Genomic DNA, 223882 nt, shown 5'->3' with positions numbered 1-223882 from the left:
CCGGCGCGACGATGCCCGCGGCGATGGAGCGGGTCAGCGTGTTCGACAGCGAGTCGTCGCCGAAGACCTTCTCCCAGGCCTCCTCCTTGACCCGGATGTCCGGGCGGGCGGCCAGTGCCGCGGCGGCGGACCGTTCACCGGCGGCGGTCGGGTCGCGCAGCACCTCGGCGTCGATCTCCTCGGTGCCCGCGGCCCCGGCGCGGGCCAGCGCGGTCAGGAGGCGCCAGCGCAGATCCGTGTCGACGGTGAGCCCGTCGAGCCCGACGGACGCGGGCTCGGCACCGTCGTACAGCGCCTGCAGCACCTCGACCTCGGAACGCCCCAGCGCGGAGGCGGCCAGCGCGTTGACGAAGGCGAGCTGGAAGTCCGAGCCGGCCTCGGCCTCGCGGGCGAGTCGCAGCAGGCCCGAGGCCAGCCGCGCGCGGCCCTCGGCGGCGGCCCACGCGGGGTCGGCGTACGACTCGACGGCCGTCTGCGCCTGCAGCACGACGCGCTGCACCACGCCCACCTCGGTCTCGGCGCCGATGCCGCCGAGCACCAGCTCGACGAAGTCGCGGGCCTTCATCTCGGCCTGGCGCGTCATCTCCCACGCGGCGGACCAGCCGAGGGTGCGCGGCAGCGAATCGGCGATGTCGGCGATCCGGTTCGTCACCGTTGCCAGCGACACCGGGTCGAGCCGCACCGAGCAGTAGGTGAGGTCGTCGTCGTTGATGAGCACCAGGTCGCCGCGGTGCACGCCCACCAGCTCGGGCACGTCCGTGCGCTCGCCGGCGACGTCGAGCTCGACCCGCTGGGAGCGCACCAGCTTGCCGTTCTCGTCGGAGTACACGCCGACGGCCAGGCGGTGCGTGCGCAGCTCGCCCGCGCCGGGCTGGGCGCCCTCCTGGACGATGGTGAACCGGGTGAAGGCGCCGGTCTCGTCGACCTCGAAATCCGGCCGCAGGATGTTGATGCCGGTGGTCTTGAGCCACTGGGCGCCCCAGTCCGACAGGTCGCGTCCGGAGGACGCCTCCAGTGCCCGGAGCAGGTCGTCGAACGTGGCGTTGCCGAACTTGTGCTCCACGAAGTAGGTGCGCAGGCCGGCGAGGAAGGGCTCCAGTCCGACGTACGCGACGAGCTGCTTGAGCACGGACGCGCCCTTGGCGTAGGTGATGCCGTCGAAGTTGACCTCCACCGCCTGCAGGTCCGGGATGTCCGCCGCGACGGGGTGCGTCGACGGGAGCTGGTCCTGCCGGTACGCCCACGACTTCTCGACGTTCGCGAACGTGGTCCACGCCGAGGTGTACTCGGTGGCCTCCGCCTGGCTGAGCACGGACGCGAAGGTCGCGAACGACTCGTTCAGCCAGAGGTCGTCCCACCAGCGCATCGTCACCAGGTCGCCGAACCACATGTGCGCCATCTCGTGCAGCACCGTCTCGCAGCGCCGCTCGTACAGGTAGCGCGTGACCTTCGACCGGAACACGTAGTCCTCGAGGAAGGTGACCGCGCCCGCGTTCTCCATCGCGCCCGCGTTGAACTCCGGCACGAACAACTGGTCGTACTTACCGAAGGCGTAGGGAATGCCGAAGTTCTTGTGGTAGAAGCCGAATCCCTGCTTGGTCTCGGTGAACAGCCGGTCGGCGTCCATGTGTTCGGCGAGGCTCGCGCGGCAGAACAGGCGCAGGTCGATGGTGCCGTGCTCGTCGGTGTAGGCGTCGGTCCACACGGCGTACGGGCCGGCGATGAGCGCGACGAGGTAGGTCGACATCGGCTCCGTCGTCACGAAGGTCCAGCGGTGCGCGCCGGTCGGCAGCGGTTCGCGGCCCGCCTCGGCGCCGCCCGTCACCACGGTCCAGGCCGACGGTGCCGTGACCGTCACGTCGAAGACGGCCTTGAGGTCGGGCTGGTCGAAGCACGCGAACATCCGCTTGGCGTCGGCGGTCTCGAACTGCGAGTACAGGTACACGGCCCCGTCGGTGGGGTCGACGAACCGGTGCAGGCCCTCGCCGGTGTTGGAGTAGAAGAACCGCCCGGAGACCACCAGCTCGTTCTCGGCCGCGAGGCCGTGCAGGGCGAGCCCGCCCTCCTCCGTGTAGCCGGAGGTGTCGACGGGCCGCCCGTTGAGCGTGGCCGTGATGCCGCTGGCGATGAGGTCGATGAAGGTCTCCGCGCCCGGCGTCGCCGTGAAGGTGATCGTCGTGGTCGACCCGAAGGTCTTCTCGCCGGGCGCATCCGCCCCGTCGGTGAGATCGAGGTCGATCGCGTAGCCGGAGACGGAGACGGTCGCGGCGCGCTCGGCGGCCTGGACCCGGGTGAGATTGGGCGCGGACAAAGGGGACGCTCCTTCGTGACTCGGCGGACAACGGAACCGGGAGGCCGGCTCGACCCGTCCCACAATGCCACCCGGGGCACTCGCGTGCCCGCGCGGGAAGCAGATCGGCGTGCACGGTGTTGCACGGGGGAGCAGGATCGAGACCGTGACCGTCCCACGAGCAGGAGCCGAAGTGACCGAAACCGCCCCGTCCACCGCCAAGGATCACGTCGAATTCTGGTTCGACCCGCTGTGCCCGTGGTGTTGGATCACCTCGCGCTGGATCCTCGAGGTCGAGAAGGTGCGCGACATCGACGTGCAGTTCCACGTCATGAGCCTCGCCGTGCTCAACGAGGGCCGCGAGGACCTGCCGGAGATCTACCAGGAGCTGATGAAGACGGCGTGGGGCCCGGTGCGCGTGCTCATCGCCGCCGCCCAGCGCCACGGCGACGAGGTGCTGCCGAAGCTGTACACGGCGATGGGCACCCGGATCCACAACGAGCAGAACAAGGACCTCGCCGTCGTGATCGCCGAGTCGCTCGCCGACACCGGCCTCGAATCCGACCTCGCGGCCGCCGCCAACAGCACCGACTTCGACGCGGCGCTGCGAGCCAGCCACCACGCCGGTATGGACAAGGTGGGCGACGACGTGGGCACCCCGACCATCCACGTCAACGGCACCGCCTTCTTCGGCCCCGTACTCTCCCGGATTCCCCGCGGGGACGACGCCGGCCGCGTGTGGGACGGCGCAGTCCTCCTCGCGAGCTACCCGCATTTCTTCGAGCTCAAGCGCAGCCGTCATGAGGAGCCCGCCTTCGACTGAGCACGTGCCCCGTCCTCGAACTCAGCGCAGCCGCCATGAGGAGCCCGCCTTCGACTGAGCACGCGCCGGACAGCGAACGACGAACCCCGCCGCACCGGTACCGGTGCGGCGGGGTTCGTCGTCGAGGCTAGGAGCCGGAGGAACCGCTGGGCGGGTTCCCGGCCTGCCCGGTCTCTCCGTCCTTGCCCTGCGTGTCCTGCGCCCCGGCGTCGCCCTGCGAGCGTTGCCACTGCGCGAAGTAGCCGCCCTCCGGGTACGGCAGGTGCTGCGTCGGCTGGTCCGGCTGCCCCTGCGCGGGACCGTACGGGCCCGCCGGGACGTGATGCCCGTGCCCGGGGCCGACGGGGGCCGGCGCCGCCTGCCCGGGGGCGGGCGCCAGCACCTCCTGACGGGTGTAGGTGGGCACCGGGCCGGCGGGCACGACGGCACCGCCGCCGACCCCGCGCGTCGGGCCGCTGGGGGCGAACCACAGCGATCCGGCCTTGGTGCGGTTGCGCAGCGCGGCAGCGCGCCAGGTGAGGACGGGGTGCGAGGACAGGAGATTCACCAGCCAGGTGAAGAAGCCCTTGTCGGTGGATGCGCGGTCGGCCAGCTGGTCGAAGTCGACCTCCTTGCCGAGGTACTTGCCCGCACCGAGGACGCCCATGCCGCCGGGGATGCCGGCGGGCTGGTTGAAGTAGCCGTAGTTGTCGGCGGTGTACTCCTGCGAGCGGGACAGCGCCGCGCCGATCACGGGGAGGTACCCCATCGCGAAGGAGCCGACCTGCCGCCAGTAGGACACGTGGCCGGCGGCGATGTGACCGACCTCGTGGCCGATGATGTAGGCCAGCGCGTCGGGGTCGCGGGCCTCGCCACCGATCTCGAACAGGTCGCTGTAGACCACCACGAAACGGCGGAAGCCGTGGCCCGAGGCGAAGGCGTTGATCTGGCCGTTGCCGAGCACCACGAAGGCGTCGGGGACCTCGCGCAGGCCGTACCGGGCCGCCGCCTCGCGCACCATCCGGTAGCCCTCGGGGAACTGGGTGGGCGTCATCTGCACGCCCGTGACCCGGGGCGATGCCCAGTTGATGCCTCGGCCCAGCCACAGGACGATCGGGACCACCAGCGCCAGCAGCAGGTACTCGTTGATCACGCCGACGGCCGCGAGCAGCAGCGCACCGCCGTAGATCAAGAGGGTCACCAGGATCACGATCACCAGCAGCGGGATCTCCCAGGGGTGGCGCCGCGGCGCGCCGGCGTAGGCCGGCGGTTGCGCGACCGGGGCCGCGGGGCCGGCCGGACCACCGGGGAAGTGCCCGCCCGGGAAGTGGGGGCCGGGGAAGTGCCCGGAGCCGAACTGCGGCCCGTCGGCGTGCGCCACGGGCGCGTTCAGGCCCGCGGTGACCGACGGGTCGTGCGCACCGAGCTCCGGCAGCGCGTGGTGGCCGCCCGCCGCGTGCCGGTCGGTCGGGAAATCGGCCGCGGGGATGGCGGAGGTCGCCGCATCGGACTGCGCCGGTGCCGCGGCCCCGGCGGTCTCCTCGGGCTGCACGACGGGGAAGAAGCCCGTGCTCGGCATCGTCGTTTCGTCCGGCTCGGCGCTGAAGGCCCCGCTGCGGGCGGACGCTGTGGGGGAGGAGTCGCCCTGTGGCTCCCGGCCCGGTGTCTGCTCGGTGCTGTCATCCATGCCATCGAATGTAGGCTGTGCCGCCTTCAGATGCTCGCGCGGCGCGTGCAAGACTTGTCCTCATGCGCGTTTACCTCGGCGGCGACCACGCCGGTTTCGAACTGAAGTCCCAGATCATCGAGCACCTGACGGCTGCCGGCCACGAGGTCGTGGACTGCGGCGCCCACACCTACGACGCCCTCGACGACTACCCGGCGTTCTGCATCGATGCCGCAACCCGCGTCGTCGCGGACCCCGGCAGCCTCGGCATCGTGCTCGGCGGCAGCGGCAACGGCGAGCAGATCGCCGCCAACAAGGTGCCCGGCGCCCGGTGCGCCCTCGCGTGGAGCGTCGAGACCGCCAAGCTGGCCCGTGAGCACAACAACGCCCAGTTGATCGGCATCGGCGGCCGCATGCACAGCAAGGAGGAGGCGCTCGCGATCGTCGACGCCTTCCTCGCGCAGCCGTGGTCGGAGGAGCCGCGCCACCAGCGCCGCATCGACATCCTGTCGGAGTACGAGCGCACGGGCGTCGCGCCCGCCGTTCCGGGCGCCCCCGAGGCCTGACCCGGCCCGGACCGCACCGTCCATGCCCGAGGGGCACACACTCCACCGGCTCGCCCTCGCCCACGACGCATTGTTCGGGGGTGAGGGCGTCCGCGTCTCCAGCCCACAGGGGCGGTTCGCGCCCGAGGCGAAGCGGCTCGACGGTCGCGTCTTCGAGCGCGCCGACTCCTGGGGCAAGCACCTCTGGCACCGCTACGAGGGCGGGTTGATCGTGCACGTCCACCTGGGGCTGTACGGCGCGTTCACCGACTTCGGGCTGGTCGACGGTGCGCCGCCCACCCCTGTCGGGCAGGTGCGCATGCGGATCGTCGGGCCGCGCGGCGGGACCGATCTGCGCGGCCCCACCGCGTGCCGGCTCGTCACCGAGGAGGAGGTCGACGGGGTGCTCGCACGCCTCGGGCCCGATCCGTTGCGCCCCGGCTCCGATCCCGCGGACGCGTGGCGCCGCATCGAGCGGTCGCGCCGGCCCATCGGGGCGCTGCTCATGGACCAGAAGGTGATGGCGGGGGTCGGCAACGTCTACCGCGCGGAGGTGCTCTTCCGTGCCGGTATCGACCCGCACCGCGAGGGCCGGGCCGTCTCCCGCGACGAGTTCCTGCGGGTGTGGGAGGACCTGGTGGCCCTCATGCCGATCGGCGTCGAGCGCGGGCGCATGCACGTCGTGCGGCCCGAGCACGACCACGGCGCGCCCTCGTACGCCGAGGACCGGCCCCGGACGTACGTCTACCGGCGCACCGGTGAACCCTGCCGGGTGTGCGGCACGCCGGTGCGCACCGAGGTCATGGAGGCGCGGAACCTGTACTGGTGCCCCACCTGTCAGAGCTGATGCGGCTGTTAGCTCCGACACATCACCGGTTTCTTAACATGGATTTCAGCTCGTTCTCATCCACGGGCGCAAGGGTTGTCGCATGAACGCGCTGACCGTCCACAGCAGGGCGGCCCGGCGACCGGCGGACGCCGGCCGGGCCAGGATCACCGTGCTCGCCGTCGGGGGCACGGGCGAATCCTGGATCGACGATCCCCGCACCGACGTCACCGGGATGCTCAGCCACGTCGTCGCCGAACTCGACGATCGTTTCGCCGCCCGCTGGGTCGGCTACCCCGCCTCCTACGGCCCGGTCCCCGTGCGCGACGGCATCTCCTTCGCGGAGTCCGTCGCGATCGGCGTGGAGCGCCTGCTCGCCGCGATCGCCGACAGCGACGGGCCCGTCGTGCTCATCGGGTACTCGCAGGGGTGCACCGTGGTCCGTCGGGTGCTGGGCGCCATGGCCGACGGTCCCGTCCTCGCGCCGCAGGTGATGGCGGCCGGGCTGATCTCGGACCCCGAGCGGCCGCAGGGCAGCGACCCGTCGTTGTGCGGATCGGGTGTCGCGGGCGACGGGCCGTCAGTGCCCGACGGCCTTCCCCTGCTGTGGATCTCGCACCCGCAGGACGTGATCTGCAACGCCAGCGTCGACTCCTTCGTCCGCGACATCGCGGACGCCACCGCGTACCTCACCCTGCGCGACCTCGCGACGTGGGCGCCGCGCGCCGCCGGCGAGTACCTCGGCAACCGGTTCCAGAACGCCACCCGCACCGCCTTCGGATCCCGGCAGTGGCGGCGTGATGTGAACCGGTTGCGGACGGCGGGCCGCGAGATCCTCGGCTACCTCCCGAAGGTGCGGTACCGGGGCCGCGACTTCAACCTGCGCGGCAACCGGCACACCGCGTACGCGACCGAGCCGCTCGCCCGGTTGCGACACGAGGACTACGAGCTCACGGGGTGCCAGATGCTGGCGCAATGGCTGCAGGTCCAGGCCACCTTCGCCCTCGCAGTGCGGCCGGATCGCGACGGCCCGGCCCCGCAGAGCAGTGCACCCGCGGCGGCTGGTCTAGAGTCGGAGAAGTATTTGCAGGCCGGCTGACCCGGAGGTAGAGCGAAGTGGCACGTGACACCGAGAGCATCGAGCGCGATATCGAGCGCGCCCGGGAGCAGCTGGCGGCGACGCTGGACCAGCTGGGGGAGCGCGCGGACCCGCGCAAGCTCGCCGAGCAGGCGCAGCAGTCGGTGGTCGCCACCGTGACCAAGCCGCCGGTGCTGGCCGCCGCGGCCGGGGTCGCCGTGCTCGCCGCGCTCGTGATCGGCGCGCGCTTCAAGCGGGCCCGCCGCGAGAAGCAGCTCATCCGCGCGATCGCCGAGGGCAAGATCTCGCTCTGACCCGCATGTATCGCACGAAACGGGGCGGCGCCGCTATCGGCGCCGCCCTCGTCGTCTCCGGGATGGCCGCGGCCTGCGGCGGCCCGGCGGCGACTCCGGTCGCCCTGCCCGCGACGTTCCCGGCGCAGCAGGTCCCGGTGGTCGGCGAGATCCGCAAGGCGGAGACCATCGAGGTCGGGCACCCGATGTGGCGGGTCACCGTCGAGGGGCGGGACACCGTCGCCGCCGCCCGTGCCCTGCTCGCGGCGGGCCTGACACCGGTCGCGCCGGGCGTCCCCCTCGACGCGGGCCGGATCGGAGCCGTCTACCGGGGACACGGCTTCACTGTCGGGATCTCGTCGGACGACGGGGACGTGACCTACGTCGTGAGCCCCACGCCCGGCGTCTGACCTCAGGGATTCTCCTGATTCCGGGATCGCGGATCGGCGGTACGCTGGGTGCATGGAGTTTCCGAAAGCATTGCTCGCCCCCGCCCGCGTCGGGCTGGCCGCGGCGGGCCTGGGGCTCGCCGCCGCCGAGACCTCGGTCGCGGTCGCCCGGGACGCCGTGGCGATGGCCGCGGACAGGATCGATCCCGGGTCCGCCGGCAGCACCCGCCACGAGAACCTGATCACCGCGGCCCAGCGCGTGCCCTACATCGTGCACCGCGTGTCCGACCTGCTCAGCGAGGACGGCGCGATCCACCGCGTGGCCGGCCCCGGCGGTGCGGCCGACCGGGTGGCGGACCTGTTCGACGAGGGCGGCCCCGTCGACCGTGTCATCCGGCCCGACGGTCCGCTCGACCGCGCCACGCGCGAGGGCGGCATCGTCGACGCGTTCACCGCGGAGGACGGCGTGGTCCAGAAGCTCGCGGAAGTGACCGACGCGATGAACCGGCTCACCCCGACCATCGCCGCGATGGGCCAGCGCCTCGGCGACATCGAGAACGTGGTGGGCGCGGCGAACACGGTCGCCGAGCCGGTGACCGACCTGTTGTCCAGCCTGCCGAAGTTCGCGCTGCGCACCGCGAACGAGGTCGCGAAAGCGGCGCAGCCCCGGCAGCCGCGTCCCGCGCGGGTGACGTCGTCCCCGACCGCGGTCGTGCCGCCGGCCCCCGTGCCGCCCGCCGTGGTCGTCGCCCCGGTGGTCGACGTCGAGGCCGTCGACGTGCGCCCGGCGTCGAGGACTCCGCAACCGTCGACCGCGGAGGATCGGGTCGTCGCGCCGGAGCGGCCCGCCGCGCGCGAGCCCGACGGCGAGGCGTCCGGGCGGGACTGACCGCTACGCGCCGTCCGGATCGAACGGCGTCTCCTGGTACACGCAGTAGTTGAGCCAGTTGCTGTACAGGAGGTTCCCGTGCCCGCGCCAACGGTTGGGCGGGACCGCCGCCGGGTCGTCGCCCGGGAAGTAGTGGGCGGGCGGCGCGACAGGGAGACCCTGGTCGCTGTCGCGGGCGTACTCACGGGCGAGGGTGTCCGCGTCGTACTCCGGGTGCCCCGTCACGTAGACCTGGCGCCCGTCGCCCGTGGCGGCCAGGTACACGCCCGCCTCGTCGCTGACGGCCAGGACGTCGACCTCGCCGGTGGCCTCCACGTCGGCCGCGTGGACGTCGGTGTGCCGCGAGTGCGGCGCCAGGAACTCGTCGTCGAAGCCGGTGACCACTGGTGAGCGCGCCTGTGTGAGCCGGTGCGGGAAGACTCCGGAGAGCTTCTGCGGCAGTTCGTGTTTCCCGACGCCGTAGTGGTGGTACAGCGCGGCCTGCGCGCCCCAGCACACGTGCAGGGTGGACTGCACGTTGGTCCGCGTCCAATCCAGGATCCGAGTCATCTCCGGCCAGTAGTCGACGTCCTCGAAGTCGAGCCGCTCCACCGGCGCACCGGTGATGATCAGGCCGTCGAAGTGCTGCTCGGCGACCTCGTCGAAGGTGGAGTAGAACGAGTCGAGGTGCTCCGATGCGGTGGTCCGCGAGACGTGGCTCGCCATGCGCAGCAGGGTGAGCTCGATCTGCAGCGGACTGTTGCTGAGCAGGCGCAGCAGCTGGGTCTCGGTGGTGACCTTCATCGGCATCAGATTGAGGATGGCGATCCGCATGGGGCGGATGTCCTGATGCCCGGCGCGGTCGTCGGACATGACGAAGACCTGCTCCGCGGCCAGGACGGCCCGGGCCGGGAGGTCGTGGGGCATGGTGACGGGCACGCGCCCAGCCTAGTTCAACCCCCGCCGCGACCGATTGCGGCCGTGAGGCCCCGCTAGGTGTACGACTTCGCGCAGATGGTGTAGACGGGGTCGTCGAAGAAGTAGCTGCGGTCCCATTCGCCCGAGCACCGGCCGGAGTCCTTGAGGCCGCCGACCACGGAGACGACGGTGATCGTTCCGGGCGCGCCGCATTGCGCGGCGGCCTTGATCCACGTTCCGGGCACGGGGGCGGTGTAGCAGTAGTTCACGTTGAGATTCGGCGTGAGGCAGTACCAGCGGCCGCGCGCGATCGAGGTCTGCTCGGCCCGGCACTTCTCGCCAGGGGGCATCACCTGGGTGACCTGGTACGGCGAGCCGCCGTCGTCGCAGTTGCCGACCTTCGGCGCCTCGGGCACGTCGTACAGGCAGTCGTTGATGCGGAAGACGGCGCCCGCGCCGGTCGTCGCCGATGCCGTGTCCTTGCCCGGGTCGGCACCGTTGGAGTCGCTGAGGAGTGCCGCCACCACGATGGCGGCGATGAGCGCGACCACGGAGGCGACGGCGACGAGTGCCACGATGACGTTGCGTCCGGTGTTGGGCTTCTGCGGCGGCGGGGGAGCGCTGCCCGGGACGGGGCCCGGTGCGGCCGGTCCCCGGGGCGGAGTGGGCAGGGGGATCGCCTGCGAGTAGGCCTGACCCGGTTGATGCGGGTTCTGCTCGCCGTAGGGACCCGGTCCGGTCATGCTCCCGCCTTCTTCCCGGCCGCCTTCATCTCCTTCTTGTACGCGCGGACCTTCTGGAGAGACTCGCCATCGACGACGTCCGCGACCGACCGGTACCCGGCCTTGCCGTAGTCGCCGACCGCCGTGGCCCAGCCGCGGGGCTTCACGCCGAGCTGCTTGCCGACGAGGGCGGCGAAGATCTTCGCCTTCTGCGCGCCGAAGCCGGGGAGGGCTTCGATCCGCTTGACCAGGTCGGCGCCGGAGGAGGCCTCGGTCCAGATCCGCTCGGCGTGGCCGTCGTACTCGTCGACCACGATCTGTGCGAGCGTCTGCAGGCGTGCGGCCATGGCACGGCCGTACCGGTGGATGGCGGGCGGCGTGGTGCACAGTTCCTCGAAGCGGACCGGATCGGCGACCGCGATGTCGCGCGGATCGATACTGCCGAACCGGTCGAGGACCTTCCACGGGCCCGCGAACGCGCGTTCCATCGGGAATTGCTGATCGAGAAGCATGCCCGCGAGCAGCGCGAACGGATGCTCGGAGAGCACTGCGTCCGACTCGGGTTCCCCCGTGATGTGCAACGTGACCGCCATGAGCGCCACTTTACTTCAGCCGTGCCTTCGCATACGGGGACCGACGCGGCGGTTAGGGTTGCAGAGAACGGCCAAGGCGAGGCGAAACGAGGAGAAGCGGATGTCGAACATCGACTACGAGGTGCGCGACGAGGTCGCCCACGTGCGGATCAATCGTCCTGAGAAGCACAACGGCCTCACTCTGGACATGATCGACGACCTCGCCAGGGCCGCCGACCGCGCGAAGAACGACCGCTCCCTGCGGGCCGTGATCCTGTCCGGCGAGGGCAGCTCGTTCAGCTCGGGACTCGACTTCGCCTCCGCGGGCAAGGAACAGCGCCGGCTGCTGATGAACTTCGTGCCGAAGCGCATCTCGGCGGCGAACAACTTCCAGGCCGCGGGGTGGGCGTGGCGAAGCGTGCCCGCGCCGGTGATCGCCGTGGTGCACGGCCACTGCTACGGCGGCGGCCTGCAGATCGCGCTGGGCGCGGACTTCCGCTACGCCTCGAGCGAGGCGGACTTCTCCATCCTCGAGGCCAAGTGGGGCCTGATTCCCGACATGTCGATCTCGGCGTCCATCGCCCAGCTCACCACCATCGACGTCGCGAAGCGGCTCACGATGACCGGCGAGATGTTCACCGCGAAGCAGGCGCTGGACTGGGGCCTCGTCACCGGCGTCTCCGCCGACCCGATGAAGGACGCGCTGGACCTGGTGGAGAAGCTCAAGGAGCGCTCGCCCGACGCGGTGGCCGCCTCGAAGGCGCTGTTCGAGAACACCTGGTACAGCGGTTCGCGCCTGTCCTTCCCCGTCGAGCAGGCCCTCCAGCTCGGCCTGATCCGCGGCAAGAACCACGTGATCGCCCGCACGGCGGCCATGAACAAGGAGAAGCCGGCGTTCATCGAGCGCCAGTAACCCGTCCCCGCGGCGGTTGAACACTGTTTCTGTTCGTTCCGACCTGCAGTTCCTCCGTCCGAAACAGTGTTCAACTGCGGGGCTGGACGATCCCGTGATCGAACGCGAAAACTATCGCCTCCGCGCGGTTGCGCACGCCGAGCTTGGTGAAGATCGAGCCGATGTGGCTCTTCACGGTGACGATCGAGATCACCAGCTCGGCGGCGATGTCGTCGTTCGACAGCCCACGGCCCACGAGCGCGAGCACGTCCACCTCCCGGGACGTCAGGCGCGCGTGTTCGTCCGACGGTGCCGTCACCACCGGTGCGGCCGTGCGGTACGTCTCGAGCACGCGGCCGGTGACCGCCGGGTCGAGCACCGCCTCCCCGCCGGCGACGAGACGGACGGCGCGGATGAGCTCCTCGGCGGGTGAGTCCTTGAGGACGAAGCCGGACGCGCCCGCCCGGAGCGCCTCGGACAGCAGGTCGTCGTCGCGGAACGTGGTGAGCACGAGCACCGGCGGTGCGTCGGGCGATGCGGTGAGGCGCCGGGTCGCCTCCATTCCGCTGACCCGTTTCATCCGCAGGTCCATCAGCACCACGTCGGGCGTGGACTCGGCGACGGCCGCGGTCACCCCGTCGCCGTCGGCGCACTCGCCCACGACCTCGAACCCGTCGCGGCGCCGCAGGATCCGGCGCAGCCCGAGCCGCACCAGGTCCTGATCGTCGACGAGCAGCAGGCGGATCGGTCGCTCACTCACGGGCGGTCTCCTTCGATCGAACCGGTCGGGCCGGAGGCGGATCCGGCGGGGAGGGTCGCCGCCACGAGCCAGGTCCCGTCGACGGGGCCGGCATCGAGCTCACCGCCGGCGCTCACGACGCGGGCCCGCATGCCCTCCAGGCCCGAGCCACCGGGGGCGCGCCGCGCACCGTCGGGCACGGGGCACGACACGCGCACGTCGAGCGCCCCGCCCGCACCGGGGCCGACGACGACGGACACCCGCGCGCCCGGCGCGTGTTTGACGGCGTTGGCGAGGGACTCCTGCACCACGCGGAAGGCGGCGAGACCCGCGCTCGCGCTGAGGTCCACCGCCGGTGCCCGGTGCTCCAGTTCCACGGCGAGCCCGGCACGCTCGAAGGACGCGACCAGCTCGGGGATGTCCGCGATCCCCGGTTGGGCCGATCCGGCGCCGTCGGTGCGCAGCAGCTCGATCGTGGTGCGGATGTCCTTCATCGCGGCGCGGCCCTGCGTCTCGGCATCGCGCAGGGCGTCGACCGCCTCGTCGCGGTCGTCGTCGGACTCGAGTGCCCGGCGGGCCGCCGTCACGTTGAGCAGCACCACCGCGAGGGAGTGCGCCACGACGTCGTGCACCTCACCCGCGATGGTCGCGCGGTCGAGGGCGATCCGGGAGGCGTGGGCGTCGCGCTCGGCGCGGAGCAGGAGCAGCTGGTTCTGCAGCAACTGGCCGACCGCTGCGCCGAAGCAGACGGTGAGCGCGATCAGCCAGCCCTGGTGGACGGCGCCGAGCAGCCCGGCGATGGTGACGACGGCGAGATACGCGATCAGGTGCACCGCCGTCACGCGCAGCGGGGTGACCGCGGCGACCTGGGTGATGCCGAGGATCACGATGAGCGGCACCACGTCGAACGGCGTGGGCGCGCACCAGAACAGCGATGCGGCGACCAGGACGGCGATCGAATGCGCGGTGAGGGAGAGGCGGCCGGTGCGGACCAGGCCGGCGGCGGTGTGGACGAGCGACAGCACGACGGCCCCGGTGAGGAGCGCCCACTGGGCGCCCGGCGGGCCGGCGAGGTACCTCGGGACCGCGGCCTCGACCACCAGTGCCAGCATCGCCGCCTCGGTGATCATCATGTAGTAGGGCGGGTACTCGTAGCCGAGCAGATCGAAGTCCCGCCGGTACCGCGCCTCCAACCACCGCAGCCAGCGCATGGTGTGCATCGTAGTCGCGCGACGACGCCCCGTCGCCCACCCTGGGGCGGATCCGCGCACCCGCCCCGGGGCGGAACCGGATTTCCTTCCTGGGCACGCTGACCTGCGGTGATCGACTTCGTAGCGTCGAAGTCGCCCCGGAACACCGACCGGGCACCGGAGAAGGAGAAGGCCATGATCACCGTTCTCGTCATCGCAGCGTTCGTCGTCGCGATCCTGTGGCTCACCCACGACCGCGACGGCCTCGACTTCGGCGCGCGCGACATCCACCGCGCGATGGCCGCCCGGGATCGCCGGACGGGTCCCACGGGTGTCGTCGTGCCCTGATGCCCGCGACGACCCGCCCGCGCGCCGCGGTCGGCGTGCACAATCGACGTAGGAGGACGCCATGACCACGATCACCCGAGCCTTCCGCACCGGGATCGGCACCGGACTGGGCGGCACCGTCGCACGCACCCTGTCCATCCCCGACCCCGCCTGGCACCTGCGTGATCCCGCGCGGCCCGGCGTGCACGGACGGAACGCGGACGAGGCCGGACCCGTCGGCGCCGAGGGCGCCGTGGCTCTGCGCGCGGCACCGTCGCTCCCGCTGGGGCCGCTCCGGGCCTCCCTGAGCTACACGCTGCGCGAGGGCGACGTGACGTTCCGGGCGGCGGAGCGGTACGGCGACGTCTTCCGGTCGGAGTTCGCCGGCGGCCCGGGGCAGGTGGTCCTGGTGTCGAACCCGGCGCACATCGCCTCACTGATGTCGCGGCCAGAGGAAGCCCCCTCGGCCACCCGGTTCTCGCCGCTGCGGCCGATCGTCGGCCCGGATTCCGTGCTCACCGCCGTCGGCCCGCGGCACAAGCAGCAGCGCGGCCTGCTGCTCCCGCAGTTCCACGGCCGCGCCGTCACCGAGTACCAGCGGCGGATCGACCTGGCGACGGCGCACCGCATCGACGACTGGGAGACGGGGGAGCCGGTACCGCTGGCCGACATCGGCCAGCAGATCACCCTCGACGTCATCATGTCCGCGGTCTTCGGCATCGAGGACGAGTCCGGTGCCACCGCCGCCGAGAGCGCGGTCCGCGCGTCGATGATCCGGCTGTTGCAGCTCTCGACGCACCCGCTCGCGACAGCGGTCCAGCTGGTGAACGCCCGCAGCCGCGAACCGCGCGGGGTGCTCAAGATGATCCTGCGCCCGCTCGACCGGGCCATCTACGCCGTCATCGCCGAGCGCCGCCGCGAGGGCGCCGACGGTGCCGACGGCGCCGGCCGGTCCGACATCCTCACCGTGCTGATGGCGGCCCGCGGCGATGACGGTGAGCCGTTGGCCGACAGTGAGATCCGTGACGAACTCCTGACCCTCGTCCTCGCCGGGCACGAGACCACCTCGAACTCGGTCGCCTGGACCTTCGAGCGGCTCACCCGCAACCCCGACGTGTACCGCCGATCCGTGGAGGCCGCCCGCGCCGGCGACGAGGGATACATCGAGGCGCTCATCAACGAGTCGATGCGCAGCCGGCCGGTGGTCCCGGTCGTCGCGCGGGAGCTGCTGTCGGACTGGCGGTTCGGGCCGTACGTCGTGGAGCGCGGCGTGATCGCCCTGATCTCGGTCCTGTTGCTGCACCACCGCGAGGACCTGTATCCGCGGCCCTTCGCCTTCGATCCCGAGCGCTTCCTCGGCGTCAAGCCGTCCCCGCAGAAGCTGATGCCCTTCGGCGGCGGGACGCGGCGCTGCCTCGGCGCGGGGCTGGCGATGGCGGAGCTGCGATCCGTGGTCACGCAGATTCTGCTGCGCGTCGACCTCGCGATGACCGACGCACCCGCCGAGCAGCCGCGGCACCGCAACGTCACCATGATCCCCGCGCACGGCGGCCTGGTGACGGCGCTGCGCCGCGACTGACCTCAGGCGCGCGTGCCGCGCACGTCGCCGAGCCGGACCGGTGCGATGTCCGCGAAGACGTCGCCCGGCCCGGGGTTGCTCGACGGTGCGCTCCCGCCCAGGTGGTGGACGACGCCCCACACCGCGTTCAGCGCGGTCTGCAGCGCGCCCTCGGCCCACCCGGCGGTCCACGAGATGTCGTCGCCGGCCAGGAAGAAGCCGCGGTGCCGCGGGTCGAGCGAGTCCTGCATGAAGTGCGTGTACAGCCGCTCCTGGTAGCGGTAGTGGCCGGGGAGGTTCGCCTTGAACGCGCCCATGAAGTACCGCTCCGTCTCCCAGGAGACGGTCTTGGGCGTCGCGATGATGTGGCTGCGGATGTCGACCCCGGGATAGATCTCGCCCAGCGACTTGAGCATGAGGTCCAGCCGCGCGTTCACGTCGAGTGGCAGCACCTTGAGCGAGTCGTCGGACCAGGTGTACGAGAGGCAGATGACGCCGGGCCGGTCGGGGCCGTGGTCGAGCAGGTAGGTGCCGCGGCTCATCCGGTCGGTGAGCGTCATGGACATCGTGTCGTGCCCCGTCGCGGGGTCGACGTCGCGCCAGAACGGGCGGTCGACGAGCGCGAAGACCTTGGAACTGCCCATGTAGTGGGTGCGTTCGACCGCCGTCCAGTGGTCGATCGGCAGCAGGTCGTCGTCGCAGTCGATGGTGTTGAGCAGCATCCACGCCTGGCCGGTGAAGATCGCCACCGGATAGGTCCGGGTCTCTCCGGCAGCGTCGGTGATCGTGTACGCGGGCGCACCGCCGGGGCCCGCGGTGCGCCGGATCGCCGTGACCGCCGGGCGGTGATCGCCGTCGTTGAGGTCCCGGACGGACCGCGCGCCGTCGAACGGGCTCTCCCAGAGGTGTCTCGGCAGGCGGTCCGCGCCGCCGACGATGCCGCGGTGATCGTCGTCCGCGGCCGTGCAGGTGACGCGGAGGATCTCCAGCATCGAATTGGGGTAGTCGGTGTCCCAGCCGCCGGTGCCGAACCCGACCTGCCCGAACAGTTCCCGGTGCGCGAAGGAGCGGAAGTGCTTGGACGCGGTGAGGAAACCGTAGAAGGTCTGGTCGTCGAGCTCCTCCACCAGGCGGGACCACACGGCGCGGATCCGCGGGACGTCGCGGGCGCGGATGGCGTCCTGCAGTTCGGCGGCGTCGGCGTAGTCGGCGAGCGTCGCGTCCCAGGCGCGGGCGACCTCCGCGAACTCGGGCGGGAGGTCGGCGGCGGTGCGCGCGTAGTGGCTGCGTCCCTTGAGATCGATCACCGTGCTCGGCGTCGCCTCGGCGAGCGGGTTGGGGAACGGCTCCGTGCGCAGGCCCGCGAGGTCGAGGTAGTGCTGCAGGGTGGTCGACGACGGCGGGAAGCGCATGGCGCCCATCTCCGCGACGAGGTCGTCGGCGTAGCCGTCGAAGCGTTCGCTCCGCATCCGGCCGCCGATCCGGTCGGCCTCGTAGACGACGGGTGTGAGGCCGATCCGCGCCAGCTCGTACGCGGCGGTCAGGCCGGCGAGGCCGGCGCCGATCACCGCGACCTCGGTGCCGCGCACGTCGTCGGGCACCGAGCCGAGGCCGTCGGGGTGGGTGACCCAGTCGTCGTAGGCGAACGGGAAGTCCGGGCCGAACATGGTCAGGGGCGCGTCCGAGCCGGACGGTCCGTGGGCGGGCATGGCGGGTTGGGTCATGTGGGCTCCTGGGGTCGAGGGGCTCAGTACAGATCGGCGCGCCGGTCGCGCAGGTAGGTGTTGGCGATACGCGCCTCGCGCAGCGCCGCGGGGCCGGCGCTGAAGGTCAGGAGGGCCTCGTCGCGCCCGGCGCGGGCGAGGACCTCGCCGTCGGGGCCGGCCGCGGTGCTCAGGCCGCAGTACTCGAGCGAGGTCTCCCGCCCGCAGTGGTTGGTGTAGGCGATGTACAGCTGGCTCTCGAAGGCTCGGACCGGCACCACCTGTTCCGCGATCCGGCCGAACGGCTCCATCAGGCCCGTCGGGATCAGGAGCAGGTCGGTGCCCGCGTCGGCGTGGGCGCGGACGGCCTCGGGGAACTCGACGTCGTAGCAGATGAGCAGGCCGCAGGTGAGTCCGCCGAACGGGAACGTCACGGGCAGTTCGTCGCCCGGTGCGAAGGCATCGCGGTCGAGGTCGCCGAACAGGTGCGTCTTGCGGTAGTGCGCGCGTTCGGTGCCGTCGGGAGCGACAACGGTGACGGCGTTGAACACCCGGTCGTCGTCGCGCTCCGCGTAGCCGCCGACGACCGTCACGTCGTGCCGGGCCGCGATGGCGGCGAGCGCATCGTGGTACTCGCCGCCGCGGGGCCGCGCCAATCGCGCCACCTCCGCCCCGATGTCGTACCCCGTCACCGACATCTCGGGCGTGACGAGCAGGCGTGCTCCGCGCTCGGCGGCGCGGGCGGCGGCTCCGTCGATCGCCGCCAGGTTCCGCGCGACATCCGGCTGGGGCCCGAGGCCCTCCGGACCCTGGTACATCGCGACGGTGAGCGTCATCGCGAGGCCTTCGCGACGCCGTCCCGCAGCCGCGAGTTCCGGTACCCGTAGGCGAAGTACACGGCCAGGCCGACCACGGTCCACAGGCCGAACGCGATCCACGTGGGCGCCTTCATCTGGAACATGAGGAGCACGCAGAACAGGACGCCGAGGACGGGGACGAGCGGGAACAGCGGAGTCCTGAAGGTGCGGGGCAGGTCGGGCCGGGTGTAGCGGAGCACGATCACGCCGATGTTGACCAGCGCGAACGCGAACAGCGACCCGATGGACGTCGCGTTCGCGAGCTCGCCGAGCGGCACCAGGCCCGCGAGCAGCGCGACCAGGGTGCCGACGATGAGGATGTTGCGCACCGGCACGAAGGTGCGCGGGTTGACCTTCGCGAAGACCGGCGGGACGAGGCCGTCGCTGCCCATCGTGTACAGGATGCGGGTCTGGCCGTACAGCACCGCCAGCACGACGCTGGCGATCGCGATCACCGCGCCGATGGACAGGACCACGGACGGCCAGGTGCTCTGTGTGACGTCGGTGAGGATCTTCGCGAGGGAGGCCTCGGTGCCGCCGAACTCCTGCCAGGGCATCGCGCCGACCGCGGCGAGCGCGACGAGGCAGTACAGCAGGGTGATGATGCCGAGGGAGAGGATGATCGCCCGCGGCAGGTCGCGCGTGGGGTTCTTCGCCTCGTTGCCGGCGGTGGAGGCGGCGTCGAAACCGATGTAGGAGAAGAAGACCATCGCCGCCGCGGCGGTGACCCCACCGACGCCGAAGGGCATGAACGGCTGCAGGTTCCCGGCGTCGAAGGCGGTGAACGCGATGGCGCAGAAGAACACCAGCACGCACACCTTGAGAACCACCATCGCCGTGTTGAGCCGGGCGCTCTCGGTGGCGCCGCCCACCAGCACGAGGCAGGCGAGCGCGACGATCACCATGGCCGGAACGTTCACGACGCCGCCGTCGCCGGGCGGGGCGGCGAGGGCCGTCGGCAGCTGGACCCCGAAGACGGTGTGGAGGAGCTCGTTGATGTACTGGCCCCAGCCGACCGCGACGGCGGCGACGGAGACGCCGTATTCGAGGAGCAGGCACCAGCCGCAGACCCACGCGAACAGCTCGCCGATCGTCGCGTAGGCGTACGAGTAGGAACTGCCCGAGACGGGGATGGTGCCCGCCATCTCGGCGTAGGAGAGCGCGGAGAACAGCGCCGTCACCGCGGCGAGGATGAAGGCGACGATCACCGCGGGGCCGGCGTCCGGCGTCGCCTCACCGAGGATCACGAAGATGCCGGTGCCCAGCGACGCGCCGATCGACAGCGCCGTCAGGTGACCGAGGCCCATCGACCGCTTGAGCTGCGGGCCCTCGTGTTCGGCGGCGCTGTCGCGCAGGATGCGGTCGACGGGCTTGCGGGCGAGCAGGCCCGCCGTGAACGGGGTCACCGGGCGTTCACCGCGAGCACGGAGAGCAACTCGTACGCCACGTGGGCCGCCGCGATGCCGGTGAGTTCGGCGTGGTCGTAGGGCGGTGCGACCTCGACCACGTCGGCGCCCACGACGTCGGTGCCGACGAGCGCACGGAGCGTGTTGAGCAGCTCGCGGCTCGTCATCCCGCCCGCCTCGGGAGTGCCGGTGCCGGGCGCGTGCGCGGGGTCGAGCACGTCGATGTCGACGGAGACGTAGACGGGGCCGCCGGCACCGTCGGGCCCAGCGAGGCGCCGGCGCATGCGCTCGATCACGCAGTCCAGTCCGTCGTTCTCGTAGTCGTCGGAGCGCACCACCTGGAAGCCGAGCACGCCGTCGGCGGTGAGGTCCTGCTCGCCGTAGAGCGGGCCGCGGATGCCGATGTGCATGGAGCGCTCGAGGTCGATCAGACCCTCCTCGCTGGCGCGCCGGAACGGGGTGCCGTGCGTGTACGGGGCGCCGAAGTAGGTGTCCCAGGTGTCGAGGTGCGCGTCGAAGTGCAGCACCGCGACCGGTCCGCGGTCGGCGGCGACGGCCCGCAGGATCGGCAGGGCGAGGGTGTGGTCGCCGCCCAGGGTGAGCACCTTCGATCCGGCGGACCGCAGCCGCGCGATCTCGGCCTGCACGGTGCCGAGGGCCTCCTCGATGTTGAACGGATTCACCGGCAGGTCGCCGGCGTCGGCCACCTGGTGCACGGCGAACGGCGACACGTCCAGCGCGGGGTTGTAGGGGCGCAGCAGCTTCGACGACGCCCGGATGTGGCCCGGTCCGAACCGCGCGCCGGGGCGGTAGCTCACTCCCGAGTCGAAGGGGATCCCGAGCAGGGCGACGGCGGCACCGTCGACCTCGTCGAGGCGGGGCAGGCGGGCGAAGGTCTCGGGTCCGCAGTAGCGGGGGACGAGGCTCGCGTCCACCGGTCCGCGGGGCTGAGAGGGACTCTGGGTTTCGTCGGACACGGATGGATCCTCTCGCAGGGGCTGCTTCTGTGGGCCGGATCACATAGTGTGGGACGTCGACCGACTTGTCAACTCGAGTTTCCTGAAAGGAAACATCTGTTGGATGCAGCTGCTCCGGGGAGGGATGACGTCCTCCCCGTGCCGGATCAGGTGGGCGCGGCGCTGAAGGCCGCCCGCCGCGCCCGTCGCCTCACGCTCGCGGAGGTCGCTGAGCGTACCGGCGTCACCAAGGGCTACCTGTCGAAGGTCGAACGGGGCCTCGCAGCACCGTCGATGGCGGTCCTGGTGCGGTGGTGCGACGTGTTGGACGTGCCCGTCGGGTCCCTGTTCGACGGTGGCGCGGCCGGCTCGCTCGTGCGCGCCGATGCCTACCCGCCGGTGCGGTTCGGCGGCGACGGCCTCGCGGAGTTCCTGCTCACGCCGTCGGGGGAACGGCGCGTGCAGGTGCTGCTGAGCGAGATCGCGCCGGGCGGCGGCAGCGGCGACGAGGCCTACTCCCTCCCGGCCGAGGTGTCGTTCGTCCTGGTGCAGGGCGGCACGCTGCGGTTGGCGTTCCCGCCGGAGCCCGGCGTGGAGTTGGGGGTCGGCGACGCGATGACCTTCGATCCGGGGCGCCCGCACGTCTTCGCCGCGGGACCCGACGGTGCGCGTGTGCTCTGGGTGATGGCTCCGGCGCTGCCCGCGGGGGAGCGGCGCTAGGGGGCCTGCGGGGATCCGTCGCGCGCCCCCGACGCCGCCACCGCGGCGTGCGTCCCGGCGCGCCGGCCGGAGAAGATGCAGTCAGCCAGGGAGAGTCCGCTGACGTAGGAGTTCGAACAGATCCCGACGGCCGTGCGCCCGGCCGCGAACAGCCCGCCGACGGGCTCGCCCGCCGCGGTGCGGACCGCGCCGGTCTTCTCGTCGACCACGAGCCCGCCCAGGGTGAGCATCGGCATCGGGTACGTCATCCGGTCGCTGAACGAGATGTCGAGCAGAGTGAACGGCGCGCGGAGCGCGGGCCGGCGGAGGTCGTCGGGCTTGCCGAGTGGATCGGGCCGGCCCTCCGCGATGGCGTCGTTGTGCGCGTCGACGGTGCGCCGCAGCCCGGCGGGGTCGATCCCGGCGCGGCGCGCGGCCTCCTCGACGGTGGGGGCGGAGACGCTGCCGATGCGCAGCAGCCGCTCGAGCTGGAGGCGCTGGAACCACACGGTCTGCCCGCGCATCTGTTCGCGGGCCCGGGCCGCGAGCTCGGCGTCCACGAGCAGCCATGCGCGGTGTCCGGGCGCCTGCGCGATGGAGGCGCCCAATGCGGCGCCGTACCGCGATTCGTCGACCATGCGCCGACCGTCTGCGTCGACGGCGAGCGCGCCCAGGTACGCGCTCGGCGGTGCGATGAACCGCCAGTTCGAGAGCGAGTCCATGCGGTCCGTCGCGCCGCCGACGGAGCGTCCGAGGGTGATGCCGCTCCCGTCGTCGCCGGCGGTGCCCAGCGGTAGGCCCTCCGACCAGGGGTACCCCGGCGCGTGCTCGCGGACCATCGCGCCGTTCGCGATGAAGCCGCCGGTGCTGAGGACGACGCCGGACCGGGCGCGGATGCGGACCGGCCGTCCGTGGCGCCGCTCGACCCGCGCCAGTAGCCGCTGCATCGTCGCGCGCAGCCCCTGGTGGTAGACGCCGGGCTTCGCCGAGATCCGGGTGAGGACGGCGAACCGTCGGCGGACCGCGGACGGCGCGTCCTCGATCGTGACCGCCTCGACGCCCACGACCCGACCGCTCTCGACGACGAGGCCGGTCACCCTGGTCCCGGTCCGCACGCGGACGCCGTGGGCGGCGGCCGATGCGGCGAGCGGGCCGTAGAGCTTCTTGCCGGAGACGCCGGGCCCGTGGGCGCGGTGGCCGCGCGGGCGGGGTGTCGCCGCGTCGCGGAAACCGCCGGAGTTCTCGCTGCCCGAGAAGTACAGGTAGTAGTCGTCGGTGGGATAGGACGTCTTGAACGGGCACAGCGACGGATCGAAGGGCACGCCGTGTCCCATCAGCCAGTCGATCATCGCCGGGGACTGCTCGCAGAAGCGTCGCAGGGTCTCCTCGGACACCGCTTCGCCCACCTCGAGACGGAGGTACGAGAACATGTTCTCCGCATCGTCATCGATGCCCGCCGCTCGCTGGATCCTGGTGCCGCCGCCTGCGTAGACGATGCCGCCGGAGAGGTTCGTCGCGCCGCCGCCGAGGTAGCGGTCGATGGCGAGCACGTCGGCGCCGGATTCACGGGCCGCCAGCGCTGCCGCGGCGCCCGCGCCTCCGTACCCCACGACCACCACGTCTGCTGTCGCATCCCAGTCCAGCGCCATGCGCGGACTATAACGCGTTCTAGCGTTGTGGGGTTCGGTTCCGCTGAGGTCAGTGACCCGTGAACCGCGGCGGGCGCTTGTCGAGCATCGCGGCGACCGCCTCGTGATGGTCGGCGGTGGAGTGCGCGATCGTCTGCATCGCCGCGGACAGTTCGAGCAGGGCGTCCAGGCTCTGGTGCTGGCCCTCGCGCAGCAGCCGCTTGGTCATGCGCAGCGCCTGCGGCGGGTTCGCGGCGACCCGGGCGGCCAGCGCACGCGCCGCGGTCAGGAGCTCGTCCGGCTCGACCACGCTGGACACCATGCCCCAGTCCAGCGCGGTGGCCGCGTCGACCGGCTCGCCGGTGAGCGCCATCTCCGTGGCGCGCGCCATGCCGACGATGCGCGGCAGCAGCCAGGCACCCCCGTCGCCGGGAATGAGCCCGACCTTGACGAAGCTCTCGGCGAAGACGGCCCGGGTCGATGCCACCCGCAGGTCGCACATCATCGCGAGATCGCAGCCCGCGCCGATCGCCGGGCCGTTGACGGCCGCCACCGTCGGGACCTCGCAGTGGTACAGCGCGCGGGGAATGCGCTGGATGCCGTGCCGGTAGCCCTGCCGCTGCTGCGCCGCGGTGCCGCCGAACATCCCCTCCTTGTCGCGCATGTGCTTGACGTTGCCGCCCGAGCTGAACGCCGAGCCGGCGCCCGTGAGGATCGCCACCCGCACCTCGTCGTCGCGGTTCACGGCGTCGACCGCGTTCTCGATCGCCTCGATCATCGCCTCGTCGGAGACGGGATTCCGGGCGGCCGGGTCGTTCAGGGTCCAGGTGACGACGGGGCCGTCGCGCTCGATCAGGAGAGGTTCGGTCATGGGGAGACCCTATGTCCTCGGGGCGTCGGCCGGACTCGTGATGGCGGCGTGCCGAACTCCGCGGTGAACGCGGCCGTGAAGGCGGCGGGAGTCGCGTAGCCCAGTCGCTCGGCGGTCTCCGTGACCGTCGCCGTGCGCAGCATCGGCAGCGCCGCGAGCAGGCGGGCCCGGCGGCGCCAGGAGGCCGGGCTCGAGCCGGTCGCGGCGCGGAACCGGGCGGTGAAGGCGCGCTCGCTCCGGCCGCAGCGGGCGGCCCACACGCGGTTGTCGACCGCCACGTCGGGCGCGGCGAGGTACTCCCGGCACAGCGCGAGCAGCTCCGGGTCGGCGGGGAACGGGACGTGCAGCGGGAGTGGTGCGAGCGCGGCGATCTCGTGCAGCAGGAGCGCCGCGACGGCCCCGTCGCGCCCGGCGGCGTCGTACTCGGGCCGCATGTCGACCGCCGCGAGGAGGAGCTCGCGCAGCAGGGGCGTCACGTCGACCACCGTGCAGCGGGCCGGCCACCAGGGCGCCGCCGCCGGCTCGATGTAGAGGCTGCGGGTGCTCACGCCGGAGTAGCGGACACCGTGGGTCACACCCGGCGGGATGAGCACGGCGCGATCGGTCGGTACGGTCCACGCCCCGTCGTCGGTGTCGACCTCCATGACGCCGGTCGCGGCGTAGAGGAACTGTGCGCGCCGGTGACGGTGCGGGGCTTGTTCGAAGCCATCGGGATAGTCGGTGCCGACGGCGAGCACATCGCGCGGCAGGTCCTCCAGCGCCGCGACCGGAACGTTCCGCATGGACCCACCCTACCGACACTCGATGGTTTCTCGCCGACCATCGATTGCCGGTGCCTCTGCGATCCGGTGGACTCGGACCAGTGAGTGCACTGATCCTGGTTCTGGTCGGCGTCGCGTCGGGCGTCACGACTGCTCTGTTCGGTTTCGGCGGCGGCTTCGTCGCGGTACCCGTGCTCGTGTGGGCCGACGCCGCCCTCGGCGCCGACGCGCCGCGCGTCGCGGTCGCCACGTCCTCCGTGCTGATGGTGGTCGCCGCAGCGGTCGCGACGGCCTCGACGCCGTGGTCCGTGCTCGCCGGCCTGCGGGGGAGCGGGCGCCTGCTCGGCCTCCTGGCGCTCGGTGGTGCGCTCGGCGCGGTCGCGGCGCGGCACGTCCCCGGCGACGTCATCGCGGTCGGCTTCGTCACGTACCTGGTGGCGACCATCGTGTCGGTCACCGCCCGGCCCGGATTCCTGCACGCGGGCACCGACGGTGCGCCGCCCTTCCGGCCCGGCACGGGCCTCCCGATCGGGGCGGTCGCGGCCCTCCTCGGTGTCGGTGGCAGCGTGGTGACGGTTCCGCTGATGCGCAGGGCCGGTCACCGCATGGCGGTGGCGACGGCCCTCGCGAATCCGCTGACCCTCGCGGTGGCCCTACCCGCGACCGTCGTCTTCCTACTGCTCTCGGGCGGCCGTCCCGGCGGTGCCGGCGCCGGCTTCGTGGGCGCGGTGGACATCCGCGCGGCGGCGGGGCTGCTCGCGGGATCGCTGCCGGTGATCGTCGTGCTGCGGCGCCGCGGCCCCCACGTGTCCGATCGCGCGCACGCCCGCTGGTACGTCGGGCTCCTCGTGGTGGTGACGGTCGCGATGACAGCGGCCCTGCTCCGGTGACGGTTCAGGCGGGCCAGTCGATCCCGAAGCGCCGTGCCAGGACCCGTTCGCCGGCCCCGGTCACGCGGACGGCGCGGTACACCGGCAACCGCTCGGCCCAGCCCGCGGCGAAGAAGCGGTCGCACAGCGCCCGGCCGGCGCCGCCGGCGAGGTGGTGTCGGGTCTCCGTCCAGTCGATGCAGTACCGCACGGCGGGGCGGGTGCCGCTGTCGGGCAGTGCGACACCCAGATCCGTGAGGAAGGCGCGCCCGTCGTCGGTGAGCCGGTAGTCGAGGTCGCGCCCCGCGGAGGCGGGTCGATCGGCACCGTCGGCGTGGAAGAGACCGTCGCCGCCGCTGAGGCGCCCGTGATCGAGGAGCGAGCCCATGAGGGCGACGCCGAGCCGCCCGGCGAAGTGGTCGTAGCAGGTGCGGGCGGTGCGCAGCCGCTCGGCGCGGGTTGTGGCTTTGAGTGAGGAGACCGGCTGCGGCGGGGCGAGCGCGGCGAGACGTTCGACGAGGTCGGCGACCTCCGGGCCGGCGATCCGATACCAGCGGTGCCGGCCCTCCGCGCGCACGGCCAGCAGCCCACCGTCGACCAGCTTGCGCAGATGACCACTCGCTGTCGGGCGGGAGACTCCCGCCTCGTCGGCGAGGACGCCGGCGGCGAGCTCGCGGCCGCCCACCAGCGAGAGGAGGATCCGGCTGCGAGTGCGGTCGGCGAAGAGTTCGCCGACGCCGGCGAGGTCCGCATCACCCGACATCGCAGGTCGCCTCCTCCCGATCCGGCACGGTGGCACCGATGCTGGTTGCCACCCCGACCACGAGTATGGCCGCGACCACGGTGAAGGTCAGCGATACCGCCGCCGACGATCGGCCCGCGGCGTTGTACAGCGCGCCGAAAGCGGCGATCCCGAGCGCACCGCCCGCCTGGCGGGCGCAGTTGAGGACGGCTACGGCGAGGCCGGCGTGCTGTGGTGGTGCGGCGGCGAGCGCTACCGATGTCATGGCGGGCATCGCGAGGGAGGCGAGGCCGATCAGCCCCATCCCGGTCACGATCGCGGCGGGGTGCGCCGCACCGGCCGCCACGACCAGCGCGCCCGCCCCGGCGGAGGCGAATCCGGCGACCATCGGCGCGCGAGGACCCGTCCGGGCGGTGACGAAGCCGCTAGTGGTGGAGCCGAGCGCGACGACGATCGTCATCGGCAGGATCGCCGCACCCGTCTGCAGAGCGGTGAGGCCGTGCACGTCCTGCAGTGCCAAGCCGACCACGAGGAGGGCGCCGTAGAGCGCGAAGTTGAACACCAGCCCGGTGAGGGCGGCACCGCGGAAGGGTCCGCGCGCGAGCACGCCGCGCGGGATCAGCGGGCTGCGGGCTGATCGCTGGGTCAGCGTGAACACCCGGGCCGTGCCGGTCGCGGCGGCGGCGAGGGCGAGCGCGAGTGCTGCGCGGCCCTGGCCCAGCTCGATCAGGGCGGCCGTGCCGAAGGCGAGGGTGGCGGCACCGAGCGTCGCGCCCCGCACATCGAGCGGGCGGACGTGACGGGGCGAGTCGGGTACGGACCGCGCGACGGTGATTCCGGCGACGATCGCGATGGGCGCGCCGACCCAGAACACGGCACGCCAGCCGGAGCTGGTCGCGAGCAGGCCGCCGACCGGCGGGCCCGCGGCGAAGCCCGCGCTCGCGATCCCGCCCCAGATCCCGAGCGCGCGTGCACGCTCCGCCGGGCCGGGGTAGAGCTCGCCGATCATCGCCAGCGAGCTGGGCAGGATCATCGCCGCCGCGATCCCCTGGACGATGCGCGCCCCGATCAGGACGGCCCAACCCGGCGCGAGTCCGCACGCCGCCGTCGCCAGCGCGAACAGGACGAAGCCGAGGACGCAGACCCGGCGGCGGCCGTACCGGTCCGCCGCGGGGCCGGCGACGAGCATCAGCGCGGCGAACGGAATCGCGTATCCGTCGACCGCCCACTGCGCGAGCCCGAGACCTCCGCCCAGGTCACGGGACATGGATGCGAGGACGATGTTGACGACCGTCGCGTCGAACTGGATCAGGCCGAACGCGACGGACAGTGCGAGGAGGGCGACGGTGCGCCGCCGGGCGGGATGCATACCGCCAGCCTGGTCCGGAAACGGTTCGGTCTCCGCCGAACCGTTGCGTGGCCTTCCGGCGGAGACGGCGAAAGCCCCGGCCTGAGCCGGGGCTTTCGGTCTGAGCGGGCGACGGGAATCGAACCCGCGTAGCTAGTTTGGAAGACTAGGGCTCTACCATTGAGCTACGCCCGCGTGCGCCGCTTGCGGCGCGCGAGACATGTTACGGCATGCGACCCGCGGGACGGAACTCTCCCCGGTCGGACCGGCCGCCGCGAACGCTCAGCGGGAGTTCGATGTGGTCGGCAACGGCAACCCAGTGCTCGTAGCCGCGCGCCGGCGGCCCGGTGACCCGCTCCGTGTTCGCGGGCGACTCGTTCTCACGGTACGGACGGCCGCAGCGGAGCGAAGTTGATAAGGGTGCATTTGCAATGCAGGATGAGTGCTGTGAATTCCGACGGAACCGGCAATCAGCCCAACAGCGGCCCCGGCGGTCAATGGGGCGGTCCCGCCTCCGGTGACCCGCAGCAGGGGAACCCTCAGTACGGGCACCAGCCCGGGCAGCCGCAGTACCCCTTCGGCGACCCGTGGGCGCATCCGCAGGGACAGGCGTATCCGGGATACGACCAGCAGGGATATGCGCAGCCGGGATACGCCCAGCAGGGATTCGGCCAGCAGGGATTCGGCCAGCAGGGGTTTGCACAGCCGGGGTACGGCCGGCCCGCGCCCGGCTGGGGTGCACCCGCCCCCGACGTGAAGGTGGGCGTGATCCCGCTCCGCCCGCTCGACCTGGGCGCGATCTACGGCGGTGCGATCGCGGCGATCCGCCGGAGCCCCGGCGTCATGGTCGGTCTCACCGCGGTGTTCGTGGTGATCACCCAGCTGATCACGTTCCTCGCGCAGATTCCCCTGACTCGGATCTCGGTCGATCCCGACGCCGAGTCGGACGACGTCCTCGCGGACCTCGGTATGGCCGCAGGCGCGAGCGCCGGAGTCGGTCTGATCTCCGGGATCGTGACCCTCTTCCTGACGGGCGTCCTCACCGTCGCCGTCGCGCGTTCGGTGATGGGGGACCGGACCGGCCCGGGCCAGGCCTTGCGGGCACTCGGACCCCGGATCCTGCCGCTGATCGGCCTCAGCATCCTGCAGTTCCTCGCCGTCCTCCTGCCCGCCGCCCTCGTCGCGGGCGTCGTCGTCGTGCTCGGCGCGACGGCCGGCGAGGCCGGGCCCATCGTGGCGGTCCTCGTGGCGCTGCTGTTCCTCCTCGCCCTCGCGGCCGGCTACCTCGCCCTCATCCCCACCTTCACGCTGGCCTACCCCGCGGTGGTGCTCGAAGGCGTCGGCCCGATCGCCGCGCTCAAGCGGGGCTACGAGTTGCAGAAGCCCGGCTTCTGGCGGGTCCTCGGCATCCTGTTGTTGACCTACCTGATCACCGGGATCGTGACGATCATCGTCTCGATCCCGTTCATGATCGTCGGTGCGATCATCGACGGGGGCGACGGGCAGGACACCCTCGCCGCACTGACGGTTCCCGCCCTGGCCGTGACGACTGTCGGCGCCGCGATCGGACAGCTCGTGACCGCGCCCTTCCTCGCCGGCGTGCAGACGCTGTTGTACGTCGACCAGCGGATGCGCAACGAGCAGTTCGACCAGGTGCTGCGCGACGAGGCCATCCGGAGGTGGCAGACCGGTTCGGCGGCCGTTCCGACGGACGCGCTCTGGCTGCAGAAGCCGCAGCCGGCACCGTCGACCTGGTACTGACGCTCAGGCGCGCTCGCGGGCCACGATCCACCGGCTGACCGGGGTCCGCAACACGACGTCGACGAACAGCAGCGACATCGCCAACACGACTACCGAGAGCGTCGCGGTGCGCAGCAGCGCCGATGCCGGGAACCACGTGCCGAGCAGTTCGAAGAACCCGAGCTTGCTCAGGATGTCCAGCATGAGCGGGTGCACGGCGAACACGCCGAACGCGCGGATCGTCGCATAGGAGACGACGCGCTCGCCGACGGGGCGGCCCGACGCCCGCAGGTCGTCCCACATCATCGCGGCCAGCCAGATCAGGATCGTGGCCGCGACGTACCAGGGCAGGTACAGCGGGTTCCATGCGGCCGTCGCGCTGTCGGGGACGATGCCGGGTTCGGTGTCGCGCAGGTAGACGCCGAGGCTGAAGGCCCCGGCCGCGAGGCACACCGCGATCAGCCGCAGCGCGTGCGAGCGGAGCCACGGGCCCACCTTCTCGTAGTGCTGCGCGGCGAGCATGCCCATCGCCACGAACAGGACGTACATCGGGAGCAGCTTCCACATGTGGTTGAACAGCGTCTCCCACGGCTGGCCGGGCGGTCGCGGCACGTACTGGTAGAAGGCGAAGAAGCCCAGTTGGATCGCGCCCGCGCTGACCAGCACCACCCACGGGTGGCGCTCGAGCTTGTGCGCGAGCTTCTGCAGCGCGGGGAAGAACAGGTAGATCTGCATCGAGATCAGGAGGAAGTACAGCTGGTACTTGGCGTCACCCGTGAACGTGGTACGCACCAGATCGCCCAGCCAGCGGCCGAACGAGGGGAACGGATCGCCCGCGATCAGGAGGTGGTCGGTGATCGAGTAGACGAGCGTCCACACCAGGTAGGGACCCACGATGAGCCCGAAGCGCTTGCGCCAGAACTCGCGAGCCGTCATCGTGCGCCCGCGCATGCTCAGTACCAGGACGAAGAGCGTCACCGCGACGAAGCCGTAGCGGGTCAGATGCAGCGCCGCGGAGATGAGGCCGGTCTGCCGGATGATGTCCGGGGTGTAGTTGATCGTGGTGACGCAGTGCGCGATGACCACACCGAGGAACAGGAGGACGCGGGTGAGGTCGGCGGTCTGCTCGCGCTTCGGCTTCGCCGGCACCTGAGGGGGTGCGGCGACCTGCGGCGGCTTCGTCGTTTCGATGGTGGGCACCACCCTGGTGTCGTGCAAGGGCTGAGCGTCTTCACCCCGGGCTGTCGTCGTGTTTGTTCGGTATCCTACGTGACACTTCTGCAAGAATCGGACAAGGGGCGCGTTCGCCCGTGTCCGCCTCCGAGGCGGTTCGCGTCACCGCGCGGTGACGAGGGGAATCGCCTGTTCGTCGACGGTCCACGCCCCGTGATGGCCGAGCATGCGGGATTCCATCGGCTCCTGGCTCGGTGTCACCAGGACCGAGCCGCCGCGTGCGACCGCGAGCACGTGTCCGATGCGGTGTGCGACCACGGGGTTCGGCGGTGTGGGGCCGAACCAGTGCTCGTCGAGTGCCTGTTCGCGGGTCACGACGTGGGCGTGTGCCCCGAGCGTCTCCGACCAGCGGGTCATCACATCGTCGACGTGGTGCCCCCGCGCGAGGTACACGTGCCGCACCCGGGCCTCGCCCGCGATGATGCGGACGCCGCGATGCAGGGCCGGGAGGGCGTCGAGATTGACCAGGGACTCGGCCTGGATCATCCCGTGGTCCCCGGTGACGAACATCGTGCAGGTCGCGGGCAGGTCCGTCAGGAGGTCGGCGAACATCGCGTCGACGGCGCGGAGCACCCCGAGCCACTCGGCGGACCCGGGTCCGTGCATGTGCCCGGCGGCGTCGAGCAGGCCGGTGTAGGCGTAGGCGAACCGCCGGGCTCCGGAGTCGTGCTCGGCCACCTCGAGGATCCCCGCGCGGACCTCGTCGAGGTGCGCGGCCGGGTGCAGGGTCCCCGTGGCGCGGAACGAGGCCCTGGTCAGGCCAGAGGCCTCCTGGTAGGCGGGCACGACGTAGTGGATCTCGGCCCCGGCGTCGGCGAGGTCCTCCAGACGGCTGCGGCGGCGCTGCAACTCGCGCGGCGGGTGCGATTCGCGGGCGTCGGGTCCGCTGGCGCCGTCGATGGTCCAGCGCAGCGAGTTGAACAGGCGGCGGCCGTGCTCGTCGGGGACGCCGAAGCTGTACCCGACGATGCCGTGCGCCGCGCACGGCGCGCCCAGTGCCAGGCTGGAGAGGCTGCTCGCGGTGGTCGCGGGGAAGCCGGCGTTGAGGGTGGTGCGGACGTGCGCCGCGAGCGTGGGCGCCGCGTCCGCGTGTCGGCGCAGGAGCTCCGCGCCGAGACCGTCGATGAGCAGCAGGACCGTGTCGCGCTCGACGGTCAGGCCGAGCGGATTCTCGCCGGGGATGCCGAAAGCGCTACAGACCGAGGGCAATACGTCGGAGAGCATGCCGGTCATCGGTCGATCGTAACGCTCGCAAAGCCCGGCCACCGCGGGAACCCGCGCCGTGTGACGTGCTCGGCGGGTCCGCGCCTAGGTGATCGTCGATGGGATGAGGCTGGCGACGCCGTCCTCGACGAGGAGCGCCTGGTCGTCGTTGACCCGGGTCAGGGGGAATCGGTCGCCGTAGGTGCGGACCACGTCGTCGATCATGGACCGCGGGTACGGCGGAAGGGCACCGTCGGCGTGGGGGATGACGACGGTGTCGACGAGGCCGAGTCCCGTGTAGTCCGTGACGCCGGGCGCGTCGGCGGGATCGTCGAGGGGAGCGACGGGCTCGATGTTCGGCCCCGCGACGACCGAACCCGCGCTGAGTCCGACGTAGGGGAGGCCGGCGCGCACCCGGGTCGCGAGAACCTCGCCGGTGCCGTTGGCCTGGAGCGCGCCGAGGAGGACGAAGGTGTGCCCGCCGCACAGGTACACCGCGTCGACGGTGTTGAGGTCCGAGTCGAAATCGGCGGCGTCGCGGTACTTCCCGGCGGTCATCCGGGTCAGCCGGAAGCCGAGGTCGGTGAGCTGGGTCCATTCGAACGACCCGAAGGGCTGGTCGGCGTAGGGGATGCCGGCATCGTCGATGAATCCGATCCGCAGGGCGCTCGGTTCGCGCCCGGTGTGCCGGCGGAGGAAATCGGGGAGCGCGCCCGCGTTGAGCGACAGCAGCAGCAGATTCACGATCGCGACGGTACGCCGGCGCTCGCCGTGGCACGCCGGACGCGGCATGAGTGTGAGGCGATCGCGCGCCGCCCGGTCCCGCCGATCGTGCAACTGGAGGGGAGAGAGTTTACTCTTGTGGCAGTAGTGACGAGGATGTGGAGGTCCGGATGCGCGCACGATTCGCACCGGCGATGGTGGCGGGCTGCTGCGCGCTCCTCGCGGGGTGTTCCGCGACGGTGTCCGGCAACGGGGCCGGCGTCACGGTGATCCGCGGGGGTGTCGGCCCGGGCATCGCGACGCCCGCGCCGGCGACGCCCGCGCCGGTCACCACCACGACGACCACGGCACCGGCGACGAGCAGCGCGCCCGCATCCGGCGCCGCGGCCACCGCGATCGCCCTCCCGGAGAACGGGAACGGCTTCACGTTCATCCAGACCCGCAGCGGCCGCACGCGCTGCCAGATCAGCGCGACCAGTGCTGGGTGCCAACTCGTCTTCGATCAGCCGCGGCCCCGCACGGAGTCCGGTGACGAGGCAAACGGCGTCAACGTCACCAGTGACGGATCCCTGTCGTACGTGCTCGGCAACCTCGGCGCGATCGACCCCGAGACGCTGGACTACAAGACCTATACGGCGCGCGGATGGTTCATCGTCGCGAACGAGTACGGCACCGCCTTCACGCATCGGACCACGGGGCACGGCATGGTCGTCAGCTCGCGGGGCGCCGAGGCCTTCTAGCTCGGCGTCGTGATGACCACGACGGCCTCGGCCCCGTCCGTGGTGGCGAACCGGTGCGGGCCGTCGCTGGTCCACGAGTGCGAATCATCCTGGTGCACGGTGATTTCGGCGCCCACCGGGCCGACGGTGAGCGCACCGTCGACCACGGTGAGGTGTTCCCGGACAGCCGGCCCGTGACCGGGCGAGACGTGATCGGAGCCGGCGGGGAATTCCAGCCGGAACACCTCGACGGTCACGTGCGGTAGATGCCGGACCGAGAGCAGGACGCTGCGCATCCCCCCGCCGGCGATGCCATGAGCTCCCGGCGCCTCGCCGAGGAGGGCGGTCAGCGGTACGTCGAGCGGTTCGCACAGCGCGTACAGCGTCTCGACCGTGGGATTGCGGCCGCCGGCCTCGATCTCCGAGAGTGATCCCTTTCCCACGCCGGCGCGCCGTGCGAGCTCGGACAGGCTGAGGCCGCGCTCGGCGCGCAGTTCTCGGAGGCGTCGGCCGACGTCGGGGGAGGGCATGGGGCCATGCTACGTTCTGTTCATGGAACGTTCTGCAAACGGAACGATGGTGCCGGTCGGCGCCGGGATCGTGACCGCCCTGGTCGGGTACACCTCCGCGTTCGCGGTCGTGCTCGCGGGGCTGCGCGCCGTGGGCGCGACGCCGGGCCAGGCCGCGTCCGGCCTGCTGGCCGTCACGGTGACCATGGGCGCGGCGTCCGCCCTGCTGTCCTGGCGGTACCGCATGCCGATCATCAGCGCCTGGTCGACGCCCGGTGCTGCGCTGCTCGCGACCACGGGCGCCGTCGCGGGGGGCTGGCCGGCGGCGGTCGGCGCCTTCGTCGTATGCGGCGTGCTGTTCGTGCTCACGGGGCTCTGGCCGGCGCTGGCGCGATGGGTGCAGCGGATTCCCACACCGATCGCGCAGGCCATGCTGGCGGGTGTGCTGCTGCCGCTGTGCATCGCGCCGGTCGCCTCGCTCGCCAAGCATCCGTGGGCGGTGGCCCCCGTGCTGGTGGTGTGGCTGGCGCTGCTGGCGCTCCGTCCGCGATGGGCCGTTCCCCTGGCCTTCATGGCCGCGCTCGTGGTGATCGCGGTCGCCCTCGTTCGGGACGACGCGGTGCCCGCGGTGGCGGAGCTCGTACCGCACGTCGAATGGACCACCCCGTCGATCACGCTGCAGGCGCTCACCGGCGTGGTCCTGCCGCTGTACATCGTGACCATGGCCTCGCAGAACATCCCCGGGGCGGCGGTCCTCGCGAGCTACGGCTACTCGGTGCCGTGGCGGCCCTCGCTCGCCGTGACGGGGGTGGGCAGCGTGCTCGGCGCGCCCTTCGGCGGGCACGCGATCAACCTCGCGGCGATCAGTGCCGCCCTCGCGGCGGGCCCCGACGCGGGGCCGGACACCGCGCGCCGATGGATCGCCGGCGTCTCGTCGGGGGCGGCGAACCTGGTACTCGGCGTGTTGAGCACGGGACTCACCGCGGTGGTGTTGGCCGCTCCCGAGGGCGTGATCCAGGCGGTGGCCGGCGTGGCGCTCGTGGGCGCCTTCGCCGCCGCGTGCGCCGGCGCCATGGCGGACGAGTCCGCTCGCGTCCCGGCCGCCGTCACGTTCATCGTCGCCGCCTCGGGCACGACGGTGGCCGGCGTCGGCTCCGCGTTCTGGGCGCTCGTCGTCGGGATCGTCGTCTCGGTGGTGCTCGGCGCGCGGCGCACGCAGTAGGCGCTCGCTAGACCTGCGAGTCCGCCCGCGGTGTGGGCGACGAGGTCGTGGCAGTGGTCGTCGAGGTGCTGGTCGTCGTCGTGGTGGTCGTCGTTGTCGTCGTGGTGCTGGTCGGCGTCGTGGTACTCGTCGTCGTGGTCGACGTCGGCGTGGTGGTCGTGGTCGAGCTCGGCGTGGTGGTGCTGCTCCTCGGAACGGTGGTCGTCGTGCGTCGTGCGGCATCCGCGGGCCGCTCGTGACGCGCGGCACCGACGCGGTCGTCAACGGGGCGATCGACCATGGTCCGCGGCACCGGGAACGCTCCGGGGTTGTCGGACGGGACGACAGTGCTGCTCGCGGCGCCGTCGTCGCCCGACGTGGTCAGGCTGAACGCTCCGCCGAGGGCGAGAGCCGCCGCCGCCACGGCGCCGACCACCGCGACGGAGCGCTTCCGGCGCCGGTCGACGGTCCCCGGAACTTCGGTGCGGGGCCGTGTGGTGGCGGGCCGCGAGGTGGCGGGCCGCGTGGGGCGGGTCGTCTCCGGTCCCGGGTGGGTGCGCGGCGGGGCCGGGCGGCGCACCGTCGGGGCGTACGACGCCGTTCGTACCGTCCGGGTGCCGCGCGTCGGGGACTGTGCGGCCCGCGCGGCCGCGTCCGCGAGTTCTCCGCCGTCGGCGAAGCGCCGGCGCGGCTCCTTCGCGAGGGCTCGGGTGATGAGGTCGTCGACGGGGCCGGGCACCCACGCCGGCAGCGCGGGCGGCTCGTCACGGATGTGCTGAACGCACAGGGCGACAGCTGTTTCCGCCGTGAACGGCGGGTGGCCCGTCAGGCATTCGTAGCCGACGACACCGAGGGAGTAGACGTCGGAGGCGGCGGTGGCGTCTTCGCCGGAGGCCTGTTCGGGGGAGATGTACTGGGCGGTGCCCATGACCATGCCGGTCTTGGTGACGGGTGCGGCGTCGACGGCCTTGGCGATGCCGAAGTCGGTGATCTTCACCTGCCCGGTGGGGGTGATGAGGATGTTGCCGGGTTTGACGTCGCGGTGCACCAGGCCCGCGGTGTGGGCGACCTGGAGGGCGCGGCCGGTCTGTTCGAGGAGGTCGAGGGCCTGGGCCTGGCTGAGGTGGCCGAGGCGGCTCAGGACGGCGTTGAGGGGTTCGCCGTTGACGAGTTCCATGACGAGGTACGCCAGTGGTGCGCCGCCGGTCTGGTCGGCGGTCTCGCCGTAGTCGTAGACGCCGGCGATGCCGGGGTGGTTGAGGGCGGCGGTGGTGCGGGCCTCGTTGCGGAAGCGGGCGAGGAACTCCTGGTCCTCGGAGAATTCGGCTTTGAGCACCTTGACCGCCACGCGGCGGTCGAGCCGCGTGTCCATCGCCTCCCACACCTGGCCCATGCCACCGGTGGCGATGAGCCGGAGGAGCTCGTAGCGGTCGGCGAGTACGGTTCCGCAGCGCAAAGCTGGTCCCTCCTGAGCTCGGGATCGTCGCTGCTGCACCGGTCCGGGGCCGCGATGGCACGCGGGCAGCACCGGACGGCGTCGCGCACGACTGATCGGGGTGTGGTTGTCGTCCGGTGTATCGCGCACGACCGTCGCATCGTTACGTTGCGCTCGTCGGCGACGCCGGCTCGTCGTTCTCTGTCGCCGATCCAACGCCGCTGTCGCGTCCGGCGCGAGCGACGACAACTCGATGTAGTGCGCTCGCGTGGTCTTCGCATCCGTGTGCCCCCGAGCTGCGCGGCCGCGTCGCCGCGGTGTCCCGGAAGTTGTGCGGCGCGTCACCCACCCGTAGTCGTCGCCGCGGATCGTTCTCCCACCTCAATTTACTAGTGCGAAGTCTTGGTTTGTGTTACCTTTCGATTCGAAGTAGCAAATATTGGTCGCGCGGCGAGGAGGCTGTCGGGTTCTCGTTTTCCGAGAATCCCACGATCGCAAACAATTGGAAGCTGATGGTGGCGGATGTCGATGCGGGATTGTTGACAGACCAGTATTCGGCGACGGTCATCGGGAGACATTTCAGGGAGAATGCATACGTATCGACATGCCCGAAAATACCTACCAACTACCGAGACTACTATACGACAGGGTGCAACAAATGATGATCAGACGAGTCGTGGGAGCGGTTGTCGCTTTGATTGCGATAAATTCCGTTGCGGGATGTGACAGTAGCGCAACACCGGTTCAGACGCCGTCACCATCCGGTGGAACCCACGAGCCGTGGAGCGCTATCAACGCCTGGCGTGAGAGCTCTCCACTGACCAGGGATAAGATCAAGTCTCGCGCCAATATTGACCTGCAATCCACTGAGACTCCCAATAGGTATGAAACAGTCGGCAGCTTCGCTATCGGTGGGGGGATGACAGCCCAGCGGGTGTCCCTGGTGGAGATCCCCGGACAGTCGTTCGCACACTTCGAGGTCACGACGCAGAAGTGCGAGGATCTGAATTCAGCGCGTTCCTACTACCCGAAGATCGAATTGTTCAGTTCGTCGCCCGCGGGCGCACCCAACGCGGCGAAGTACTACACGACGGGCGATGACTCGGGATGGAAAACGCTACTTTCCTTCTCGGGCGATGGCGGCTGCCTTGTGGGCTTTCGTCTCGGTGAGACCGTAATCTAGTCACGCCGTGGACTAGCCGCTCCGCTTGAACGAGGAAGGGGGCATGCCTCGGCCATGCACGCCCCCCCGCAACGGACGTGAGTGTCCAACCGGGCGCCCCGTCAGCGTCGCGACCAGCGCGCCGTCCACGGTCCACCGTCGGCGCCTCCGCGCGACGTGAGTGGGCGCTCCTGAACGAGTTCGATTCACGGCGGCGGCCCACCGAACCATCTCCTACCGGCTTCCGCAGAATCAGGTTGTATCGACCCAGACTGATCGCTGTGGTCACGTCGTGAAAATGAGAATGGGCTACCTGACGGGAAAGACCGGTTTTGGTTGGATCAAGATCCAGTAGCGCCATGGCATAAACAACATTCAGGCATTTGAAGACCAGATGATACATAATTGTCCCGTCAGGTATGAGGGTCCTACGGGAGAGATCTACGTCTACGAAGAGACCGTTTCTCATAACATTTGCCAAGGCTATTGGTACACGTTCGGGTTTAGGGCTTGCGAAGAAAGACGGCCAAACCGCTACGATTCGCACGGTGGTGAATGTAGCGAAGCGGCCGGGATTGAATGATCAAAAGGGCGTGATATCGATGTACTGCCTCGGTCCGGATTTGGAATGTCCCCCTTGGGTGAACAATGTCAACCCGCGCGCAGCGAAGTAGCTTCCAGAAAGGTGTGGCGGCGAAGATCATCGCTTTGATGATAGAGGACTCGCCCGAAACACGATTGTCTCCAGTCGCGTACTGGTGCACCGACTCGGTGGCAGCCTTACTGTTTCGCAAGCGGGGATCGTCCGGGTATGTGGGCTGGGCCGGCGATATCTTTAATGAAACTCTCGCCATCCTTGGTTCTTGGAACTCGGAAGAAGAGGCCGGGGTCACCCTGTATCACAACAATGTCTTGCCGGACGTGCTCGACGTCGATCCCGCCGACGGGGAGGTGGACTGTGGAAGACGTGTCCCTTCAACTTCCGATTGACATCGACGCCATTCCAAGTTCCGCGATATTCGTAAGTATGGAGAAAACGGATGACTCGAGTAAAGATTGACCGCCGGTCTGCGCTAATTCTCGGCGCAGTCGCTATTGTCTTGGTCGTTCTAGGCGCTCTCACCTGGAACATACCAATCAACCGAACAGAAACCGTCATCCATAGTACGACGACGAAGTCGGTGGAAGTTCCGAATGGTGTGAGCAAACTATCGCTCGATAGTGCAATCGATGTTCATAACCCATCGGCTGTCGCGGCGTACGCAGATGTCACTGTGGTGGCTAAAGTGACGGACAGACTTGATGTTGCCATGAAGTACGGTATGCCGTGGACTCGGTGGGCGATTGAATGCGCCAAGGCCCTCAAAGGGCTCCCCGAAGGTTGCGCGAAATTGGTTGATGTTGTACAGCAAGGCGGTGTTGTCGGCGGGAAGCTGACGATGTTTGAAGGCGATAATGTTGTAAATTCGGGCGGATACTATATACTCGCGTGTAGGAAAGAAGAGTCTGGACGACTAGTGGTGATTCCCGTCGGCGGTACGGTTGCGGTCTCCTCGGCGGATTTTGACTCGATCAAGGTTGGACGGGAACCGTCCAATTCAGTTCGCGAGATTGTCCAACTCTACAGGTGACGTGTTGTTCTGCAAAGATCCTCGGGCCGATCGGCCGTCGGCTGCGCGCCTGCAATGAGGACCGGGCTTTGGAGCGGGTGGACACGGAGCCGCGTCGGGTGTCGGCGATGAAGGCGGACCGCGACTTCTACGAGAGTCAGTCGGAGGCGTTGGCGAAGCGCGCGGCGACCGCGGAGTCGGCGAACCGCGAGTCCATGGCCTGGTACAGCGAGTGCGACCAGCGGTTCCATCGTGAGCTGGCGATCAGGGCCGCGGAGGCGGGGTGCGTTCTCCCGGAGTTGGAGCCGCTGTCTCGGTGGCTTGAGCCTGCGGGAATAGCTCGGATCGCTCATCGACCTGTCCGCTAAGGTGGGAAATACAACTCCATAGCGTGACATGCATCGCGCTACATCGCGGGCGGCCCCTCGACTCTCACCAGTCGAGGAGCCGCTTTCGTCGTTGATCTGCGGTTACGCGCGCACCGATCCTCGCCGGGGACCGCTCATCGCCGCACCTCAACAAGGGCGGCTCCGCTTCGTTCGGTCGCCGACCGAACGTCCTTAAAATCAGCGAGCCGGCACGTGCCTACCGCTGGAATCGACACAGAGTCCTCGGGATACATCTCCACTGTCGCGGACAGTCCGGTATTGCCGCGCTGGATGCCGCAGGAGACCATTACTGATCGGCCGTCGTTCTCGCCGACGATTCGTGCGGACAGGTTCAGTCCATCTCGGTTTAACTGACGTTCCATCGGGATGTCGTAGTCGGTAGATCCCTTGCGAAGCTTGGAGATCTCGGCCTTGCGCTCTGCGCTGTCGGGCGAGAGGTTGTACCCCCCTGCGCCTGAGGCTTTGGTGCCAATCACGGCGATCTTTTTGCCGTCCTCGACGCGAACGTCCGAAAGGATGATCGACAGCCTCCACCCGATGAACGTCGAGGCCACGGAGTCGCCGCCGAGATACTGGTAGACGCGAAACCCGAACTGATCCCCGTTGGAGAACTTCGCGGTCATATCCGCCCAGGTACGCCCTGACTTGTTCTCGCCCGAGCTTTTGACCTGAATCTGGGCCTTGCCGCCTGTACTTGTGTGAAGCTCGGCGACATCGACGGAGGATCCGACAGGCACGTCGGACATGCTCATCGGAACCGCACCAACACTGACCGAACTCCCCGTAGTTGGGGAGGCGGGGTCGCCGCTCGGCGTGCACGCTCCGATGAGCAGCAACCCTGCAAGTGAGCATCCTGCAGTCACGAATCTTGCGCGCATGTCAACACTGCCTTTCGAAAGCGGTCGAGATCGGGGCGGAGATGGCAATATCCGAGAATGAGTGATTGATCTGGTCTTTCGGTATCCAGATCTCGCCACCACGGTCGGCCGGGTTGCCAGGTCCCCAAGGGTTCACGACCCACACTCCGTCCGGAGTGGCCTTGGTGACCGCGTACTGGTGCATCCCGAGGGTCTTGACCGTCTCATCTCGCGACAAGACTCCGTTCCGCATGACATCAGTAGTGAACGTCATGTCCTTCATGGTGCCCAGTACGACGGACCTGCCCTCTGCGATCAGGGCGTTGGTCTTCTCGTGATCCTGCGTGACCTGATCTCTAACCTTGTTGCCTATCGAGGCGACAAGATGGTGCTCGCTCTCGCCGCCAGTGATGATCTGCTGTGACATGAAGGCGAAGCCGCCAACGCACATTAGGTACGCGGCCGCGCCGCCTCCTGTCTGGCTGTACGCCGACTCAAGGATCGAGATCGCGCCCTGGTTGCCGGCGACCCGTGCCCCTTCGCTGTAGACCTTGTCGACGTGGAAGGGCTTGCAGTTGGAGCCGAACTTGACGTCGTAGCCTCCTCCGGCGGACGGTGTGATCATTTTTGCGAGGCCTTCGCGGCCCTTTTCGCTGGCTTGGAATCCGAGGAATGATGCCAGCACCCAGCAGTCACCGAGCCCGCCCTGTTCTGCGGTGTCGATCCGAGGGATGCCGCCGTTCATGAGTCCAGACTGCACCGCTTCATCAGGTTTCGCGGCATCGCAGTCGATCAGGCGGCGTGCGATCCTCTTGGGAGGGTTCTGGTCGCTCTGATTCTGCACCCCATCCTGGGGAGGCTGCCCGCTCTGCGGCTCGGTAGGTGCGGGAGCTTGAGTGGCCGGCGGCGCTGGCGTCTGCGCCGGTTCGCAGTTCAGAATGCAGTTGTTTGGTGGGGCAGTCACCGTGGGCATCGGCATTACCGTGCCCTGCAGCGTTGGGGTGCTGCCGGAGCCTTGGGTGGGAGCTGGCGTCTCCGGCGGGGTGTAACCCGGAACGGTCGTATTCGGGGCCTGCGGGGCGGTCGTAGGCACCTGATTGCCTTGGGTGGGTTGTGGGCCTTGGGTCGGCTGTGGCCCGCAGGTCTGCGATCCGTCTGGACATGGCAGCGCCTGTGCTGGGGCGACGCTCACGGCGATTGCCGCGACCAGCGTGGGTAGGAGCGCGGCGAGCGCCACCCGCCGGTCTCGAATCCCTGGCGGTCGGCCGCGGTAGCAGGCGGCAGCGAAACGGAATCTCGGGCGGAAAGACGCATCTTGCATAGCGTGCACCTTGAGGTAGGCAACCTGAATGCGCTGGACGCCATCACAGGTGCCGTTGACTCGTGAGGAAAGCGAACAGGCGCTCGAAGCTCCACTCCCCGTCGCACTGCACGCGTACCGTGCCGCGACATGGGACTGAGCCGGGACATCGTGCGGAACGAGCTGACGACCCGCGTCGCCGGACCGGAGGATCGGATCGCGATCCCTGGGCTGCCGCTCTGGGAAGTCTCGTGGACGGTCCGCGACCACCTCGGGCGGGAGCGGAGCTGGTCCGCCCCGCACATCGCCGAGGGTGGTGCTCGCCGGATGGTGGCGAACCTGCTGGACCATCGTGTCGTCGGGCTTGAAGCCGAGGCGGTGTTCATCGACCGCACGTGACCGCGGGAACCGATCGGCGGGCTGGTGCGGCTAATGGGTATGAGCCCTGTGAACCTCGCGCGCTACGCCCTCACTCGACTTCGCGGCGGGTACGCCCTCGCGATGGCCGGCCTCGGCCGCGGCGCGCCGCCAGCACCTGAGCAGGATGTCCGGATTGCGGAGGCAATTCGCCGCGCGCCCGCGCCGCTTCGGGACGCCTGACCTGGTCCTCGTCGGGGGTGTTTCCGTTGGGTTTCCGTTGGGAATCGAGCCAACTGGCAACTCGAGCGGGAAGCTACGACGCCTCTGAACTGCATGTTTGTCGGGATGACAGGATTTGAACCTGCGACCCTCCGCTCCCAAAGCGGATGCGCTACCAAGCTGCGCCACATCCCGTGATCGCGTATGCGATCAGGTCGAGAGTACCCGGCACGAGGACCCCGACTGCGCCCGCGTCACTGTGGGTCCCCCGGCTCCGGCCCGGCTCGAACGGGCGGCCACCCTCACCGTCGCGGGCAGGTCTCGTCCTTACCGGGTAGCCGAGACTTGGGCGGAGTCGACACCGACGGTACGGGCGCCGCCGTGCACCGGGCAATCGCTTTTCCGCGCGACGGAGCCGTGCGGGCACGCCGGAAGTACTGTTCACGGTATGGCTTCGAGCGACGATGCCGATGGCGGCTACCTGATTCGACGGCCCGGGGCCGGCGACGCGGGTGCGCTCGCCGACGTCCATGTCCGCGTCTGGAAGGCGACCTACCCGGGCGTGGTGGACCGGGCGAAGCTCGATGCGCTCACCGTGGCGGCCCGGACGGAGCGGTGGGAGCGGATCCTGGGCGGCCTGGAGCGTCAGGAGGCGGCCGGCGTGCATACGCGGTGCGCCGTGCACACGGTCTCGGCGCGAATCGTGGGGTTCGCGACCGGCGGCACGCCGCGCGACGACGACGCACCGTCGACCACCCAGCTCTGGTCTCTCAACGTCCTGCCCGATCACCACGGCACCGGAGTGGCGGCAGCGCTGATGGATGCGGTGATCGGGGCCGGTGGCGCGTACCTGTGGCTGGCGACGGGCAACGACCGGGCGCTCGCCTTCTACCGCAAGCACGGCTTCGAGCTCGACGGTGCCGTGCAGGTGGACGAGGAGTGGTCCTGCCACGAATCGCGGATGGTCAGACCTGACCTTTGCTCATGACTTCGAGGGCTTTGGCAAACTGATCTGATGACGAGAACGCGCGGTGCGCTGCTGCTGGCCTCCCTCCTCGCCACAACGGCGCTCACAGTGGTTCTCGGCACCACGGACCCTGCGGCGCCGCTGACGTACCCGAGCCGGTTCCTCATCTGGAACCTCTTCCTCGCCTGGATCCCCATGGTGTTCGCCGTCGGTTTCGCGACGGTACGCCGCCGGTGGGCGCTGGTCCCGCTCGGCCTCGGCTGGCTCGCCTTCCTGCCCAACTCGCCGTACCTGGTGACGGACCTGGTGCATCTCGGCGACGACGAGAACATGTGGCGGCACGTGCTGCAGTACGGCTTCGCGGCGTGGACCGGGACCCTGCTGGGCGTCGTATCGATGCTGCTGGTGCACCGCCGCCTCCAGCGCGAGTTCGGCGCGCGGTGGGGTGGCTGGCCGTGGTGCTGTCCGTCGGACTCTGTGCGATCGGCGTGGTCATCGGCCGGTTCCAGCGCTGGAACTCATGGGACCTGGTGACGCGCCCCGACGCGGTGATCGTCGCGACGCTCGACTGGGTGACGTCGCCGTTCTCCTATGTCCAGTCCACGGGGGTGGCGGTCGCGGTCGCCGCCTTCTTCGGCCTCGCGTACCTCACGATCTGGTCGCTCACGCCGCCCGTGACCGGTGCACCCCGGAAGGCCACGGAACCGAGCTGAGCGGCGTACCGTCGCACTCGTGTACCTGGAGCGATTCGTCGCGGACGGCTACCTCGACGCCGATCGTGCCGCACGACTGAGTTGGGAGTGCGCGCGCTACGTCTCCCGGATCTACCTGATCGTCGGCGGCCGGCGCCTCCTCGCGCAGAACCTCCCGATGTGCTGGGCGGACTTGAACGTCGGCCCGGGGACCCCGATCGCGGTCGAGGTCACCAGCGGGAATCGGCGGCTGCTCGACGACGAGCAGCGTGCGATCGCGGGATTCTCCGATCGCTTCCGTGAGGTACTCATTCCGCCGGGGCCGTCCAGGCCTCGACGCGGCTTCTTCCACCGCGCCCGCGTTCACTGACCGCGTTGGCTGCGGCGCGGCCGCCGGGTCCTGCCCTCGGATCAGCCCTGGAAGAGTTGCAGCGCCGCGTCGACGGCGTTGTACAGGCCGTAGAGCAGCGGAACGGCGACGAGCGTCCACGTCACCACGAGCTGGACCGGGTGGCGCTCATCGGATGCGGTGTCGGTCATCGGGACTCCTTCGGTGCGTGCGCGGCGTCGACCGCATCGACGACGGGGCCCTCCTCGTGCCAGCGGTCGGCGACGGGGCGGATGGCGAGATTGGCGAGGAAGCCGACGACGAGCACGCCGACCATGATGTACAGGGCGAGGTGGTAGTCGGCCGCCTCGAGCGGGATCGCGTTGCCCGCCTCGTCGACCCGGTCCTTCTTCGAGTCCAGTACCCGGTTGACGATGAGCGGGCCGAGGACGCCGGCCGTCGACCAGGCCGTCAGGAGGCGGCCGTGGATGGCCCCCACCTGGTACGTGCCGAAGAGGTCCTTCAGGTAGGCGGGAACGGTCGCGAAACCGCCTCCGTAGAAGGAGATGATGACCGCGCAGAACACGACGAACAGCGCCGTGGAGGACGCGCCGACGGTCGCCAGGCCGAGGTAGAGCAGGATCCCGACGCCGAGGTAGATCATGTAGGTCGGCTTGCGCCCGATGTAGTCCGAGGTGGTCGACCAGCCGAGCCTGCCCGCCATGTTCGCCACGGACAGCAGGCCGACGAAGCCGGCCGCGACGGTCGCGGTGACCGTGGAGACGCCCGTGTCGTCGCGGAAGAAGTCCTGGATCATGTCGGCGGCCTGCTCGAGGATCCCGATGCCCGCGGTCACGTTGCACAGCAGCACGATCCACAACAGCCAGAACTGCGGCGTCTTGATCGCGTTGGCGGCGGAGACGTTGCCGGTGCTGACCATCGCCTTGGAGGTCACTGTGGCGGGGTCGAAGCCCGCGGGCGCGTAACCGGGCGCGGGCACGCGAATGGTGAAGACGCCCATCATCATCACCACGAAGTAGGCGATGCCGAGGGTGATGAACAGCTTGGTCACCGCGCTGCCACCGGCCTCGGTGCCGCCGTAGAACTTCATCAGTTCCTTCGACAGGGGCGAGGCGACCATCGCGCCGCCACCGAATCCCATGATCGCCATGCCGGTCGCGAGTCCGGGGCGATCGGGGAACCACTTCATGAGGGTCGACACCGGCGAGATGTAACCGAGCCCCAGGCCGATGCCGCCGACCACGCCGTAGCCGAGATAGACGAGCCAGAGCTGGCCGGTCGCGATGCCCGCCGCGGCGATGAGGAAGCCCGCGCCCCAGCAACTCGCCGCGGTGAACATGGTGCGCCGCGGACCGACCCTGTCCACCCAGGTGCCGAAGACCGCTGCGGAGAGCCCCAGCATGACGATGGCGATGGAGAAGACGATGCCGATCATCGTCTTGTTGGTGTCGAAGTGTTTGACCAGCGCGTCCTTGTAGACGCTCGTGGCGTACACCTGACCGATGCACAGGTGGATCGCCAGTGCCGCCGGGGGGATCAGCCAGCGGTTGTAGTTCAGCGGTGCGACGGAGTGTTCTCGGTCGAGGAACGATAGGGCGGCCACGGCGCGACGCTAGCAGCCGGGGCCGTCCCGACGGTGCCGGTCGGCGAAGTTCGGTTCGTCACCGTGCGAGGGGATCGTGGCCGGTCAGGAGCGCCGCCAGGACGTGGGCGTGACTGATGTCCTCGGCCTTGGACGCGGTGAGCAGCGTGAGCGGTCCCTCGGCGGCCAACCCAGCCAGGGCCTCGAACGCCGCCGCGGCGTCCGGCTCCGCCAACTCGGCGCGGTACCTCGCGACGAACTCCGGGTACTTCGCCGGATCGTGCTCGTACCACTTCCGCAGCTCCGTCGACGGCGAGACCGCCTTGCACCACTGGGTCAGGTCCGCGCGGTCCTTACTGATCCCGCGCGGCCACAACCGGTCGACGAGGACCCGCGCTCCGTCGCCCGCGTCCTCCGCCTCGTACACCCGCTTGACCCGGACCGTCATCGTCGTCCCTTCCGTCGCATCGTCGCTCGCGATCGTGCGCGCGGCGCGCAGTACATCCTCCAGCATGGCCGGTGTCAGGCGCCCGGTGAAGGTGTTGTGCTGGCTCACGTGGAAGCAGCCGAGGACGGTGAGTGCCCGGCCGTCGGGATGAGTGAGGTCCACCCGGGCGCCGTGGCCGAACGCGGGCCGCGGTCTCGGGACGTTCCAGCCCGCATCGGTGAGCACCGCGAAGAGCGCCTGCCAGCCGAACGCGCCGAGCACCACCGCGACGCGGAGCCGGGGGAGGAGTTCTAGTTCGCGGGCGAGGAAGGGCGCACAGGTCCGGCGCTCGGCGGGCGTCGGCTTGTTCTCCGGCGGCGCGCAGCGCACGGGCGAGCTCATGCGGGTGTCGCGGAGTTCCATGCCGTCGTCGATCGATCGCGCGTGCGGCTGATTCGCCAGGCCGACGGCGTGCAGGGCGGCGAAGAGGACCTCGCCACTGCGGTCGCCGGTGAACATCCGCCCGGTGCGGTTCGCGCCGTGCGCCGCCGGAGCGAGCCCGACGATCAGGATCCGCGCGTCCACCGGCCCGAAGCCGGGGACCGGACGGGCCCAGTAGGTCTCGTCGGCGAACGCCGCGCGCTTGACGCGCGCCACCTCCTCGCGCCACGCCACGAGACGCGGGCACGCACGGCACGAGCAGATCAGGGTGTCCAGTTCCGGAACGGTCCGCGCCGTCCTCGCGGCCGACGGTGCCGCCTCCGGCGCGGTCGTGCGGGCTCGCCTGGACATGGTCCGAGCCTAGGCGCAGCCGTCCACCCGGTCTGCCCGCCCACTTGGATCACTTGTCGCAGGCGATGCCATCTCCGTCGCGATCCAATGCCCGGCGGTAGCCGGGACTCCCGCGGTACATCGGGGCTGCGCCCGCGGCTTTCGCTTCGTCGCAATTGCTGTAATACGCGGATGAAGCATCGGCCGTGGTCGTCCGGGGTGGAGGCACCCGATCGACCGTGGGGACCGGTGTCCGGGTGTTCGTCTCCGTGAGCCCGGGATTCGGTGGGATCCGGGTGCTCGTCGAGGCCACGGCAGTCGTGGTCGGCTCTGTGCTCGTCGGAGGCACAACGGTCGTGGTGGTAGTGACGGTCACTGTCGCCGTCGCTGATTCAGTGACCGTTGCAGTGGCGGTTGGGCCGATCAGACCGCTTGCCGGAGCAGGCTCTTTCGGTGCGCTCGGTAGCATCACGGCCCCTAGGACGAGTGCGATGATCGCGCCCGGCGCAGCCTTCTTCCATGAGGTGAATGGACGGACCAGCATCGCGCCGCAGAGCGCGATGGCGGCTCCCATCAAAACCCCTCCGATGTGTCCGCCCAGCCCAGTCCCACCAATCAGCGACCCGAGGGCAAGTAGCCCGCCGATCGCGATGAGAATCCACCCGACGAGTTGGGCGACGCGCGATCGACCGCCCCCGGATGGCTGCAGGTTCGGCTGACTTCCCGTTGAATCCATGCGTTGTACCTCCCAAACCGGATACGACGATCAGCGGGCCCCCGCATCGCGCCCCGTTGTAGTGACGCTAGACGAATCAGTAGCCGGCAGATAGAGCGGGGAAGCTAACTAGGTCGGCGAAGTATACTGCGGCGCAGTCCTTCTGGATCACTTCGACGATGGGAAGGCGGGACGGGTGAAACGCGAGATTGTGTGCGGCGTGTGACCGACCTGAGGCGCGAATGCTCAGGATATGGGCGAGGCCGGCGGCACCTGTAACGCGCCCCGGCCTCTGTTTCACTGAGCGGTTTACAGTCACGCTCACGAACTTGTTCGAAACTGTAGCAGACCGCGCTCGTGTGTTCCAATCCGTTTCACGCGGGTGAGCGCTTCACAAGCGGGCGTAGGTCTCGATGTCCTCGGAGAACTCCGCCGCCACGGCGGGGGAGACCGTGGCCCGGGTGGCGGCGAGGGCGGCCAGGTAGTCGCCCGTGCTCAATTCCTGGGTGGGCGAGCCGAGCGGCGCGTCGAGCGCCCGCGCGAGGGCATCCTGGGAGGCCCTACGGGCCGCGTACTCGATGTCGGCGGGAGTCATCCCCTCGCTGGCGGCGGTGAGGGCGGCGACATCGACCGTGCCGACCACGTGATCGGGGATGTAGCGGCCCCAGATCGCGGACCGGGCGTCGGCGTCCGGCAGCCCGATCGGCATCACGTAGTCGAAGCGGCCGTGCCGCAGGAACGCGTCGTCGAGTGCGCGCACGAAGTTGGTGGCGCACACCAGCAGTCGTCCCTCCTGGTCTCGGAACTCGGCGACCTGCTTGAGCAGTTCGTTCGTGACGCCCTGCGTGGGTGACGGCGGATCGCCGCGGCGGTGCGAGGCGATCTCCTCGACCTCGTCGATGAACACCACGGCGTGCTCCAGCGAGGCGATCGCCTCGAACGCCGACCGCAGTGCGCCCGCGAGTCCGCCGGGCGAGTCCGCGAGCCGCGAGGGGAAGAGCTCCACGAACGGCCAGTCCAGGCGCGACGCCACCGCCTTCGCGAACGTCGTCTTCCCCGTGCCGGGCGGCCCGAAGAGCATCACCGCGTGCGGCGGCATCACTCCGAACCGCTCGGCCATGTCGGGTCGGGCGAGCGGGGTCACCAGGCGCTGCTCGAGCATCTCCTTCTCGCGCCGCATGCCCGACACGCGGTCCCACAACTGCCGGGGGAGCAGGCGGCCACCGACCTCCTTGAGCAGGTCCAGTTCCCGTCGTTGCACCGGCATCGGCCGCTCCAGGTACCGGACCGGATCCCGTACGACGAAGCCGTTCTCGGACAGGGCGGCGGACGCGTCGTCGTCGCCCGCCGTCAGGACCGACAGCTTCCCGAGTCCGAGGGGCGCCATCCGCCGTTCCAGTGCGTCGAGGACCAGGCCGGCCACCGTCGGGTCGGTGTCGGGCGCGACGTCGAAGAAGACGATCCAGCCCTGCGCGTGCGCAGCACGGCCGACGGCCACCGCGACCACGCGATCGCCCTCCGTGGCGACCATCGCGTGGTCCTGCTGGCACGAGGCGATCACCTCCGCCATCGAGTACACCGGCGGCGTCCCGCGGTTGTAGGCGGCTTCCCAGAGCCGGACGATCGTGTCCAGGTCGTCGTCGTGGAACTCGCGGATGTGGGCCGTCATGCACGCAGTGTGGCACGCATCACAGGAGTGCGCCCGCCGGTTTTGCGCTCGCAGTCGTGGCGGGTCGACGACGAGCGGGGCGGGCTCCTCACTGCCGGGGCGGAGTCTCCGCGGGCTGCGCGACGCGGCGGATCCACACGGTCGCCGCGAGCGAGATGAGGGCGGTCGCACAGAGATAGCCCGCCGCGGTCCACGGCGCACCGTCGGCCCCGTGGATGAGCGCGGTCAGGATGAGGGGAGTGAGGCCCGAGGCGTAGATCCCCGAGAACTGGTAGACGACGGACAGGCCCGTGTACCGGACTTTCGTGGGGAACAGGCTCGCGAAGAAGGTGCCCTGCGCGGCGTAGAAGACACCGTGGATCAGGCCGAACACGACGATGAGGCCCACGGTGAACCAGACGATGGAGGCGGTGCCGAACAGCGCGAACACCGGGAACACGGCGACGCCGTAGAGCAGAACGCCGGTGCCGTACACGCGCGCCGCGCCGTGCCGATCCACGAGCACGCCGGCGAACGGGATCACCACCGCCATCACCAGGGCCGCCGCGGTGACCGCGAGCAGGACCTCGACCTTGTTCATCGCGAGCGTCGCCGTGGCGTAGGTGATGGCGAAGACGCCCCACGTGTTGAAGGCGCTGCCCTCCGCCCACCGCGCGAGGCAGCCCGCGATGGTGTTGCGTCGCAGGATCGGATCGCCGAGGAGCTGACGCAGCGGTGCGCGGGTGGTGTCCAGGGTGGCTCGGGCCGCGACGAAGGCGGGTGTCTCGTCGACGGCCAGGCGTACGACGATGCCGATCACCACCAACACGATGGACACCGCGAAGGCGATGCGCCATCCGAAGCGGAGGAACTGGTCGTCGTCGAACACTGTCTGGAGCAGGGCGAAGACAGCCGTGCCGAGCCCGAGCCCCAATGCGAGCCCGATCTGCGGGACAGCGCCGAAGCGGCCCCTGCGACCCTCGGGCGCGTGCTCGACGGCGAGCAGCACCGCGCCCGCCCACTCGCCGCCGAGTGCGAAACCCTGCACGATCCGCAGGATCAGCAGAAGGACCGGCGCGAGCACGCCGACCTGCCCGGCGGTGGGCAGCGCGCCCATGAGGGCCGTCGCCACACCCATCAGCAGCATCGTGAGCGCCAGCGTCTGCCGCCGCCCTATCCGGTCGCCGATGTGTCCGAAGACCAGACCGCCGATCGGCCGCATCACGAAGCCGACGGCGAAGGTGACGAAGCTCAACATGGTTCCCACGAACGAACTCGTGTCCGGGAAGAAGAGCTTGTTGAACACGAGCGACGCGGCCGTCGAGTAGAGGAAGAAGTCGTACCACTCCACCGTCGTGCCCAGTAGCGACGCCGCGATCACGCGCCGCAGCTGGGAGCGGTCGGGCGCGGACGGGGCGGGGGCGTCGTCGACGGTGGCGGTGCTCACCGACCGGAAGCTATCGGCGGGCTGCGGTACCTGTCACCGGTTGTGCTCGCGGTGACCGCAATCGGGTGGTGTGCACGGCGGTCCAGTGCGCGCGCCGGGGACGGTCAGCCGAACAGCTTCCGCCGGTCCGAGTGGAAGAACGTGACGAACGTGATCGCCCCGCAGAGCAGGCCGGCCGTGAGGATCACCTGGGGGCCGGTGACGAAGGAGCCGATGACGCCGCCGACCGCCGCCCCCAGGACGAACCCCGTGTAGACGAGGGCGTACCCGAGCCAGTCGTAGACGGAGCCGTTGCCGGTCGCGTGCCGCTCGATGCCCTGACCGAGTTTGACCAGCGTGCCCGTCACGTAGGACAGGGGGACCGAGACCTCGCCGTTCTTCGTGAACGAGGTGTTCAGCGCGCCCAGCGAGAAGGTGATGATGAGGATGGGGACGAAGCGCACCTCGGGCTCGGCGAAGCCGTCCAGGGCGAAGTCCGTCGCCGAGGCGATGAGGAGCCCCGCGGTGGTGAGCACCGTCGGGCCGTGCGGGTGGTTCTGCCAGAAGAAGCGGCGGCAGACCGACGCGACGACGACGCCGGTGACGAAGGCGACGATGAGGGCCGTTGCGGCGAGTGCGCCCGCGCCCGGGACCTGCTGCGCGTCGGACGCCTTGAACCACGTGAGGACCGCGCGCTCGGTGTTGCCCGTCATGAAGGTGACGAAGTATCCGGCCGAGTGCAGGAACGCGACCGCGCCGACCATGCCCGCCATGGCGGCGAGGAGCCAGGACAAGCGTGCGTCGGGTCCGATCGCGGCGTCCCGGGAGACGACCGGGCGGGGCTGCTGCTTCGTGGGCTCGTGCTCCGTCGAGGTGGTCATTCCCCATGGTTACCGGCGCCGGGTGCCCTTCGCCGGGTGGCCGCACGGGCTCACATCCGGGGTCCGATCGGTGACACACCACAGTGTGTAGTGAGAGAGGCCGGGGTCACTCGGGAGGCGGGTCCGAGGCCAGGAAGTCGCGCTGGAACACGCCCATGAGCCGCGCGTCACGGTACCGGCCGTTGGAGAAGTACTGCTCGCGGAGGAGTCCCTCCTGCGTGAAGCCCAGCTTCTCGTAGACGTGCGCGGCCTTCTCGTTGGCGACGTCGACGTAGAGGTACACCTTGTGGAGGTTGAGGATTCGGAACGCGTAGTCGAGCGCCTTGCGGGTGGCGGGTCCCGCGTAGCCCTTCCCCTGCGCGGACGGCGCGACGATGATCTGGAACTCGCAGTTCCGGTGGATCACGTTGATCTCGACGAGCTCCACCAGGCCCACCGGCAGCCCGTCGTACTGAATGATGAAGCGTCGCTCACGCTCATCGTGGATGTGTCGTTCGTAGATGTCCTCGAGCTCCGCCAGTGCGTCGAAGGGCTCCTCGAACCAGTACGACATCACCGCCCTGTCGTTGAACAGGCCGTGCACGAACCTCAGGTCCGTGCGCTCCATCGCGCGCAGCGTGAGTTCCACACCGCCAGCGTAGGGCGTCCGCGCGCCCGGAGAGCTGCGATCGCCGACGGTACCGGGGCGGCCGGAGGGGGACTCGGCGCTACACCGCGAGCCCGATGCCGAGGAAGAGCACCGCGAGCACCGGCGCGGAGCCCTGGACCGCGGCGGCGCGGAGCTTGGTCCGGTCCGAGAGGGCGAGCACGAGCGCCGCTGCGAGCATGGAGCCGACGCCCACCAGCACCAGCGTCGCGCCGACGGCGCGCTGCGGGCCCACGAGGGCGAGACCCACGAACACCGCGATCGCGAGGAACAGGTTGTAGAAGCCCTGATTGAAGGCGAGGGGCCGGGTGATCTCCGCCGTCTCCTCCGTCGTGCCGAAGGCGGCGCGCGAGCGCGGCGAGGTCCATGCGATCGATTCCAGGTAGAAGATGAAGCAGTGCACGAGTGCCGCGACGGCGGCGAAGGCGAGTCCGAGGGCGATCATGGACTCATCATCGTCGACGGTCCGCCGCACGGCGCCGACGGTCGGCCGGACGCGTTCGCCGGACCCCGCCCGGGCTGTCAGCGGCCGCGCGCCGTCGCGTACTCTTGTCCGAGTGCCGTGGGCCCGACGTCGGTCCCGTGCTGCCCGCAGGAAACCGCACACATCACGCGGCGCTCCTGCTGATACCAACCCGAGGAGAACGAGTGAAGAGCACCGTCGAGCAGCTGAGCCCGACTCGCGTCCGCCTGAGCGTCGAGGTTCCCTTCGACGAGCTCGCGCCCGATTTCGATCGTGCGTACGAGGCTCTCGCGCAGCAGGTCAACATCCCCGGCTTCCGGAAGGGCAAGGCTCCCGCGAAGCTGATCGAGGCGCGCGTCGGCCGCGACGCCGTCCTCTCGCAGGTGATCAATGACGCGCTGCCCGGCAAGTACAGCCAGGCCGTCCTGGACGCCGACGTCAAGGCGCTCGGCCAGCCCGAGATCGACATCGACAAGCTCGAGTACGGCGAGACCTTCTCGTTCACCGCCGAGGTCGACGTGCGCCCCGAGATCACGCTGCCCGACTACTCGTCCATCGAGGTCGAGGTCCCCTCCCTCGAGGTCACCGACGCCGACGTCGATGAGCAGGTCGAGGGGCTCCGCGCCCGCTTCGGCACCCTCAAGGGCGTCGACCGCGCCGTCGAGACCGGCGACTTCGTCACCATCGACCTGTCGGCCACTGTCGACGGCAAGGACGTCGAGGACGCCAAGACCACCGGCCTCTCGCACGAGGTCGGCTCCGGGAACCTCATCGACGGCCTCGACGAGGCCCTCGTCGGCCTGAAGTCCGGCGAGTCCAAGGAGTTCACCACCACCCTCGTGGCCGGCGAGTTCGCGGGCCAGGAGGCGGAGGTCACCGTCACCGTCGACTCCGTCAAGGAGCGCGAGCTGCCCGAGCTGGACGACGAGTTCGCCCAGCTGGCGAGCGAGTTCGACACCGTCGAGGAGCTGCGCGCCGACCTGCGTGAGCGCGTCGAGCAGAACAAGAAGCTGGGTCAGGCCGCGGACATCCGCGACGCCGTGCTCGACAAGCTTCTCGAGGCCGTCGAGGTGCCGCTGCCCGAGGCCGTCGTCAAGGAGCAGGCCGACGCCAACGTGCACGACGTGCTGCACCAGGTGGGCCACAACGAGGAGCTCCTCGAGACCGCCCTCAAGGCGCAGGGCACCACCCGCGAGGAGTTCGAGACCCAGGCGCGCGAGTCCGCCGAGAAGCAGGTCAAGGTGCAGCTGCTCCTCGACGCGATCGCCGACGCCCAGGACGTGCAGGTCGACCAGCAGGAGCTGCAGGAGCACATCCTGTTCCAGTCGCAGCGCTACGGCATGCAGCCGGCGGAGTTCATCCAGCAGATCCAGCAGGCCGGCCAGCTGCCCGCCCTCTTCCAGGAGGTCCGTCGGGGCAAGGGCCTCGCGGACGTCGTGCTCGAGGTCACGGTCAAGGACGCCGACGGCAACGTCGTCGACACCAAGGCGCTGTTCGACCGCGAGGACGCCGGCGAGGAGCTCGCGGAGGAGGCCGCCGCCGAGGAGGACGTGGTCGCCGAGGCCGAGGAGATCGCGGCCGAGGCCGACGAGAAGTAGCACCCGCGGAGCGCCCCGCAGCCGGACCGGCTGCGGGGCGTTTCTGCCCTCAGCGGAGCCGAGCGTGCCGGGGGACGTACCCGCCCTGCACGTTCGTTAGTGTCGATGACAGCAAAGAAAGGCAGGGAGCAGCGGATGACCTCCAACCCCATCATGCGGTCCGGAATGGCCGGCCTGAACCTGAACGATTCGGTGTACAGCCGCCTCCTGGAGTCGCGGATCATCTTCCTCGGCAGCGAGGTGAACGACGACATCGCCAACCAGCTCTGCGCGCAGATGCTGCTGCTGTCGGCCGAGGACCCGACCAAGGACATCAACCTCTACATCAACTCGCCCGGCGGCAGCATCTCCGCCGGTATGGCGATCTTCGACACCATGGAGTTCGTCGAGTGCGACGTCGCGACCTACGCGATGGGCATGGCCGCCTCGATGGGTGAGTTCCTGCTCGCCGCCGGCACCAAGGGCAAGCGCTACGCCCTGCCCCACGCCCGCATCATGATGCACCAGCCGTCCGCCGGCATCGGTGGTACCGCGGCCGACATCGCCATCCAGGCCGAGCTGTTCCGCAAGACCAAGGTGGAGATGAACCGGCTGAACGCCCAGTTCACCGGCCAGCCGATCGAGAAGATCGAGTCCGACGCCGACCGCGACAAGTGGTTCACGGCCGAGGAGGCCCGGGACTACGGCTTCGTCGACCACGTCGTCAGCCGCGCGAGCTCCGTCAAGTAGCGAGAGGACCACTTGAAATGACTGAGGGTTACCCCACCACGATGTCGGCCCAGGGCCTGCACGTCCCCGCCACCGGCCGCTACGACGTCCCGTCGTTCATCGAGCGCGCGGCGAACGGCAACGAGCGCGTCACCAACCCGTACTCGAAGCTGTTCGACGAGCGGATCATCTTCCTCAAGAACCAGATCGACGAGGTCTCGGCGAACGACGTGATGGCCCAGATCCTGGTGCTCGAGTCGCAGGATCCGGATCGCGACATCACGATCTACATCAACTCGCCCGGCGGCAGTCTGTACGACGCCCTCGGCATCTACGACACCATGCAGTACGTGCACTGCGACGTCGCGACGGTCGTGCTCGGCACCGCCGCCTCGGCCGCGGCGATCCTGCTCGCCGGTGGCACCCCGGGCAAGCGCGCCGCGCTGCCCAACTCGACGGTGCTGATCCACCAGCCGCGCACGGGCGGCTCGATGCGCGGCCAGGTCTCCGACCTCGAGATCCAGGCCGCCGAGATGGAGCGTGCGCGCAACCGTCTCGACGAGATCCTCGCGAGCCACACGGGGCAGACGGTCGAGCAGATCCGCAAGGACACCGACCGGGACAACATCCTCACGGCCGAGCAGGCCAAGGAGTACGGCATCGTCGACACGGTGTTCCCGTACCGCAAGGCCTCCGCGAAGTAATTCGGAGCAGGACATCGGGGGTCGCGACACGCCGCGTGAGCGGGTTCCGCGGCCCCCGGTGCCACCTCTAGCAAGCTATTCATATCGGTCGCCGGGACGGAAGTTCGCGGGTACCGTCGTACTAGAGACGCCACCTGACGTGCATCGCGGCAGGCGGGTCATCGGCAAGGGAAGTAGGCACTGGGCATGGCACGGATCGGGGACGGCGCAGACCTGTTGAAGTGCTCCTTCTGCGGAAAGAGCCAGAAGCAGGTCAAGAAGCTGATCGCGGGTCCCGGCGTGTACATCTGCGATGAGTGCATCGACCTGTGCAACGAGATCATCGAAGAGGAACTGGCCGAGACCAGTGACGTGAAGCTGGACGAGCTGCCCAAGCCCGTCGAGATCCGGGACTTCCTCGACAACTACGTCATCGGGCAGGACTCGGCCAAGCGGAACCTCGCGGTGGCCGTGTACAACCACTACAAGCGCATCCAGGCCGGTGAGCGCAAGGACGCCCGCGGCGAGAGCGTGGAGCTGGCGAAGTCCAACATCCTGATGCTCGGCCCCACCGGCTGCGGCAAGACCTACCTCGCGCAGACCCTGGCGAAGATGCTCAACGTGCCCTTCGCCATCGCCGACGCGACGGCCCTCACCGAGGCCGGGTACGTGGGTGAGGACGTGGAGAACATCCTCCTCAAGCTGATCCAGGCCGCCGACTACGACGTCAAGCGCGCCGAGACCGGCATCATCTACATCGACGAGGTCGACAAGATCGCGCGCAAGAGCGAGAACCCGTCGATCACCCGCGACGTCTCCGGCGAGGGCGTGCAGCAGGCCCTGCTGAAGATCCTCGAGGGAACGCAGGCCAGCGTCCCGCCGCAGGGCGGCCGCAAGCACCCGCATCAGGAGTTCATCCAGATCGACACGACGAACGTCCTGTTCATCGTCGCCGGCGCGTTCGCCGGGCTGGAGAAGGTCGTGGGCGACCGCATCGGCAAGCGCGGCCTCGGCTTCGGCAACGAGGTGCGTTCGAAGGCCGAGGTCGACACCGTCGATCACTTCGCCGACGTGCTGCCCGAGGACCTCATCAAGTTCGGCCTCATCCCCGAGTTCATCGGCCGTCTTCCCGTCATCGCCTCCGTCTCGAACCTCGACAAGGAGTCGCTGGTCTCGATCCTCTCGGAGCCGAAGAACGCCCTCGTGAAGCAGTACCAGCGCCTGTTCGAGATGGACGGCGTGGAGCTCGAGTTCGATGACGACGCCCTCGGCGCCATCGCCGACCAGGCCATCCACCGGGGGACCGGTGCCCGTGGCCTGCGCGCCATCATGGAAGAGGTGCTCAACCCCGTCATGTTCGACATCCCGTCGCGCGACGACGTGGCGAAGGTCGTCGTGACAGGGGAGACGGTGCGTGACAACGTGCTGCCCACCATCGTGCCCCGCAAGCGCTCCCGCGACGAGCGTCGCGAGAAGAGCGCGTAACCGCGCATCGACTGTGCCCCCGGCCGAATCGGCCGGGGGCACAGTCGCTTCCGGGTATCGCGCAGAGCCGTACGGTCAGCGGGCGCGCTGCACCCGCGCCTCGTCCCACACGGGCTCCGGCGCCTCCCGGACGGCGCCGTCGGACCCGAACACCAGGAACCGGTCGAAGGACCGCGCGAACCACCGGTCGTGCGTCACCGCCAGCACCGTCCCCTCGTACGCCTCCAACGCGGCCTGCAGCGCCTCGGCGCTCTCCAGGTCCAGGTTGTCCGTCGGCTCGTCGAGGAGCAGGGCGGTGCTGCCCGCGAACTCCAGGAGCAGCACCTGGAAGCGGGCCTGCTGCCCGCCGGACAGGTTCTCGAAGCGCTGCTCCGCCTGTCCGTGCAGCTCGTACCGGCGCAGCGCCGGCATCGATCGCCCGAGGTCCGCCGCGTGCTCGTCGCGGAGGATCTCCACCAGCGTGCGGCCCTGCAGCTCCGGGTGCGCGTGCGTCTGGGCGAAGTGGCCCGGCACCACCCGGGCGCCGAGCGTCGCCTCACCCGAGTGGGCGACGTCCTCCCCGGCGAGCAAACGCAGGAAATGCGACTTCCCGGAGCCGTTCGAGCCGAGTACCGCGACCCGCTCGCCGTAGAAGACCTCGAGGTCGAAGGGCTGCATCAGCCCCGTGAGCTCCAGGTTCTTCGCCGTGACCGCGCGCACCCCGGTGCGGCCGCCGCGCAGCCGCATGGAGATCTCCTGCCGTCGGGGCGGTTCGGGCGGCGGACCGGCCTCCTCGAACCGGCGCAACCGGGTCTGCGCCGCCTGGTACCGCGAGGCCATGCCGTCGTTGAACTTCGCCTGCTCGCGTAGCGTCAGCACCAGCTTCTTCAGCTGCTGGTGCCGCTCGTCCCAGCGGCGGCGCAGCTCGTCGAACCGCGCGAAGCGCTCGTCGCGAGCCTGGTGGAAGGTGGCGAAGCCGCCGCCGTGCACCCACGTGTCCGAGCCGCCGGGAGCGGGCTCGACGGCGACGATCCGGGTGGCCGCGCGAGCGAGTAGCTCTCGGTCGTGACTGACGAACAGGACCGTCTTCGGCGTCTGTCGCAGCTGCTCCTCGAGCCACTCCTTGCCGGGCACGTCCAGGTAGTTGTCCGGCTCGTCGAGCAGCAGGACCTCGGCGTCGCCGCGCAACAGCGCCTCGAGCGCCAGGCGCTTCTGCTCGCCGCCGGAGAGCGAGGTGAGGCCCCGCCACTGCGCCCGGTCGTACGGAACGCCCAGCGCGGCGATCGTGCACGCGTCCCACAGCGTCTCGGCCGCGTAGCCGCCGGCGTCACCCCACTCGGTGAGCGCCGTCGCGTACCGCATCTGGGTGGCGTCGCCGTCGTCCTCCATGAGCGCCAGCTCCACCGCGTCGAGCTCGCGCGCCGCCGCCTGCAGGCGCGGGGGCGAGACCGACAGCAGCAGGTCCCGCACGGTGCGCTCGTCGCGCACCGATCCGATGAACTGAGGCATCACTCCGACGCCACCGCTGGAGGTCACCGCGCCGCCGTGCGGCTCCACCTCGCCCGAGAGCAGTCGCAGCAGAGTCGTCTTGCCGGCACCGTTGCGGCCGACGAGTGCGGCAACGGCACCGTCGCCGATCCGGAACGAGACGTCGCCGAGCAACGCCCGCCCGTCGGGGAGGTAGTAGTCCACGTGGGTGGCTTCGAGATGTCCCATTCGTCCCATCCTGAAGGTCGGGGCCGGGCGCGCGCCACCGGTTTTCCGGGACACCGCGCACCGTCAAAAGCCCCGCGGAAACCGCTCGAGTGCGCTGACTAGAATCGTGGGGTGACTACTGAGCCGCAGACCGCCGCAGACCGACTTCCCGCCGCCTGGGAGCCCGGTGCGGTAGAGGCGGGCATCTACCGCGGCTGGGTCGAGGCGGGCTACTTCACGGCCGACAACACCTCACCCAAGCCCGCGTTCTCGGTGGTCCTGCCGCCCCCCAATGTGACGGGCAGCCTGCACCTGGGGCACGCGCTCGACCAGACCATCACCGATGCGCTCTGCCGCCGCAAGCGGATGCAGGGATTCGAGGTGCTGTGGCTGCCGGGCACCGACCACGCCGGCATCGCCACCCAGTCGCTGGTCGAGAAGCAGCTCGCCGCCGAGGGCACGAGCCGCCGGGAGATCGGCCGCGAGAAGTTCCTCGAGCGCGCGTGGGCCTTCAAAGAGGCCAGCCACGGCAACATCACCGGCCAGATGCGGCGGATCGGTGTGGGCATCGACTGGTCGCGGGAACGGTTCACCATGGACGAGGGCCTGTCCCGCGCCGTCCAGACCATCTTCAAGCAGCTCTTCGACGCGGGCCTGATCTACCGTGCGGAGCGCCTGGTCAACTGGTCGCCCGTGCTCCAGACCGGCATCTCCGACCTCGAGGTCGACCACAAGGAGGTCGACGGCGAGCTGGTGTCCTTCCGCTACGGCTCGCTCAACGACGACGAACCGCACATCGTGTGCGCCACGACGCGACTGGAGACGATGCTCGGGGACACCGCGATCGCCGTCCACCCCGACGACGAGCGCTACCGAGCCCTCGTCGGAACCACGCTCGAACACCCCTTCCTGGACCGCCGCATCCCCGTCGTGGCCGACGACTACGTCGACCCCGAGTTCGGCTCCGGCGCCGTGAAGATCACGCCCGCCCACGACCCCAACGACTTCGCGCTGGGCCAGCGGCACGGTCTGCCGATGCCCACGATCATGGACGAGACCGCCCACATCACCGGCACCGGAACCCGGTTCGACGGCATGGACCGCTTCGTCGCCCGCAAGGCGATCCGCGACGCCCTCGCCGAGCAGGGCCGCATCGTCAAGGAGGTGCGCCCGTACCGGCACAGTGTCGGCCACAGCGAGCGCTCCGGCGAGCCGATCGAGCCGCGCCTGTCGATGCAGTGGTGGGTCAAGGTCGACCGGCTGTCCAAGGCCGCGGGGGACGCGGTGCGCGGCGGCGACACCACCATCGTCCCCGAGTCGCTCGCCCCGCGCTTCTTCGACTGGGTCGACGAGATGCACGACTGGAACATCTCCCGGCAGCTGTGGTGGGGGCACCGCATCCCCGTCTGGTACGGGCCGGCCGACGCCGAGGGCAACCGCGACGTGGTCTGCTGCGGCCCGGACGACACCCCGCCCGCCGGCTACGAGCAGGACCCCGACGTCCTCGACACCTGGTTCAGCTCCGGCCTGTTCCCGTTCTCGACGATGGGCTGGCCCGAGCAGACGGCGGACCTGGCGAAGTTCTATCCCACGTCCACCCTGGTCACCGGCTACGACATCATCTTCTTCTGGGTCGCCCGGATGATGATGTTCGGCACGTTCATCGGCGAGGAGCCGCAGGCGCCCGGCACGGTGCCCTTCCGCGAGGTGCTGCTGCACGGCCTGGTGCGTGACGAGTTCGGCCGCAAGATGTCGAAGTCGAAGGGCAACGGCATCGACCCGCTCGACTGGGTCGACGAGTACGGGGCCGACGCGCTGCGCTTCACCCTGGCCCGCGGCACCATCCCCGGTGCGGATCTCAACGTGGGCGCCGACGCCGCCGCGAGCAGCCGGAAGTTCGCCACCAAGCTGTTCAACGCCACCAAACTGGCGCTGATGAACGACGCGCGGGTCGGCGACCTGCCGGATCGTGCCGACCTCACGGACGCCGACCGCTGGATCCTCGACCGTCTCGCCGCGGTCCAGGCCGAGGCCGACGCGGCGTTCGACGCCAACGAGCTGGGCAAGGCCTGCGAGGCCCTGTACCACTTCGCGTGGGACGAGCTGTGCGACTGGTACCTCGAGGTCGCCAAGCTGCAGCTGCACGCCGCCAACGACCGGGGAGACGTGGCGCTCGGCGAGAACACCCGCCTCGTCCTCGGGAAGGCCCTCGACGTCGTCCTGCGCATGCTGCATCCGACGATGCCCTTCGTCACCGAGGTGCTGTGGAAGGCCCTCACCGGCGGCACGTCGCTCGTGATCGCCGACTGGCCGTCGCGCGACTGGGCCCCCGCGGAGATCCCGGCCGACGGGGTCGAATCGGCCCGCCGCTTCGCGGATCTCCAGCGCCTGGTCACCGAGATCCGCCGGTTCCGCAGCGATCAGCTGCTCAAGCCGGGGCAGCGCGTCGCCGCCCGACTGACCGGTCTCGACGAGGCGGGCCTGACCTCCCTCGCGCCCGCCGCCGCGAGCCTGTGCCGGCTCACCCCGCCGGAGGCGGGTTTCGCCGCCACCGCCTCGCTGGAGGTCCGCCTCGCGGGAGGCACCGTCACCGTCGAGCTGGACACGTCCGGCACCGTCGACCTCGGGGCCGAGCGGGCGCGCCTGGAGAAGGACCTCAAGGCCGCGCAGAAGGAGCTCGACGGGACCTCGGCCAAGTTGGGCAACGAGGCCTTCCTCGCAAAGGCGCCCGACGCCGTCGTCGACAAGATCCGCACGCGGCAGACCGTCGCGCAGGAGGAGGTCGAGCGCCTCACCGCCCGGATCGCGCAGCTCGGCGGGGGCGCCGCGTGACGGTGCCCGCCTTCGCCGCCGACCCCGACGACCTCGCCGAACTGGCCCAGGTCGAGGCGGAACTGGATCAGCGATGGCCGGAGACGAAGATCGAGCCGTCGCTCACGCGCATCTCCGCGCTGATGCAGCTGCTGGGATCCCCGCAGGACGCGTACCCCTCGATCCAGGTCGCGGGCACCAACGGTAAGTCGTCGACCGCGCGGATGATCGACTCCCTGCTGCTGGCCTTCTCCCGCCGGACGGGCCGGATCACCAGCCCGCACCTGCAGCTGGCCACCGAGCGCATCGCGATCGACGGTGCGCCGCTCACCGCGAAGCAGTACGTCGAGACCTACCGCGAGCTCGAGCCGTACATCGAACTCGTCGATCAGCAGTCCGAGGCGGCCGACGGCCCGCGGATGAGCAAGTTCGAGGTGCTCACCGCGATGGCCTTCGCCGCGTTCGCCGAGGCCCCCGTCGACGTGGCCGTCGTGGAGGTCGGTCTCGGCGGCACCTGGGACGCCACCAACGTGGTGACCGCGGAGGTCGCCGTCATCACGCCGATCGGACTCGACCACGTCGAGATCCTCGGACCCGACCTCGCGTCGATCGCGGGGGAGAAGGCCGGCATCGTCAAGCGCGCACCCGAGCGGCTGATCCCCAAGGACACCGTGATGATCGTGGGCAAGCAGGAACCCGCGGCCATGGACGTGCTGCTGCGCAGGGCGGTGGAGACCGACGCGGCGGTCGCGCGCGAGGGCTCCGAGTTCGCGGTCGTCGAGCGGCGCGTCGCGGTCGGCGGGCAGCAGCTGACCCTCCAGGGGCTGGGCGGCGTCTACGACGACGTCTTCCTCCCGCTGCACGGCGAGCACCAGGCCAACAACGCCGCGGTCGCACTCGCCGCCGTCGAGGCCTTCTTCGGTGCCGGTGCGGACCAGCAGCTCGACATCGACACGGTGCGTGAGGGTTTCGCGAAGTCGGCCTCGCCCGGCCGTCTGGAGCGGGTGCGCAGCGCCCCGACGGTGCTCGTCGACGCCGCCCACAACCCGCACGGTGCGCAGGCGCTGGCCCGGACCATCGAGACCGAGTTCGGGTTCCGCACCCTCATCGGCGTCGTGTCCGTGCTCGCCGACAAGGACGCCATCGGCGTGCTCACGGCGCTCGAGCCGGTGCTCGACACCGTCGTCGTGACCCACAACGGCTCGCCCCGTGCGCTCGAGGTCGAGCGGCTCGCGGCGATCGCCGAGGAGATCTTCGGCGAGGACCGCGTGGTCACCTCGCCCACCATGGTCGACGCGGTGGAGACGGCCGTTGCGCTCGCCGACCAGGAATCGGATGACGAGGACGGGCCCGCCTCCGGCGTCGGCGTGCTCATCACGGGTTCCGTGGTCACCGCCGGTGCTGCGCGCTCGCTGTTCGGAAAGGAACCCCAGTGACCGAACCCCAGCGGTTCACGCCGCCGCCCAAGGACCCGTGGAAGAGCTTCCGCGGCATCCTCTCGGGCACCCTGATCCTCGAGATGATCGTGATCCTGCTGGCGCTGCCCGTCGTGGTCCGGCTCTCGCCGGGCCTCTCCGGGCTCAAGATCGCATACGTGCTGGTGCTCGCGGCACTCATGTTCGGCGGATGCATGGTCGTCAAGAAGCCGTGGGCCGTTCCCGCCTTCCTCGCGCTGCAGGTCGCGGTCATCGCCGGGTTCGTCGTGCACTGGGGGATCGGTGCGGTCGGCGTCGTGTTCGGGATCGTCTGGGCGTACATCGCCTACATCCAGCGCGACGTGAAGCAGCGGATGGCCCAGGGGCGCCTACCGGGGCAGGAACCCGTCACCGAGTGAACGCGCCCCCGGACGGTGCCGTTACGCTGTTGCCCGTGACTGAGCGGACTCTGATTCTGATCAAGCCCGACGGCGTGCGGCGCGGCCTCACCGGGGACATCCTGGCGCGCATCGAGAAGAAGGGGCTGACGATCGCGGCCCTCGAACTCAAGCACGTCTCCACCGAGGTGGCCGAGGGCCACTACGCCGAGCACAAGGACAAGCCGTTCTTCGGCTCGCTCCTCGAGTTCATCACCTCGGGTCCCGTCGTGGCCGCGGTGCTCGAAGGGCCTCGGGCCATCGCCGCGTTCCGGCAGATCGCGGGCGGCACCGATCCGGTCGAGAAGGCCGCGCCCGGCACCATCCGCGGCGACTTCGGTCTCGAGACCCAGGAGAACCTGGTGCACGGCTCCGACTCGCCCGAGTCCGCCGAGCGCGAGATCGCCCTGTGGTTCCCCGGCCTCGCCTGACCTGCCAGAACCTGTTCCACACCCCCTGATCCTCCCGGGCCCGCCCGCGCGTTTCGCGCGGCGCGGGCCCGATACTTTTCCGCACTGCCTGTGGCGTGTGGGATACTGACCTCGGACGCACGTCGGCGCGCGCAAACCGCGCAGCGCCGACCGGCCCGGCTGGTTCGCAGAACGTGGAACCAGCGTGCGCCACGCACGAGACACGTGCAGACCTTGACAAACGTGGGGCGGTAGGAGAACTCCTTCGCCCGCACCACATGACACGCCCCCGCGTGGCCGCGACCAGCAGTGATCGCGCCCGGGGGTCGGTAGGAGATACTGAGTGGCCGACAACACGTCGCCGGAAGAACAGAACAACGAAGCTCGGGAGGAGTTCCCGCAGAAGCTGCGCGTGCACGCACTGGCGCGTCTGCTGGGCCTCACCAGCAAGGAGGTGCTCGCGCACCTCGGCGAGCTGGGCTTCGTCGCGCGCAGCGCGCACTCGAGCATCGATCGCAGTGCCGCCGAGCGTGTCCGTGATCGGGTCGCCGAACTGACGGGGGCCGGGTCGGGGGACGCGGCGCCCGCTGCGCAGTCGCCCGAGCCCGCCGCTGCCGAAGCGATCGAGGCCGCTGCCGAAGCGACCGAGGCCGGACGGCCCGCGCCGGCTGAGCAGCCGGTTCAGGAGAGCACACCGTCGCTGTTCTCGGCCGCCGCGGTGGCCGAGCCCGTCGTGGAGCGGGCGCCCGCGGCGCCGTTCGACGCGAACGCACCCCTCTTCCTGCAGCCCGAGCAGGTGGAACCCGCGCCGCGCAAGGCTCGCGCCGCCAAGAAGGACGCCGAGGGCGCCCCGGAGGCCGCGGCGACCGCTGACGCGCCCACCACCGAGGGCGCGGCCGCGGCCGCGACCGACGCCGCGGCCGCCGACGGCCAGGGCTCCGCCGTGGGCGAGGCGGCGGAATCCGCACCGTCGACCGAGCAGAACGGCGACGACGAGGCCGGCGGCAACCGCCGGCGCCGTCGCGGGCGCCGGGGGCGTGGTCGTGGGCGCGGCGAGAACGCCGACGAGCAGGACGGCCAGGAGCAGAACGACGGCGCCAGGACCGCGGACGCCGAGACGCCCGCGGCGGACGAGGCCGCGCCGGCCGACGGCGCGAAGCCGGACGCGGAGAAGGCCGACGGCGAGAAGACGGATGAGACCCCGTCGGGCGAGGCCGAGGGCGACGACGTCGAGGACGTGACCGATGGCGGCTCGCGCCGTCGCCGGCGCCGCCGCCGCCGGCGCGCCGGGACGGGGGAGGACGGCGCGGAGGCGGCGTCGTCCGACGATCCGCCCAACACGGTCGTGCACGAGCGCGAGCCGCGGCAGCGCACGCGCCGCGACGAGGTGCGCGGCATCAGCGGATCGACCCGACTGGAGGCCAAGCGCCAGCGCCGGCGCGACGGCCGCGACACCGTGCGCCGCCGCCCGCCGATCCTCACGGAGTCGGAGTTCCTCGCCCGTCGTGAGTCCGTCGACCGGGTGATGGTCGTGCGGGAGCGCACCGGCGTCGGCCCGTCCGAGGGCCAGGACGGGCACACCGTCCCGCATCCGCAGGACTACACCCAGGTCGCCGTCCTCGAGGACGGCGTGCTGGTGGAGCACTTCGTCACGTCGTCGAGTTCGGCGTCGATGGTCGGCAACATCTACCTGGGCCGCGTGCAGAACGTGCTGCCGTCGATGGAGGCCGCCTTCGTCGACATCGGCCGCGGCCGCAACGGCGTCCTCTACGCCGGCGAGGTCAATTGGGACGCCGCCGGCCTCGACGGCAACGCCCGCAAGATCGAGCAGGCCCTCAAGCCCGGCGATCAGGTGCTGGTGCAGGTGTCCAAGGACCCGGTGGGGCACAAGGGCGCGCGCCTGACCACGCAGATCTCGCTCGCCGGACGCTTCCTGGTGTACGTGCCCGGTGGCGGTTCCGCGGGCATCTCGCGCAAGCTGCCCGACACCGAGCGCAAGCGCCTCAAGGAGATCCTCAAGGAGATCGTCCCGGCCGATGCGGGCGTCATCATCCGCACCGCCTCCGAGGGCGTGAGCGCCGAGGAGCTCGCGGGCGACGTCGCGCGCCTGCAGGCCCAGTGGGCCGAGATCGAGGAGGCATCCTCCCAGAAGGGCGTCAAGGCGCTCTACGAGGAGCCCGACCTCCTGGTCAAGGTCGTGCGCGACCTGTTCAACGAGGACTTCAGCAAGCTCGTCATCGAGGGCGGTCGCGCCTGGGACACGGTGGAGAAGTACGTCTCCACCGTCGCGCCCGACCTGCTGCCCCGCGTGGAGAAGTTCGAGAAGGCCCATGCCGACGCCGCGGACGTCTTCGCGACCTACCGCATCGACGAGCAGCTCGCCAAGGCGATGGACCGCAAGGTCTGGCTGCCCTCGGGCGGCACGCTGGTCATCGACCGCACCGAGGCCATGACGGTGGTCGACGTCAACACGGGCAAGTTCACCGGCGCCGGCGGCAACCTCGAGGAGACTGTCACCCGGAACAACCTCGAGGCGGCCGAGGAGATCGTGCGGCAGATGCGCCTGCGCGACATCGGCGGCATGATCGTCGTCGACTTCATCGACATGGTCCTCGAATCCAACCGCGATCTCGTGCTGCGCCGCCTCACCGAGGCGCTCGGCCGCGACCGCACCCGGCACCAGGTCTCCGAGGTCACCTCGCTCGGCCTGGTCCAGATGACCCGCAAGCGGATCGGTACCGGGCTCGTCGAGGCCTTCTCGACGCCGTGCCAGGCGTGCGGCGGTCGCGGCATCATCGTGCACGACGCGCCCGTCGAGTCCTCGGGCGGCGGCGAGGACGGCAGCCGCTCGGGCGACAAGACCGAGGGCTCGGGCCGCAAGAAGCGCAAGCGCGCCAAGTCCGACGGTGCCGCCCAGGCCCCGTCGGCACCGCCCGCGCCGGCCAAGGAGGTGCCCGCCCACAAGGGGGAGCACCCGATGTTCAAGGCGATGGCCGCGCACCACGACGACGAGGCACCCGCGGACGGCGCGAGTGCCACCGACGCGTCGAACGAGGACGTGCGGACCGCCGACACGCCGTCCGAGGGCGCGACCGCAGAGCGGGCCGCCGTCGAGCAGGTCGTCGAGTCCGTGGCGACCGAGGTCGTGGCGACCGAGGTCGTGGCGACCGAGGTCGTGGCGACCGCGGCACCCGCCGAGTCGGTCGCCGAGACCCCGGCCGCGGAGCCCGCCGGAGCCGCTCCGGCCCCGGCACCCGTCGAGGCGACGGCACCGTCGGCACCCCGCCGCCGGCGCGTCGCTCGCAAGGCGCCGACCACCACGTCGGCCGCGCCGCAGACGATCGTGGTCGACCTGGCCGCGGGCGCTCCCGACGCCCCGGCGGCGGCGAGCACCACCGAGGGTGCCGGAGCCTCCGTGGCCGAGCCCGCGCGCAAGCGGGCGCGCCGGCGGGCCGCCGCCCGTCCCGCGGGGCCCGCGGCGGGCGGGCCCGGAAGTGACGGTGCCGACAAGGCGGACCAGCCGGTTTGACCCTGTCGCCGGCCTTCCCGTAACCTGGGAAGGTCGCTTTTCCGGCGGCGCGCTCGTGCGTGCGTGTTCCGGAGTACCCGCGTGATACGAGCCGCGCACCTGGCGCGCGCTGAACTACGAGATGTGTAAGAAGAGGTAAGTCCGAAGATGGCCACGTATGCGATCGTCAAGACCGGCGGCAAGCAGTACAAGGTCGCCGTCGGCGACCTGGTGAAGGTCGAGAAGATCGACGGTGAGGTCGGCAGCAGCGTCACGCTGCCCGTCGCTCTGGTCGTCGACGGCGCGAACCTCACCACCGACGCCGCGGCGCTGGAGAAGATCTCCGTGACCGGCGAGGTCGTGGATCAGGTCAAGGGCCCGAAGATCCGGATCCACAAGTTCAAGAACAAGACCGGCTACCACAAGCGTCAGGGCCACCGGCAGAACCTGACGGTCGTCAAGGTGACCGCTATCGCCTGACCGGCGAACCCAGACAACGAACACCTCTTAGTACAGGAGTAGCCAGATGGCACACAAGAAGGGCGCGTCCAGCTCGCGCAACGGTCGTGATTCCAACGCCCAGCGACTGGGCGTGAAGCGGTTCGGTGGCCAGAAGGTCAGCGCCGGCGAGATCCTGGTCCGCCAGCGCGGCACCCACTTCCACCCGGGCGCCGGCGTCGGCCGCGGTGGCGACGACACCCTGTTCGCCCTCGAGGCGGGTGCGGTGGAGTTCGGTACGAAGCGTGGCCGCAAGACGGTCAACATCGTGCCGGTCGCTGTGGAGGCCTAGTCCGCAGCGGCACACGAGTTCTTCGAAGGCGGGCGTGGTCTCCTGATGGTGAGACCCGCCCGCTTTCGGCTTTTCCGCCCCGCGCCCGCCGGCGCCCGGCACACAGGTAGAAAGAGGTTCCTCCATGTCCAGGTTCGTCGACCGGGTGACGGTGCACGTCACGGCCGGTAACGGTGGCCACGGCTGCGCCTCGATCCACCGCGAGAAGTTCAAGCCGCTCGGTGGCCCGGACGGCGGCAACGGCGGGCGCGGCGGCTCCGTGATCCTCGAGGTCGACCCGCAGGTGCACACCCTGCTCGACTTCCACTTCCGCCCGCACCTCAAGGCCACCAACGGCAAACCCGGCGAGGGCGGCAACCGCGAGGGGAAGTCCGGCCAGGACCTCGTGCTCAAGGTGCCGGACGGCACCGTCGTGCTCGACACCGATGGCAGGATGCTGGCCGACCTCGTCGGCGCCGGCACCCGTTTCGACGCGGCGCAGGGCGGTCGCGGCGGTCGCGGCAACGCCGCGCTCGTGTCCAAGGCCCGCAAGGCCCCCGGCTTCGCCCTGCTCGGTGAGGAGGGCCAGGCCCGCGACCTGGTTCTCGAACTCAAGTCCGTCGCCGACGTGGGCCTCGTGGGCTTCCCGTCGGCGGGCAAGTCCTCGCTGGTCTCGGTGCTCTCGGCCGCGAAGCCGAAGATCGCCGACTATCCGTTCACCACTCTCGCGCCGAACCTCGGCGTCGTCTCGGCGGGGGAGACCACGTTCACCGTCGCCGACGTGCCGGGGCTCATCCCCGGCGCGTCGACGGGCCGCGGCCTGGGCCTCGACTTCCTGCGGCACCTCGAGCGCTGCGCGGTGCTCGCGCACGTCGTGGACTGCGCGACCCTGGAACCGGGCCGTGACCCGGTGAGCGACGTCGATGCGCTCGAGGCCGAGCTGGCGGCGTATCAGCCCGCGCTGGCCGCCGACACCGGGCTCGGTGACCTGGCCGAGCGGCCCCGGATCGTGGTGCTGAACAAGGCCGATGTGCCGGACGCGGAGGAGCTCGCCGAGATGGTGCGCCCCGAGTTCGAGGCGCGCGGCTGGCCCGTCTTCGTGATCTCCGCGGTCGCCCACACGGGCCTGCGCGAGCTGACCTTCGCGCTCGCCGACCTCGTACAGAAGTACCGCGCCGAGCGCGGCACGCCCGTCGCGCGGCGCCCCGTCATCCGGCCCATCGCGATCGACGAATCCGGCTTCGAGGTCATCTCCGATCCCGATCAGCCGGGCGGCTTCATCGTGCGCGGCCCGCGGCCGGAGCGCTGGATCAAGCAGACCCCGTTCGACAACGACGAGGCCGTGGGCTACCTCGCCGACCGCCTCAACCGGCTCGGCGTCGAGGACGAGCTGGTCAAGCTGGGCGCGGTGCCCGGCTGCCCGGTCACCATCGGCGACGTCTGCTTCGAGTGGGAGCCCTCGCTCGGCACCATCGACGACGTGCCCGTCACCGGCCGCGGCACCGACATCCGCCTGGAGCGCAACGAGCGCGTGGGCGCGGCCGAGCGCCGCCACCAGCACGACGTGCGCCGTGGCCTGGCGAGCGACGACGAGGACGACGAATGACGGCGGCGCCCGCGACGGGCGACCTCCTCACCGGCGACATGCGCGCCGCCGTCGCGGGTGCCCGCAAGCTGGTCGTCAAGATCGGCAGCTCCGCACTGACCGACCTGGAGCACGGCCTCGCCTCCGACCGGTTGGACGCCCTGACCGACGCCATCGTCGCCCGGCTCGACCGGGGGACCGAGGTCATCGTCGTCTCGTCGGGCGCGATCGGCGCCGGGATGGCGCCCCTGGGCCTCAAGCGCCGGCCGACGGACCTCGCGACGAAGCAGGCGGTCGCCTCGGTGGGGCAACTGCAGCTCGCCAATGCCTGGGGTGCGTCCTTCCGCCGGTACGAGCGCATCGTCTCGCTGGTCCTTCTCACCGCCCACGACATCGGCCTGCGGGTGCACGCTGCGAACGCGCAGCGCACCCTGGACCGGCTGCGCACGCTCGGTGCGGTGCCGATCATCAACGAGAACGACGTGGTCGCCTCCAACGAGGTGCGCTTCGGCGACAACGACCGGCTGGCGGCTCTGGTCGCGCACCTGACCGGGGCCGACGCGTTGGTGCTGCTGTCGGACGTCGACGGGCTGTACGACGGTGACCCGCGCAAGGGCGACGCGTCGCTCATCGGCGCGGTCGACGGTCCCGAGGACCTCGACGGCGTCGTCGCGGGCTCGGGCGGCGCGCTCGGCACCGGCGGCATGGCCTCGAAGCTCTCCGCCGCTCGGCTCGCGGCCGACGCCGGGGTCCCGGTCCTCCTCACCGCCGCCGCGCTCGCCGACCGGGCGCTCGACGGCGCCGACGTGGGCACGGTCTTCCGGCCGCGCGCCGTGCGCCTGTCGGCGCGCCGCTTCTGGGTGCGGCACGCCGCCGACGTGCACGGCGATCTGACGCTGGACGACGGTGCCGTCGCCGCCGTCGTGGACCGCCGCCGGTCGCTGCTTCCCGCGGGCGTCACCGCGGTCCGCGGCACCTTCTCCGGAGGAGACGTGGTGAACCTGCGCGACCTGCACGGCACCGTCCGGGCCCGCGGCGTGGCGGCCTACGACCACACCGAACTCGAGATGATGCTCGGCCGTGACACCACGGACCTCCCGGAGGGGCTGCGCCGCCCCGTCGTCCACGCCGACGACCTGGTGCCGGTGCGCTGACGGACGCCCGGCGTCAGACCTGCGCGCCTTCGAGGTCGCGGCGGAGGGCCGCCTCGGAGGCCTTCACGGCCTGGGCGGCGAAGGGTTCGATGAGCATGCCGAGGGCCTTGCCGGCGAATCCGCCGGGCAGCTCGTAGGTGAACTCCACCGCGAGCTCGGTCGTGGCGTCGTCGACGGCCGTGAAGGTCCAGCGCGACGTGGTCGCGAAGCCCGCGATCGAGGTGAGCGTGATGAGCCGGTCCTCCTCGAACTCGGTGACCCGCACGACCGACCCGATCTCCTTGGGGCCGATCTTCACGGCGGAGTCGTAGGTCGCTCCGAGGCCGTAGTCCGTGTCGCCCTGGGGCGTGAACCGGCTGATCCCGAAGAACCACTGCGGCACGGTCCGGTAGTCCGCGACGTGCGCGAACGCGGCGCTCAGCGGTGCCGATGCGGTCGCGGTGTGGTGGATGGTGGTCATGGAGGCCTCCGGTCTCGGCGATCAGGACGACGAACGAATGGGACCCGGTGTCCCGGGTGACCACCGGCGACCATACCTGTCCGACCAGCGCGTTCATACAGACGGGTAGGAAATGTCCACCATCGTGGTACATTTTTCTTAGAAGTGTGTCAGCCGAGCAGGAGGAGTCCGTCGTGGCACTGCACATCACCCACATGGGCCGCACGCGCGGCCGCCCGTTCCCCGGGCAGGCGGAGTACGAGCAGACGCTGACCGACCTGTCCGAGGCGTCGGTGCACCGCAACTTCGACCCGTACGTCGACATCGACTGGGACTCGCCCGAGCTGGCCGTCGTGCCCGACGACCCGCGGTGGGTCCTCGACTCCCGCTTCGATCCGATCGGTCGCACCGAGTGGTACCAGTCGCAGCCGCTGGCGAAGCAGATCGAGATGGGGATGTGGCGGCAGGCCAACGTCGCGAAGGTCGGCCTGCAGTTCGAATCCGTCCTGATCCGCGGCATCATGCAGTACACCGCCGTGCAGCCGAACAACTCCCCGGAGTTCCGGTACGCCACGCACGAGGCGAAGGAGGAGTGCCAGCACACGCTGATGTTCCAGGAGTTCGTCAACCGGATCGGCATGGACGTGCCCGGCGGCCCCCTGTGGTTCCGTCGGCTCTCGCCGTTCATTCCGCTGGCGGCCACGACCTTCCCGATGATCTTCTACATGGGCGTGCTCGGCGGCGAGGAGCCGATCGACCACGTGCAGAAGCAGTTCCTGCGTTCGGGGATCGAGCAGCACCCCACCATGACGGCGGTCATGCAGATCCACGTGGCGGAGGAGGCCCGGCACATCTCGTTCGCGCACCAACTGCTCGAGCACCGGATTCCCACGCGCGGAGTGTTCCCGCGCTTCCTGCTCTCGTTGGCCCTGCCGATCGTGATGCGCTCGCTCCTCACCGCGATCGCCGTGCCGCCGCGACAGTTCCGCAAGCGCTTCGACATTCCTCGTGAGGTGTGGAAGCAGATGTACTGGCGGTCGCCCGAGTCGCAGGCCATGAAGCGTGAGGTGTTCGGCGACGTCCGGCTGCTCGCCGAGAAGACGAAGCTCATGAACCCGGTCTCGCGGGTGCTGTGGCGCGTCCTCGGCATCGACGGTCGCGTCTCCCGGTTCCGCAGCGAGCCCGCCTACGCCGCCGGCTGACCAGATCCCGTCGATCCGCCTGGAGCGGAGCTGCCGTGAGCGGTTCCGCCCCAGGCGGATTCGTCTGTCCGGAACTCCCGCGCCGCTCCATCATGGGCGCATGAGTGATAACCCGAAGATTCCCCAGTTCACCGAACGGGTGCGCCGCGAGCTCTACGACCGCCGGGTCGTCGTCCTCGACGGTCCGCTCGACGACGACAACGGCTCCCTGCTGGCCACCCAGATCCTGTCCCTCGCGTCCACCGGTTCGTCCGACATCGCGTTGTGGATCCACTCGCCGGGCGGCTCCGTCCCGTCGATGCTCGCGATCCGCGACGTCATGCGGCTCGTGCCGTGCGACGTCTCCACACTGGTCCTCGGCATCGCCTACAGCGCCGGGCAGTTCCTGCTGTCCGCCGGCACGCCGGGCAAGAGGAGAGCCCTGCCGCACGCGCGGGTGCTCATGCACCAGGGCTCGGCCGGCATCGGCGGCACGGCCGTCGACATCGAGTTGCAGGCGGGCGACCTGCGGCACACGCGCGACACCGTGCTCGGCCTGATCGCCGAGGACACGGGACGGCCGCTCGAGCAGATCTTCGAGGACTCGCTCCACGACCGCTGGTACACGGCGGAGCAGGCGCGCGAGTACGGCTTCATCGACGAGATCGTCGATTCCTTCGCGACGATCGTGCCCGGCCGGCGGCGCGCCGGATTCGACCTGACGGGGGCCGCGCGATGAGCACCTACACGATCCCCAACGTCATCGACCGGCGCCCGAACGGCGAGCGGATCACCGACGTCTACTCGCATCTGCTCTCCGAGCGCGTGGTCTACCTCGGCACGGCGATCGACGCGGGCGTCGCGAACGCGATCGTCGCGCAACTGTTGTTCCTCGCCTCGGACGGCGACGGCGAGATCCAGCTGTACATCAACTGCGAGGGCGGCGATCCGAGCGCGGCGCTCGCGATCTACGACACGATGCGCTACATCCGGCCCGCGATCGCGACCACGTGCGTCGGGCAGGCGGTCGCGGTGGGGGCGCTCCTCCTCGCGGGCGGCACCCCCGGCCGGCGGATGGGGCTGCCACATGCGCGGGTGGTGCTGCATCAGCCTTCGGCGCAGGGCCGCGGGACGATCCCGGACCTGATCCTGCAGGCCGACGAGGTGATCCGGGTCCGGGCCCAGATGGAGCGGGTGCTGGCCCGGCACACGGGGCGCACGCTGGAGGAATTGCGCGCCGACACCGATCACGACCGCGTCTTCACCGCCGAGGGGGCCGTCGAGTACGGGCTGATCGACGAAGTGATCGAGGAGGCCTGAGTCTCAGGCCGCCAGCGCCAGGAGGCGGGGCCCCGGCGTCGACGGCATCGGGGCGACGGGGCCCGCCGCGGGCACCGCGGTCGCCGTGCGGTCGAGGCGCAGGACGGGCCGCGCGGCGTCCAGGCGGCGCCCCACCTCGACCACGATCGGGCCGACGCCGGTGCCGAGCGCCCCGGCGATCGCCGCCAGCATCTCGCTCGACGGGTCCTTGAGGCCGCGCTCGATCTCCGAGAGGTACTGGGGTGAGATCCCGGCCCGCTCGGCGGTATCGGCGAGCCGCTCGCCCCGCTCGTGCCGCAATCGACGCAGGTGAGCACCCAGTTCGTGCCGGAACAGTGCCTCGCCGTGGGTCCTCATACCGGCAACGCTACGACGGCTGGGCGACCGGCACCGTCGGATCCGCTCTGAGCAGAGCGGTCACTGCCCGGCGATCGCGGCCTCCAGCTGGGCGCGGGCCTCGTCGCCCGCGGGCCCGGGCAGCATGTCGAGCGCCTTCCCGAGCGGCATCGATCCGGCGAGCTCCAGCAGTTGGTCGATGGGCATCCCTCCCGCCGTCGCGCCCAGCGCCGCTCGGAAGCCCTCGCCCGCGACGGGGTGCGCCGCCCACTCGGCGATCGTGGAGTCCATGCTCAGTGGCTCCACGATCACGTCGCCGTCGAGTGCGACCGCGGCCGCACCGTCGATGTCCGCACTGCTGCCGCCCACTTCGACGAGGTAGTCGCCGGGCGTGACGACCCAGTCGCCGCGGGGCGCATCCCAGTGGGCGAACGCCCGCCTCGGCAGTTCGAGGGTCACCGTGGTCGAGGCCCCCGGCTCCACCCTGACCTTGCGGAAGGCGGCCAGCGACCGTCGCGGACGGAACACGGGGCCCGGCCCGCCGCCGACGTACAGCTGCACCACATGGCTGCCCGCGCGCTCGCCCGTGTTCGTGACGTGGACCGTCGCGGTCGCGGTGTCCGGACCGGTGGCCCGCACGGCGAGGCCGTCGATCGCGAACGAGGTGTACCCGAGTCCGTGGCCGAACGGGTAGCGCGGCGCGATCCCGCGCGAGGCGTACCAGCGGTAGCCGACGAGGAGACCCTCGCCGTAGCGCACCGTGCCCAACTCGCCGGGGAAGTTCCCGAACGCCGGCGTCTCCTCCAGACGGTGCGGGATCGTCTCCGCGAGCCGGCCGGAGGGTTCTGCGAGCCCGAACAGCAGATCGGCGATCGCCGCGCCGCCGCCCTGGCCGAGGAGGAAGGCCTCGAGGATGGCATCCACCTCGTCGTGCCAGGGCTCGAGGTCGATCACCCCGCCCCCGACCAGCACGACGACGGTACGGGGCGCCGCGGCGGCGACCGCGCGGAGCAGTTCCACCTGCGCGGGTGCGATCGCGAGGTCCGGCCGGTCGAAGCCCTCGGACTCCTCGGCGTCGGTGAGTCCGGCGAAGACGACGGCCACCCCGGATCGGGCTGCGGCGGCGACGGCCTCGTCGCGGAGCGCGGTGACGTCGGCGGCGTCGCCGAGCCCGTATCCCGCCGCGAACTCCACCGCGACGCCCAGATCGCCTCCGCGGGCTGCGATCTCGTCGAGCGGTACGTCGACGCGGGTGGCGTTGATGTGGCTCGATCCTCCGCCCTGGTAGCGCGGGGTGCGGGCCAGTTCGCCGATCACGGCCACGGTGCTCGCCGCGGCGTCGAGGGGGAGCGCGGCGTTCTCGTTGCGCAGCAGGACGGCGCACTCGGCCGCGGCCTCCCGTGCGAGCGTGTGGTGCGCCTCGAGGTCCGGCGCCGGCGCGTCGTCCGACGGTGCCCACCGCGTCAGGTCGATCACGCGCTGTGCCGCGCGCGTCACGACGGCCTCGTCGAGCTCGCCGGACCGCACCGCCGCCACGATCCGCGCCGTGCTGTTCGGGCCGTGCGGCATCTCCAGGTCGAGCCCCGCGCGCACCGCGGCGACCGGGTCGTGGACCGCGCCCCAGTCCGAGACGACGAGTCCCTCGTAGCCCCACTCGTCGCGCAGCACGCTCGTGAGCAGCCAGTGGTTCTCGGAGGCGTACACCCCGCCGATGCGGTTGTAGGAGCACATGACCGTCGCCGGGGCCGCTTCCTTCACGATGCGCTCGAAGGCGGGCAGGTAGATCTCGCGGACGGTGCGCGGGTCGGCGTCGACGCTGACCCGCATGCGTTCCGTCTCCTGGTTGTTCAGGGCGAAGTGCTTGACCGAGGCGCCGGCGCCGCCGTCCTGCAGGCCCTGCACCTGAGCGGAACCGAGCGCGCCCGCGAGGAGTGGATCCTCCGAGTAGTACTCGAAGTTGCGGCCGCACAGCGGGTGCCGCTTGATGTTCACCCCCGGGCCGAGCACGACGGCGACGCCCAGCGCCCGCGCCTCCGCGGCGACGGCCCCGCCGATCCGCCGCGCGAGGTCGGGGTTCCAGCTCGACCCCACGGCGACGGCCGGTGGGAAGCACGTCGCGGGCGCGGCGGCGTGGAGGCCCAGATGATCCGAGTCGCCCACCTGCCGCCGGACGCCGTGCGGACCGTCGGTGAGCACGATCGACGCCACTCCGGGTGCTGCCGCAGTGGTCCAGAAGTCCGCGCCGGTCAGGAGGCGGGCACGATCCTCGATCGGCAGGTCGGCGGCGGTGGCCTCGGTGCTCACGGGGTTCCTCTCAGTGGTGGTGGACGATGCGCCGGCGGCGCACCCGGTCAGGGGGCGGCGAGGTGCTGCAGGGCCGTCGCCACGTCCACGTCGACGGTGACGTCGGCGAGGTCGTCGCCCCGGGTGCGCCCGCGGTTGACGATCACGATGGGGGTGCCCCGCTTGTGCGCGTGTCGCACGAAGCGCAGCCCGGACATCACCGTGAGCGAACTGCCGAGCACGAGGAGGGCGTCGGCATCGTCGACCATCGTGAAGGCGCGCGCGACGCGCGGTTTGGGCACGGATTCCCCGAAGTACACGATGTCGGGTTTGAGGATCCCGCCGCACCTGCCGCAGTCGACCATCGTGAAGTCGGTGGTGTCCTCGACCACGACGTCGGCGTCCGGGGCCACCTCGAGCGCGCCGCGGCCCGCGATCCGCGCGACGAATCCGGCGTTGAGCGGCTCGAGCCGGGCGTGCAGGCGATGCCGGCTGATGCGGTTCTCACAGCTCAGGCACCGCACCTGGGCGTAGTTGCCGTGCAGATCGATCACCCCGCGTGACCCCGCCTTCAGGTGCAGTAGATCGACGTTCTGCGTGATCACACCGGCGACGCCGGGCAGGGCCGCGAGCGCGTGGTGCGCGGCGTTGGGCAGCGCCGCGTCCATCTGCCGCCAGCCGAGGTGGTTGCGGGCCCAGTAGCGGCGCCGGAACTCGGCCGAGCCGAGGAACTGCTGGAGCGTCATCGGGGTCCGACGGGGCGCGCCCGGGCTGCGGTAGTCGGGAATGCCGGATGCGGTGGAGACGCCTGCGCCGGTGAGGGCGACGATGCGGCGACCGTGCAGCAGCGCGCGGGCCCGGTCCAGCCGCTCGGCGTAGTCCGGGTCCGGGGCGGTGGCCTCCGCGGGCTCCCAGGCAGGCATCGCAGTGCGCACGGATCCAGGCTACGTCGGCCGGCCGGGTCGGTCCGTCGAGCCGAGCGGATTCTCGGGCATCGCGTCCTTGCGCCGGAGCCAGACGCTCAGGGCGATGAGCGGGACGAAGAGGGCGCACACGCCGAAGATCAGGAACTGCCAGGGGCCGCCGATGTGGTCGACCAGCCAGCCGAAGTTCTGGCCGAAGAAGCCGGTCACGAAGGTCAGCGGGAGGAAGATGGTGGAGAGGACGGTCAGCCGCTCGATCGTCGAGCTCTGCCGCGCCGCGGAGTGCGCCTGCTGGACCGAGACGACGGCGATGTTCGCCTGCAGGATGGTGCCGAGCAGGTCGCGCTGCGCCGAGACCTCCTCGTTGACGAGTTGGAGCCGGTCGTAGACGTCGCGCACGTAGGGGGAGAGGCGTTCCTCGCCGAGGCTCTTGCCGACCGCGTTGACGACCGCGAGCGGCGGGTGGGCGGCACGGTAGAAGTTGGTCACCTCGCGGCGCAACAGGTAGATGCGCTCGGTCGGGGCGACTGCGCCCGAGAACACCGTCGCCTCGATCTGCTCGATGTCGTGTTCCAGTCCGGCGACCACGGGCTCGTACCCGTCGACGACCTGGTCGAGGATCGCCCACAGCACGGCGTCCGTGCCCAGCGCGAGGAGTTCGGGCTTCTGCTCGAGCCGAGCGCGCGCCTCGTGCAGCTCGCTCGCCACGCCCTGCCGCACCGTGATGACGAAGTTCCTCGCGACGAAGACGCTGATCTCGCCGAAATCCACCTCCTCGCGGGCGTCGTCGTACCGCGCGGTCCGCAGGATGACGAGCTTCACCGAGGCCTCGAAGTCCTCGACCTTCGGGCGCAGGTGGTAGTCCTGCGCGTCCTCGACCGCGAGTTCGTGCAGGTCGAAGGCCTCGCGGACGGACTCCATCTCGGTGGGTGTCGGCTCGAACAGGCCGAGCCAGACGAATCCGTTTTCCGTGCACAGGCGGGCGGCGTCCAGTGGCGCGAGGGTCTCCTCGGCCTGCCGGGCGCCGTCCAGGTAGTGGGCGCAATCGACGATCACTCCCGTGATTCAACTCCACGTCGGGCGCGCGTGTGGGGGTATCGCACCGCCCATTCGTCCGCTGGTCACCGCCCGGAAACCGGTGTATTCGTTCTCCGAAGTATATTTCGACGATGACCACCGAGACCTCGCAGGCGCCCTCGATCGCGGCGCGGTTGGACCGGCTGCCCATGACCCGCCTGCACGGCGCGGCGGTCGGCGTGATCGGGCTGGGCCTGTTCTTCGACCAGTACGAGAACTTCCTCGCCGCGACGATCGCGACCGTGCTCAAGCGGGACTTCGCGCTCGGACCGGACGAACTCAAGCTCCTGCTGGCGTCCGCGTTCATCGGCCAGTTCATCGGCGCGCTGTTCATGGGGCGACTCGCGGACCGCTACGGCCGGCGGACGGCCTTCATGATCAATCTGGCGCTGTACTCGGCGATGTCGCTCGCCGGCGCGTTCAGCCCGAAAGCGGCGTTCCTCGTGGTGACGCGCTTCGTCGCCGGGATCGGCATCGGCGGCGAGTTCGCGCTCGCCGACTCCTACCTCTCGGACATCCTGCCGAAGAACGTGCGCGGCAAGTACATCTCGCTCGCCTACGTCGTGTCGTTCCTCGGCGTGCCCGTCGTCGGGTTCGCCGCGCGTTGGCTCACGCCGCAGGTCTTCGATCTCGGCGGGGTCGAGGTGCAGGGCTGGCGGCTGCTGTTCGTCTTCGGCGCGCTCGGCTCGTTGCTGGTCTGGCTCGTGCGCCGGGGGCTGCCGGAGTCGCCGCGCTGGCTCGAGGCGCAGGGGCGCTACGACGAGGCCGATGCCATCGTCCGCGGGCTGGAGGCACAGGCGGTCGCGGAGGGGAAGGTGCTGGCGGAGCCGGACACGACACTCCGCCCGGTGCGGTCCCGGTCGATCACGATCCGCGCGCTGTTCCGCCCGCCGTACCGGCGCCGCACCGTCATGCTGTGGATCGTCTCCGCCCTGGAGGTCTTCGGCTACTACGGGTTCGGCACCATCGCACCGCTCGTCCTTCTGGCCAAGGGGTACTCGATCCAGACCTCGCTGTTGTTCGTGGCGCTGTCCTACGTCGGCTACCCGTTGGGCGCCGCGCTCGCGGTCCCGATCGTCGAGCGCATCGAGCGCCGCTACCTCGTGATCGGCTCGGCGGGCCTGATGGCCGCCTTCGGGCTGTGGTTCGGTTTCGCAGCGGGCCCCGCGCAGATCGTGCTGTCCGGGTTCCTCTACACGCTCGCGTCGAACCTGTTCTCGAACGCCTATCACGTGTATCTCGCCGATTCCTATCCCACGGCGATCCGCGGGACCGCTGCCGGCGCGGCGTACTCGCTGTCGAAGCTGGTGACCGCGTTTCTTCCGTTCGTTCTGCTTCCGATTCTCGACGAGCGTGGCAGCGTGTGGGTGTTCGCGGTAGTGGCGGCGGCGATGCTCGCGCTGATGATCACCGTGGCCGCCCTCGGCCACCGGAGCACGGGGCGTTCCGCCGACGAGGTCTAGAAAGGCGATCATGACGGAATCGAGCGCGACGACACCGGTCTCGTCCCGGGCGGAGACCCGGCGGGCGATCTGGAACACGCTGCGCGGATCGAGCGGCAACCTCGTCGAGTGGTACGACGTCTACGTCTACACGGTGTTCGCGACGTACTTCGAGAGCCAGTTCTTCGACAAGGCGGACAAGAACTCGACCGTCTACGTCTATGCGATCTTCGCGGTCACGTTCGTGATGCGGCCCGTCGGATCGTGGTTCTTCGGTCGCTACGCCGACCGCAGGGGCCGGCGGGCGGCGCTGACGATGAGCGTCTCCCTCATGGCCGCGTGCTCGTTCATCATCGCGATCGTGCCCGGCCGGGAGACGATCGGCGTCGCGGCCGCGGTGATCCTCATCCTGTGCCGGCTCGTGCAGGGCTTCGCGACGGGCGGTGAGTACGGCACCTCCGCCACGTACATGTCCGAGGCGGCGACGCGTGAGCGGCGCGGCTTCTTCTCGTCGTTCCAGTACGTCACGCTCGTCGGCGGCCATGTGCTGGCCCAGTTCATGCTGCTCCTGCTCCTGGGGATCTTCTCCAAGGCGCAGGTGTCCGATTTCGGTTGGCGCATCGCCTTCTTCGTCGGCGGCGTCGCGGCGATCGTCGTCTTCTGGTTGCGCCGGACGATGGACGAGTCGCTCTCCGAGGAGCAGCTCGCGGCGATCCGCGACGGGGAGGACACCAGTTCGGGGACCATGCGCGAGCTGCTCACCGGCTACTGGCGGCAACTGGTGCTGTGCTTCCTCATCACGATGGGCGGGACGCTGGCCTTCTACGTCTACAGCGTGAACGCCCCGGCCATCGTCAAGACCGCGTACACGGACCACGCGCTGACGGCGACGTGGGTGAACCTCATCGGCCTGATCTTCCTCATGCTCATCCAGCCGGTCGGGGGCATGATCAGCGACCGCATCGGCCGCAAGCCGATGCTCGTGTTCTTCGGGGTGGGCGGCGTCTGCTACACGTACTTCCTCATCACGTTCCTGCCGAACATCCACGTCGCGATCGGGTCGCTTGCGATGGTCTGCTTCGGCTACATCATCATCACCGGCTACACGTCGATCAACGCGCTGGTGAAGGCGGAGCTGTTCCCGTCGCACGTCCGGGCGCTCGGGGTGGGCATCGGCTACGCGCTGGCCAACTCGATCTTCGGCGGCACCGCGCCGCTGATCTACGAGGCCGCCAAGAAGTCCGGCCACGTGCCCTGGTTCATCGCCTACGTGACGATCACGATCGCGATCTCGCTGTTCGTGTACATCTTCTTCCTCCGCAACAAGTCCGAGACCTTCCTCGACCGCGAGCGCGGCAGCGCTTTCGTGGCCGACGGTGCGCGGTAGCACTACCGTCCGGATTCCCGCAGGACGCCCGAGCAGATTCCGTGCCCGCGCAGTCGTGCACGATCATTCCGCCGTGGACGCCGTGATCCAGTTGCCGAACTCGACGGCGAGATGCCATTGGTGCTGCCGGAGGAAGCGGGCCGGCACGAGGGCGGGGAACTCGACGGTGAGCAGGGCCTCGAGTGCGCCGCGGCGGTCGCGCAGTTGGTGCCGAACGCCTCCGATGCACGTCCCGTCGTCCAGCAGCGCGAGGCCGGCGATCTGGATCGGGTACGCAGGATCCGAAGCCGTGCTCAGGCCACCGGTCCGGGTGTAGTCGACGAGGAAGCGGGACGCGGTGGGGGCGCCGCCGGTGGTCTCCACGACCTCCTGACGCCCGTCGGGCAGGCCCCGGAGAAGGTAGTGGTCCGGGCACGCGGCGAGCATCGCGGCCCCGCGGTTCGACGCCGTAAGGTCGCTGAACCACGCGGCGAACCGTTCGGCGGTGACCCCGGGCGCCGCTAGGCGGGTCACAGCGGTCGCGGTCCGGCCCCGGCTGCCCGCGACCGCGGCACGCGTCGTGAGCTCCGAGACGGCGAGCTCGCGCCGGAGAAGGGCGTACGTGCCGGCGTGCCCGAGTCGCGTTTTGACCGTCGTGAGCGTCTCTCGTTGCACGGCGATCGGTGCGCGGAGCACGTCGCGGAGCGATGTGCCCGGCAGGAGTTCCGCGATCGCACGCGCACCGAGACCGGTTGCAAGCCTGTGGAACACGACTCCGAGGCGGCGTTCCTCCCAGGCGCGCAATCGATCCGGCTCGATCCGCCGGTCGTCGATGAACGTCGTGATGCCGTCGTGGTCGGTCATGGGTGCCCGCCTTCGTCGAGTCTTGACATGTGAGCGTCGTCACTCCACTGTATTCATTATCGCTAGAAATTCAAGCGTTAAGAGAGCGAGGTCACATGACAGGATTCGTACCGAGCAGGCGGCGATTCCTCACCGGGGCGGCGGGAGCGGGGCTCGCGGCGGCGGTTGCGACGAAGGGCGGGGCGCTCGCCGAACCCGCCCGCCGGCCCGAGCTCCGGACCCGGCTCGCGGGCGTATCCGTGTCGCAGGCGAGCGTCCGGGCGTGGGAACGCCGCCGGATGCCGATCACCGCGGCGCGCCTGCTGCGCGACCATCCCGGGGTCGCGGTGGGGGAGCTGCATGCGCTGGTGGACCGTGGCACCGTCGATCCGTCCGACCTCCCCGCCGCACGCGCCGCCCTCGCCCGCACGCGCGAGAGTCTGGGGGTGGACCGGATTCGCGAGATGCTCGAGCCGGAAACGGCGATGGCGGGCGCCGCGACACTCGCGGCCAAGGCCGCATCGGGCGGGCGGTGGGCGATCGCGGACACCGAGATCGCGGCGCCGCGAGGCACCGCCGAGGGGATGGTCGAGTGGTTCACACGCGAGCGTACGACCGACGACCAGCCGGTGTGGACCGGTGCCTGCCCCGACCACTACGTGATCGTCACGGGTCGCGACGGTCGGCAGGAGGTGATCGAGGTGACCGGCGGCGCGGTGCTGCCCCTACGGTTCTTCGTCGACTACACCGACGTCGCCGCCATCCCGGTCCCGCGCGATCCGTCGTACCCGCTCGAGCTCGCCGGTACGGCGTTCCTGGCGTCGGGGGAGATGATCGGTGGTGTGCGCCATCAATTCCGCGACTTACCGGACGGCGGCTTCCGCGGCCGGCTCCGGGTCGCGTTTCCCGCGGCTGTACCGGGCCTGTGCATCACCGAACACCAATGGCACCTCGCCGTCGAGTTCGGCAATTGGATCGACGGCTACCTCGCCTCTGCCTGACCGACGGCGTCGCGTAGAACTGGGATATGGAGCGGGAAGGGGCGCCGCGTCGGCGCACGGGCGGCAGGTCGGCACGCGTTCGAGAGGCTGTGCTCGCGGCCGCCCTCGCGCAGGTCGCCGAGCACGGTTTCGAGGGGCTGCGCATCGCCGAGGTCGCGACGCGGGCCGGGGTGGCGGAAACCACTGTCTACCGGCGCTGGTCCACGCCCACCGCTCTCGTCGCAGATGCGGTCACCGAACTCGCGGCCCACGGTAACCCCGCCCCGGACACAGGTGACCTGCGTACCGACCTTCTCCAGGTGGCGCAGCAGATCGTGGCGCTCCTCGCACGGCCCGGGATGGCGCGACTCGTGGGGACCACTCTCGCGATGTCGCACGACGACGAGGTCGACGCGGCGCGACGACGGTTCTGGAACACTCGTTTCGAGGGCATCGCCCCAGTGATCGAGCGGGCGGTCGACCGCGGCGAGCTGACCGGCCGGGTGACCGCACGCGACGTGATCGAGACCGTGGCGGCACCGATCTACTTCCGCATCCTGGTGGGCGGCGCAGCGCCGGACGACGCGTTCGTCGGCCGGTGTGTCGATGATGCCCTGGTACTCATCACGGCCAGGGCATCCCGCGAAGCCTGACGATCAGCGCCAGCGCGCGAGGAGCTCGTTCGAGCGTTCGGTGAGCTGCATCTGCCAGATCGGGCCGAAGCTGATCCGGCCCGCACCGGCGGCGGCCAGCGCGGCCAGATCGTCGGTCGCGGGATTCGCGATGGCGTTCACGGGGAGGGGGAGGGCGTCCGCGAGGTGCCGGAGCGTGGCCGCATCGTGGAACGCGACCGGGTAGACCGAATCGGCACCCGCGTCGGCGCACAACTGCATCCGCCCGATGGCGCGCTCGACACGGTCCTCCGCCTCACCCACCTGGTTCTTGAAGATGTCGGTGCGAGCGTTGATCACCACGTGCACTCCGGCGGCATCGGCGGCGGCGCGGAGCGCGGCGACGAGATCGGCGTGCTCCTGCGCGTCGCGGAAGCGACCGCCCTCGGAATGGACGGTGTCCTCGATGTTCAGACCGACTGCGCCGGCGCCGAGGAGCCCCTCGATGATCCGCTCGGCGCTCTGCCCGTAGCCGGACTCGATGTCGACCGATACCGGCACGCCGACCGCGGCCGTGATCTGCGCGACGCGGGTCATCGCCTCGTCGAAGCTCATGCCCTCGCCGTCGGGCTTGCCGATCGAATCGGCCATCGGGTGCGAGCCCACGGTGAGCGCGGCGAACCCGGCGGCGACCGCCGTGCGCGCGGACCAGGCGTCCCACGTGGTGGGGAGGACGACGGGATCTCCCTTGCGGTGCAGGGACTTGAGGGTGACGGCCAGATCTGCGAGCGAGGTCATGGACCCCAGTCTGGTCCATCCGCCCGCCCGCCGCTCGGAATCCGGCGGGCCCGTCGTGCCCACCGATATGTGGGGTCGCGGATAGGGTGATTCGATGTCGGAAACCCAGTCGGGCCCGCTGCGGCCCGTGGAGTTCGCGCACGCGGCGGTCACAGCCGCCCTCATGTCCGCGATCGCCGTGCTGTCCATGGTCGTCCCCGGTGCCGTCGTGTTCGCCTGGGCGGGAGCCGTTCCCATGGGCGTGCTGGCCTTCCACCACCGCGCCCGGGTCGCGGTCGCCACGACGATGGCGTCGGGCACCGTCGCCTTCCTGCTCGCGGGCTTCGGCGGCCTGGTGTCCGCGTGGACCTGCGTGTACATGGGCGTGATCTGCGGTCAGGTGCGCCGACGGGGCCGCGGGCGCGGCACCCTGCTCACGGTCGCGGCGCTGTGGGGCGTCGTGGTCGCGACCGCGGTGTTCGCCTTCCTCGCGGTGTTCGCGGAGATGCGCACGGTGGTGCTCGGGGCATTCGCGGCGAACGTCCGCGGCCTCGGCGCGCTCCTGCTGCCGCTCCCGGGCGGCGCGGGCCCGGGGGCGGCGCTGCAGCGCCTCGCGGACTTCGGCCTGCTGCACTGGCAGGCTTTCGTGTGGGTGTCGGTCTGGCTCATCGTGGTGTTCGGTTGTTCCTTCGCGTGGCGCATCCTCACACCGGTGCTGCGCCGGGTCCGGGCCACCAGTGCCGCGCCGCGCGATCTCTTCCCGCGCGAGTCCGGCGACGGCGCGCCCGGGCCCCTGCCGATGCGGCTGCAGGGCGTCGCCTTTCGCTATCCGGAGGCCGATCGGGACACGCTCTCGGGTGTCTCCCTCGCGGTGAATCCCGGGGACCACGTCGCGGTGACGGGCGCGAACGGCACCGGCAAGTCGACGCTCATGCGCGTGCTGGCCGGGCTTCCGCCGACGGGCGGCACCGTCGAACGGCCCGGCCCCGTGGGGCTCGGCCGGGTCGGCGGCACGGCCCTGGTCCTGCAGCACGCCGACAGTCAGGTGCTCGGGATCCGCGTCGCCGACGACGTGGTGTGGGGCCTGCCGGACGGGGTCGACGTGGACGTCGACGGTCTGCTCGCGGAGGTCGGGCTCGGCGGTATGGGGGAGCGGGACACCTCCGGGCTGTCGGGTGGTGAGGCGCAGCGCCTCGCCGTCGCGGCGGCCCTGGCCCGCCGGCCCGCGCTCGTCATCGCCGACGAGGTCACCACGATGGTGGACCGCGACGGACGCGATGACCTCATGGCCCTGCTCGGCGGGCTCACCCGCCGCCACGATCTCGGTCTGGTGAACATCACCCACTACCCGGAGGAGGCGGCCGGGGCGGACCGCACCGTCGACCTCGGCGTTGCCCAGCGTGCCGAGCCTCCCGAGCTCACGCCGAACGCCGGCGTACGCCCCGAACCCGGTGCGCCGCTGCTGGTGCTGCGCGACGTCCACTACGAGTACGACGCCGGGACGCCCTGGCGGCGCACCGCGCTGCGCGGCGTCGACCTCGCCGTGCGGGAGGGCGAGGCGGTGCTGCTCTGCGGCGGCAACGGCTCCGGTAAGTCGACGCTCGCGTGGGTCATGGCCGGCCTGCTCGAGCCGACCGCCGGCACCTGTGACCTCGACGGTGCGCCCGTCACCGAGCAGGTGGGAGCCGTGGGGCTCGCGCTCCAGGCGGCCCGGCTGCAGCTGGTGCGCGGCACCGCCGGCGATGCACTGGCGGCGCTCGCCGGGTACCGCGGCGACGACGCGACGAAGATCGCCCGCGCCCTGGCCGGCGTGGGATTGCCCGCGGCGACGTCCGGTCTCCTGGTGGACCGGCTCAGCGGCGGCCAGCTCCGGCGCGTGGCGCTGGCCGGACTCCTCGCGCGGGCGCCGAGGCTCCTGATCCTCGACGAGCCGTTGGCCGGCCTCGACCTGCCGTCGCAACGCGAGTTGATCGAGCTGTTGATCGGGATCCGCGACGGCGGCCAGGCGATGGTGATCATCTCGCACGACGTCGACCACCTCGACCGGCTGTGCGACCGCACCGTTCATCTCACGCGGGGCGTGGTCGACGGGGAGGAGATCGGATGAGCCGGTCGACCTCGCTGGTGCTGCGGCCGCTGCCTCGGCGTTCCTACCTGCACGATCTCTGGGCCGGAACGAAACTGCTGGCCGTGGCGGCGATCTCGGTGGTGCTCACGATCGACCCGAGCTGGCCCGTCGTGGGAATGTTCGCCGCACTGCTGGTCCTCGCCGCCGCTTCGGCGAGGATCCCGCTCTCGGTGGTCCCGTCCGTGCCGCGCTGGGTGCTGGTGGTGGTCCTCATCGGCGGGGGCCTGATGGCCGCGAGCGGCGGTGCGCCCCACGTGCAGCTCGGCGCCGCCACCGTGGGCCTGGGCGGCCTGCTCAACCTGCTGCGGATCGTCGTGCTGGGGCTGGTGCTGCTCGGCGCGGGTGCACTCATCGCGTGGACCACCGACCCCGCCGACGTGGCGCCGGCGGTCGCGGGACTGGCTCGCCCGTTGCGCGCGGTGCGGGTGCCGGTGGACGAATGGGCGGTGACTCTGGCGCTGGCGCTGCGCACGTTCCCGCTGATGATCGACGAGTTCCGGACCCTGTCGGCGGCGCGGCGGCTGCAGCCGCCACCCGCGGTGAAGCGCTCGCGGCGTGCGGAGCTGGTCGACCTCTGCGTCGCCGCGATGGTGGTCTCGCTGCGTCGCGCGACGGAGATGGGCGAGGCGATCGCCGCACGCGGTGGCACCGGGCGCCTCGTCGTGCGCGCCGCCGGGCCCGGCCGCATCGACGCGCTCGCCGGCCTGGTCGTCCTCGCCGTGTGCGCCCTCGCACTCGCCCTCTAACGCAATTGAACACCGTTTCCGACATTCCGACCTGGGGGTCTTCTGTCCGAAACGGTGTTCAATTGCGGTATGGGGTGTCAGTCGACGGCGACCAGGGGGTAGACGCCGTTCTCGTCGTGCACCTCGGTGCCGACCACCGGCGGGTTGAAGACGCACAGCATGCGCATGCGGGTCTTCGTGGTCACGGTGTGCCGCTCGTTCCCGTCGAGCAGGTACATGGTGCCGGGGGCGAGCGGGTACTCCACGCCGGTCTCCCGGTCGAGCAGGGTGCCCTCGCCCTCCACGAGCCACACCGCCTCCACGTGGTTGGCGTAGTGGAACTCGTTCACCGTGCCGGGCTCGATGGTGGTCTCGTGGAAGGAGAAGCCCACCTTGTCCCCGCCGAGCACGATGCGCTTGCTGCGCCAGTGGCCGGCGGCGACGTCGCGCTCGGTCCCGGTGATCTCGTCGGTCGTACGGACGATCATGCGGACAGCACCTTTCGGGTAGCGGTGGCGAGGATGTCGAGGCCGAGGTCGAGCTCGGAGTCGGTGATGGTCAGCGGCGGCAGCAGCTTGACCACCTCGTCCGACGGGCCGGAGGTCTCCGCGAGGAGGCCCTGCTCGTAGGCGGCGGCGCAGACCTCGCCCGCCTTGTCGGCGTCGGTGAACACGAGACCCTGCACCATGCCGCGGCCGCGGTGGCTCAGCTGCTCGGGGAACTCCGCGCACAGCTCGTCGAAACGCTTCTCGATGTGGGCGCCCTTGCGGAGGGTCTCCTTCTCAAGGACGTCGTCCGACCAGAACTCGTCGATCGCGTGCTTGGCGGTCACGAACGCGGGGTTGTTCCCGCGGAAGGTGCCGTTGTGCTCGCCCGGGCCCCAGACGTCCAGCTCGGGCTTCATCAGCGTCAGCGCCATCGGCAGGCCGTAGCCGCCGATCGACTTCGAGAGGGTCACGATGTCCGGGGTGATCCCGGCGGCCTCGAACGAGAAGAACGGACCCGTACGGCCGCAACCCATCTGGACGTCATCAACGATGAGCAGCATGTCGTGCCGCTCGCACAGGTCGGCCAGCGCGCGCAGCCACTCGGGCCGGGCGACGTTGACGCCGCCCTCGCCCTGGACGGTCTCGACGATGACGCCGGCGGGCTTGTTCAGGCCGGAACCGGAGTCGGCGAGCACGGCCTCGAACCACTGGAAATCCGGTGCGACGCCGTCGAAGTAGTTGTCGAACGGCATCGGCGTGGCGTGCACCAGCGGAATGCCGGCGCCGCCGCGCTTCATCGAGTTGCCGGTCACGGAGAGGGCGCCCAGCGTCATGCCGTGGAAGGCGTTGGTGAAGTTGATGATCGACTCGCGGCCCTTGACCTTGCGAGCCAGCTTCAGTGCCGCCTCGACGGTGTTGGTTCCCGTGGGGCCGGGGAACTGGACCTTGTAGTCCAGGCCGCGTGGCTTGAGGATCTTGTCCTCGAAGGTCTGCAGGAACTCACCCTTCGCCACGGTCGACATGTCGAGGGAGTGGGTGATGTGGCCCTCCGAGATGTACTCCACGAGGGCCTGCTTCAGCTTGGGGTGGTTGTGCCCGTAGTTGAGGGCACCGGCGCCCGCGAAGAAGTCCAGGTAGCGGCGGCCGTCGCGGTCGATGAGCCATGATCCCTCGGCCCGATCGAAGACGGCAGGCCAACCGCGCGAGTAGCTGCGTACCTGCGACTCGCGTGTGCTGAAGATCGAGGGCTGCTCGAAATCGGCGGTGCTGGTGTTCTCGTCGGTCAGGGTGGACATGGTGATCCTCCTAGTGGGCCGGCAGCGGCCCCGCGGTCATGCGGGGTCGATGATGTACAGCTGCTCGGGCTCGTGGGGGTCGGATTCAGTGGGGGAGATGTGGTGCGAGGCGAACAGGTCGCGCACCGTGAGGGTGGAACGGCGCTTCTTCGCCACGGAGCCGAAGAGCTCCTGAGACGCCGTGTTGGATGCGGTGATCGTGGTCTCCAGGCGTGAAACGCCCTGCACCGCAAGATGGTCCAACAAGTCGATGAGCATACGCGAGGCGATGCCGTGGCCCCGATGGGCGGCGTCCACCGCCACCTGCCACACGAACAGGGTGTCCGGGCGGTCGGGACGGCGGTACCCCGTGACGAAACCGGCTACGGCGCCGTCGTGTTCGGCGACGATCGAAGAGTCGGCGAAGTCACGGCACAACAGTGTGTACGCGTACGTCGAATTGAGATCGAGAACCTCGGTGTCCCGGGCGATCTCCCACAGTCGGATGCCGTCGTCGATCGTCGGGCGTCGGGTACTGACCCCCGTTTTCGCGGGGGCGGTGGGATCGCTCTTGTGAGACGGGCTCATCGCTTTCGACGCTAACAACCGGCATTGCGGAAGTCACCCGCGTCGCGGAATCGGTCACCGGAACCCCCGGGTATCCCCAGCGAGTCGGGTCAATGTGAGATGGGTCACATCACGGCTCCTGCGGGGCCAGCCGCGCGAGCGACCCGGCCTCCAGCGCGGCCCACAGCGCGCCGTCGGGGCCGGTGGCGATGCCGTGCGGCTCGGCGCCGGGCACCGGTAGCTCGTACCTGCGGATTCGTCCCTCCGTGTCGACCGATCCGAGGGCATTGCCGGCCCATTCGGTGAACCAGACACGTCCGTCCGGGCCGGCGCACACGCCGTGCGGACGGGCGGCGGGATCGGGCAGGGCGTGATGGGTGACGGCACCGTCCGGGGTGATCCGCCCGATCCGCCCGGCCCCGATCTCGACGAACCACAGGGCGTCGTCGAGCCCTGCGGCGATGCCGACCGGCGCGCACCCGGGGGAGTCCAGGCCGATCACGGAGACGTCCCCCGTGGTGTCGATGCGGCCGATCGCGTCGGCCTGATTGAGCGGGAACCACAGCGCGCCGTCCGGGCCGGCGGCGATCGCGGAGGGGAAGGCGCCGGGGATCGGCAACCCGAAATCCGTGACCTCGCCGGTCACGGTGACCCTGCCGATCCGGTCAGTGGCGGTCGCGGTGAACCACAGGGCGCCGTCGGAACCCGTCGCGAGGCCGAAGGGGCCGCATCCGGGCGGGAGGTCGACGTGCGTGAGCTCGCCGTCGACGGTGATCCGGCCGAGGCGGTGGGCGCGGTACTCGGTGAACCACAGCGCGCCGTCGGGACCGGTCGTGATGATCGTGGGGCCGGTGTCCGGCCCCACGGGGTACAGCACCGTCGCCCCGGTGGTGACGTCGTATCGGCCGATCTCGCCGCTCCCGACGAGCGTGAACCACAGGGCACCGTCGGGGCCGGTGGTCAGGGCGTACGGGCCGGCGCCGGGAACGTCGTGGACGGTGATCGTCATCGGGTGGTCTCCTGGGTGGTGAGGAAGGCGTCGACCTCGGCGGCCGTCGGGGCCGCCGCGGCCCCGGGAGCGGTGGCGGTGAGCGCGCCGGCCGCGTTGGCGCGGCGTAGGCGTTCGGAGGGGGACAGGTCCCAGTGCGCCGCGAGCGCCCCGGCGAACGCGTCCCCGGCCCCGGTGGTGTCCACGACGTCGACCGCGAATCCCGGGGTGTCGACGGTGCCGTCCGGCCCGGTCGCGCGGGCGCCGTCGCCCCCGAGTGTGGTGACGACGTGCGGTACCCGTCGCAGGACCTCCGCCAGTGCCTTCTCCTCGTCGCGGTTGACGATCACGCCGTCGAGGAGGGCGATGAGCTCGTCGGGGAGCGATCGCACCGGACTCGGATTGAGCAGGACGACGGTGCCCGCCTCCCGGGCGGCGCGGGCGGCGTCGAGGACCGCGGGCAGCGGGATCTCGAGCTGGAGGAGCAGGACGTCCGCCGCGCCGATCGCTGCGCGCGCCGCGTCGTCCACGCGGACCGCCCCGTTCGCGCCGGGGACGACCACGATGTGGTTCTCGCCGGAGCCGTCGACGGTGACGTTCGCGAATCCGGTACTGCCCGGCACCCGGGCGACGCGCGACACGTCCACGCGCGCGCCCGCGAGCGAGTCCAGGACCGTGCGGGCCGCGTCGTCGTCGCCGACCGCCCCGACGAACGCGGTCGCGGCCCCGGACCGCGCGGCAGACCGGGCCTGATTCGCGCCCTTGCCGCCCTGACCGAACGCCACGGACACGCCCGTCACCGTCTCGCCCGGCTGTGGAAACCGGTCACAGACGGTCACCGCGTCCAGGTTCACGCTCCCCACCACGACCACCGACGTCATGCCCGCACCCTACGGCCCGCGCCGGACGTAGGCTCGCCGCATGACCATGATTCGTCCGTTCCTCATGTTCCAGGGCGCCGTCGCCGCGCAGGCGATCGACCTGTACGTCACGACGTTCGACGGTGCCGTGCTGAACTCGGTGCCGCATGCGGACCCGAAGCACGGCATCCAGCTCGCCGAGCTGGTGATCAAGGGGCAGCACGTGCTGATCAGCGACAGCTCCGTCGACCACGCCTTCGACTTCACCCCCTCGACGTCGCTGTTCGTCGACTGCGACGACCGCGAGGAACTGGAGCGGCTCACCGAGGAGCTCGGCGCGGGCGGGAAGACCTACATGCCGCTGGGGGAGTACGGCTTCTCCACCGCCTTCGCCTGGGTGGGGGACCGATTCGGCGTGTCCTGGCAGCTCAACCTGGCCTGACGGTCCGCCGTACCGTCGCGCGGGCCCGCCGGGCGGTCCTCGCGTCACGGTGAGCGCAAGCCTGGGCGGGCGCGACCGGCCCGCCTAGCGTCGGCCCCCATGAGCCGTCAGATCCGTTTCAACGCCTTCGACATGAACTGCGTCGCCCACCAGTCCCCGGGCCTGTGGCGGCACCCGAAGGATCAGTCGCACCGCTACAAGGAGCTGAGCTACTGGACGGACCTGGCGAAGCTGTTGGAGCGCGGCACCTTCGACGGCATCTTCATCGCCGACGTGCTGGGGATCTACGACGCCTACAACGGCAACGGCGATGCCGCGATCAAGCACGCCGCCCAGGTTCCCGTGTCCGACCCGATCCTGCTGGCCTCGGCCATCGCCGGGGCCACCGAGCACCTCGGCATCGGCATCACCGCGGGCACCGGCTTCGAGCACCCCTTTCCGTTCGCGCGCCGGCTGACCACCCTCGACCACCTGACCGACGGGCGGATCGGCTGGAACGTGGTGACGGGCTACCTGCCGTCCGCGGCGAAGAACATGGGGCAGCTCGACCAACTGCAGCACGACGAGCGGTACGACCACGCGGACGAGTACCTCGAGGTCCTGTACAAGCTGTGGGAGGGCTCGTGGGAGGACGACGCGGTGATCCGCGACCGCGAGAGCGGTGTGTTCACCGACCCGTCGAAGGTGCACCCGATCAACCACCACGGCAAGTACTTCGACGTTCCGGGAATCCACGTCGGTGAGCCCTCGCCGCAGCGGTCGCCGGTCATCTACCAGGCCGGAGCGTCGCCGCGCGGACTGAAGTTCGCGACGGAGAACGCCGAGGCGATCTTCGTGGCGGCGCCGACCAAGGCGATCCTCGCGAAGGTGGTGCGCACCATCCGCGAGGGGCTCGTCGCCAACGGCCGGGACCCGTACTCGGCCAAGGTGTACACGCTGCTCACCATCGTCACCGACGAGACCGAGGCGAAGGCGCAGGCGAAGCTCGAGGAGTACCACCGCTACGCCAGCATCGAGGGATCGCTGGTGTTCATGTCCGGGTGGATGGGCGTGGATCTCGGCGCGTACGACCCGAGCGACCCGGTGGGGGACGTGAAGTCGAACGCCATCATCTCCGCCGTGTCCAACTTCCAGCAGGCCGACCCGTCGGGCAAGGAGTGGACCGTCGAGGACATCGGCAAGTGGGGCAGGATCGGCGGCATGGGCCCCGTGCTCGTCGGCTCCGCGGAGCGGGTGGCCGATGAGCTGCAGGAATGGGTCGAGGAGACCGACGTCGACGGCTTCAACCTGGCCTACGCCATCACCCCGGGCACCTTCGAGGACATCGTCGAGTTCGTGGTGCCGGAGCTGCGCCGACGGGGCGTGTACCCGGACACCTACGTGCCCGGCACACTGCGGCACAAGCTGTTCGGGCAGGGTGATCGACTCGCCGCCGATCACCCCGCCCAGCGGTTCCGCTACGCGGGGGCCAGTTCCTTGGTGTAGAGCGCGGCGCCCTTCGCATCGCGCAGGTGCACCGTCAGCGCGCGGGTGCCGCCGTCGATGGTGACGTGCCCGAAGTGCTGGAAGCCCTCGGCGGGGGAGACGTTCGCCTTGTCGGGGGCGTGCACGAACTCGTACTGCGCGCCGAAGGTCCCGTCGAGCGGGCTCTCCGGGAAGGCGCCGGCGTTGAGCGGCCCGGAGACGAACTCCCAGAACGGCGAGAAGTCCTGGAAGCCCGCGCGGTCGGGGTGGTAGGAGATCGCGGCGGTGTAGTGCACGTCCGCCGTCAGATACACGATGTTCTTCACGTCCTTGGTGCGGGAGAGGATGCGGGAGAACGCGATCTCGCGGCCCAGCGGTGCGCCGTTGTCGCCCTGCGCCACGGCCTCCATCGACTTCGGGCCGCCGTCCTTGGGGTTCGTGGCGGCGTCCGGGACGACGATGCTCAGCGGCAGGTTGTTCGCGACCACCTTCCACACCGCCGTCGACGAGGTGAGGCCGTCGATGAGCCACTGGGTCTGCTTGTCGCCGAGGATCCCGGCGTCGCTCTCCGTGGCCCACGCGTTGGGGTTCGGGTCCTTGTAGCTGCGCATGTCGAGGACGAAGACGTCGAGGAGCGGGCCGTAGGAGATCTTGCGGTACAGGCGCCCGTCGGCGGCCTCCGTGGGCTGCACCGGCTGCCATTCGCGCCACGCCCGGTACGCGAAGTCCGCGAGCTTGTTCACGTCGGTCTCGGTGTAGCCCTTGCGGTTCTGGCCGGCGAGGTTCTCGCCGGGGAACCAGTTGTTGATCACCTCGTGGTCGTCCCATTGGATGATCTGCGGGACGTTCGCCGCGAAGCGGCGGTAGTGCTCGTCGGTGAGGTTGTAGGCGTAGTTGCCGCGGAACTGGTCGAGCGTCTGCGCGACCTGGTTCTTGGCCTCGGCCGTGACGTTGCGGTACGTGTTGCCGTCGTTCTGCTTCTGCGTCTCGGGCACCGGGTTGTCGGCGTAGATCGCGTCGCCCGAGTGCAGGAAGAAGTCGGGCCGCGCGTCGGCGATGGCGCCCATGATCGCCATGCCGCCGTCGCGGTTGATGCCCCAGCCCTGACCCACCACGTCGCCCGACCAGGCGAAGCTCACGTTCCCGTTCGCCGACGGTGCCGTCCGGAACGTGCCGGCGACGGGCTCGGACGTCGCGCCGTTCTCACCCTCGAGTGTCACGCGATAGTGCACCGTCCGGCCGGGTTCGAGACCGGTGATGCGGAAGCGACCGGCACCGTCGGACGACGGGTTCAGCTGCGGCCCCTCGAAGCGGCTGGGGTTGCTGAAGGACTCCGAGGAGGCCGTCTCGACGATCATCCGCGCGGGCGCGTCCGAGCGGGCCCACACCAGCGCACCGTCCGTGCGGGGATCGCCGGACGCGATGCCGTGCGTCAGCGACGGGCGGCCGCGGACCACGCCGGCCGACGAGGAGGCGGCGGCACCGTCGGACGAGGTCCCGCAGGCCGAGAGGAGCGAACCGGCGGGAATGAGCAGCGCACCGGCGGTGCCGGCCTTGAGAAGCGAACGACGCGAGAACTGAGAATCACTGAGGGGCATTGCGGAAACGATGCCGCAGTCCGGTTCCCGCTCGGCGAACACCGGGTTACCAGCGGGGATGTGAACCGGTGTCCACATGGTGAACCGCTAAGGGTGGATCGGTACTTCGTTTCTGTTAACGTCGAACGCGCGGTAATCACACGTCCGGTGGGCCCGCTCGTCTAGCCACAGGCAGCCCGGTCCGCACGGTGACCAACGCCAGGGGCTGATCTGCATGCCTGATAACTCAACAACGCCCTCCGTGCCGTCGCCACTGTCCGTGGCCGGCCTGCAGGAGACCGAACAGCAGCGCAAGAGCAAGCTGCACAAAGCCATTGCCGCGTCGGCGATGGGAAACTTCACCGAATGGTTCGACTACGGCGTCTACGCCGCGACCACCGCCTACCTGACGCAGGCGTTCTTCCCGGGGACGCTCGGCACCCTCGGCACCCTGCTCGGTTTCGCGGTGTCCTTCGCGCTGCGCCCCCTCGGCGGCTTCGTATGGGGCCCGCTCGGCGACCGGCTCGGCCGGAAGGTGGTGCTGGCGACCACCATCCTGCTCATGGCCGGATCGACCGCGCTGATCGGCGTCCTGCCCACGCACGCCCAGGTGGGCGTGCTCGCGCCGGTACTGCTCATCGGTTTGCGCGTCGTCCAGGGCTTCTCGACCGGCGGTGAGTACGGCGGCGCCGCGACCTTCATGGCGGAGTACTCGCCGGACAGCAAGCGCGGCCGCTACGGCAGCTTCCTCGAGTTCGGCACCATGTGCGGTTTCGCCGGTGGTACGGCCTTCGTGCTGCTCCTGCAGCAGCTGCTCACGCGCGACGAGATGTACGACTGGGGCTGGCGCATCCCGTTCTTCGTCGCGATCCCACTGGGCTTCGTGGGCTGGTACCTGCGGCACCAGCTGGACGACACTCCCGTCTTCGAGGAGATGGCCGAGGAGCAGGAGCACCAGGGCTCCGCCTGGCAGCGCTTCGTGTCCCTGCTGCGGGACTACAAGCGCCCCATCATGATCATGTTCGGGCTGGTCATCGCCCTCAACATCGCGAACTACACCCTGATCGCGTACATGCCCACCTACCTGCACGGCACGATCGGCATGACCGAGTCCGACTCGTCGATCCTGATGCTGATCGGCCAGGTCGCGATGGCGCTGTGCATCCCGTTCTTCGGTGCCCTCTCGGACCGCACGGGACGCAAGCCGATGTGGTGGTTCTCGCTGATCGGCCTCCTGGTGATGGCGTGGCCCATGTTCTGGCTCATGGGCCAGGGATTCGGCTGGGCGATCCTCGGATTCGTGGTGCTCGGGCTGCTGTACATCCCGCAGCTGTCGACCATCACCGCGACCTTCCCGGCGATGTTCCCCACGCAGGTGCGCTACGCGGGGTTCGCCATTTCGTACAACGTGGCGACCGCCGCCTTCGGCGGTACGGCGCCGCTGGTCAACGACGCGGTGGTGGAGAACACCGGCTGGCTGCAGTTCCCGGCCTTCTACATGATGGGGGCCTGCGTCATCGGCCTCATCGCGCTGCCGTTCCTGCAGGAGACCAAGGGCTGCTCGATCCGCGGCACCGAGGTGCCCGGTCCGGACACCGACGCCACCCGTCTCGCGCAGATCGAGGAGGCGAAGCTCGCCAAGGCGAGCTGAGGCGGTCCGGTGATTACAGTGGTCCGGTGACCAGGATCATCGCCGGGGCGGCACGCGGGCGCAGGCTCGCGGTGCCGCCCCGCGGCACTCGGCCCACCTCGGATCGCGTCCGCGAGGCGCTGTTCAGCGCGCTGCAGTCGCGCCTCGACGTCGACGATCTCGCCGTCCTCGACCTCTACGCGGGGTCGGGGGCGCTCGGCTTCGAGGCGCTTTCCCGCGGGGCCGCGCGAGCGGTCCTCGTGGACGCCGACGCGAAGGCGGTCGCGGTGATCAACCAGAACGCGCGTGCCGTCGGACTGCCGGGCGCGACGGCGCACCGTCGGGCCGTGCGGGCGTTCCTCGACCTCCCGGCCGAGCCGTACGACCTCGTCTTCCTGGACCCGCCCTACGACCTGCCCGCCGACACCGTCGACGGCGATCTCGCCGCGCTCACCTCCGGGTGGCTCGCGCCGGGGGCGCACGTCGTCGTGGAGCGGTCGGCGCGGACGCCCGCGGCCACCTGGCCCGAGGGGTTCGACCTCGATCTGACGCGCGACTACGGGGAGACCCGCGTGGAGATCGCCGTCTGGCAGGATGACCGGGCATGAGCAAGGCGTGCTGCCCCGGGTCGTTCGACCCCATGACCAACGGCCACCTGGACATCTTCCGCCGCGCCGCGCGGATCTTCGACGAGCTGGTGATCACCGTCGTCGTGAATCCCAACAAGCAGGGCATGTTCTCCATCGACGAGCGGATCGCGTTGATCGAGGAGAACGTCGCGGACCTGCCCGGCGTCACCGTCGACCGGTGGACCGGCCTACTGGTGGACTACGCGAAGGAACAGGGCGTCGCGTGCATCCTCAAGGGGCTGCGCAACTCGACGGACTTCGACTACGAGCTGCCGATGGCCGGCATGAACATGCATCTCACCGGTGTCGAGACGGCCTTCCTCACCACCGCCCCCGAGTTCTCCTACGTCTCGAGCTCGCTGGTCAAGGAGGTTGCCAAGCTGGGCGGTGACGTCTCCGCGCTGATCCCGCCCAACGTGCAGACCGCCCTCAGCGCCAAGCTGTCGTGAATTCGGCCGAATTCTGCGGTCCGAGGCAGAATCGGGCTTCGTAGGCCAGGAAACCGCCGAGTTCACGGCGGAGTCGACACGCGGCGGCGCCGTTACGGCGAAACATCGGTCCCACCCGTCACAATGGGTGCATGTACCGCGTATTCGAAGCACTGGACGAGCTGGGCGCCATCCTGGAGGAGGCGCGCAGCGTCCCCATGACCGCCGGGTGCCTGGTGCCCCGCGGTGATGTGCTCGAGCTCCTCGACGACATCCGCGACGCCTTCCCGGCCGACCTCGACGACGCGCAGGACGTGCTGGATCAGAAGGACCGCCTGATCAGCGAGGCCCGCACCCACTACGACACCACGGTGGCCCAGGCCAACTCCGAGGCCGATGCCACCCTCAGCCGCTCCCGCGCCGAGGCCGACCGCCTGCTCGCGGACGCGAAGGCCCAGGCCGACCGCATGGTCGCCGAGGCGCACCAGCACGCCACCGGGCTCGTCGCCGAGGCCCGCGCCGAGGACGAGCGGATCCGCCGCGGTGCCCAGCGCGAGTACGAGGCCGTGACGGGCCGCGCCCGCGCCGAGGCCGAGCGGCTCGTCGCCGACGGCAACGCCGCGTATCAGCGGTCCGTCGCCGAGGGCATCACCGAGCAGGAGCGTCTCGTGGCCGAGACGGAGGTCGTGGCGGCCGCCAAAGCCGAGTCGGACCGGCTCATCGACGCAGCGCACGCCGAGTCGGACCGTCTGCGCGGGGAGTGCGACGTCTACGTCGACACGAAGCTCTCGCAGTTCGAGGAGGTGCTCGGCGCCACGATGCGGTCGGTGAACCGGGGCCGCCAGCAGCTGCGCACCGCCGCCGGCGTGCACGATTACAGCGATCACGGCGCCGCCGACGGCTACCTCGAGGAGTTCGCCGAGTCACGGGTCGACGCGCGCTAGGCGAGTTGACGTACAATCGGGTGTTTGGCTTGACCTGACGAGTTCCCGAGGATTGTTGTGAACGAACCCAATGCCGCCGTGCGCCAGCCGGCCGGTAAGCCGTACGTACTCGACGTCCGAGCCTTCGGGCGCCGGCCCGGCACCTCCGCGCAGGTGCACCGCACGGTGGCCGCGCCCGAGCGCATCGGTGTCGACCTCATCGGCATCGAGTCCGGCGAGGAGGTCGATCTCGACCTGCAGGTGCAGGCCGTCTCCGAGGGCGTCCTCGTGACCGGCACCGTGAGCGCCAACACCGCCGGCCAGTGCGCCCGCTGCCTCGACCCGCTGTCGGGTGCGCTCAACCTGTTCCTGACGGAGCTGTACGCCTATCCGGACAGCGAGACCGCGGCCACCACCGACGACGACGAGATGTACCGCATCGAGGACGACATGATCGACCTCGAGCAGGCCATCATCGACGCGGTCGGCATGGAGCTCGCCCTCGACCCGGTCTGCTCCGACGACTGCCCGGGCCTGTGCCAGGGCTGCGGCGAGAAGCTCGCGGACCTGCCGGCCGACCACGCGCACGAGCAGATCGACCCCCGGTGGGCCGGACTCGCCAAGTTCGCCACCGACGGCGAGGCCGACACCCAGTGAGCAAGCGCCTCCCGGCGCCGCCCGCCACGGACCGCGCCCCTCTGCTGGAAGCCCTGGGCGTCGCCCTCGATGACGAACTGCTCACCCTGGCACTGACGCACCGCTCGTACGCGTACGAGGCGGGCGGGCTGCCCACCAACGAACGGCTCGAGTTCCTCGGCGACAGCGTGCTCGGCATCTCCGTGACCGAGTGGCTGTACACCACGCATCCGGACAAGCCCGAGGGCGAGCTCGCCAAGATCCGCGCCAGCGTGGTCAACATGCACGCCCTCGCCCGCGTCGCCCGCGGGCTGGGGGAGGGCGGCCTCGGTGCGCACCTGTACCTCGGTCGCGGCGAGGAGCTCACCGGCGGCCGCGACAAGGATTCGATCCTCGCCGACGGCACGGAGGCGCTCCTGGGGGCGGTACACATCCAGCACGGCATCGACACCGCCCGCGAGGTGGTCCTGCGGCTGTTCCTGCCTCTGCTCACCGCCTCCTCGTCCATGGGCGCGGGCCTCGACTGGAAGACCTCGTTGCAGGAGCTCACCGCCGAGCGCGACCTCGGCGCGCCGGCCTACCGCATCACGTCGACCGGGCCGGACCACGACAAGGAGTTCACCGCCGTCGCGGTGGTGGACGAGAACGACCTCGGCGAGGGCGTGGGCCGCACCAAGAAGGAGGCCGAGCAGAAGGCCGCCGCGGCCGCCTGGAAGTCGTTGGACGAGGGCACCGCAGGTCCTGCTGCTGACGGTGACGCCGAGCAGGCGCCCGAGTCGGCCTGATGCCCGAGCTGCCCGAGGTCGAGGTCGTCCGGCGCGGCCTCGTCGACCATGTGGTGGGTCGCGGCGTCACCTCCGTCGAGGTGCTGCATCCCCGCGCCGCGCGCCGTCACGCCGCCGGCGAGGCCGACCTCATCGGCCAGATCACCGGAGCCGACGTGGAATCCGCGCAGCGCCGCGGCAAGTTCCTGTGGCTACCGCTCGCCCGTGGCGGTGCCCCGGCCGATGCCGCGATCGTCGTGCACCTGGGGATGAGCGGGCAGATGCTCGTCGACGGCGGCGCAGTCAGTGGTCGGGGCCCAGGTGACGACCGGCACGTGCGCATCCGGGCAGGGCTGTCCGACGGTGCCGTGCTCCGGTTCGTCGACCAGCGCACGTTCGGCGGCTGGGCCGTGGATCCGCTCGAGGAGGTCGCGGGAACTCTCGTGCCCGCGTCCGTCGCGCACATCGCCCGGGACCCGCTGGACCCGCTGTTCGACCGCGACGCCGTGGTCGCGCGGATGAAGCGCAAGGACACCGAGATCAAGCGGGTGTTGCTGGACCAGACCGTGATCTCCGGTGTGGGCAACATCTACGCCGACGAGGCCCTGTGGCGCTCCGGCATACACGGCCGCCGCCGCGCCTCCGCTCTCACCAAGCCCGCGCTCGGACGCCTCATCGACGACGCCACCGACGTGATGCGGCAGGCCCTCGACCAGGGCGGCACCAGCTTCGACTCCCTGTACGTGAACGTCAACGGCCAGTCGGGTTACTTCTCCCGGTCGCTGGACGCCTACGGGCGCGACGGTGAACCCTGCCGCCGCTGCGGCACCATCATGCGCCGCGAGTCGTTCATGAACCGCAGCTCCCACTTCTGCCCGACGTGCCAGAAGGCGCCGCGCCGCTGACCGTTGGAGCCACCCGCCCCGCGCGACTCAGGGGCTGGTGGGCCACGCGCCGTTCGCAGGCTCCGACGCACCGCTAGGTGGGGGAGCCGCGTTCGCTCGCTGTTCTCGTGTGAGCCGCAGCGGCCACACTCCGCGGAAGATCTCCACGAACAGCGCCACGACGATCACCCATGTGAGAACGGTGCGTCCGACCGCCGAAGGAGGAAGTACGACGCCGGCTGCGAGATACGCGAGCCCGACTCCGATCGCGCAGATGGAGGCGGCACGCAGCCACATCCTCGTCATGATGCGTCGGTATTCCGGCAGGTGGGCAGACCAGTAATCGCGGTACTCCCGCCTTCGGAACGATGGTCGCCACAGGGACAAGAGAACGAGGATCATGCCGAACCCGAGTGCGATCGCGGCCGACACGAGTTGATTCTCGACGAACGCGCTGCGCGACATCCACGTCGAGACGCGGCCTCCCGAGTACGTCCGCGGATACGGATCAGGCCCGGCCACGTAGGTCAACCCGAGCGTCGCTACGTAGAACCCCACCGCGCCGATGAACAGCCCCCACTGTTTCTGCATGCGGTCACGCTACGAACCGACCGCGGTGATCGTGTGTCCCCCACACCGACTAGGGGAATGTTCACAATCACCCGGCGAGCGGAACCGAACCGGGGTCTGGTGCGTCGCCCTGCCGGGGGATCAGTTGATGATCTCGCCGCGGTCGGTCGGGGCCTTCGAGATCAGGGTGTCGCGCCACATCTGCAGCGCCTCGGGCGTGAGCCGGGTCCAATCGGTCACCTCGGCGACGACGCGCAGCGGCTCGGTGCTGCGGTACGAGCGGGTGGGGTTGCCGGGGAACTTCTTATCGGTCACGTTGGGGTCGTCCTCGAAAGCGCCGGTGGGCTCCACCTCGTACACGCGCGGGGCGGCACCGTCGGACTTGAGCTCGGAGGCGAGCTCCGCGGCGAGCCCGGCACCGTCGCGCAGGGCGGTGAAGTAGATGTGGTTCATCACCACGTCGGGGCGGTAGTTCGAGACGAAGCCCGCGCTGAGCAGGTCTCCGGGCCGGAGGTCTGCGGTGGTGCCGTGGAAGAAGGGGCCGGTTTCCGTGGAGGCGCTCATGCCGCCAGGTTATCCGCCGGCGGCCGCACCAGCCGCCACACGAGGTGGCCGCTGCTCACGGCGATCACCGCGAGGACGATCCAGATACCCGCGTCGATGACTGCGCTCCCGTCCGGACGCACGATCGTGCTCGTCACCGACACGGCCAGAAGGAGCAGCACCGCGGTGCCCACCGTCAGCAGGTAGCGCTGGAGGAGCGCGTCGAGCCCGGGCCGGTGATCGGGGGAGAGCCAGTAGGAGCGCGCGGTCGGCGGGAGGTTGATCAGGCGGTCCGGGATGGCGGTCGTGCAGGCGGCGAGGACACCGAACAACGCTCCGACGGCCGCCGTCGTGACGGCGAGGAGTCCGACCGCGGAACCCCGCGGGCTCCAGGAGTCAGCCGTCCCACCGGCGCCCCAGTGCGTGGGGAAGGGGTCGGGCCCGGACGCCGCGGCCCAGGCGAGTGAGGCGCCGCAGAGCAGGACCGCGACGAGGAAGATCCACCAGCGAAGTCTCATACGGGGGACGTTACCTCGGCGAATGACTGCCTGTGCGGCCCTGGTGAACGCCGCGCGACGCGGTGGAGGAGCGCTTCGGCGGGTGCGTGAGCAGCCAGATCAGATAGCCGATGGAACCCACCAGCGCGACGAGGAAGAGGATCACGAGCGTCGACTTCGCGGCGGTCTCCGTCGGGTCGATGATCGTCACCACGAACGTCGCGCCCTGGAGGACGAGGAAGAGGCCTCCCGCCCAGAGCAGGAAGCCCGAGACGATGTCGTCGAACGCGGGGCGGTGCGCGGGGGACAGCCAGTAATCGCGTCGTGGCGTGTTGACGATCGAGGCCGGGATTCGCGGTGCCGCCAACGCCAGCGCCGCGAACAGGACGGCGACGCCGGCCGCGATCCCCGCGTGCAGCGGCACGGCCTCGCTGCGCGGGGTCCAGGAATCGGGCTGCCCGGACAGGCCGAAATGGGTGGGGAACGGGTCCGGACCGGAGACGGCGGCCCACGCCGCTGCCGCGGCGTACGCGACGACGGTTCCGAGGAAGGACCACCACCGCGCGCGCATGGGCCCAACGCTACCGCTCACCCGCCGCCCGCACCGGGCCGCCCGGCAGTGGTCGCGGACGGTGCTGCCGTAGATTGGACGCATGGCCGACGACACGAACGCGCAGGCACCGTCCACCGAACTCTGGGTCGAGCGCACCGGCGTGCGCCGCTACACCGGCCGCAGCTCGCGCGGCGCCGAGGTGCTGGTCGGATCGGCGGACGTGGAGGGTGTGTTCACCCCCGGCGAGCTGCTCAAGATCGCCCTCGCCGCGTGCAGCGGCATGTCCACCGACCACGTGCTCGCCCGCCGGCTCGGCGAGGACTACGACGCCACCGTCCGCGTGTCCGGCGACGCCGACCGGCAGAACGAGGTCTACCCGGAGCTCAACGAGATCCTCGAGCTGGACCTGTCCGAGCTGGACGAGGCGGCGCAGGAGCGACTCATCACCGTGGCGCGCCGCGCCGTCGACCAGGTGTGCACCGTGGGCCGCACGCTCAAGGCGGGCACGACGGTCAATCTCGACATCACCTCGGAGTAGCGCGTGCCCGACGATCAGGCCCGGATGACGGCGTGGGTGCACGGCCACGTGCAGGGCGTCGGGTTCCGGTACTGGACGAAGACCCAGGCATTGGAACTGGGCCTGCTCGGCTACGCTGCGAACCAGCCGGACGGCCGTGTGCGCGTCGTCGTCGAGGGGGATCGGTCCGCATGCGACACTCTGCTGCAACGCCTGTGGTCGGGGGACACTCCGGGCAGGGTCGATCTGGTCGTGGAACTGTTCGGGCCCGCGCGAGGCGGGCTCCCGTCGTTCGAGGAGAGGTGAGGCATGCAGCCGCCCGTTCCTGAGAACCGCCCGGTGGGCGACATCCCCGGGCCGGAGTCGAATTACATGCCGCCCGTGCCCGGCCTTCCGCCCCAGGTGAACCTGCCCGACACCGCGGAGCCCCCGCGCCGACCCGGCCGGATCCGCGAGCAGGACGAGAACACGACGGCCCGCCCGGAGACGGTGGCCGAGGCCCGCGCCCGCCAGCGGGCGCAGCGGCAGCGCGCCGAGGACGAGCAGCGCGCGGCGGCGGAGGCCGCCGCCGCGGCCGCGAAGAAGAGCCGCCGCCGTAAGCAGATGATCGGTGCCGGAGTCGGCGTCGGGGTCGTCGGCGCCATCGCACTCCTCTACGTGGCGATCCCGGACAACGACGACACTCAGCCCGTCGCCACGCAGACGGCGTACTGCACCGTCGACGGTGACCAGGTGGTCTCCGACGACTACTGCTCGCGCGGCACCTACAACCCCGTGACGGGCTTCATCTTCCTCAATGGCATGAGCTACCGGTACAACTACGGCGGCTCCTACAACAACGGCCGCGTCACCGGCGGCAGCTACGACCGGCCCCCGAACACCGCCTTCCGCACGTCCTCGGGCGCGGCGGTGGATCCGGCCAAGACCACCTCGTTCGGCGCCAACGGCCAGACCAACGCGGCGAGCAAGCCCGCGCCGCCCGCTGCCGGGTCCAAGTCCGGCGGATCGCGGTCCGGCGGATCGGGGAGCGGGACCAACGCCGGGAGCAACAGCGGCTCCAGCGGCAAGAACATCGATCGCGGCGGGCTGGGTACGTCCAGCAAGGGCGGGGGCTCCAAGGGCGGCTCCGGATCGAGCGGGTCCTAGTGCGGCGCATGCGGGGAACGCCCCGCGCGGGCTGGCAGCGGACCGTCGAATCGCAGGGCCTGGTGTTCGGCACCCCCGCGCGCGACGGTGCCGGCGACAGCCGGAACTACTGGGACGAGTCCGTGTTCTACGAGTTCGACATGGACGAGGTGCTCGCCCTCGAGGCGCAGGTCGAGGTGCTGCACTCCATGTGCCTCAAGGCCGTCGAGAACGTCATCCTCACCGAGCGGTACGCCGACTTCGGCATTCCCGAGTGGGCGTGGGGCGCGATCGAGGAGTCGTGGAAGCGGCAGGACCCGCACGTGTACGGCCGCTTCGACCTGCGCTACGACGGCCGGCGGCCGGCGAAGCTGCTGGAGTACAACGCCGATACGCCCACCTCACTGCTCGAAGCCGCTGTGGTGCAGTGGTACTGGTTCCAGGACACCGCGCCGGACAAGCGCTCCTGGGACGAGGGTGGCTACGACCAGTGGAACTCGCTGCACGAGGCGCTCGTGGAGCGCTGGGGCGAGATCCGGAACGTGATCCCGCCGTCGGAGCTGCACTTCACCTGGTCCGGCGCGGACGCGACGGGCGAGGACCACGTGACCACCGGCTACCTGCAGGAGACGGCCGCCGAAGCCGGCTTCGACACCGTCGGCCTGCCCATCGAGGACATCGGCTGGGATCACGACCTCAAGACCTTCGTCGACCTCGAGGACGCCCCGATCCACTCGGTGTTCAAGCTCTACCCGTGGGAGTGGATCCTCGAGGACGACTTCGGCAAGCGGGTCGTCGAGTCGATCCCCGCCACCACCTGGATCGAGCCGCTGTGGAAGGCGATCCTCTCCAACAAGGCGATCCTCGCGGTGCTCTGGGAGATGTACCCCGATCATCCGAACCTGTTGCCCGCCTTCATCGACAGCCCCGGCTTCCTCACCGAGTACGTCAAGAAGCCCAAGCTCGGGCGCGAGGGCGCGAACCTCACGATCGTCGACGGGGGCCGCGAGACCGCCACCGGCGGCGTCTACGGCGCCGAGGGCTACGTGTACCAGATGTTCGACCCGCTTCCCGAGTTCGACGGCTACCGTCCCGTGATCGGCGCCTGGGTCGTCGGTGACGAATCCGCCGGCATCGGCATCCGCGAGACCTCCGGCCTCATCACCGACGACGGTGCCGCCTTCATCCCGCACCGCATCACCCCGAAAGGCACGACCGCATCATGAACACGACCCTCCTCGCCGCCGCGGACCTGGGCACCCTGGGCAAGGGCATCGGCGCGATCTGCTTGTACGCCCTCGTCGGCCTGGTGCTGATGGTCGCCGGCTTCTACGCCGTGGACCTCTCCACGCCCGGCAAGCTCCGAGAGCTGGTGAAGTCCGGCAAGCCGAACGCCACCTACATCACCGGCGCGGGCATGCTCTCGATGGCGTTCATCATCGTCGTCGCGATCTACGCCAACTACACCGGCGGCGGCAACCTGCTGGACGGTGTCATCTACTCGCTCGTCTACGGCGTGGTCGGCATCGTCGCCCAGATCGTCTCCGTGCGCGTCCTCGACCTGGTCACGGGCGTCGACATGGAGGAGCTCATGTATTCGGAGGTGTTCCTGCCGCAGGCCCGCGTGATCGCCGCGTCGCACGTCGCGCTCGGTCTGATCGTCGCCATGGCGGTGCTCTGACGGCCGCGTCGTGAAGCAGCACCGCGTCACCCTCGCCGACGTCGCCCGGGAGGCGGGCGTCTCGGTGACGACGGTGTCGTTCGTGCTCTCCGGGCGGGAGGGCATGCGGATCACCGAGTCCACCGCCGATCGGGTGCGCGCCGCGAGTGAGCGGCTCGGCTACCGGCCCGACCTGGCGGCCCGCAGCCTGCGCGCGCGATCGACGATGACGCTCGGACTCGTCTCGGACACGATCGGGTCCGAGCCCTACGCCGGGTACATGGTGCGCGGCGCCATCGAGGAGGCCAGGGCGACATCGCGGATGGTCATCCTCGCCGAGACCGAGGACTACACCTCCGACGGCGCGGACCTCGTGGAGGCGATGCTCGACCGCCGGGTGGACGGTCTGATGTACGGCGCCATGTACACCCGCGACGTCGTGCCGCCCGCGGGTCTCGCGACCGTCCCGCACGTCTTCCTCAATTGCCTGCCGGGCGAGCTCACGGGGCCGGCAGTGGTGCCCGCGGAGCGCGCCGCGGGCAGAACCGCCGCCGGGGCGATCCTCGCCGCAGGGCACCGTGACGGGATCCACCACATCGGCGGCCGCCAGCTGTCGGCGCTGCATCCCGAGGGGATCCACGCGGGACACCAACGGCTGCACGGGATCGAGGAGGAGCTCGCGGCGGCCGGGGTCGGGCTCGCGAGCGTCGTCGAGTGCGAGTGGGTGCCCGAAGCGGGCTATCGCGCGGTGAGCGAGCTGTTGCGCTCGACGCGGCCCTCGGCGCTGATCTGCGCGAACGACCGCACCGCGTTCGGCGCCTACCAGGCGCTCGCCGAAGCCGGACTCTCCGTGCCGCAGGATGTTTCGGTCATCGCCTTCGACGATTCGCAGCTCGCCGGTTGGATGCGGCCCGGCCTCACGTCGGTGGCGCTGCCGCACCGGGAGATGGGCGCGCGCGCCGTCGACCTGCTCGTCTCCGGCGATCTGGCGCCTGTCGTCCACGAGGTGCCCATGGAACTCTTCGCGCGGGGATCGATCGCCTCGGCCTGACTCGTCTGTACTCTCCGTCCGCCGGCGGGGCCCGTCATGCGCTATATCGATAAGCTAAAACGATTAAGCTCTTGTGAACAGGGTGTTCATCGATGTAGTCTTCGTCACACCCGGACGGCAGAGACCGGCCGGATCACGGCGAGAGTTTGGATCCCCATGGCATCGTTCCCCCAGGCCTTGAAGAACAGGGCCTACCTGCATTCCTCCGTCACGTTCCTGTTGTTCTTCGCCTCGTGGGGCATCTGGTGGTCGTTCTTCTCGCCGTGGCTGCTCAAGAGCCCGGAGGAGGGCGGTCTCGGGCTGAGTGGCGCCGAACAGGGCACGGTGTACTCCACCAATTCGATCGCCGCGCTGATCGTGATGTTCCTGTACGGCACAGTGCAGGACAAGCTCGGCCTCAAGCGCCATCTGGCGATCCTCGCGTCCGTCGCGATGGCCGGCGTGGGGCCGTTCTTCATCGTCGTCTACGAGCCGCTCCTGCAGTCCCGCTTCGCGGTCGGCGTGGTCGTGGGTGCGATCTATCTGTCCTTCGGCTTCCTCGCGGCGGCGGGCCTGCTCGAGGCCGTCAGCGAACGCGCCAGCCGCCGCTTCGGATTCGAGTACGGCCAGGCCCGCATGTGGGGATCCTTCGGCTACGCGATCGTGGCGTTGGTGGCCGGCTTCCTGTTCGCCGTCGACCCGCACCTGAACTTCTGGGTCGGCTCCGCCTTCGGCGTCGCTTGCCTGCTGGTGCAGATCCTCTGGAAGGACGAGCAGGCCGACGTCGTGCACGTCGAGCCCACGACCCCTTCGCTGCGCGAGATGGCAGCCCTCCTGACAATGGGGCGGCTGTGGAAGGTGATCCTCGTGGTCCTGTTCACCTGGACCTTCTACACCGTCTACGACCAGCAGATGTTCCCGGACTTCTACACGCACCTCTTCGACGATGTGAAGCGCGGCGAGCAGGTCTACGGCGTGCTCAACTCGGTGCAGGTGTTCCTCGAGGCCGCCATGATGGGCGTGGTGCCCGTGCTCATGCGCAAGGTGGGCGTGCGCAACATCCTGCTCCTGGGCTTCACGGTGATGGCCGTCCGCATCCTGGGCACCGCGGTGTTCAGCGACCCGGTCGCGGTCTCCGTCGTCAAGATGCTGCACGCCCTCGAAGTGCCGCTGTGCATCCTCGGCGTCTTCCGCTACTTCACGCTGCACTTCAACGCGAAGCTGTCGGCCACGCTCTACATGGTCGGCTTCCAGATCGCCTCGCAGGTGGGTGTCGTCCTCCTCTCGCCGCCGCTCGGCGCGCTGCGCGATCGGCTCGGCTATCAGCCCACGTTCTTCATCATCGCCGCCACGGTCGCGGTGGCCGGCACCGTCGGCTACCTCATCCTCAAGAAGGACGACGAGGAGGTCGACGGTGACCCGTACCTCCGCGACGGCCAGGAGCCGCTCGACACCGCGAAGGCCGGCGCATGACAGGGAGGCTCGAGGTGACCATGGCAGACGACCTGGCGCGCGCCGAGGCCGCGGTGGCGGACCTCGCGGCGCGCCGCGGCGATCGCTGGTATCCGCGCGTGCACATCGCGGCGGCGGCGGGGTGGATCAACGACCCGAACGGTCTGTGTCACTTCGGCGGCCGCTATCACGTGTTCTTCCAGCACCACCCGTACAGCGCCCAGTGGGGGCCGATGCACTGGGGCCACGTCTCCAGTGCCGACCTGGTGACCTGGCGGCGCGAGCCCATCGCGTTGGCGCCGAGCCTGGAGGAGGACCGCGACGGGGTGTTCTCCGGCTCCGCGGTCGTGGACGGCGACGAGATGGTGGTCTACTACACCGGCCACCGGTGGCGGAACGGCGTGAACGAGGACGAGGGCAACCTCCAGGTCCAATGCGTCGCCCGGTCCTCCGACGGGACCACCTTCACCAAGGACGGCGTCGTCGTGACCGGCCCGCCCGAGCTGCCCCACTTCCGCGATCCGAAGGTGTGGCGCACCGACGGCACCTGGTACATGGTGTTCGGCGTCTGCTCGGCGGACGAGCGCGGCGAAGTGTGGCTGTACACCTCCACCGACGGCGCCGCCTGGGAGTTCGACCGGGTCGTCTACCGCGATCCCGACCCTGACGCCTTCATGCTGGAGTGCCCGGACATGTTCCCGCTCGGCGACAAGTGGGTCATCACGTACTGCCCGATGGGCCGCAAGCCCGACGGATACGGCCTGCGCAACGGCCACAACGCCGGCTACGTGGTGGGGGACTGGTCGCCCGGCGAGGAGTTCGTGCCGCTCACCGACTACCGGCCGGCGGACTGGGGCGCCGAGTACTACGCGCCGCAGAGCTTCGAGGCGCCGGACGGGCGACGGATCGCGTTCGGCTGGATGGGCGGATTCGACCGCCCGATCGCTTCGCAGCGCGACGGCTGGTGCGGGCAACTCACCGTGCCGCGCGAGCTCACCCTCGGCGACGACCTCCGGGTGCGGGCCCTCCCGGTCGTCGAGTTCGCGGGACTGCGGCGCGACACCGCCGACCTGGGGGCGACGACGCTCGGTCGCGACGAGGAGCGGGAGCTCCTCGGGGACCTCGACGCGGCCGACATCGAGCTCACGGTCGCGCTCGACGACGGTGACGCGGAGCGGCTGGGCATCGTCCTCCGGACCGACGGCGGCGACGAAGTCGTCATCGCCTACGACGACCTCGCACGGCGCGTGCTGGTCGATCGCCGCCGCGCGGGAGAGGGCGAGCGGGGCTACCGGGCGGCGCCCGCCGACGGCGACGAGCTCCGGCTGCGTGTGATCGTGGATCGCGGTTCCGTCGAGGTGTTCGTCGGCGACGGCGCGGAGTGCGTCAGCTCCCTGGTGTTCCTGGGGGAGGGAGTGCGCTCGGCGGCCCTGTTCGCGGAATCGGGAACCGCGAGGTTCACGCGGGTCGCGGCACACCGGCTCGGGTCCGTCTGGGAGAACTGACCCGGCGGGTATTCTCGACGATTGTGTATCTCAAGTCGCTGACACTGAAGGGCTTCAAGTCCTTCGCTTCGGCGACGACTCTGCGCCTGGAACCGGGCATCACCTGCGTCGTCGGGCCCAACGGCTCGGGTAAGTCGAACATCCTCGACGCCCTCCGCTGGGTGATGGGGGAGCAGGGCGCCAAGGGCCTGCGCGGCGGCAAGATGGAGGACGTCATCTTCGCCGGCACGTCCGGCCGCGCGCCCTTGGGCCGCGCCGAGGTCACGCTCACCATCGACAACTCCGACGGTGCGCTGCCCATCGACTACTCCGAGGTCTCCATCACGCGGCGCATGTTCCGCGACGGCGCCGGCGAGTACGAGATCAACGGCACCAAGTGCCGCCTCATGGACGTGCAGGAGCTGCTCTCCGACAGCGGCATCGGCCGCGAGATGCACGTCATCGTCGGCCAGGGGCAGCTCGCGGCGATCCTCGAGTCGAAGCCCGAGGAACGTCGGGCCTTCATCGAGGAGGCGGCAGGCGTGCTCAAGCACCGACGCCGCAAGGAGAAGGCGGTCCGCAAGCTCGACTCGATGCAGGCCAACCTCGCCCGGCTCACCGACCTCACGACGGAGCTGCGCCGGCAGCTCAAGCCGCTGGGGCGGCAGGCCGAGGTCGCCCGTCGGGCGCAGACCATCCAGGCCGACCTCCGCGACGCGCGCCTGCGCCTCGCCGCCGATGACCTGGTGCGCCGCCGCGAGGAGCTCGCGAACCAGAGCGGAAACGAGGCCGCGGTGCGGGAGGAGCAGAATCTCGTCGCGGCGCAGTTGGACGAGGCGAACGCGCTGGTCGCGGACCATTCCGAGGCCGTGGCCGCGCTGGATCCGGCGGTGAAGGCCGCGGGCGAGGGCTGGTTCTCGCTGTCCGCGCTCGCCGAGCGCGTCTCGTCGACGGAGCGCATCGCGTCCGAGCGCGCCCGCCTGCTGTCCGAGCCCGTCCAGCACGCCCCGGGCCGTGACCCCGATGAGCTGGAGGCCGAGGCCGAGCGCGTCGCCGAGGAGGAGGCCGAGCTCATGGAGGCCCTCGAGGAGGCCGCGATGATCCTCGAGGAGGCGACGGAGGAGCTCGCGTCGCGTGAGGAGGCGGCCCGGGACGCCGAGAAGGCGCACATGGCCGCGGTCGCGGCCATCGCGGACCGTCGGGAAGGGCTCGCACGCCTGGCCGGTCAGGTCGAGACCCTGCGCACCCGCGCGGAATCCGTCGAGGCGGAGTCCGGGCGGCTCACCGCCGCGATCGCCGAGGCGGTGGAGCGCGCCGAGACCGCCGAAGCCGAGTTCGAGCAGGTCCAGGGGCAGATCGCCGAACTCGACGCCTCCGAGGCCTCGCTCGATGAGCACCACGAACGCAGCGTCGCGGCCTACAACGCCGCGAGTGCGCGGGTGGAGGAGCTGCGCGCCGCGGAGCGGGAGGCCGAGCAGAAGGTCGCCTCGCTCGTCGCGCGCATCGAAGCGCTGACGATGAACCTGGACCGGGGCGACGGTGCCGCGTGGGTAGTGGAGAACGTCGACGGTGTGACGGCCGCGGTGGCGTCCCGGCTGTCCATCCGCGGCGGCTACGAGAAGGCCGTCGCCGCTGCGCTGGGGCCGGTGGCGGAGGCCGTGGCGGCGGGGTCTCGGAATCTGGCCGTTTCGGCCATCGACAAGCTGCGGGAGGCGGATGGCGGGCGGGCGTCCGTCGTCGTCGAGGGCGTCGCGCCAGGGACTTTGCCGTCGGGTCCCCTGCCCGACGGTGCCGTCTGGGCCGTCGACTGCGTGGAGGCACCGTCCTCGTTGGAGGGTGCGGTGACTGCGGCCCTGGCCGGGTTCGTGCTGGTCGGGTCTGTGGACGAGGCCGTGGCCGTGGTCGCCGAGCGTCCCGAGCTGCGAGCCGTCACATCCGACGGTGACGTCATCTCGCACGGGGTGCTCACCGGTGGCTCCGCGGCGCGGCAGTCGACGCTGGAGGTGCAGAAGTCGATCGACGCCGCCGAGGCGACCCTGGCGGAGACCCGGCGGTCGGTGGAGTCGCTGTCCGCGGCGCTGGCCGGAGCGAATGAGGATTTGGCGGCGCGGCGCGAGGTGACGGAGTCGGCGCTGGCGGCGCTGCACGAGTCGGATGCGCAGCTCGGCGCGATCTACGAGCAGTTGGCCCGGCTGGGGCAGGCGGCGCGGAGCGCGCGCGACGAGGCGGAGCGGCTGGTGGCGCAGCGTGCGCGGATCGAGGCGTCGCGGGACGAGACGCGGGCCGCGCTGGTGGAGCACGAGGAGCGCCTGCGGCTCGCGGAGGAGTTGCCCGAGGATTCGGTGTCGGTGGGCACGGATGAGCGGGACGCTGCGGCGGCCGCCCTGGCTGCGGCGCGTTCGGTGGAGATGGAGGCGCGCCTGGCGCGGCGGACCGCCGAGGAGCGTGCGGCCGGCGTGCGGGGCAAGGCCGAGGGGCTTCGACGGGCCGCTGCTGCCGAGCGTGCGGCGCGGGAGCGGGCGGAGGCGGCGGCTGCTGCGCGCCTGTCGGCCGCTGCTGTGGCGGCGTCAGTGGCGGAGGGCGCTGCGCTGGTGTCCTCGCGGCTGGGGCGCGCGGTGACGCGTGCTGCTGCGCATCGTGATGCGCTGGAGGCATCACGGGCGCAGCGCGCCGGCGCGCTGGATGTCGCGCGGCAGGAGAGCGCGGCGCTGACGGCGCGGTTGGCCCAGCTGACGGATGCGGTGCACCGAGACGAGGTGGCGCGGGCGCAGGCGGCGCTACGGATCGAGCAGCTTGAGGAGCAGGTGGTGGCGTCGTTCGCGATGTCGCCGGACGATCTGGTGGCCGAGTACGGGCCGGATGTCTTATTGCCCCCGTCTGCGCTGGAGTTGGAGGAGTACGAGGCGGCGCGGGAGCGTGGCGAGAATGTGGTGAAGCCGCAGGGCCTGCCGTTCGACCGGGCGGTGCAGGAACGGCGTTTGAAGCTCGCGGAGAAGGACCTTGCGACGCTGGGGCGGGTGAACCCGCTGGCGCTGGAGGAGTTCGCGGCGCTGGAGGAGCGCTACAACTTCCTCTCCACGCAGCTCGAGGACGTGAAGTCGGCCCGCGAGGATCTGCTGAGCGTGGTCGAGGAGGTGGACGCCAAGATCCTGCAGGTGTTCACCGAGGCCTGGGTCGACGTCGAGCGCGAGTTCGTTGAGGTGTTCAAGACATTGTTCCCCGGCGGCGAGGGGCGCCTGATCCTGACGGAGCCGGGGGACATGCTGACGACGGGCATCGATGTCGAGGCCCGGCCGCCGGGCAAGAAGGTCAAGCGGCTCTCGCTGCTGTCCGGCGGCGAGAAGTCCTTGACCGCCGTCGCGATGCTGGTCGCGATCTTCCGCGCCCGGCCCTCACCCTTCTACGTGATGGACGAGGTCGAGGCCGCGCTGGACGACACCAACCTGCGGCGGCTGATCTCACTGTTCGAGCAGCTGCGCGACAAGAGCCAGCTTATCGTGATCACGCACCAGAAGCCGACGATGGAAGTCGCCGACGCGCTCTACGGCGTGTCGATGCGGGGGGACGGCATCACCCAGGTCATCTCCCAGCGGATCCGTGGACAGGAGCTCGGCGCTCTGCCCGTATAGATCGGGAAAAAATCCGGGCACTCTGTTGACTGTCAACAAGACCGTATTAGATAGTTGCAATACAACTGGATCGCCTCGGTTCCGCTGGCTGTCGTGTAATGTTGGGCGCCGAGTTATCACAGTTCGCGAATTGGGGGGAATAGTGAAGATAGTGTCGTTCTTCAATCACAAGGGTGGCGTGGGTAAGACCACTCTCATTTTTAATATCGGAATCGCCCTTGCTCGCGCCGGGCGCTCCATACTATTTGTGGACGCTGACCCGCAAGCTAATCTGACGAGTCTGGCATTGCCCGCGGAAAGATACCAGACCGTACTCGACGAAAAGCGCGATATTTATCACGCTCTCCTACCTGTGATCAAGACGACCGGCGACATCGCCGACGTTACCCCGGAACTTATTCGCGACAATGTGTGGATTCTCCCTGGGCATATTCGCCTAAGTGAGTTCGAAGGGATTCTACCCGAGAGCTGGACTAGCAGCCTAGCAGGAAGATACAATGGATTCCAGCAGACGACTGCAATTCAAAGATTGATACTTTCTACTGTCGAGAAGATTGGGTGCGACTTCGTTTTGATTGATGTCGGCCCAAGCGTAGGAGCGCTCAACCGTGTAATCCTTCTAGGGTCAGACGGGTTTGTTGTCCCCTTGGCTCCTGATCTGTTCTCAATTACGGCACTGCCGAGTGTGGGAAAGAGTCTGACTGACTGGGTATCGGAGTGGAGAATTGCACGCGAGCAAGCCGATAGGACGGGTATTTCGTCGGACTTCGTGGGCAGCATGTTGCCGGGATGCCCAATCCCGATAGGCTATATTAGCCAGCAGTTTGCGAGCTACCGAAGCGCACCTACAGCAGCATTTAAGGAGTGGTATCACCGCATTCCCGCAACATATGACGCGGAGATACCCGAAAAACTCTCCTCGTTGGGGATCGCCACCCCAAAACCTCCAGGGCAGTTGGGAACGATTCGGAACCTTTCCAGTCTCGTTCCGCGAGCGCAGGAGTCGAATTCTGCTATTTTTGAATTGTCCGGAGCGGAAGCACGCGGCGCTCAATATATCAGGGCACGTGACACTTTCGAGGACTTCTCGCACCTTGCGTCTGCGATTGAATCCCGCCTGGAGGAGGCGTTAAATGTCGAATGACATCGTGCTTCTCGACACTAACGTAATCGCAGAAGCGGGAAATCTAGATTCTTTGAGCTTTCGCGCCGCGCGAAAGATCGCTCGGTCATCTGGCATTGAGATAGGTATCACGAGCATTACCTTCGAAGAGAGCGTCAACCTGGTGTGCGCGAACGCGCGAGAATGGATTGATCAACTGGCGAGGTCGAGTCGCAGGCTCGGCGCGTTGATCGACCTAACAACATTCATTCCAGGGATATCTGAGATTGAAGCCATTTGGGAACAGCGACTTCGTGAGAACTTCCGTGTTTATGGTGTTGACGGGCGCGATGCCATCGAGGCGCTTCGGCGCGAGGCGCGCCGTGTGGCTCCAGCGAAGGAAAAAGGAGTAGGGGCACGCGACTGCGCAATTTGGCTAACAGCACTCAGGCTCGCGCGCGAAGGTTGCAAAGTTTATCTTGTCACTCACAACTCTCAGGATTTCGGCTCTGAAGGCGAGTTCAAACCAGAATTGCAGGCAGAGATAGTAGCTGATCAGCTGGCGATCGAGTACGCCAGCTCCATAAGGGACCTTCTTGCGAAATTGACGAATCCTTCAGAGGTTGTAATCGCGGCGGAAAGCATTGATGCAGCAAGTATCATGAATGGCGCTTTCATGTCGAGGGTTCGAATCGATGACACGTTCTCGTCGCTCGAGATCTCTACCGCTGAGGTGAGCTTGGAGGACGCTGAAGTGTCGTTCTCCAATTTGACTGTCGACGGGGTCTATAAACTAGATGTTCTTGTTGTCGTCGTTCTCAAGGCGGATTACTTGGTTGACATGGGAGAGGAGGGACTGAGTCCAATATCGGGCAATGTCGAGTGCTTCGCGGAGTATGATCTTCAGTTTGAGGGGTTTCGGCCCGTTGACCCTGCAGATATGAAGATTATTAGCAGTTCAATCTCGGCTACTTCTCTCAAAATCACTGAAGTCTAGCGCGAATCTTTTCGATAGCGTCCGCATCTGCCGGTAGCCAATGAATAGATGCTATTGTTTCTTCGGTAACCCAACGTAATTCAGAGTGCGAGTCCCCGGCAGTTGGTTCGCCATCAACTATTGCGGAGAAGTACAGAAACATTTCGAACTTTGAAGATATCGGCCATGCGCCGGAGGGATGGGGCAACTGGTCGCCAACTTCGATTATCGTTCCCAGTTCTTCAAAGATCTCGCGTGCTAGCGCCCTCCTCGGCGACTCGTTTGGCTCGACCTTTCCGCCGGGAAACTCCCAGAGCCCTGCTAGTGTATCGGGACGCATTCGCTGCGCAGCTAGAACGCGCGTAGGATGCGCCAAGTCGTCGACGATGATTGCGGCGACGACGAGCGTTGGAAGTTTGCGATCGATCTGGCGAAACTCGTCTGGTCGCGTGATCATGCGCTCAGGAATTCATTGTATCGAGATGAGAGGAGATCTCTAGATGGACGGAGCTTATTCGAGCTGGGGAGGTACATTAGCTTCCCGTTATGGAGGCGCTTTAGTCCGTGTTCAAGCATCGGCCCATCGTCCTCATCGAGGATATCTTTTCGGATTTTTACCAGATAATCCGGGGTGATTCCCAGCATGTTTTCATCGAACGCCTGGTGGTGGATTTTGCACAAGCTTAGTCCGTTTACGACCGATGGTTCGCCACCGCCGCTATCTGGAATAATGTGAGCCGCATCTAGTAGCTTCCGATGGTGCAGTTTACATATCGCGCAATGGTCGTTGTATGCGGAGAGCACCTGCGATCGAAAAAATCTTTGGTGGACTCGAGATATTGTTTGGCGGGTTACGTAGGCACGGAGTGCGGTCTCGATCGGTGAGCCCGACTGGAAGATTGGAGCAATGTCCTCGAATGCCAAGACGAATTGCTTATTCTCGGGTTCTTCGCCAACGACGCGCAAAGGAAAGACTGGCTGAAATTCGCGGTCCGATACCTTTATGAACCACGGAACGCCCAGGTCTGTGCCAATAAGTTGCCGTACTGCCTTGTTGCGATAGTCGTCGAATGATTCCCCTTGCCAGCTGTATCGGATGAACCCATCTGGTCCGATTCCGTCAGCGTATCCAAATTTCTCGTTCGACTCATAGGTGGTGAGTGAGATTGCGCGGGTGAATCCAGTGGGTTTTCGTATCCCGCCCTGGTGGTCGATTATCTTGAACGGGGCGCCGTTGAATTTGAAGTCGTATAGTAGGCTAGACTTTGCGATCGGGTGTTCTTGGTCGTTACTTGCGTGTCGCAGAAATTCCATAATCTCGGCGCGGAGCTGGAGATCGAGACTCTCTGAAGACATGCTGCTCCTCTTTCCCGCCAAGCTACGTAACTACCGTCACAGTAGCGGAGAGTTGACGCGCGTGACCGACGGGCTGCCGTGAGGTTGGGGGCACCGTCGGGCCTGGGGACGTAACGTAGGGGCCGAGTGTGAACCACCACGAGGAAGAGGGACGAACAAGCGATGAGCAGCAACGACGCCAAGGCGAACATCGGAGTGGTGGGGATGGCGGTGATGGGCTCGAACCTGGCCCGCAACCTGGCGTCCCGGGAGGGCAACACCGTCGCGATCTACAACCGCTCGCCGGAGAAGACCCGCGAGGTCGCCAAGAACCACCCCGAGGCGAACTTCGTTGCCAGCGACACCATCGACGAGTTCGTCGCCAGCCTCGCGAAGCCGCGCACCGCGATCATCATGGTGCAGGCCGGCGCGGGCACGGACGCGGTGATCGAGCAGCTCAAGGAGCGGTTCGAGCCGGGCGACATCATCGTCGACGGTGGCAACGCCAACTTCCACGACACCATCGCCCGCGAGGCGAAGATCGCCCCGACGGGCATCCACTTCGTCGGCGCCGGCATCTCCGGCGGCGAGGAGGGCGCGCTCAAGGGCCCGTCGATCATGCCCGGCGGCACCGCCGAGTCGTACGAGACCCTGGGCCCGATTCTCGCGTCGATCGCCGCGGTCGCCGAGGGGGAGGCGTGCGTGACCCACGTGGGCACCGACGGCGCCGGCCACTTCGTCAAGATGATCCACAACGGCATCGAGTACGCCGATATGGAGCTCATCGGCGAGGCCTACGACCTGCTGCGCAACGTCGCAGGCTACACGCCCGCCCAGATCTCGGACCTGTTCGCCACCTGGAACCAGGGGCCGCTCAACAGCTACCTCATCGAGATCACGATCGACATCCTCAAGCACGTCGACGCCGAGACGGGCAAGCCCTTCGTCGACATCGTCACCGACCAGGCCGGCAGCAAGGGCACCGGCGTCTGGACCGTGCAGACCGCCCTCGACCTGGGCGTGCCGGTCGGCGGCGTCGCAGAGGCCGTCTTCGGCCGCGCCGTCTCGTCCAAGCGGGCGCAGCGCGACGCGGTCCGGGCGCTCGGCATCGAGCGCCCCACAGCCCCGCGGGTCGACGATTCCTTCGTCGACGACGTCGCGAAGGCCCTCTACGCCTCCAAGATCGTCGCTTACGCCCAGGGCTTCGACGCGATCATCGCCGGCGCGGAGAAGTACGGCTGGAACATCGACAAGGGCGCGGTCGCCAAGATCTGGCGCGGCGGCTGCATCATCCGCGCTCAGTTCCTCAACGTCCTCGCCGACGCCTACGCCGAGAACCCCAACCTCAACACGCTGCTCGAGGCCCCGTACTTCGCGCAGGCCATCCGCGACGGCGAGGAGGCGTGGCGCCGCGTCGTCATCACCGCCACCCAGGCCGCCGTCCCGGTGCCGGGCTTCGCGACGGCGCTGAGCTACTTCGACTCGCTCAACGTCGACCGCCTGCCCGCCGCGCTCGTCCAGGGCCAGCGCGACTTCTTCGGTGCGCACACCTACAAGCGCGTCGACAAGCCGGGCACCTTCCACACCCTGTGGTCCGGCGACCGCAGCGAGGTCCAGACGGACTGAGCATGACGACGAAGGGGTGCGGCCGAATCACGGCCGCACCCCTTCGTCGTCTCGATCGAAGATTCTCGGAACCGATCGGGGAGCTGGTGCGTCCAATTGATGAGGGCGTGCTCGCGCCTGTGGTGACGATCGGAGGAGTCATGGGGTACCCCGACCAGGACCGCATCCGCGACGAAGCGCAGCGGCGCATCGTCGATCGTCCCATCATGGTGCTCAACGGCGACCCGATCGAGGAACTCGCCAAGGCGCATGATCGGCACGCCGAACGACTGAGAGCCGCGATTCGTTCACTTGGCCATGTCGGGCGCACCAACTATCTCGGGGACAGCGTGGAGGGACGGGCGGCGACGCATAACATCGGGGTTGCAGTACACGACCACGAGAACTCGGTGGTCCAGAATTTCACCCGCGAGGTGCGTGAGGCGGAAGTCATCGCCGCTGCGTTGAGGCAGATCGCGAAGGATATCGGGGATACTGAGTTGGAGAACGCTGAGGGGATTGGAAAGGTTCGATGGCGCTGAGAGCGCGGTTCGGCCTGATTGTTGTGACGTTGCTGCTCTCTGCGTGCGCTGTGTCGGTGGAGGGACAACCCGTCCCGGAGAGTCGCGTGGCCATTACGAGCGCGCGCCCACTGCCGTTCGTGCCGAAGTACAAGGAACGTACGAACGAACGCAACAATGGGACGACCTTCGAGCCGTGTACGGCGTACTCGGACGAGGAGATGCGCGCACTGGGGGCGGATCCCGCGACTTTGGAAGATGTCATGATTTCAGACTCTCCAAACTATCGCGGGTGTCAGTGGCAGTCACCGGACCGGACGGGGTACTTCAGTCAGGAACTTGGCAACGAGGTCTCACTTGAGACATATAAAGCGAAGCAGAGTCATCGCCCGTGGCAGCGAGATCGAACTATCAAAGGGCGGAATGTGATTGTGACGACTGAACGAGACAGCGGATGCTTCGCCTCGTTTATGTCGCAGGGCGCGATCATTCACTCGGTGTACTACGCAGATGGCAAGGGTGCACAGCCGTCGCCAGGGCTTGTGACCGAATGCAACAAGGCGATCGAGTGGGCGACGTTGGCGATCTCCAAGGCGCCGTAGCGCGCTGACCACCGGCTACGCCAGCACCTGCTGAATCGCCCGACAGATCACGTCCACCACGTCGCCACCGTCAACGCTCGCTCCGTCCCCAGCGCCGGAGCCGGCGCCGACGGCACCGTCGGACCGCAGGCCGATCACGGACTCCACGAGTCGGAACGGCAGGAAGGTGCGCGGGTCGCTGTCATCGCCCACAACGGCAGTGGCCAGCGAGCGATAGTGCGACGCCAGCTCCGACCGGTCGGCGCGGAACTCGCTGAACTCCTCGGCCGCCAGCTCGGGCAGGTGATACAGCGCGCCCAGGTTGTAGCGCGCCGCCAGCAGCTGCCCGGCGTCGGACCGGGCCAACGTCAGTAGGCGGTCCAGAGGCGAACCGTCGGCGGAAACCACGGAGCGCGCGAGCGCGAGCGGCGCCTGCACCGTCGCCTCCAGCAGCGCGGTCAGGATCTCGCCCTTGGTGGGGAAGTAGTGGTACAGCGAGGCCTGACGCATGCCCACGGCCTCGGCGATCTGCCGCGTCGAGGTGGCCGCGTACCCGCGCTGGGTGAACAGCTCCGCCGCGGCGTCGAGGATCTCGTCCACCGCCGTAGCGCCGGGCCGCCGCGGATCGTTGACCCGCGGGCGCCCCCGCTTACCTGCGGTTTCCGCGCCGCCTCCAGCGCCGCCGTTCGCCTCCGTCACAGCGGCCAGGCTACCTGCCACGAAACATGTTCGTAGCGCCGGTTTTCCTGTTCCTTACAGCGGGGCAACGCGGGTGACCCCGGAGAACGGTTTTCTATCAACTGACAGATAGAGCTCCGACAGGGAAGCCGCCCATGACAACCACCCAACCCCGACACCATGATTCGGATGATCTGGCACAGCTCGGCTACCAGCCGCAGCTGCGCCGCTCGCTCGGGACGTTCGCGTCGTTCGCCGCCGGGTTCTCCTTCGTGTCCATCCTCACCACCATCTTCCAGCTGTTCGGCCTGGGCTACTCGCTCGGCGGTGCGGCCTTCTTCTGGACCTGGCCCATCGTCTACCTCGGCCAGTTCCTGGTGGCCCTGTGCTTCGCCGAGATGGCCGCCCGCTACCCGATCTCCGGCGCGATCTACCAGTGGTCGCGGCGCCTCGGCGGCGAGGTGGTCGGCTGGTTCGGCGGCTGGTTCATGATCCTCGCGCAGATCGTCACCGCCGCGGCGGCCGCGATCGCACTGCAGGTGGTGCTGCCCACCGTGTGGTCGGGCTTCCAGATCATCGGCGACGACCCGTCCCTCACCAGCCCCAGCGGCGCCGCCAATGCCGTCCTGCTCGGCACGGTCCTCCTGATCGTCACCACCACCATCAACTGCATCGGCGTGCACTGGATGAGCCGCATCAACGCCATCGGCGTCACCTGCGAGCTCGTCGGCGTGGTCGCCGTCATCGGCGCCCTCGCGATGCACGCCCAGCGCGGGCCCCAGGTCGTCTTCGACACCTCGCACGTCGCCACAGCGGGCTCCGGCGGCTACATCGGAGCGTTCATCGTCTCCGGCCTCATGGCGGCGTACGTCATGGTGGGCTTCGGCTCGGCGGGCGAGCTCGCCGAGGAGACCGTCAATCCCCGCCGCGTCGCACCGCGCACCATCCGGTTCGCCCTCACCGCCTCGGCGGTCGGCGGCGGCCTCATGCTCATCACCGCCCTCATGGCCGCGCCGACGCTGGGGGAGGAGCTCGCCGCCGGCGGCCTGCCCTACGTGCTCCAGTCCGTCCTCGGCTCGTTCTGGGGCAAGGTTCTCCTGGTCGACGTCGCCGTGGCCGTCTTCATCTGCACCCTCGCGATCCAGACCGCGTGCAGCCGCCTCATCTTCTCCATGGCCCGCGATCACCGGCTCCCGTTCTCGGAGCAGCTCTCCCGGGTCAACCCGCGCACCCAGGCGCCCGTGGCCCCGGCCGTGCTCATCGGCGTCCTCTGCGTCGCGGTCCTGCTGGTGAACGTCGGCAACCCCGCGATCTTCGCGACGCTCGCCAGCGTGTGCATCGTGCTCATCTACCTGGCCTACCTGTCGGTGACGGTGCCGATGCTCTACCAGCGGCTGCGCGGATGGCCCCACGGTGCCACCGTGCGCGACTCCGAGGGCGAGCCCGTCTTCTCCCTGGGCCGCTGGGGCGTTCCGATCAACGCCGCCGCCGTCCTCTACGGCGGAGCGATGGTCATCAACCTCGCCTGGCCGCGCGCCGAGATCTACGACCCCACCGGCCAATCCCCGTTGCTGCAGTGGGCCGGCCCGATCACCATCGCGGTCGTCGTCATCGCGGGCATCGCCTGCTTCCCGCGCCGCCCGCACCCACGCCCCGTCACCACCGTCCTCCCGAACCTCCCCGCCACGAAAGGAATCTGACGTGACCGCCACCGCCGAGACCACCGCCAGCACCCAGGGAGCCCGCGCCCACGCCCGCGCCCAGGCCGACACGCGCGTCGAAGGCATGCCGACGGTGCCCGCCACCGCCTGGCCCGACCCGCCCGCCGGCGTGCCCGCCGAAGCCCTCACTTGGGCGGAGACCGTTCCGGGTGGCCGCTACACGACGAAGGTCCTGGCCCGCGGCACCCGGCTGCGCCTCACGGACACCACCGGCACAGCGTGCGCCAACATCCTCCTCTGGCGAGCGGACGCACCCTGGGAGCGGCTGAACGTGGCCGACACCGTCAAGGTGCCGTGGCAGGCCTACATCGGTCCCGGACACCCCCTGCTCTCCGATCAGGGGCGCGCGCTCGCCACCGTCGTCGCCGACGACTCCGGCCACCACGACGCCCTCTGCGGCACGACCACTCTCGCCGGCAACACCGCCAAGTACGGCGCAGGGGAGGCGCATTCGAGCAGCCCCGCCGGCCGCGAACTGTTCGTGCTCGCCGCCGCCAAGCACGGCCTCGCGCCCACCGACGTGCCCCCGTCCGTCTCCTTCTTCCACGGCGTCACCGTCGATTCCGACGGTGCCCTGATCTCGACCGGCAGCGCGGGGCCGGGAAAGGCGGTCGAGCTGGTGCTGCACCTGCCGTGCACCGTCGCCGTCGCGAACACCGCCCATCCTCTCGACCCGTCGCCGACCTTCGACACCGGTCTCCTCGAGGTGCTGGCGTGGCGCGCCGACGACGACCTCGCCGCGCTCGCCGCCGCCACCGACACCGACCCGGAGTACCGGCGCGCCGTGGCGAACTCCGAAGACGCCCACCGCGCCGCGCACTGACCGCTCACCGCAGAACGTAAGGACCACCCATGATCGCCACCGTCACCCCGCGGGCGCCCTGGTCGGGCGTCGTTCCCGCCGGCCACACCCTCACCATGACCGACCTGCACGGCAACCAGGCTGTCGACACCCTGTTCTACGGCGCCCACGACCACACCATCCGCTACAGCGCCCAGCAGACGATCCTCGGCCAGGGCAACGTCTTCCTGGGCACGGGGACCGTCATCCGCGATCAGGAGTCGCGCCCGATGATGACCATCGTCGACGACGAGGTCGGCCACCACGACACCCTCGGCGGCGCCTGCTCGCAGGAGTCCAACACGCTCCGCTACGGCCACCACACCAAGCACCAGCACGCCTGCGTCGAGAACTTCCTGATCGAGGGCAGCCGGCACGGCCTCGGCAAGGGGGACCTGGTGGGCAACGTCAACTTCTACATGTATGTCCCGGTCGATCCCGACGGCACTCTCGGTATCGTCGACGGCCTCTCCGCTCCGGGCCGGAAAGTGGTGCTGCGCGCCGAGATCGACACCCTGGTGCTGATCTCCAACTGCCCGCAGATCAACAACCCCTGCAACGGCTTCGACCCCACGGCCGTCGAGCTCGAGATCTCGGAGTCGGCCGCATGAGCATCCTCACCGTCGTCCGTCCTGGGCCGATGACCACGGTGCAGGACTGGCCCGGCCGCGCCGGCTACTGGTCGATCGGGGTCCCGCCGTCCGGCCCGATGGACGACCTCTCGTTCCGCCTCGCCAACCTGGCCGTCGGCAACGACGAGGGCGCACCGGGATTCGAGTGCACCCTCGGCGGCCTCGCCGTCACCGTCGACGGGGCCACCACCGTCGCGGTCACCGGTGCGCCCGTCACCGTCACCGTCGACGGGACGCCCGTCCCCACCTGGGCGCCCGTCGAACTCCGTCCCGGTCAGCAACTCGCCATCGGCGCCACCGGATCGCTCGGTATGCGCGTCTACCTCGCCGTCCGCGGCGGCGCGGCGGTGCCCGAGTACCTGGGCAGCGCCGCCACGTTCACGCTGGGGAAGTTCGGTGGACACGACGGCCGGATCCTGGCCGCCGGCGACGAACTGCCGATCGGCCCCGAGCCGATCGCGGCCCCGCGTCGCATCCTCGACGACGAGGTGCCCGCGTTCACCACCCAGTGGCAGCTCGCGGTCACCGTCGGGCCGCACTCCGCGCCCGAGTACTTCACCGAGGCCGACATCGCGACCCTGTACGAGACCGCGTACGAGGTGCATTTCAACTCGGACCGCACCGGGGTCCGGCTCATCGGACCGAAGCCCGAGTGGGCGCGCCCCGACGGCGGCGAGGCCGGGCTGCACCCGTCCAACATCCACGACAACGCCTACTCCGTGGGCGCGCTCGATTTCACCGGCGACACCCCGATCCTGCTCGGACCCGACGGGCCGAGCCTCGGCGGCTTCGTCTGCCCCGTCACGGTGACCACGGCCGACCGCTGGAAGCTGGGCCAACTCCGTCCCGGCGACGGCGTGCGCTTCGTCCCCGTCCGTGCCGCCGCGGCGGCCTCGCCCGGTGCCTTCGGCGCGGCCCGCCGGGCGAACCTGCCCGTCGTGCTGTCCGCCGGCGGCGACGCCGACGACGGAGTCCTCGCCCGGTCGACCACGGCGGACGGCGAGACCACCGTCACCTATCGCCGGTCGGGTGACGACAACATTCTCGTCGAGTACGGCGCCATGACGCTGGACCTGGAGTCGCGGGCCCGAGTCCATGCGCTCGAGCAGCGGCTGCGCGCCGAATCGCCGCGCGGGCTTATCGATCTCACCGCCGGCGTGCGCAGCCTGCAGGTGAAGTTCGACCCCACCGCGCTGCGGCAGCCGGCGGCCCTCGACTGGATCCGGGAGGCGGAATCGGAACTCCCCGCGGCCGACGACATGATCGTGCCCAGCCGGATCGTCTCGCTGCCGCTCTCCTGGGACGACCCCAGCACCCGTGAGGCGATCGAGCGGTACATCCTCGGCGTCCGCGGTGACGCCCCGTGGTGCCCGTGGAACATCGAGTTCATCCGTCGCATGAACGGGCTCGGCTCGGTCGAGGACGTGCAGCGCATCGTCTTCGACGCCTCCTACCTCGTTCTCGGCCTCGGCGACGTCTACCTCGGTGCGCCCGTGGCCGTCCCACTCGACCCGCGCCACCGCCTGGTGACCACCAAGTACAACCCCGCCCGCACCTGGACGCCCGAGAACGCCGTCGGCATCGGGGGAGCCTACTTGTGCATCTACGGTATGGAGGGCCCCGGTGGCTACCAGTTCGTGGGCCGGACCACCCAGGTGTGGAACCACCGCCACCCGCTCACCGCGGGCGGCTTCGAGCCCGAACACCCCTGGCTGCTGCGGCACTTCGACCGGATCAGTTGGTACCCCGTGAGCACCGAGGAACTGGCGGACCTGCGCGCCGACACCGCCGCCGGCCGCGGCTCGGTGGACATCACACCCGGATCCTTCTCCCTCTCCGCCCACCGCGCCTTCCTCGCCCGGGAGGCCGACGACATCGCGCGGGTGCAGTCGGCGATGGAGATCGCCCGCGACGAGGAGCGCGGCCGCTGGGCGGCCGCCGGCGAGTTCACAAGGAGCGCAGCATGACCCGCATCGCCGACATCTACCGGCGCATCGCCGCCGACGACCGTCCCGAGGTCTTCCTCGCCCTGCGCCCCGAACCCGAGGTCGCCGCCGAGTACGCGGCGTCCCTCGCGGCGGGAGGCCCCTTGGCCGGTGTCGTCCTCGCCGTGAAGGACAACGTCGACGTGGCGGGCCTGCCGACCACCGCCGCCTGCCCCGGCTACGCGTACCACCCGGAGGCCGACGCCGCGGCCGTCGCCGCCCTGCGCGCCGCCGGCGCGGTGGTGATCGGCAAGACGAACCTCGATCAGTTCGCGACCGGCCTCGTCGGCACCCGCAGCCCCTACGGTGCCGTGCGGGACTCCCGGCGGCCCGACCGCATCTCCGGCGGATCCAGCTCCGGCTCCGCGGTCGCCGTGGCCCTCGACTACGCCGACATCGCGATCGGTACGGACACCGCGGGATCGGGCCGCGTACCCGCCGGGCTGCAGGGCATCGTCGGCATCAAGCCCACGATCGGCGCCGTCAGCACCGACGGGGTGGTCCCCGCGTGCGCGTCGTACGACTGCGTCACGATCTTCGCCCGCGACGTCGCCACGGCAACCCGCGCCATGGCAGTCATGGGCGCGACCGGCACCCGCGGGTGGGCCGCCGATGCCCCCTTCGCCGCCGCGCCCGATGCGACGCTCGCGATCCCCGCCGACCTCCCCGCCCTGCCCGCCGCCTGGCGGACCACCTTCGACGGTGTCGTGGCCCGCGCCGAGACCGCGGGGCTGCGCGTGAAACCCGTCGACGTCTCCGAGCTCCTCGCCGCCGCCAAGCTGCTCTACGACGGTGCCCTCGTCGCCGAACGATACAGCGCGGTAGGGGAATTCATCGATGCTGCCGGTGACTCCGCGCAGCTCGACCCGACCGTGGCCGGCATCGTGCGTGCCGCCGGGGAGCTCCCGGCGCACCGTCTGGCCTCGGACCAGGCCGAGCTGCGCGCCATCGCGGCGCGGGCCACCGCGCTGTTCGACGGCTTCGCCGGGCTCATGGTGCCCACCGCACCCCGCCACCCGACGCTCGAGGAGGTCGCCGCCGACCCGGTCGGGGTGAACTCGGAGCTGGGGACCTACACCAACTTCTGCAACCTCCTCGACCTGTGCGGCGTGGCGGTGCCCGCGGGCGAGACCACCGACGGGGCGCAGTTCGGCGTCACGATCCTCGCGCCCGCCGGGCACGACGGGGTCGCTCTCGATCTCGCTGCGCGGATCGCCGGAGCGCCGGCCGTGGCGCCGTGGAATCTCGACCTCGCCGGTGCGGTCGAGCTGGCCGTGTTCGGCGCACACCTGCGCGGACAGCCGCTCGAGCACGAGCTGACGTCACTCGGGGCGTGGTGGGCGGGCGAGATACGGACCGCCGAGGAGTACCGGCTCGTCGAATTGGCGACGGTGCCGCCCAAGCCGGGCCTGGTCCACGACCCCGAGCACGGCCGCGCCATCCGCGGCGAGCTGTGGCGGCTCGCACCCGCGGCGCTGGGAACGTTCCTCACGCGCCTGCCCGCGCCCATGACCCTCGGCTCCGTGCGGCTCGCCGACGGGCGGTCCGTCGTCGGGTTCGCCTGCCAGTCGTCGGCATTGGGCGATGCGAGGGAGCTCGATACAGACCACTGGCTCGAGCGATGACCAGGATCGACTGAGACGCAACGGCTTCACTGCGCCGGTGGAGTTCTGCGCGTTTTGCGCATTCTGCTCTTTACCCGGATTTTCCGTTTCGGTCAGACGCTGTTGGTGCGGCGATAATCTGGCGTCCTCATCAGCTCGACGAGGAGGTCAGGGTCGTGACGGACAGCTCGGACGAACCGGGGAATGCCGCAGCCCCACCGGGACAGCGCAACATCGTCGCGCTCGCGGTCTACGCGATCATCGTCGTCGCCGTGGTCTCGACGGCGGTGTTCTACTCCTTCCAGCGCGGTGGCCTCTCCGCTGACATCCGCAACAAGGCCACCCTGATCGCCCCCGCCGGTGCCGGCGGGGGCTGGGACCTCGTCATGCGCGAGGCGCAGGCGATCATGCGCGAGCAGAAGATCGCCACCAACATCCAGGTCGTGAACGTGCCCGGTGCCGCCGGCACCATCGGCCTGTCCCGGCTGCACTCGATGCCGGGCCGGGCCGACGTCGTCATGGTGGGCGGCACCGGCCTCGTCGCCGGCGTCCAGCAGACGAAGTCCGCCGTGACGATGACCGATGTGACTCCCGTCGCGCGGATCTTCGAGGAGTACGACGTGCTGGTCGTCCCCGCGAACTCGCCCTACAAGACCGTCGACGACCTCGTCGGGGCCTGGCGGAGCAACCCGCACTCGATCCCGTTCACCGGCGGCGGCAGCTTCGACCAGCTCGTCATGGCGCAGTTCGCCAAGGCCGCCGGCGTCGACCCGAGGGACACCACCTACATCCCCAAGGCGGGCGGCGGCGAGGTCGCGCAGGCACTCGTCACCGGCACCGCCAAGGCCGCCTTCTCCGGGTACGCCGACCTCATCGACCAGATCCAGTCCGGGCGGCTGCGAGGTCTCGCCATGGCGGCAAAGGAGCCCCTCGACGGCGTGGACTTCCCGACGCTGCGCCAGCTCGGATACGACGTGACACTGGCCAACTGGCGGGCCCTGTTCGGCCCGCCCGGGATCTCCCCGGCGGACGTGAAGAACATCCGCGACGTCTTCGACGAGGTCATGCGCACCGAGGACTGGGCCGAGGCGGAACGCAACAACAAGTGGACCAGGGCCTGGCTGGAAGGGCCCGACCTGACCACCTTCATCGCCGACGAAGACCGTGTCATCGCCGGCCTGTACAAGGAGCTGGGCAAATGACCGCGCAGGCAGAACTGGACGCCGCTGCCCCGGGAACGGGCACCGGGTACGGCGCACTCGTCGTCCCGGCGATCCTCGCCATCGCGAGCACGCTCGTGGTGATCGGGAACCTCACGATGAACGTCCAGTCGGACGACAGTCCCGGCCCGACGTTCTTCCCGTGGCTCCTCGCCATCGTCGGGTACGCGCTGGCCGCCGCGCTCGCGGTGCACTTCGTCCGCAATCCCGATGAGATGGCGCGGTCGGAGAAGAGGTTCCGGACGTACACCGACTGGGCGTCCGCAGGCTGGCTCATCGGTGGCCTCATCGCGTTCGCGGTACTCCTCGACGTGCTCGGCTGGATCCTCGCCGCCGCACTCCTGTTCTGGTGCGTGACGCGGGCCTTCAACAGCAAGCGGCCCCTGTTCGACGTCTCGGTCGGGCTCCTGCTCTCCAGCTTCGTCTTCCTGATCTTCGGCGTCCTGCTGGACGTCCCGCTCCCGTCCGGAATCCTGGGAGGGCTGTAGCCATGGACCAGTTCGGACTCCTGCTCGACGGGTTCGCCGGCGCCCTCTCGCCGTCGAACCTCATGTGGGTCGTCATCGGCTGCCTCATCGGCACCGCCGTGGGCGTGCTGCCCGGCCTCGGCTCCTCGATGGCCGTGGCGCTCCTGTTGCCGATGACCTTCGCGCTCAACCCGACCGCGGCGTTCATCCTCTTCTCCGGCGTGTATTTCGGCGGCCTCTTCGGCGATTCGACGATGGCCATCCTCATGAACACCCCGGGGCAGGCCTCGTCGATCGCCTCCACCTTCGAGGGGCACCAGATGGCGAAGAACGGCAAAGCGCCCCAGGCGCTCGCCATCGCCGCGATCGGTGCGTTCATCGGCGGCATGATCGCCTCGATCCTCGTGGTGTTCCTCGCACCGTTCATGGCGGACCTCTCCACGAAGTTCGGCCCCGCCGAGTACTTCGCCCTCTCGCTGCTCGCCTTCGGTGCGATCTCCTCCGTGGTTTCGGAATCGGTGCTCAAGGGGCTCGCCTCGCTGGTGATGGGCTTGATGTTCGCCACCGTGGGCATCGACCAGATCTCCGGCACGGAGCGTTTCACCTTCGGCTCCGCGAACCTGTTCGACGGGATCTCCCTGGTGATCGTCGCCGTCGGCATGCTCGCCCTCGGCGAGATCATCATCGTCGCCTCCCGGATCCGCCGCGACCCCGCACCGAAGGCGCTCGGCGCCAAGGCCGGCCGCGCCTGGCTCTCCGCAGCGGAGTTCAAGGAGGCGCTGCCCGCCTGGGGCCGCGGCACCGCGATCGGCCTGCCCTTCGGCGTCATCCCCGTCGGCGGTTCCGAGGTCCCCACCTTCCTCGCCTACGACGTGGAGCGCCGCTTGGACCGGCGCCGGAAGTTCCCCATGTTCGGCAAGGGCGCACCCCGCGGCCTGGCCGCGCCGGAGGCCGCCGGCAACTCGACCACCGGCATGGCGATGGGCGCACTGCTCTCACTCGGCCTGCCGGTCTCCGCCACCGCCGCGATCATGCTCGCCGCGTTCCGGCAGTACGGCCTCCAGCCGGGGCCGCTCCTGTTCGACAACTCGCCCGACCTGGTGTGGGCGCTGCTCGCCAGCTTCTTCATCGCCATGGTCGTCCTGCTCATCATCAACCTGCCGTTCGCGCAACTCTGGGCGAAGCTCCTGCTGATCCCGGCGCCGTACCTGTACGGCAGCATCGTCGTCTTCTGCGGCCTCGGCATCTACGCGACCTCGCCCACGATGTTCGACCTGCTGCTCTTCCTGGCGATCGGCCTCCTGGCCTTCGTCTTCAAGCGCTACGACATCCCGATCGCGCCCCTGCTCATCGGCATGGTCCTCGGACCGCTCGCCGAGACCAGCATGCGCGACGCCCTGCTCTCGTCCAACGGCGACTACTCCGTGTTCGTCTCCTCGCCGATCTCCATCACCCTGTACGCCCTGCTGATCGCCGTGCTCCTGCTCAAGACGCGCCAGGTCGTCACCGCCCGCACCGGAAAGGACGTCTGACCATGACGATTCTCGTCGCCCACTCGACCACCCCCGAGAGCGCCGCTGCGCTCGAGGCCGCCTACGCGGAGTCCGAGCGCCGCAACAACGAGGAGATCCTCGTCTTCATCCTGGACGGCGACGAGCCCGACGTCTCGGCCGCCACGGCCCGGGGCCTCACGGTGGGCTTCCGGCACCCCAAGGAACTCGACCGCGACCCCGTCGGCGGACTCGTCGACGTCGGTACCGAGCTGGACGCCTCCGTCCTGGTCATCGGGATCAAACACCGTACCGCGACCGGCAAGCTGCTGTTCGGATCCGCGGCCCAGCGGATCCTGCTCGACGCCACGTGTCCCGTGCTGGCGGTGAAGGCCGCGCAGGGAAGCGCGGGCACGCGTTAACTTCGTGTTTCCAGCCTGTTGCGCCTGACGATCCGGCTTGACTGCCGGCGGGGCGAGCGATTTGCATGAATCCTCATGCACCTCTTGCCCCGCGAGCAGGACAAACTGCTCATCGTCGTCGCCGCGGACCTGGCGCGCCGCCGCCAGGCCCGTGGGCTCAAGCTGAACCACCCCGAGGCCGTCGCGATCATCACCTACGAGCTGGTCGAGGGCGCGCGCGACGGACGCACCGTGGCCGACCTCATGGCCTACGGGGCCACGATTCTCACCCGCGACGATGTGATGGAAGGCGTGCCGGAGATGATTCACGACGTACAGGTGGAGGCCACCTTCCCCGACGGGACCAAGCTCGTCACCGTCCACCACCCGATCCGCTAGGCACACCATGATCCCCGGAGAACTCCGCCTCGCGGCAGCGCCGATCCTGTGCAACGACGGCAGGCCGACCCGCACCGTCCGCGTCGTCAACACCGGCGACCGACCCATCCAGGTCGGCTCGCACTTCCATTTCGCCGAGGTCAACCGCGCCCTCGACTTCGACCGGACCGAGGCCTACGGGCACCGTCTGGACATCCCGTCCGGGACCGCCGTCCGGTTCGAGCCCGGCGACGGGAAGACGGTGCGCCTCGTCGCCCTCGCCGGAACGCGCGAGGTCCACGGGCTCGCGAACCGCGTCAACGGCCCGCTCGACGGTGCCGGCGACGCCGAGGACGGGGGAGAACGGTGAGTTTCGAGCTGAGCCGCCGCGAGTACGCGGACCTCTACGGCCCCACCGTCGGCGACGCCGTGCGCCTCGCCGACACCGAGCTCTTCGCGGTCGTCGAGCAGGACCTCACCGTCCACGGCGAGGAGGTCGTCTTCGGCGGCGGGAAGGTGATCCGCGACGGCATGGGTGAGAACGGTGTGCTCACACGCGATCCCGCCACGCCCGGCGCTCCGTCGACGGGCATCCCCGACACCGTGATCACCAACGCACTGATCATCGATCACACCGGCATCGTCAAGGCCGACGTTGCGCTGCGCGACGGCCACATCCTCCGGATCGGCAAGGCGGGCAACCCGCAGATCAGCGACGGCGTGACCATCACCATCGGCGCCGCCACCGAGATCATCGCGGGGGAGGGGCGCATCCTCACCGCCGGCGGCATCGACACCCACATCCACTTCATCAGCGCCCAGCAGATCGACACCGCGCTCAATTCCGGCGTCACCACCATGATCGGCGGCGGCACCGGCCCCGCGGCCGGCACCAACGCCACCACCGTCACTCCGGGGCCCTGGCACATCGCCCGCATGCTGCAGGCCCTCGACGGGGTCCCCATGAACATCGGGCTCCTCGGCAAGGGGCACGCCGGCGCGACCGAGCCGCTCGCCGAACAGATCCGCGCGGGCGCCATCGGCCTCAAGGTGCACGAGGACTGGGGCTCGACCACCGCCTCCATCGACAACTCCCTGCGGGTCGCCGACGAGTACGACGTGCAGGTCGCGATCCACACCGACACCCTCAACGAGTGCGGCTTCCTCGAGGACACCGTCGCCGCCATCGACGGCCGCGTGATCCACACCTTCCACACCGAGGGCGCCGGCGGCGGCCACGCGCCGGACATCATCGCCATCGCGGGGCACCCGAACGTGCTTCCCGCGTCGACGAACCCGACGCTGCCGTTCACGGAGAACACGATCGTCGAGCACCTCGACATGCTCATGGTGTGCCACCACCTCAACGCCGACATCCCCGAGGACGTGGCCTTCGCGGACTCGCGGATCCGGCCCGAGACCATCGCGGCCGAGGGTGTCCTCCACGACATGGGCATCATCTCCATCACCTCGTCCGACTCCCAGGCCATGGGCCGCGTCGGCGAGGTGATCACCCGCACCTGGCAGCTCGCGGACTCCATGAAGCGCCAGCGCGGCCCCCTCGGCGACGATGCCGAGCGGTTCGCCGGGATCGGCGACAACGCGCGGATCAAGCGGTACATCGCCAAGTACACGATCAATCCGGCCCTCGCACAGGGCATCGCGGAGTACGTCGGCAGCGTCGAGGAAGGAAAGTTCGCCGACCTCGTGCTCTGGAATCCCGCCTTCTTCGGGGTCAAGCCCGATCTGGTGATCAAGGGCGGCCAGATCGCCACCGCCCTCATGGGCGATGCCAACGCCTCCATCCCGACGCCGCAGCCCCGCACCATGCGCCCGCAGTTCGGGTCGATGGGCCAGGCGGTGCACGACGCCGCGATCACGTTTCTCTCCACCGCGGCAGCGGAATCCGGCGTCGCAGAGGAACTCGGTCTGCGCAAGCGCACGCTGCCCGTCCGCGGCATCCGCGCCCTCCGCAAGCAGGACCTGCCGCACAACGGCGCGACGCCCGAGATCACCGTCGACCCGGAGACCTACGCCGTCGCCGTCGACGGAACCCTCGTCCGATCCGAACCCGCGTCGACCCTGCCCATGACCCAGCGCTACTTCCTGTTCTGAGAGGCGAGAAGTGATCATCGAGACAGTCGCCGGCAACCTCGCCGACCTCGACCCCGCCGACCTGGACGAGGTGCACGTGGAGCGGGTTCCGCTCGCCGGAGCCGACCTGGTGAAGCGGATCCAGCGCGTGCGCACCGACCACGACCGGGAGATCGGGCTGCGCCTCGCCGCACCCGCCGGACCCGAGGGCGATCTGCGCGACGGCGACATCCTGCACCGCGACGAGCACACCATCGTCGCCGTGCAGGTACTGCCCACCGACGTCCTGGTGATCGCCCCGCGCACGATCACCGAGATGGGGCGCACCGCACACGGACTCGGCAACAGGCACCTGCAGGCCCAGTTCTTCGACGCCGACTCCGAGTACGGCGCCGAGGTGATGGTGGTGCAGTACGACCACACCGTCGAGGACTATCTCGCCCACCACGGCGTGCCGTACGCGCGCCAGGACCGCGTGCTGCCCACGCCGTTCCGCCACGCGGAGCACACGCATTGAACACCGTTTCGGTCGGCGAAGGCGCAGGTCGCGGCGTACAGGAACGGTGTTCAATCGGTGTGGGGGCATCGCCGGGCTACCTGCTGCCGCTCCTCCAGCTCAGCGACTCCGCCCTGCCGACGGGGGCATTCAGCCACTCGTTCGGGATGGAGTCCTACCTCGCCGACGGCACGATCACCGACGAATGCACCTTCGCCGCGTGGCTGCGCGCGTACGTCGCCCGGCAACTGGCCTACACGGACGGGCTCGCGATCCGAATGGTCTTCGACGCCCTGCACCTCGGCGACCTCGATGCGATCTGGCGGCTCGACCGGCTGATCGCCGCCCTCACCCTGCCCGAACAGGTGCGCACCGCGGCCGCCACCATCGGGAGGCGGACCGCCGAGGTCGGCGCCGTCGTCGCACCCGAGTCCTTCCTCAGCGACTACCTCGCCGAGCTCGACGCGGGCCGCGCCCACGGACACCCCGCCGTCGCTTTCGCGCTGCTCGCGCACGCGGTGGACGCCCCACCCGCCGCGGCGATCGAAGCGCACCTGTTCGCCGCCGTCACCTCACTGACCCAGAACGCCGTGCGCGCCATCCCCATCGGGCAGACCGCGGGGCAGCGGGTACAGCGTTCGATGCACGACGTGGTGGCCGACGCCGTCGCCACCGCGATGATCCTGACCGATGAGGACCTGGGCGCCGCATCGCCCGGGCTCGAGATCGCACAGATGCGGCATCGGCGCCAGCGGGCGCGGATGTTCATGAGCTAGGAGGAATTTCCATGACGACGATCCGGATCGGTGTCGGCGGCCCCGTGGGCGCGGGCAAGACCCAGCTCGTGGAGCGCATCACCCGCCACCTCGCCGATGAGGTGTCGATGGCTGCCATCACCAACGACATCTACACCACCGAGGACGCGAAGATCCTGGCTCGCAACAGCGTGCTCCCCGGTGACCGCATCGTCGGCATCGAGACCGGAGGCTGCCCGCACACCGCCATCCGCGAGGACACGTCGATGAACGAGGCCGCCGTGGCGCGGCTCGTCGCCGCGCATCCCGACCTGCAGATCGTGTTCATCGAGAGCGGCGGCGACAACCTCTCCGCCACCTTCAGCCCCGAGCTCGTGGACTTCTCGATCTACCTCATCGACGTGGCGCAGGGCGAGGAGATCCCGCGCAAGGCCGGGCAGGGAATGATCAAGTCCGACCTGTTCGTCATCAACAAGACCGATCTCGCGCCGTACGTCGGTGCCGACCTGTCGGTGATGGCGGCCGATTCCAAGGTCTTCCGCGGCGATCGACCGTTCTGCATGACCAATCTCAAGACCGACGAGGGCCTGGACGGCGTGCTGGAGTGGATCCGGCGCGATGTGCTCATGCTCGACCTCGCGTGACGGAACCCGCCGTGGCCCCACCCACCGGTGAACTCTCGCTGACCCTCGCACCGCGAGGGCCACGGACGGTCGCCGTGGCGCAACGGCACGCGGGAACCCTGCAGACCCTGCGGCCGATGTACCTCGACGATTCCGGGCAGGTCACGTACCACGTGGTGAACCCCGGTGGCGGCTGCCTGCGCGGCGACACCTACCTGATCGACCTCGACCTCGAGGCGGACGCGCGCGCCCTGATCACCACCCAGTCGGCGACGAAGGTCTACCGCACGCCGGGAGGCGGCGCGGCGCAGCACATGCGGATCCGGCTCGGAGCCGGATCCGCCCTCGAGTACGTGCCCGACGCGCTGATCCTGTACCGCGAGGCCACGTATCGGCAGACGTGCGCCGTCGAACTCGACGCCTCGGCCTCGCTCGTCCTCGCGGAGATCGTCACCCCCGGGTGGTCGCCCGACGGTGCGCGGTTCCGGTACGACGAGCTGCGCATGCGCACCGAGATCCACCGCGACGGAACGCTGCTCGCCGTGGACAACCTGCTCATCGAGCCGGGCCGAGCGGACCCGTCCGGCATCGGCCTCCTCGACGGACGCACTCACGTCGGGTCGCTCACCGCTGTCGATCCGCGCATCGACGATGCGATGCTCGACGAGGTGTACGCACTGACCGAGGCCGCCGGCAGCGTCCGCAGCGGGCTCACCGCGCTGGCCGGACCGGGCTTCGTCCTCCGCTGCCTCGGCGACGACACCGCCGACGTGGCCGGCCTGTTCGACACCGTCATCGCGCTGCTCCGGTCCCGGTGGACCGGGCAGGCGCCCCTGAACCTGCGAAAGTACTGAAGGTGGAGGACACCGGCATGACCACAACGCGCACCACCGACCGACTGCGAGCGGCATGGACCGCTCTGGGCCCGGGCGACCGCCGGTCGCTGTTCGGGATGACGGCGACGGTGATCGCTCTGCACGTCGTCGGTTTCGGCGCGCTCGTCCTCCTCATCGCGCCCGGCCACTACAGGATCGGCGACGGCGGTGAATTCACCATCGGCATCGGTCTCCTGGCCTACACCTTCGGCCTGCGCCACGCCTTCGACGCCGACCACATCGCCGCCATCGACAACACCACCCGCAAACTGCTGGCCGACCGTGAGGGCCGGATCGCGGCAGGGGAGCGCGACCCACGGCGGCCGCTCTCGGTCGGCTACTGGTTCTCGCTCGGGCACTCGACCGTGGTGTTCGGCCTCGCAGCGCTCCTCGCGTTGGGCGTGCGCGCGCTCGTCGGGCCCGTCGAGGACGAGAACTCGACGATGCAGACCGTGCTCGGCTTCATCGGCACGTCCGTGTCCGGGGTGTTCCTGTGGATCCTCGGCATCATCAACCTGGTGGTGCTCGTCGGGATCGTCAAGGTGTTCCGGGACATGCGCACCGGGCGGTACGACGAGGCGGAACTCGAGGACCGCCTGAACAATCGCGGACTCATGAGTCGCCTGCTGCGCGGGGTGTCCGGGTCCGTCCGCAAGCCGTGGCACATCTACCCGATCGGGGTGCTCTTCGGACTCGGCTTCGATACCGCCACCGAGGTGGGCCTCCTCGTCCTCGCGGGCGGCATGGCCGCGTTCACCCTGCCCTTCTACTGCATCCTGGTGCTGCCGGTGCTCTTCGCGGCGGGGATGTCGCTGCTGGACACCATCGACGGCGTCTTCATGAACGCCGCCTACGGCTGGGCGTTCGCCAAGCCGGTGCGCAAGGTGTACTACAACATCACGATCACCTCGCTCTCGGTCGCCGTGGCGCTGGCCATCGGCACCGTCGAACTGTTGGGTGTGCTGGCCGAGCGGGCGCACGTGGAGTCCGGGCCGCTCGCCTGGGTCGCGTCCATCAACCTCGACTACGCGGGATTCGTGATCGTCGGGCTCTTCGTGGCGGTGTGGGCGGTGGCGCTGCTGATCTGGCGCTACGGGCGGATCGAGGATCGGTGGTCCGCGCGCTGAGCTAGCGTGAGCCGCATGAGCGCTATCGAGGTGCGGCCGGCCGATGTCTTCGAAGACGTGGCGGCCGTGCTCGGACCCAAGAAGCAGACCTCCAGCAACTGCTTCTGCCTCTCGTACCGCATCGGGTCGAAGGAGAATCAGACGTTGCGCGGGCCGGCGCGGTTCGAGCGGGTCCGGGGGCTGTGCGCGGAGGACCCGCCGCCCGGCGTCCTCGCGTACGACGGTGCCGAGCCCGTCGGCTGGGCCGCCATCCACCCCCGGGCGGACACCAGCTTCGCGACGAACCGCCGCATCCCGCACGTGGACGGCCACGAGGATCCGTGGTCGCTGTGGTGCGTGCGCGTGCGCCCAGGGCACCGCAAGCAGGGGATCAGTCACCAGCTCGTCGCCGGCGCAGTGGAGTTCGCCCGCGCCAACGGCGCCTCCGTCGTGGAGGCCTACCCCGTCGACAACCGAGGCTCCCAGGTCGACTTGACGATGGCCTACGTCGGCACCCGTGCCCTGTTCGAGCGCGCAGGGTTCGAATACATCATGGACACCACGTCAGTGCTGAACGGCTTCACCCGGGTGCTGATGCGGTACGTGGTGTAGCGAGCGACGCGCAATGCAACGAAAGCGCATCGTGAAGATTGCATGACTGATATTCGGCTACGGATGCGAGCGCCGGCAGCATCGGTCATGATCGCGGCATGGGGACACTCGAGGACGCCGTGGCCGGTCTGTATCTGAAGAAGGGGACGGCCTGGAGGACGGCAGGGGACACCGCTACGAAATTCCTCGAAGACGTCGTGGCGGCAGCGGATCCGGATGCGCGGTACGGATATTCGATCGTTGGACCGCGTTTCAAGGATCAGGAACGTGCGGTCCGCAAGCTCTCGGGTCGCGTTGAGATCGCTGAGGAGACCGTCCTCGACTACGGCAGCCTCGAGGATGGTATCAGCGACTGGGTCGGCCTTAAGGTCACCTGCAACACGAGTAAGGATGCCAGATCCGTCATCGAGAAACTGGTGGAGTTCTGTGCCCGTGAAGGGACCCTGTCATTCGCGCAAAAGGACGGCGTCGATGACGTCGTGGACTACATATCATCGCCGAAGGACTCCGGATACAGGGCGTTCCATGCAGTCCTCAGCATTCCTTCCGTCTGTCAAGGGCAGATTTGCGAAGTGCGAGTCGAGGTCCAGATAAAGACGCGCTTGCAGGACGCATGGAGCGAACTGACGCACGAGAATTTCTACAAGTCGGTGTCGACTGTTGAGCCGACGGAGTTCCACTTTGACCTGGCGCGCACAATGGCGGACTTGTTGGCCTCAGTCGACGATCTTGCGGTGAAAGTCGCAGAGGACATCGTTGCCCAACGTATCGCCGAAGATCGGGTAGGTGAATTGCGCCCGACACCAGACACCGGCAATGACATCGATACGGACCCCGGGGAGCTGGTTGTTATCGCTCGAGTCGAGGAGCGTTTCGCGATCGCTCGCGGTGAGGATGGAGTGCGCGGCATAGTGCCCGCAGCCGACCTACGGGACTTGTTAGCGCGGGCCGGGGAAGTCGGCGTCGACGATTTCATCAACGTCGCTGATCACGTCACCGTCGGGGACGAGCTGTTCGCGTGTCGTGAGGAACGAGAAGGCGGGACGTGTTTTATCCCGACCTTCTTCGCCATCGACGTCGACGGGGACGAGAAGAACTGATTGCGATTCCGACCTTGCTGGAACGGAGTCACTTCCAGCCGAGGGCCGGAGCGACGTCCTTGACGAGGGACTCCAGCAGGCGGGTGTTGTAGTCCACGCCGAGCTGATTCGGCACCGTCACCAGCACGGTGTCGGCCTCGGCAATGCCCTCGTCGTCACGGAGCTGCTCGACGAGCTCATCCGGCTCGCCCGCGTAGGTGCGGCCGAAGACGGCGCGGAAGTCGTCGATCACACCGAACTGGTCGTCGCTGGAACGTTCGTGGCCGAAGTAGGCGCGACTCTCGTCGTCGATGATGGGCGTGATGCTGCGGCTCACGGAAACCCGCGGCTCGTGGTCGTGACCGGCCTCGGCCCAGGCGTCGCGGAACCTCCGGATCTGCTTCGCCTGCTGCACGTGGAAGGGCTCGCCCGACTCGTCGGTCTTCAGCGTCGAGCTCATCAGATTCATCCCGAGCTTCGCCGCCCACTCCGCGGTGGCGTCCGATGCGGCGCCCCACCAGATCCGGTCCCGCAGGGTGGGGGAGTGGGGCTCCACACGCAGGAGGCCCGGCGGGTTGGGGAACATCGGGCGCGGATTCGGCTGCGCGAAGCCGCCGCCCTCGAGCACCTTGAGCATCACCTCGGTGTGCTCGCGGCCCATGTCGGCATCCGTCTTGCCCTCGGAGGGCTGGTAGCCGAAGTACTTGTAGCCCTCGATCACCTGCTCGGGCGACCCCCGGCTCACGCCGAGCTGCAGCCGCTCGCCGGCGATGAGATCGGCGGCACCCGCGTCCTCCGCAAAGTACAGCGGATTCTCGTACCGCATGTCGATCACGCCGGTGCCGATCTCGATCCGTGACGTGCGCGCGCCGATCGCCGCGAGCAGCGGGAACGGCGAGCCGAGCTGCCGCGCGAAATGGTGCACGCGGAAGTAGGCGCCGTCGGCGCCCACCTCCTCGGCCGCCACCGCGAGATCGATCGACTGGTGCAGGACGTCGGCCGCGGTGCGGGTCCGCGAGCCGGGCGAATCGGTCCAGTGACCGAAGGACAGGAAGCCGATCTTCTTCATGGCCGCTACAACTACGGACTGCGGTCCGAATATTCCGTGGATCGTCGGGCTGCCGAGCGTTCCCGGGGGAGTATCAGGTGCGCGGCGCGCTGCTCCCGGAGCAGGTGCGCATCGACCAGCTCGGGAACGTCGTCGACGGTGACCCGTCCGTACCAGGCGTCGTCCGGCTGCACCGTGACGACGGGCGCGTGATTGCACGGGAACTGGCACCCGGTGACCGTGACCAGCGCATCGTCGTCGCCCAGGCCCGCGCGTCGTAGCTCGTCCCCGAACGCCGAGGTCAGTCCCGACGCGCCGAGGGCCGAGCACCGGGGACCGCGACACACGAGCACCTGGTGCCGGTGCCTCGGCACGTCCTCCCACGCCGGCGAGTGCAGCGGAGCGGCGTCCGCGGTCATCGGGGCCCCGCCCGCGGCGATCGCGGCCGCGAGCAGATCGCGGTCCGGTTCGGCGAGCAGTCGCGGCGCGAGGCGCAGCGTCGGCGGACCGTCGTAGCCACGGAGCCAATGCGCGGCGACCCGGCGCAACCACGACCGCTTCGGGCCGGGCTGCGCCCAGCCCGCGCCGATCAGCAGCACGTCGGAGGCGCCGCGATCGGCGACCGCGGTGAGCACGTCGACCAGCGCGGGGTCGTGCACCTGGAGGAAGGCCGCCTCGGCGGCGGCGTTGCGGGCGAGGGCGGTCAGGTCGTCGGGGTCGACACCGGCGGACATCCCGACGAGGATCGCGGTCACGGCAGGGCCCGGACGGCGTCGGCGAGGCGTCGGGCACCGTCGAGGAGGCGGACGCCGGACGTGGTCTCCGAGAACGGGATCACGACGAATCGGTTCTCGCGGACGGCACGGAGCTGACTCAGGGCAGGATCCTTGCGCGCCTGGTCGATCCGATCCTGCGCCGGATGTCCGGCGGTATCGGCAACGACGATGACGTCGGGGTCCGTGCCGACCACGTTCTCCAGGGAGACCTCGGCCCAGTTGCCCGGCAGGTGCGCGAAGACGTTCACGCCGCCGACCGCCTCGATGAGCAGCTGCGGCGTACCCTTGCCGGCGCCCACGTTGAGGCCGGTGCTGCTGCCGTAATCCCACCAGAGGATCCGCTGGCCCCGCGCCGCGCCCTGGAGCGCGGCCCCGCCCAGCTCGGCCTTCTGCGCCGCGACGAGTCGCGCTGCGGCGTCCTCGGTCCCGAAGGCCCGACCCGCCGCGGTCAGCTCGTCCCAGATCAGATCCCACGACGCGCGCTCCGGCTTCTTCGCGCACCCGGCCGGGGCCAGGAGCGTCGCGATGCCCTGGCTCTGCAGGCGGGCGCGGTCGCCGGCGTTCTTCTCGCTGAACGCCGAGGTGTACGAGCCGTAGACGATGTCGGGCCGCACCGACAGCATCTTCTCCTGTGACGGGTACTTCGCCGCCAGCACGGGGATCCGCTCGTAGTCGGCGCGCCAGCGCGGGGCGACCTCGTCATCGAGGTAGGCGGTGCCCACCATCCGATCGGCGACGCCGAGGGCGAGCGCCACCTCGGTCGCCCCCTGGTTCAACGTGACGATCCGGCGCGGCTCCGCCCGCACCTCCGAGGTGACATCGCATGTGGTGACGCTGACGGGGAATCGCTCGGAGGGTCGCGCCGGCGGCGTCGCCGGGGTGTTGCCGCAGCCGGTGAGGAGGGCCGCCGTGGCGACGGAGAGGACGAGGGGAGGAGCGAGGGCGATGGGCCGCATGGGTCGGACTCGATTCGTCGGCCGCCCCGTGCGCGGGGGCGGCGGTGGACACCTGCGAGCCGGCCGGTATCGGACTCGAGGCCGCGGAAGTCGCCGCCTCACACCGTTGCGCGCCAGTCCCGGATTCCCACCGGGTTCCCTGTGTCCGACTCGAGCGTGACGCTATCAGGCGGTCGCGATCCGGCGCCGCACCCCGGCGAGCGCCGCGACGGAGGCGGCGGCGGCCCACCCGGCGAGGATCGCCAGCGAGATCCAGGGCGACCAGCTCGCGGTATTCGCGGGTACGCCGATGGTTGCGAGCTGGGCGTTCGTGGCGGGGAGCCACGCCGCCAGCGCCCGCCCGAACGGCAGCGCGGGCACGGCGATCGCCTCCACGAGGAACCACCAGCCCAGCACCGCGCCGACCGCCGCGGTGGTCGACGACGCCAGGTGCCCGACGGCGAGGCCCAGCACCGCGAGCAGCGCCCCCGCGACGGGCCCGGCGGTGACGAGTCGGAGGATCTCGGCGGCGGGCGAGGACAGGCCGGTGACCGCGCCGACGATGATCGCCGCCGCGGCGCCCGCCAGGCCCGCGCAGGCGCCGCTCGCCCCGGCGACGAGGGCCTTCGCGCCGTATCCGAGAACCGGACTCGGGATGAGGATGCGGGTGATCGCCAGCGTCCCGTGGTCGCGGTCGAGGCCGATGAGCAGGGCCCCGGCCACGGCGATGAGCGCACCGCCGACCAGCCCGAAGCCGTACGCGGCAGTGGTCACCGTGGCGCCGCGGAAGACCGCCGCGAAGACGCCGACCACCACGGCCGCCGCGAGGGCGACCGCCGTCGCGCCGCCGAGCGTGGTGCGGAAACCGCGGGAGGTCAACGCCTTCCGGGTCTCCGCCGTCACGGACCGTCGCGCGACGGACCGCGACCGGGCCGCTTCCGGCGCGGAGGCCGTGGCGGCGGCCGTGGCGGCGGGCTCGTCGTCGCCCGTGAGGCGGAAGTACAGCGCCTCGAGGCCGGACCGGCCCGGCGGCGCGGGCTCGACGAGGTCGGCCAGAGGTGCGTCCGCGACGACGCGCCCCTCGTGCAGCGCGACGATACGGTCCGCCGTCTGCTCCAGCTCGCTGAGCAGGTGCGAGGACAGCAGCACCGTGCGACCGTCGTCGGCGAGCGCCCGGAGCGTGCGGCGGATCCACGCGATGGCCTCGGGATCGAGGCCGTTGACCGGCTCGTCGAGGACGATGACCGGCGGATCCCCGAGGACGGCGCCGGCGATCGCGAGCCGCTGCCGCATGCCGAGGGAGAAGCCGCCGACCGGGCGGTCGGCGACCCGCTGCAGGCCGACGAGGTCGAGCGCCGCGTCGACACGCGCGTCCGGCAGGCCGATCGCGGCCGCCATCCAGCGCAGGTGCTCGCGGGCCGTCCGCGACGGAGCCGCCCACTGCGCGTCGAGCAGCACCCCGATCGCCGCGCCCGGGTTGGGGAGTTCGCCGTACCGCAGGCCGTCGATCGTGACCGTGCCGGAGGACGGGCGCTCCAGGCCGGCGATGAGGCGCAGGGTGGTCGACTTCCCCGCACCGTTCGGGCCGATCAGCCCCGTGACCTCGCCCGACGGTGCCGTGAACGTCACGTCCTCCACGGCCACCGTCGTGCCGTAGCGGACGGTGACTCCGGCGAGTTCGATCACCGCGGCTTCGCGGCGACGGTCGTGCCGGCGGGCTTCGCCGGGACGGGCTTGGCCGCGGGCTTCGCGGGCGGCTTCGTGGTGGCCGGGCCGCCGCCCTTGCCGCTCGCCGCGAGCTCGCCGAGTGCGGCCAGCCCGCCGGTGGCGATGGGTGACCACCTCCCGGTCTGCAGGCCGATGAGCACCTGGTCCTCCCACGCGACGAGGCACGCGGCCGCGGGCGTGGCGGCGAGCTCCTGCAGCGCCGGGGCGAGATCGTCGCCCGCCTTCGTCAGCGCCTCGATCACCCTGGGCCGGTACTGCGCGTAGAGCGGCTTGATCGCGTCGTAGACCGCCTGCTCGGCCGCGTTGAGTGCGCCGACGGGCCCCGCGAGCGCGGGCTGCGACTGCTCGATCACCGGTTTGATCGCGGCGAGGAAGGGGCCGAACAGGCTGAGGATCGGGTCGTAGGCCTGGCCTGCGGCGAAGGCCTCGTCGGTGAACGCGCCGGCTGCGGGCGCCAGCAGGATCAGGGAGGCCAGGCCGCCCTTCTCCCGCGGCTTGGGCCATCCGAGGGGGCACTGGATATCGGCCGGGTTCACCCCGGGCGCGCCGGTGGACGCCGCCCCGCCGGGCTTCGCCGTGGACGACGTCGCCCCGGTGGGCTTCGCCGTGGGCGAGGGCGCCGATGCGGGCGTCGCGGAGGAGGAAGCGCTCGGCGACGGTACCGGTTTCGGCGTCGGGGCGGCGGCCGCGGCCCCGGCGACGGGGACGGTCACCGCGAGCGCGGCGGCGACGGCGGTGCGGGCGAACGCGGGCGGAATCCGGGTCATGGTGCCTTCTTCGGTGCGGAGGAACGGGGAGCGGTGGGCGTACCGGAGGCCGTGGGCGGCGGCCCGGCCTCGAAGACGCCCTCGAGGTGCCAGACGCCCGTGAAGTCGTTGAACGGGCCGCCCTGGATGTGGCTGGTCCAGTCGAGGGTGAAGCGCCGCGTCGCGGGATCGAAGGTGCCGGTCGCGGTCGGGCCGGTGGATCTCGCGGCCGGGGGCTGCGCGAGCCAGCGCTGTGAGACGACGTCCCAGGCCTTCCCGACCTGCTCCTGGCCGGCCGGAGCGGCGTCGGTGCGGGCGACCGGTTTCGGCGCGCCCTGGTTGAACTCCTGGTTGTTCCACGATGCCGCCCACGCGGAGACGTCCGCGGTGAGCGTCGATCCGGTGCGCGTCACCGACGGTGCGGGCAACGCGGCGCGGGTCTGCGGGTCGACGGCGTTCGTGGAGATGCCGAAGAGCACGTCGAAGAACTTCGTCGGCGTGATGACCGACCCCGATAGCGAATCCCCGTTCCGGAAGCCGGGTTTCGCCTCGGACTGGTAGGCGCCGGTGCGGAGGCCACCCGCGGTACCGGGCTTCAGGGCGGTCACGCGGCCCTCGTCGAGCGGCGAGTTGGCATTGTTCACGAACGGCCCGTCCGCCGTTCCGCCGACGATCGCCATCTTGAAGTAGGTGCCCGTCGGCTTGCCATCGGCGAAACCGCCGGGGGTGAACCGGAACAGTCCGACCAGTTGCTCGGTGGTCTCCGGCGCCGACGGTGCCGGCGTGCTGCAGGCGGCGGACGTCGCCGCGACCAGGGTGACCAGCGCGAGGGCGAGTGGCCGCGGCGCGGCGGGTCGGGTGGTCGTGCGGGGCGTCATGACGGGGCCTTTCGTCGGGTTCCGAGCAGTGCGCCGGCGACGGCGGCGCCGAGGACGAGCTCCGCCCACGGCAGGGCCGCGACGGTGCCGCCGGGCACGGGCAGCGCGGCGTTCGCCGACGCCAGTCGCCGGTACTCGGGGAGGTTGTCGTTGATCGCTCCGGTGAGCGACGCCAGATCGGACGACACCGTCTGCCACGAGGCGGTGAACGCACGGATCTCGGGCGTGCGGCGGACCGCCGCGCCGCGGTCGATCTCGCCGACTGCGCCGACCAGGGCGAGGAAGTCGTGCTGCAGGCGCACCACCTGTTGCTCGGTCATGATCGGTGCGAACCGGTCGACCACCCGGCCCGCGGATCCGGCACCGTCGACCAGGCCGGACGCGAGCGGGTGCACCACGAGTGCGACCGCGCACAGGAGCGCTGCGGCCGTCGCCCACCGGCGCGCCGGTGCGGATCGGGCGCGGAGCAGCACCGCCCCCGCGACGGCCAGCCCGACCCCGACCAGCAGGAGCAACTGGGGGAGGGTGCCCAGGCCGTGGATCCGGGCGAGTGCATCGACGTCGGGCTTCGCGGCCCGTGCCGACGCGAGCAGGTCCCGCGCGTTCGCCTCGACGTCCGCCGACCGTCCGGCGTACTGGACGGTGCGCGGCGCCGCCGCGAGCCGTCCGGCCGCGGCCTCCGCGCGGGTGGCGGCGCCGAACCGGGCGATCGCGTCGACGTCCCCGTCGAGGCGGTCCAGGGATTCCGCGGTCAGGTGCGGTGCGAAGGCGTCGAGCATCTTCGTGGCACCGGCCGTCGTGGTGGGGAGGCCGCCGGCGACCGAGCCGAGGGCCAGCACGATGCCCGCGACGAGGAGGAACCAGGCGGGCCACCGTCGGGCGGCCGGAGCCGGGGCGGTCCGCGGGGGCGCGACGGCGCGGAGCCGGGGAACGCCCCCGAGCAGTGCCGCCGCGGGTGCCGCTACTTGCTGTACGTACCGGTGAGATGCCACAGGCCGGTGAAGTTGTTGAACGGCCCGCCCACGATCTGGCTGGTCCACGTGATCGAGTAGCTCGAGCCGTTGATCGTGCCGGTCACGCGGCTGGTCTTGCCGGGGAGGCCGCCGCCGGGCTTGGGGGCGCCCTGGTTGAAGACCTGGCCGTTCCAGGCGACGCCGAACGCGGACAGGTCGCCGGACAGCGACGAGCCGTTGCGGGTGATGGTCGGGACCGCGGTGGCGGAGCCGGTCTGCGGGTCGGTCGCCTTCGTCGAGGTCACGAAGTCGGAGCCGAAGAAGGTGCGGGCCGACGTGACCTGCCCCTGGTACGAGCCGGAGGTCAGCGAACCCGACAGCGGAGTGATCGTCTTGTCCGAGTTGGGGGAGTTGCCGTTGGCGAGGAACGGCCCCGAGGAGCTGCCGCTCGGCAGAATCATCCGGAAGTACGAGCCGGAGTCGATCGAGAACGTGCCCGTGAGGGTCTCGGCGTTCGCGGCCGGAGTGGCGACGACGGTGGCCGCCGCCGCGGCGGTCGCGGCCACGGTGGCGATGACGGCGCGGCGGGACAGGGTGTGGCGCATGGTCGATCTCGCTTTCTTCGGAAGGTGAAGGAGCCCGATGGAAGCTGAACGCTAGTTGTGGTCGTACGGCCCGCGAAGGGTTGCGATCACCACGATCCGGGAACCGTGGTCGCCCGCATCGGGGATCGACGCCCGGAGGTCTTGCCCCGATGGACCGTGCGGCGTAGATTTCAACACATGATGAATAACGGTTGCGTCGTGGTCGGCGGAGGCCCCGCCGGGATGGTCCTCGGACTCCTGCTCGCCCGCGGTGGCGTGCGAGTCACGGTGCTGGAGAAGCACTCCGACTTTCTGCGTGACTTCCGCGGGGATACGGTGCACGCCTCGACCCTGACGCTGCTCGACGAGCTCGGGCTCGGTGAGCGCTTCGCGGCGATGCCGCACCGCGACGTCGAGCGGATGACGCTCCGGCTCGACGCGGGGGAGGCCGCCGTCGCGGACTTCCGCAGGCTGCCGGGCGCCCACCGGCACATCGCCTTCGCCCCGCAGTGGGACCTCCTCGACCTCCTGGCCGCCGCGGCCGCCGAGGAGCCGACCTTCACCCTCGTGCGCGACGCGGAGGTGATCGACGTGGTGCGCGACGGCGGCAGGGTCACCGGAGTCCGCTACCGCGACCGCGCGACCGGCGGCGAGCACGAACTGCGCGCGGCGCTGACCGTGGCCTGCGACGGGCGCTCGTCCGCGGTCCGTGCCGCCGTCGGGCTCGTGCCTCGCCGCTTCGGCGTCCCCATGGACGTGCTGTGGTTCCGCCTTCCGCGCGAACGCACCGATCCCGACGGCGTTTTCGGGCGCCTGAGCGCGGGCCGCTTCGCGATCACCATCGATCGCGGCGACTACTGGCAGTGCGCCTCCGTCATCCCCAAGGGCACCGACGCGGAGCTCCGCGCGGCCGGCATCGACGGCTTCCGGCGGGACGTCGCGGCGCTCTTGCCGTGGACCGCCGGCCGCCTCGACGCGCTCACCTCGCTGGACGGCGTCAAACTGCTCGACGTGGAGCTCAATCGGCTGCGCCGCTGGTACGCCGACGGCCTGCTGCTCATCGGCGACGCCGCGCACGCCATGTCTCCCGTCGGCGGCGTCGGGATCAACCTCGCCGTCGCCGACGCGGTGGCCGCCGCCCGCATCGTCGGCCCCGCGTTGCGGTCCGACGGTGTCGTCCCGCTGCGCTTGCTGCGCGGGGTGCAGCGGCGTCGGTGGCTGCCGACCGCGCTGATCCAGGGCGTGCAGCGCGGAATCCATCGCGCGATCCTCGCGCCCGCCCTCGCCGCGTCCCCGACGACGGCCGCGGGGCGCCTTCCGCTGCCACTGCGCCTCCTCCGGCGATTCCCCGCGCTGCAGGGCGTCACCGCCCGGATGGTCGCGATCGGGCCGCTGCCCGAGCACGCGCCGCAGTGGGCGCGCCGCCCCGCAGCGCGCAGCGGCACCGGACGCTGAGTGGCCGTTGACTACAGTCGAGGCGTGAGCACTTCCACCATCGCGATCCTGATCGCCGTCGTCGCCGTCCTCGTCGTGCTGGCGGCGCTGGTGACCGGCTACTACCTCAACAAGCGGCGCCGCGTCTCCCTGAAGGACGACGAGACGACGGAGCCCAAGAGCCTCGACAAGTCGGGCGGGTACAAGGCCGGTGGTGGTTTCACCTTCAGTGAGGGCACGCGCGAGGCCGAGCCCGTCCCGCTGGTTCCGAAGGCGCCGCCCGCCCCGAAACCCGCGCCCGAGCCGGAGCCGAAGGTCTCGCTCAAGGACCTGCAGGAGACGCGTGAGCAGGAGGCGGCCGAGGCGGCGCAGGCGCAGGCCGACGCGCGCCTCGCCGAGGCCGAGGACCTCGACCCCGGTATCGCGAACGTCGCCCCCGAGGCGCCCACCGAGATCGAGCAGATCGAGGCCGCCGCCCCCGAGGCCGCGGAGGCCGCGGAGGATGTCGAGGCGGCGGAGCCCGCGGCACCGGTGGCGCCCGCAGCCCCGGACGCGCCGGCCGAGGCGGAGGCTCCCGTGGCGGAGCCCTCCGTGGCGGAGCGCCCCGCAGCGGAGGAGGCGCCGTCGGCCCCGGCCCCGCAGTTGGACGAGATCGCCCCGACGGCGGGCCGCCTCGACCGGCTCAAGGGCCGGCTCGCGCGCTCCCAGTCGACGGTCGGCGCATCGCTGCTCGGCCTGCTCGGCGCGGGCGACCTCGACGAGGAGTCGTGGGAGGAGATCGAGGACACCCTGCTCCTCGCCGACCTCGGCACGCCGACGACGATGGCCGTCGTCGAGAAGCTGCGCGACCGGATCGCCACCCAGGGCGTCTCCAGCGCCGCCGAAGCGCGTGCGCTGCTGCGCCAGGTGCTGATCGAGGAACTGCACCCCGAGTACGACCGCAGCATCAAGGCCCTGCCGCACGCCGGCGCGCCGTCGGTGCTGCTGGTGGTCGGCGTCAACGGCACCGGCAAGACCACCACCACCGGCAAGCTGGCCCGCGTGCTCGTCGCCGACGGCCGGCGCGTGCTGCTCGGCGCCGCCGACACCTTCCGCGCGGCCGCCGCCGACCAGCTGCAGACCTGGGGCGAGCGCGTGGGTGCCGAGGTCGTGCGCGGCAAGGAGGGCGCCGACCCCGCCGCCGTCGCCTTCGACGCCGTCGCCAAGGGCACGGAGGAGGGCGTCGACGTGGTGCTGATCGACACCGCCGGCCGCCTGCACACCAAGACCGGCCTCATGGACGAGCTCGACAAGGTCAAGCGCGTCGTCGAGAAGAAGGCCAAGGTCGACGAGGTGCTGCTCGTCCTCGACGCGACCATCGGGCAGAACGGCCTGGCGCAGGCGAAGGTGTTCGCCGAGGTCGTCGAGATCACGGGCGTCGTGCTCACCAAACTCGACGGCACCGCCAAGGGCGGCATCGTGTACGCCGTGCAACACGAGCTCGGCGTGCCGGTCAAGCTCGTCGGCCTCGGCGAGGGCGCCGACGACCTGGCCCCGTTCGAGCCGGCCGCCTTCGTCGACGCCCTCCTGGGGTAGTACCCGCCTCACGATGTCGAGTTCTCGACGGGGGCAGGTGCTCCAGCGCACCTCCGCGGCCACAGGACGCGACATCGTGAGCCCATCGCGACGCGCCCGGTAACACCGCCGTAACCGGACGCCCGGAAGGTGGCCGGACCGGTTACACACGGGCAACACGAGCGCCTCCACAGGGAAACCGCAGCCGCAGAAGCTGTTCTCACTCGCGCCGCAACGGCGGCGCGCCCGAGGAGGTTTCCCGTGCTCTTGGCTTCTGTGCCCGACGAACTGTTCGGCAAGGTCGACTCCGGCACCACCGCGTGGATGCTGATGTCCGCGGCCCTGGTGCTGCTCATGACGCCCGCTCTCGCGTTCTTCTACGGCGGTCTCTCGCGCCAGAAGAGCGTGCTCAACATGATGATGATGTCGATCGGGTCGCTCGGCCTGGTCTCCGTGATCTACGTGCTCTGGGGCTACTCGACGTCGTTCTCCGGGGAGGGCAACTACCTCGGGATGTTCGACAACCCGTTCACGTACTTCGGCCTCGACCAGCTGATGGAGACGAAGACCTCGGGCGAGGACACTCTGGTGGTGCTCAACGCCGCGGGGAGCGGCCTCCCGGCGATCGTCTTCGCCGGCTTCCAGCTGACCTTCGCCGTGATCACCGTCGCGCTGATCTCGGGCGCGCTCGCCGAGCGCGTGAAGTTCGGCACGTGGCTGGTGTTCACCGGCATCTGGACCACGATCGTCTACCTGCCGCTCGCCCACATGGTGTGGGGCGGCGGCCTGCTCTCGAACGCGGAGGGCGGCATCGCCGCGAAGCTCTTCGGCACCACCGACGGCAAGGCCACCGTGGCGCCCATCGACTTCGCCGGCGGCACCGTGGTCCACATCAACGCCGGTATCGCGGGCCTGGTGCTGGCGATCATCGTCGGCAAGCGGCTCGGCTTCGGCAAGCAGTCCTACCGCCCCCACAACATCCCGTTCGTGATGCTCGGTGCGGCGCTGCTGTGGTTCGGCTGGTTCGGCTTCAACGCCGGCTCCGCCCTCGGCGCGAACTCCACCGCCGGCCTGGCCTGGGTCAATACCACCGCGGCCACCGCCGCCGCGATGCTCGGCTGGCTCGCGGTGGAGAAGTTCCGCGACGGGCACGCCACCACGGTGGGCGCCGCGTCCGGTGTCGTCGCCGGCCTCGTCGCCATCACCCCCGCATGCGCCAACGTCACCCCCGTGGGGGCGCTCATCCTGGGCGTCGTCGCCGGTGTCGCCGCCGCCTTCGGTGTCGGCCTGAAGTCCAAGTTCGGCTTCGACGACTCGCTTGACGTGGTGGGCGTGCACCTGGTGGCCGGCCTGATCGGTACCGTCGCGCTGGGTTTCCTCGCCAAGGACACCGGCCTGTTCTACGGCGGCGACTACAAGCAGCTGGTGGTGCAGATCGTGATCGCCGCCGTCGCCCTCGCGTTCACCGCGATCCTCACCGCGGTCATCGCGTTCGCGCTCAAGCCGCTCGGCTGGCGCGTCGAGAAGGAGGACGAGGCCGACGGCATCGACAACTCCGAGCACGCCGAGACGGCTTACGACCTGGTCTGAGGTGACCGGATCTAAGCTGAATCCACATCCGACTTAAGCGAAGGAAACTCTTATGAAGCTGGTCACCGCGATCGTCAAGCCCTTCACGCTCGAGGACGTGAAGGCGGGCCTCGAGCAGGCCGGGATCCTCGGTATGACCGTCAGCGAGGTACAGGGCTACGGCCGGCAGAAGGGGCACACCGAGGTGTACCGCGGCGCCGAGTACTCCGTGGACTTCGTGCCGAAGGTCCGCATCGAGGTGGTCGTCGACGACGCCGTCGTGGACAGCGTGGTCGACGTCATCGTCGAGGGCGCGCGCACCGGCAAGATCGGCGACGGCAAGGTCTGGGTCACCCCCGTCGAGTCCGTCGTGCGCGTGCGCACCGGCGAGCGCGGCAACGAGGCCCTGTAGGAACGCCGATGACGGTGCCGGACAGGGCGATCGAGTCGACCGAGGCGAGCGGGACGCCCGCCGGAGGCGGGCAGGGCGGTGCGACGGAGTTGGTCGCAGCCCGGGCCCGCCTCCTGGACCGGGCGGCCGGGCCGCACCGCCTCGACCCCGCGGCCCTGCGCGGTGCCCTCGCCGATCTGGCGGAGGTCTGGCTCACCACCCACGGCGCCGCCGCGGGGATCGGCCCGGACAGCGGCCTCGCCCTCGTCGCCGTCGGGGGATTGGGGCGGCGGGAGCTGCTGCCGCACAGCGACTTCGACCTGTTGCTCGTGCACGACGACGGGCTCGACCCCGAACACGTCACCGCGGTCGCCGAGAGCATCTGGTACCCCCTGTGGGACGCCCACATCAAGCTCGACCACAGTGTCCGCACCGTCCCCGAGGCGGTCCGGGTCGCGAAGTCCGATCTCACGGCCGCCCTCGGCCTCCTCGACGCCCGGCACATCGTGGGCGACGAGGAGATCACCAACCTGCTCATCAGCGGTGTTCGCCGCCAGTGGCGCGCCGATATCCGCTCCCGCGTGGACGACCTCGTCGACCAGGCCCGCGAGCGCTGGCGCCGCTCGGGAGAGATCGCGCACCGCGCGGAGCCGGACCTCAAGAACGGCCGCGGCGGCATGCGCGACGTGCAGCTCCTGCAGGCCCTCTCGCTCGCCCAGCTCACCGACGGGATCCCGACCCCGTCGGCCAGCCCGAGCGGAACCACCGGCAACGACCTGGCGGCCGCGTACGGCCGGCTGCTGGACGTCCGCACCGAGCTGCACCGCATCTCCGGCCGCGCCCGCGACCAGGTGCGCGCCCAGGAGGCCGACGAGATCGGCGCCGCGCTCCGGCTCGGCGACCGCTTCGACCTGGCGCGCACCATCAGTGACAGCGGGCGCACCGTCGCCTACGCCGTCGACGTGGGCATCCGCACCGCGCAGAACGCCCTGCCGCGGCGCGGCTTCTCCCGGCTGCGCCGCCCGCCCGTGCGGCGACCGCTCGCGGAGGGCGTGGTCGAGCACGCCGGCGAGGTCACGCTCGCCCGCGACGCCCGACCCGACCGCGACCCCGGCCTGACCGTTCGCGTGGCCGCCGCGGCGGCCGCCTCCGGCCTGCCGATGTCCGCGTCCACCCTGGCGCGCCTCGCCGAGGTCGCGCCGGCACCGCGCAGCCCCTGGCCCGCGGAGACGGTCGCGGACCTGCTCGCGCTGCTCGGCGCAGGGCGGAGCGCGGTGTCCGTGATCGAAGCGCTCGACCGCACCGGCCTGTGGGGTCGGCTGCTCCCCGAGTGGGGTGCCGTGCGGGACCTGCCCCCGCGCGACGCCGTGCACACCTGGACCGTCGATCGACACCTCGTCGAGACCGCCGCGCACGCGGCCAACCGCGCCACCGACGTCGCCCGCCCCGACCTGCTCGTGCTCGGCGCGCTGCTGCACGATCTCGGCAAGGGACGCGGCGGCGACCACAGCGTGATCGGCGCCGAACTCGCGGAGGCCATCGCCGCCCGGCTGGGCCTACCCGCCGCCGACACCGCGCTGCTCGCCGCAATGGTGCGCCACCACCTCCTGCTGCCCGCCGTGGCCACCCGCCGCGACCTGGACGATCCGGCGACCATCGAGATGGTCGCCGAGAAGATCGGCCACGACCCGGTCCTGCTGGAGCTCCTGCACGCCCTCGCGGAGGCCGACTCGCTGGCCACCGGCCCCGGGGTGTGGGGCGACTGGAAGTCGCGACTCATCGGCGAACTCGTCCGCCGCACGCGCCGCGTTCTGGACGGAGACCCCGCGCCGCAGCCGGGCCCCGTGCCCGAGGAGGTGGCGGCGCTCGCGGCGGCGGGTGGGACGCACGTGCGGATCACTCCGTCGCCCGCGCTGGGCCCGCACACCTTCACCGTCGCCGTCGTCGGACCCGACCGGCGCGGGGTACTCGCCCGGATGGCCGCGGTGCTCGCCCTGGCGGGCCTGCGGGTGCAGAGCGCGACGGTCGGCGCCGTCGGGGAGTCGGCGGTCAACACCTTCCTCGTCGTCCCCACCTTCGGCGACCCTCCGGACCCGGCGCTCGTGCGGCAGCGGCTGCTCGCGGCCCTCGACGGCGCCGACGTCCTCGCGGAGCTCCGCGCCCGCGAACGGGCCGCGGCGGCCCCCGTCGACGGCAGCGCGGCCGCGCCGCCCCTGCGGGTGGCCGCCCCGCCCCGCCTGCGGTGGTTCGACGGTGCGCCCGGCACCGTCGTCCTCGAGGTCCGGTCCGGCGACACCCCGGGCCTGCTCGCGCGGGTCGCGGGCGCCCTCGACGACGCCGGACTCGACGTCCGCTGGGCCAAGGTCGCGACCCTCGGCGCGACCGCCGTCGACGTCTTCTGCCTGGCGGTCCCGGGCGACGAGGGGGCCGTGCGGGCCCGCGCGGAGGAGGCGGTCATCGCCGTTCTGCCGGAGGCAGCGCCGCCTGCGCCACCGGAGGACGAGCAGACCCGATAGTCTGGAGCAATGTTCGAATCCCTCTCCGATCGGCTCACAGGCGCGCTCAAGGACCTGCGCGGCAAGGGCCGGCTCACCGACGCCGACATCGACTCGACGGCGCGCGAGATCAGGCTCGCGCTGCTCGAGGCCGATGTCGCGCTGCCCGTGGTGCGCGCCTTCGTCGCCCGGGTCAAGGAGCGGGCCAAGGGCCACGAGGTCTCGGCCGCGCTCAACCCGGCGCAGCAGATCGTCAAGATCGTCAACGAGGAACTCGTCGGCATCCTCGGCGGCGAGACCCGGCGGCTCAACCTGGCGAAGACGCCGCCGACCGTCATCATGCTGGCCGGCCTCCAGGGCGCCGGCAAGACCACGCTCGCCGGCAAGCTCGCCCACTTCCTCAAGAAGCAGGGGCACACGCCGATGCTCGTGGCCTGCGACCTGCAGCGCCCCGGCGCCGTCGACCAGCTGAAGATCGTCGGCGAGCGCGCCGGCGTCCCCACGTACGCCCCGCACCCCGGCACTTCCGTCGGCGGCGAGGGCGCGCTCGGCGTCAGCGCCGCCGACCCCGTCGAGGTCGCCCGCGGCGGCATCGCCGAGGCCCGGGCGAAGCAGCACGACGTGGTGATCGTCGACACCGCCGGCCGCCTCGGCATCGACGAGGAGCTCATGGGCCAGGCCCGGTCGATCCGCGACGCGGTGGACCCCGACGAGGTGCTGTTCGTCCTCGACGCCATGATCGGCCAGGACGCGGTGACCACCGCGCAGGCCTTCGCCGACGGCGTCGACTTCACCGGCGTCGTCCTCACCAAGCTCGACGGCGACGCCCGCGGCGGTGCCGCGCTCTCGGTCCGCGAGATCACGGGCAAGCCGATCCTGTTCGCGTCCACCGGCGAGAAGCTCGACGACTTCGACGTCTTCCACCCCGACCGGATGAGCTCGCGGATCCTCGGCATGGGCGACGTGCTCTCGCTCATCGAGCAGGCCGAGCAGCACATGGATCAGCAGAAGGCGGAGGAAGCGGCCGCCAAGATCACCTCCGGTGAGCTGACCCTCGAGGACTTCCTCGACCAGATGCTGATGATCCGCAAGATGGGTCCCATCGGGAACCTGCTGGGCATGCTGCCCGGCGCGGGCCAGATGAAGGACGCCCTCGCCGCCGTCGACGACAGCCAGCTCGACCGGATCCAGGCGATCATCCGCGGCATGACGCCCGCCGAGCGCGCCGATCCGAAGATCATCAACGCCTCCCGGCGGCTGCGCATCGCCAAGGGCTCCGGCGTCACGGTCTCCGACGTCAATCAGCTGGTGGACCGGTTCTTCGAGGCGCGGAAGATGATGTCGCAGATGGCGGGGTTCGGCGCGCCGAAGCGGCTCCCCAAGCGCAAGCAGAAGGGCAAGCAGGGGAAGAAGAACCGCAACCGGCAGGCCGGTCCCACGCCGCCGAAGATGCGTGGCGGCTTCCCCGGGATGCCCGGCATGCCCGCGGGCATGGACCTGTCGAACATGCCCAAGGGGCTCGATCAGCTGCCGCCCGGGCTGGAGGGAATCGACATGGCGGCCCTCGAGGAGCAGCTCCGCAAGAAGCGGTAGCCGGGCTACAGTGCCGGAATGAGCAGTCTGCACTTCTCCGGCGCCGTCCTCCCGGGCGGCGACGGCGAGTTCTGGGTGTCCGACGGTGCCGTGCACCTGACGGATCCGGGCGGTCCCGCCGCCGAGTTGAGCGGCTTCGCCGTGCCCGGCTACGTCGACGCGCACTGCCACGTGGGCATCGTCGAGGAGGGGGAGCCGGACCTCGTTCGCGGCCGGGCGCTGGCGCTGGAGGACGTCGCCGTCGGCGTCACCGTGATCCGCGAGCCCGGTTCCGACCTCGACACGTCGCCGCTGGACGGGCAGCCGGGGCTGCCGCGGTTCGTGCGCATGGGCCGGCACATCGCGCTGGTGAAGCGGTACACCCGCGGGCTCGGGGAGCAGCTCGAGGACCCGTCGCAGCTCGTCGACGCGGTGCGCCGACGAGCCGCCGAGGGACACCCGTGGATCAAGCTGGTGGGCGACTGGATCGACCGGTCCGTCGGCGACCTCGCGCCGCTGTGGCCCGACGACGTACTCGCCGAGGCCGTCGCCGTGGCCCACGACGCGGGCGCCCGAGTCACCGCGCACGTCTTCGGCGAGGACGCCCTGCCGGGGCTGCTCGCCGCCGGCGTCGACGCGATCGAGCACGGTTCCGGACTCACCGCCGACACCATCGAGACCATGGTGGAGAAGGGGATCGGACTGGTGCCCACCATGATCCAGATCGAGAACTTCCCCTCCATCGCCGCGCCCGCGCAGGAGAAGTTCCCGACGTACCACCGGCACATGATGGCGCTGCACGACCGCCGCAAGGCCACCTTCCGCGCCGCGTGGGAGGCCGGGGTCGCCATGTACGCGGGCACCGACGCCGGTGGCTTCAACGTGCACGGCGCCCTGCCCCGCGAGATCGCGGCGCTCGCCGCCGTCATGCCGCCCGAGGAGGCCGTCGCCGCCGCGTCCTGGCGGGCGCGGCAGTGGCTCGGCTTCGCGGGGATCGACGACGGCGCCCCCGCCGACCTGGTGATCTACGACGAGGACCCGCGCGTCGCCCTCGCCCACGGCGCGCTGCCGGCACCGTCGGCCGTGGTGGTCCGGGGCGAGCTCGCCGACCTGCCCCGGTGACTCCCCGCGCTACGCGTGCGCGCGGAGCGCGGCGATGACCCACTCGGCCACCGGCACCATCGCCGGACGCTGCGGCCAGCCGTTCAGCACGCCCAGCAGCGTCCAGTAGCGCTCGACCCGTGCATCGGTGAAGGTGACCATCTGCTCCGCCATCGCGGCCCGGTCCGTGCCCGCGGGGAGCAGCGTCGCCAGGAGCGCGGCGGCCTCCGCCGACTCGGGCGGGGTCCCGGCGTCGACGGCCGCGCGGGCCGCGTCCAGATCCACCATCACCGGTGGTTCGGTCGCCGCCGCGCCGGTCACCGCCATCTCCCGTGCCCGAGCCCGGAAGTCCTCGTCAGCGACGAGCGCCGCGAGCTCGATCCACGCGTCCACCTGGGCGGGCGTCGGATCGTCCGGCAGTTCGGCGGGCATCGACCGCATCCCGTTCGCGATGTGCGCGCCCGGCGCGTCCGGGGCGATCCCGGCGAAGGCCTCGTCGACGAACTCGTCGATGATCCGCTGGCGCTCCGCCGCGGACAGGGTGGCCATCTCGTGCATGATTCTCAACTCCTCGGTCGTGCTGTTCCTGGCCGCGACCGACCGCAGCACCGCCCGGCGGATCCGCAGTGTGCGGATCTCGGAGTCGAGGGCCTTCGCGTGCGCGTCGGCCACCGCGGCGAGGCTGGTCGTCTCCGCCAGGACGGCTCGCACCGTCCGCACGTCGAGGCCCAGCGTCCGCAGGGTCCGCACCAGCTCGAGCCGGGCCACCGCCTCCGCGTCGTACAGCCGGTACCCGGCCGCACTGCGGACGGACGGGACGAGGCCCTCGTCGGACCAGAACCGGATCGTCTTCACGGAGGCGCCGGTCCGGGCCGCGACGTCGCCGATGGAGAACAGTGCGCTGTCGTCGGTCACGGGATCAGCCTGCGGTCTCCAGTGAGGGGAGAGTCAAGAGGTCGTGGTGCGGGCGATCCCGGCGAGGCTCCGCCCGGCGGTCTCCTGGGACGCCGGAGCCGGGCGCTTCCGCTTCGCCGGCCGGGGCCTGCCCACCCACCACTGCGCCTTCGGTGCCCGGCTCAGCAGCTCGACGATGCCGAGCGTGATCGCGATCGTCAGGGCGTAGGCCACGGCGGTGCCGAACGGCGATGGGAGCACCGTCGTCAGCCAGGGCTCGCCGTCGCCGGTACGGGGGAGCAGCAGTGTGGACAGAACCATGACGTGCACGAGGAACACGCCGAACGAGCGCTTCGCGCCGTACGAGGCGAAGCGGGTGAGCCGCGGCAGCCGGTGCCGGTTGCGCGCCAGCAACAGGCCGACGGTGTACACCGCGGCGACCAGCACGACGTAGAGCACGAAGTTCGCCGGCTGGAAGACCGCGGACGCGACGATCGGTGCCGTCTCGTCGTCGAGGCGGACCCGGTACAGCACCTGCGCGCCGAGCGCGGTCAGCGCGGCCGCCGCGAAGACCAGGGGCGCGTGCCGCACCAGCACGGCCTCGATCCGCTCGCGATGGAACGCCGCGATCACCCCCAGCAGGATGAAGAACTGGTACGGCACGAACGTCGCGTACAGGTGCCAGAAGTTCTCGCCCCACCAGCCGGTCGTCGGGTTCCAGTAGGTGGCCGCGACGTAGATGCCCACCTGCAGGACCGCGCTCACCGCGAGGATCGGCCCGTGGAATCGCCGGGTCCGCTCGGCGAAGGCGAAGATCAGCGGGAACAACAGGTAGATCTGCAGCGTCACGAAGATGAAGTAGAGCTGGTAGCCGTTGGTACCGCCCCACTTGAGGCTGTTCCAGAAGTCGCCGAGCTGGTGGGGGATCTGGCCGCCGTTGCCGCCGACCACCATGTCGTAGGCCCAGTAGGCGAACGCCCACAGCACGAACGGGGTGATCACGAGAGTGAGGCGCTTGCGCCAGAACTGCACCGGGCTCAGCCGCGCGCCGCGCTCGACGATGCCGTACGCGAGCACCAGGCCCGTCAGCGCGAAGAAGGCGTTGCGGGTGAAGTGCAGGTTCATCGCGATCGCGTTGGTGACGGTGCCGTTGACCTCGTCGTTGGTGTTGGTCAGCGTGTGGATGAAGACCACGAGCAGGAAGGTGATCGTGCGGACGAAGTCCAGCTGGTAGAGGTAGCCGCCGCGAGCCGGGGCGGCCGTGGCGCGGCCGGTGGCGACCGGGGACGCCGTGGGTCGTTCCAAGTGCGTGGCCATGAGCTGAGTCTGCGGTCCGTTCCTGCGGGGGTGCTGAACGCGGCCTGGCAGAGGTCTACACCGGGCTGACGGTGCAGCGCGCAGGCTACGACGGGGTTGAGTTTACCCGCCGGTAACCATTGCTTTCGCAACATCGGCGCTGAAGTGGCGCGTGTCACGCGATCGCGACCGTCTCCACCTCGAGCTTAGCGGTAGGCCCCGCCCGCGGCCCGAACCCGCGTGTCGCGGGGCCGCGTGCTCGCGGCGGTCGTGTCCGCGACAGTCGCCGCCGTGGTGGCCCGCGCCGGTCAGTAGTGGAAGCCCGCGCCGGTCAGTAGTGGAAGACGGTGCGCCGCTCGCGCGGACCGTCGGACCGGGACAGCCGGTCGAGCACGGCGGCGAGGTCGTCGCGCAGCTTGCCCGCCAGATCGCCCGAGAAGCCCTCCCGCACCACGATGCGCAACACCGTGACGTTCTCCGCGTCGGCGGGCATCGTGTACGCCGGTACCTGCCAGCCGTGGGCGCGCAGTTCATGGGAGACGTCGAACGCGGTGAAGGGCGCGCCGTCGTCGACCGTGAGTGTCACCACCGGCAGCGCCGAACCGTCCGTGACCACGTGCAGGTGCGGCAGGGCGGCGAGTCGCCCGGCCAGCCAGGTCGCGGTGCCGCGCAGGGCGCGCATGATCCTGGTGTAGCCGTCGCGGCCCAGGCGGATGAAGTTGTAGTACTGGCCGATGATCTGTGCGCCGGGCCGGGAGAAGTTGAGGGTGAAGGTCGGCATGTCGCCGCCGAGGTAGTTCACCCGGAAGACCAGATCGTCGTCGAGCGCCGCCCGGTCGCGGAAGACCACGAACCCGATGCCGGGGTAGGTGAGGCCGAACTTGTGGCCCGAGGCGTTGATCGACGCGACCCGCGGCAGCCGGAAGTCCCAGACCAGATCGGGGTCGAGGAAGGGCGCGACGAAGCCGCCGCTCGCCGCGTCGACGTGGACCGGCACGTCCGGCCCGCCCTGCGCGGCGAGGTCGTCGAGCGCCGCGCAGACGCCCGCCACGTCCTCGTACTCGCCGGTGAACGTGGTGCCGAGGATCGTGACCGCGCCGATCGTGTTCTCGTCGACGGCCGCCCGCACCTGCTCGGGCGTGATCACGTAGCGCCCGGGCTCGATCGGGAGATACACGGGGTCCACCTCGAAGTACCGGCAGAACTTCTCCCACACGACCTGGACGTTCGACCCCAGCACCAGTTTCGGCCGGGACGCGTCCAGGCCCCGCGCCTCGCGCGCCTTCCGCCAGCGCCACTTGAGTGCGAGGCCGGCCAGCATGACCGCCTCCGAGGAGCCGATCGTCGAGGTGCCGGTCGCGGAGGCCGGGTCGGCGGGGTCCAGGCCCGGGGCGTGGAAGAGATCGGCCACGATCGCCACGGTCCGTGCGTCGATCGCGGACGTCGCCGGGTACTCGTCGTGGTCGATGGCGTTCTTGTCGAAGGACTCGGACATCAGCGCCTGGCCCTGCGGCTCCATCCAGGTGGTCACGAACGTCGCCAGATTCATTCGCGATTGGCCGTCGAGCATCAACTCGTCGTGGATGAAGCGGTACGCCTCCGACGGAGTGGTCTCTCCGTCCGCCAACCGGGCGCGGGGGAGAGGATCGGTGCCCAGCCGGCCGGCGTAGGCGGGGATGAGGACGGCGTCGTCGTCGAGCGGATTCATGCCCATGGCCGAACGCTACCGCCGCGCGCGGGGTGCGGCAGGTCGAGCGGCCGGCCGCCGCCGCGAAGTCGCCGTCACGCGATTTCGTGCCGCCCGTGCGACGTGGCAGAATGGATCGCTGCTGACCGGCAGCGGCTGAGATACCGCCCGGCGGTCACGCAACCAGACGGCAAAACCGGGTGCGTTCATCCTGACGCATCGCTGAATTGCACACGTGACTACGAACGAAGGAACCAACGGCACATGGCTGTCAAGATCAAGCTCACGCGGCTCGGCAAGATCCGCAACCCGCAGTACCGGGTCGTCATCGCCGACTCGCGCACCCGCCGCAACGGCCGCGCGATCGAGTCGATCGGCAAGTACCACCCCAAGGAGGAGCCGTCGCTCATCCAGATCGACTCCGAGCGCGTGCAGTACTGGCTCGGCGTCGGCGCGCAGCCGACCGAGCCCGTTCTCGCTCTCCTGAAGATCACCGGTGACTGGCAGAAGTTCAAGGGCCTCCCCGGCGCCGAGGGCACCCTGAAGACCGCCGCCGAGAAGCCGTCCAAGCTGGACCTCTTCAACGCCGCCCTGGCCGAGGCCGACAAGGAGCCCGCCGCGGCCGCCACCACGCCCAAGAAGAAGGCGGAGAAGAAGGCCGACGAGGCTCCCGCCGAGGCTGCGGAGGCTCCCGCCGAGGCTCCGGCCGAGGGCGAGTAAATGAGCGCCGTCGTCGCCGACGCCGTCGAGCACCTCGTGCGCGGCATCGTGTCGAACCCGGACGACGTCCGCGTCGACCTCATCACCGGCCGGCGCGGCCGGGTGATCGAGGTCCACGTGAACCCGGACGACCTGGGCAAGGTCATCGGCCGCAGCGGCCGGACCGCCACCGCCCTGCGCACCCTCGTCACCGGCATCGGCGGCAAGGGCATCCGGATCGACGTCGTCGACACCGATCGGGTCCGCTGACCCGATGGAGCTCGTGATCGGCCGTGTCGTCAAGTCGCACGGCATCCGCGGCGAGATCGTCGTGGAGGTGCGCACCGATTCACCCGAGCTCCGCTTCGCGGACGGCGCCGTCCTCACCGGACGGCGCCCCCGCGAGAAGCGCACCGAGACGTACACCGTGGCAGCCTCCCGGGACCATTCCGGGAGGCTGCTGGTGCGTCTGGCGGGTGTGAACGACCGCACCGCCGCGGATGCGTTGCGCGGCATGCTCTTCGTCATCGACTCGGCGGACGTCGAACCGAGCGACGACCCCGACGAGTTCTACGACCACGAACTCGAGGGCCTCGCGGTCCGCACCATCGACGGGCAGGAGGTGGGCACGATCGCCGAGGTCCTGCACCTGCCCGGCGGGGAACTGCTGTCGGTGAAGGCGCCCGACGGTCGCGAGATCCTGGTCCCCTTCGTCGCCGCGATCGTCCCCACCGTCGATGTGGCCGGGGGCTTCGTCGTCCTCGATCCGCCCGAGGGCCTGCTGGACCCGGAGTAGGCGAGCCATGCGGATCGACGTCGTCACCATCTTCCCCGAGTACCTCGCGCCGCTGCACCAGGCGCTGCTCGGCAAGGCCGTCGACAAGGGGCTCCTCGAGTTCGGGGTGCACGACCTGCGCGACTGGACCCACGACGTGCACAAGGCCGTCGACGACTCGCCCTACGGCGGCGGGCCGGGCATGGTCATGAAGCCCACCGTCTGGGGGCCGGCGCTGGACGACGTCTGCCCCGACGACGCCCTTCTGGTCGTGCCGACCCCGGCCGGCGTGCCGTTCACGCAGTCCATGGCGCACGAGTGGGCGCGCGAGGAGCACATCGTGTTCGCCTGCGGCCGCTACGAGGGCATCGATCAGCGTGTCTTCGACGACGCCGCCCGCCGCGTCCGGGTGGCCGAGGTGTCGATCGGCGACTACGTCCTGATCGGCGGCGAGGCCGCCGTCCTCGTGATGGTCGAGGCCTTCGCGCGCCTCATCCCCGGTGTCCTGGGGAACAGGCTCAGCCACCACGACGACTCCTTCTCCGACGGCGCCGAGGGCCTTCTCGAGGGCCCGTCGTACACGCGTCCCGAGACCTGGCGGGACCTGACCGTGCCGCCGGTCCTGCTCTCGGGGGACCACGCCCGGGTCGCGCAGTGGCGCCGCGAGCAATCCCTCGCGCGGACCGCGGAACGCCGCCCCGACCTGCTGCGCACCGAGCGCGCCGAGTAGCTGCGCGGTTCCGCGCCACGCCGCCTGTCCCGGCGCCGATCACCACCGCGACCGGATCGTCGATCGGTATGGTCAACCCGGGGAACGGTGCCGATGTGATCGCACCGTCCACGACGAGGCGATCGGCGCCCGAGAGGAGGACGAGTGGCTCGGACACCGGAACCGCACCCGGCGCCCGCCGCGGCAGTGCGGACGCGCGTGGCCGTCTCCGCGGGGGCGGCGGTGTTCGTGGCCGCCGCCTGCACGGCGTGGGTGGCTCTCCGGTTCACGGACTCGACCACGGCCCGGCCCGCGGTCGTCGTCCTCGCGACCGCGCTCCTCGCCTGCCTGCTCGCCGCGGCGACCGCGTGGATCGCCGCCGACCGCGTGCTCCGGCGGGTCGGCGCGCTCGAGCAGCGGTACCGCTCGCTCATCGACGGCGATCCGCGGCTCCGCGTCACCGACCCCGGCGGCGACGACGAGATCTCGCGGCTCGCGCGCACACTCAACGACGCGCTCGACGGACGCCAGCGCGCCGCCGAGCGCCGCCTCGACTTCGTCGGCGATGCCGCGGACGCCCTGCGCGGGCCGCTCGCCGGGGTCCGTGCCGACCTGGTGGCAGCGGCACGTCCCGGCGGGCCCGATCCGGCGCACGCCGTCCAGCGCGCGCTCGTCGCCGTGGACCGGTTGCAGGCGACCGCCGCCGACGTGCTGCTCCTGGCCCGCCTCCGCGCGGGCGAACGCCCGCGCCGCGAGATCCTCCCGTGGTTCGAGGTGATGGCCGACGTCCGGGTCCCGGGCTCGGTCGGCTTCACCGTCGAGGGCGACCTCGCGACCCTGGTCCTGGGGGCCCGCACCCACCTCACCGTCCTGATGCAGTACCTCGTCGACGAGGCCGCACGGCACGCGGAAACGGCGGTCGCGCTACGGATCGCCACGTTCGACGACGCCGTCGTGCTCCGTGTGGACGACGACGGGCCGCCCATCCCGAGCGCCGAGCGGGAACGGGCCTTCACCCCCTTCGCCGACCCCGATCGCCCGCCGGGCGACGGCACGGGGCTCGCCCTCGTCATCGTCGACGAGATCGTGCGCGCACACGGAGGGTCCGTCCGGATCGAGGACTCGCCGCGGGGCGGATCGCGGCTGCGGGTGGAGCTGCCCGCCGTGCTCGCGGGTGCGCTGCCGGAGTGGGAGGCCGCGCCGCCGGCGCGGTGATTGCCGCGGAACCCGCTCCGCGGACGCGGCGCACCCGGCATGATGGAGGCGAGCGGGCGTGGGGGCGCCCGCGGATTCGGGGGAGTCATGGCCGAGATCAGTGGTGCCGCGGCGCTGCTCGCGGAGGTCGAACGTCGCGAGGCCGAGCTCGCTCGGCTCGACGAGGAGTTCCGCACCGCCCGCGTGACCGCCAGGTCGCAGGACCGCACCGTCGCGGTGACCGTCGATGTGCGCGGGCACGTCGTGGACGTGGACCTCGCACCGGGAGCGCCGCGCGCACACCCGCCGGAACGACTGGGCCCCTTGATCGCCGAGCTCGCTGCGCGGGCCGCCGCGTCCCTGCGCGAGCACTACGAGCGGCGCGCCGAGCTGAGCCGGGTGCCGCGATGATCTTCGAACTCGACCCCGATGCCTGGGAGCAGCAGGCACGCACCGTCGAGGCCCTCGCGGACGCCCTGCCCGCCCCGCAACCCCTGCCGCTGCCGCACGACCGCTATGCGCGGGCCCTCGGCGCGGTGCCCGAGCACTCCGACGACGCCGCGCGGGAATGGCACGCCGCGGCCGTCGCGGAGCTCCGCGCGCTCGCCGCCCGCATCCGGGAGAACGCCCGGTGCGCCGCGGGAACGGACCGCGCCGCGGCGGAGCGCATCGAGGCCGTCCGGTGACCGCGCCGGCGTTCTGGCCCGAGGAGCCCGGGCCCTACACCCCGGCGGCCGAGGCGTACCTCGCGGCGCACGACGCGGCCCGCCGGATCGCGGCCGCTCTGGGGGTCGCCCCGCCGGCGGGCGCGCTCACCACCGCGGCCGCGGTGGACGCCGCGCGCGCGGACTTCCACGCCGGGTACGCGCAGCTCGTCGACGACACCCGGGCCCGCATGACCGACGTGGCCGCGCGCACCGCCCTCGCCCGGCTCGAAGCACGGGGCCGCAACGCACCCGGCGACCCGGGGGCCGAGGAGGCCGCCGACCTCGCGGACGAGCGCGGTCGCGCCGAGACCGAGGACGCCGCGGAGGAGGCCGGCCGGCGGTCCGCCGACCTCGCGGCCGGGCACGGCGCAGCGATCGGCTCCTTCGCGCCGGTCGCGGCGATGGGCATGCTCGGCCGCTCCTTCGGGACCGGCGGCGCCCACCACGCGGCGCACTACGCGGTGCCGCACTCCGCGCCGGCCGACCTCGATCTGCGCCTGCGAGAGGTGTGCGCGGCGGTCAGCGGACCCGCGCGGGACTGGGTGCGGATGGCGGTCGCCGAGGTGAGCGACGAGGCCGGGAGACCATGGCGCCTGATCGGCACCACCGAGCTCGACGGCTACCTGCGGCCCGGGCTGATCCTGCGCGACGGCGAACTCGCGGCCGGCAACGAGGCCTGGCCCGAGCTGTCCATCGCGACCTTCTGCGCGGCACACGGATTCGCGCCCGGCCCGGTGGTCGGGGCCCTCGAGCCACCTCCCGACGTGTGCGAGTACCTGCGCCACGAGGGATTCACGCCGACGTGGTCGCCCGACGCGTGGACCGCGGGATGGGAGGACGCCGATGCATCGCTCGGCTAGCCTCCCCGACCTCGCCGACGCCGTGGCCGCGGTACCCGCCGATCAACGCCACGCCGCGGGCGTCGCGCTGGTCGCCGGTGCGCTGGACCGCGCCGCCGACCCCGCGCTGGACGCCGCCGGCGCGGTACTGCTCGACGAGCGGCGCGCGCCCGGCTCGCGGCGCGGCGAGGCGGAGCGTCTGGCCGCGGCGGTCGACGGCCTGGACCGGCAGGCGTACGCCCGCCGCCGCGACGGCGACCACACCGGGTACGTCCTCGGCTTCCAATCCGCGCGGGCGATGGCGGCGCTGCACTTCCTCGTCCGGGACGGCGGCGGCGGATTGGCCGACGTCGCGTACGAGGCCGTCATGGTCTGCGGCGCCACGGAGCCGGTGATCGCCGAACTCGTCGGCGCCCGCCGGTAGGGTGGCCGGGTGAATTCGAGCGCGCCTGTGAAATCCGTGTCCGCCCGCATCGCCGAGGAGCTCTCGGTGGGGGAGAACCAGGTGGCTGCAGCGATCCAGCTCCTCGACGAGGGATCGACGGTGCCGTTCATCGCCCGGTACCGCAAGGAGGTCACCGGCAGCCTCGACGACGCGCAGCTCCGGCAGCTGGAGGAGCGCCTCGGCTACCTCCGGGAACTCGACGATCGCCGGGCCGCGGTGATCGCCTCGATCGAGGAGCAGGGGAAGCTGACGCCGGAGCTGCGCGCCGCGCTGCTCGCCGCCGACACCAAGGCGCGCGTCGAGGACATCTACCTGCCGTACAAGGTGAAGCGGCGCACCAAGGCGCAGATCGCGCGCGAGAACGGCCTGCAGCCGCTGGCCGATCGCCTGCTCGAGGACCCGACACTGGTACCCGAGGAGCTGGCCGCCGAGTACCTCGGGGAGAACGTCGCCGACGCGGCCGCGGCGCTCGAGGGCGCGCGGCACATCCTCGTCGAGCGGGCATCCGAGGACGCCGAACTGGTGGGAACCGTCCGCGAGAAGTTCTGGGCGGACTCCACCCTGCGCACCGGACTGCGTGAGGGCGCCGACCCGCAGAAGGCGCAGAAGTTCCGCGACTACTTCGAGTTCTCCGAGCCGCTCGACCAGATGCCGTCGCACCGCGTCCTGGCGGTGCTGCGCGGCGAGAAGGAGGAGGTTCTGTCGCTGCAGTTCGACGGTGGCGAGGACGCCGACTACGAAGCGATGGTCGCATCCACACTGGGCATCTCGAACCAGGGGCGCCCGGCGGACAAGTGGCTCGGCACCGTCGCCCGGTGGGCGTGGCGCACCAAGCTGATGGTGTCGGCCACCGTCGACGCCCGGACCCGGCTGCGGCAGCGCGCCGAGGACGACGCCGTGCAGGTCTTCGCGACCAACCTCAAGGACCTGCTCCTCGCTGCGCCGGCCGGCACCCGCCCGACCCTGGGCCTCGACCCGGGCTTCCGCAACGGCGTCAAGACCGCCGTCGTGGACGGCACCGGCAAGGTGCTCGACACGCTGATCATCTACCCGCACCAGCCGCAGAACCAGTGGGACAAGAGCAAGGCGCTGCTCGCGGCGCTGATCGCCCGGCACGACGTCGAACTCGTCGCCATCGGCAACGGCACCGCCTCGCGCGAGACCGACGCCCTGACCACCGAGCTGATCGCCGAGATCCGCAAGGCCGGCGGCAAGGTCCCCGCGAAGGCCGTCGTCAGCGAGGCCGGCGCCTCGATCTACTCCGCCTCGGAGTACGCCTCACAGGAACTGCCGGACATGGACGTCTCCCTCCGCGGCGCCGTCTCCATCGCCCGCCGCCTGCAGGACCCGCTGGCCGAGCTGGTGAAGATCGACCCGAAGTCGATCGGCGTGGGCCAGTACCAGCACGACGTCTCGCAGGCCAGCCTCGCGAAGTCGCTCGACGCCGTCGTCGAGGACGCCGTGAACGCCGTGGGCGTCGACCTCAACACCGCCTCGGCGCCGCTGCTCGCCCGGGTCTCCGGCGTCAGCGAGGGACTCGCGGCCGCGATCGTCGCGCACCGGGACGGCGCCGGTGCCTTCCGCAACCGCAAGGCTCTGCTGGACGTGCCGCGCCTCGGCCCCAAGGCGTTCGAGCAGTGCGCGGGCTTCCTCCGCATCCGCGGCGGCGACGATCCGCTCGACGCCTCGGGCGTGCATCCCGAGGCCTACCCCGTGGTGCGGAAGATCCTCGACCGTTCCGGACTGACCCTCACCGAGCTCATCGGCAACGGCCCCGCGCTCGCCAAGCTGCGTCCCGCCGACATCGCCGCCGAACTCGCCGACGAGCGGTTCGGCGTCCCGACGGTGACCGACATCCTCGCCGAGCTCGAGAAGCCCGGCCGCGACCCGCGCCCCGCCTTCGCGACGGCGACCTTCGCCGCGGGCGTGGAGAAGGTCGCCGACCTGCAGCCCGGCATGGTGCTGGAGGGCGTCGTCACCAACGTCGCCGCGTTCGGAGCCTTCGTCGACGTCGGCGTGCACCAGGACGGTCTGGTGCACGTCTCGGCCATGTCGGACCGGTACGTCTCCGATCCGCACGAGGTGGTCAAGTCCGGCCAGGTCGTCAAGGTCAAGGTGGTCGACGTGGACGTCGAGCGTCAGCGCATCGGCCTGTCGCTGCGATTGAACGACGACGCGGCCCCGAAGGAGCGCGGCGCGCGCGGCGGGGGAGCGCAGCGCGGCGGCGGCCAGCGCGGCGGCCCGCGGGGCGATGCGCGCGGCGGGCAGCCCGGCGGACAGCGCGGTCAGGGGCAGAACCGCGGCCAGGGGTCGCGCGGCGGCCAGAACCGGTCGTCGCGCGGCGGACAGGCGGCACCGTCGGGCTCGATGGCCGACGCGCTGCGCAAGGCCGGCTTCGGGAAGTAGTCCCGCGCACGCGGCGCGTGCGCGGCGAGCGATCCGCGCACACCACGCGACTGTGCGGACGCGCGGCGTGCGCACCGGCGCGCCGCGGCGCGGGAAGTCCTCCGCGGACGCGCGGCATGCGCGGGTGCCTGCATCGGCGGCGGCGTTCCGACCTGGGCCGACGGTGCGCGAGGCTAGGTTGGAGCCATGTCCACCTGGTTCGCGAACGACATCGTCGGAGGGGGACGGCTGCCGCTGTTCTCGTTCTGCGTCGGGCTGATCGTGGGCTTCATGGGGATCCGGATCAGCGTGCGGCTGATCCGCGCCAACGTGCGGTGGTGGTTCGGCAACGTCAAGCCCGGCGGCCTGCACCTGCACCACATGGTGTTCGGAGTGGTGCTGTGCCTGGGCTCGGCGATCGGCCTCATCGCGAACTTCGACAAGGCCACGCAGACGACGGCCGCGGTGCTCGCCGGTGTCTTCGGGCTGGGCGCGGCGCTGATCCTGGACGAGTTCGCGCTCATCCTCTACCTGCGGGACGTGTACTGGCAGGAGGAGGGCCGCGCGTCGGTCGACGCGGTGTTCGTGGCGATCGCCATGAGCGGCCTGCTGCTCCTCGGCCTGCGCCCCCTCGACCTGGTGGATTTCGCGGGTTTCCGGGACTCGCCCGAGCGGGCGGCGCAGATCGGGTTCGGCGTGATCAGCCTCGGTACCGCAGCGATCGTGCTGCTCAAGGGCAAGATCTGGACCGGGTTGATCGGGCTGTTCTTCTTCCCCCTGCTGCTGATCGGCGCGATCCGGTTGTCCCGCCCCGGCGCGCCGTGGGCCCGCTGGCGGTACGAGCGGGACTCGCGTCGGATGCTGCGCGCCCTGCGCCGCGAACGGCGGCTGCGGCGTCCGTTGATCCGGGCCAAGATCGCGGTGCAGGACCTCATGGCCGGCCGCCCGGACCTGCTACCGAACCTGCGGGAGGACACGGAGAAGGAGCTGGACCGCACCGTCGTGCCCGCGCCCGCGCCGCCACGGCGGCCCCGGTCGATGGCCCGGCGCCTGACGATTTCGAAAAACCGGCGGCGATCTGGCACAATCAACAGGTTGCCCGGGCTGCGTGCCTCCCGGGTGTATCCGGCTGCGGAGCGGCCGGCAGGACAGGAGTACGAACCGGTCGAACCCCCGCGGCAGTAGCCGCGACGGGCCGCCAGGGTCCTCTGCTCGCGAAGACATGTAAGAAACGGATGATCCAGCGATGAACACGCTCGACTTCATTGACCAGCAGTCCCTGCGCAGCGATGTGCCCGACTTCCGCCCCGGCGACACCCTTGACGTGCACGTCAAGGTCATCGAGGGCAGCAAGGAGCGCGTCCAGGTGTTCAAGGGCGTCGTGATCCGCCGCCAGGGCGGCGGCGTGCGCGAGACCTTCACCGTGCGCAAGGTGTCCTTCGGCGTCGGTGTGGAGCGCACCTTCCCCGTGCACTCCCCGAACATCGCCAAGATCGACGTCCTCACCCGCGGTGACGTGCGTCGCGCGAAGCTGTACTACCTGCGCGACCTGCGCGGTAAGGCCGCCAAGATCAAGGAGAAGCGCTGACACCAGCGCCGGTCCCCGTCCGCATGGACGAGACCGCTCCGCCTGCTCGGTAGGGTGTAACCCGTGCCCGAGCAGACGAACTCCCCGGAGACCCCCGAGCCCCGCGACCCCGCGTCGCCGGCCGGGGGTCCCGGCATTTCCGGGGCCGATGCCCCCACCGAGCCCGCCCGGAAGGGCGGCCGCCATGCCGCACCCGACCCGGCTCCGTCGGGCGAGGGAAGCGGCGCCTACGCCTCCGCGGACGGTCGCTCGGGGAAGCGCGCGAAGGCGAAGAAGGACAAGAAGACCAATTGGCCGCTCGAGATCGGCGCGATCGTCCTGGTGGCGCTGGTGCTCAGCTTCTGTCTGCAGACCTTCGTCGGCCGTCAGTGGTACGTGCCGTCCGAGTCGATGGAACCGACGCTGATCGGGTGTGAGGGCTGCACGGGGGACCGGATCGTCACCCAGAAGATCAGCTACTTCACCGGCGATCCGAAGCCCGGCGACGTCGTCGTCTTCCGCGCGCCGACGGAGTCCTGGGGTCTCGCCCCCGTGACGCCCGTGCGTTCGAGCAACACCGTGATCCGCGGACTCCAGGAGGCGTTGTCCTACGTCGGCCTGCAGCCGCCGAACGAGAACGACCTCGTCAAGCGCGTGATCGCGATCGGCGGGCAGACGATCCAGTGCCGTCCCGAGACGGGCGTGACCGTGAACGGCAAGAAGCTGGTCGAGCCGTACCTCGCCCCCGCCGCGAAGCAACTGGCCGAGCAGGACGGGTGCTGGGGCAAGCCGTTCGGGCCGATCACCGTGCCCGACGGCAATGTCTTCGCGATGGGCGACAACCGCACCATGTCGCGCGACTCGCGCTTCCACATCGGTGACGAATTGCAGGGCACGATCCCCAAGGCGGACATCCGCGGCAAGGTCGTCGCGGTCATCTACCCGTTCAGCCGCTGGCAGACGGTGGATTCGATCAACCCGCAGCAGGGCTAGGGGCGCATGCGCGACCGATGGCCCCCGCGGCCGGTGGTGCGGTCGTCGTCCGGGCTGAGCACGCTGGAGGCGGTGCTCGGCCGGGCGGGGCTCGGGCCGGTCGCGGGCATCGACGAGGCCGGGCGCGGCGCCTGCGCGGGCCCTATGACCGTGGCCGCCTGCATCCTGCCCGCGCGCATTCCCGCGTCGCTGGCCCGTCTGGACGACTCGAAGAAGCTCACCGAGAACGCCCGCGAGCAGCTGTACCCGAAGATCCTCGAACTCGCCGTGAGCTGGTCCGTCGTGTCGATCCCGGCGCCGGAGATCGACCGGATCGGCGTACACGTCGCGAACATCATGGGAATGCGGCGGGCCGTCGCGGGGCTGCAGGTCCGGCCGGGGTACGTGCTCATCGACGGTTTCACCGTGCCCGGCCTGGGGATCCCCTCCCTGCCGGTGATCGGGGGTGACGCCTCCGCGTCGTGCATCGCCGCGGCCAGCGTGCTGGCGAAGGTGACGCGCGACCGGGTGATGACGGAGCTGGACGACGACTTCCCCGGGTACGGCTTCGCGGTGCACAAGGGCTACTCGACGGCGGTGCACATGGCGGCCCTGGGGGAGCTGGGGCCGAGCAGCCAGCACCGGATGCGGTATCAGAACGTGCGCGCCGCGCTGGCCGCGTCGTCGGAGAAGACCGCGGCGGCGCGGTAATCTGGAGCGGTTACGACAGTGGACACCAGGTGAGGAGGACGACGTGAGCGCTGAGGATCTCGAGAAGTACGAGACCGCGATGGAGCTCTCCATGTACCGCGAGTACAAGGACGTGCTGAGCCAGTTCACGTACGTGGTGGAGACGGAGCGCCGGTTCTACCTCGCCAACGGGGTCGATCTGATCCCGCGCAACGCGGACGGCGAGGTCTACTTCGAGGTGCGGATGACCGACGCCTGGGTGTGGGACATGTACCGGCCGGCGCGCTTCCTCAAGCAGGCGCGCGTGGTCACGTTCAAGGACGTCAACATCGAGGAGCTCGACAAGCCGGAGCTGCGGCTCCCGGAGTGAGCTGACCGATCCCGCTGCAGGCACCGTTCCCCGTTGGGGACGGTGCCTGTTCCGGTTCCGCCTGTTCCGGTTCCGCCTGTTCCGGCTCGCACAGCGGGGGCGCCGGACGCGTCGAGGTGGCGGCGATCGCGGAGCGGTTCGGCCGACAGTGATCGTCGCCGAGAGCGGGTTATCCACAGCTTTGCGTACATAACGTTTTTTCTCCACAGGCAGCGCTCTCGCCGGCCGTGCGCGTGGTTTGCCGGCGGCACGATCGGCGCATGGGGAACAACGAGACGGGGCGCGCGGGTGAGGACGTGGTCTGCGACTTCCTGGCCGATCGCGGGTGGACGGTGCTGGCGCGGAACTGGCGGTACTCGGGCGGGGGCCTGCGCGGCGAGTTGGACGTGATCGCCCGCGCGCCCGACGGGATGCTGGCGATCGTCGAGGTGAAGACGCGCTCCGGGACCGCTTTCGGCACGGGCTTCGATGCGGTGACGCCGCGCAAGGTCGCCCAGCTACGGGCCCTCACCTCGCGCTGGCTGGCCGAGACCGAGGGCGCCTTCGCGCAGGTCCGGATCGATGTGGCGTCGGTCTTCACACCGCCCGGCGGGCCCGTCACGCTCGAGTACCGCGCCGGGGTGGCGTGATGTCCGCGTTGAGCAAGGTGCATTCGGTCGCCATCACGGGGGTCGACGGCGCGGTGGTCGAGATCGAGGGCTGCATCGGCCCGGGCCTCCCGGCGGTGCACCTCGTGGGACTGCCGGACACGGTGCTCAAGGAGTCCCGCGACCGGATCCGGGCGGCCATCGTCAACATCGGGATCCGGTTCCCCGACACCCGGGTCACCGTGGCGCTGTCGCCGGCCACGCTGCCGAAGGTGGGCTCGGTCTACGACCTGCCGCTGGCGGTGGCGATCCTCCTCGCCGCGGAGCGGGTGCCCGTCGGCAGGATCGACGGTGCCGTCCTGCTCGGCGAGCTCGCACTCGACGGGCGGGTCCGGGGCGTGCGCGGCGTGCTACCGGCGGTGCTCGCCGCCAAGGAGTCCGGCTTCGTGCGCGCCGTGGTGCCGCTCGCCAACATCGACGAGGCGGGTCTGGTGGACGGCATCGAGGTGCTCGGCGCCGCGCACCTGGCCGACGTTGTGGCGTGGCTCGCGGGGGAGGGGAGCCTGGCCGAGCCGGGGCCGCTCGTCGCCGAGGAGTGCGATCCCGCTGTGGCGGATCTCGCGGACGTGGTGGGACAGCCCGAAGCGAAGTACGCCCTGGAGGTCGCCGCCGCCGGGGCGCACCACATCATGATGACGGGTCCGCCGGGCATAGGGAAGACGATGCTGGCGTCGCGGCTGCCCGGCATCATGCCGGCGTTGGGGCGGCGCGAGGCCCTGGAAGTGAGCGCGATCCACTCGATCGCCGGGAACCTGCGGGCCGATCGGCCGCTCATCACCGTGCCGCCCTTCGTCGCGCCGCACCAGACCTCGTCCGTGAGCGCCCTCGTCGGTGGCGGCAGCGGCCTCGCCCGTCCCGGTGCGGTCTCCCTCGCACACCGCGGCGTGCTGTTCCTGGACGAGTGCGCCGAGATGGGGCCGCGCTCCCTCGAGGCTCTTCGGACGCCGTTGGAGGAGGGGCAGATCCGGCTCGCGCGGCGCGACGGCGTGGTCAAGTATCCGTCGCGGTTCCTTCTCGTCATGGCCGCGAACCCGTGCCCGTGCGCGCCGGCGCGGAACCAGGACTGCACCTGCACGGCGACGGTTCGTCGCCGCTACCTGGGCCGCCTCTCGGGGCCACTGCTGGATCGCGTGGACCTGTGGGTGCGGATGGAGCCGCCGGGGACCGGTGCGCTGCACGAGGACGGGGTGGCGGAGGAATCCAGCGCGACGGTCCGCGCCCGGGTACGGGCCGCGCGTGATGCCGCGGCCGCCCGCTGGGGCGCCGAGGGGTGGGTGACGAACTCCGAGGTACCCGGCGTGGTGCTGCGCCGCCGGTTCCGGCTCTCGGCGACAGCACTGCGCCCGCTGGAGCTGTACCTGCGGGCCGGGACGATCACGGCGCGTGGCGCCGATCGTTGCCTGCGCCTGTCGTGGACCCTCGCGGATCTGCTCGGTCTCGACAAGCCGGGCGAGGACGAAGTGGTGCAGGCCCTGCAGTTCCGGGACAAGGAGTGACGATGACCGACGACGTGAAGCGGGCGTGGGCCTACCTGAGCAGGGTCGCGGAGCCGCCGTGCGGCCCCCTCATCGCCCTCGTTGAGGAGGTCGGGCCGGTGGCCGCGGCCGAGATGGTGCGCCGGCAGGAGTTCGCCGACGGCTTCGAGGACGTCGCCGACGGCACCGTCGGGCGGGCTCTGGAGGATCGCGCCGAGGCCGACCTCGCCCATATCGAGCACCTCGGCGGCAGGCTCGTCACCCCGGACGACGAGGAGTGGCCCGAGCAGGCCCTGGGGCGGCTCGCCGGGCGCCTGCCGTCGGAGGACACCGAGCACGACGACGAGGTGCGCGAGCTGCGACCGGTCGCCTTGTGGGCGGTGGGAAGCGGGCGGCTCGACGAGCTGCTCGAACGGTCCGTGGCGATGGTGGGGACTCGCGCACCGTCGAGCTACGGCGAACGGGTGACCGATGACTTCGCCGGGGAACTCGCGGCGGAGGGTTTCACGATCGTCTCCGGAGGCGCGTACGGGATCGACGGTGTGGCCCATCGCGGCGCACTCGCCGCCGACGGTCCGACGATCGCGTTCGTCGCGGGCGGCCTGGACCGGCCCTACCCCGCCGGGCACGCCGGCCTGTTCCGGAGGATCGCCGAGACGGGTCTGGTGGTCTCCGAGTACCCGCCGGGCGGCGTGCCCGCGCGACACCGGTTCCTCAACCGCAACCGGATCGTGGGAACCGCGACGGGCGGCGTCGTGGTGGTGGAGGCCGGGTTCCGATCGGGCACGAAGAACACCGCCACCTGGGCGCGGCGTCGCGGCGTACCCGTGTGCGCGGTCCCCGGTCCGGTCACCGCGGCGACGTCGGTGACCTGCCATCAGCTGATCCGTGCGGGTGCCGTCCTGGTCACCCGGCCCGCCGAGGTGATCGAGGAGGTGGGGCGGATCGGTGAGCTCGCAGGCGAGCTCGAGGTGCCCGCGCGTCCCACCGACGGCCTCGACGGACCGGCACTGCGGGTGCACGGCGCGCTCCCGGCGAAGTCGGGGCTCCCCGTGTCGGAGATCGCGGTCGTCGCGGGCCTCCCGGCGCGGGCGGTGATGGGGCAGCTCGCCCTGCTCGAGTTGAAGGGCCTCGTGCGGCGCGACGGTGCGCTCTGGCGCCTGGACGGCGGATCGGCCGGGCCCACGACCGGACCCGCCGGGCCGATGACCGGACCCGCCGGGCCGAAGATCCGGTGAACTCCGCGGTCCAGGAATTTGCAACAGCCTCAACGGATCACGCGCCGTTTCGGGTGAAATGCCAGAAATGCGATCGGTTGTCGCAGGACTTGGGGGTGTTGACGAGAGAACCGCGCACGGAGTGCTTAGGGTTGGCCCCAGGGTGGCGGTGTCCAGTAACCGGCGTGGTCCCCAAGTCCTTCCCGTGGATGCCCTCCGCGCGTTCGGCGTGCTCGGGTATCGCTGATCGAGAGGTGAACCCCATGACCTCCCAACTCGCCATCGACTACGGGGCGGGGCTCTCCGACGCGTGGAGCTCCGTCGCGACCTTCGTCCCCAAACTGGCCGCCTTCCTGGTCATCCTCGTCATCGGCTGGATCGTCGCGAAGATCCTCTCCAAGGTGATCGCGAAGATCCTGTCCAAGGTCGGTTTCGACCGGCTGGCGGAGCGCAGCGGCCTGCAGGGCGTGCTCGCCAAGAGCGACTACGACGCGTCGACGCTGCTCGCCAAGGTCGTCTACTACGCGGTCCTGCTCATCACGCTGCAGCTCGCGATCGGCGTCTTCGGCCCGAATCCGATCGGTGACCTGCTCTCGCGGTTCGTGGCCTGGCTGCCCAAGTTGTTCGTCGCGATCCTCATCATCGTGATCGCCGCCGCCATCGCGAAGGCCGTGAAGGACATCGTCGGCGGAGCGCTCGGCAGCGCCTCGTACGGTCCGCTGCTCGCGACCATCGCCTCGCTGTTCATCTGGGGTGCGGGCATCATCGCCGCCCTCAATCAGATCGGTGTCGCCACGACCGTGACCACGCCGGTCCTCGTGGCCGTGCTCGCGACGATCGGCGGCGTGGTCGTCGTGGGCGTCGGCGGCGGGCTGGTCAAGCCCATGCAGCAGCGCTGGGACGGCTGGTTGAGCAAGGTGGAGGCCGAGATCCCCGCGCGTCGCGCCGAGCGTGAAGCAGCCGCGAAGGAGACCGCCCGGCACGGCCAGGCGCAGCGTCCGGCCGCGGCGGAGCAGCAGTCGGCGCAGGCTCCCGCCCAGGGGGCGGCGCAGGCCTCGGGCTACCAGCCGCCGCTCCCGCCGCAGGCACCCCTGTCGGCGCAGCACACCCAGGCCGTGCCGCAGGCGGCGCCGGGCACCGGGCAGCAGTTCGCCGCCCAGGGAGGGCAGCCGCCGACCGTCGGGCTGCCCGCGCAGCCGGCGGGGCAGCATCAGCCCGGCCAGCACCAGTACGGAGGCCGCGCGCCGCAGCACAGCGCCCCGAGCCACCCGCAGGGCTGGCAGCCCGCGGCCGACCCCTGGCACCGGCCCGCGCCCGAGGCTCCGTCCCGGCAGCAGGGAGACGCCGCGCAGCCGGGGCAGCACGCCGGGCATCCCGGCGCCGAGCCGCAGGGGTGGCAGCAGGGCTGGCAGCCCGGTCCCGACCCCGAACGCTGGCCCGGTACGGACCCGCAGGACCCGGGTCGCCCGGGCGGGCAGCAGCCGCCGCAGAACTGAACCGAACCGATGCCACCGGCCGGCCCGCGCACGCCGCGGACCGGCCGGTGCGGCATCTCCAGGGAGCTACGCCGGGCGGGGCGCCGCTTCCTCGGCATCGATCAGTTTCCCGCTCTTCATCAGCTCCGGATCGGTGCAGGACGCGAGGTCGAAGCAGCACGGGCGGCGCTTGCCGGAGCGCATCTTCGAGATGGTGACGTCCACGCGCTTGGCCCGGGTCGCGGGGTTCTTCGTGGCACCGATCCAGCGCACCCACTCCCATCGCGCCATCGGCGTGATGTCCGCCCACACGTCGGCGGTGTCGGGTGCGTCGTCGAGGGCGGACCGCAGGTCGTCGGGCACCGTCGGCTCCGGCCACTCCGTGACGGGGACGAGTTCCATCGAAACCTCGTCGCCGGCTTCCACCGGGGCGTCGTCCAGCGCGATCCAGTGCCCCTTGCGCCCGTCGGGCTCGACGACGGTGCGGAAGTCCGCGCCGGCGAGCGTCCCCGCCACCGCGACCTGTCCGCGCGACGGGAGTGCGGCGCTCGCGTCGGCCGGCAGGCGGACGAGGATGCGTGCGCCGAGCTGTTCGACGGTGGCGGTGAAGCGGACGGGGGCGGCGCTGCGGGCGGTCATGGTGCTCTCCTCGCGGTGATCCTCGGTGGTTCGTCATCGACAGTACGAGCGGCGGAGCGAACGGGCTTCTCGATTCGTGACCGATGTCGTGGACCGGGTTCCGGCGGCCCGCGATGATTCGGTGCACTCATGAGCGAAACCACTGGCGGACCGTCGAACCTGGTCACGGAAGCGGGCGCCTGCCGGAACCCGGCACTCGTCCCACCGATGTACTAACCAGTAGGTATCGTTCACGCAGCTGGGAGATCCCCGGTCCCGTCGAGTTGGAGAACAATAGCCGTGAAGATGAAGCGTTACGCGCTCGCCCTGGTCGTGCCCATCGCCCTCGCCTCGGGTGTCGCCGCGTGCGGCTCGAGCTCGAGCAGTGACGCCGTCACCATCGGCGTGACCGACGGTGCCCAGGCGTTCTGGGAGGTCTACAAGGGCCTCGCGAAGGACCAGGGCATCGACGTGGAGCTGAAGAACTTCAGCGACTACAAGCAGCCCAACGCCGCGCTCAACGACGGCGACCTGAACATCAACGAGTACCAGCACCTGCTGTACCTGGCCGACTACAACGCCAAGAACAACACCAAGCTGGTGCCGATCGGCGCGACCGCGATCTACCCGCTGCCGCTGTACTCGAAGAAGCACAAGTCGGTCGCCGACATCCCGCAGGGCGGCACCATCGTCGTCCCCGACGACCCGACCAACCTCTCCCGCGCGCTGCTCGTGCTGTACTCGGCCGGCCTGGTGAAGTTCAAGGTCGAGCAGAACCCGTTCGTCACGCCGGCCGACATCGACACCGCCGCGTCGAAGGTCACGGTGAAGACCGTGGACGCCAACCAGACCGCGCTGAGCCTCGACAGCGTCGACGGTGCCGTCGTCAACAACGACCCCGCCGAGAACGCCAAGCTCGGCAAGGACCTCATCATCGCGAAGGACGACCCGGCCAACCCCGCGTCCGAGCCGTACATCAACGCCTTCGTCGTCCGCGAGGCCGACAAGGACAACCCGAAGTACCTGCAGCTGGCGAAGCTGTACCAGGACCAGAAGGTCGTCGAGGCGCTGCGCAAGGACAAGGGCGACACCTTCATCCTCATCCAGAAGCCCGCGAACGAACTGCAGCAGATCACGGTGAAGCTGCAGGAGCAGGTCAAGGCACACGGCAAGTGAGTAGCGCGACCGACACCCGGGTGGCGATCGAGTTCCGCGACGCCACCCGGGACTTCGGCACGACCAAGGCGCTCGACGGCGTCAGCTTCGCGATCGAAGAAGGGTCCATCACCGGCGTGATCGGCCAGTCCGGCGCCGGCAAGTCCACACTGATCCGCACCATCAACGGCCTCGAGTCGACCACCTCCGGCGAGGTGCGCGTGCTCGACACCGTGGTCGGCACCCTGGGCGAACGGGACCTCCAGAAGCTGCGCGCCCAGGTGGGAATGATCTTCCAGCGGTTCAACCTCATGAACTCGCGGACCGTGGCCGGGAACGTCGGGTACCCGCTCACCCTCCGCGACATGTCGAAGGACGAGCGCCGGGCGCGCGTCGCGGAACTGCTCGACTTCGTCGGCATCGGCGACAAGGCGAAGCAGTACCCGAACAAGCTGTCCGGCGGCCAGAGTCAACGCGTCGGCATCGCCCGCGCGCTGGCCCGGAACCCGAAGATCCTGCTCGCCGACGAGGCCACCAGCGCCCTCGACCCGGGCACCACCAGCGAGGTCCTCGACCTGCTGCTGCGGGTCAACCGCGAGTTCGGGACGACGATCGTCGTCATCACCCACGAGATGGACGTCATCCGGCGGATCTGCGACACGGTCGCGGTCCTCGACCACGGCAAGCTCGTCGACTACGGGCCGGTGTACGACGTCTTCGCCGCACCCACCTCACCCGCGACCACGTCGCTCATCCACGCGGCCGTCGGCGACGACGTCACCCCGGAGACCCTGCAGCGCCTGCACACGGCCCGGCCCGGCACCGTCGTCACCGTCGACGTGCGGGACGAGCCCGACGCCCTCGACGCGGCGGAGGTCTTCGCCGCGCACGGCACCGGCGCCCGCGTCCTGTACGGCGGCGTCGCCGAGGTCGGCGGCCGGCCGTTCGGCTCGCTGACCTACTCGGTGACGGGCGATGCGGCCGCGGTCGCGGCGGCGGTCGCCCAACTCGGATCCCTCGCGCACGTCAAGGACCCGCAGACCGGCGAGGAGATCGCCCGATGACCCACCCGACCTTCCTGGACGACGTCTTCCCGCCCGGCACCCAGGACGTCTTCGTCGACGCGATCGGCGAGACGGTCCGCCTCGTGGGCATCACGATGATCGTCGGCGGGCTGCTCGGGCTCGTCTACGGCACCCTGCTCTACGCCACCCGGCCGGGCAACCTGCTCGCGAACCGGGCAGTGTTCTCCGTGCTCAACGTGCTGGTCAACATCATCCGGCCCATCCCGTTCATCATCTTCATCACGGCGATCGCACCGATCACCAAGGAGGTGATCGGCACCCGGATCGGGGTGGAGGCGGCGGCCTTCGCGATGACGGTGATGGCGACCTTCGTGATCGGTCGCGTCGTCGAGCAGAACCTGGTGACGGTCGATCCCGGCGTGGTCGAGGCGGCGCGGTCGATGGGGGCGAGCAAGGTCCGCACACTCGCCACCGTCGTGATCCCGGAGGGCCTCGCGCCCCTGACGCTCGGCTACACGTTCATGTTCGTCGCGGTCGTCGACATGTCGGCCATGGCCGGCTACGTCGGCGGCGGCGGCCTGGGCGACTTCGCCCGCCAGTACGGCTACCAGCAGAACAACTGGCAGCTGACGCTGGTCGTGATCGTCGTGCTGATCATCGTGGTGCAGATCGCGCAGTTCTTCGGCAACTGGCTCAGCCGCCGGTTGCAGCACCGTGACTGAGACCGGCACGGCCGCGTCGCCCGCGACGGGACCGGACCGGCGCACCCAGATCCTCACCGGGTCGGTGGGGCACCTCGTCGAGTACTTCGACTGGAGTGCCTACTCCTTCCTCGCGATCTACTTCTCGCGCCAGTTCTTCCCGGGCGACGCCGAGTCGGTGGTACCGCTGCTCGCGACGTTCACGGTGTTCGCCGTCGGCTTCCTCGCCCGGCCGGTCGGCGGCGTGCTCATGGGCCGGATGGCCGACCGGTACGGGCGTCGCCCGACGCTCGCCGTCGGCGTGGCGATGATGGGGCTCGGCAGCCTTCTCATCGGCGTCGCGCCGACGTACGCGCAGGTGGGCGTCCTCGCCCCGGTGATCCTGGTGGTCGCGCGGCTGATCCAGGGGCTGTCGACCGGCGGCGAGCTGTCCACCGCGACGGCCTTCCTCGTCGAATCGGCGCCGGCGGACCGTCGGGGCGCGTACGGGAGCATCGTCAACGTGGGCTCCAGCCTCGGCAAGGTGCTGTGCCTCCTGGCGATCACGGTGCTGGTGGGGGCCGTGGGCGCGGACGCGATGGCCGACTGGGCCTGGCGCGTCCCGTTCCTCGCCGGCGCGGTCCTGGCGGTCGTCGCCTGGTGGATCCGCCGCAGCGCCGCGGAGACCCTGCCCACCGGCGGGGCGCCCGTGGCGGCGAACCCGTACCGCGAGCTCCTCCGCGATCACCGCGCCGACGTCGCGCGCGCCTTCGTGCTCGCCTCGACCACCGCCGCGGTCTTCTACGCCTGGAGCACGTTCGTGCCCACCTGGGCGATCCTCACCGAGGGCCTGGACAAGCAGAGCGCCGTGACCATCTCCGCGATCGCCTTCGTCGGGTACGGGCTCGTGCAGATCCCGCTGGGCCTGCTCTCGGACCGCATCGGCCGCAAGCCGATGATGTACGCCTTCCTGGTGACCGGCGCCGTGGCCACGGTCCCGCTGTTCCTCGCCCTCTCCGACGACTTCCTCACGGTGCTCGCCGTGCAGTGCGCCGGCATGGGGATCACCGCCCTCATGATGGCGAGCCTCGGCACCGCCCTCGCCGAGATGTTCCCGGCACGGATCCGCGTACTCGCCACCGGTTCGGCCTTCGCCCTCGCGACCGCGACCTTCGGTGGGACCATCCCCGCGATCGGCACCGCGCTGCACGAGCGCGGCCTCGACCTCGCGTTCCCGATCTACCTGGTGGTGCTGCACCTCGTCGCGCTGCCGGTGGTCCTCCGCTGCCGCGAGACCGCGCACACCCCGCTTCCGGATTGAACACCGTTTCTGTTCCTCGCGACCTGCGGCTTTCCGGTCCGAAACGATGTTCAATTCGGGGCTAGGGTGGAGGCATGAGCGAGGCGCTGGCGGAGTACGAGACGTACCTGCGGCTCGAGCGCGGCCGCAGCGAGCACACGGTGCGCGCGTACCTCACCGATCTGCGGGCGCTGCTCGCGTTCGCGGAGGAGCGGGGTGTCGCCGCGGACCGCCTGGACCTGGCGACGCTGCGGGCCTGGCTGGGGGAGCGCGCCGCATCGGGCGCCGCGCGGACCACCCTCGCGCGGCAGGCCTCCGCCGCCCGCGCCTACACCGCGTGGGCCGCGCGCCGCGGCGACCTGGACGCCGATCCCGGCGTGCGGCTCAAGGCGCCGCGCGCGCACCGCACCCTTCCCGCGGTCCTCTCGTCCGACGATGCCGGGCAGGCCCTGCGCAACGCCGCCTCCGGTGCGGCGGAGGGCGATCCGATCGCGGTGCGCGACCTCGCGATCGCCGAACTCCTCTACGCCACCGGGATCCGCGTGAGCGAACTGTGCGGCCTCGACCTGGGGTCCGTCGACCACGGCCGGCGCGTGCTCACCGTGATCGGCAAGGGGAACAAGGAGCGGACGGTACCGTTCGGCGCGCCCGCCGCCGCGGCCCTGCGGCGCTGGCTCGACGAGGCCCGGCCCGCGCTGGTGACCGAGCGTTCCGGCCACGCCCTCTTCCTCGGGGCGCGCGGGGGCCGGCTCGACCCGCGGCAGGCGCGGACCGTCGTGCACCAGGTCACCGGGTCGGTGCCGGGCGGGCGCGAGGTGGCGCCGCACGGCCTCCGGCACACCGCCGCCACCCATCTGCTCGACGGTGGCGCGGACCTGCGCGTCGTGCAGGAGCTCCTCGGGCACTCGTCGCTGGCGACGACGCAGCTCTACACGCACGTCTCGGTCGCGCGGCTGCGGGCCGCGCACGAGCAGGCGCACCCCCGCGCGTGAGCCCTAGTCGCGCCAGTTGCGCTCGAAGGGCAGGCGCCAGGCGTTCGGGGCGATGAGCTGGTGGATCGAGTTCGGGCCCCACGAACCCGGCTCGTACGAGCGGACCGGCGGCGGATCGTCGAGCAGCGGGATCGACCGCTCCCACAGCGATTCGATGCCCTCGGCGGTGGTGAACAGCGTGTGGTCGCCGTTGATCGCGTCGAGGATCAGGCGCTCGTAGGCCTCCAGCACGTCGTCGGCCTGCTCGGTGTCCTCGGTGGAGAACTGCATCGACAGCTTCGACAGCCGCATGCCCGGGCCGGGCCGCTTGCCGTAGAAGGAGAGTGAGACCTTGGACTCGTCGGCGAGGTCGAAGGTGAGGTGGTCGGGCCCCTGCTGGCCGATGCCCGACCCGGCCGGGAACATCGACTTCGGCGCCTCCTTGAAGGCGATCGAGATGATCCGCATGCCCTGCGCCATCTTCTTGCCCGTGCGCAGGTAGAAGGGCACGCCGGCCCAGCGCCAGTTGTCGATGCGCGCCTTGAGCGCGATGAAGGTCTCCGTGTCGGACTCGGGGTCGACGCCCTTCTCCTGGCGGTACCCCGCGTACTGGCCGCGGATCACGTCCTCGGGGCGGATCGGCTCCAGCGACCGGAAGACCTTGTTCTTCTCCTCGGAGATCGCCCGCGGCTCCAGCGCCGTCGGCGGCTCCATCGCGACGAAGGCCATCACCTGGAACAGGTGCGTGACCACCATGTCCTTGTACGCGCCGGTGGGCTCGTAGAACGCGGCGCGCGCGTCGAGCCCCAGCGACTCGGGGATGTCGATCTGCACGTGGTCGATGAAGTTGCGGTTCCAGATCGGCTCGAACAGGCCGTTCGCGAAGCGGAAGGCCAGGATGTTCTGGGCCGCCTCCTTGCCGAGGAAGTGGTCGATGCGGAAGATCTGGTTCTCTTTGAAGGTCTTGTGCACCTCGTCGTTGAGGGCCAGCGCCGACTCGAGATCCTCGCCGAAGGGCTTCTCCATGATGACCCGCGAGCGCTCGACGAGGCCCGCCTCGTTGAGCGTCGCGATCACCTTGGTCGCGGCCTTCGGCGGCACACTGAGGTAGTACAGGCGGCGCACCCGCTCGCGGTCGCCCTGCGCGTCGGCGTCGGCGAGCTCCTGTTCCTTGGCCGCGACCGCCTCGGCCAGCGCCGCGGGGCCGGCCGACGTGTTGACGTAGGACAGCTTGGGTGCGAACCGCTCCCACTGCTCGGCGGTGAGCTTGCGCGCGCCGAGCTCGTCGATCGCCTGCTTGGCGAAGGCGCGGAACTCGTCGTCGGTCATGTCGTCGAGGCTGGTCCCGATGACCCGCATGTCCGGGGCCAGGCCGGACACGGCGAGGTAACCGAGGCCGCACAGCAGCTTTCGCCGCGAGAGATCGCCGGTGGCGCCGAACAGCACCACCAGTGTCGGATCGTTCTGCGGGGCCGTGCGGGAGCGCCGCGTGGAGCCGCTGGGATAGGCGATCGTCTGTGCCTCCTGAAGCCGTTGTGCCTTCGCGTCGTCCGTGGTCGATTCTGGCGTGCTCGCGTCCGTCACGGGAGGAATCGTCGCATTCCCGCGCGGTCGGCGCGCGGCGGCACGGCCGATTCACCCGGACGGGCCCGCGTCCGGAAGCAGGCGGACCGGCGCGGCCCCCACGAGCAGGAGCGGGTTGAAGTACTCGGCGGAGTGCCCCGCGCCGCGCCGCAGGCCCCAGTGCAGACAGGCCGCGGCAGGGCAGCCGGCGTGGCCGCTCGCGACGCGGCCGAGCGGCGACCCGACCCCGACCTCGTCGCCCGCCCGCACGGCCGGCTCGTCGATCGGTTCATAGGTGGTGAGCAGCCCGTTCGGGTGCAGGACGGAGACGACCACCCGGTCGTCCACCCGCCCGACGTGGTGCACCCGCCCCGCGCCCGCGGCGTAGACCGTCTGCCCGGGGACGGCGGCGAGGTCGGCGCCGCGGTGGCCCTGCTGCCAGCGCTTCTCGGGGTTCGCGAAGGGCCGTGCCACCGCGGGCCGCGGGTCCAGGGGCCAGTCGTAGTCGCCCGCGGCGCGCGCGGGTGCGGCGCCGGCCACGGCGACGGCGATCAGGGCCAGGGCGGTTCGGGATGCGGTGCGCATGTCCCGACGGTGCCGCACCGCGCCCTCGGCGAGGAGCTCGGAGGACGCGGCCTGTGGAGGGATTCGGTGTTTCCACAGGGGGTTGACACTGCCCGGACTACGGCGACGGGTCGTGGGGCAGGCGGCGCGGGCCACCTCCGAGGGCGTCGACCGCGACCTGGAGGACCGGCGCGAGGACCGGGGCCCGGAGGATCCATCCGACGACCGCCCAGCCCAGGCCGAGGTGTTCGAGGGCGCGCCCGATCGCGGCGAGCCCCGACGCCGTGCCCGCACCGTCCGGGCGCGTGTACCGGACGCGTCGCAGGCCGGCCGGGTGTTCCTCCGCCGCCCGGATCGCCAGCCGCTCCGGTGCGCGGACCGCGAACCACGCGCCCACCGGCGCGCACACCGGGCACGTCGCCGAGACCCACAGTGCGGCGGGGCCGTCGCCGTCGACCGGCGTGAGTCGCGGCCGCCACGACGGTACGGCCCGGCGGTAGCCGCGCCACGCGGGACCGAACCGGCCGGTGAGTTCGCCGTCCTCGTGCAGCGCGGCGATGCCCGCCGCGAAGGCCACCGCGACAACCGCGCCGGCGGCGAGGCGCCATTCGCGCAGGGCGGCCGCCTCGACGAGCAGGATCGCGGCGGCGCACGCCTGCATCGGATTCGCGAGATAGGCGTACGGACCCGTCCGGACCAGGCGCGACGGTGGGTCCCACGGAAACGGCGTGCCGCCGTGCTCGGCGAACTCGGCGACCGCGCGCTGCGCGACGATCGCGAACAGCACCCCGGCCTGGACCCACAGCGACAGCACCGGCGGCGGCCACGCGGTCCATGCCGCGCCCCAGGTGCGGCCGGCGAACGCCAGCGCCACCGACGGCAGGCACCAGGCGAGGATCGCGGTGAACAGCACCGTCTGCAGCCACGACCGCACCCGGACCGCGCGGCGGCGGGCCGTGAGCTCGCCGAGCAGGAGCCCGGGCGCCAGGGCGAGCGCGACGGCCGTCGCCTCGCCCCACAGCCACGTCGGCCCGAGCACGACGAGCGGCGCGAGCGAGGCCATCGCGAGCAGGTCCCCGGCGACGAGCACGACCGCGGTGAGCGCGGGCCGCACCAGGGAACCGAGGAGGACCGGGACCGCGCCCCACAGCACCGCCCACCCGAGCACGACGTCGAGCGGGACTCCCGCCCACACCGATCCGGTGACCGGTGCCGCGGCGGTGCCGAAGGACCACCACCCGAGCCGCACCGCGGCGGCGTTGACGGCGAGGAGGGCCACCGCGTTCCACAGCGCCCCGAGCGCGGCCCCGGCGCGGCGGGGCCGGTCCGCCGGAATCGCCGCGGCCGCGGCGAGCAGCCACGGCACGAGCGCCACCGCGGGGCGTAGTGCTGCGAGTGGGAGGTCGGTCGGCACGTCAGCCGGGGAGGGCCAGTGAGCCGATGAGGTAGTCCGCCGCGCGCCGGGCGACGGCCCGCTCCAACGGTGTCCAGTAGGCGGCGGGCGCGAGGCGACGGTCGAAGGTGAGCGACCAGGTGACGCGCGTCCCGCCCCCGACCGGCTCCCAGCGCACCGTCGACGCGCGCCACCTGAGCCAGGTGGCGATCGGGGTGGCGTCGTGCTCCGCCACGTACGCGACCGACCGGTCGTCCGCGGCGGCCACGCGCAGGGTCAGGGTCGACGGGGCGGTGCCCCAGTGGTGCCCGTGCAGGGGAGCGGCGCGCTGTGGGGCGCCGCTGAAGACGACGTGCCGGGCATCGCCCGGCTCCAGCCCCTCCGGGTGGTCCTCGAGGGGGCGCGGGAAGCCGAGCGCCAGCGCGCCCGAGGGCTCGGCGAAGCGGAGCGGCACCGCCAGGGCCGCCCGGACCTGGTCGGGCGTCGCGTCGACCACGCGGTCGGCGGTGACGGTGTTCTCGGCGGGCAGGGTGAGTGCGGGCACGGCACCCTCGGTCGACGCGACGGCGAGCAGCAGCGCGGGCACGACGACCGCCCGCGGGCCCTGCCCGCCCCTGCGGACCGCCTGCACGAGCGCGGCCACCAGGAGCGCGACGGCGTACACCAGGGGTGCGGCGAAGAGCACGCACACGACGCCCTCGCCGGCGAAGATCGTGGCGATGAGCAGGAACAGCGTCGTGCCTTTGAGCACGATGCCGTAGGCGCTGCTCGACGGCCGCGAGATGACGAGCAGGGCGGCCAGCAGCGCGGGGAGACCGACGTAGAACACCGATGTCTGGTTCAGCCAGCCCTTCATGGATCGCATGAGGAGGCTGCCGATCACGCACACCACGATCAGCGCCAACATCGTCAGGACCGCGGGCCTGCGGCTCAGCGGCACGGTCGGGGCCGGTTCGTCCTCCTGCGCACGGCCCTCCCGCCCCGTCGTCGCGGTGGGATCGGTGCGCTGCTCCGGATCGGCCGGTTCGGGCGGCGCATGCGCCTCGCCCGGCTCCGGGGCGTCGGTCGGCTCGGGGGCGTCGCCCGGCTCGGGCGGCGGGGAAGTGCTCACTCGCCCTCGTCGTACTTCCGGGCGGAGTTGCGGCGCCACTCGTCGATCTTGCGGCTGACCCCGGTGGCGACGTCGGTGACGCCCTGTCCGACGGTGTTCACGGCCGAGGCCCCGAAGTCGCGCAGGGTGGTGATCAGCGGATCCGCGGAGGCGTCGAAGCCGTCCTTGTAGGTGCGGGCGGCGTTCCTGAACTCCTCGGCGGTGCTGGCGCGGTCGTCGTCGGCGCGCTGCGGGTACTCGCCACCGAGGATCCGTCCGTAGTCGCCGCGCTCGACCCAGCGGTTGAGGTCGGCGGCGCGCAGCACGGAGAAGGGGTGCGACTGCAGTTCCAGGTTGAGCAGCTTGAGCACGCCGTCGCGCAGGTCTCCGGTGCGCTCGTACTCGGCCGCCTGCGCGAGGAAGCGCTGGGTGTCCATCTCGCCGAGCCGGGTGCCGCCGGCGGTCTTCATGTGCACGCGCATCGCGACGTCCGGGTCCTGCACGCACAGGAGCCCGGCGCGGTCGCCCGACAGCTCGGACTTGCGCTGCCACTCCATGAGGGCCGCGACGAGCGCGCGCAGCGCCCAGCCGCCGATGGGGACCAGGCCGAACGTGCCGGCCAGCCGCATGAGGTGCATGAGCATCGTGCGGTACACGGCGTGACCGGACAGGGCGTGTCCGAGTTCGTGGCCGATCACGAACCGCTTCTCCTCGTCGTCGAGGAGCTCCAGCAGGCCCGTGTTGATGACGATGAACGGCTCGTCCATGCCGATGGTCAGGGCGTTCACCGTGGGGCTTTGCACCACGTACAGCTCGGGGACGACATCGGTGTCGAGTACGCGCGCGCAGTCGACGAGCATGTCGTGCAGGTCTCGGAACTGCCGGTCGTCCGCGCGGACGCCCGAGGCGAGGAACAGGAGCCGGTGCTGGCGCTCGCGCAACAGCGCGGAGATCGCCTTGAGCACGGTGTCGAATCCCTTGAGGCTGCGCAGGGCGACGAGCGCGGCCCGATCAGCCGGGTGCTCCCACGCGCGGGAGCTAATGCCGGGTAGCGAACGATAGCTTCGGGACACTGAATCGGTCATACGGGCCACGTTACCGGCTCGCGCTTGGCGTTCGCTTGGCGATCGCGAACGACACCGCCGCGCCGACCGCGCACAGCACCATCACCGAGCCGAGCACGACGGGATCCCCGCCGATGCCGGCGAACAGCGCCGCGACGCCGCCCAGCACCATGCGGGCCGCGCCCAGCGCCGCGGAGGCGGTCCCCGCCAGGTCTCCGTGGTCGTCGAGGGCGAGGGCCGCGACCGTCGGCATGACGAGGCCGAGGCTCGACACCGTGACGAAGAGCGAGACGATCACCAGCGGCGGATGGGCCGCGGCGAGGGACGCGAGCGACGCGACCGCGCCGGCCACCATGCCGGCCAGGCCGATCCGCACCAGCGTCGCCACCGGCACCCGGCCCACCAACCGGCCGCCGAGCAGGTTGGTCGTGAGCAGCCCCACCGCATTGACCGCGAAGACCACGCTGAACTCCGACTCGGAGTAGCCGTAGTGGCTCTGGAAGACGAACGCCGAGGTGGAGATGTAGGCGAACATCGCGGCGAAGGCCAGGCCGCCGGTCAGCGTCAGCGCGACGAACCGGCGGTCCCGCGCCAGCGCGACGAAGCCGCTCGCCACCGAGCCCCAGCCGACGGGCCGACGGTCCGCCTTCGGCAACGTCTCCGGCACCTTGGCGGCCGCGATCGCGAGCAGGGCCACCCCGAGCACGGCCAGCACCACGAACAGGCCGCGCCACTCCATGAACCGCAGGAGCTGTGCGCCGGCGAGCGGCGCGACGATCGGTGCCACGCCGCCGACGGCCATGAGCGCGGCGATCATGCGCGCGGCGGCGACCCCGTCGAACAGATCCCGGACGATGGCGAGGCTCAGGACGATCCCGGCCGCGCCCGCGGCACCCTGCAGGAGGCGCGCGACGTCGAGCAGGTACACCGACGGGGCGATCGCACACAGCAGCGAGCTGACGATGAACAACGCCATCCCGACGATCATCGGGCGGCGCCGGCCGATCGAGTCCGACAGCGGACCCACGAAGACCTGGCCCGCCGCGAGGCCGATGAGACACGCGGTGAGGGTCGCCTGGATCGCCGGCTGCGAGGCGCCGAGGTCCGCGGCGGCGGCGGGGAGGGCGGGCAGGTAGAGGTCGGTCGTGATCGGACCGAAGGCGGACAGCGAGCCCAGGATGAGGGCCAGCCGCAGGTTTCCTCGGGAGTCTGTGCGGGGTCGTGACACCCGTCAATCCAACCGCAGGTGCGCGGTCGGGGCGAAATCCGGGGCGAGCAGCAGGGCGCCGTCGGGTCCGCGGCGGCACGCCGCGACCGCGAGGTGCGCGGGGCGGGGCAGGTCCGCGGGAAGTACTGCGCCGCCGTCGATCTGGTAACGGGTGTTGGTCACCTTCCAGGACCGCGCGGTGGGGTCGACGGGCGAGCGGGGCGGGCCGGCCACCCGCGAGGACACGTACACCTCGGTCACCTCGGGCGGCCAGTCGAAGGTCAGCCGGCCGCCGGTGAACGCCACATTCGTGATGGCGGGGAAGTCCACGCCCGGCGCGGGGATCGCCGGTGCGGGTGCGGGGCCGGACGCGGCGGGCGGTGGCGTCGCAGGGGTCGACGATGCCCGGGCCGCGGGAGCGGGGGCGGGGTGTGCGTCCGAGCGGGCCTCGCTCGACGGGACGCCGTCGACCACGGCGACGACCGCGTAGACCGGGACCGCGCGGCGGGGTGCGCCGCCGTCCTCGAGCCGCGTCTCGCGGGTGCGGCCGACCACGCTCCAGCCGCCGTCGGGCCGCCGGCGGCTCACCTTGTAGTCGGCCACGGGATGCGGGGAGGACCACGTGACCAGCACGGCACCGTCGACCGGGTGTGCCGCGACGGCGGTGGGCGGCGCGGGGACGGCGGCCGGCGGGGTCGGCGCGGAGTCGGCGGCCCGCGCGATCGGTGGCGGTGTCGCTGTCGCGCCGCGCGGTGCGGGTGCGGCGCCCGGCCCCGCCTGCGCGCGGCGTGCCTCGTCGATGGCGTCCTGCAGGGTGGGCTGGCCCGGCGGTGGGGGAGCGTCGAGCGCCCGCCGCTGCAGTTGTGCGAGCACGCGGGCCGCGTCGGCGTACTCTCCGGCGGCGCGGGCCCCGGCGACCTCCCGCCAGAGCGCGGCGGCCTCGTCGAGCACGCGCCGCGCCTCGTCGGCGACGGTCCGCACCTGCGCGCCGGCCGTGCCGTCGTCGAGCGCGCCGGCCTCCGCCGCCAGGCGCGCAGCCTCCGCCGGGCGGCCGCGGCGCAGCGCGGCGCGGGCGGCCTTGAGCGGTGCCTCCCAGGCCCGGGAACCGGTGGTCGGTGGCGGCGCGGGCCGGGCCGTGCCGGGCGATGACGCGGGCCCGGGCGGCGCGTGACCGACCCCGCCGCCGTACTCGGCCGCCAGCTCGGCGAGGATCCGTTCCGCGGTGGCGCGGTCGAGGCCGTGCTCCTCGCCCTCCCCGGCGAGGTACTCGTGATCGGGGCCGAGCAGCCGGTCCTCGATGAGGATCGCGGCACGCACCTTCGGGCGCAGCGCCTCCGTGGCGTCCTCGACCACGGCGCGGGCATAGGCGTCGGCGAGCGGGCCGCCGACGGTGAGCACCTCGCGCACGTGCACGCCCAGCTCGTCGAGCACCGCGCGGCCGCGACCGGGCGGCATCTCGCGGGCGCGGCGGTGCAGGAGCTCGGCGCGGTCCCGGAGCTCCACCACGTCGTGCGCATCGGTGATCCCGAGGCCGAGCAGGGCGAACAGGGTCGGCACCGGTTCGCCGCACAGCTCGCCCCACTCGGCGAGCAGCGCGCGGATCTGCGCCCGGCGCTGCGGAGTCAGGCCGCCGGGCGCGGGAGCCGGGGAGGGGGCGTCGGCTCCTTCCAGCACGCGATGGCGCCGCAACCGGGCGGCGACCTCGGCCGCGGTGAGCCCGCCCAGCGCGCCGATCTCCTCGAGCCCGGGGACCTTCTCGGCGGGCACCCCGCCGTGGCGCTCGACGAGCCGCTCGATCGCGGTGTCGAGGATCTCGTACCGGGCGGCGTCGCGCTCCGCACGCTCGGCGCGCACCCGCGCCGCCTCCGCCACCCGGCTCGGCGCCGACCGGAGCGGGGCGCTGCGCCGCTCGTGCTCGGCGACGAGCCGCGCCACCAGGGTGCGGTACTTCGGGTGGTCGCGCTGGCGCTGCCAGAAGCCCCAGACCTCGTCGAGCCGGGTCGCGACGTCGGCGTCGGAGAGACCCGCGGCGTCGAGCGGCAGGTCGTACAGCTCGAAGGCATCGGTGTGGTCGGGACCACCGCGCCGGGCGACGGCGGCGAGGACCCGCTTGCGGTAGTCGTTGGGATCGAACGGCGGCGGCGTCGGCATCTCGCGGCCCGTCACTCGCGGCGCCGCGACCGCTGCACCTGGCCGAGCTCGCGCTCCACGTCGGCCTGCGAGAGCATCGCGCCGGTCTGCGCGGAGAGCGTCAGCGGCAGGTCCGCATCCACGTGGTGCGCCGTCACGTGCAGCACCCCGTCGAAGCCCATCTCGAACGTGATGCGCACCTCGCTCCCCGCCGGGTACCCGGGCGGGATGTCGCGGATCGTGCCCTCCACCAACAGCTTCGCGTCGCCGAGACGCTGCGAGGCGACCTGGCCCTGCTGTTCGACGACGGTGATCTCGATCTGCTGCTGGTCCTCGCGCATCGTGCCGAAGGAGCGGCGCACGCGCACGGGCAGCGTCTGGTTGCGCTCCACGAGCCACGTGACGCCGAGGTCGCCGTGGTCGTGCACCGCGAGCACGCCGAATCCCCGGGAGATCACGGTGTCGACCTGGATCTCGAGCATCCGTCGCACCAGCGAGACGGGTTGCTGGAAGGAGGCCGCGACGCGCGCGATCGAATTCTCCAGCTCCGCCGCCTGCGCGTGCAGCGGGGGCGCGCCGTCGGGCAGGAGGCCGCGGGTCACGAGGTCGGCCGCGACGAGACGCTCCATCTCCAGCTTCTCGCCGTACAGCGCCGCACCCCGCGCGACCGCCAGGTCGGGATCGTGCAACTCCCCGTCGAGTCCGAGCTGCTCGCGGAGTGCGCGGGCCACCGCCGGCATCCGCGAGGACCCGCCGACCAGCAGCAGACGGTCGATCCGGTGCGCGCCCCGCTTCTCGGCGGTCCTCAGGCAGTCCCGCGCCAGGTCGACGGTCCGCCGCAGCAGCGGGGCGGTCATCTCCTCCAGCTCGGCGCGGGTCAGGGTGACGACGGCGCGCGCCCCGTCGTGCGCGACGATCACCTCGGTGCGGTCCGCGCCGGTGAGCTCGTGTTTGGCCTGCTCGGCCGCGAGCACCAGCGACTGGGAGCCCGCGGAATCGTCGAGTGGGTCCTCCGCGTCCGGGTTCGCCTCGCAGAACCGCTGCGACAGGTGCAGCGCGATCCGCTCGTCCCAGTCGGCGCCGCCGAGCTGGTGGTCGCCCTCCACGGCGAGGACCGAGATCCGCCGGTCGGCGAGCTCGATGACGGTCGCGTCGAAGGTGCCGCCGCCCAGGTCGTAGACCAGTACCGTCTCGCGCGGCGCGCCCGTGCCGGGGGCGAGGCCGCCGTCGAGCCGCCCGAAGCCGTAGGAGAGTGCCGCCGCGATGGGCTCGGACAGGACGCCGGCCACGTCGAAGCCCGCGTAGGCGCCGGCCTGGATGGTGGCGCGGCGCTCCTCGTCGCCGAAGTAGGCCGGCACGGTGATCACCACGCGCCGCACCGGTTCGCCGCCGCTGAACTCGACGTCGCCCGCGAGGCTCTTGAGGATGAGTGCGGACACGGCGGGCGCCGACCAGGTGTCACCGTGCGCGCGGAAGCGCCACTGCGCGTCGCCCATGCGGCGCTTGACCAGGGTGCACACGTGCTCCGGGTCGAGTCGGGCCTGGCGTCGCGCGCCCTCGCCCACGAGATGGTCGTAGGCCGACGCGAACAACACCACCGAGGGCACCGTCGTCTCCCCGCCGAGCCCGCGGACGATCTCGGGGCGACCGTCCGCGCCGATGCGCGCGATCGCGGAGTTGGTCGTGCCCAGGTCGATGCCGTACACCCCCATGGCGGGGATATTAGCAGCGCAGAGGGCGCGCTAGGGTTGGCGAGCATGAGCGCAGACGAGGCCGCTACCGCCGCCGGGGAGCCGGCCGCGAACCCGGACGATCGGCTGGCCGAACGGGTGGAGGACCTGGCCCGGATCCTCGCGCGGCAGGCCGGCACCGTCGAACGGCTCGCGGACGCCGAGCGTGCCCGCGAGGCCCGCGATCGCGCCGGCGCCGACCTGCCGCTCGTGGTCGAGCTGTTCGCGCTCCTCGGCGAGGTGACCGCGTGCGCGGACACCGCGGAGTCGGAGCGGGAGCGCGCGGCCTTCGCCGCCGTGGCGTCGCGCGTCGAGCGCCTGCTCGTGGGCAGGGGCGGCACCGTCGTCGCCCCGGGGGTGGGGGACGCCTTCGACCCGGCCGTCATGGAGGCCGCCGACGTCGTACCCACCGACGACGAGGAGGCGGACCGCACCGTCGCCGAGGTCCTCACTCCCGGGCTCGGCGTGCCGGCGCGGAACGTACGCCCCGCACGGGTGGTGGTGCGAGCTTTCCGCTCAGCGTGATCGGAAGGGAACACCGCTCGCCGGTGTTTCGTTGCACCCCGACATGTCCTCTGTGGAAACCCCGTCGCGCGTACCCGCGCTGCTGAAGAACTTCGGCTTCCAGATCGTCGTCGGCCTCGTCGCCGGTGTCGTGCTCGGGCTGATCGCCCGGAACATGGCGCCCGCCGCGGACGGCAACGCGAACTGGCTGGTCGGCACGCTCAAGACGATCGGGTCCAGCTACGTCAAACTGCTCACCGTGGCCGTCGTGCCGCTCGTGGTGACCGCGGTGATCGCGTCGATCGCCAACCTGCGCAACGTCACCAACGCGGCCCGCCTCGCGGGGAAGACACTGCTGTGGTTCGCGATCACCGCCTTCATCTCGGTGGTCATCGGCATCATCCTCGGCCTGGTGCTGCAGCCCGGCGCGCACACCACGGTCACGGGCGAGGGCAAGGCGCCGTCGAGCACGGGCTCGTGGTGGGCCTTCATCACCGGCCTCGTCCCGTCCAACTTCCTCGGCCTCCAGGCCAAGGCGTCCGACGGTTCCGTCTCGCTCAGCTTCAACGTGCTGCAGGTGCTGGTGGTCGCCGCCGCGATCGGCATCGCCGCGCTCAAGGTGGGGGAGAAGGCCGAGCCCTTCATCGCCTTCAACGCCTCGCTGCTGGCGATCATCCAGAAGGTGCTGTGGTGGATCATCCGCCTCGCACCGATCGGCACCGCCGCGCTCATCGGCACCGCCGTCGCGACCTACGGCTGGGACGCCATCGGCTCCCTCGGCGTCTTCACCGGCGCGATCTACCTGGGCCTGCTCATCGTCGGTTTCGTCGTGTACCCGCTGATCATCCGGGCGCACGGCCTGTCGGTGAAGCAGTTCTTCAGCGGCGTGTGGCCGGCCGCACAGCTGGGCTTCGTCTCCCGCAGCTCGATCGGGACGCTGCCCGTCACCGAGCGGGTCACGGAGCGGAACCTCGGCGTCCCGCGCGAGTACTCCTCGTTCGCGGTTCCGCTCGGCGCGACCACGAAGATGGACGGCTGCGCGGCGATCTACCCGGCGATCGCCGCGATCTTCGTGGCGCAGTTCTTCCACGTGCCGCTCGGCATCACCGACTACCTGCTCATCGTGATCGTCTCGGTGGTCGGCTCCGCCGCGACCGCGGGCACCACCGGCGCGACGGTCATGCTGACGCTGACCCTCTCCACCCTCGGGCTGCCGCTCGCCGGCGTCGGCCTGCTGCTGGCCGTCGAGCCGATCGTCGACATGGGGCGCACGGCGCTCAACGTCACGGGCCAGGCGCTGGTCCCGACGATCGTCGCCAAGCAGGAGGGCATCCTCGACGAGGACGCCTACAACGCGCCGCGCACGGACGTCTACGCCGACGAGTCGGCCGAGGACCGGGTCCCCGCTACAGCGTGAGCACCACCCGCGTGCCCGCGGTGTCCGCCCGCCACACATCGGCGACGGACTCCGCGGGCACGGCGGTGACGTCCATCGCGATCCCGAGTTCGACCACGGCGTCGAGGATGGCCGGTCGTGCCGCGGCGACCTCGTCCGCCGTGAAGGATCCGAAACCGCTGCCCAGCAGGCGGATGTCGGTCGACCGCAGGAGCGCGCCGGGCAGCGTGATCTCCGCGCCCGCCATCGTGCCGATCTGCACGAACTCCGACGGTCCGCGCTTCTCGAGCGCGGCGAGGGTCAGTTCCGCGGGGCGGCCCCACAGGTAGTCGATGACCACGTCGATCTTCTCGCGGCGCAGCGCCTCCGCGATCTCCGCCTCCGGGGCGCTCAGGTCGACGGTCGCGTCCGCGCCCACCGTCTCGAGCACGTCGGTGTTGCGGCCCGCGGCGATCACGCGCGCGCCGAAGTGACGAGCCACCGCGACCGCGGGGCGTCCCGAGCCGCCGGTGGCACCGAGCACCAGCACCGTCTGCCCGGGGTGGACACGGGTGCGGACCGTCATCGCCATCCACGACGACATGACGGCGTTCACGGCGGCGGCGGCCTGCAGGTCGTCGAGTGCGTCCGGCACGTCGACCAGGGCCGCGGAGGGGACCACGATCGTCGGGGCAGCGGTGCCGGGCGCCGAGACGTACACCCGGCGGCCGTCCTCGGTGACCCCGACGCCGTCGACGCCGATGACGAAGCCCGGCGCCGCGGGGGCGGCGTAGTGCCTGCCCTCGGCGATGCCGCGGGCGAGGTTGTGCAGCGGGACCGCGCGCATCGACACCGTGACCAGGCCGGGGCCGGCGACGGGATCGGGGGCGTCGGCCCAGACGGGCGCATCGGCGTAGGTGGCGAGAACTGCTCTCATGCGGTCTCCTTAACGGCGTTAAATTCGATTCCACTTTAACACCGTTAAGCTGGCGGGGTGGGACTCGCACGGACGGATGTGGTGGCGGCGGCGCTGGAGGTGCTCGACGAGGTCGGGATCGAGGGGCTGACGCTGCGCCGGATCGCCGACCGCCTGCAGGTCAAGGCGCCCGCCCTGTACTGGCACGTCGCGTCCAAGCGCGACCTTCTGGACGAGATGGCCACCGAGCTGATGCGGCGCGCCCTGCCCGCGGGACCCGTCGCCGGCGATTGGCGCGCCGAACTGATGGACCGGGCCCGGCGGCTCCGGTCCGCCCTGCGCGCGCACACCGACGGCGCCCGCGTCTTCAGCGGGTCGAGGTTCACGGACGTCGCCGTCGTGCGCGCGAGTGAACGGCCGCTGCGGCTGCTGGTCGACGCCGGATTCCCGCTGCGCGACGCCGCGCTCGCGCTGTCCACCCTGCGGGACCTGGTGGTGGGGTTCGTCATCGAGGAGCAGGCGGTCTTCGGGGCCGACGGTGCGCCGGCCGAGGGCTACGACCCGGTCGCCCGCGCGGCCGCGATCGGCGCGGAGGAGTACCCCCTCGCGGCGCAGGCGGGGCCGACGGCGTGGGGTGCGCCCGACGATCGTTTCGACGACGCCGTGCGCTTCCTGCTCGACGGTCTCGCCGCGCGGCTACCCCGCTGAGTCGCGCCACAGGCGGCGCAACGCATCGTTGACCTCCACCGGGCGCTGTGTGTGCGGGTAGTAGCCGGGCACGCGCAGGCGGCGGGCGCCGATCCGGTCGGCCACAGCATCCGCGCAGGCGAGGAGCGGCTCGCCCGCGTACCGCCGGTACTCCTCGGGCGCGTCGTCCCACGTGCCGGTGATGACCAGCGCGGGCCACGGCGCGGCGGCCAGCGGCTGCAGTGGAGGATCCGCCTCCCAGACCGGTCGCTCCCGCATCGACGTCCGGACGGCGCGCAGTCGCTCCGGGGTCGGTTCCGGCACCGGCATCCCCATGCCCTCCGTCGAGAGTCGCAGGAAGTCCGCGGGTTCCGGGTCGGGCGGGGTGCCGGCGTGGGCGGCGCGGTCCAGCAGGGCGCGCACCGCCGGGTGGTCCGCCGCGGCTCGCAGGGCGGGCGGCTGGATCAGGGCCAGGGACCGCACGGCCTGCGGGCGTCGGGCTGCGGCCAGCATTGCGGCGAGTCCGCCGTTGGAGTGCCCGACGAGGTGCGCGCCGTCCTGGCACGTGTCGAGGAGCGCGACGAGATCCTCGGCGTCCGTGTCGAAGTCGCTCCGGTCCGTGTCCGGCGACCGGCCGTAGCCGCGGCGGTCCACCAGTAGCAGCGTCCGCTCGCCAGCGAGCGAACGCTGCGCGGCGAAGCCGTAGGCCTCGTCGTCGCCCCAGGTGAAGACGCCGTGGACGAAGATCGCGGGCGCGACGCCGGAGCGGGCGTCCGCGGGCCAGGCGGTGACGTGGACCGGCTCGGACATGCGGCCTCCCTCCGGTCGCTAGCGCGGCGCGACGGGTGCGAACGGCGCGGGCGGGTGCCCCCGCCACAAGCGGTGCGACTGTTCCTCGGGGTACGGCGCCGTCGTCGACGGATCGTCGAGGAGGCGGGTGGCCCGGCGGTCCTCGTCGTACCGCGGCCAGCCCGGATCGCCGGTGCCGCAGAACCGTACCCACGCGTGGAGCAACTCCTCCGAGAGGGCGTGCACCGCGGGTGCCGGGTCGTCGCCGAAGAGCATGCGCCCGGTCGGGCTGCCCGGTGTCCCGAACGCGAGCGGGACGTCGATGCTGTGGCACGCGCCGTACGCCGCGGACTCCCAGCGCACCTCGAAGAGGAACGTGGCGCCGCCGGCGCCGGCGTTCGCGTCCGCGAGCAGCACCGACGGCATCCGGAAAGTGGCATCGGAGGAGACGATCTCCATCAGCTCGTCCGCGGTCGCGCGCGGGTACGCGGCGCGGTAGTCCGCGGGGTCGCCGGGGGCGAACACGTCGAGCGCGCGGGTCACGTCGGCGTCGGTGAACGTGCCGCGGAGTCCCATCATGACGCTGAACAACCGGAACTCGTCGCGCATGTGCCCGGCGAGGAGGTCGACGCCCGCGGCGCGCCCCGAGGCCAGGGCCTCCCACGGGGTCTCGGTCAGGAGGTCGCCGTCGATCACGGGGCAGACGACGATCCCCAGTTGCGCGAGGCCGCCCCACCGATCCCGGTGGGCGGGCGCGTCGTGACAGAGGGCCGTGACCTCGTCCGCGAGCCGCTGCGGCGCGACCTCGGCGAGGCCGGCCGCCGTGGGGTCGACGCAGAGGCGGGCGGCGAGCGCCGCGGTGACCTCCGTCGCCAGCGCGGGGGTGATGTGCAGCCCGGGAACCGAATGGGTGATGGCCCGCCGGAACAGCGTCCGGGCGCGGGGGATCGCGAGCAGCGCCGCGACCGATCCCGCGCCGCCCGACGTGCCGGCGATCGTGACCGCGCCGGGGTCGCCCCCGAACGCGGCGATGTTCCGCCGGATCCACTCGAGCGCCGCGATCTGATCGAGCAGTCCCCGGTTCGACGGTGCGCCGTCCAGCAGGGCGAAACCCTCGGCGCCCATGCGGCACTGGACGCTCACGACCACGAGGCCCGTGGTGGCGAGCGCGGTGGGGTCGAACATCGGATCGGCCGCGGTCCCCGCCATGTAGCCGCCGCAGCAGATCCACACCAGGACCGGCAGCCCGGACCGGCCGGTGTCGGGGGCGCACACGTTGACGGTGAGCCAGTTCGTGTCGTCCGAGGCGTCGGCCTGCGGTCCGGGCCCGGACTGCGGCGGTGGGGGACCGAACTCGGCCGCAGGACGCACGCCGTCCCAGTGGGGGACCGGCGCGGGCGCCGCGAAGCGCAGCGGCCCGACGGGCGGCTGCGCGTAAGGGATGCCGCGGAAGACGACGGTGCCCTCGGTGCGTACTCCCTCGACGACGCCCTCCTTCGTCCTGACCCGCGGTCGTTCCTGCATGTCGGCCTCCTCGGAGTCGGCGTGTCCCGCCCTCGACGTTATCATCCACTTGTATTATTTCAAGTGTATTGAGACCGAAGGGAGTCGCCGTGCCGAAACAGGTCGATCACCGGGAACGCCGCGAGGTGATCGCCCGCGCCCTGTGGCGCGTGGTCGATCAGCGCGGCGTCCTGCGGTTGAGTCTGCGCGAGGTCGCCAAGGAGGCGGGGATGTCGCACGGCCAGGTGCAGCACTACTTCACCTCGCGGCGCGAACTACTCACCTTCGCCATGGACTTCGCCGCGGACCGGACCGGGGAGCGCGTCGGCGACGGGCTCGCGGAACTCGGGCCGGAGCCGCACCCGCGCGCCGTCCTGCGAGTGACGCTGACGGAGATGCTGCCCCTGCATCCCGACGCGCGGGCCACCAGCCGGATGAGCGCCGCGTACGTGCTCGAGGCCCTGCACGACGACGGCCTCCGCGTCCGTGCCCGCGACGGGATGCTGCGCGCGCGGGCGCAGGTCGAGGAGCTGATCGCGCAGGCGATCGCCGACGGGCTGATCTCCGCGGACCGTGCACCGTCGACCGAGACCGACCGGTTGCTCGCGGTCACCGGGCTGACCCCGCTCCTCGATCTCGGCGTCATCACCGCCGAGGACGCGCTGGCCGCGGTCGACCGCCACCTGGACGACCTCTTCGACGCCTGAGCCGGAGCGTTTTTTGCGATTCGATGACGAGTGCGTAACCGGTGATTGCCGATGCGGTCCGTCGAGGTGAGGAGCCCTTTAAGGTTGCTCGCATGTCTGACCTACTGGCGACCCTGAACGAGTACGTGTGGAGCCCCGCGCTCATCTACCTGTGCCTCGGCGTGGGTGTCTACTTCTCGATCCGCTCGAGGCTGGTGCAGGTGCGCCAGATCCCCGCGATGCTCGGGCAGCTCATCCACGGCGAGAAATCGGCGTCCGGGGTGAGCTCCTTCCAGGCGCTCGCGATGTCGCTGGCCGGGCGCGTGGGCACCGGCAACATCGCCGGCGTCGCCACCGCGATCGCGTTCGGCGGCCCCGGCGCCGTCCTGTGGATGTGGGTCATGGCCTTCCTCGGCGCGTCCACCTCGTACGTCGAGTGCACGCTGGGGCAGATCTACAAGGAGCGCGACCGGCTCACCGGCGAATACCGCGGCGGTCCCGCCTACTACTTCCGCCGGGCGCTCGCGAACGGGAAGTACGCGGTGGTCGGGAACGTCTACGGCCTGCTCTTCGCCGCCGTCACCGTCCTGGCCTGCGGGCTGCTGATGCCGATGGTGCAGTCCAACTCGATGGCGGTCGCGATGGAGGGCGCCTGGGGCGTCGAACCCTGGGTCGTCGCCCTCGGCACCGTCATCGTGCTGGCCTTCGTCATCATCGGCGGCGTGAAGCGGATCGCGACCTTCGCCTCCGTCGTCGTCCCGTTCATGGCGATCCTCTACATCGCCGCCGCGCTCATCATCATGGCGTTCAACGCCGACGCCATCCCCGGCGTGATCCAGTTGATCGTCCGCGAGGCCTTCGACCTGTCCGCCGGCTTCGGCGCCCTCATCGGCACCGCCGTCATGTGGGGCGTCAAGCGCGGCGTCTACTCGAACGAGGCCGGGCAGGGCACCGGCCCGCACGCCGCCGCGGCCGCCGAGGTCAGCCACCCCGCCAAGCAGGGGCTCGCGCAGGCCTTCGCCGTGTACGTCGACACGCTGTTCGTCTGCTCCGCCACCGCGTTCATCATCCTCAGCACCGGCGCCTACCGCGTCTTCGAGGGCGACTCCGCCTCCGGCCGCGTACTGGCCGACGGCGGTGCGCTCGTCGGCGACCCGGAGGTCGGGCCGGCGTACGCGCAGCAGGGCTTCGACACCGTCTTCAACGGCTCGGGCGCGAGCTTCATCGCCATCTCGCTGGCCTTCTTCTGCTTCACGACGATCGTCGCCTACTACTACATGGCGGAGACGAACCTGCGCTTCCTGATGGGCCGCTTCGCCGTCGTGGTGATCCCGGTGCTCAACTCCGCGCTCGGCCGGGTCCTCACGATGCTGCTGCAGATGCTGATCCTCGCGTCGGTGGCGATCGGCGCGGTCTCCACCGCCAAGGACGCCTGGGCGATGGGCGACCTCGGCGTGGGGCTCATGGCATGGCTCAACATCATCGGCATCCTGGTCCTGCAGAACGCGGCCTTCACGGCGCTCCGCGACTTCGAGCGGCAGCAGAAGCTGGGCGTCGACCCGCAGTTCGACCCGACGCCGCTGGGCATCGTGGGCGCCACGTTCTGGGAGGAACGCGCCGCCGACCGCCGCGCCGACCCGGTCGACGCGTAGCGCGACTGCGTCGACCCCTGACGCGACCCGACGACGCCGGGCCGGCGCGGCACCGTCGACCTGCTTCCGTCCCGGCGATTTCGCAGGTCGGCGCCGCGGGCGTACACTGACTCCTGCGCTCCGTCCAGATGGCGGGGTGACTACGCGTGTTCCTTTCAGGCGCCCTGGTCCGTTCTGGGCGCTGCCGTGCAGCGCGGTCTCCTTCTCGAAGGAGTGCAGTGCGGCGGAACACCAGGACACCGCGCATCGCCTCTCGGCCGCTGACCGGCGGAAACGAGGGTCGTCGCGGCGTGTACAACTGCAACTACGAAAGAGGCATCATGGCTGTCGTCACCATGAAGCAGCTGCTGGACAGCGGCGCGCACTTCGGTCATCAGACCCGTCGGTGGAACCCGAAGATGAAGCGCTTCATCTTCACCGACCGCAACGGCATCTACATCATCGATCTGCAGCAGACGCTGACCTACATCGACAAGGCCTACGAGTTCGTCAAGGAGACCGTCGCCCACGGTGGCACCGTCCTCTTCGTCGGCACCAAGAAGCAGGCCCAGGAGTCGATCGCCGAAGAGGCCACCCGCGTCGGCATGCCCTACGTGAACCAGCGCTGGCTGGGCGGCATGCTCACCAACTTCCAGACGGTCCACAAGCGTCTTCAGCGCATGAAGGAGCTGGAGACCATGGAGCAGACCGGTGGCTTCGAGGGTCGCACCAAGAAGGAAATCCTCATGCTCACGCGTGAGAAGAACAAGCTCGAGCGCACCCTCGGCGGTATCCGCGACATGGCCAAGGTCCCCTCGGCCATCTGGGTCGTGGACACCAACAAGGAGCACATCGCCGTGGGCGAGGCCCGCAAGCTGGGCATCCCGGTCATCGCGATCCTCGACACCAACTGCGATCCCGACCTCGTCGACTACCCGATCCCGGGCAACGACGACGCGATCCGCTCCGCCGCCCTGCTGACCAAGGTCGTGGCTTCGGCCGTGGCCGAGGGCGTGCAGGCCCGCGCGGGCGTCGCCACCGGCGACGCCAAGCCCGAGGCCGGCGCCGGCGAGCCCCTCGCCGAGTGGGAGCAGGAGCTGCTGGAGTCCGCCACCGTCGCGACCCCCGCCGCCGAGGCGCCCGCGACCGAGGCGCCGGCCACCGAGACCCCGGAAGCCTGATCGTTTCCGGTCGCACGACCTTCCCTTCTTAGACAGGAGCCGCATACATGGCGAACTACACCGCCGCTGACGTCAAGCGTCTCCGCGACCTCACCGGGTCGGGGATGATGGACTGCAAGAACGCGCTCACCGAGACCGACGGCGATTTCGACAAGGCCGTCGAGGTACTGCGCATCAAGGGCGCGAAGGACGTCGGCAAGCGTGCCGGTCGTTCCACCGCCGAGGGCCTCGTGGCCGCCAAGGACGGCGTGCTGATCGAGCTCAACTCCGAGACCGACTTCGTCGCGAAGAACGAGGAGTTCCAGCAGCTCGCCGACGCGATCGTCGCGGCCGCCGCCGCGTCGGACGCCGCCACCGTCGAGGCCGTGCTCGAGCTGCCGCTCGAGGGCGAGACCGTCGCGTCGCGCATCGAGGCCGCTTCGGCCAAGCTGGGCGAGAAGCTCGTGCTGCGCCGCATCGCGCGCTACGACGGCCCCGTGGCCGTCTACCTGCACAAGCGCAGCTCGGACCTGCCGCCCGCCGTGGGCGTGCTGGTCTCGTTCTCGGGCGAGGGCGACGCCGCCGCCGAGGCCGCTCGCGGCGCCGGCATGCAGGTCGCCGCGCTCAAGGCGAAGTACGCCAGCCGGGACGAGGTTCCGGCCGACGTCATCGAGAACGAGCGTCGCATCGCCGAGGAGACCGCGCGCGCCGAGGGCAAGCCGGAGCAGGCGCTGCCGAAGATCATCGAGGGCAAGACTATGGCCTACTACAAGGACACCGTCCTCCCGGACCAGCCGTCGGTGACCGACAACAAGAAGTCCGTCCAGCAGGTGCTGGACGAGGCCGGCGTGAAGGTGCTCGCCTTCACCCGCTTCGAGGTCGGCCAGGAGTAACCCTCCGACTCGCGTACGAGGCCCGCACCGATACGCCGGTGCGGGCCTCGTCGTCTCTCCACCCCGGAATTGAACACCGTTTCCGTCCACCGCGACCTGCGGATTCGCTGTCCGAAACAGTGTTCAATTCCGGGGCGGGGTGGGCGTGCGGAAATCTTCAAGCCCGACGGCGCCGCCGGATGCCAGAGTCGGGGCATGAACACGACACGCAGAGACAACAACATCTGGCCGGGACTCACCTACGACGACCCGCTCGCCGCCCGCGAGTGGCTGCGAGGCCTCGGATTCGAGGACGGGATCCTCGTCGAGGGCGACGGTGACGGCGAGGTCGTTCACTCCGAGATGCTCTGGCCCGACGGAGGCCGGGTCATGATCCACTCCGCCGGCAAACAGGACAAGACCTTCTCCGCGCCCACCGGGAGCGGCAACCTGTACGTGGTCGTCACCGACCCCGACGCCGTGTACGCCCGCGCCACCGATCTCGGCGCCCGCCTGGTGCGGGACATGCGCGAGGAGGACTATGGGTCGCGAGGATTCTCCGTCGCCGACCCGGAGGGCAACACGTGGAGTTTCGGTACCTACGCGGGGTGACCGCGCCCGGGATCGCCCGGAGCGCCGCCTACGACATCAGCGGCGTCGTTCCGGGCACCCACCTCGCCGTCCCCTCGCCGACACTCACGATGATCATCGACCTCGGGCACGGCCTGGACCTGACGGGACCGGGGCTACCGGAGCGCACGTCCTTCCGCCTGTGCCTCTCCGGCATGCATCCCACGCCCTACCTCGTCCACCACGACGGGCTGCAGCGCGGCGTCCAGGTGGATGTGAAGCCCAGTCTCGTCCGGGCCCTCACCGGTGCCCCCGCGGCAGAGCTCGGCGGAGAGGCCGTCGAACTCGACGCGCTGCATCCCGGCCTCGCCGCCGAGTTGTACGGGCGCGTGTCGACGGCCCCCGTCGCGGACCGGGAGGCCGTCGCCGCCGCCGTCCTGGCGCGGTACGCGACGTCGGGGCACGAGGTGCAGCCCGACGCCGCCGCGGCGTGGGCCCACCTCGCCGCCCGGCAGGGGCGGGTCACCGTCGCCGAACTCGTCGAGCGCTCGGGGTGGTCGGCCCGGTACCTGGCGATGAAGTTCACGGCCGAGTTCGGCATGGGCATCAAGCAGGCGGCCCGGCTCATGCGCTTCGACGCCGCACGCCGCGCCCTCGAGGCGGGGGAGAGCGCCGCCGACGTGGCCGCGCGGGCGGGCTACGCCGACCAGGCGCACCTGAGCCGCGAGGTCCGCGCCTTCCTCGGGTACTCGCCGTCCGCCTACCTCGCGCGACGCAGGAGCGAGTTCACGCCTGTGTAGTGTCGCCGGGGTGTCCTGGATCCGGCGTGCGATCGCAATCGTCCTCGCGGCGAGCCTCGTGCTCGCCGCCGGGGCGTCGACGACGATCGGCGGCGGCAGCGGCTACGTGCACTACCAGACCAACGGGACGAGCTACATCCCCGACCTCCCGGGCGGTGCCCAGTACGTGTCCATGGGCGACAGCTACGCGGCGTCCGGCTCCCACGCCAAGGTCCGGCCCATGGACCTGTGCGCCCGCAACGGCGACGACCTCGGCCACGTCCTCGCCCAGCGGCTGCAGCCCTACTCGTTCACCGACCGGGCGTGCTCGGGGGCGACCCTCGACGACCTCACCCAGCCCTCGCCGAAGCCCAACACCTCGCCGCAGCTGTACGGCGTCGGACCGTTCACCCGGCTCGTCACCGTCATCATCGGGGCGAACTCGCTCGGTTTCGGGAACATCGTGGTGCACTGCCTCGGCGCCCCCGACGATCGCTGCGCCGCCGCCGCCACGCAGGACCTGCCCGGTTCGCAGGGCTGGAACTTCGTCCGCGCGCAGTACGCGGCCACCGTCGACGCCATCAAGAAGGCCGCCGCCCCGGACGTGCGGGTCGTGCTCGTCGGCTACCTCCCGCTGTTCCCGCTCGACGGTCCGCTCGACCGCGCGTGCCTGGACCGGGCCGGGATCCCGGAGGAGAACGTCGGGCACTGGCGCACCTGGTACCGCAGCCTCGACCGGCTCATCCGCGAGGTCGCGGCGGACCGTCGGGTCATGTACGTCCAACCCCCGATGGATCGCACCGCGTGCGACCCCGACCCGTACGTGCGCCTGGGCGGGATCAAGCTCCAGGCGCAGGAACCCGAGGCCAACGGACTGCACCCGACGGTGGCCGGACAGCGCGCGCTGGGCAACCTGATCGAGGACCGGCTCCGAGGAACAGCGCCGCCCGCATAGGATGGTCGTCGTGACGGACACGGCCCAGGGACAGCAGACGGATCAGGACACGGAGCAACAGGTGCGGCACGGCTACAAGCGCGTGCTGCTCAAGCTGGGCGGCGAGATGTTCGGCGGCGGGGAAGTCGGGCTCGATCCCGACGTGGTGAGCACGGTCGCGCAGCAGATCGCGGAGGTCTCCCGCAGCGGCCACGAGATCGCCGTGGTGATCGGCGGCGGTAATTTCTTCCGCGGCGCGGAACTGCAGAACCGCGGCATGGACCGGGCCCGCTCGGACTACATGGGCATGCTCGGCACCGTGATGAACTGCCTCGCCCTGCAGGACTTCCTGCAGAAGGAGGGCGTCGACACCCGCGTCCAGACCGCGATCACCATGGGCCAGGTCGCCGAGCCGTACCTGCCGCTGCGCGCCAAGCGCCACCTCGAGAAGGGGCGCGTGGTGATCTTCGGCGCCGGGATGGGCATGCCCTACTTCTCCACCGACACCACCGCCGCCCAGCGCGCGCTGGAGATCGGTGCCGAGGTCGTGCTCATGGCGAAGGCCGTCGACGGCGTGTACGACAGCGACCCGCGCACCAACCCCGAGGCGAAGCTCTTCGACGAGATCACGCACCGCGCCGCGCTCGAGAAGGGCCTCAAGGTGGCCGACGCGACCGCGTTCAGCCTCTGCATGGACAACAAGATGCCGATGCTGGTGTTCAATCTTCTGGAGGAGGGCAACATCGCCCGCGCCGTCGCGGGGGAGAACATCGGCACCCTCGTCCGGCCGTGACGCCGGACCCGACCACCCATTTCGTAGCAAAGGACGTGTGACCCAAGTGATCGACGAAACGCTCTTCGACGCCGAGGAGAAGATGGAGAAGGCCGTCTCGGTGGCCCGGGAGGACTTCCAGTCGATCCGCACCGGTCGCGCGAATCCGGCGATGTTCTCCAAGGTGGTCGTGGACTACTACGGCTCGCCCACGCCGATCACCCAGATCAGCTCCATCACCACGCCCGAGGCGCGGCTCGTGGTCATCAAGCCCTACGAGGCGAACCAGCTCGGCAACATCGAGACGGCGATCCGCAACTCCGACCTGGGCGTGAACCCCACCAACGACGGCCAGCTGATCCGCGTCGGCATCCCGCAGCTCACCGAGGAGCGCCGCAAGGAGCTGGTGAAGCAGGTCAAGGGCAAGGGCGAGGACGCCAAGGTCTCCATCCGCAACGTGCGCCGCAAGGCGAACGACCAGCTCGCCAAGATCGTCAAGGACGGTGACGCCGGGGAGGACGAGGTGGCGCGCGCCGAGAAGGAGCTCGACAAGACGACGGCCAAGTACGTCGCCCAGATCGAGGACCTCGTGGCGCGCAAGGAAGCCGATCTGATGGAGGTCTAGCCGTGCCGGATACCCCCGACTCGGTCGGCTCCGACGCTCCGACACCGGGAACACCCGACGCGGATCAGGAGTCCGGGAAGCGCAAGATCAGCGCGGGACGCAACCTCCCCGCCGCGATCGGCGTGGGCGTGAGCCTGGGCGCGCTCATCGTCGCGATCCTGTACTTCGCCCCGCACCTGTGGGTGCCGCTGGTGGCCGCCGCGATGGCCGTCGCCACCTGGGAGGTGGTCAAGCGGTTCCGCGCCGCCGGCACCAACCTGGAGCTGTGGCCGATGCTCATCGGCGGCCAGGCGATCATCTGGCTGAGCTGGCCGCTCGGGACCGAGGGCGTGCTCGCCGCGTTCGTGGCCACCGTGCTCGTCGCCATCGTCTGGCGCCTCCTGGGACACCAGAGCACCGCGGAGCCCAACTCCTTCACGCGCGACATCTCGACGACGGTGTTCGTGCTCGCGTGGGTGCCGCTGTTCGCGTCCTTCGGCGCCATGCTCGTGCTCCCCGAGGACCGCGGGCCGCAGCGCGTCGCGGCGCTCATCATCCTCGTGGTGTGCTCGGACGTGGGCGGCTACGCCTCGGGCGTGCTGTTCGGCAAGCACCCGATGGTGCCCGCCATCAGCCCGAAGAAGTCCTGGGAGGGCTTCGCGGGGTCGATGGTGGCCGGCGCGGTCGGCGCCGTGCTGGTGCTCAAGTTCCTGCTCGACGTGAACCCCGTGTGGGGCCTGCTCCTGGGGCCGGTCGTCGTCATCACGGCGACCCTGGGCGACCTGCTCGAATCCCAGGTCAAGCGCGATCTCGGCATCAAGGACATGGGCACCCTGCTGCCCGGCCACGGCGGCATCATGGACCGTCTGGATTCCCTGCTGCCCAGCGCGGTGGTGGTGTGGGCGGCGCTCACCGCCCTCATGGGGTCCTGACGCGCGGTCCCAGCGTGCGGGGTTCCCGACGCGCGGGTTCCCGGCGCGAGCCGGCCGGCTCAGCGGCGGCGCAGCGCCTCACGCAGCGGCCGCGGCGTGATCCCCTCGCGCCGCCGCGCCTTGCGCCGCGTCACCAGGACGCCGATCAGGGCGATCGCCCACAGCGGGTACTGCGCCATCCAGGCCGCGCGGAAGCCGTCGAAGGTGAGGCCGGCGCCGGAGCCCATGATCGACCCCATCGCCTGGATGAGGACGAGGCTCGCCAGGAAACCGCCGATGTTGACCATGCCCTGCGCGGTGCCGAGCACGCGCGTCGTGTTGAACGAGCGGGCGTAGTCGAAGCCGATAGCGGAACTCGGGCCACCGACGGCGATCACCAGCACCAGCAGCGTGAGCAGCCACACCGGCGACGGCTCGTCGCGCACCAGGACGACCGTCCACAGCGCCGCGCTGGCGAGGATGATCGTGATGACCATCCACGAACGGCGCACCGGGAAGCGGCCGGTGAGGAAGCCGATGACCGGCCCGGACGCCAGCGTCGCCAGCACGCCGAAACTGATGACACCGCCCGCCGCGCCCGACGAGAGGCCCTGGGCGTTCGTGAGGTACGGCACGCCCCACATCAGCATGAACGCGGTCACCGAGAACATCGTGCCCATGTGCGTGAAGAAGCCCAGCCGCGTGCCCGGGTGCATCCAGGTCGAGCGGAGGATCGCGGGGATCTCGGCGACCCGGACCGTGACGTGCGGTGCTGTGCGGCCGGGCGGCGCGTCGCGCACCGTCGCGAACACGGCCAGCGCCGCGAACACGCCGAGCCCCGCAGCGGAGGCGTAGGCCGATACCCACCCGCTGCCGTGCAGCAGGGAGAGGAAGGGCACCGCCGAGAGCACCTGGCCGAGCTGGCCCGTCATGCCCGTCAGCTGGGTGACCAGGGGGATCCGGCGCACCGGGAACCACGCCGGAACCAGGCGGAGCACCGAGACGAACGTCAGCGCGTCGCCGCTGCCGACGGCGACACGGCCCGCGATCGCGAGCGGGAGGGAGTCGGTGAGCGCCAGTGTCAGCTGCCCCAGCGCCATCAGGAGTGCCCCGCTGACGATCAGCCGGCGCGAGCCGAACCGGTCCAGCAGCAGGCCGGCCGGGATCTGCATGCCCGCGTAGACGACGAGCTGGAGCACCACGAACGCCGCGAGCGTCGCCGGGGCGGCCCCGAACCGTGCACCGGCCTCCGTACTGGAGACGCCGAACGACGTGCGCTGCAGGATCGCCACCACGTAGGCGAGAGTCGCCACCGACCAGACGACCCATGCGCGCATGCGTCCATCGTTTCATCGTCCTCGCGGCACGCGCACCGCAACCCGGCGGATCCGAACGGGCGGATGCCCGGCCGGCGACCGGATCAGTCCTGCAGCTTCTTCGCCGCGCGGCGCAACTGCACGATCCGCAGTGCGCCCGCGAGGCCGACGAGGAGCGCCCCGCCGATGGCGGCGATGAGCAGTGAGACGCCGAGCGGCAGCGTCGCGGTCCAGAAGATCAGGTTGATCTCGGTGTTCTGCTGGTTCTGCACGATGAACACGAGCAGGAGCAGCAGGACGACGGCGCCGCCCACGAGGCCGGTCCACAGCGCGGCGGAGCGGGTGTGTTTGACCTGTTCGTAGGCGTCGCGCGTGTCGACCCGGCGCTTCGGCGCCGCGCCGGTGGATGCGCCGCTCGGGGCCCCGTCGGATTCCGGTGCGTCGACGGGGCCGCGCTCGGCGGGGAGGTTCGGTGCGCCGGCCGGATCCGCGTCGGGGGTGGGGATCCCGGCCGCTTCTTCGCGGTCCCGAAGGCGGTCTTCGTCCTGTGCCATGGCGTCATCCTGCCACCTCGGGGCGGAGAGCGACGGGGGACGCGCGGTGGCCCGGATCACGCTGGTCGGCGTCGCGCGGTCGACGTGGGAGAATGGGGGAGTTATGAGCACCTCCCTGCCCCTGGTATTCGACGCGCCCAAGCGCGGCAAGCCCCCGCGCCACCTGGCCGACCTCACCGACGACGAGCTGAAGCGGGCCGTCGTCGACCTCGGCCTGCCCGCGTTCCGCGCGAACCAGCTCGCCCGCCACTACTACGGCCGGCTCGAGGCCGACGCGGCCACCATGACCGACCTGCCCGCCGCGGCGCGCGGCACCGTCGGCGAGGCGCTGCTGCCCGAGCTGATGACGCCCGTGCGGCACATCGCGACCGACAACGGCACCACCCGCAAGACGCTGTGGCGCCTGCACGACGGCACCCTCCTGGAGTCGGTGCTCATGCGGTACACCGACCGCGCGACGTTGTGCATCTCCAGCCAGGCCGGCTGCGGCATGGCCTGCCCGTTCTGCGCCACCGGTCAGGGCGGCCTCGACCGCAACCTGTCGACCGCCGAGATCGTGGACCAGGTCCGCAGCGCGGCGAAGGCCATGCAGGACGGCGACGTCGCGGGCGGCCCGGGCCGGCTGTCGAACGTCGTCTTCATGGGCATGGGGGAGCCGCTCGCCAACTACAAACGCGTGGTGCAGGCGGTCCGCCGGATCACGTCGCCCGCGCCCGAGGGCCTGGGGATCTCGCAGCGGCACGTCACCGTCAGCACCGTGGGCCTCGCGCCCGCCATCCGGAAGCTGGCCGACGAGGGCCTGTCCGTGACGCTCGCCGTCTCGCTGCACACCCCCGACGACGAGCTCCGCGACACGCTGGTACCGGTGAACAACCGGTGGAGCGTGGCCGAGGTGCTGGATGCGGCGCGCTACTACGCCGACAGGACCGGCCGCCGGGTGTCGATCGAGTACGCGCTGATCCGCGACGTCAACGACCAGCCCTGGCGGGCCGACATGCTGGGCGAGAAGCTGCGGAAGAAGCTCGGCCAGTTCGCGCACGTGAACCTGATCCCGCTGAACCCGACGCCGGGCAGCGAGTGGGACGCCTCGCCGAAGGACCGACAGGACGAGTTCGTGCGCCGCGTGATCGCGCAGGGCGTCTCGTGCACCGTGCGCGATACGCGGGGCCAGGAGATCGCGGCGGCCTGCGGTCAGCTGGCCGCCGAGGAGAAGTAGCTCAGTACTTCCACTTCTTGCGGCGGGTGGACAGCCACTGCACGAGGATCACACCGAGGATCGCCACGGCGAAGCCGACGAGGAAGATGTCCTCGGTCTTGCCCTGGTGGTTGCCGTGCGTCATGAGCAGCAGGAACCCGGCGAACAGCACACCGGCGATGCGCGCGGTGGTGGGGGCGTTGCCGCTCCAGCCCCAGTCGCGCGACGGCACGTCGGCCTCGTCGACCTTCGAGGTGGTCTGGCGCTCCAGGTCGGTGGTTGCCACTCGCTTCTCCTTCGTCGCATCTGCGCTGAGCACCGGGCGGGGCCCGGGATACGGATGAATCCTATCCCGCTACGACCCTGCGTCGTACGAGGGGCGGCTCTTCCTGGGTAGCGTGGCGCGGGTGATCTTCCATCTCGCCCTCGTGACCGACTGGGACGCCGCCCGCGCGGCCGGGGAGTACGCGGTGTCCACCCGCGGCGCCACGCTCGCGGAGGTGGGTTTCGTCCACTGCTCCACCGCCGAGCAGTGGCGGGGCGTGCGTGAGCGGTTCTACGCCGACGTCCCCGCGTCGGACCTCGTGCTGCTGTCGATCGACCCGACGGGGCTCGACCTGCGGTACGAGCCGCCCGTCCCCGCCGGCGCCGACGAGCTGTTCCCACACGTCTACGGCCCGATCCCGGTGTCCGCGGTGGTCGGCGTCGAGGCCCTGCCGGAGTGAATGAGGCATAGACTGAGGCCGCGACCGGAAACATGTCGTACCGAGGTCTTACCGTCACCACAACGAGAGGGGGTGCCGATATGGCTCAGCCCACCTACTCGTTCCCCGACTACTGGGGCGAGGCCGATCTCGACGTGCTGCCGGACGACGGGCACCGCTACGAGATCGTGGACGGGAGCCTGCTGGTGACGCCACCACCGTTGGACGGACATCAAGGGATCGGCGTGAATCTGCTCGTGACCCTCCGGTCGGTCATGCCGAGCGGATGGCGCGTGCTGTACGAGATCGGGGTGCGGGTTCCGGGCGGGAACTTCATTCCTGACGTCGTGGTTCTGAGGCCAGGCGCAGCGCGCGACGTCGAGTGGCGCGAATCCGAGGACGTAGCCCTCGTCATCGAGGTCGCGTCGAGGTCCACGCGGGTCACGGACCGCACCTTGAAGGCGGCGAAGTACGCGGAAGCCGGCATCGCCTCCTACTGGCGCGTCGACGCCGACGGCACGGTCACGATCCACACCGCGCCGGCGGACGACGAGTACACGCACGCGGCCGTGGTCCGTCCCGGAGAACGGGTGCTCATCGAGCAGCCGTTCCCGGTCGACTTGGTGCCGGCGGACCTCGTCGACTGACGGCCGCAGCCCGTCAGGCCCCGCCGTATTCCACGACGAAGGTGCCCCAGCCGAGCGGTGCGATGCGGTGCGCGCCGCCGTCCGCGAGGGCGCCCAGCTCCTCGGCCGTGCGCAGGCCACCGCCGTACAGGCACAGGTTGCGCAGGTCGTCCTCGGTCTCGTGGTCGTCGGTGGTCGCGGGGTCGAGCACGTTCCCGACGAAGACCACCCGGGCGGCGCTGTCGCGCAGCGTGGTGATCAGCAGCTCGGCATCCGCGTCGGGGAGGGTCTGCAGCACGTCGATGCCCACCACCAGGTCGTAGCGCTGCGGCAGGGGAGCGAAGACGGTGCCGGGCGCGGCGGTCACCCGGCCGAGCCGCTCGGTCGCGACCGTCGCGATCTCCCGCTCGACGGTGCTGGGCATGCCGACGATCGCGACCGTGACGTCGGGGAGCAGGCGCGCCAGGTTGTCGGCGTAGACGCCGGCGCCGTCGCCGAAGACCGCGATCGTCCGCACGCCGCGGACGTCGACGGCCTCGGGCAGCGCCGGGGCGCGATAGGTGGCCCAGCGGCTCGCGGCGGCGTGCAGCTGTTCGGCGAGGTCCTCGTCCTCCGCGCGTGCCCGCCGGAGGTCGCCGCCCTCGAAGGGCACCGCGGTGCCCGTGCGGACGGCGTCCGCCAGGTGCACGAAGGACAAGTCGAGGCGGGTGCGCAGTTGCCCCTGGTGCAGGCCGCCGGCGAGGAGCTCGTCGGGATCGGTGAGCAGCGCGCCGCGGGCGGTCAGGGCGTAGCCGCCGTCGGTGTGCGCGACGAAGTCCAGGAGGGCCAGGTGCCGCAGCAGCTTCGCGGTTGCGCGCGCATCGGTGCCGCAGGCGGCGGCGATCGCGGCGGGCGTGACGGCACCGTCGTCGATGGCGGTGAACAGGCCGAGCGTGACCGCTGCGCGGACGGCGAAGGGCGGCAGCAGTTCCGTCATCTCGTGGATCTCGGAGGCGACGTTCTGGTCCCGGCTGGTGTCCACGAGTTCGGCGTCGCCGTCCACGGTGGCGACCTCGCGGTGACGCCAGTAGCCGGTGATCTCCACCCGGTTCTTGTCCAGGCCCTTCTCGTTCTTCGCCCAGCGGCGCAGCGGCTTGATGGCCAGGGTCTCCCCGGCCACCCACAGGAAGGGGCGCTCGCCGCGCCACGCGGTGTTCTGCACGGTCTCGACGAGGCGCGACGCGCCACCGGCCTCCGAACGGAAGAGCCACACGATCTCCACGTCGCCCGCGGTCGTCAGCTCCTGGCGGTGGCCGGGCTCGGCGACCTCGATCACGGCGGTGGCCCGCATACCCGCGGGCAGCATCTCGAGGCAGCGGCCGATCGCCGGCAGCGCGGTCTCGTCGCCCGCGAGGAGGAGCCAGTCCACGTCGCGGGGGAGAGCCGCGGAATGCTTGGGACCGGCGATGAGCACCGTGGATCCGACCTCGACGCGGCGCGCCCAGGTCGCCGCGAGACCCGTCCCGTGGAGTACGAAGTCGAGGGTCATCTCGCCGGCGTCGGCGTCGAACTCGCGAACGGTGTAGGTGCGGGCGTGCTCGAAGGAGCCGTCGGTCCAGTCCACCCGCCCCTGGTCGGTGTTCTTCGGCACCTCGAAGGGGAACTCGCCGGTCCGCAGGTCGGGGAGCAGCACCTTGACGTCGTCGTCGAAGCCGGAGCTGTGCACGGGCGGCAGTCGCACCCCGTCGCGCTCGTGCGGCCCCATCGCGTCGCCGCCCACCACGATCCGGCGCATCCCGGGCGTCACGTCCGACACCCGCAGCACGTCGAACTCGCGGAGGCAGATCGGGAACACCGCGCCGTCGCGGAGTGTGCTGGCCATCGTGGACGTCCCTTTCGTCGGCTTCCATGCAAGGCTAGCCTGCCCTGCCGGACCGTCGGCGACGGCGGACCGTCGGGCGGGGTGGGCCGCCGATAGGCTGAACCGGTGACCACCCGCGTCCTCATCCTCGGCAGCACCGGCTCCATCGGCACCCAGGCACTGGAGGTGATCGCTGAGAACCCCGACCGGTTCGAGGTGGTCGGCCTCGGTGCCGGCGGCGGCAACCCGGAGCTGCTCGCGGAGCAGGCCCGCGCGACGGGCGTCGACGGTGCCCGGATCGGCATCGCGGACCCGGCCCGCGCCGCCGGGTTCGACGGTGCGCTGACCGGCCCGGACGCCATGACCCGCCTCGTGGAGACCGTCGACGCCGACGTGGTGCTCAACGGCGTCGTCGGCAGTCTCGGCCTCGGCCCGACCCTCGCCGCGCTCGACAGCGGCGCCCGGCTCGCCCTCGCCAACAAGGAGTCCCTGGTCGCGGGCGGATCGCTCGTCCTGAAGCGGGCCGCGGAGGGGCAGATCGTGCCCGTCGACTCCGAGCACTCCGCCATCGCGCAGTGCCTGCGAGGCGGCGCACCGTCGGAGGTGGACCGGCTGATCCTGACCGCGTCGGGCGGCCCCTTCTTCGGCCGCACCCGCGCCGAGCTCGCCGACGTCACCCCCGAGCAGGCCGGCAAGCACCCCACCTGGTCGATGGGGCCGATGATCACGCTCAACTCCGCGACGCTGGTGAACAAGGCGCTCGAGGTGATCGAGGCGCACCTGCTGTTCGGCGTGCCCTACGACCGCATCGACGTCACGGTGCACCGGCAGTCCGTCGTGCACTCGATGGTCACCTTCGTCGACGGGGCGACCATCGCCAAGGCCTCGCCGCCGTCGATGAAGCTGCCCATCGCGCTGGCCCTCGGCTGGCCCGACCGCGTGCCCGGCGCGAGCGCCCCCTGTGACTTCACGCAGGCGCACACCTGGACCTTCGCACCCGTCGACGACGAGGCCTTCCCCGCGATCGCCGTCGCCCGCGACGCAGGCACCCGCGGCGGCAGCCTCACGGCGGTCTTCAACGCCGCCAACGAGGTGGTCGCGCAGGCCTTCCTCGACGGCCGCACGTCGTTCCTCGCTATCGTCGACACGGTTGCGCAGGTCGTCGCCGACGGTGCCCAGTGGCAGGCCGAGCCGCGCGACGTCGCGGACGTGCTGGCGGCGGAGGAGTGGGCCCGCCGCCGGGCGTCCGAGCTGGTCGGGCTGGTCCGCTGACTGGCGGCGCGACTTGTCAGGGACCGGTCATACAGTCCGGATCATGAGTTCGGACACTTGGTTCTTTGTCGCTCAGTTCATTGCCTTGATTGCCGTGCCGCAGGCCGCAGTGCTGGGCCTAGCGAAATTCGTAGGTCTATCGCCCGCCCCGGCCGCGCAGCACATGTCCAAAGTCCTCGACGCGAGTGCGTATGTGACCCTCGCAATTGTGTCGGGGATGGTGATCATCACCGGCTCGTCATCTTCGATCACAGCGCCCTCCGCTCTGGGCGAAGCGATCACGGTTTATTTGATGATCTTCGTCTGCATCGCAGCTTCCGTAGGAGCTGTCAATCACGGCGCCCACCGTGTGAGGAGCGCTTCGAGGATTGACGAGTGCATGGGGTCCATCGCGGTGATTTTCCTCGTTGTCGCGGTGGCAAGTGTCATTTCCCTCCTTGCTGCCGGGGTCGATCTCAGTATGAGCTCGGGCGCGGGTTCGGATTGGCTTGCATTCGGGGTACTGGTCGTTCCCTCGGTCGTCGTCGTAGCTGTCCGATGGCTTCGCTTGCCAGGCGCTACAGCGCGGAAGTCGGGAACAGCTCGAACCTAGGCGTAACTGGTTGGTTTGGGCTCCCCAGGACGTAGGCGACTGTCCAAGTCGGACGGCGAAGCGCGCAGTGAACCCTCATGTGGATTATGAACTGCATCTCGCACAGGAGTCGACAAAGTTCGGGCCCTGCTCTGCGGAAACGTTGGCCATGCGCCGAGCGCATGGCGTGTTGACACAGGGGGTGCGAGCTCTTCTCCGCAGAGCGGATCGGTCGTCCCGGTATCGTGGACGCCATGATGTACGCCCTGGGTATCGCAGCGTTCGCGCTGTGCATCCTCGCGTCGATCGCCTGGCACGAGTGCGGGCACATGTGGGCGGCCCAGGCCACCGGCATGAAGGTCCGGCGCTATTTCATCGGCTTCGGCCCCACCCTGTGGTCGGTGCGGGGACGATCGGGGCCCGAGGGCGACGACGGCATCGAGTACGGCGTCAAGGCGCTACCGCTCGGCGGCTTCTGCGACATCGCCGGGATGACCCTGCTGGACGAGCTGAAGACGCCCGTCGAGCAGGAGAAGGCCATGTACAAGCAGGCCGCGTGGAAGCGGCTGTTCGTGCTGTTCGCCGGACCGGGGATGAACTTCATCCTCGGCGCGCTGCTGATCTACGGCGTCGCGGTCACGGCGGGCCTGCCGTCGACCACGGCGACGCCCCGTGCGGCCGTCGCCGCCACCGGCTGCGTCGCCGACGCCACGACGAAGCCGACCAAGGAGCAGCCCAGCCGCCCCGTCGGCGAGTGCCGCCCGAGCCCCGCGGCGCAGGCGGGCCTGCAGCGCGGCGACATCATCGCCTCCGTCAACGGCGCCGCGGTCGACGCCGACACCGTGTTCGACGCCCTGCAGAACTCGACGGGGGCCATCGTCCTGGGCATCGAGCGCGACGGGCAGCAGCGCACCGTCAGCATCGACCCCGTGACCAGCAAGAAGTGGCGCCCGTCGGACGACGGGAAGGAACTGGTCGAGGTCTCGGGCCCGACGATCGGCATCACGGTCGGCACCTTCGGCGTGACCGACCACTACAACCCGATCACCGCCATCGGTGGCACCGCCGCGTTCACTCTGGACCTGGGGCACAAGACCCTCGTCGCGATCGGCGAGCTGCCGCAGAAGATCCCCGCCCTGGTCGACGCGATCAAGGGGGAGGAGCGCGGCCTCGACACCCCGCAGTCGCTGGTCGGCGCGTCGATGATCGGCGGCGAGGTGGCCGAGCGCGACATGTGGAGCGTCTTCTTCCTGCTCCTCGCCGGGCTGAACCTCATGCTGGGCCTGATCAACCTGCTGCCGGTGCCGCCGTTCGACGGTGGTCACATGGCGGTGGTGATCTTCGAGAAGCTCCGCGACCTGGTCACCGGCCGCAAGGGCGGCCCCGTCGACTACATGAAGCTCGCGCCACTGACGTACGTCGTCCTGGCGCTCGCGGGCGGGTACATGTTGCTCGTCCTCACAGCCGACATCGTCAATCCGATCAAGCTCTTCAACTGAACTGGAGTAGCAGGAAATGTCCGTAGGTTTGGGAATGCCGGCAGCCCCGGTCCCGACGCTCGCACCCCGCCGCAAGACCCGTCAGCTCAACGTGGGCGGCGTCGGCGTGGGCAGCGACAGCCCCATCTCGGTGCAGTCCATGTGCACCACCAAGACGCACGACGTGAACGCCACGCTGCAGCAGATCGCGGAGCTCACCGCGTCGGGCTGCGACATCGTGCGCGTCGCCTGCCCGCGGCAGGAGGACGCCGACGCGCTGCCGATCATCGCCAAGAAGGCGAACATCCCGGTGATCGCCGACATCCACTTCCAGCCGAAGTACATCTTCGCGGCGATCGACGCCGGCTGCGCCGCGGTGCGCGTGAACCCGGGCAACATCAAGGAGTTCGACGGCCGCGTCAAGGAGGTCGCGCAGGCGGCCGGCGCCGCGGGCATCCCGATCCGGATCGGCGTCAACGCCGGCTCGCTGGACAAGCGGATGATGGAGAAGTACGGCAAAGCCACGCCCGAGGCGCTCGTGGAGTCGGCGCTGTGGGAGGCGTCGCTGTTCGAGGAGCACGGCTTCGGCGACATCAAGATCTCCGTCAAGCACAACGACCCGGTGATCATGGTGGAGGCCTACCGGCAGCTCGCCGCGCAGTGCGACTACCCGCTGCACCTCGGCGTCACCGAGGCCGGCCCCGCCTTCCAGGGCACCATCAAGAGCTCCGTCGCGTTCGGCGCGCTGCTCGCCGAGGGCATCGGCGACACCATCCGCGTCTCCCTGTCGGCGCCGCCGGCCGAGGAGATCAAGGTGGGCGACGCCATCCTGCAGTCGCTGAATCTGCGGCCCCGCAAGCTGGAGATCGTCTCCTGCCCGTCGTGCGGCCGCGCGCAGGTCGACGTGTACAAGCTGGCCAACGAGGTCACGGCCGGCCTCGAGGGCATGGAGGTGCCGCTGCGCGTCGCCGTCATGGGCTGCGTCGTCAACGGCCCCGGCGAGGCCCGCGAGGCCGACCTCGGCGTCGCGTCGGGCAACGGCAAGGGCCAGATCTTCGTCAAGGGCGAGGTCATCAAGACGGTCCCCGAATCCAAGATCGTCGAGACGCTGATCGAGGAAGCCCTGCGCATCGCGGAGGAGTCGGGGGATAGTGAAAGCGGGACACCGGTCGTCACGGTGTCGTAGGTCGCGGGCCGTCGCATGCGGCGGTCCGTGTCAGGGGTGAGGAGCCGCGTTGCTGAGGATGCTGCACGAACGGCCGGTCCCGCCGAGGGACCTGCCGAAGGTGCTGGCCGTCCTCGACGACGACCCCGTCGCCGCCTGCATGGTCGCGGGCCGCGTACAGGAGTGCGGCACGGAGCCCGGACGCCTCGGGGGCGAGCTCTGGACCCACCGGGACGCGGGCAGTTCGCTGTGCTTCTCCGGCGCGAACCTCATGCCGCTGCGCGGCGACCCGGAGGACATGCGCTACTTCGCGGGCCGCGCCGGTCGCGCGCATCGAGCCGCGGCGTCGGTCGTCGGCCGCGCTGAGATGGTGCTGCCGCTGTGGGAGGGGCTCGAGGGCGCGTGGGGGCCGGCCCGGGAGATCCGGCCGGACCAGCCGCTGATGACGATGCCGGAGCCCTCCCGGTTCGCGCACGCCGCGGTCCGGCCCGCCCGCCTCGGGGAACTCGACCGCTACCTGGACGCCGCGATCGCCATGTTCACCGCCGAGGTCGGGGTCGACCCGCGCGGCACCGACGGCGGCCGCGCCTACCGGCGCAGGGTCGCCAACACGATCCTCGCCGGGCGCGCGTACGTCCTGTTCGACGGTGCCGAGGTCGCCTTCAAGGCGGAGGTCGGGGCCGTGTCGCGGACCGTCGGGCAGATCCAGGGCGTGTGGGTGCGGCCCGACCTGCGCGGGCAGGGCCTCGGCGGCGCCGGGACGGCGGCGGTCGCCGCTGCGGTGCTCCGGTCCGGCCGACTGCCCAGCCTCTACGTCAACAGCTTCAACCTCGCGGCGCGGCGCGCCTACGAGCGCGTGGGGTTCCGCCAAGTGGCGACGTTCGCCACCGTTCTGCTTACCTAGTACCTCGTGAACGCATGGGGGTACGCGGCCGTCGTCGCGCTGATGGTGATCGGCCTGCTGGGGATCGTCGTCCCCGTCCTGCCGGGTTCGTCGCTGGTCGCGCTCGGCATCCTGATCTGGGCGATCGTCACGGGTGGCGGCGCCTGGTGGGTGTTCGCCGCGGCGCTGGCGGTGATGGTGCTCGCCTGGGGCGTGAAGTACCTCGTCGGAGGGCGCACCATGGCCAAGGCCGGGGTGGGGAAGTGGTCGCTGGTCATCGGCGGCGTCGCGGGCATCGTCGGCTTCTTCGTGATCCCCGTCGTCGGCCTGGTCATCGGCTTCGTCGGCGGCACGTTCGCCGCCGAGGCGATCCGGCTGGGGGACGCGAAGGCCGGCTGGCGGGCCGCGCTCGCGGCGACCAGGGCCGCGGGCCTGCTCATCCTCATCGAACTGGCCGGGGCGCTGGGGGCCATCGCGATCTGGCTCGCCGCCGTGCTGAGTTAGCGCTCCTCGTCGCGGGCGCGTTTCTCCGCGAGCCGGCTGATCCGCTCGGTGTTGTTCTGCACGAGCGAGCTCGCGAGCGAGCCGCCGACGGTGACGAACAGCCCCACCACCAGCACCGCGTAGACCAGCGTGAAGATCTTCGACAGCGTCAGCGTGGGGCTCAGGGGGCCGTTGCCCATCGGCAGGCCCACCGATACCGCGTAGAACAGTGAGTCGATCACGGACCACTTCTCGGTGAGCGTGTAGAAGACCGTCGCCGCGGTCACGATCATCACGAGGCTGAGCACCGCGCCGCGCATCGACGGATCCCGCCAGCTCGTGCGGATCGCACCGGCGAGCCTCTTGAACATCAATGTCAGGCCCAACACGTCCCCAGCCTATCCGCGGCGCCGCGTAGGGTGTCCGGCATGCGATCCGCGGTCTCGGCATTGTTCGACCTCACGGGCCGCACGGCCCTGGTCACGGGCGCGAGCTCGGGGATCGGCGCGGCGATCGCGGAGGCACTCGCCGGCGCGGGCGCCCGCGTGGTGCGGGCGGGGCGCGACCGGGCTCGGCTCGGGCCCGACGGGATCAGCGCCGACCTCGCGCGCGGCGCCGCCGACCTCATCGCGCAGGCCGACGCCCGGACCGACGCCGTCGACATCCTGGTCAACTGCGCGGGCACCAATCCGCGGCCCCCGCTCGGCGAGATCGACGATGCGCTCTACCGGGAGATCCTCGCGGTGAACCTCGACGCCCCGTTCCAGCTCGGCCAGCACTACGGGCCGCGGATGGCTGCGCGCGGCTGGGGCCGGATCATCAACGTCGCCTCGACGCAGGCGCACCGTGCGTTCGGCAACAGCGGCGCGTACGGGGTCGCGAAGGCCGGCATCGCCGGGCTCACCCGCTCCCAGTCGGAGGCGTGGGCGCCGTCCGGCGTCACCGCGAATTCGCTGACGCCCGGACTGGTCGATACCCCGATGACCACGGCCGTGCTCGCCGACCCCGAACGGTCCGGGTACTTCCGGCGCCGCGCGCACACCGGGACGCTCGGCGCGCCGTCGGACTTCGCGGCCGCGGCGGTCTTCCTGGCCGGGCCGGGATCGGCGTTCGTGACCGGCCAGAACCTGTGCGTCGACGGTGGCCTGTCGGTCACCTAGGACACGGGCCGCGTCGAGGAATCGGCCGGTCCGCGCCGAGCTGCTCCCATCCGGTCGCGACCGCGGACTCGGCCGGTTCTCCTGCTACACGCGCTCGAGAACCACGCTCGCGCCGTGCCCGCCTGCGGCGCAGATGCCGAGCAGTGCGGTGTCCTTGCCGGTGAGCGCCAGCTCGTTCGCCATCGTGGTCACCATGCGGGCGCCGGTGGCGCCGAACGGGTGACCGATCGACACGGAGCCGCCGTGCACGTTCAGCTTGTCGGTATCGACCTCGCCGACGGCGGTGTCGCGACCCAGGCGCTCGGCGGCCCATTCCGGGCTGGCGAGCGCGTCGAGCACGGAGAGCGTCTGCGCCGCGAAGGCCTCGTGGATGTCGACGAGGTCGACGTCCTCCAGCTTCAGGCCGGCCTTCTCCAGGGCGCGCGGCATGGAGATCGCCGGGCCGATGAGCACCTCGTCGGCCGGGTCCACGCTGACGTAGCTCCAGGACCGGATCGCGGCCAGGGGCGTCAGGCCCAGCTCGCGGGCCTTCTCCTCGCTCATGATCAGCACCGCGGCCGCGCCGTCGGTGAGCGGGCTGGCGTTGCCGGCGGTGACGGTGCCGTCGCGCTCGAAGGCGGGCTTGAGCCGCGCCATCTTCTCGGCGCTCGTGTCGTGGCGGACGAGGCCGTCGCGGGCGACGGTCCTCCCGTCCGGCGTGGTCACCGGCACCACCTCGCGGTCGAACCGGCCCGATGCGATGGCCGCGGCGGCGCGGGCGTGCGAGCGGGCGGCGAACGCGTCCTGCGCCTCGCGGGTCACGCCGTGGATGCGCGCCATCTTCTCAGCCGATTCGCCCATCACCTCGCCGGTGGTCCGCTCCTCGATCCGGGGGCGGCTGGGGAGCAGGCCGGTGAACGGGGCGAGTCCGATCGCGGCGTCCAGGTAGGCGCGCGGCGACGGCTTGCCGAGTGCGAGGGGAGCGGCGGCCTGGACGAGCTTCTGCGGCAGGTTGACCGTCGCGTTGGAGACGGAGTCGGAACCGCCGGCGATCATCACGTCGTACTCGCCGCGTTCGATCGCCGCGGCGGCGGTGGTGATCGCCTGCAGGCCCGACGCGCAGGCGCGGGTCACGGTGTGTCCCTCGACGCCGTGGCCGAGGCCCAGGTCGAGCGCGATCTCGCGGGCGATGTTGGGCGCTCCCGGGGGCAGGATCACGCCGCCCCAGACGATCGCCTCGATGCGGTCGGCGGCGGCCGGGACACGGTCGAGGAGGCCGCGGACGGCGTGGTCGGCCAGCGCGATGCTGTCGAGCTGGGCGTAGTCGCCGAAGGCGCGGACGAACGGGGTGCGCGCGCCGGAGACGATGACGGCGCGGCGGCTCTGCGGAGTTGTCATGCCGCGATCTTACTCACGAGTCAGTTCCGGCGCGTGACTCAGGTCACCGCGTTCCACCCGTCACGTCCGCCTCAGCGGCCACAGCCCCGCGCGGCAACCCGAACCCGACGGTGCACCGTCATACGCTGGCCCGGTGAAGAAGCCGATGCGCCGCGCCGTCGTGATCGTCGCCCTCGTGGCGATGGTCGCGAGCGCCGGCTGCTCGCCGGCGAACAGCAACGGGCCCGGCCCGCTGGCGGTGCGGTTCGGAGCCGCCCTCGCCGACAAGGACCTCGACGGCGCCGCCGCGCTCACCACCTCACCCGAGACCGCGAAGAAGGCCCTCGAGAACGCCTTCGACGGGCTGCAGGCGCGCGGCGTCCAACTCAAGGTCGGGCAGGTGCGGACCACCGGCGCGACGAGCGAGGTCGAGTACGAGTACGTGTGGGACCTTCCGGCCGAGCAGGGCCGCTCCAGCCGCACCTGGGACTACCGCGGAACGCTGACCGGCGTCCAGGAGAACGGGCAGTGGCGGGTGCGCTGGGCGCCGTCGGTGCTGCACCCGCGATTGGGGGCGAACCAGACGATGGTGCTGCGGGCCCTGCCCGCGGACAAGGCGCCCGTGAACTCCGCGTCGGGCGGCTCGGTGCTCGTGCCCGGTGTGATCACCCGCATCCGGATCGACGCCGCCAAGGTCCCGGCGCCCACGACGGTCCTCGACGTCGCGGGGCAACTGGCGCGCGCCCTGCAGCCGATCCTGCCCGCGCTCGACCCGGTGCAGATCACCGAACAGGCCACCTCGCTGGGCGCGCCGTACACCGTGGCCTCGGTCAACCAGGACGACCTCCGCAAGCTCGCGGGCGACGTCACGACGTTGCCGGGTGTCACGCTCGTCGAGCAGGCGGACCTCGTGCCCACCGACCGCACGTTCGCGCCGGCGCTCATGTCGTCGATCAAGCGGAACGTCACGGGTGACCTGGCGGGCAAGGACGGCTGGGAGGTGATCGCGCAGGCCGACACCGGCGCGCGGGTGTCCACGCTGTCGTCCACCGCGCCGCAGACGGCGCCCGCGGTCTCGGTGAGCATCT

At 70.7% G+C, this 223882-nt stretch carries 223 protein-coding genes, 2 tRNA genes, 2 pseudogenes and 1 riboswitch (2 of these 228 cut by a window edge); of the genes and pseudogenes, 142 read left to right on the top strand and 85 right to left on the bottom strand.

Features of this window, described 5'->3' with window-relative positions; translation table 11 throughout:
* A protein-coding gene (pepN, locus tag ELY19_RS23125; protein WP_126198586.1) for an aminopeptidase N crosses the window boundary here: on the bottom strand, positions 1 to 2311 show its 5' portion. Its footprint begins 257 nt before the window's first position; only the first 2311 of its 2568 coding nucleotides appear in the window; its start codon is at positions 2309 to 2311; the stop codon falls past the left edge of the window.
* A gap of 172 nt (positions 2312 to 2483) precedes the next feature.
* Between pepN and ELY19_RS23120 the strand changes: the two genes are divergently transcribed.
* Positions 2484 to 3113: a mycothiol-dependent nitroreductase Rv2466c family protein gene (locus tag ELY19_RS23120; protein ID WP_227967068.1), complete on the top strand. Its 630-nt coding sequence runs from the start codon at positions 2484 to 2486 to the stop codon at positions 3111 to 3113.
* Positions 3114 to 3414: 301 nt separating this feature from the next.
* On the opposite strand, the pseudogene ELY19_RS23960 reads toward ELY19_RS23120, so the two are convergent.
* Positions 3415 to 4320, bottom strand: a pseudogene (locus tag ELY19_RS23960) (M48 family metallopeptidase); the annotation flags it as partial.
* A gap of 521 nt (positions 4321 to 4841) precedes the next feature.
* On the opposite strand from ELY19_RS23960, the gene ELY19_RS23110 reads away from it, so the two are divergent.
* From ELY19_RS23110 to ELY19_RS23085, 6 genes are all read left to right on the top strand, one after another.
* On the top strand, positions 4842 to 5324 hold the full coding sequence (locus ELY19_RS23110) for a ribose-5-phosphate isomerase (RefSeq protein ID WP_126198584.1): 483 nt from the start codon (positions 4842 to 4844) through the stop codon (positions 5322 to 5324).
* 22 nt (positions 5325 to 5346) lie between these two features.
* Positions 5347 to 6150: an Fpg/Nei family DNA glycosylase gene (locus ELY19_RS23105; RefSeq protein ID WP_126198583.1), complete on the top strand. Its 804-nt coding sequence runs from the start codon at positions 5347 to 5349 to the stop codon at positions 6148 to 6150.
* A gap of 82 nt (positions 6151 to 6232) precedes the next feature.
* Complete coding sequence (locus tag ELY19_RS23100) at positions 6233 to 7228, top strand: PE-PPE domain-containing protein (protein ID WP_126198582.1); 996 nt, start codon at positions 6233 to 6235, stop codon at positions 7226 to 7228.
* A 17-nt stretch (positions 7229 to 7245) separates the two neighbouring features.
* Positions 7246 to 7521 carry a DUF3618 domain-containing protein gene (locus tag ELY19_RS23095; protein ID WP_126198581.1) on the top strand — a complete coding sequence of 92 codons (276 nt, stop codon included), beginning with the start codon at positions 7246 to 7248 and terminating at the stop codon, positions 7519 to 7521.
* A gap of 5 nt (positions 7522 to 7526) precedes the next feature.
* Positions 7527 to 7910 (top strand): hypothetical protein, encoded by a 384-nt coding sequence (locus tag ELY19_RS23090; protein WP_126198580.1) that lies wholly within the window; start codon positions 7527 to 7529, stop codon positions 7908 to 7910.
* 52 nt (positions 7911 to 7962) lie between these two features.
* Entirely contained in the window at positions 7963 to 8778 is an 816-nt protein-coding gene (locus tag ELY19_RS23085; protein ID WP_126198579.1) for a hypothetical protein, read from the top strand.
* A gap of 3 nt (positions 8779 to 8781) precedes the next feature.
* Here ELY19_RS23085 and metA read toward each other — a convergent pair whose 3' ends face one another.
* Genes metA through ELY19_RS23070 form a run of 3 tightly spaced genes read right to left on the bottom strand, consistent with a single transcriptional unit; the run spans position 8782 to position 10990 of the window.
* Entirely contained in the window at positions 8782 to 9696 is a 915-nt protein-coding gene (metA, locus tag ELY19_RS23080; RefSeq protein ID WP_126198578.1) for a homoserine O-acetyltransferase MetA, read from the bottom strand.
* Between the two features lie 53 nt (positions 9697 to 9749).
* Complete coding sequence (locus ELY19_RS23075; RefSeq protein WP_126198577.1) at positions 9750 to 10418, bottom strand: hypothetical protein; 669 nt, start codon at positions 10416 to 10418, stop codon at positions 9750 to 9752.
* On the bottom strand, positions 10415 to 10990 hold the full coding sequence (locus ELY19_RS23070) for an HhH-GPD-type base excision DNA repair protein (RefSeq protein WP_126198576.1): 576 nt from the start codon (positions 10988 to 10990) through the stop codon (positions 10415 to 10417). The genes ELY19_RS23075 and ELY19_RS23070 overlap by 4 nt, the downstream gene beginning before the upstream one ends.
* Before the next feature lie 100 nt (positions 10991 to 11090).
* On the opposite strand from ELY19_RS23070, the gene ELY19_RS23065 reads away from it, so the two are divergent.
* Positions 11091 to 11882 (top strand): crotonase/enoyl-CoA hydratase family protein, encoded by a 792-nt coding sequence (locus ELY19_RS23065; protein WP_126198575.1) that lies wholly within the window; start codon positions 11091 to 11093, stop codon positions 11880 to 11882.
* A gap of 70 nt (positions 11883 to 11952) precedes the next feature.
* On the opposite strand, the gene ELY19_RS23060 is transcribed toward ELY19_RS23065, so the two are convergent.
* Positions 11953 to 12621: a response regulator gene (locus tag ELY19_RS23060; RefSeq protein WP_126198574.1), complete on the bottom strand. Its 669-nt coding sequence runs from the start codon at positions 12619 to 12621 to the stop codon at positions 11953 to 11955.
* The gene (locus tag ELY19_RS23055) at positions 12618 to 13811 is read right to left on the bottom strand and encodes a sensor histidine kinase (RefSeq protein ID WP_126198573.1); all 1194 of its coding nucleotides are present in this window, start codon (positions 13809 to 13811) and stop codon (positions 12618 to 12620) included. The genes ELY19_RS23060 and ELY19_RS23055 overlap by 4 nt, the downstream gene beginning before the upstream one ends.
* 108 nt (positions 13812 to 13919) lie before the next feature.
* On the opposite strand from ELY19_RS23055, the gene ELY19_RS23050 reads away from it, so the two are divergent.
* Positions 13920 to 14138, top strand: a complete 219-nt coding sequence (locus ELY19_RS23050) for a hypothetical protein (protein WP_126198572.1) — start codon at positions 13920 to 13922, stop codon at positions 14136 to 14138.
* 61 nt (positions 14139 to 14199) lie between these two features.
* Positions 14200 to 15696, top strand: coding sequence for a cytochrome P450 (locus ELY19_RS23045; protein ID WP_126198571.1), 1497 nt, complete (start codon positions 14200 to 14202; stop codon positions 15694 to 15696).
* A gap of 2 nt (positions 15697 to 15698) precedes the next feature.
* On the opposite strand, the gene ELY19_RS23040 is transcribed toward ELY19_RS23045, so the two are convergent.
* From ELY19_RS23040 to speB, 4 genes are read right to left on the bottom strand one after another with little or no spacing between them, the layout of a single operon-like run.
* Positions 15699 to 17399 (bottom strand): flavin monoamine oxidase family protein, encoded by a 1701-nt coding sequence (locus ELY19_RS23040; protein WP_126198570.1) that lies wholly within the window; start codon positions 17397 to 17399, stop codon positions 15699 to 15701.
* Between the two features lie 23 nt (positions 17400 to 17422).
* Entirely contained in the window at positions 17423 to 18214 is a 792-nt protein-coding gene (locus tag ELY19_RS23035; protein ID WP_126198569.1) for a carbon-nitrogen hydrolase family protein, read from the bottom strand.
* Positions 18211 to 19641, bottom strand: a complete 1431-nt coding sequence (locus ELY19_RS23030) for an amino acid permease (RefSeq protein ID WP_126198568.1) — start codon at positions 19639 to 19641, stop codon at positions 18211 to 18213. The genes ELY19_RS23035 and ELY19_RS23030 overlap by 4 nt, the downstream gene beginning before the upstream one ends.
* A complete protein-coding gene (speB, locus tag ELY19_RS23025; protein ID WP_126198567.1) occupies positions 19638 to 20618 on the bottom strand; it encodes an agmatinase in 981 nt (326 codons plus the stop codon). Before speB ends, ELY19_RS23030 begins: the two co-directional genes overlap by 4 nt.
* 138 nt (positions 20619 to 20756) lie before the next feature.
* Between speB and ELY19_RS23020 the strand changes: the two genes are divergently transcribed.
* Complete coding sequence (locus ELY19_RS23020; RefSeq protein ID WP_227967065.1) at positions 20757 to 21317, top strand: helix-turn-helix domain-containing protein; 561 nt, start codon at positions 20757 to 20759, stop codon at positions 21315 to 21317.
* Here the strand turns inward: ELY19_RS23020 and ELY19_RS23015 are convergent.
* From ELY19_RS23015 to ELY19_RS23005, 3 genes are read right to left on the bottom strand one after another with little or no spacing between them, the layout of a single operon-like run.
* A complete protein-coding gene (locus ELY19_RS23015; RefSeq protein WP_126198565.1) occupies positions 21314 to 22945 on the bottom strand; it encodes an FAD-binding protein in 1632 nt (543 codons plus the stop codon). The two genes, ELY19_RS23020 and ELY19_RS23015, sit on opposite strands and share 4 nt — an antisense overlap.
* 49 nt (positions 22946 to 22994) lie before the next feature.
* Entirely contained in the window at positions 22995 to 23795 is an 801-nt protein-coding gene (locus tag ELY19_RS23010) for a crotonase/enoyl-CoA hydratase family protein (RefSeq protein ID WP_126198564.1), read from the bottom strand.
* A complete protein-coding gene (locus ELY19_RS23005; protein WP_126198563.1) occupies positions 23792 to 24577 on the bottom strand; it encodes a helix-turn-helix domain-containing protein in 786 nt (261 codons plus the stop codon). The genes ELY19_RS23010 and ELY19_RS23005 overlap by 4 nt, the downstream gene beginning before the upstream one ends.
* Before the next feature lie 80 nt (positions 24578 to 24657).
* On the opposite strand from ELY19_RS23005, the gene ELY19_RS23000 reads away from it, so the two are divergent.
* A complete protein-coding gene (locus ELY19_RS23000) occupies positions 24658 to 25446 on the top strand; it encodes a sulfite exporter TauE/SafE family protein (protein ID WP_126198562.1) in 789 nt (262 codons plus the stop codon).
* 4 nt (positions 25447 to 25450) lie between these two features.
* Here the strand turns inward: ELY19_RS23000 and ELY19_RS22995 are convergent, their stop codons facing one another.
* From ELY19_RS22995 to ELY19_RS22985, 3 genes are all read right to left on the bottom strand, one after another.
* A complete protein-coding gene (locus ELY19_RS22995; RefSeq protein WP_126198561.1) occupies positions 25451 to 26188 on the bottom strand; it encodes an ArsR/SmtB family transcription factor in 738 nt (245 codons plus the stop codon).
* Entirely contained in the window at positions 26178 to 27536 is a 1359-nt protein-coding gene (locus ELY19_RS22990) for an MFS transporter (protein ID WP_126198560.1), read from the bottom strand. Before ELY19_RS22990 ends, ELY19_RS22995 begins: the two co-directional genes overlap by 11 nt.
* Positions 27537 to 27639: 103 nt before the next feature.
* Positions 27640 to 27710: transfer RNA gene (locus ELY19_RS22985), tRNA-Gly, on the bottom strand.
* 252 nt (positions 27711 to 27962) lie between these two features.
* On the opposite strand from ELY19_RS22985, the gene ELY19_RS22980 reads away from it, so the two are divergent.
* Positions 27963 to 29276: a DUF7847 domain-containing protein gene (locus ELY19_RS22980; protein ID WP_126198559.1), complete on the top strand. Its 1314-nt coding sequence runs from the start codon at positions 27963 to 27965 to the stop codon at positions 29274 to 29276.
* A 3-nt stretch (positions 29277 to 29279) separates the two neighbouring features.
* On the opposite strand, the gene ELY19_RS22975 is transcribed toward ELY19_RS22980, so the two are convergent.
* The 3 genes from ELY19_RS22975 to ELY19_RS22965 form a co-directional block, all read right to left on the bottom strand.
* The gene (locus tag ELY19_RS22975) at positions 29280 to 30473 is read right to left on the bottom strand and encodes an acyltransferase (RefSeq protein WP_227967063.1); all 1194 of its coding nucleotides are present in this window, start codon (positions 30471 to 30473) and stop codon (positions 29280 to 29282) included.
* 117 nt (positions 30474 to 30590) lie between these two features.
* Positions 30591 to 31721 carry an alkaline phosphatase family protein gene (locus tag ELY19_RS22970; RefSeq protein ID WP_126198558.1) on the bottom strand — a complete coding sequence of 377 codons (1131 nt, stop codon included), beginning with the start codon at positions 31719 to 31721 and terminating at the stop codon, positions 30591 to 30593.
* Positions 31722 to 31796: 75 nt separating this feature from the next.
* Positions 31797 to 32435, bottom strand: a complete 639-nt coding sequence (locus ELY19_RS22965; protein ID WP_227967060.1) for a Type 1 glutamine amidotransferase-like domain-containing protein — start codon at positions 32433 to 32435, stop codon at positions 31797 to 31799.
* Positions 32436 to 32584: 149 nt separating this feature from the next.
* On the opposite strand from ELY19_RS22965, the gene ELY19_RS22960 reads away from it, so the two are divergent.
* A complete protein-coding gene (locus ELY19_RS22960) occupies positions 32585 to 33154 on the top strand; it encodes a hypothetical protein (protein ID WP_126198556.1) in 570 nt (189 codons plus the stop codon).
* Here the strand turns inward: ELY19_RS22960 and relB are convergent.
* The gene (gene relB, locus ELY19_RS22955) at positions 33151 to 33663 is read right to left on the bottom strand and encodes a type II toxin-antitoxin system RelB family anti-toxin (RefSeq protein WP_126198555.1); all 513 of its coding nucleotides are present in this window, start codon (positions 33661 to 33663) and stop codon (positions 33151 to 33153) included. The two genes, ELY19_RS22960 and relB, sit on opposite strands and share 4 nt — an antisense overlap.
* A gap of 22 nt (positions 33664 to 33685) precedes the next feature.
* Here relB and ELY19_RS22950 point away from each other — a divergent pair, with 22 nt between their 5' ends.
* The gene (locus ELY19_RS22950) at positions 33686 to 34864 is read left to right on the top strand and encodes a benzoate/H(+) symporter BenE family transporter (protein WP_164711685.1); all 1179 of its coding nucleotides are present in this window, start codon (positions 33686 to 33688) and stop codon (positions 34862 to 34864) included.
* 7 nt (positions 34865 to 34871) lie between these two features.
* On the opposite strand, the gene ELY19_RS22945 is transcribed toward ELY19_RS22950, so the two are convergent.
* Entirely contained in the window at positions 34872 to 36299 is a 1428-nt protein-coding gene (locus ELY19_RS22945; protein WP_227967058.1) for a protein kinase domain-containing protein, read from the bottom strand.
* 628 nt (positions 36300 to 36927) lie between these two features.
* Here ELY19_RS22945 and ELY19_RS22940 point away from each other — a divergent pair.
* The 3 genes from ELY19_RS22940 (at position 36928) to ELY19_RS22930 (ending at position 39071) form a co-directional block, all read left to right on the top strand.
* Entirely contained in the window at positions 36928 to 37461 is a 534-nt protein-coding gene (locus ELY19_RS22940) for a hypothetical protein (protein WP_126198553.1), read from the top strand.
* 666 nt (positions 37462 to 38127) lie between these two features.
* Complete coding sequence (locus ELY19_RS22935; protein WP_126198552.1) at positions 38128 to 38430, top strand: hypothetical protein; 303 nt, start codon at positions 38128 to 38130, stop codon at positions 38428 to 38430.
* 191 nt (positions 38431 to 38621) lie between these two features.
* Complete coding sequence (locus tag ELY19_RS22930; RefSeq protein WP_126198551.1) at positions 38622 to 39071, top strand: hypothetical protein; 450 nt, start codon at positions 38622 to 38624, stop codon at positions 39069 to 39071.
* Positions 39072 to 39552: 481 nt separating this feature from the next.
* On the opposite strand, the gene ELY19_RS22925 is transcribed toward ELY19_RS22930, so the two are convergent.
* Positions 39553 to 40191, bottom strand: coding sequence for a hypothetical protein (locus ELY19_RS22925; RefSeq protein WP_126198550.1), 639 nt, complete (start codon positions 40189 to 40191; stop codon positions 39553 to 39555).
* Between the two features lie 127 nt (positions 40192 to 40318).
* On the bottom strand, positions 40319 to 41269 hold the full coding sequence (locus ELY19_RS22920; RefSeq protein ID WP_126198549.1) for a calpain family cysteine peptidase: 951 nt from the start codon (positions 41267 to 41269) through the stop codon (positions 40319 to 40321).
* Between the two features lie 477 nt (positions 41270 to 41746).
* Here ELY19_RS22920 and ELY19_RS22915 point away from each other — a divergent pair, with 477 nt between their 5' ends.
* Entirely contained in the window at positions 41747 to 41995 is a 249-nt protein-coding gene (locus ELY19_RS22915; protein ID WP_126198548.1) for a hypothetical protein, read from the top strand.
* Between the two features lie 301 nt (positions 41996 to 42296).
* Here the strand turns inward: ELY19_RS22915 and ELY19_RS22910 are convergent.
* A tRNA-Pro gene (locus ELY19_RS22910) sits at positions 42297 to 42370 on the bottom strand.
* 253 nt (positions 42371 to 42623) lie between these two features.
* Between ELY19_RS22910 and ELY19_RS22905 the strand changes: the two genes are divergently transcribed.
* The 4 genes from ELY19_RS22905 to ELY19_RS22895 are packed head-to-tail and all read left to right on the top strand — an operon-like array spanning position 42624 to position 44204.
* Entirely contained in the window at positions 42624 to 43163 is a 540-nt protein-coding gene (locus ELY19_RS22905; RefSeq protein WP_126198547.1) for a GNAT family N-acetyltransferase, read from the top strand.
* 27 nt (positions 43164 to 43190) lie between these two features.
* Positions 43191 to 43676 carry a DUF1361 domain-containing protein gene (locus ELY19_RS22900; RefSeq protein WP_518166005.1) on the top strand — a complete coding sequence of 162 codons (486 nt, stop codon included), beginning with the start codon at positions 43191 to 43193 and terminating at the stop codon, positions 43674 to 43676.
* Complete coding sequence (locus tag ELY19_RS24180; protein ID WP_518166000.1) at positions 43583 to 43855, top strand: DUF1361 domain-containing protein; 273 nt, start codon at positions 43583 to 43585, stop codon at positions 43853 to 43855. The genes ELY19_RS22900 and ELY19_RS24180 overlap by 94 nt, the downstream gene beginning before the upstream one ends.
* A 19-nt stretch (positions 43856 to 43874) precedes the next feature.
* On the top strand, positions 43875 to 44204 hold the full coding sequence (locus ELY19_RS22895) for a hypothetical protein (protein WP_126198546.1): 330 nt from the start codon (positions 43875 to 43877) through the stop codon (positions 44202 to 44204).
* Positions 44205 to 44245: 41 nt separating this feature from the next.
* Here ELY19_RS22895 and ELY19_RS24040 read toward each other — a convergent pair whose 3' ends face one another.
* The 10 genes and pseudogenes from ELY19_RS24040 to ELY19_RS22855 all read right to left on the bottom strand — a co-directional run bounded on the left by ELY19_RS24040 (position 44246) and on the right by ELY19_RS22855 (position 52724).
* Positions 44246 to 44374, bottom strand: a complete 129-nt coding sequence (locus ELY19_RS24040) for an MFS transporter small subunit (RefSeq protein ID WP_265582799.1) — start codon at positions 44372 to 44374, stop codon at positions 44246 to 44248.
* Positions 44371 to 45786, bottom strand: coding sequence for an L-lactate MFS transporter (locus tag ELY19_RS22890; protein ID WP_126198545.1), 1416 nt, complete (start codon positions 45784 to 45786; stop codon positions 44371 to 44373). Before ELY19_RS22890 ends, ELY19_RS24040 begins: the two co-directional genes overlap by 4 nt.
* 58 nt (positions 45787 to 45844) lie before the next feature.
* A complete protein-coding gene (locus ELY19_RS23955) occupies positions 45845 to 46213 on the bottom strand; it encodes a DUF488 domain-containing protein (RefSeq protein ID WP_212553680.1) in 369 nt (122 codons plus the stop codon).
* Between the two features lie 24 nt (positions 46214 to 46237).
* Positions 46238 to 46984: pseudogene (locus ELY19_RS22885) on the bottom strand (uracil-DNA glycosylase); the annotation flags it as partial.
* 49 nt (positions 46985 to 47033) lie between these two features.
* Positions 47034 to 47432 carry an excalibur calcium-binding domain-containing protein gene (locus ELY19_RS24035; protein WP_197716088.1) on the bottom strand — a complete coding sequence of 133 codons (399 nt, stop codon included), beginning with the start codon at positions 47430 to 47432 and terminating at the stop codon, positions 47034 to 47036.
* A 637-nt stretch (positions 47433 to 48069) separates the two neighbouring features.
* A complete protein-coding gene (locus tag ELY19_RS22875; protein WP_126198544.1) occupies positions 48070 to 49347 on the bottom strand; it encodes an ATP-binding protein in 1278 nt (425 codons plus the stop codon).
* Positions 49348 to 49435: 88 nt separating this feature from the next.
* Positions 49436 to 50773: an MFS transporter gene (locus ELY19_RS22870; RefSeq protein ID WP_126198543.1), complete on the bottom strand. Its 1338-nt coding sequence runs from the start codon at positions 50771 to 50773 to the stop codon at positions 49436 to 49438.
* Positions 50774 to 50877: 104 nt separating this feature from the next.
* On the bottom strand, positions 50878 to 51633 hold the full coding sequence (locus tag ELY19_RS22865) for a YoaK family protein (protein WP_126198542.1): 756 nt from the start codon (positions 51631 to 51633) through the stop codon (positions 50878 to 50880).
* Between the two features lie 106 nt (positions 51634 to 51739).
* The gene (gene speG / locus ELY19_RS22860; RefSeq protein WP_126198541.1) at positions 51740 to 52261 is read right to left on the bottom strand and encodes a spermidine N1-acetyltransferase; all 522 of its coding nucleotides are present in this window, start codon (positions 52259 to 52261) and stop codon (positions 51740 to 51742) included.
* Between the two features lie 79 nt (positions 52262 to 52340).
* Positions 52341 to 52724 (bottom strand): DUF1304 domain-containing protein, encoded by a 384-nt coding sequence (locus ELY19_RS22855; RefSeq protein WP_126198540.1) that lies wholly within the window; start codon positions 52722 to 52724, stop codon positions 52341 to 52343.
* A gap of 203 nt (positions 52725 to 52927) precedes the next feature.
* Between ELY19_RS22855 and tig the strand changes: the two genes are divergently transcribed.
* The 4 genes from tig (at position 52928) to clpX (ending at position 57216) form a co-directional block, all read left to right on the top strand.
* Positions 52928 to 54340, top strand: coding sequence for a trigger factor (gene tig / locus ELY19_RS22850; RefSeq protein ID WP_126198539.1), 1413 nt, complete (start codon positions 52928 to 52930; stop codon positions 54338 to 54340).
* Between the two features lie 135 nt (positions 54341 to 54475).
* Positions 54476 to 55069 (top strand): ATP-dependent Clp protease proteolytic subunit, encoded by a 594-nt coding sequence (locus tag ELY19_RS22845; RefSeq protein WP_126198538.1) that lies wholly within the window; start codon positions 54476 to 54478, stop codon positions 55067 to 55069.
* 17 nt (positions 55070 to 55086) lie between these two features.
* A complete protein-coding gene (locus ELY19_RS22840) occupies positions 55087 to 55752 on the top strand; it encodes an ATP-dependent Clp protease proteolytic subunit (RefSeq protein WP_126198537.1) in 666 nt (221 codons plus the stop codon).
* Positions 55753 to 55938: 186 nt separating this feature from the next.
* Positions 55939 to 57216, top strand: a complete 1278-nt coding sequence (clpX, locus tag ELY19_RS22835; protein WP_126198536.1) for an ATP-dependent Clp protease ATP-binding subunit ClpX — start codon at positions 55939 to 55941, stop codon at positions 57214 to 57216.
* Between the two features lie 75 nt (positions 57217 to 57291).
* On the opposite strand, the gene ELY19_RS22830 is transcribed toward clpX, so the two are convergent.
* Positions 57292 to 58911 carry an ABC-F family ATP-binding cassette domain-containing protein gene (locus ELY19_RS22830; protein ID WP_126198535.1) on the bottom strand — a complete coding sequence of 540 codons (1620 nt, stop codon included), beginning with the start codon at positions 58909 to 58911 and terminating at the stop codon, positions 57292 to 57294.
* Between the two features lie 111 nt (positions 58912 to 59022).
* On the opposite strand from ELY19_RS22830, the gene ELY19_RS22825 reads away from it, so the two are divergent.
* The 9 genes from ELY19_RS22825 (at position 59023) to proB (ending at position 70979) form a co-directional block, all read left to right on the top strand.
* On the top strand, positions 59023 to 61722 hold the full coding sequence (locus ELY19_RS22825) for a valine--tRNA ligase (protein WP_126198534.1): 2700 nt from the start codon (positions 59023 to 59025) through the stop codon (positions 61720 to 61722).
* Positions 61719 to 63137: a bifunctional tetrahydrofolate synthase/dihydrofolate synthase gene (folC, locus tag ELY19_RS22820; RefSeq protein ID WP_126198533.1), complete on the top strand. Its 1419-nt coding sequence runs from the start codon at positions 61719 to 61721 to the stop codon at positions 63135 to 63137. The genes ELY19_RS22825 and folC overlap by 4 nt, the downstream gene beginning before the upstream one ends.
* Positions 63134 to 63535 (top strand): DUF4233 domain-containing protein, encoded by a 402-nt coding sequence (locus tag ELY19_RS22815; RefSeq protein ID WP_126198532.1) that lies wholly within the window; start codon positions 63134 to 63136, stop codon positions 63533 to 63535. The genes folC and ELY19_RS22815 overlap by 4 nt, the downstream gene beginning before the upstream one ends.
* Positions 63536 to 63570: 35 nt before the next feature.
* The gene (ndk, locus tag ELY19_RS22810) at positions 63571 to 63984 is read left to right on the top strand and encodes a nucleoside-diphosphate kinase (RefSeq protein WP_126198531.1); all 414 of its coding nucleotides are present in this window, start codon (positions 63571 to 63573) and stop codon (positions 63982 to 63984) included.
* Between the two features lie 322 nt (positions 63985 to 64306).
* On the top strand, positions 64307 to 67492 hold the full coding sequence (locus ELY19_RS22805) for a translation initiation factor IF-2 N-terminal domain-containing protein (protein ID WP_126198530.1): 3186 nt from the start codon (positions 64307 to 64309) through the stop codon (positions 67490 to 67492).
* Positions 67493 to 67639: 147 nt separating this feature from the next.
* Positions 67640 to 67951 (top strand): 50S ribosomal protein L21, encoded by a 312-nt coding sequence (rplU, locus tag ELY19_RS22800; protein WP_126198529.1) that lies wholly within the window; start codon positions 67640 to 67642, stop codon positions 67949 to 67951.
* Positions 67952 to 67997: 46 nt separating this feature from the next.
* The gene (rpmA, locus tag ELY19_RS22795) at positions 67998 to 68261 is read left to right on the top strand and encodes a 50S ribosomal protein L27 (RefSeq protein ID WP_126198528.1); all 264 of its coding nucleotides are present in this window, start codon (positions 67998 to 68000) and stop codon (positions 68259 to 68261) included.
* A gap of 124 nt (positions 68262 to 68385) precedes the next feature.
* Positions 68386 to 69846, top strand: a complete 1461-nt coding sequence (obgE, locus tag ELY19_RS22790) for a GTPase ObgE (protein WP_126198527.1) — start codon at positions 68386 to 68388, stop codon at positions 69844 to 69846.
* Positions 69843 to 70979 (top strand): glutamate 5-kinase, encoded by a 1137-nt coding sequence (gene proB / locus ELY19_RS22785; protein ID WP_126198526.1) that lies wholly within the window; start codon positions 69843 to 69845, stop codon positions 70977 to 70979. The genes obgE and proB overlap by 4 nt, the downstream gene beginning before the upstream one ends.
* Before the next feature lie 13 nt (positions 70980 to 70992).
* On the opposite strand, the gene ELY19_RS22780 is transcribed toward proB, so the two are convergent.
* Entirely contained in the window at positions 70993 to 71439 is a 447-nt protein-coding gene (locus ELY19_RS22780; protein ID WP_126198525.1) for an SRPBCC family protein, read from the bottom strand.
* Positions 71440 to 71633: 194 nt separating this feature from the next.
* Here ELY19_RS22780 and ELY19_RS22775 point away from each other — a divergent pair, with 194 nt between their 5' ends.
* From ELY19_RS22775 to ELY19_RS22765, 3 genes are all read left to right on the top strand, one after another.
* The gene (locus ELY19_RS22775) at positions 71634 to 72620 is read left to right on the top strand and encodes an AurF N-oxygenase family protein (protein ID WP_227967248.1); all 987 of its coding nucleotides are present in this window, start codon (positions 71634 to 71636) and stop codon (positions 72618 to 72620) included.
* A 100-nt stretch (positions 72621 to 72720) separates the two neighbouring features.
* Positions 72721 to 73338 carry a ClpP family protease gene (locus tag ELY19_RS22770; RefSeq protein ID WP_126198524.1) on the top strand — a complete coding sequence of 206 codons (618 nt, stop codon included), beginning with the start codon at positions 72721 to 72723 and terminating at the stop codon, positions 73336 to 73338.
* Positions 73335 to 73919, top strand: coding sequence for a ClpP family protease (locus ELY19_RS22765; RefSeq protein ID WP_126198523.1), 585 nt, complete (start codon positions 73335 to 73337; stop codon positions 73917 to 73919). The genes ELY19_RS22770 and ELY19_RS22765 overlap by 4 nt, the downstream gene beginning before the upstream one ends.
* 3 nt (positions 73920 to 73922) lie before the next feature.
* Here the strand turns inward: ELY19_RS22765 and ELY19_RS22760 are convergent, their stop codons facing one another.
* Genes ELY19_RS22760 through ELY19_RS22745 form a run of 4 tightly spaced genes read right to left on the bottom strand, consistent with a single transcriptional unit; the run spans position 73923 to position 78517 of the window.
* A complete protein-coding gene (locus ELY19_RS22760) occupies positions 73923 to 74276 on the bottom strand; it encodes a helix-turn-helix domain-containing protein (protein ID WP_126198522.1) in 354 nt (117 codons plus the stop codon).
* Positions 74277 to 74336: 60 nt separating this feature from the next.
* Positions 74337 to 76559, bottom strand: a complete 2223-nt coding sequence (locus tag ELY19_RS22755; RefSeq protein WP_126198521.1) for a glycoside hydrolase family 3 C-terminal domain-containing protein — start codon at positions 76557 to 76559, stop codon at positions 74337 to 74339.
* A 47-nt stretch (positions 76560 to 76606) separates the two neighbouring features.
* On the bottom strand, positions 76607 to 77473 hold the full coding sequence (locus tag ELY19_RS22750; protein WP_416222719.1) for a Sir2 family NAD-dependent protein deacetylase: 867 nt from the start codon (positions 77471 to 77473) through the stop codon (positions 76607 to 76609).
* A 9-nt stretch (positions 77474 to 77482) separates the two neighbouring features.
* The gene (locus ELY19_RS22745; RefSeq protein WP_126198520.1) at positions 77483 to 78517 is read right to left on the bottom strand and encodes a magnesium and cobalt transport protein CorA; all 1035 of its coding nucleotides are present in this window, start codon (positions 78515 to 78517) and stop codon (positions 77483 to 77485) included.
* A gap of 113 nt (positions 78518 to 78630) precedes the next feature.
* On the opposite strand from ELY19_RS22745, the gene ELY19_RS22740 reads away from it, so the two are divergent.
* A complete protein-coding gene (locus tag ELY19_RS22740; RefSeq protein ID WP_126198519.1) occupies positions 78631 to 80001 on the top strand; it encodes an MFS transporter in 1371 nt (456 codons plus the stop codon).
* A gap of 10 nt (positions 80002 to 80011) precedes the next feature.
* A complete protein-coding gene (locus tag ELY19_RS22735; protein WP_126198518.1) occupies positions 80012 to 81367 on the top strand; it encodes an MFS transporter in 1356 nt (451 codons plus the stop codon).
* Positions 81368 to 81430: 63 nt separating this feature from the next.
* Here the strand turns inward: ELY19_RS22735 and ELY19_RS22730 are convergent, their stop codons facing one another.
* Positions 81431 to 82210, bottom strand: coding sequence for a hypothetical protein (locus tag ELY19_RS22730; RefSeq protein WP_126198517.1), 780 nt, complete (start codon positions 82208 to 82210; stop codon positions 81431 to 81433).
* A gap of 95 nt (positions 82211 to 82305) precedes the next feature.
* Here ELY19_RS22730 and ELY19_RS22725 point away from each other — a divergent pair, with 95 nt between their 5' ends.
* Together ELY19_RS22725 and ELY19_RS22720 are read left to right on the top strand one after the other, a co-directional pair.
* Complete coding sequence (locus tag ELY19_RS22725; RefSeq protein ID WP_126198516.1) at positions 82306 to 83190, top strand: twin-arginine translocation signal domain-containing protein; 885 nt, start codon at positions 82306 to 82308, stop codon at positions 83188 to 83190.
* An 89-nt stretch (positions 83191 to 83279) separates the two neighbouring features.
* Positions 83280 to 83822, top strand: coding sequence for a TetR/AcrR family transcriptional regulator (locus ELY19_RS22720; RefSeq protein WP_227967053.1), 543 nt, complete (start codon positions 83280 to 83282; stop codon positions 83820 to 83822).
* Positions 83823 to 83825: 3 nt separating this feature from the next.
* Here the strand turns inward: ELY19_RS22720 and ELY19_RS22715 are convergent, their stop codons facing one another.
* A complete protein-coding gene (locus ELY19_RS22715; protein ID WP_126198514.1) occupies positions 83826 to 84578 on the bottom strand; it encodes an isocitrate lyase/PEP mutase family protein in 753 nt (250 codons plus the stop codon).
* 94 nt (positions 84579 to 84672) lie between these two features.
* On the opposite strand from ELY19_RS22715, the gene ELY19_RS22710 reads away from it, so the two are divergent.
* Positions 84673 to 86664, top strand: coding sequence for an ATP-binding cassette domain-containing protein (locus ELY19_RS22710; RefSeq protein WP_227967052.1), 1992 nt, complete (start codon positions 84673 to 84675; stop codon positions 86662 to 86664).
* Positions 86661 to 87431, top strand: a complete 771-nt coding sequence (locus ELY19_RS22705; RefSeq protein ID WP_126198513.1) for an energy-coupling factor transporter transmembrane component T family protein — start codon at positions 86661 to 86663, stop codon at positions 87429 to 87431. The genes ELY19_RS22710 and ELY19_RS22705 overlap by 4 nt, the downstream gene beginning before the upstream one ends.
* A 77-nt stretch (positions 87432 to 87508) precedes the next feature.
* Here the strand turns inward: ELY19_RS22705 and ELY19_RS22700 are convergent, their stop codons facing one another.
* The 5 genes from ELY19_RS22700 to ELY19_RS22680 form a co-directional block, all read right to left on the bottom strand.
* Complete coding sequence (locus tag ELY19_RS22700; protein WP_126198512.1) at positions 87509 to 87898, bottom strand: ectoine synthase; 390 nt, start codon at positions 87896 to 87898, stop codon at positions 87509 to 87511.
* A complete protein-coding gene (ectB, locus tag ELY19_RS22695; protein WP_126198511.1) occupies positions 87895 to 89193 on the bottom strand; it encodes a diaminobutyrate--2-oxoglutarate transaminase in 1299 nt (432 codons plus the stop codon). Before ectB ends, ELY19_RS22700 begins: the two co-directional genes overlap by 4 nt.
* Before the next feature lie 36 nt (positions 89194 to 89229).
* Complete coding sequence (gene ectA / locus ELY19_RS22690; protein ID WP_126198510.1) at positions 89230 to 89760, bottom strand: diaminobutyrate acetyltransferase; 531 nt, start codon at positions 89758 to 89760, stop codon at positions 89230 to 89232.
* 109 nt (positions 89761 to 89869) lie between these two features.
* Positions 89870 to 90748 (bottom strand): Vgb family protein, encoded by an 879-nt coding sequence (locus ELY19_RS22685; RefSeq protein WP_126198509.1) that lies wholly within the window; start codon positions 90746 to 90748, stop codon positions 89870 to 89872.
* A complete protein-coding gene (locus ELY19_RS22680) occupies positions 90745 to 91608 on the bottom strand; it encodes a ribokinase (protein ID WP_126198508.1) in 864 nt (287 codons plus the stop codon). Before ELY19_RS22680 ends, ELY19_RS22685 begins: the two co-directional genes overlap by 4 nt.
* Positions 91609 to 91648: 40 nt before the next feature.
* On the opposite strand from ELY19_RS22680, the gene ELY19_RS22675 reads away from it, so the two are divergent.
* Both ELY19_RS22675 and ELY19_RS22670 read left to right on the top strand, forming a co-directional pair.
* Complete coding sequence (locus tag ELY19_RS22675; RefSeq protein WP_126198507.1) at positions 91649 to 92029, top strand: VOC family protein; 381 nt, start codon at positions 91649 to 91651, stop codon at positions 92027 to 92029.
* A 99-nt stretch (positions 92030 to 92128) separates the two neighbouring features.
* Positions 92129 to 93514, top strand: coding sequence for an LLM class flavin-dependent oxidoreductase (locus tag ELY19_RS22670; protein WP_126198506.1), 1386 nt, complete (start codon positions 92129 to 92131; stop codon positions 93512 to 93514).
* Here the strand turns inward: ELY19_RS22670 and ELY19_RS22665 are convergent.
* Entirely contained in the window at positions 93487 to 95091 is a 1605-nt protein-coding gene (locus ELY19_RS22665) for an alkaline phosphatase D family protein (RefSeq protein ID WP_126198505.1), read from the bottom strand. The two genes, ELY19_RS22670 and ELY19_RS22665, sit on opposite strands and share 28 nt — an antisense overlap.
* 328 nt (positions 95092 to 95419) lie before the next feature.
* On the opposite strand from ELY19_RS22665, the gene ELY19_RS22660 reads away from it, so the two are divergent.
* The 7 genes from ELY19_RS22660 (at position 95420) to mutM (ending at position 100985) form a co-directional block, all read left to right on the top strand.
* Positions 95420 to 96721 carry an MFS transporter gene (locus ELY19_RS22660; protein ID WP_227967247.1) on the top strand — a complete coding sequence of 434 codons (1302 nt, stop codon included), beginning with the start codon at positions 95420 to 95422 and terminating at the stop codon, positions 96719 to 96721.
* 26 nt (positions 96722 to 96747) lie between these two features.
* Positions 96748 to 97308 carry a 16S rRNA (guanine(966)-N(2))-methyltransferase RsmD gene (rsmD, locus tag ELY19_RS22655; protein ID WP_126198503.1) on the top strand — a complete coding sequence of 187 codons (561 nt, stop codon included), beginning with the start codon at positions 96748 to 96750 and terminating at the stop codon, positions 97306 to 97308.
* Positions 97305 to 97778 carry a pantetheine-phosphate adenylyltransferase gene (gene coaD, locus ELY19_RS22650; RefSeq protein ID WP_126198502.1) on the top strand — a complete coding sequence of 158 codons (474 nt, stop codon included), beginning with the start codon at positions 97305 to 97307 and terminating at the stop codon, positions 97776 to 97778. Before rsmD ends, coaD begins: the two co-directional genes overlap by 4 nt.
* Before the next feature lie 131 nt (positions 97779 to 97909).
* The gene (locus ELY19_RS22645) at positions 97910 to 98701 is read left to right on the top strand and encodes a DivIVA domain-containing protein (protein ID WP_126198501.1); all 792 of its coding nucleotides are present in this window, start codon (positions 97910 to 97912) and stop codon (positions 98699 to 98701) included.
* Between the two features lie 57 nt (positions 98702 to 98758).
* Entirely contained in the window at positions 98759 to 99337 is a 579-nt protein-coding gene (locus ELY19_RS22640) for a YceD family protein (RefSeq protein ID WP_126198500.1), read from the top strand.
* On the top strand, positions 99334 to 100101 hold the full coding sequence (gene rnc, locus ELY19_RS22635; protein ID WP_126198499.1) for a ribonuclease III: 768 nt from the start codon (positions 99334 to 99336) through the stop codon (positions 100099 to 100101). The genes ELY19_RS22640 and rnc overlap by 4 nt, the downstream gene beginning before the upstream one ends.
* The gene (gene mutM / locus ELY19_RS22630) at positions 100101 to 100985 is read left to right on the top strand and encodes a bifunctional DNA-formamidopyrimidine glycosylase/DNA-(apurinic or apyrimidinic site) lyase (RefSeq protein ID WP_126198498.1); all 885 of its coding nucleotides are present in this window, start codon (positions 100101 to 100103) and stop codon (positions 100983 to 100985) included. Before rnc ends, mutM begins: the two co-directional genes overlap by 1 nt.
* A 27-nt stretch (positions 100986 to 101012) precedes the next feature.
* Here the strand turns inward: mutM and ELY19_RS22625 are convergent, their stop codons facing one another.
* The 4 genes from ELY19_RS22625 to ELY19_RS22610 all read right to left on the bottom strand — a co-directional run bounded on the left by ELY19_RS22625 (position 101013) and on the right by ELY19_RS22610 (position 103145).
* On the bottom strand, positions 101013 to 101555 hold the full coding sequence (locus ELY19_RS22625) for a hypothetical protein (protein ID WP_126198497.1): 543 nt from the start codon (positions 101553 to 101555) through the stop codon (positions 101013 to 101015).
* A 120-nt stretch (positions 101556 to 101675) separates the two neighbouring features.
* A complete protein-coding gene (gene arr, locus ELY19_RS22620) occupies positions 101676 to 102098 on the bottom strand; it encodes an NAD(+)--rifampin ADP-ribosyltransferase (RefSeq protein ID WP_126198496.1) in 423 nt (140 codons plus the stop codon).
* Positions 102095 to 102595 carry a DUF1648 domain-containing protein gene (locus tag ELY19_RS22615; protein WP_126198495.1) on the bottom strand — a complete coding sequence of 167 codons (501 nt, stop codon included), beginning with the start codon at positions 102593 to 102595 and terminating at the stop codon, positions 102095 to 102097. The genes arr and ELY19_RS22615 overlap by 4 nt, the downstream gene beginning before the upstream one ends.
* 10 nt (positions 102596 to 102605) lie before the next feature.
* The gene (locus tag ELY19_RS22610; protein ID WP_164711683.1) at positions 102606 to 103145 is read right to left on the bottom strand and encodes a DUF1648 domain-containing protein; all 540 of its coding nucleotides are present in this window, start codon (positions 103143 to 103145) and stop codon (positions 102606 to 102608) included.
* Between the two features lie 82 nt (positions 103146 to 103227).
* Here ELY19_RS22610 and ELY19_RS22605 point away from each other — a divergent pair, with 82 nt between their 5' ends.
* The 11 genes from ELY19_RS22605 to ELY19_RS22555 all read left to right on the top strand — a co-directional run bounded on the left by ELY19_RS22605 (position 103228) and on the right by ELY19_RS22555 (position 116123).
* Complete coding sequence (locus ELY19_RS22605) at positions 103228 to 103665, top strand: OsmC family protein (RefSeq protein ID WP_126198493.1); 438 nt, start codon at positions 103228 to 103230, stop codon at positions 103663 to 103665.
* A 24-nt stretch (positions 103666 to 103689) separates the two neighbouring features.
* A complete protein-coding gene (locus ELY19_RS22600; RefSeq protein ID WP_126199001.1) occupies positions 103690 to 103950 on the top strand; it encodes an acylphosphatase in 261 nt (86 codons plus the stop codon).
* A 3-nt stretch (positions 103951 to 103953) separates the two neighbouring features.
* Positions 103954 to 104790: a hypothetical protein gene (locus tag ELY19_RS23670; protein WP_197715955.1), complete on the top strand. Its 837-nt coding sequence runs from the start codon at positions 103954 to 103956 to the stop codon at positions 104788 to 104790.
* Positions 104790 to 105995 (top strand): glutathionylspermidine synthase family protein, encoded by a 1206-nt coding sequence (locus ELY19_RS22590; protein WP_126198492.1) that lies wholly within the window; start codon positions 104790 to 104792, stop codon positions 105993 to 105995. The genes ELY19_RS23670 and ELY19_RS22590 overlap by 1 nt, the downstream gene beginning before the upstream one ends.
* A complete protein-coding gene (locus ELY19_RS22585; RefSeq protein WP_126198491.1) occupies positions 105992 to 106450 on the top strand; it encodes a DUF350 domain-containing protein in 459 nt (152 codons plus the stop codon). Before ELY19_RS22590 ends, ELY19_RS22585 begins: the two co-directional genes overlap by 4 nt.
* A gap of 10 nt (positions 106451 to 106460) precedes the next feature.
* Positions 106461 to 107480, top strand: a complete 1020-nt coding sequence (locus ELY19_RS22580) for a LacI family DNA-binding transcriptional regulator (protein WP_126198490.1) — start codon at positions 106461 to 106463, stop codon at positions 107478 to 107480.
* Between the two features lie 156 nt (positions 107481 to 107636).
* Positions 107637 to 108932 (top strand): MFS transporter, encoded by a 1296-nt coding sequence (locus ELY19_RS22575; protein ID WP_126198489.1) that lies wholly within the window; start codon positions 107637 to 107639, stop codon positions 108930 to 108932.
* A gap of 20 nt (positions 108933 to 108952) precedes the next feature.
* The gene (locus tag ELY19_RS22570) at positions 108953 to 110416 is read left to right on the top strand and encodes a glycoside hydrolase family 32 protein (protein WP_126198488.1); all 1464 of its coding nucleotides are present in this window, start codon (positions 108953 to 108955) and stop codon (positions 110414 to 110416) included.
* Positions 110417 to 110439: 23 nt separating this feature from the next.
* Positions 110440 to 114024, top strand: a complete 3585-nt coding sequence (gene smc / locus ELY19_RS22565) for a chromosome segregation protein SMC (RefSeq protein ID WP_126198487.1) — start codon at positions 110440 to 110442, stop codon at positions 114022 to 114024.
* A 178-nt stretch (positions 114025 to 114202) separates the two neighbouring features.
* Positions 114203 to 115168, top strand: a complete 966-nt coding sequence (locus ELY19_RS22560) for a ParA family protein (RefSeq protein WP_164711682.1) — start codon at positions 114203 to 114205, stop codon at positions 115166 to 115168.
* Positions 115158 to 116123: a PIN domain-containing protein gene (locus tag ELY19_RS22555; protein ID WP_126198485.1), complete on the top strand. Its 966-nt coding sequence runs from the start codon at positions 115158 to 115160 to the stop codon at positions 116121 to 116123. The genes ELY19_RS22560 and ELY19_RS22555 overlap by 11 nt, the downstream gene beginning before the upstream one ends.
* On the opposite strand, the gene ELY19_RS22550 is transcribed toward ELY19_RS22555, so the two are convergent.
* On the bottom strand, positions 116110 to 116559 hold the full coding sequence (locus ELY19_RS22550) for a (deoxy)nucleoside triphosphate pyrophosphohydrolase (protein ID WP_126198484.1): 450 nt from the start codon (positions 116557 to 116559) through the stop codon (positions 116110 to 116112). The two genes, ELY19_RS22555 and ELY19_RS22550, sit on opposite strands and share 14 nt — an antisense overlap.
* Entirely contained in the window at positions 116556 to 117458 is a 903-nt protein-coding gene (locus ELY19_RS22545) for an HNH endonuclease (RefSeq protein WP_227967050.1), read from the bottom strand. The genes ELY19_RS22550 and ELY19_RS22545 overlap by 4 nt, the downstream gene beginning before the upstream one ends.
* 162 nt (positions 117459 to 117620) lie before the next feature.
* Here ELY19_RS22545 and gnd point away from each other — a divergent pair, with 162 nt between their 5' ends.
* The 3 genes from gnd to ELY19_RS22530 all read left to right on the top strand — a co-directional run bounded on the left by gnd (position 117621) and on the right by ELY19_RS22530 (position 120165).
* Positions 117621 to 119063: an NADP-dependent phosphogluconate dehydrogenase gene (gnd, locus tag ELY19_RS22540; protein ID WP_126198483.1), complete on the top strand. Its 1443-nt coding sequence runs from the start codon at positions 117621 to 117623 to the stop codon at positions 119061 to 119063.
* A gap of 2 nt (positions 119064 to 119065) precedes the next feature.
* Positions 119066 to 119584, top strand: coding sequence for a hypothetical protein (locus ELY19_RS22535; RefSeq protein ID WP_126198482.1), 519 nt, complete (start codon positions 119066 to 119068; stop codon positions 119582 to 119584).
* 86 nt (positions 119585 to 119670) lie between these two features.
* Positions 119671 to 120165, top strand: a complete 495-nt coding sequence (locus ELY19_RS22530) for a DUF3558 domain-containing protein (protein ID WP_232015599.1) — start codon at positions 119671 to 119673, stop codon at positions 120163 to 120165.
* 15 nt (positions 120166 to 120180) lie between these two features.
* On the opposite strand, the gene ELY19_RS22525 is transcribed toward ELY19_RS22530, so the two are convergent.
* Positions 120181 to 120843 (bottom strand): TetR/AcrR family transcriptional regulator, encoded by a 663-nt coding sequence (locus ELY19_RS22525; protein ID WP_126198480.1) that lies wholly within the window; start codon positions 120841 to 120843, stop codon positions 120181 to 120183.
* Between the two features lie 134 nt (positions 120844 to 120977).
* Here ELY19_RS22525 and ELY19_RS22520 point away from each other — a divergent pair, with 134 nt between their 5' ends.
* The 19 genes from ELY19_RS22520 (at position 120978) to ELY19_RS22430 (ending at position 139222) form a co-directional block, all read left to right on the top strand.
* Positions 120978 to 122522, top strand: a complete 1545-nt coding sequence (locus ELY19_RS22520) for an amino acid permease (protein ID WP_126198479.1) — start codon at positions 120978 to 120980, stop codon at positions 122520 to 122522.
* 1 nt (position 122523) lies between these two features.
* Positions 122524 to 123366, top strand: coding sequence for an urea amidolyase associated protein UAAP1 (locus tag ELY19_RS22515; protein ID WP_126198478.1), 843 nt, complete (start codon positions 122524 to 122526; stop codon positions 123364 to 123366).
* Positions 123367 to 123395: 29 nt separating this feature from the next.
* Positions 123396 to 123995 (top strand): urea amidolyase associated protein UAAP2, encoded by a 600-nt coding sequence (locus tag ELY19_RS22510; protein ID WP_126198477.1) that lies wholly within the window; start codon positions 123396 to 123398, stop codon positions 123993 to 123995.
* On the top strand, positions 123992 to 125983 hold the full coding sequence (locus tag ELY19_RS22505) for a 5-oxoprolinase/urea amidolyase family protein (protein WP_126198476.1): 1992 nt from the start codon (positions 123992 to 123994) through the stop codon (positions 125981 to 125983). The genes ELY19_RS22510 and ELY19_RS22505 overlap by 4 nt, the downstream gene beginning before the upstream one ends.
* A complete protein-coding gene (atzF, locus tag ELY19_RS22500) occupies positions 125980 to 127626 on the top strand; it encodes an allophanate hydrolase (protein WP_126198475.1) in 1647 nt (548 codons plus the stop codon). The genes ELY19_RS22505 and atzF overlap by 4 nt, the downstream gene beginning before the upstream one ends.
* Positions 127627 to 127781: 155 nt before the next feature.
* Positions 127782 to 128807 (top strand): Bug family tripartite tricarboxylate transporter substrate binding protein, encoded by a 1026-nt coding sequence (locus ELY19_RS22495; RefSeq protein WP_227967049.1) that lies wholly within the window; start codon positions 127782 to 127784, stop codon positions 128805 to 128807.
* Positions 128804 to 129313, top strand: a complete 510-nt coding sequence (locus ELY19_RS22490; RefSeq protein WP_126198474.1) for a tripartite tricarboxylate transporter TctB family protein — start codon at positions 128804 to 128806, stop codon at positions 129311 to 129313. Before ELY19_RS22495 ends, ELY19_RS22490 begins: the two co-directional genes overlap by 4 nt.
* 2 nt (positions 129314 to 129315) lie before the next feature.
* Complete coding sequence (locus ELY19_RS22485) at positions 129316 to 130824, top strand: tripartite tricarboxylate transporter permease (protein WP_126198473.1); 1509 nt, start codon at positions 129316 to 129318, stop codon at positions 130822 to 130824.
* A gap of 2 nt (positions 130825 to 130826) precedes the next feature.
* Positions 130827 to 131204, top strand: a complete 378-nt coding sequence (locus tag ELY19_RS22480; protein WP_126198472.1) for a universal stress protein — start codon at positions 130827 to 130829, stop codon at positions 131202 to 131204.
* Positions 131205 to 131279: 75 nt separating this feature from the next.
* Positions 131280 to 131582: an urease subunit gamma gene (locus ELY19_RS22475; RefSeq protein WP_126198471.1), complete on the top strand. Its 303-nt coding sequence runs from the start codon at positions 131280 to 131282 to the stop codon at positions 131580 to 131582.
* A gap of 7 nt (positions 131583 to 131589) precedes the next feature.
* On the top strand, positions 131590 to 131931 hold the full coding sequence (locus ELY19_RS22470) for an urease subunit beta (protein WP_126198470.1): 342 nt from the start codon (positions 131590 to 131592) through the stop codon (positions 131929 to 131931).
* A complete protein-coding gene (gene ureC, locus ELY19_RS22465) occupies positions 131928 to 133676 on the top strand; it encodes an urease subunit alpha (protein WP_126198469.1) in 1749 nt (582 codons plus the stop codon). Before ELY19_RS22470 ends, ureC begins: the two co-directional genes overlap by 4 nt.
* 10 nt (positions 133677 to 133686) lie before the next feature.
* On the top strand, positions 133687 to 134172 hold the full coding sequence (ureE, locus tag ELY19_RS22460) for an urease accessory protein UreE (RefSeq protein ID WP_126198468.1): 486 nt from the start codon (positions 133687 to 133689) through the stop codon (positions 134170 to 134172).
* A 59-nt stretch (positions 134173 to 134231) separates the two neighbouring features.
* Positions 134232 to 134927 carry an urease accessory protein UreF gene (locus tag ELY19_RS22455; protein WP_197715954.1) on the top strand — a complete coding sequence of 232 codons (696 nt, stop codon included), beginning with the start codon at positions 134232 to 134234 and terminating at the stop codon, positions 134925 to 134927.
* Between the two features lie 11 nt (positions 134928 to 134938).
* Positions 134939 to 135550: an urease accessory protein UreG gene (gene ureG, locus ELY19_RS22450; protein ID WP_126198467.1), complete on the top strand. Its 612-nt coding sequence runs from the start codon at positions 134939 to 134941 to the stop codon at positions 135548 to 135550.
* An 11-nt stretch (positions 135551 to 135561) separates the two neighbouring features.
* A complete protein-coding gene (locus ELY19_RS22445; protein WP_126198997.1) occupies positions 135562 to 136383 on the top strand; it encodes an urease accessory protein UreD in 822 nt (273 codons plus the stop codon).
* A 17-nt stretch (positions 136384 to 136400) separates the two neighbouring features.
* The gene (gene nicT, locus ELY19_RS22440) at positions 136401 to 137531 is read left to right on the top strand and encodes a Nickel transporter NicT (RefSeq protein ID WP_126198466.1); all 1131 of its coding nucleotides are present in this window, start codon (positions 136401 to 136403) and stop codon (positions 137529 to 137531) included.
* Between the two features lie 15 nt (positions 137532 to 137546).
* The gene (locus ELY19_RS22435) at positions 137547 to 138122 is read left to right on the top strand and encodes a GNAT family N-acetyltransferase (RefSeq protein ID WP_126198465.1); all 576 of its coding nucleotides are present in this window, start codon (positions 137547 to 137549) and stop codon (positions 138120 to 138122) included.
* A gap of 98 nt (positions 138123 to 138220) precedes the next feature.
* Positions 138221 to 139222 (top strand): RelA/SpoT-related domain-containing protein, encoded by a 1002-nt coding sequence (locus ELY19_RS22430; protein ID WP_126198464.1) that lies wholly within the window; start codon positions 138221 to 138223, stop codon positions 139220 to 139222.
* 28 nt (positions 139223 to 139250) lie between these two features.
* Here ELY19_RS22430 and ELY19_RS22425 read toward each other — a convergent pair whose 3' ends face one another.
* The 8 genes from ELY19_RS22425 to ELY19_RS22390 all read right to left on the bottom strand — a co-directional run bounded on the left by ELY19_RS22425 (position 139251) and on the right by ELY19_RS22390 (position 146870).
* Entirely contained in the window at positions 139251 to 140270 is a 1020-nt protein-coding gene (locus ELY19_RS22425; RefSeq protein ID WP_126198463.1) for an LLM class flavin-dependent oxidoreductase, read from the bottom strand.
* 11 nt (positions 140271 to 140281) lie between these two features.
* Positions 140282 to 141004 (bottom strand): (2Fe-2S) ferredoxin domain-containing protein, encoded by a 723-nt coding sequence (locus ELY19_RS22420; RefSeq protein WP_126198462.1) that lies wholly within the window; start codon positions 141002 to 141004, stop codon positions 140282 to 140284.
* Positions 141001 to 141981, bottom strand: coding sequence for an ABC transporter substrate-binding protein (locus tag ELY19_RS22415; protein ID WP_126198461.1), 981 nt, complete (start codon positions 141979 to 141981; stop codon positions 141001 to 141003). Before ELY19_RS22415 ends, ELY19_RS22420 begins: the two co-directional genes overlap by 4 nt.
* A 44-nt stretch (positions 141982 to 142025) precedes the next feature.
* A riboswitch (cobalamin riboswitch) is annotated at positions 142026 to 142146 on the bottom strand.
* A complete protein-coding gene (locus ELY19_RS23665) occupies positions 142147 to 143646 on the bottom strand; it encodes an ABC transporter ATP-binding protein (RefSeq protein ID WP_197715953.1) in 1500 nt (499 codons plus the stop codon). It abuts the riboswitch before it with no gap.
* Positions 143643 to 144455, bottom strand: coding sequence for a hypothetical protein (locus tag ELY19_RS22405; RefSeq protein ID WP_126198460.1), 813 nt, complete (start codon positions 144453 to 144455; stop codon positions 143643 to 143645). The genes ELY19_RS23665 and ELY19_RS22405 overlap by 4 nt, the downstream gene beginning before the upstream one ends.
* The gene (locus ELY19_RS22400) at positions 144452 to 145312 is read right to left on the bottom strand and encodes a hypothetical protein (RefSeq protein ID WP_126198459.1); all 861 of its coding nucleotides are present in this window, start codon (positions 145310 to 145312) and stop codon (positions 144452 to 144454) included. Before ELY19_RS22400 ends, ELY19_RS22405 begins: the two co-directional genes overlap by 4 nt.
* Positions 145309 to 146304: a hypothetical protein gene (locus tag ELY19_RS22395; RefSeq protein WP_126198458.1), complete on the bottom strand. Its 996-nt coding sequence runs from the start codon at positions 146302 to 146304 to the stop codon at positions 145309 to 145311. The genes ELY19_RS22400 and ELY19_RS22395 overlap by 4 nt, the downstream gene beginning before the upstream one ends.
* A complete protein-coding gene (locus ELY19_RS22390) occupies positions 146274 to 146870 on the bottom strand; it encodes a hypothetical protein (RefSeq protein ID WP_126198457.1) in 597 nt (198 codons plus the stop codon). The genes ELY19_RS22395 and ELY19_RS22390 overlap by 31 nt, the downstream gene beginning before the upstream one ends.
* Positions 146871 to 147047: 177 nt before the next feature.
* Between ELY19_RS22390 and ELY19_RS22385 the strand changes: the two genes are divergently transcribed.
* The 7 genes from ELY19_RS22385 (at position 147048) to ELY19_RS22355 (ending at position 156986) form a co-directional block, all read left to right on the top strand.
* On the top strand, positions 147048 to 148304 hold the full coding sequence (locus ELY19_RS22385) for an FAD-dependent oxidoreductase (protein ID WP_126198456.1): 1257 nt from the start codon (positions 147048 to 147050) through the stop codon (positions 148302 to 148304).
* 24 nt (positions 148305 to 148328) lie between these two features.
* On the top strand, positions 148329 to 149858 hold the full coding sequence (gene ftsY / locus ELY19_RS22380; protein ID WP_126198455.1) for a signal recognition particle-docking protein FtsY: 1530 nt from the start codon (positions 148329 to 148331) through the stop codon (positions 149856 to 149858).
* A gap of 240 nt (positions 149859 to 150098) precedes the next feature.
* Positions 150099 to 151427 carry an ammonium transporter gene (locus tag ELY19_RS22375; protein WP_197715952.1) on the top strand — a complete coding sequence of 443 codons (1329 nt, stop codon included), beginning with the start codon at positions 150099 to 150101 and terminating at the stop codon, positions 151425 to 151427.
* Between the two features lie 52 nt (positions 151428 to 151479).
* Positions 151480 to 151818, top strand: a complete 339-nt coding sequence (locus ELY19_RS22370) for a P-II family nitrogen regulator (protein ID WP_068524879.1) — start codon at positions 151480 to 151482, stop codon at positions 151816 to 151818.
* Between the two features lie 8 nt (positions 151819 to 151826).
* On the top strand, positions 151827 to 154313 hold the full coding sequence (locus ELY19_RS22365) for a [protein-PII] uridylyltransferase (protein WP_126198454.1): 2487 nt from the start codon (positions 151827 to 151829) through the stop codon (positions 154311 to 154313).
* A gap of 9 nt (positions 154314 to 154322) precedes the next feature.
* Entirely contained in the window at positions 154323 to 155885 is a 1563-nt protein-coding gene (gene ffh / locus ELY19_RS22360) for a signal recognition particle protein (RefSeq protein ID WP_126198453.1), read from the top strand.
* A gap of 18 nt (positions 155886 to 155903) precedes the next feature.
* On the top strand, positions 155904 to 156986 hold the full coding sequence (locus tag ELY19_RS22355; RefSeq protein WP_126198452.1) for an amidohydrolase family protein: 1083 nt from the start codon (positions 155904 to 155906) through the stop codon (positions 156984 to 156986).
* 9 nt (positions 156987 to 156995) lie between these two features.
* Here ELY19_RS22355 and ELY19_RS22350 read toward each other — a convergent pair whose 3' ends face one another.
* The 3 genes from ELY19_RS22350 to gad all read right to left on the bottom strand — a co-directional run bounded on the left by ELY19_RS22350 (position 156996) and on the right by gad (position 160869).
* Positions 156996 to 157880: a MerR family transcriptional regulator gene (locus ELY19_RS22350; RefSeq protein ID WP_126198451.1), complete on the bottom strand. Its 885-nt coding sequence runs from the start codon at positions 157878 to 157880 to the stop codon at positions 156996 to 156998.
* Positions 157881 to 157913: 33 nt separating this feature from the next.
* A complete protein-coding gene (locus ELY19_RS22345; protein ID WP_126198450.1) occupies positions 157914 to 159176 on the bottom strand; it encodes an acyltransferase in 1263 nt (420 codons plus the stop codon).
* Positions 159177 to 159486: 310 nt separating this feature from the next.
* Positions 159487 to 160869 (bottom strand): glutamate decarboxylase, encoded by a 1383-nt coding sequence (gene gad, locus ELY19_RS22340; RefSeq protein ID WP_126198449.1) that lies wholly within the window; start codon positions 160867 to 160869, stop codon positions 159487 to 159489.
* 237 nt (positions 160870 to 161106) lie between these two features.
* Between gad and rpsP the strand changes: the two genes are divergently transcribed.
* The 19 genes from rpsP (at position 161107) to ELY19_RS24065 (ending at position 177029) form a co-directional block, all read left to right on the top strand.
* Positions 161107 to 161562 carry a 30S ribosomal protein S16 gene (rpsP, locus tag ELY19_RS22335; RefSeq protein ID WP_126198448.1) on the top strand — a complete coding sequence of 152 codons (456 nt, stop codon included), beginning with the start codon at positions 161107 to 161109 and terminating at the stop codon, positions 161560 to 161562.
* Positions 161563 to 161811 carry an RNA-binding protein gene (locus tag ELY19_RS22330; RefSeq protein WP_013126270.1) on the top strand — a complete coding sequence of 83 codons (249 nt, stop codon included), beginning with the start codon at positions 161563 to 161565 and terminating at the stop codon, positions 161809 to 161811. It begins immediately after the preceding gene.
* 4 nt (positions 161812 to 161815) lie between these two features.
* A complete protein-coding gene (rimM, locus tag ELY19_RS22325) occupies positions 161816 to 162337 on the top strand; it encodes a ribosome maturation factor RimM (RefSeq protein WP_126198447.1) in 522 nt (173 codons plus the stop codon).
* Between the two features lie 7 nt (positions 162338 to 162344).
* Positions 162345 to 163046: a tRNA (guanosine(37)-N1)-methyltransferase TrmD gene (trmD, locus tag ELY19_RS22320; RefSeq protein WP_126198446.1), complete on the top strand. Its 702-nt coding sequence runs from the start codon at positions 162345 to 162347 to the stop codon at positions 163044 to 163046.
* Between the two features lie 144 nt (positions 163047 to 163190).
* Positions 163191 to 164240, top strand: a complete 1050-nt coding sequence (locus ELY19_RS24030; RefSeq protein WP_126198445.1) for a sensor histidine kinase — start codon at positions 163191 to 163193, stop codon at positions 164238 to 164240.
* An 87-nt stretch (positions 164241 to 164327) separates the two neighbouring features.
* Entirely contained in the window at positions 164328 to 164630 is a 303-nt protein-coding gene (locus ELY19_RS22310) for a YbaB/EbfC family nucleoid-associated protein (RefSeq protein WP_164711681.1), read from the top strand.
* On the top strand, positions 164627 to 164905 hold the full coding sequence (locus ELY19_RS22305; protein ID WP_126198443.1) for a hypothetical protein: 279 nt from the start codon (positions 164627 to 164629) through the stop codon (positions 164903 to 164905). The genes ELY19_RS22310 and ELY19_RS22305 overlap by 4 nt, the downstream gene beginning before the upstream one ends.
* Entirely contained in the window at positions 164902 to 165786 is an 885-nt protein-coding gene (locus tag ELY19_RS22300) for a hypothetical protein (RefSeq protein ID WP_126198442.1), read from the top strand. The genes ELY19_RS22305 and ELY19_RS22300 overlap by 4 nt, the downstream gene beginning before the upstream one ends.
* On the top strand, positions 165770 to 166189 hold the full coding sequence (locus ELY19_RS22295; RefSeq protein WP_126198441.1) for a hypothetical protein: 420 nt from the start codon (positions 165770 to 165772) through the stop codon (positions 166187 to 166189). The genes ELY19_RS22300 and ELY19_RS22295 overlap by 17 nt, the downstream gene beginning before the upstream one ends.
* 9 nt (positions 166190 to 166198) lie before the next feature.
* On the top strand, positions 166199 to 168616 hold the full coding sequence (locus ELY19_RS22290) for a Tex family protein (RefSeq protein WP_126198440.1): 2418 nt from the start codon (positions 166199 to 166201) through the stop codon (positions 168614 to 168616).
* A 186-nt stretch (positions 168617 to 168802) separates the two neighbouring features.
* Complete coding sequence (locus ELY19_RS22285; RefSeq protein ID WP_126198439.1) at positions 168803 to 169780, top strand: hypothetical protein; 978 nt, start codon at positions 168803 to 168805, stop codon at positions 169778 to 169780.
* A gap of 61 nt (positions 169781 to 169841) precedes the next feature.
* On the top strand, positions 169842 to 170183 hold the full coding sequence (rplS, locus tag ELY19_RS22280; protein WP_019203499.1) for a 50S ribosomal protein L19: 342 nt from the start codon (positions 169842 to 169844) through the stop codon (positions 170181 to 170183).
* Between the two features lie 63 nt (positions 170184 to 170246).
* On the top strand, positions 170247 to 171155 hold the full coding sequence (lepB, locus tag ELY19_RS22275; protein ID WP_126198438.1) for a signal peptidase I: 909 nt from the start codon (positions 170247 to 170249) through the stop codon (positions 171153 to 171155).
* A 6-nt stretch (positions 171156 to 171161) separates the two neighbouring features.
* Positions 171162 to 171845, top strand: coding sequence for a ribonuclease HII (locus ELY19_RS22270; RefSeq protein WP_126198437.1), 684 nt, complete (start codon positions 171162 to 171164; stop codon positions 171843 to 171845).
* Positions 171846 to 171888: 43 nt separating this feature from the next.
* Positions 171889 to 172194, top strand: coding sequence for a DUF2469 domain-containing protein (locus tag ELY19_RS22265; protein WP_040768524.1), 306 nt, complete (start codon positions 171889 to 171891; stop codon positions 172192 to 172194).
* Between the two features lie 260 nt (positions 172195 to 172454).
* The gene (locus ELY19_RS22260; RefSeq protein WP_126198436.1) at positions 172455 to 172823 is read left to right on the top strand and encodes a YraN family protein; all 369 of its coding nucleotides are present in this window, start codon (positions 172455 to 172457) and stop codon (positions 172821 to 172823) included.
* On the top strand, positions 172823 to 174337 hold the full coding sequence (locus ELY19_RS22255) for a YifB family Mg chelatase-like AAA ATPase (RefSeq protein ID WP_126198435.1): 1515 nt from the start codon (positions 172823 to 172825) through the stop codon (positions 174335 to 174337). The genes ELY19_RS22260 and ELY19_RS22255 overlap by 1 nt, the downstream gene beginning before the upstream one ends.
* Positions 174338 to 174339: 2 nt before the next feature.
* Positions 174340 to 175554, top strand: coding sequence for a DNA-processing protein DprA (gene dprA / locus ELY19_RS22250; protein WP_126198434.1), 1215 nt, complete (start codon positions 174340 to 174342; stop codon positions 175552 to 175554).
* A gap of 242 nt (positions 175555 to 175796) precedes the next feature.
* Positions 175797 to 177029, top strand: coding sequence for a mechanosensitive ion channel family protein (locus ELY19_RS24065; RefSeq protein WP_126198433.1), 1233 nt, complete (start codon positions 175797 to 175799; stop codon positions 177027 to 177029).
* A 66-nt stretch (positions 177030 to 177095) separates the two neighbouring features.
* Here ELY19_RS24065 and ELY19_RS22240 read toward each other — a convergent pair whose 3' ends face one another.
* The gene (locus ELY19_RS22240; protein ID WP_126198432.1) at positions 177096 to 177647 is read right to left on the bottom strand and encodes a YdeI/OmpD-associated family protein; all 552 of its coding nucleotides are present in this window, start codon (positions 177645 to 177647) and stop codon (positions 177096 to 177098) included.
* 285 nt (positions 177648 to 177932) lie between these two features.
* On the opposite strand from ELY19_RS22240, the gene ELY19_RS22235 reads away from it, so the two are divergent.
* The 5 genes from ELY19_RS22235 to ELY19_RS22215 all read left to right on the top strand — a co-directional run bounded on the left by ELY19_RS22235 (position 177933) and on the right by ELY19_RS22215 (position 182778).
* Complete coding sequence (locus tag ELY19_RS22235) at positions 177933 to 178802, top strand: MetQ/NlpA family ABC transporter substrate-binding protein (protein ID WP_227967245.1); 870 nt, start codon at positions 177933 to 177935, stop codon at positions 178800 to 178802.
* On the top strand, positions 178799 to 179845 hold the full coding sequence (locus ELY19_RS22230; protein WP_126198430.1) for a methionine ABC transporter ATP-binding protein: 1047 nt from the start codon (positions 178799 to 178801) through the stop codon (positions 179843 to 179845). Before ELY19_RS22235 ends, ELY19_RS22230 begins: the two co-directional genes overlap by 4 nt.
* Positions 179842 to 180528: a methionine ABC transporter permease gene (locus ELY19_RS22225; protein WP_126198429.1), complete on the top strand. Its 687-nt coding sequence runs from the start codon at positions 179842 to 179844 to the stop codon at positions 180526 to 180528. The genes ELY19_RS22230 and ELY19_RS22225 overlap by 4 nt, the downstream gene beginning before the upstream one ends.
* Positions 180521 to 181807: an MFS transporter gene (locus ELY19_RS22220; protein ID WP_126198428.1), complete on the top strand. Its 1287-nt coding sequence runs from the start codon at positions 180521 to 180523 to the stop codon at positions 181805 to 181807. The genes ELY19_RS22225 and ELY19_RS22220 overlap by 8 nt, the downstream gene beginning before the upstream one ends.
* A gap of 74 nt (positions 181808 to 181881) precedes the next feature.
* Complete coding sequence (locus ELY19_RS22215; protein WP_126198427.1) at positions 181882 to 182778, top strand: tyrosine recombinase XerC; 897 nt, start codon at positions 181882 to 181884, stop codon at positions 182776 to 182778.
* Positions 182779 to 182781: 3 nt separating this feature from the next.
* Here ELY19_RS22215 and zwf read toward each other — a convergent pair whose 3' ends face one another.
* From zwf to ELY19_RS22175, 8 genes are all read right to left on the bottom strand, one after another.
* Entirely contained in the window at positions 182782 to 184341 is a 1560-nt protein-coding gene (gene zwf, locus ELY19_RS22210) for a glucose-6-phosphate dehydrogenase (RefSeq protein ID WP_126198426.1), read from the bottom strand.
* A 51-nt stretch (positions 184342 to 184392) separates the two neighbouring features.
* A complete protein-coding gene (locus tag ELY19_RS22205; protein WP_126198425.1) occupies positions 184393 to 184905 on the bottom strand; it encodes a M23 family metallopeptidase in 513 nt (170 codons plus the stop codon).
* 97 nt (positions 184906 to 185002) lie between these two features.
* Positions 185003 to 186298: a methyltransferase family protein gene (locus ELY19_RS24025; protein ID WP_126198424.1), complete on the bottom strand. Its 1296-nt coding sequence runs from the start codon at positions 186296 to 186298 to the stop codon at positions 185003 to 185005.
* Position 186299: 1 nt separating this feature from the next.
* Complete coding sequence (locus tag ELY19_RS22195) at positions 186300 to 187388, bottom strand: SRPBCC family protein (RefSeq protein WP_126198423.1); 1089 nt, start codon at positions 187386 to 187388, stop codon at positions 186300 to 186302.
* Entirely contained in the window at positions 187385 to 188452 is a 1068-nt protein-coding gene (locus tag ELY19_RS22190; RefSeq protein ID WP_126198422.1) for a M48 family metallopeptidase, read from the bottom strand. Before ELY19_RS22190 ends, ELY19_RS22195 begins: the two co-directional genes overlap by 4 nt.
* 10 nt (positions 188453 to 188462) lie before the next feature.
* On the bottom strand, positions 188463 to 189659 hold the full coding sequence (locus tag ELY19_RS22185; protein WP_126198421.1) for a multidrug effflux MFS transporter: 1197 nt from the start codon (positions 189657 to 189659) through the stop codon (positions 188463 to 188465).
* Between the two features lie 3 nt (positions 189660 to 189662).
* Positions 189663 to 191804 (bottom strand): hypothetical protein, encoded by a 2142-nt coding sequence (locus ELY19_RS22180; RefSeq protein WP_126198420.1) that lies wholly within the window; start codon positions 191802 to 191804, stop codon positions 189663 to 189665.
* Positions 191801 to 193480, bottom strand: a complete 1680-nt coding sequence (locus ELY19_RS22175; RefSeq protein ID WP_126198419.1) for an Hsp70 family protein — start codon at positions 193478 to 193480, stop codon at positions 191801 to 191803. Before ELY19_RS22175 ends, ELY19_RS22180 begins: the two co-directional genes overlap by 4 nt.
* 45 nt (positions 193481 to 193525) lie before the next feature.
* On the opposite strand from ELY19_RS22175, the gene grpE reads away from it, so the two are divergent.
* On the top strand, positions 193526 to 194023 hold the full coding sequence (gene grpE, locus ELY19_RS22170) for a nucleotide exchange factor GrpE (protein ID WP_126198418.1): 498 nt from the start codon (positions 193526 to 193528) through the stop codon (positions 194021 to 194023).
* Between the two features lie 43 nt (positions 194024 to 194066).
* Positions 194067 to 195419, top strand: coding sequence for a dicarboxylate/amino acid:cation symporter (locus ELY19_RS22165; protein WP_126198417.1), 1353 nt, complete (start codon positions 194067 to 194069; stop codon positions 195417 to 195419).
* Here ELY19_RS22165 and ELY19_RS22160 read toward each other — a convergent pair.
* Positions 195409 to 196314, bottom strand: coding sequence for a zinc-binding dehydrogenase (locus ELY19_RS22160; RefSeq protein WP_126198416.1), 906 nt, complete (start codon positions 196312 to 196314; stop codon positions 195409 to 195411). The genes ELY19_RS22165 and ELY19_RS22160 overlap by 11 nt on opposite strands.
* Before the next feature lie 57 nt (positions 196315 to 196371).
* Here ELY19_RS22160 and ELY19_RS22155 point away from each other — a divergent pair, with 57 nt between their 5' ends.
* Positions 196372 to 197001: a TetR/AcrR family transcriptional regulator C-terminal domain-containing protein gene (locus tag ELY19_RS22155; RefSeq protein ID WP_126198415.1), complete on the top strand. Its 630-nt coding sequence runs from the start codon at positions 196372 to 196374 to the stop codon at positions 196999 to 197001.
* On the opposite strand, the gene ELY19_RS22150 is transcribed toward ELY19_RS22155, so the two are convergent.
* Positions 196990 to 197790: an alpha/beta fold hydrolase gene (locus ELY19_RS22150; RefSeq protein ID WP_126198414.1), complete on the bottom strand. Its 801-nt coding sequence runs from the start codon at positions 197788 to 197790 to the stop codon at positions 196990 to 196992. The two genes, ELY19_RS22155 and ELY19_RS22150, sit on opposite strands and share 12 nt — an antisense overlap.
* Positions 197791 to 197808: 18 nt before the next feature.
* Positions 197809 to 199293, bottom strand: a complete 1485-nt coding sequence (locus ELY19_RS22145; protein ID WP_126198413.1) for a carboxylesterase/lipase family protein — start codon at positions 199291 to 199293, stop codon at positions 197809 to 197811.
* An 89-nt stretch (positions 199294 to 199382) separates the two neighbouring features.
* Between ELY19_RS22145 and ELY19_RS22140 the strand changes: the two genes are divergently transcribed.
* The 10 genes from ELY19_RS22140 to ELY19_RS22095 all read left to right on the top strand — a co-directional run bounded on the left by ELY19_RS22140 (position 199383) and on the right by ELY19_RS22095 (position 208212).
* Positions 199383 to 199979 carry a TetR/AcrR family transcriptional regulator gene (locus tag ELY19_RS22140; protein ID WP_126198412.1) on the top strand — a complete coding sequence of 199 codons (597 nt, stop codon included), beginning with the start codon at positions 199383 to 199385 and terminating at the stop codon, positions 199977 to 199979.
* 92 nt (positions 199980 to 200071) lie between these two features.
* Positions 200072 to 201610 carry an alanine/glycine:cation symporter family protein gene (locus tag ELY19_RS22135; RefSeq protein WP_126198411.1) on the top strand — a complete coding sequence of 513 codons (1539 nt, stop codon included), beginning with the start codon at positions 200072 to 200074 and terminating at the stop codon, positions 201608 to 201610.
* A gap of 320 nt (positions 201611 to 201930) precedes the next feature.
* Positions 201931 to 202770 carry a 30S ribosomal protein S2 gene (gene rpsB / locus ELY19_RS22130; RefSeq protein WP_068524919.1) on the top strand — a complete coding sequence of 280 codons (840 nt, stop codon included), beginning with the start codon at positions 201931 to 201933 and terminating at the stop codon, positions 202768 to 202770.
* Positions 202771 to 202817: 47 nt separating this feature from the next.
* A complete protein-coding gene (tsf, locus tag ELY19_RS22125) occupies positions 202818 to 203642 on the top strand; it encodes a translation elongation factor Ts (RefSeq protein WP_126198410.1) in 825 nt (274 codons plus the stop codon).
* Positions 203643 to 203837: 195 nt separating this feature from the next.
* Positions 203838 to 204233, top strand: a complete 396-nt coding sequence (locus tag ELY19_RS22120) for a VOC family protein (protein WP_126198409.1) — start codon at positions 203838 to 203840, stop codon at positions 204231 to 204233.
* Complete coding sequence (locus ELY19_RS22115; RefSeq protein ID WP_227967037.1) at positions 204230 to 204991, top strand: helix-turn-helix domain-containing protein; 762 nt, start codon at positions 204230 to 204232, stop codon at positions 204989 to 204991. The genes ELY19_RS22120 and ELY19_RS22115 overlap by 4 nt, the downstream gene beginning before the upstream one ends.
* A gap of 10 nt (positions 204992 to 205001) precedes the next feature.
* Positions 205002 to 205925 carry an SGNH/GDSL hydrolase family protein gene (locus ELY19_RS22110; protein ID WP_126198407.1) on the top strand — a complete coding sequence of 308 codons (924 nt, stop codon included), beginning with the start codon at positions 205002 to 205004 and terminating at the stop codon, positions 205923 to 205925.
* A gap of 1 nt (position 205926) precedes the next feature.
* Positions 205927 to 206697, top strand: coding sequence for a UMP kinase (pyrH, locus tag ELY19_RS22105; RefSeq protein ID WP_249337654.1), 771 nt, complete (start codon positions 205927 to 205929; stop codon positions 206695 to 206697).
* A gap of 46 nt (positions 206698 to 206743) precedes the next feature.
* Complete coding sequence (frr, locus tag ELY19_RS22100) at positions 206744 to 207301, top strand: ribosome recycling factor (RefSeq protein WP_126198995.1); 558 nt, start codon at positions 206744 to 206746, stop codon at positions 207299 to 207301.
* 2 nt (positions 207302 to 207303) lie between these two features.
* Positions 207304 to 208212 (top strand): phosphatidate cytidylyltransferase, encoded by a 909-nt coding sequence (locus tag ELY19_RS22095; protein ID WP_416222718.1) that lies wholly within the window; start codon positions 207304 to 207306, stop codon positions 208210 to 208212.
* 59 nt (positions 208213 to 208271) lie between these two features.
* On the opposite strand, the gene ELY19_RS22090 is transcribed toward ELY19_RS22095, so the two are convergent.
* Positions 208272 to 209528 carry an MFS transporter gene (locus tag ELY19_RS22090; RefSeq protein WP_126198405.1) on the bottom strand — a complete coding sequence of 419 codons (1257 nt, stop codon included), beginning with the start codon at positions 209526 to 209528 and terminating at the stop codon, positions 208272 to 208274.
* A gap of 83 nt (positions 209529 to 209611) precedes the next feature.
* A complete protein-coding gene (locus ELY19_RS22085) occupies positions 209612 to 210061 on the bottom strand; it encodes a LapA family protein (RefSeq protein WP_126198404.1) in 450 nt (149 codons plus the stop codon).
* A gap of 103 nt (positions 210062 to 210164) precedes the next feature.
* Here ELY19_RS22085 and rlmN point away from each other — a divergent pair, with 103 nt between their 5' ends.
* A complete protein-coding gene (gene rlmN, locus ELY19_RS22080) occupies positions 210165 to 211277 on the top strand; it encodes a dual-specificity RNA methyltransferase RlmN (RefSeq protein ID WP_126198403.1) in 1113 nt (370 codons plus the stop codon).
* A 1-nt stretch (position 211278) separates the two neighbouring features.
* Here the strand turns inward: rlmN and ELY19_RS22075 are convergent, their stop codons facing one another.
* Positions 211279 to 211542, bottom strand: coding sequence for a DUF2631 domain-containing protein (locus ELY19_RS22075; protein WP_126198402.1), 264 nt, complete (start codon positions 211540 to 211542; stop codon positions 211279 to 211281).
* Positions 211543 to 211663: 121 nt separating this feature from the next.
* On the opposite strand from ELY19_RS22075, the gene ELY19_RS22070 reads away from it, so the two are divergent.
* Together ELY19_RS22070 and ELY19_RS22065 are read left to right on the top strand one after the other, a co-directional pair.
* Complete coding sequence (locus tag ELY19_RS22070; protein WP_126198401.1) at positions 211664 to 211981, top strand: DUF952 domain-containing protein; 318 nt, start codon at positions 211664 to 211666, stop codon at positions 211979 to 211981.
* 80 nt (positions 211982 to 212061) lie between these two features.
* A complete protein-coding gene (locus tag ELY19_RS22065; RefSeq protein WP_197715951.1) occupies positions 212062 to 212607 on the top strand; it encodes a Uma2 family endonuclease in 546 nt (181 codons plus the stop codon).
* Between the two features lie 13 nt (positions 212608 to 212620).
* On the opposite strand, the gene ELY19_RS22060 is transcribed toward ELY19_RS22065, so the two are convergent.
* The gene (locus ELY19_RS22060; RefSeq protein ID WP_126198399.1) at positions 212621 to 214447 is read right to left on the bottom strand and encodes an SIP domain-containing protein; all 1827 of its coding nucleotides are present in this window, start codon (positions 214445 to 214447) and stop codon (positions 212621 to 212623) included.
* 105 nt (positions 214448 to 214552) lie between these two features.
* On the opposite strand from ELY19_RS22060, the gene dxr reads away from it, so the two are divergent.
* From dxr to ELY19_RS22030, 6 genes are all read left to right on the top strand, one after another.
* Positions 214553 to 215698, top strand: a complete 1146-nt coding sequence (gene dxr, locus ELY19_RS22055; protein ID WP_126198398.1) for a 1-deoxy-D-xylulose-5-phosphate reductoisomerase — start codon at positions 214553 to 214555, stop codon at positions 215696 to 215698.
* Positions 215699 to 215741: 43 nt separating this feature from the next.
* Entirely contained in the window at positions 215742 to 216290 is a 549-nt protein-coding gene (locus tag ELY19_RS22050; protein WP_126198397.1) for a hypothetical protein, read from the top strand.
* 233 nt (positions 216291 to 216523) lie between these two features.
* Complete coding sequence (locus ELY19_RS22045; protein ID WP_126198396.1) at positions 216524 to 217768, top strand: M50 family metallopeptidase; 1245 nt, start codon at positions 216524 to 216526, stop codon at positions 217766 to 217768.
* Positions 217769 to 217784: 16 nt separating this feature from the next.
* The gene (gene ispG / locus ELY19_RS22040; protein ID WP_126198395.1) at positions 217785 to 218933 is read left to right on the top strand and encodes a flavodoxin-dependent (E)-4-hydroxy-3-methylbut-2-enyl-diphosphate synthase; all 1149 of its coding nucleotides are present in this window, start codon (positions 217785 to 217787) and stop codon (positions 218931 to 218933) included.
* 49 nt (positions 218934 to 218982) lie between these two features.
* On the top strand, positions 218983 to 219816 hold the full coding sequence (locus ELY19_RS22035) for a GNAT family N-acetyltransferase (protein WP_126198394.1): 834 nt from the start codon (positions 218983 to 218985) through the stop codon (positions 219814 to 219816).
* 6 nt (positions 219817 to 219822) lie between these two features.
* On the top strand, positions 219823 to 220299 hold the full coding sequence (locus ELY19_RS22030; RefSeq protein WP_227967035.1) for a DUF456 domain-containing protein: 477 nt from the start codon (positions 219823 to 219825) through the stop codon (positions 220297 to 220299).
* Here ELY19_RS22030 and ELY19_RS22025 read toward each other — a convergent pair.
* Positions 220296 to 220667: an ion channel gene (locus ELY19_RS22025; RefSeq protein ID WP_126198393.1), complete on the bottom strand. Its 372-nt coding sequence runs from the start codon at positions 220665 to 220667 to the stop codon at positions 220296 to 220298. The genes ELY19_RS22030 and ELY19_RS22025 overlap by 4 nt on opposite strands.
* A gap of 39 nt (positions 220668 to 220706) precedes the next feature.
* Between ELY19_RS22025 and ELY19_RS22020 the strand changes: the two genes are divergently transcribed.
* Entirely contained in the window at positions 220707 to 221438 is a 732-nt protein-coding gene (locus ELY19_RS22020) for an SDR family NAD(P)-dependent oxidoreductase (RefSeq protein WP_126198392.1), read from the top strand.
* 84 nt (positions 221439 to 221522) lie between these two features.
* Here ELY19_RS22020 and ELY19_RS22015 read toward each other — a convergent pair whose 3' ends face one another.
* Positions 221523 to 222815, bottom strand: coding sequence for an acetyl-CoA C-acyltransferase (locus ELY19_RS22015; RefSeq protein ID WP_126198391.1), 1293 nt, complete (start codon positions 222813 to 222815; stop codon positions 221523 to 221525).
* Between the two features lie 145 nt (positions 222816 to 222960).
* On the opposite strand from ELY19_RS22015, the gene ELY19_RS22010 reads away from it, so the two are divergent.
* A protein-coding gene (locus tag ELY19_RS22010) for a penicillin-binding transpeptidase domain-containing protein (RefSeq protein WP_126198992.1) crosses the window boundary here: on the top strand, positions 222961 to 223882 show its 5' portion. It continues 905 nt past the right edge of the window; the window shows 922 of its 1827 coding nt (coding positions 1-922); it begins with the start codon at positions 222961 to 222963; its stop codon lies beyond the right edge, outside the window.

The sequence above is a fragment of the Tsukamurella paurometabola genome (assembly GCF_900631615.1).
Classification (GTDB): domain Bacteria; phylum Actinomycetota; class Actinomycetes; order Mycobacteriales; family Mycobacteriaceae; genus Tsukamurella; species Tsukamurella paurometabola_A.
The sequence above is the reverse complement of the archived record's forward strand: the minus strand, read 5'-3'. Positions and strand labels throughout refer to the sequence as shown.

What these genes read in the sequence shown, in the direction of transcription:
- ELY19_RS23110 (WP_126198584.1), top strand. Translation starts at nt 4,842, where the DNA reads ATGCGCGTTTACCTCGGCGGCGACCACGCCGGTTTCGAACTGAAGTCC.
- pyrH (WP_249337654.1), top strand. Translation starts at nt 205,927, where the DNA reads ATGGTCGTCGTGACGGACACGGCCCAGGGACAGCAGACGGATCAGGAC.
- ELY19_RS22400 (WP_126198459.1), bottom strand. Translation starts at nt 145,312, where the DNA reads ATGACGCCCCGCACGACCACCCGACCCGCCGCGCCGCGGCCACTCGCC.
- ELY19_RS22430 (WP_126198464.1), top strand. Translation starts at nt 138,221, where the DNA reads ATGGGGACACTCGAGGACGCCGTGGCCGGTCTGTATCTGAAGAAGGGG.
- ELY19_RS22260 (WP_126198436.1), top strand. Translation starts at nt 172,455, where the DNA reads ATGGGGAACAACGAGACGGGGCGCGCGGGTGAGGACGTGGTCTGCGAC.
- ELY19_RS22225 (WP_126198429.1), top strand. Translation starts at nt 179,842, where the DNA reads ATGACCCACCCGACCTTCCTGGACGACGTCTTCCCGCCCGGCACCCAG.
- ELY19_RS22645 (WP_126198501.1), top strand. Translation starts at nt 97,910, where the DNA reads ATGTACCGCGTATTCGAAGCACTGGACGAGCTGGGCGCCATCCTGGAG.
- ELY19_RS22385 (WP_126198456.1), top strand. Translation starts at nt 147,048, where the DNA reads ATGATGAATAACGGTTGCGTCGTGGTCGGCGGAGGCCCCGCCGGGATG.
- ELY19_RS22990 (WP_126198560.1), bottom strand. Translation starts at nt 27,536, where the DNA reads ATGCATCCCGCCCGGCGGCGCACCGTCGCCCTCCTCGCACTGTCCGTC.
- ELY19_RS22735 (WP_126198518.1), top strand. Translation starts at nt 80,012, where the DNA reads ATGACGGAATCGAGCGCGACGACACCGGTCTCGTCCCGGGCGGAGACC.
- ELY19_RS22995 (WP_126198561.1), bottom strand. Translation starts at nt 26,188, where the DNA reads ATGTCGGGTGATGCGGACCTCGCCGGCGTCGGCGAACTCTTCGCCGAC.
- rpsP (WP_126198448.1), top strand. Translation starts at nt 161,107, where the DNA reads ATGGCTGTCAAGATCAAGCTCACGCGGCTCGGCAAGATCCGCAACCCG.
- ELY19_RS22680 (WP_126198508.1), bottom strand. Translation starts at nt 91,608, where the DNA reads ATGACGTCGGTGGTCGTGGTGGGGAGCGTGAACCTGGACGCGGTGACC.
- ELY19_RS22905 (WP_126198547.1), top strand. Translation starts at nt 42,624, where the DNA reads ATGGCTTCGAGCGACGATGCCGATGGCGGCTACCTGATTCGACGGCCC.
- rplU (WP_126198529.1), top strand. Translation starts at nt 67,640, where the DNA reads ATGGCCACGTATGCGATCGTCAAGACCGGCGGCAAGCAGTACAAGGTC.
- ELY19_RS22470 (WP_126198470.1), top strand. Translation starts at nt 131,590, where the DNA reads ATGATCCCCGGAGAACTCCGCCTCGCGGCAGCGCCGATCCTGTGCAAC.
- ELY19_RS22165 (WP_126198417.1), top strand. Translation starts at nt 194,067, where the DNA reads ATGTCCTCTGTGGAAACCCCGTCGCGCGTACCCGCGCTGCTGAAGAAC.
- ELY19_RS23035 (WP_126198569.1), bottom strand. Translation starts at nt 18,214, where the DNA reads ATGACGCTCACCGTCGCGATGTACCAGGGTCCGGAGGGCCTCGGGCCC.
- ELY19_RS22900 (WP_518166005.1), top strand. Translation starts at nt 43,191, where the DNA reads ATGACGAGAACGCGCGGTGCGCTGCTGCTGGCCTCCCTCCTCGCCACA.
- ELY19_RS22685 (WP_126198509.1), bottom strand. Translation starts at nt 90,748, where the DNA reads ATGACGATCACCGTCCACGACGTTCCCGGCGCCGGCCCGTACGCCCTG.
- ELY19_RS22490 (WP_126198474.1), top strand. Translation starts at nt 128,804, where the DNA reads ATGACCGCGCAGGCAGAACTGGACGCCGCTGCCCCGGGAACGGGCACC.
- grpE (WP_126198418.1), top strand. Translation starts at nt 193,526, where the DNA reads ATGAGCGCAGACGAGGCCGCTACCGCCGCCGGGGAGCCGGCCGCGAAC.
- ELY19_RS23010 (WP_126198564.1), bottom strand. Translation starts at nt 23,795, where the DNA reads ATGACCGAACCTCTCCTGATCGAGCGCGACGGCCCCGTCGTCACCTGG.
- ELY19_RS22920 (WP_126198549.1), bottom strand. Translation starts at nt 41,269, where the DNA reads ATGCCCACGGTGACTGCCCCACCAAACAACTGCATTCTGAACTGCGAA.
- ectB (WP_126198511.1), bottom strand. Translation starts at nt 89,193, where the DNA reads ATGTCCACCCTGACCGACGAGAACACCAGCACCGCCGATTTCGAGCAG.
- ELY19_RS22505 (WP_126198476.1), top strand. Translation starts at nt 123,992, where the DNA reads ATGAGCATCCTCACCGTCGTCCGTCCTGGGCCGATGACCACGGTGCAG.
- ELY19_RS22730 (WP_126198517.1), bottom strand. Translation starts at nt 82,210, where the DNA reads ATGACCGACCACGACGGCATCACGACGTTCATCGACGACCGGCGGATC.
- arr (WP_126198496.1), bottom strand. Translation starts at nt 102,098, where the DNA reads ATGAGCGCCTCCACGGAAACCGGCCCCTTCTTCCACGGCACCACCGCA.
- ELY19_RS22310 (WP_164711681.1), top strand. Translation starts at nt 164,328, where the DNA reads ATGGCCGAGATCAGTGGTGCCGCGGCGCTGCTCGCGGAGGTCGAACGT.
- dprA (WP_126198434.1), top strand. Translation starts at nt 174,340, where the DNA reads ATGACCGACGACGTGAAGCGGGCGTGGGCCTACCTGAGCAGGGTCGCG.
- ELY19_RS23055 (WP_126198573.1), bottom strand. Translation starts at nt 13,811, where the DNA reads ATGCGCTGGCTGCGGTGGTTGGAGGCGCGGTACCGGCGGGACTTCGAT.
- ELY19_RS22480 (WP_126198472.1), top strand. Translation starts at nt 130,827, where the DNA reads ATGACGATTCTCGTCGCCCACTCGACCACCCCCGAGAGCGCCGCTGCG.
- ELY19_RS22190 (WP_126198422.1), bottom strand. Translation starts at nt 188,452, where the DNA reads ATGACCGATTCAGTGTCCCGAAGCTATCGTTCGCTACCCGGCATTAGC.
- ELY19_RS23670 (WP_197715955.1), top strand. Translation starts at nt 103,954, where the DNA reads ATGCAGCCGCCCGTTCCTGAGAACCGCCCGGTGGGCGACATCCCCGGG.
- ELY19_RS22520 (WP_126198479.1), top strand. Translation starts at nt 120,978, where the DNA reads ATGACAACCACCCAACCCCGACACCATGATTCGGATGATCTGGCACAG.
- ELY19_RS22740 (WP_126198519.1), top strand. Translation starts at nt 78,631, where the DNA reads ATGACCACCGAGACCTCGCAGGCGCCCTCGATCGCGGCGCGGTTGGAC.
- ELY19_RS23100 (WP_126198582.1), top strand. Translation starts at nt 6,233, where the DNA reads ATGAACGCGCTGACCGTCCACAGCAGGGCGGCCCGGCGACCGGCGGAC.
- ELY19_RS22065 (WP_197715951.1), top strand. Translation starts at nt 212,062, where the DNA reads ATGGCTCAGCCCACCTACTCGTTCCCCGACTACTGGGGCGAGGCCGAT.
- ELY19_RS22865 (WP_126198542.1), bottom strand. Translation starts at nt 51,633, where the DNA reads ATGACCACCTCGACGGAGCACGAGCCCACGAAGCAGCAGCCCCGCCCG.
- ELY19_RS22365 (WP_126198454.1), top strand. Translation starts at nt 151,827, where the DNA reads ATGACGGTGCCGGACAGGGCGATCGAGTCGACCGAGGCGAGCGGGACG.
- proB (WP_126198526.1), top strand. Translation starts at nt 69,843, where the DNA reads ATGACGGCGGCGCCCGCGACGGGCGACCTCCTCACCGGCGACATGCGC.
- ELY19_RS22675 (WP_126198507.1), top strand. Translation starts at nt 91,649, where the DNA reads ATGACCATGATTCGTCCGTTCCTCATGTTCCAGGGCGCCGTCGCCGCG.
- ELY19_RS24035 (WP_197716088.1), bottom strand. Translation starts at nt 47,432, where the DNA reads ATGCTACCGAGCGCACCGAAAGAGCCTGCTCCGGCAAGCGGTCTGATC.
- ELY19_RS23045 (WP_126198571.1), top strand. Translation starts at nt 14,200, where the DNA reads ATGACCACGATCACCCGAGCCTTCCGCACCGGGATCGGCACCGGACTG.
- ELY19_RS22780 (WP_126198525.1), bottom strand. Translation starts at nt 71,439, where the DNA reads ATGACCACCATCCACCACACCGCGACCGCATCGGCACCGCTGAGCGCC.
- obgE (WP_126198527.1), top strand. Translation starts at nt 68,386, where the DNA reads ATGTCCAGGTTCGTCGACCGGGTGACGGTGCACGTCACGGCCGGTAAC.
- ELY19_RS22090 (WP_126198405.1), bottom strand. Translation starts at nt 209,528, where the DNA reads ATGCGCGCATGGGTCGTCTGGTCGGTGGCGACTCTCGCCTACGTGGTG.
- ELY19_RS22135 (WP_126198411.1), top strand. Translation starts at nt 200,072, where the DNA reads ATGTCTGACCTACTGGCGACCCTGAACGAGTACGTGTGGAGCCCCGCG.
- ELY19_RS22390 (WP_126198457.1), bottom strand. Translation starts at nt 146,870, where the DNA reads ATGCGCCACACCCTGTCCCGCCGCGCCGTCATCGCCACCGTGGCCGCG.
- ELY19_RS22670 (WP_126198506.1), top strand. Translation starts at nt 92,129, where the DNA reads ATGAGCCGTCAGATCCGTTTCAACGCCTTCGACATGAACTGCGTCGCC.
- rplS (WP_019203499.1), top strand. Translation starts at nt 169,842, where the DNA reads ATGAACACGCTCGACTTCATTGACCAGCAGTCCCTGCGCAGCGATGTG.
- ELY19_RS22330 (WP_013126270.1), top strand. Translation starts at nt 161,563, where the DNA reads ATGAGCGCCGTCGTCGCCGACGCCGTCGAGCACCTCGTGCGCGGCATC.
- ELY19_RS22840 (WP_126198537.1), top strand. Translation starts at nt 55,087, where the DNA reads ATGACTGAGGGTTACCCCACCACGATGTCGGCCCAGGGCCTGCACGTC.
- rpmA (WP_126198528.1), top strand. Translation starts at nt 67,998, where the DNA reads ATGGCACACAAGAAGGGCGCGTCCAGCTCGCGCAACGGTCGTGATTCC.
- ELY19_RS22345 (WP_126198450.1), bottom strand. Translation starts at nt 159,176, where the DNA reads ATGGCCACGCACTTGGAACGACCCACGGCGTCCCCGGTCGCCACCGGC.
- ELY19_RS22570 (WP_126198488.1), top strand. Translation starts at nt 108,953, where the DNA reads ATGGCAGACGACCTGGCGCGCGCCGAGGCCGCGGTGGCGGACCTCGCG.
- ELY19_RS22625 (WP_126198497.1), bottom strand. Translation starts at nt 101,555, where the DNA reads ATGCAGAAACAGTGGGGGCTGTTCATCGGCGCGGTGGGGTTCTACGTA.
- clpX (WP_126198536.1), top strand. Translation starts at nt 55,939, where the DNA reads ATGGCACGGATCGGGGACGGCGCAGACCTGTTGAAGTGCTCCTTCTGC.
- ELY19_RS22285 (WP_126198439.1), top strand. Translation starts at nt 168,803, where the DNA reads ATGTCCACCTGGTTCGCGAACGACATCGTCGGAGGGGGACGGCTGCCG.
- rimM (WP_126198447.1), top strand. Translation starts at nt 161,816, where the DNA reads ATGGAGCTCGTGATCGGCCGTGTCGTCAAGTCGCACGGCATCCGCGGC.
- ELY19_RS22205 (WP_126198425.1), bottom strand. Translation starts at nt 184,905, where the DNA reads ATGCGCACCGCATCCCGAACCGCCCTGGCCCTGATCGCCGTCGCCGTG.
- relB (WP_126198555.1), bottom strand. Translation starts at nt 33,663, where the DNA reads ATGCCCTCCCCCGACGTCGGCCGACGCCTCCGAGAACTGCGCGCCGAG.
- ELY19_RS24065 (WP_126198433.1), top strand. Translation starts at nt 175,797, where the DNA reads ATGACCTCCCAACTCGCCATCGACTACGGGGCGGGGCTCTCCGACGCG.
- ELY19_RS22960 (WP_126198556.1), top strand. Translation starts at nt 32,585, where the DNA reads ATGCGCGCACGATTCGCACCGGCGATGGTGGCGGGCTGCTGCGCGCTC.
- ELY19_RS23955 (WP_212553680.1), bottom strand. Translation starts at nt 46,213, where the DNA reads ATGACGGTCCGGGTCAAGCGGGTGTACGAGGCGGAGGACGCGGGCGAC.
- ELY19_RS22435 (WP_126198465.1), top strand. Translation starts at nt 137,547, where the DNA reads ATGAGCGCTATCGAGGTGCGGCCGGCCGATGTCTTCGAAGACGTGGCG.
- ELY19_RS22715 (WP_126198514.1), bottom strand. Translation starts at nt 84,578, where the DNA reads ATGACCTCGCTCGCAGATCTGGCCGTCACCCTCAAGTCCCTGCACCGC.
- rpsB (WP_068524919.1), top strand. Translation starts at nt 201,931, where the DNA reads ATGGCTGTCGTCACCATGAAGCAGCTGCTGGACAGCGGCGCGCACTTC.
- nicT (WP_126198466.1), top strand. Translation starts at nt 136,401, where the DNA reads ATGACCACAACGCGCACCACCGACCGACTGCGAGCGGCATGGACCGCT.
- ELY19_RS22710 (WP_227967052.1), top strand. Translation starts at nt 84,673, where the DNA reads ATGTCGGAAACCCAGTCGGGCCCGCTGCGGCCCGTGGAGTTCGCGCAC.
- ELY19_RS22585 (WP_126198491.1), top strand. Translation starts at nt 105,992, where the DNA reads ATGAACACGACCCTCCTCGCCGCCGCGGACCTGGGCACCCTGGGCAAG.
- ELY19_RS22175 (WP_126198419.1), bottom strand. Translation starts at nt 193,480, where the DNA reads ATGGGGGTGTACGGCATCGACCTGGGCACGACCAACTCCGCGATCGCG.
- ELY19_RS22875 (WP_126198544.1), bottom strand. Translation starts at nt 49,347, where the DNA reads ATGACGGCCCACATCCGCGAGTTCCACGACGACGACCTGGACACGATC.
- ELY19_RS22600 (WP_126199001.1), top strand. Translation starts at nt 103,690, where the DNA reads ATGACGGCGTGGGTGCACGGCCACGTGCAGGGCGTCGGGTTCCGGTAC.
- ELY19_RS22555 (WP_126198485.1), top strand. Translation starts at nt 115,158, where the DNA reads ATGTCGAATGACATCGTGCTTCTCGACACTAACGTAATCGCAGAAGCG.
- ELY19_RS22020 (WP_126198392.1), top strand. Translation starts at nt 220,707, where the DNA reads ATGCGATCCGCGGTCTCGGCATTGTTCGACCTCACGGGCCGCACGGCC.
- ELY19_RS23075 (WP_126198577.1), bottom strand. Translation starts at nt 10,418, where the DNA reads ATGACCGGACCGGGTCCCTACGGCGAGCAGAACCCGCATCAACCGGGT.
- ELY19_RS22235 (WP_227967245.1), top strand. Translation starts at nt 177,933, where the DNA reads ATGAAGCGTTACGCGCTCGCCCTGGTCGTGCCCATCGCCCTCGCCTCG.
- ELY19_RS23070 (WP_126198576.1), bottom strand. Translation starts at nt 10,990, where the DNA reads ATGGCGGTCACGTTGCACATCACGGGGGAACCCGAGTCGGACGCAGTG.
- ffh (WP_126198453.1), top strand. Translation starts at nt 154,323, where the DNA reads ATGTTCGAATCCCTCTCCGATCGGCTCACAGGCGCGCTCAAGGACCTG.
- ELY19_RS22705 (WP_126198513.1), top strand. Translation starts at nt 86,661, where the DNA reads ATGAGCCGGTCGACCTCGCTGGTGCTGCGGCCGCTGCCTCGGCGTTCC.
- ELY19_RS22405 (WP_126198460.1), bottom strand. Translation starts at nt 144,455, where the DNA reads ATGACCCGGATTCCGCCCGCGTTCGCCCGCACCGCCGTCGCCGCCGCG.
- ureG (WP_126198467.1), top strand. Translation starts at nt 134,939, where the DNA reads ATGACGACGATCCGGATCGGTGTCGGCGGCCCCGTGGGCGCGGGCAAG.
- ELY19_RS22575 (WP_126198489.1), top strand. Translation starts at nt 107,637, where the DNA reads ATGGCATCGTTCCCCCAGGCCTTGAAGAACAGGGCCTACCTGCATTCC.
- ELY19_RS22605 (WP_126198493.1), top strand. Translation starts at nt 103,228, where the DNA reads ATGGCCGACGACACGAACGCGCAGGCACCGTCCACCGAACTCTGGGTC.
- ELY19_RS22085 (WP_126198404.1), bottom strand. Translation starts at nt 210,061, where the DNA reads ATGGCACAGGACGAAGACCGCCTTCGGGACCGCGAAGAAGCGGCCGGG.
- ELY19_RS22015 (WP_126198391.1), bottom strand. Translation starts at nt 222,815, where the DNA reads ATGACAACTCCGCAGAGCCGCCGCGCCGTCATCGTCTCCGGCGCGCGC.
- tsf (WP_126198410.1), top strand. Translation starts at nt 202,818, where the DNA reads ATGGCGAACTACACCGCCGCTGACGTCAAGCGTCTCCGCGACCTCACC.
- ELY19_RS22145 (WP_126198413.1), bottom strand. Translation starts at nt 199,293, where the DNA reads ATGCAGGAACGACCGCGGGTCAGGACGAAGGAGGGCGTCGTCGAGGGA.
- ELY19_RS22700 (WP_126198512.1), bottom strand. Translation starts at nt 87,898, where the DNA reads ATGATCGTCCGTACGACCGACGAGATCACCGGGACCGAGCGCGACGTC.
- ELY19_RS22610 (WP_164711683.1), bottom strand. Translation starts at nt 103,145, where the DNA reads ATGCGCGCGCGGTGGTGGTCCTTCCTCGGAACCGTCGTCGCGTACGCC.
- ELY19_RS23040 (WP_126198570.1), bottom strand. Translation starts at nt 17,399, where the DNA reads ATGACCCAACCCGCCATGCCCGCCCACGGACCGTCCGGCTCGGACGCG.
- ELY19_RS23065 (WP_126198575.1), top strand. Translation starts at nt 11,091, where the DNA reads ATGTCGAACATCGACTACGAGGTGCGCGACGAGGTCGCCCACGTGCGG.
- ELY19_RS23085 (WP_126198579.1), top strand. Translation starts at nt 7,963, where the DNA reads ATGGAGTTTCCGAAAGCATTGCTCGCCCCCGCCCGCGTCGGGCTGGCC.
- ELY19_RS22950 (WP_164711685.1), top strand. Translation starts at nt 33,686, where the DNA reads ATGGAACGTTCTGCAAACGGAACGATGGTGCCGGTCGGCGCCGGGATC.
- ELY19_RS22050 (WP_126198397.1), top strand. Translation starts at nt 215,742, where the DNA reads ATGAGTTCGGACACTTGGTTCTTTGTCGCTCAGTTCATTGCCTTGATT.
- ELY19_RS22725 (WP_126198516.1), top strand. Translation starts at nt 82,306, where the DNA reads ATGACAGGATTCGTACCGAGCAGGCGGCGATTCCTCACCGGGGCGGCG.
- rlmN (WP_126198403.1), top strand. Translation starts at nt 210,165, where the DNA reads ATGAGCACCTCCCTGCCCCTGGTATTCGACGCGCCCAAGCGCGGCAAG.
- ELY19_RS22760 (WP_126198522.1), bottom strand. Translation starts at nt 74,276, where the DNA reads ATGAGGACCCACGGCGAGGCACTGTTCCGGCACGAACTGGGTGCTCAC.
- atzF (WP_126198475.1), top strand. Translation starts at nt 125,980, where the DNA reads ATGACCCGCATCGCCGACATCTACCGGCGCATCGCCGCCGACGACCGT.
- ELY19_RS23015 (WP_126198565.1), bottom strand. Translation starts at nt 22,945, where the DNA reads ATGGCGCTGGACTGGGATGCGACAGCAGACGTGGTGGTCGTGGGGTAC.
- ELY19_RS22665 (WP_126198505.1), bottom strand. Translation starts at nt 95,091, where the DNA reads ATGCCCCTCAGTGATTCTCAGTTCTCGCGTCGTTCGCTTCTCAAGGCC.
- ELY19_RS22775 (WP_227967248.1), top strand. Translation starts at nt 71,634, where the DNA reads ATGGGCCGCACGCGCGGCCGCCCGTTCCCCGGGCAGGCGGAGTACGAG.
- ELY19_RS22305 (WP_126198443.1), top strand. Translation starts at nt 164,627, where the DNA reads ATGATCTTCGAACTCGACCCCGATGCCTGGGAGCAGCAGGCACGCACC.
- ELY19_RS22150 (WP_126198414.1), bottom strand. Translation starts at nt 197,790, where the DNA reads ATGTCCGAGCCGGTCCACGTCACCGCCTGGCCCGCGGACGCCCGCTCC.
- ELY19_RS22215 (WP_126198427.1), top strand. Translation starts at nt 181,882, where the DNA reads ATGAGCGAGGCGCTGGCGGAGTACGAGACGTACCTGCGGCTCGAGCGC.
- ispG (WP_126198395.1), top strand. Translation starts at nt 217,785, where the DNA reads ATGTCCGTAGGTTTGGGAATGCCGGCAGCCCCGGTCCCGACGCTCGCA.
- ELY19_RS23090 (WP_126198580.1), top strand. Translation starts at nt 7,527, where the DNA reads ATGTATCGCACGAAACGGGGCGGCGCCGCTATCGGCGCCGCCCTCGTC.
- ELY19_RS22660 (WP_227967247.1), top strand. Translation starts at nt 95,420, where the DNA reads ATGGGAAACTTCACCGAATGGTTCGACTACGGCGTCTACGCCGCGACC.
- ELY19_RS22370 (WP_068524879.1), top strand. Translation starts at nt 151,480, where the DNA reads ATGAAGCTGGTCACCGCGATCGTCAAGCCCTTCACGCTCGAGGACGTG.
- ELY19_RS22545 (WP_227967050.1), bottom strand. Translation starts at nt 117,458, where the DNA reads ATGTCTTCAGAGAGTCTCGATCTCCAGCTCCGCGCCGAGATTATGGAA.
- ELY19_RS22970 (WP_126198558.1), bottom strand. Translation starts at nt 31,721, where the DNA reads ATGACCGGCATGCTCTCCGACGTATTGCCCTCGGTCTGTAGCGCTTTC.
- ELY19_RS23105 (WP_126198583.1), top strand. Translation starts at nt 5,347, where the DNA reads ATGCCCGAGGGGCACACACTCCACCGGCTCGCCCTCGCCCACGACGCA.
- ELY19_RS22255 (WP_126198435.1), top strand. Translation starts at nt 172,823, where the DNA reads ATGTCCGCGTTGAGCAAGGTGCATTCGGTCGCCATCACGGGGGTCGAC.
- ELY19_RS22770 (WP_126198524.1), top strand. Translation starts at nt 72,721, where the DNA reads ATGAGTGATAACCCGAAGATTCCCCAGTTCACCGAACGGGTGCGCCGC.
- ELY19_RS22270 (WP_126198437.1), top strand. Translation starts at nt 171,162, where the DNA reads ATGCGCGACCGATGGCCCCCGCGGCCGGTGGTGCGGTCGTCGTCCGGG.
- coaD (WP_126198502.1), top strand. Translation starts at nt 97,305, where the DNA reads ATGAGCAAGGCGTGCTGCCCCGGGTCGTTCGACCCCATGACCAACGGC.
- ELY19_RS22425 (WP_126198463.1), bottom strand. Translation starts at nt 140,270, where the DNA reads ATGAAGAAGATCGGCTTCCTGTCCTTCGGTCACTGGACCGATTCGCCC.
- ELY19_RS22845 (WP_126198538.1), top strand. Translation starts at nt 54,476, where the DNA reads ATGACCTCCAACCCCATCATGCGGTCCGGAATGGCCGGCCTGAACCTG.
- ELY19_RS22295 (WP_126198441.1), top strand. Translation starts at nt 165,770, where the DNA reads ATGCATCGCTCGGCTAGCCTCCCCGACCTCGCCGACGCCGTGGCCGCG.
- ELY19_RS22415 (WP_126198461.1), bottom strand. Translation starts at nt 141,981, where the DNA reads ATGCGGCCCATCGCCCTCGCTCCTCCCCTCGTCCTCTCCGTCGCCACG.
- ELY19_RS22510 (WP_126198477.1), top strand. Translation starts at nt 123,396, where the DNA reads ATGATCGCCACCGTCACCCCGCGGGCGCCCTGGTCGGGCGTCGTTCCC.
- ELY19_RS23005 (WP_126198563.1), bottom strand. Translation starts at nt 24,577, where the DNA reads ATGCGGAACGTTCCGGTCGCGGCGCTGGAGGACCTGCCGCGCGATGTG.
- trmD (WP_126198446.1), top strand. Translation starts at nt 162,345, where the DNA reads ATGCGGATCGACGTCGTCACCATCTTCCCCGAGTACCTCGCGCCGCTG.
- ELY19_RS22045 (WP_126198396.1), top strand. Translation starts at nt 216,524, where the DNA reads ATGATGTACGCCCTGGGTATCGCAGCGTTCGCGCTGTGCATCCTCGCG.
- mutM (WP_126198498.1), top strand. Translation starts at nt 100,101, where the DNA reads ATGCCCGAGCTGCCCGAGGTCGAGGTCGTCCGGCGCGGCCTCGTCGAC.
- ELY19_RS22120 (WP_126198409.1), top strand. Translation starts at nt 203,838, where the DNA reads ATGAACACGACACGCAGAGACAACAACATCTGGCCGGGACTCACCTAC.
- ELY19_RS22535 (WP_126198482.1), top strand. Translation starts at nt 119,066, where the DNA reads ATGACGACGAAGGGGTGCGGCCGAATCACGGCCGCACCCCTTCGTCGT.
- ELY19_RS22160 (WP_126198416.1), bottom strand. Translation starts at nt 196,314, where the DNA reads ATGAGAGCAGTTCTCGCCACCTACGCCGATGCGCCCGTCTGGGCCGAC.
- gad (WP_126198449.1), bottom strand. Translation starts at nt 160,869, where the DNA reads ATGGGCATGAATCCGCTCGACGACGACGCCGTCCTCATCCCCGCCTAC.
- ELY19_RS22925 (WP_126198550.1), bottom strand. Translation starts at nt 40,191, where the DNA reads ATGAGCATGTCCGACGTGCCTGTCGGATCCTCCGTCGATGTCGCCGAG.
- ELY19_RS22765 (WP_126198523.1), top strand. Translation starts at nt 73,335, where the DNA reads ATGAGCACCTACACGATCCCCAACGTCATCGACCGGCGCCCGAACGGC.
- ELY19_RS22240 (WP_126198432.1), bottom strand. Translation starts at nt 177,647, where the DNA reads ATGACCGCCCGCAGCGCCGCCCCCGTCCGCTTCACCGCCACCGTCGAA.
- ELY19_RS22915 (WP_126198548.1), top strand. Translation starts at nt 41,747, where the DNA reads ATGGGACTGAGCCGGGACATCGTGCGGAACGAGCTGACGACCCGCGTC.
- ELY19_RS24040 (WP_265582799.1), bottom strand. Translation starts at nt 44,374, where the DNA reads ATGACCGACACCGCATCCGATGAGCGCCACCCGGTCCAGCTCGTGGTG.
- ectA (WP_126198510.1), bottom strand. Translation starts at nt 89,760, where the DNA reads ATGAGCCCGTCTCACAAGAGCGATCCCACCGCCCCCGCGAAAACGGGG.
- gnd (WP_126198483.1), top strand. Translation starts at nt 117,621, where the DNA reads ATGAGCAGCAACGACGCCAAGGCGAACATCGGAGTGGTGGGGATGGCG.
- ELY19_RS22855 (WP_126198540.1), bottom strand. Translation starts at nt 52,724, where the DNA reads ATGATCGCCCTCGGACTCGCCTTCGCCGCCGTCGCGGCACTCGTGCAC.
- ELY19_RS22485 (WP_126198473.1), top strand. Translation starts at nt 129,316, where the DNA reads ATGGACCAGTTCGGACTCCTGCTCGACGGGTTCGCCGGCGCCCTCTCG.
- ELY19_RS22355 (WP_126198452.1), top strand. Translation starts at nt 155,904, where the DNA reads ATGAGCAGTCTGCACTTCTCCGGCGCCGTCCTCCCGGGCGGCGACGGC.
- ELY19_RS22615 (WP_126198495.1), bottom strand. Translation starts at nt 102,595, where the DNA reads ATGAGACTTCGCTGGTGGATCTTCCTCGTCGCGGTCCTGCTCTGCGGC.
- ELY19_RS22060 (WP_126198399.1), bottom strand. Translation starts at nt 214,447, where the DNA reads ATGGCCAGCACACTCCGCGACGGCGCGGTGTTCCCGATCTGCCTCCGC.
- ELY19_RS22550 (WP_126198484.1), bottom strand. Translation starts at nt 116,559, where the DNA reads ATGATCACGCGACCAGACGAGTTTCGCCAGATCGATCGCAAACTTCCA.
- ELY19_RS22475 (WP_126198471.1), top strand. Translation starts at nt 131,280, where the DNA reads ATGCACCTCTTGCCCCGCGAGCAGGACAAACTGCTCATCGTCGTCGCC.
- ELY19_RS22830 (WP_126198535.1), bottom strand. Translation starts at nt 58,911, where the DNA reads ATGGGACATCTCGAAGCCACCCACGTGGACTACTACCTCCCCGACGGG.